Below are 230,686 nucleotides of genomic sequence, written 5' to 3'. Positions count from 1 at the left end.
CAGCGTCTTTTGCCAAAAAGACCTGGAAGGCCCCCTGGAAGACGGAGTCCAACTGGCCCAAGACTTGGCCCAAGCCCTAAAGGAGGAAGTCTATGACTAAAGGAAAAGTATATATTACAGGCGCCGGCATCGGCCCCAGCGACCTCATTACCCAAAGGGCCCTTAAGGTCTTGGAAGACTGCGACGTCGTCATCTATGACCGGCTTTTAAATCCCGACCTCATTGCCCCCTACCTGGATAAAAAAGAAGTCTACTATGCCGGCAAGGCCGCCAACAACCACTACCTGACCCAGGACCAAACCAATGCCCTGATGGTGGAAAAGGCTCTGGAGGGGAAAAAAGTCCTCCGGCTCAAGGGAGGCGACCCCTATGTCTTTGGTCGTGGTGGCGAAGAAGCCCTTTACTGCAAGGACCACGGTATCGAATTTGAAGTCATTCCCGGTGTCACATCAGGGATTGTCTCCCTTATGTATGCAGGAATTCCTGCCACCCACCGGGGCAAGTCTACCTCTGTTTCCTTTATTACCGGCCATCGGGAAAAGGGCGACCCAGGAGACTTCCACTCCTATGCAAAATTAGAAGGCACCCTGGTCTTTTACATGGGCCTCAACAACCTCCCCTTGATTACAGGGGAACTTTTAGAAGCCGGCATGAACCCCAAGAGACCCTGTGCCGTCATCATGCACGGAGGCTATCCCGACCAAAAGGTCTTGACCTCCACTGTGGAAAATATCTGCCAGGACATCCAAGGCAAGGGCTTCGGCTCTCCCAGCCTCATTGTCATTGGCGAGGTGGTGGATCTGAGAAAGGACCTGAACTTCTACGAATCCCGCCCCCTCTTTGGCAAGCGGATTGTCATTACTCGGGCTAGGAGCCAAGCCTCCAGCCTGGCCAAGGCCCTAAGAGACCTGGGAGCCCAAGTCATTGAAGCCCCCTGTATCCAATTAGAGGCGGTCCACAAGAAGACCCTGGAAAAACGGATCCTGGCCCAAGACTTTACCCATGTCATCTTCCACTCCGTCAATGCCCTGGAAATCTTTATGGATAGCTATTTGTCCGTAAGAGACTTAAGAGACCTGGCCCCAGTCAAGCTCTGTGTCATTGGCGAAAAAACAGAAAAAGCCCTGAGGTCCTATGGTCTCAAGGCAGACCTTGTGCCCAAGGACTATGTGGGAGAAGCCCTGGTCCAAGCCTTAAGGGAAGACCCCAGCCCGGACAAAAAACTTTTTATTCCTCATTCCAACAAGTCCCGGCCGGAACTCATGGACCAATACAGGGACCTGGGCCAAGTGGACGACCTGGTCATCTACCGAAACATCAAGCCTGAAAAAATGGAAGACCTTTCAGGCCCCATCGACTATGTTTTATTTACCTCTTCCTCCACCGTGGACAACTTTGTTGACCACTATGGAAAAGAAAGTTTGAAAGATACAAAAATTGTCAGCATTGGACCCATTACCAGCCAGGCCATCCAGGCCCATGGCTTGGAAATTGCAGGATGCTCTGAAAAAGCCACCATCCCGTCCATGGTCCAATGGATAAAGGAGGATGCAGACCATGCGCATGCGAAGAATTAGAAACAACCCCTTGATGAGAAGGATGGTGGAAGAAACCAGCCTTTCTCCCAAGGACTTTATCTACCCCCTCTTCCTAGTTGAAGGAGAGGGCATCAAGAAAGAAATCCCCTCCCTACCGGGAGTCTACCACTTTTCCCTGGACCAACTAAACCAGGAAATCAAAGAAATTGAAGACCTGGGCATCTCCGGGGTCATCCTCTTTGGCATTCCCAACCACAAGGACGCCCACGGGTCTCAAGCCTATGCTGAAGATGGCATCATCCAAAGAGGGGTCCGAAAGATCAAGTCCCTCCACCCCAACCTTTTAGTCGTAACCGACGTCTGTATGTGTGAATACACCGACCATGGCCACTGTGGCATCCTGGATGAAGATGGCCAAGTCATCAACGACACCACCACCAAGTACATTGCAAAAATTGCCCTGTCCCATGCCCAAGCTGGAGCCGATATTGTGGCTCCCTCCGACATGATGGACTTTAGGGTCCGGGAAATTCGCCAGCTTTTAGATATGAATGGCTACGAAAACACCCCCATCATGGCCTACAGTGCAAAATTTGCCTCTAGCTACTATGGCCCCTTCCGGCAAGCAGCCGATTCTGCCCCCTCCTTTGGGGACCGCAAGTCCTACCAAATGGACTTCCACAATGGCCAAGAAGCCTTGAGAGAAGTGGCCCTGGACCTGGAGGAAGATGCCGACTTTATCATCATCAAACCCGCCCTGGCCTACCTGGACATCGTCAAGGAAGTCAAGGAAAACTTCAACACCATCCTGGTGGTTTACAATGTCAGTGGAGAATATTCCATGTTGAAAAATGCCATTGCCCAAGGCCTGGTGGATGAATCCATTATCTACGAAAGCATGATTGCCATGAAACGGGCCGGAGCCCAAATCATCATCAGCTACCATGCCAAGGAAGTGGCAAAAAAATTAAAGGAGGCCGACCTATGACCCTTTTTGACCGTGCCAAACAAGTCATTCCTGGAGGAGTCAACTCCCCGGTCCGGGCCTTTGGCTCTGTCCATATGGACCCCATCTTCTTTAACAAGGCCAAAGGCTGCCATCTCTATTCTACTGATGGCAAGGAATACATCGACTACATCTGCTCCTGGGGGCCCATGATCCTGGGCCATGGTCGGGAGGACCTGGTAAAAAAAGCCCAAGGCTACCTGGAAGAGGTCCTAACCCTGGGCCTACCTTCTGAAGTAGAAGTTACCATGGCCGAGACCTTTACCCGGGCCACCAAAACCGACATGGTCCGGATGGTCAACTCCGGCACCGAAGCCACCATGTCCGCCATCCGTCTAGCCCGGGGCTACACCGGTCGCAACAAGATTATCAAGTTCGAGGGCTGCTACCATGGCCATTCTGACGGCCTCTTGGTCAAGAGTGGGTCCGGAACCCTGACCTACTATGCCCCAACCTCTTTGGGAGTTCCCCAAGGCACCATCCAAGACACCATCGTCTGTCGCTACAACGACCTGGCCGATGTCCGGGAAAAATTTGACCAATTCAAGGACCAAATTGCCTGTATTATCATCGAACCCATTGCCGGCAACATGGGGGTTGTGGTTCCTGACAAGGAATTTTTACAAGGCCTGAGAAAACTTTGCGACGACAACAAGGCCCTCTTGATCTTTGACGAAGTCATTACCGGTTTTCGGACCCGTTACGGGTCTGTTGGCGACTACTTTGACGTCAAGGCCGACCTCTATACCTATGGAAAAATCATCGGTGGTGGCCTTCCAGTAGGAGCCTTTGCTGGGTCCAAAGAAATTATGGAAAAACTCTCTCCCCTGGGAGGGGTCTACCAGGCAGGAACCCTGTCCGGCAACCCCCTGGCCATGAAAATCGGCCTGGACACCTTAAAAGTCCTGGAAGCCCATCCAGAAATTTACGAAAAATTAGACCGCTTTGCCTATGAATTAGACCAAGGCTTTAGCAAAAACCTCACTGACCTAGGCATTCCTGGCAAGGTCACCCGTTTCCACTCCATGCTGAGCCTCTTCTTTGGAGAATTTGACCAAATCAAGTCCTTTGACGACGTCCAAAAGGCCGACACTGAACTCTATGCCAAGTACTTTCAAGGCATGGTCAAGGAAGGCTTTATCATGGCTCCTGCCCAATTTGAAGCCATCTTCCTTAGCGACGCCCATACAGAAGACATCATTGAAAAAACCATCCAAGCCAACCGTCGGGTCTTGGAAGACATTTGTAAATAAGAGCCAAAGAAAAAGAACCCTTAAGCCGTCAAGCTTAAGGGTTCTTTTATTTATCTTCTCTTTTTTTCTTTACTTTTTTCAAACGAAAGAAGTCTTCTCTTTCTTTTTCTGCCAAGACGTCTTCAATCATCTTGATATTTTCCGTAAATTTGGGAATTTGGATCTTGTCCAAGGCATTGGCCCTTTTGGCCGTCTGCTTAATTTCTTGGGCAATCCGAAAGACGCTGGTTTCAATTTCTGCCAGCTGGTAGATATAGTAGAGAAGTTGGTTAAAATCCAAGGAAGCCTGGTCAAAGGCGGCTGTGGATTGGTGGAAGGAATACTCCGTCTTTAGGGGACGTTTCTTGTAGTTGATCTTGGGCACTTCCACCCCCATAACGGACCTGGATTGGAGGTCAAAGCCCGGTTCCAGGGCCATAGATTGGGAGAGGCCTTCTACATTTTCAGACCCCATGACAATGGTGGCGTCAATCAAGGACCCATAGGATTGTTCAATCATCTTATGGATTTCTCCTTGGAGGTCCTTGGCCACCCCATTTAACCGCATCATTTCTTGGATCAAAACGGTTCTTTTCTTATCTAAAAGTTCATATCCCTTTTGGGCAAAGGCCACTTGGTCTTTTAGGTTCAAGAGGTTGGCCTTGGTGGGAATTACACGATTACTCATCTTTTTTCCTCAAGAATTCTTCTTTTAATTCAGGAGAAATCCGGTCCAGGCTGGTTTCCGGTAAGAGTCTTAAGAGTTCCCAACCCAAGTCCAGGGTTGTTTCAATATCTCGGTTGCTTTCGCTGCCTTGGTTGATAAACTTGTCTTCAAAGGCTTGGCCAAACTTCAAGATCATTTGGTCTTCTTGGGACAAGTCGTCGGCTCCAATAATTTGCGCCAAGGCCCGCACTTCTTGCACCCTGGAATAAGAAGCAAACAATTGGGAGGACAGGCTGTCGTGGTCCTTTCTGGTATAGCCTTCCCCGATGCCGTCCTTCATAAGCCGGGACAGGGAGGGTAGGACCTGGATGGGTGGATAAAGACCCTGCCCTGCCAAGTCTCGAGAAAGTACAATTTGCCCCTCAGTAATATAACCAGTTAAGTCGGCAATGGGGTGGGTGATGTCATCATTTGGCATGGTCAAGATGGGAATCAAGGTTACCGATCCATCAATGCCTTGGATCATCCCGGCCCGTTCATAGAGCATGGCCAAGTCAGAATAGAGATGGCCCGGGTAGCCCTTTCTTGAGGGTACTTCTTCCCGAGAAGAGGACACTTCCCGTAAGGCTTCGGCATAGGATGTGATGTCGGTCATGATAACCAAGACGTGTTTCTTTTCTTCATAGGCCAAGTATTCTGCCGCTGTCAGGGCACACTTAGGCACAATCAACCGTTCCATAATGGGGTCATCGGCATAGTTGATATACATAACGACCTTTTCAGAAACCCCAGAATTTTTAAAGGCATTTTGGAAGTAGTCGGCTTCATCGTGCTTAACCCCAATGGCTGCAAAGACAATGGCAAAGGAGTCTTCTCCTGCATCTCCGGTGATCTTTGCTTGCCGGACAATTTGGGCTGCCAGTTCATTATGGGGCAGGCCAGACCCGGAAAAGATAGGGAGCTTTTGTCCCCGAATCAGGGTCATTAGGGCGTCAATGGAGGAAATCCCTGTTTGGATAAAGTTCCGAGGGTATTGGCGAGAAACCGGATTCATGGGCCGTCCATTGACATTTAAAAATTTATCAGAATAGATGGGGCCCCCTTCATCAATGGGCTCTCCAATTCCGTTGAAAACCCGGCCGAGAATTTCCTTGGATACAGGAATCTCAAAGGGCTTTTCCAAAAAAGTTACACTTCGGTTCCTGGTAGAAGCCCCCAGGTTGTCTCCAAATACTTGAAGGACACAGGAATCTCCATCAATTTTTGTCACTTGACCCACTTGTTTTTTCCCCGTGTCTAGGGATTTTATTTCAACAATTTCCCCAAAGCCTACGTGGTGCAAACGGTCAAGTTCAATCATGGAACCTTCCACATGTTTTAAACGCACATATTCTTTTTTCAATGTCTCATCCCCTATTATCTTTTATCAAATCTTCGTAAAAATTGTCAATTTCATTGTTCAAATGGACAAAGGCTTCTTCATCGTCATTTTCAATGTTGTACTTCATGTTGATAATTTTTCCAAAGAGGTCTTCATTCTTAATTTGACGGATGGGAATTCTTTGGCTCAAGGCCTTTTTCCCAGCTTCGTACAAGTGGTCAATGGTTTTTAACATATTGTATTGCTTTTCCAAGGGCACAAAGGTGTCGATTTTGTTAAAGGCATTTTGTTGTAAAAAGCCCACCTTTAAAACCCGGGCAATGGCCAAAAGTAACCTTTGGTCATCTGGTAAAACTTCTTCCCCAACCAAGAGGACAATTTCGTTTAACTTGGCTTCTTGGTGGAGGATATCCATGCACTTGTTCCTTAAGCCCACCAAGTCCCCGTCCAAGGCCAATTCATAGTAGTTTTTCAAATCGCTAATGTATTGGGAATAGGAGGTCATCCATTGGATGGCAGGATAGTGTCTTGCATAGGCCAGGTTCTTGTCCAGGGCCAAAAAGACATTGACAAAGCGCTTGGTGTTTTCTGTAACGGGTTCGGAAAAGTCTCCACCAGCAGGGGATACGGCCCCAATCAGGGTAACAGACCCGTCCTTGCCAGAAAAAGTTTCTGCCGACCCGGCCCGTTCATAAAAGCCCGCTACCCGAGAGGGTAGGTAGGCTGGATAGCCTTCTTCTGCTGGCATTTCTTCCAAACGACCGGAAATTTCCCTTAAGGCTTCCGCCCAACGAGAGGTAGAATCCGCCATCAGGGCCACGTCATATCCTTGGTCCCGGAAGTATTCTGCCATGGTAACCCCTGTGTAGATAGAGGCTTCCCGGGCAGCTACCGGCATGTTGGATGTGTTGGCAATTAAGATGGTCCGGTTCATAAGAGATTGCTTGGTATAGGGGTCCACCAGGTTTGGGAAGTCTTCCAAAACCTCGGTCATTTCGTTGCCCCGTTCCCCACAACCAATATAGATAATCAAGTCGGCGTCACAATATTTTGCAATTTGATGTTGGGTCATGGTCTTACCCGTTCCGAAACCACCAGGAACGGCACAAGTTCCCCCCTTGGCAATGGGGAAAAAGGTATCCAAAACCCTTTGCCCTGTCAAGAGGATTTCCCGGGTGGCCTTCCTGTGTTTCACAGGACGGGGAACCCGGACCGGCCATTCTTGGGCCATCTTCACTTCATGGACCTTGTCGTTTTCGTCCTTGATCCTTAAGAGGACCTCTTCTATATTGTAGGACCCCTCTTCCACCATTTCTTCAATGGTCCCAGAAACCCCCATGGGAATCAAGAGCCGGTGGGTCATGGAATCCGTTTCAGGAACTGTCCCGAAGATTTCTCCTTCTTGGACAAAGTCTCCCTTTTTCACCGTAAAGGTCACAGGCCAGAGCTTTTCTTGGTCTAGAGAAATCAAGCCAATTCCTTCTGGCATGAAGTTGCCGTGCTTGTCTTGGATGTTCTTTAAGGGACGTTGGATCCCGTCAAAGATATTAGACACCATGCCAGGGCCCAACTTGACACTCAAGGGTGCCCCAGTGGATTGAATTTCTTCGTCCCTCTTGAGGCCTTCTGTTTCTTCATAGACCTGGATGGTTCCCAGGTCCCCTTCTATGGAAATGACTTCGCCGATTAACTTCTTTTCCCCGACAACCACCATTTCCCTTACTTGGAAATCCTTCATACCAGTTGCTTTGACAACAGGACCGTCCACAATTTTTACATATGCTGTTTTCAATCCATACCACCTTCAACTTTCAACTGATCATGCAGCATCTTTCCTAATTCATAATTCAAACTATCAATTTTCGCTTGAAAGCTGGCATTGATAAAGAAGCTTTCTTCCTTGTCCGATACCATAAAGCCCCCCAGGGCCTTTTTTTCCAAGGGAAGAAAGTCCAAGTGGATTCCTTCTTCCTCGGCAATCTTGTTAAAGACAGCTTCCAAACGGTCTCGGTCTTGGTCTATGAGGTAGACCCTAATCCTTTCCTCATTGACATCGGCCAAAACCCCCTTGAAGATATCCCCTTCCCTTTGGACATAGGCATCACTTGCCCGAAAGTCTCTTAACTTGTCCTTCAGGCTGGCGATAAAGTCTTGGAAGAGGGCCTGTTCTTTTTTTAAGACCTCAATCCGGGTTTCTTCCTTGGTGTTCATGACTTGGTCATAACCCTGTTCCTTGGCCAATTGGATCCTTCTGGCAATTAAATCCTCTTCCTTTTGGTCCATTTCCCGGGTCTTGTCTGCCAAGGCTTGATCTAGCCGGGCTTTTTCCGCCTCTATTTTTTCCTTGGACTCTTTTTCTTTTTTTAAATACACCATCTCATTAAAGATGGCGATTTTCTTTTCAAGATAAATCATTCCTTTGCATCATCCTTCATTCCAATACCGATGGATTCTTGAATGTACTTTAAGATAAAATCTTGGTCCATCTGACCGTCAATCTCCGGAATTGTGACAATTAGAGGAGATGCCCTGTGCATCTTCACATCAATGACTTCCTCCTCCAGGGCATAAAAACCCTTGGTAGTTAAGACAATTAAGCCCACCTTGTCATTGGCCAGGGCCCGGTGGAATTCGTCCCTTAAGGACTCCTCGTCTCCACACAAGACCCCTTCAATTCCTGCCATTCGCAAACCAGTTAAAATATCTCGATTATCCGTTAAGGCCAAAGAGCGCATTATAGGGATCCTAAAATCATAATAGAAATAATCAGACCGTAAATGGCAATCCCTTCAGCAAGTCCCAGGTAAATCATGGACTTACCAAGAATGTCTGGATCTTCACTGACAGCCCCAATGGCTGCAGAACCTACATTAGATACCGCAACACCAGCACCCAGGGCAGCAAGACCAGTGGATAAACCAGCAGCCAAATAACCCAGGCCTTGACCACTAGCAGAAGCACTTTCACTAGCAGCTTGGGTGATTTCTGGTACCAGGGTCACAAGACCGAAGATGAAAACTGGTACAAAGATAAATAAGTTTAACTTAATCACTGAACGAACAAACTTCTTGGACTTTTCTGTCCTGTTATAGGCAAGAAAACCTGCCCCGGCAAAAAGCGCAACAACTGTCAAAGATAAAAACAAAATAATTTTCCCCATTTTTTTAATCCTCCTTCATGGATATCTTATCCGCCTTAAACAAGCGGCCATTTCCCTTGTAAAAACGACTGAACATTTCATAATATTCCAAACGCAAGGATTGGATAAAGACAATCAACCCTTCCAGGGCAATAATGACAATGTTCCCTATAATTAAAACCACCATATTTCCTCCGGAAGACCCAATCATCTTACCCAGGGTTTGGAAGGCTAAAAACAAGCCCACATGGTTGATGGCAAAAGCCCCCACCCGGATAAAAGAAATAATCCCCGTAACCGTAGAAAGCATGGTTTCCACCAGGGAGAAAATCCCTTCTGTGTAATAGTCCACCTTGGATTCTACAACTTTTTTGTGGCTTAACTTTTCTATAATCGGTCCTTGGAACAACATCAAGACCAAGGAGAGCACGATGAAAAACCCACTGACATAGACTGGAATAATCACTGTCTTGGTCAATAGATAAATCCCAATGCTAATGACATTTAAGAAAATCACCAGGCCCAAAACCCCTTCTTTGGAAAAGAAGGCCTGGCTCTTTCCATCCTGCTTGACTTGGTTGTAAATCCCAAGAACATAAGAAATCAACAAGAGTACAACCCCAAAACAAATGGCCGTAACCAGGGTCCGGTTGATTTGGTCAAAGGGCTTAAACCAGATGCCTGAGAAGATTTCCTCGCTACCAAATACCGACCCGTACAAGGCCCCAAAGACCATAGACGACAGGCCTAGACGTTTTAAAAGCTGTCCAAAGGCGCCCAGCTTGCGGGACAAGACCATTCCTGCTAGGAAGAATACTGCCCCTTGACCAATATCACCGAACATGGCGCCAAACAAGATCATATAGGTAATCCCAAAGATCACCGTAGGATCAAATTCATAATAATTCGGTGTACCGTACATATTGATCAAAAATTCAAAAGGCTTGAAAAATTTCCAATTCTTTAATTTTGTAGGAGGGTTGGAATTCTTCTTGGGATCAATAAAGTCAATGGATAGGCCCTTGTACTTGCCTTCCAAGGCCTTGATGGCTTCAATATCCGACACCCCAACCCAGGCAGATAAGAAATAATAGTGGTCTGACTGCAACATCATGGTCTTTAAGTCTTCAATCTTATCCTTTAAATAGAGATAGGCCAAGGCCTCCTTCATGTCCTCTTGGTGGTCTTGGACATATTGAACCCTTTCTGCCTCAATTTGGTCCCCTTGGTTTCGAAGTTCTTGGATTTCCACATCCAAGTTCAGGATGATATCCTTGGAGATCCGTTCATCATGGCCCAAAATATCAATGTCCATCCAGCCTAAAGACTTTAAGACCCGGTCAATTTCATTTTCCATTTCCTGTGGATAGATGGTGAAATAAATTTCCCGGTCCTTGTCAAGAGTCCCTGTGTGGTAAAAAACCGCCAGGATATTCCCATAATTCTTCTTTAAACGAAAGCGACCTTCCGCCGTTAAAAAACCAAAACGGACATTGAAATTTTCCAGCTCCGACAAGTCCTCCAAGTTGGCGTCAATATCGTCAAAAAGAGCCCGGTTATTTTCAATTTCCTCCAAAATCTCCAAACTCTTGTGGATTTGGTCATGGTCCGCCCTTTGCTTTTTCATCATATCGATGATGGGGCTGTAGTCCTTGGTCATATCCACCCTGTCGGCATAGACATGGTCGATATCTTGGAAACCATAAAAATCCCTAAGTCCTTGGAGCAAGTCCCGTCCCTGGTCTAGAGACTGGCTGGTCTCAAAGGGCTTGACATAGTTGAGTTCAATATTCTTGTCTAAGTTGCTTTCATCTTCCAAACTTAAGGCAAAATTATTCTTGTCCACTTCCCCTTGAGCATGAATAAATTCACAAGCATCCAAGCGCAATAAATCCACCAAGACAGAATTCATGGTGGGCTTGGGCCCAATTAAATTCATCATCCGCATTTGCTCAATAGCCATTAACTTCACTTCCTTCTATATGTCCTAAATGTCTCGTTAAATACTTCAGCTTATCCTCCGTATGAATGTGGAAACGAGCACTTTCAAACAAGATTCTCAAGTCATCCATCTCACTTTCCAAGATAATCAAATAGCAAAACAACTTGCCCATGTTCCCCTTAGAAAACTTGATTTGGCTCTTGCAGTAATAATACAAGAAACGACTGGCCCTACGGTGGCTGTATAAATACACATCCTCCCCTTCAAACAAAAAGGCATAGGGCGTTTGGGCAATCTTCTTTAAAAATTCCCCCTCCGACTTCGTATAACAAAGGTCCGATAGACGCTTGTAGTTGTAGTAGTCCCCACCAAGAATACAGAAGTTCATGATTTCTTCCGGTAAAAGTTGATAGTACTTCTTGGCCCGGGCCATCCAGAGAATGTTCAACAAGTCAATCTTGCGACCAAAGGTCTTCTTGAACCAGTCCTTGTTTTCCTTAGAAAACTTGGCCGTAGCCCCTATCAAGTCTTGATAGTAGAGCTTGTCCAGGTTCATTTCCATATAAAAAAGTATTACATCCTCCTCCTCATTTTGATAAGGCTTCAAAATTCTGTAATACTTGGTCATCTTTAGTCTATCAATAAATTGTGCGATTGTCTCATTCTTAATCTGAATTTTTTGCTTGTTAATCACCAGCTGGTTAAAAGTCAAATCCCCCACATCCTTGTGGAAGCGGAGACAGCGTAAAACCAACTTCAGCCGATTCATCTCCTCACTCCGGGTGTAGGCCTGCATAAACTCCTTGTAGGGCCCCGTTAAAAAGTGAGCCAGCTTGTTGACCTGGTCCTTCTTATAAGCGTCTAAGACATCTTGAGCATCATATACATTTTCAAAGGAATCAAACTTGTCTAAAAAATTATAGTCATTGACCCTTCGAAAAACATCTTCCAAGTCCTGCTTGCGAGCAAGCATTAAAATGTCGTCATCTTCTAGAAATTGACCATACATATGATCTATTTTTGCGTTGATAGCAGCAAATTTATTGATCATTGTCTACACTTTCTTTCCCAAGAATTTTCGTAAAAGCACGTTCCACCAAGGCATCCTTCACCTTGCCATACTCAAGATCCATGGACTTTAATTGGACCTGAGAAGCACTTTTTACCGATTCAATATCCCTTGCGAAAGAATCCAAGGTTTCGTCGTAAGACCTCTTCGCCTTTTCCTTAGCTTCTTTAGACCTTTGATACTCCAAAGAAGAAAGTTCCTTGCGAAAAGATGCATCCATTTGGTCAATAGACCGCTTGGTGTCCTCTTCCAACTCCCTTGTCTTTCTGTCAATATCAAGAATGCTTTCAATACTTTTTTTCAAAACATCCCTTCTTTCATTCCAAAGATTATTATATGCCTATTATACCATAAGTTCAAGAAAAATAAATTCTTCACAAGCCCCGAAGCAAGTAAATAAAAGGCCTGGGGCATGAAAATGTTTATCATGCGAATAACTGGCAACAAAGAAACAGAAGAAAAAAATTGCTTGGACTTTTTTTAGTTTTTGGGACTTATTTTTATTTGCCCTCTTCCCTTGTGGATATATATTCTGAATTGTTATACGAGGATTATCCCTATTTACATTGTTCCCTATACCTACTCTTTTCTCTTTATCTTGGGGAAGGAAGTAGGGCGTCTTGATTCGCCCTATCCTTCCCCAAACCCCTACCTCTCACCCTAACGCACTGAAAGAAGCAAAAAATTTGAGATTCTAAAAATTTTGAACTCGCTACGCTCAAACAGCAAAATTTTTTAACGAATCTCAAATTTTTTGACCTCATTTTAAATAGTCGAATCGATACATATCCGGGAAAAGTTTTGGATGGTCTGTAGGGGCGGCCCTGTGCCGCCCATGTTGTGGATTCGGGTTTGTTTATATTGGGGATATATTTTTGGATGGTCTGTAGGGGCGACCTTGTTCATGACCTAACCCGATGAGAGCAAAGCTCGAATCGTAGGTAGGTCAGATACTAAGATTTCCCAAGAAGACAAACGAAGTGCAGTCTGATTGGCAGAAATCGACAGTGATCGCCCGTATTGATAAACAGAAAATATAAATATAGGTCCAATATAAATATTCAGAAAAACCAATTATAGGGAACAAAATCCAAAATAAAAAAAAGAGACCCAGGCACAAGCCCAAATCTCTCTTAAATCCTTACCCCTTCTTCATTGCCTGGTAACGATTCATATTGTCTTCATTCATAAACTCATAAGCATCGTTAATTTCCTGGAACTTCTTGGTGGCCGAAGGGTCCTTGTTAATGTCTGGATGGTACTTCTTGGCCAACTTCCGATAGGCCAGCTTAATCTCATACTTGTCTGCCATGGGAGAAATCCCCAAGACCCCGGCGGCCTTTTCGTATTGGTCGGCAAAACCCACAGACCCGGGTCCTCCTTGGCTGGCTCCCTGGTAGCCTCCGTAGGACTCCCGGTTTCCATAACCATAAGTAAACTGCTCACCAAAAGACCGGGCAAACTCTTCCCATTGCCGACGGTAGGCCTCCTCTTGGGCCGCCCGACGAGCCTGTTCTTGCCGCATTCTTTCCTGCTCCTGGCGAATCCTCTCCTGCTCCCTGATCCTCTTGTAGCGGCGACCATAGTCCCCCATAGAATCAAAAGAAGCATCCTTGCCTTGGAGGTAAAAATCCGCCTTTTCATAAAAATACTCCGTCACCATATACTGCAAGTACTTGAGATAGGATACAGCAACCTTGCCAATAAAGGGAAAAATAAAAATCAGCAGAAAAACAAAAGAATAGCGGGAAAACATTAATACATTGGAAAAAACCAAGAACAAAAAACACCCGCCAAAAGTTAAAGCCGCCGTCAATAAGTCCTTTAAAGAGCCGAAAATATTCACTAAAATCGACACAAGAGTAATCAGAACACCCAAAAGATAGTCAAAAAAGACCCCGATGCCCTGGTTCAAATGACCTAAAAATTTATTCATGATGCCCCTTTCGATAGCCTTCTAAAAAGACCGCATCCTCCTCAGCCAAGTCATTGACCCCGGCCAAACGCTCAATATGGTGCCGCAGCTCATGGTGCAATAACTTTTCCACTTCCTGGTATAAAAAACCCCGGGACTCATTCCCATAGACCTTCATCAAAGACCCATAATAAATCATAATCCGGGCCCCAAAAGAATCCACCTGGTACTGGCCCATAATCAACAAGTCATGGTTCAAATCATCCGGATGGTAGACCTCCTCTTCCGACAAGACCACCCCCCCCGTTAAACCATCAAAAATCCCCTGGGGTAAACGAAGAGCTGCTTCATCCAGCAGCTCTTGTACTTCTTCTATCGTAAACATTCATACTCCTAATCCAAATGCACTTGTTTTTCCACAAGAGGAACCATCTTGGGAAGCACAAGGACCAAAACAATAGGCTTGACAATAGCTTGTACCGCTTCCACAGGAAGGCGAACAGCCAAAGTTTGCATATAAGTATTCCCTGTAAAAGACATAATCCAAACCGAATTTAATAAAAAGTTGCAAATGACCACTTGGAAAAGACAAGCTAGGACAATATTTCGGATTGAAATCGGCCGCTTGTTATGAAGCATATAGCCATAAGCTAGACCCACCAAGGCCGCCGTAAAGGCAAAACCCGGATGGTAAGCCCCAACAGGCCGGACCATAAAACCCAAAAAGTCCGATAAGACCCCACAAAGAGCCGCCGGAATCGGTCCCAACAAAGCCCCAGAAAGAGCCGCCACGATAAAGGCAAAGTTAATCCGAAAAACATTTCCGATTTCCAGAGAAACCACCCGGGCCACCACCACTTGCAAGGCCACAAAAAAAGCCATGACAACTAAAAATAAAACACGTTTTGAAGATGTAGATTTCATATAAAACAACCTCCTATTCTCGCTGTTAGCATAGGAGGTCCTATGTCGCAGCGGATCGAAAGAGCATCGCGAGTTCTCTCTTCGTTTTATGGCATCTCCATTCCATAAACACTTAACGCGCATCTTCCTTTTCTACAAACATTCTTTCAATTGAATAAACAAGCCCAAAGACCTTAAAATCCCTGGCCCATTTATAAAAATATTATACCATACCCAAGCCAGGCATTAAAGAAGAAGATTGAAAAAATGGAAGATTTGATGGATAGTCTAGGAGGGGCCTCGGGGTGGCCCTGTCCATAATTTAACCCGAAATCTTCGATTTTCTAATTGTAGGGGCGGCCCTGTGCCGCCCGTGTTGCGAATCTGGGTTTGTAAATATTGGGAATATTTCTATTTACATTATTCTCTATATTTACCTTTTCTTATATTCTTGGGGAAGGAGGTAGGGCGTCTTGATTCGCCCTATCCTTCCCCAAACCCCTACCTCTCACCCTAACGCACTTGGGGTAAGAAAAAAGTAGCCAATCCTAAAAATTCAAAACTCGCTTCGCTCAGACATTGAATTTTTTTAACGGCTCATCGATTTTTTCTTTTTATTGGAAGGATTGGATCGGGAGATTTTCGGGTAACTTGCTGGATGATCTGTAGGGGCTAGCTCGTCTAGCCCGTATTAATAAACAGGAAATTTAAATATTGGAGATCATATAAATGCACAGAAATTTCCATGTAGGGGCCGGCCTGTCCGGCCCGTATTGATATGCAAAACATATATCCACAAGGGAACACCGTCAATACACATTTATTCCCAATATAAACATATTCGGGTTTGCAAAAAGGGCGATATAAAATCGCCCCTACAAAACCATCCGATAATTCAAAAATATAAACCTACAAACTCTCCCAAAACCCCCACCAGGGGCCCCAATCTCCCTTGCCCAACATATGCCCCGGACAGACCTTCCGGCTGGCATCATAATGCCGGACCACTCGGGACTTGGGAATCCCATAATAGGCCATCAGCTCCCGGATCAAGTCCCGGGCATAATCATAGGTCTTGGCCATGTCGTTGCCCTGGTTGATGCAAAGCTCCACCCCGATGGAATTACTGTTCCGAATCCCATACCGGCCCCGACCGTCGCCACAATGCCAGGCCGCATAAGCATCCTCCACCAACTGGACAACCCCCTTGTCATCCACAAAATAATGTGCCGAAGCCCTCCGGTTGCCCCCGTTAAAATACCGGTAGTGGTTCATGGCATCCGCACTGGCCGCCCGGTTTCCCGTATCGTGAACCACAATATAAGAAATCCGAGCCCCCTGGCGACTAGAAAAATTAAAACGAATCAACTTCTTGTCCATAAGCATAAAATAACCTCCTTAAATTCCTCAGCCCAGCCGCCTTGGTGTTCTCCACCGTCTTATAGGCCAGGCCCAAAAAACCTGCAATTTCCGACAAAGACAAATTTTCATAATAATAGAGACGTAAAACCTCCTCCTGCCTGGGAGATAAAGACCCCAAATAAAAGTCCAGCCGCCTTTTTTCCTCCTCCTGGCAAACAGCCTCCTCCAAGTCAAAAGGATCCAACAAGGCCTCCTGAAAATCCTCCCCGGCATCCAAAGAATCCACCTGACCCTTGAGCCACTTCCTTTGAGCTCCGTAGACCCGGTACTTCAAAGCCCTTTGGACATAAGCCGGAAAAGCCACTCCCCGGTCCGGGTCAAAATCCCGGACACAGCGACACAATTCCAAGATACACTCCTGGAAAAGATCCTCCTTAGAAACCCCCTCCCAGCCATAAGCCCGGACCGTCTTTCGGCAAAGACCCTCATAAGCCTCATAAACTTCCTCCATAGAATAACCCCTGGGATCCAAAATAACCTTCATACATTCACCTCCTTTCTCCACCAGTATAGGAGAAAAAAGATAAAAAGCAAAACATACGTTCTTTTTCTTGCCCCCTTGTTCTTCCCCAAAAGCCCCCGTACTTTAAAAAAAAGCCCTGTAGTTTTCAAAACTACAGGACATTCCCTTGGGTTTTTATTGGAAAAATTTCCCCTTAGATCAAAAAGAGAAGTTGGAAAAGATTCTTGAAAGGAAGAAAAAATTGATGTATTATATTTATTAGAACGTATGTTCTTTTTTCTTTGAAATGTATAAAGCCTTCGCCAGCTTGATGAATTGATTGGGGAGTTTCCCCATGCCCCTATGGATAAACAGAATAGGTGAATATAGGGAATACACCTCTATCCATGATATCCCCTATATCCATTCTTTTCCCTATATATTGGGGAAGGAAGTAGGGCGTCTTGATTCGCCCTATCCTTCCCCAAACCCCTACCTCTCACCCTAACGCACTGGATGAAAGAAAAAATCGACAAGCCTAAAAATTCAAAACTCGCTTCGCTCAAACATTGAATTTTTTCTACGGCTTATCAATTTTTTCTTTTTATGAGAATTATCGAATCGTCACATATCCGGGAAAAATTTCCGGATGGTCTGTAGGGGCGACCTGATTCATGACCTAATCCGAAACCTTCGATTTCGTTGGTAGGTCAGATACTAAGATTTCCCAAGAAGACAAACGAAGTGCAGTCTGATTGGCAGAAATCGACAGTGATCGCCCGTGTTGATAAACAGAATTTGTAGATATAGGTCCTAATATAAATATTCAGAAAAACCAATCGTAGGGGCTAGCTCGTCTAGCCCGTTCTTTCCTTCCCGATTATGTTTATATGGGGATGAATCCCTATTTATATTATTCCCTCATTCTTTTTATTCCCTATACGGGCCTGACAAGCAGGCCCCTACTCATCGGGTTAGGTCATTAAGGAGGCAACATGCAAAAACCACAAACCACACAAAAAACCAAACACCCCCACCCCATCCACTACGAAACCATCCAAACCATCCTCCCCGTCTACCAAGACCAAACCGGCGACGGGACAAAAATCTACACCCAAGACGGCCAATCCCTCAACCTCCCCATGCCCATCTCCCACTTCATGGACCAATTCGCCAAGGTCTACTTCCTAGACCCCCGGGCCCTGAAAGCCTTCTTCCGGCAAAAAGGCCTGACAGGCCCCCTCCCCCTCTACCTGGCCGGGCAAATCTTCATCTCCTGCAAGGTTCGTAAACCCAAAATCCCCCGGGACCCCTGCTACGGCTATATCGCCTACCAGGCCATCCAAGACCTGGTCCCTCCTGCCAGCTTTATCCTGCCCCACTACCAAGTCCCCCTGGCCTGTAGCCTGTCCACAGCCCAAAAAGCCTACAACAATGGAATCCTAGCTGAGAAAATCCTAGCCGACTACCAAAAAAACTTTTTCCAAAAAGACTAGGGGAAAACCCCTCCCCAAAACATATGTAAAGTGTAAGCCGTTGAAAGAAAAAGAAAGGAGCCAACCATGGCAACAAAAGAAAACATCGCCCTACGCTTAGAACTCGAAAATGGAGTCGACGAAAAAGGAAAACCCCGTTTCAAGACCAAGTCCTTTTCCAACGTCAACAAAGAAGTTGAAGACCAAGCCCTCTTAAGAGGAGCCCAATCCTTGGCCAAACTCTTTGACCAACCCTGCAAGGGCATCCTCAAGATCGAAACCGTCCGTCTAAACACAGAAGCCTAAGGAGGTAAACCATGAACAACTACCAATTAGAATGCAGCTTTAAAACCCTGGCCGATAAAAACTTCACCCTGCGAGTCAGAGGAGTCAAAAACAGCCTAGATTCCACCACCGTAGCCGGAGTCATGGACGACCTGGTTAAGGAAAAAATCTTCGGTAAAAGCGACACCATCACAGAAAAAATCTCCGCCAAGGTCATCGAAACCAAGGTAACCCCCTTGTTTTAAAGAGGCCTAGCCTATGGAAGACATCCTATCCTCCATCGCCAACATGGGCTTTCCCATTGTCGTCGCTTCCTTTATGCTCTTGAGAATGGAGTCCAAAATGGAAGAACTCAATGAAACCCTGGCTCGGTTGATGGCAGCCATCGAACGATTAGAATAAGAAAAGAAAAAGCCCTTGGCCAGTTGGTCAAGGGCGTTTTTGTATATATGGTTTGTGGGTATGGGGATATATTTCTATTATATGGTTTTCTCATTCATTATTGGGTTCCGTAACTTGATGGTCTGTAGGGGCTGGCCTGTGTCGCCCGTGTTGCGAACCCGGATGTATATATTTTGGGGGTTCATTTTATTTACCATTTTCCCCTATATTTACATATTCTGAATTGTTATAGGGGCGGCACAGGGCCGCCCCTACATGGCTATTCCCTCATCACCCTAGAATGTACCGATCCGGTTATTTAAATTAAAAGAAAAATTCGATGAGCCGTTAAAAAAATTCAATGTTTGAGCGAAGCGAGTTTTGAATTTTTAGGCTTGTCGATTTTTTCTTACATCAAGTAAGGTAGGGTGGAAGGGGAGGTCTTAGGAGGGGCAAGGGGCAAAATTATGACCTATCTTAACGAGCAAAGCGAGTTATAGAAGGTCAGATACTAAGATTTCCCAAGAGACCGAGTGTAACGAAGGTCGATTGGTAGAAATCGACAGTATAGCCCCTAGGCCCCTCCTGGAATAAAGGGAAATATGTTGGTATTGGGAATAATATAAATATAAGTTTACCCTATATAAATAGATTCGGGATTGTAAAAGGGCGGCACGGGGCCGCCCCTACATTACCAAACCAAAGGTTTCGGGCTAGGGCCCTCCCCAAACCTTACTTCTTCTTCCATTCCTCTTGCAGCAGGGCCAATTTCAAGGGGTTTTCCTGGATATACTTCCGGACCTGGTAGACTTCTTCTTCGCCCCGAATGACGTGTTCATAAAAGCCTTTTTGCCATATCTTTTCATGGAAGGCAGGCAGCTGGCCAGCCTTTACTTTTTCTATAAAGGCCCTGGTTACCAGACTCTTAAATTCTTGGATAATAGTGGACAAAGACTTCCTTTCTTCCAAGGAATCATCTCCAGAGAAGAGTAAAATAAAATGAAGATGGTCGGGCATAATCACTTTTTCCAAGACTTGGCAATAGGGGTATTTCTTTTCAATGGATGCAAAGGCGAATTGAAAGATTTCCTGGACAGGAGGGCTATAAGCAAAAAAAGGCTCCCGGCCCTGGCATGTTATGGTAATAAAATAAGCCCCGTTCCAACGGTAGTCATAGTTTTTTAGACGAAGATCCTTGCGATGGTGGTCCATATTGCCTCCTTGTGATTATTTATTAAGTTTAGTTTATCATAAATGGAGATAAAGAGGGAATTTTTGTAGGAGTTGGCCTGTTCATGACCTATCCACAACCCCAAATTTATAAATATTGGGATTAAATTTTATCATCCGATACCCCCATTGTAGGGGCGACCCTGTGTCGCCCGTGTTGCAAACCCGAATTTATATATTTTAGGGGGTTATTTTATTTACCATTTTCCCCTGTATTTACATACCCTGAATTGTTATAAGGGCGGCACAGGGCCGCCCCTACAAGACCATTCCGACATCATCTATCTATTTTATTTTTCAACTATTTTTCTATATTTTTCCCAAAGGTTTTTTTCATTGCTTAAACGATCTTGGATATAGGAATCTAAAAGATAGGTTGTTTCCATTAGGTCATAAAAGGACATGATGATTTCAGTTTGGCCTTTTTGAGAAATTTTTACCTGAGAAGCGGTCTTCTTTGCCTGGCCACTGGAAATGATGCAGCCGTTACAAGCCATGACTCTCAAAATATGACTTATTTTTTCCTTATCTCTAGGGCTGGGATACATTTTTTGTCATCTTCATTAAATATCATGGGGTCTCGAGAAAGGTTTTATCAATAAAGGAAGCCAAGGCTTGAAGGGCTTGGTTAAAATCCACACCCAAAAGCCCATCTATTTTCCTAAGGTCTTCCTGCCATTCTCGGACCAAGGCTTTATTTTCTTTTAAAATATAAAACTCCCTTTCTTGGTCTCTGGTCTTTTCGATTTGCCAGGCCCCTAGGGTCCAAGCGGAAAAGAGGGTAACCAAGGCTTGTAACTAGGTATTCATATCCTTCTCCTTCTCAGATCATAAAAATAAGTACAAAAAAAGAAGCCCGAGGGCTTCTTTTTTTATTTGTAAGACGATGTCTTATTTAGCAGCAGCTTCTGCTTTTGCAAGCTCAACTTTTACAACTCTTGTTTGACCATCTTTTTCTAAAGTGATGTCATAAGAAGTTGGGTTTTTGGAATCTGGTTTTGATTCAACTCTTGCTACATTAACTGAAGTAACTAAAGGTTTAACAGCATCCCTAACTTTTTCAGCAGTTGCTGGTTTTGCAACACCTAAGCCTTTAGCGTTGTCAATTGTTTTTGCAGCAGCTTCTAAAGCGTCTTTGGCTTTAGCTTCTTTTTCAATCTTAGCAACTTCATCGTTATCTTCAGCTTTGTTTAGTCTGTCAACAAAACCTTTCTTTTGATCTTCAGTTAGATTAGAAAGCTTATTTACATCTTCGATACCTTTAGTTACTTTTGCTTTTTCAAGTACTACTTCAACTTTTGTAGCTAATGGTAATTTGTGATATTGGTTAGGTCCTTCAAATTCTAGAATCTTAACTTTGTCACCTTTTTCAACAGTAACGTTAGTATCTACAAGATAAGGTCCGTGTTTTACACCATCTTCATCTGTGATAGTAATACGAGCTTTAAATTGTCCAGATTCTAATGCTTCCTTAACTGTTACAATACCTTCTACTTGGTTGTATGGAGTAGCATCTTTTAAAGCACCCTTTAATGGAGTAGTTACAGGTACTACAGATACGATATCAACTGCTTTTTCAGTTTTATCAGTCCATTGTACTTGAACTTTCATACCTTTTTCGATTTCAGAACCGAAGAATAGGTCAGCATCAGCTACGATATCAACATCTTTAGTGTCTTTGTTGATGTCTTTTAAGGTTAATTCAATCTTACGTCCGTTAACTTTCTTAACGTCTTTGATTTCTTCCTTGTTTACTGCAGCTATTTCGTAAACTGGATCCTTATCATAGTCGATAAGTCTGTGTGCATAATCACTATAAAGTTCAACAACGTCATATTGTTGGATGTTTTCATAGTTGATTGGGAAGCTATCTTTGTATCCCTTTACATCGTAACCTTTAGTTTCTGTTACGTTGTAACCAGACATTTTACCGTAAACTTTGTAGTTGTTGGTTGGAGCTGTGGTTACACGGATTAAAGTAGAATCGTTGTTATCTTTGTCAACTTTGTTGAATACAACAACTTTTGCTTCATTAATCTTAGAGTTCTTAAGTTGGTCATAACCTACATATACTTTTTCAACTTTGTTAAAGTCTCTGTTGGAGTTAAATAATTTTAATGCAGCATCTTTGTCTTTAACTTCTGTTAATTGGTTGTTTTTGTAGTCAGCTACAAAGTAACGAGTTGCATCAATTGTTTTGATTGGTGTTCCAGCAACTGTAATTGTCTTTAAGCCTTCACCAACTACTACATTTTCTTTAGCTGAAACTTGTTTATCAGCTACAGCTACCCACCCTTGGCTAGGTAAAGCTAATTTTTCTGGGTTACCTAATTGAACGATGTGGGAAACATTTCCTTTTTCGTCAGCAATAACGCGAACTAAGGAACCAATGAAGTATTCGCCATCTTCAGCTAATTTGTTCCATTTAATTGCTTCTTTAGCTTCTCTTTTTCCATCATAGTTTCCTGGAACAAAGTTAGTGTTGTAGGATACTGTGAATTCCTTCTTGAAGTCGCCTTGGTTTAATACAATCTTGTTAGCAGTTGCATCAGAGATGATACCCATTGTTTCGCCTGCTGGAAGGTTGCGAAGTCCACCAATTTTGTAAAGAGCGTTGTAAAGCATTACAAATGCGTCTTCACGAACAGCGTATTTGGATCCGTCAACTGGAGTTTTGATTCCGTCGAAGATACCTAATTTAGCAGCCCAGTTCATCCAGTCTGTTGGCCATTTAGCAGCTTCAAGACCAGCTTTAGTTAAGTCTTCTTTAACTAGAACAACTAACATTTTAGCTAATTCGTCGTAACGTACTTGTCTTTCTGGTTCGAACATGTTGTGTCCAACACCGTGTAAGAATGGAAGTGCGTTAGCAGGACTAGCTACAGTAGAACCAGCAGCAATTAGGCCGTTAGCCCAGTGGTTGCTTGGAACATCTTTGTAGGGAGCATAAACTCCGTCAAGACGTTTTGCTAGGTCTTGTTGTCCAATAGCGTAGATAAGAAGTTTTGTAACTTCTGCTCTTTGGATGTTTTTGTCAAGTGCTAAATCAGCGTTCTTGTCATCCTTGTTTACTGTACGGCCAACAACGATTTCGTTGTCTTTAAGCCATTGAACTTTCTCGTTGGTGTCTTTCTTTTCTGGAACTTTAACTTCAGATTTTTTAGCATCTTTAGCTTCTGGAGCCTTAGTTTCAGCAAAGACAGAACCGAAAGTTCCTAGTACCATGACTAGTGCTAGTACTAGTGAAAGAAATTTCTTGTTCATATTGTCTTTCGACCTCCTTAAAAATTTGTAGATCTACAAAAACCGTGAGGTTTTTGTCGTACTTTCAGAAAGTTCCGGACAACGAACAGTCATTTCCTGTCTCGCTTTCGCGAGGGGAATGTATTCAGTTGTCATAGAACATTTCTTATATATTCATTATACACAAGAAAGGCTTTTTGTAAAATTACAAAAGTGTTACAAAACGGGGTCAAATGGTCCTATGGCTGTATTTCAAGCCATTTGGCTTTTTGGCAAAGGCTTAACAATTTCTTGCTATTGGCTTAAAATTGGGCTTTCGCCGGTTGAGCTTTTGCCTTTTGGCCCGGTCTTGGTTTTCTTGGTAGGATGAATATCTACGTTTTCTATTATAGCATAGTTTGGGGAAAAGGGCTAGGGATTGGGGTGGGGTGGGGTTTTGTTTTTGGGTTTTTTGGGGGGGTTTTATAGGGCGAATCTTTATTTACATTCTTCCCTATACTTACCTTTTCTCTTTATTCCAGGAGGGGCCTAGGGGCTATCGATGCCCCTTGCCCCTCCTAGGACCTCCCCTTCCACCCTACCTTACTTGATGTAAGAAAAAAATCGACAAGCCTAAAAATTCAAAACTCGCTTCGCTCAGACATTGAATTTTTTTAACGGCTTATCGATTTTTTCTTTTTATTGGAAAGATCGAATCGTTACCTTTTCGGGTAATTTGGGGATGGTCTGTAGGGGCGACCTGGTTCATGACCTAACCCGATGAGAGCAAAGCTCGAGTCGTAGGTAGGTCATATACTAAGATTTCCCAAGAAGACAAACGAAGTGCAGTCTGATTGGCAGAAATCGACAGTGATCGCCCGTTCTTCCTCTCTCGAATATGTTTGTTCGGGGATGAATCTTTATTTACATTGTTCTCTCATTCATTTTATCCCCTATACGGGCCTGACAAGCAGGCCCCTACAATTAGGTTCCTGTAACTTGATGGTCTGTAGGGGCTGGCTTGTCCAGCCCGTGTTGCGAACCTGGGTTTGTTTATATGGAGATGAATTCCTATTAGCATGATTCCCTATGTTTATTCTTTTCTTCTATTCTTGGGGAAGGAAGTAGGGCGTCATGATTCGCCCTATCCTTCCCCAAACCCCTACCTCTCACCCTAACGCACTTAGTGTAAGAAAAAATCGACAAGCCTAAAAATTCAAAACTCGCTCCGCTCAAACATTGAATTTTTTTAACGGCTTATCGATTTTTTCTTTTTATTGGAAGGGTCGGATTGAGAGGTTCCCGGGGTTGTTTATTTTGGGGGATTATCTTTATTTATTATTTTCCCCTGTATTTACATGCCCTGAATTGTTATTAGGGCGGCACAAGGCCGCCCCTACATTAGATTTCATATCATAAGAATTGTTCCCTATGTTTATTTTTTCTGTATATCAATACTACAAAAGCTCTTACGATTCCGAAAATGTATCGTTTTTTAAATTGAGGTCAAAAAATTTAAGATTCGTTAAGAAAATTTTGCTGTTTGAGCGAAGTGAGTTCAAAATTTTTAGAATCTCAAATTTTTTGCTTCCTCCAGTAAGGTAGGGTGGAGGGGGAGGTCTTAGGAGGGGCAAGGGGCATCGATAGCCCCTAGGCCCCTCCTGGAGAATGGGAAAAGAGTGAGTATTGGGAATGGTGTAAATATAAATTTGCCCTATATAAATATGTTCCGGATTGTAGAACGGGCGACACCAGGTCGCCCCTACAAAGTTATTCGAAAATAAACAATAGAACCCTGTATTTACATATTCGGGTATGTATAAAGGGCGGCACAGGGCCGCCCCTACATTAGGAAATCAAAGGTTTCGGGCTAGGGCTTCAAGGGCCGCCCCTACATTATGAAATCAAAAAAAGTGATGAATCCTAGGATTCATCACTTTTTTTCTTCTTAGTCTTCCATTAATTTTTGTCCGTTGATTTTGATTCCAGGTCCCATGGTTGTGGACACGGTTACGGATTTTAAATATTTTCCTTTTGCTGCTGCTGGACGGGCTTTGATGACTTCTGTTACGAGGGCTTTGAAGTTTTCTCGTAGTTTGTCTGGGCCGAAGGATACTTTTCCAATGGGTACGTTGATAATGGCTGCTTTATCAACGCGGTATTCTACTTTCCCTGCTTTGATGTCTTCTACAGCTTTGGTTAAATCGAAGGTTACGGTGCCGGATTTGGGGTTTGGCATTAGGCCTTTTGGTCCTAACACGCGCCCGATGCGTCCAACAACGCCCATCATATCAGGAGTTGCAACGACTGTATCGAATTCAAACCAGTTTTCGTTTTGGATTTTGTCTACGTATTCTTGGCCGCCGACGTAGTCTGCGCCTGCTGCTTCTGCTTCTTTGATTTTGTCGCCTTTTGCCAGGACTAAAACGCGGTTGGTTTTTCCTGTTCCGTGGGGTAGGACGACGGTTCCACGGACTTGTTGGTCAGCGTGTCTTGGGTCTACACCGAGTCGCATTGCGAGTTCTACTGTTTCGTCAAAGTTTGCCTTGGCTATTTGGCCGACGAGTTCTAGGGCGTCTTTTACGTCGTAGAGTTTGCTACGGTCTACTAGCTTAAGGCTGTCTTGGTATTTTTTTCCTCTTTTTGCCATTTACTTTACCTCCTTGTGGTTCAAACGAGTTTTCTCTCCCACTTATTCAACTTCAATACCCATGCTGCGTGCGGTTCCTGCAACCATGCTCATGGCTGATTCCAGGTTAGCTGCGTTTAGGTCGGGCATTTTAAGTTCTGCGATTTCCTTTACTTGGGCTTTGGTTAGTTTTCCAACTTTTGTCTTGTTGGGTTCACCGGATGCTTTGTTGAGTTTTAATGCTTTTTTGATTAAAACGGCTGCTGGTGGTGTCTTGGTGATGAATGTAAAGGAACGGTCTTGGTAGACGGTGAGTACAACGGGGATGATCAGGCCTTGTTGGTCTTGGGTCTTAGCGTTGAACTCTTTGGTAAATTGCATGATGTTAACACCGTGTGGTCCTAGGGCGGTACCTACTGGTGGTGCAGGGGTTGCCTTTCCTGCTGGAATTTGTAATTTTACGATTGCTATGACTTTCTTTGCCATAGTGCACCTCCTCAAATGTGGTATAGCGGGGTTTCCCTCCCACTAGTTTGTGATATGCGTACGATTAGTTTTTCTTGACTTGTCTAAAGTCAAGTTCCATGTTGGTGTCTCGACCGAACATGGAGATGATGACGGTAAGTTTTCCTCTGTCTTCGTCGACTTGGTTGATGGTGGCCATAAAGTCTTTAAAGGGCCCATCGATAACTTCGACGATGTCTCCGACTTCATATAGGCCTGAATAGTCTTTTTTGTCGGCGACTCCTAGGGAGAGGACTTCTTCGTCTGTCAGGGGGACGGGTTTGGATCCCGGCCCTACGAAACCTGTTACTCCTCGCGTATTGCGTACTAAATACCAGGATTCGTCATTCATGATCATCTTGACCAAGACGTAGGATGGAAAGACTTTGCGTTCTTTGACAACTTCTTTTCCATTACGCATGGAGATGTATTCTTCCATGGGGACTTGGATATCAAAGATGAGGTTGTCCATGTTCCTATTTTTTACTAGGGATTCCATGTTGGCCTTTACTTTGTTTTCATGTCCTGAGTAGGTATGAATGACGTACCACTTGGCTTCTTGTTCTTGGGACTCGATTTGTTGGTCTGTCAATTGGATCACCTTATGCTTTAATGAAAAGGCCTAAGATGCCACGAATGACGTAGTCAAGTCCGTAGATTGCTAATGCTACAAGGATACTAACGACAATGACGACGAGTGAATAGGTTAGGATTTGCTTTTTGGTCGGCCAGATTACTTTTTTGAATTCTGAACGAACTCCGCGGAAGTATTTTCCTAGGCTTTTTTGGTCTTGTTCGGCCTTGGCCAGGTTGTTTGTTTTCGCGGGTTTACTTGGGCTTGCCATCTATTCCCTCCTTTATTTTGTTTCTTTGTGGTTGGTATGGGTCTTGCAGAATTTGCAATATTTTTTTAGTTGCAGACGTTCTGTTGTGTTTTTTTTGTTTTTAAATGTGACGTAATTGCGGTTTTTGCATTCTTCACATTCCATAATTGCGCGATCAGCCATTTTGCACCTCCTGTTTTTATGCAACTTAAAGAGAACCCCGACTATGATCGGGGTCTTCAATCTGTAGTATTGTATCACGGTTTTGGGTGGCTGTCAAGATTATTTGGGGTCTTTATGAGTTTGTAGGGGCGACCTCGTGTCGCCCGTTCTTCCGTTCCCGGGTTTGTTTATATAGGGATGAATCTTTATTTACATTCTCCCTCTATTTACTTTTTCTCCTATTCTCCAGGAGGGGCCTAGGGGCTATACTGTCGATTTCTACCAATCGACCTTCGTTACACTCGGTCTCTTGGGAAATCTTAGTATCTGACCTTCTATAACTCGCTTCGCTCGTTAAGATAGGTCATAATTTTGCCCCTTGCCCCTCCTAGGACCTCCCCTTCCACCCTACCTTACTTGATGTAAGAAAAAATCGACAAGCCTAAAAATTCAAAACTCGCTTCGCTCAAACATTGAATTTTTTTAACGGCTCATCGATTTTTTCTTTTTATTGGAAGGGTCGGGTCGGTAGATTTTCGGGTAATTAGGGGATGGTTTGTAAGGGCTGGCCTGTTCATGACCTATCCCAATGAAGCCAAGCGAAGCGTCGGCTGAATTGAGGAAGGTCAGATGCAGTCTTTCACAGCGAAAGGAGCGAAAGCGAACTTGAGCTGATGAAAAGTTGTACCAGCCCGTGTTGCGAACCTGGGTTTATAAATATTGGGGGTAATTTTTATTTATTATTCTCCCCTGTATTTACATATTCTGAATTGTAATAAGGGCGGCACAGGGCCGCCCCTACAAAATCATTCGCCACCCTGTAGGGGCGACCCTGTGTCGCCCGTTCTTCCGTTCCGATTATGTTTATATGGGGATGAATCTTTATTTACATTCTCCCTCATTTATTTTATCTCCTATACGGGCCTGACAAGCAGGCCCCTACAATTAGGTTCCTTTAACTTGATGGTCTGTAGGGGCTGGCCTATCCAGCCCATTTGCAAAACAGGATTTATATACACAAGGTCAACAAACTTCATGAACATGTTTCTCATATATCTATATATTCTGCCCACTAACACGGGCGACACCAGGTCGCCCCTACAAATTACCCGAAAATGTCGCAATCCGATTATTTAAAATGAGGCCAAAAAATTTGAGATTCGTTAAGAAAATTTTGCTGTCTGAGCGTAGCGAGTTCAAAATTTTTAGAATCTCAAATTTTTTGCTTCCTCCAGTGCGTTGGGGTGAGAGGTAGGGGTTTGGGGAAGGATAGGGCGAATCAAGACGCCCTACTTCCTTCCCCAAGAATAGAAGGAAAGGGTGAATATTGGGGATGGTGTAAATATAAATTTACCCTATATAAATATGTTCCGGATTGCAGAACGGGCGATCACTGTCGATTTCTAGCTGCTCAAGCAAAGCTTTCGCAGGAAATCTTGGCATGAGACCTGCCACGAAATCAAAGATTTCGGGCTAGGGCTTCAAGGGCCGCCCCTACATTTAGGAAATCAAAGATTTCGGGTTAGCTTAGTATCTTATCTATAGCAGGGATGGTCGCTTGCTGACAAATCAAAGATTTGAAACGCCGCGACCTCTTCCAGACCTAACTTGGCGACGAAGGAGCCTTAGTAGGTCTTATGCAACCAATTGCCCAAATTTTTAATTTGGCTGCAATTGTCTGTGAACCTACCTACGATTCGGCCTTCGCTTTGCTCGGCCTCATCGGGTTAGGTCATTAAAACTCTGCCAATACTTCTCCCAGAGTCCTTAGACTTTTGGTCTTATATTTTTTCTTAAGTTTTTCCTGGAGGGGTGGGGTGTAGATTTGGTCGAAGCCCATACGGCTGGCTTCTTGGATTCTGGCTTCCAGGTTGGGGATGGGTTTGAGTTCGCCGGTAAGGCCCACATCGGCCAGGAAGATGGTATTGGCTGGGATGGGGGTGTTTTTCAAGCTGGAGTAGACGCTCATGATCAGGGCCAGGTTGGCGGCGGTTTCTCTCAAGGGGATGTTGCCTGTGGTTTTGACGACGACGTTTTTATCGGTGAGGCGTTGTTTTCCTCTTTCTTCCAGGATGGAGATCAGGGTTTGGAGGTGTTCTTTCCGGACGCATTCGCCAATCCGTAAGGGATAGGGGGTGAAGCTCCGGCTCACCAGGGCTTCGACTTCCACCACGATGGGTCTGGTGCCTTCTCTTAGGACGGTTAAGGCGGACCCGGGGACTTCTTCTCCAGGATCTCTTTTGGTCATAAAGTAGGCGGAGGGGTTGTCGATGGATTGGAGGCCGTCTTCTTCCATGGAAAAGAAGCCCATTTCTCCTGTGGACCCGAAGCGGTTTTTGCTGGTGTAGAGGGTTCTTAGGGGGTCGCTGGAGTCGCCTTCTATGACCAGGACGGTGTCTACCAGGTGTTCTAGGGACCGGACTCCGGCCAATTCGTCTTCCTTGGTCATCTGGCCTACCATAAAGACCATCCGGGGTCTTTTTCCCTTGGCCAATTCCAGCATCTGGTTGGCGCAGGCCATGGTCTGGGTAGGGGTGCCGGGTCTGGAGGTGTAGTCTTGGCTTTGGAAGGTTTGGATGGAGTCTAGGATAATGAGGTCGGGGTCGATTTCTGCCACGTCTGCTAGGACTTGTTCCAGGGAGTTGGTGGAGGTGACCCAGATGTTTTCGGGGATTTCTTTTAGGATTCTTTGGGCTCTTTGGTAGATTTGGGAGCTGGATTCTTCTCCACTGGCATAGAGGACCTTGAGACCGGCTTGGGCGAAGTCGCTGGAGACTTGCAGGAGCAAGGTGGACTTGCCGGCGCCGGGTTTGGCTGTCAGGATGCTGATGGAGTCGCGAACGACTCCTCCTCCCAGGACGCGGTTGAATTCTTGGATTTGGGTTTTATAGCGGCTGGTGGTGCTGACCTTGCTCTCTTGGAGTTTTTTGGCCCGGGCTGGTTTGGCCTTGGCCTTACCGGGGCCTTGGGGGGCCTGGTCTTCTTGGATTTCTTCTTCGAAGCTGTTCCACTCTCCACAGGATGGACACCGGCCCAGGTAGCCTATGCTGGTATAGCCGCATTCTTTACACTTGTACTGGCTCTTGACTTTCTTCATCTTTTCCCTCTTGGATTTGGATTTCTTGACCTTGGACGCTGATATGGAAGGTCCGGTCTTGGTCTTGGTTGGATTCTAGGATTTTATCGGTTAAGGGTTCTTCTACGAGTTTTCGCAGGGACCTTTCCAGGGGTCTGGCGCCGTATTGGGGGTCGTAGCCTTTTTCGGCGATAAAGGGGGCCAGGCTTTGGTCGAAGTCTACCCGGGTTCCCACGTCTTCCAGACGGTCCTTAAGTTCTTCTAGGAGTCTTTCTACGATGCTTTGGACTTCTTTTTGACCCAGTTTGTTAAAGACGATGACTTCGTCAATCCGGTTGAGGAATTCGGGCCGGAAGAGTTTTTTCAATTCTTCCTGGATGGTCTGGGTCATTTTTTCGTGGTCTTCTTGGCCTTCTTGGCCCAGGCCGAAGCCGATGGTGTTTTGTTTTTTCAAATAGGCGGACCCGGCATTGGAGGTCATGATGACGACGGTGTTTTTAAAGTCTACGGTCCGGCCTTGGCCGTCTGTCAGGCGGCCGTCGTCTAGGAGTTGGAGGAGGAGGTTAAAGACGTCGGGATGGGCTTTTTCGATTTCGTCAAAAAGTAGGACGGAATAGGGCTTGGTCCGGACTTGTTCGGTTAATTGGCCTCCTTCGTCATAGCCTACATAGCCTGGAGGGGACCCTACCAGACGGCTGACGCTGTGTTTTTCCATGTATTCACTCATGTCAAAACGGAGCATGGCGTCTTGAGACCCGAAGAGTTCCTTGGCCAGTTGCTTGGCCAGGAAGGTCTTACCCACGCCAGTAGGGCCTACAAAGAGGAAGGACCCAATGGGTTTTTCGGGGTCTTTCAGGCCTACCCGGGCTCTTTTGACGGACTTGGCTATGGCCTTGACGGCGGCTTCTTGGCCCTTGACGACCTTGTTGATGTTGGCTTCCAGGTCAATGAGTTCCTTGGATTGTTCCTGGCTGATTTTGGTTATGGGAACACCGGACCAGTCGGCGACAATTTCAGCGATTTCTTCTTGGTCTACTACCATCTTGCTCTTTTTGCTTTCCTTGTCCCAAAGGTCTTTTTCTTGGTCTAATTGGGCCTTGGCTGTTTTTTCTTGGTCTCTGAGTTTGGCAGCGGCTTCGAAGTCTTGGGCATCGACGGCTGCTTGTTTTTCGTTTTTATATTTTTCCAGCTTCTTTTCCAGGTCTTGGATGGAAGAGGGGCTGACCATGGAGTGGACTCTGAGCTTGGAAGCGGCTTCGTCAATGACGTCAATGGCCTTGTCGGGCAGGAAGCGGTCGTTGATGTAGCGGTGGGTTAATTCCACTGCGGCTTCAATGGCTTGGTCTGTGATTTTCACTCCATGATGGGCTTCGTACTTATCTCTCAAGCCCTGGATGATGGTGATGGAGTCTTCTTCTGTAGGCTCGTCAACATAGATGGGCATGAGGCGCCGTTCAAAGGCGGTGTCTTGCTCGATGTAGCGGCGGTATTCATCTATGGTGGTGGCCCCGATCATTTGCAGGTCTCCCCGGGTCAGGGCGGGTTTTAGGATGTTGGATGCGTCCATGGCTCCTTCGCTGGCGCCGGCTCCCATGACGACATGGAGTTCGTCAATAAAGAGGATGGCGTCTTTTTCTTCTTGGACTTCTTCCAAGAGGCCCTTGAGGCGTTCTTCGAAGTCGCCTCGGTAACGGGCTCCAGCCAGCATGGCCGACAGGTCTACCGAGTAGATTTTTTGCCCCTTGATGATTTCTGGGACATTGCCGGTGGCCATTCTTTGGGCCAGGCCTTCTACGATGGCGGTCTTTCCTACTCCGGGTTCTCCGATGAGGACGGGGTTGTTTTTCCGTCGCCGGCTCAGGACCTGGATGATGCGTTGAATTTCTTCTTCCCGGCCAATAACGGGGTCAATTTTGCCCTTTTTAGCCACGTCTACCAGGTTGCTGGCGAATTTTTCCAGGTAGGATTCTTCTCCTTCTTGTTTTTCGCCTTGGGGGGCTTGTCCTTGGCCCATCATGGTTTGGATGCCTTGGTAGATGGATTTTTCCAATTGGTTGGGGTCGATGCCCATGTTCCGCATGGCCAGGACGGCTACCCCTTTGCCTTCGCTTAAGATGGCCAGGAGGATGTGTTCTGTGGACACGTAGCCTTGGCCAAAGGACCGGGCGATTTCAAAGGCAATTTCGAAAATTCGCTTGGTTCTTGGGGTGTAGTTGGCTGTTGGGGCTGGGGTCATTTCCTGGGGTATGAGGTCTAAGATTACTTTTTTAAAGGACTCATAGTCCAGGCCCACTTGGGCCAAAAGGGCTCCGGCTCCTTGGGTCGGGTCCTTTAACATGGATAAAATTAAGTGTTCTGAGCCTACATAGTTATGGCCTTGGCTCTTGGCTTCTTCTTGGGCTCGGATGATCATGGCTTGACTTTTTTCTGTAAATCGTCCGTACATTCCCATTAAAATCCCTCCTTCATCATTCGCCGACAGAGGCCTGCCCGGTGGATATCTCTGGATTCTTGGTCCAGCCGGGCCTGCTTTTGAATTTGCAGACTGGCGTTTTGCAGGCGAAACATGGTTTCGTATATATCTAATTGGTTTTCTTGCTTGATAATGGACAGGTCGATGCCCAGTCGGATCATGGACAGGCAGTCGCACATTTCTTCATAGGAAAGGATGCGAGCATTGCGGAGGATCCCAAAGGACCGGCAGACCTTGTCTTCTAATTTAATTTTTTCTTGGAAGTAGAGTTCTTTTCTCTTGGCTTCTTCCATGGAAACTATTTCTAAAACGGCCTTTTCCAGGCGGTGGATATAGTCTTTTTCGGTAAAGCCCAGGGTTTGTTCATTGCTAACCTGGTAGATCCCTCCTACGGACTTGGACCCCTCACCATGGAAGCCTCTTAGGACTAGGCCCATCTTGGCCAGGCTTTTGTTGAGGCTTTTCAGGCCACTGATTTCCAGGGCTGGCAGGTGGACCATGACGCTGGCCCTAAGGCCGGTACCCACATTGGTGGGGCAGGCGGTTAGGTAGCCGTATTGGCGGTCATAGGCAAAGTCCAGGTCCTGGTCCAGGGCCTTTTCTACCTCCAAGAGCTTGGAATAGGCTTCTTCCAGGGCCAATCCCGGCAGGATGGCTTGGAGTCTCAAGTGGTCTTCTTCCAAGACCATAACGGAGACTTCCTTGTCCTCTCTTAAAAAGAAGGAGGCTCCCTGGGTTCTCTCCATCATGCCAGGGCTAATCCACTGTTGTTCAACAAAGTGGAGCCGGGACAAGAGGGAAACTTGCTTTAGGGGGTAAAAGGTATAGGTTTCAGGCCAGCTGTCAATGGCAGCGTGGACTTTTTTTGTAATTTCTTCCTCTTGGTCTGGGTCCAGGGCCTCGGTAAAGGGGTAGTCCTTTAGGTTTCGGGCTAGGCGGATCCGGCTGGTGAGGATGATGTGGGTGGAATCGTCTTTAATTGGATTCATGGGCCTGCTCCTTTAAGCCATTGATTTGGTCTCTTAAGTCTGCTGCTTTTTCGTAGTTTTCTTCTTGGACGGCCTGGTCCAACTGGGCCTTGAGGTCCATAATCTGCCGGTCTCGGTAGACTTCTTCCTGGAAGGCTTGGGGGATTTCCCCTTGGTGGTGGTCTTGGCCGTGAAATTGCTTGATAATCCTATTGAGGTCCGGGCCAAAGGTCTGGTAGCATTGGCTGCAGCCCAAAAGGCCAGTGTCTTTGAAGTCCTTCCAAGTGGTGTGGCAGTGGGGGCATTCCTTGCCATGGGCTTCTTCCCCGGAGTCTTGGATCATCATCTCCAGCATGGCTGAAAGGACTCCTCCCAGTCCTTCATCCACGATCTTGCTGATGCCCAGGTCTTCTTTCATGAGTTCTTCCAGGCAGTCTTGGCAGAGCTGGAGTTCTTTTTGTTGGTTGCCCATGCTAACCAGGTAGGATAGCACTGCAGGTTTTTTCTGGCAATGTTGACACAACATGTTAAACCTCCTTATTGAAAACCAGGAGGAGGATATTTTTTAAAATATCTCCCCGGACCTTGTTCTTGTCTTGGGCCCCTTGGAGGGAGGCATCGGACAGGGCCAGGTCTAGAATTTGCCTTTCCCTGAGAGAAATATGCCCCTGGTTATATAGGGACCGTAAAATATCTTTCGACCGGAGGACGGTAATCCCATCTTCTACTTCCTTGGCATAGAGGGAAAAATCATCCGTCATGTCTACTTCCACAATCCGGATATAGCCTCCACCACCCCGTCTGGATTCTACAAAGTAGCCCTTGTAGGGGGTAAAACGAGTGGTTAAAACATAGTTGATTTGCGAGGGAGCACAGGAAAAATGCTCCGCCAAAAGGCTTCGTTGAATTTCCACAATCCCGTCACTACTTTCTAAAAGCTTGATTATATATTCTTCTATTGAATTGGTAAGTTTTGCCATAAGATCACCCTTTGACCATCTTTGTCCTTTAAGTCCTAACTATCTGTCTTTTTTCTTATTTTACCACATCTTTTAATCTATATCAAGCCTATCCACTATTGGCTCAAAAGTAAAAAGGAGACCCAGCTGGGTCTCTTTTTAGTCTTCCATATAGGCTTTTTTAATTTTTATTTCCTTCATGGGCCGGTTTTGGGCATCAACAGAGGCAGCAGCAATGTCATCCACCACGTCCATGCCTTCCAAAACTTGGCCAAAGACAGTGTGTTTGCCATCTAGCCAGTAAGCGCCACCTAGGTTTTCATAGGCTTCCACCACTTGGTCTGGATAGCCCCCTTCTGAACCCAGGGCCCTCATTTGCCGAATGATATGGGGGTCAATAGCAGATCCTTGGACGATGAAAAATTGACTGCCATTGGTCCTGGGACCGGCATTGGCCATGGACAGGGCTCCCCGAAAGTTTCGGTAGTCGGTGTGGAATTCATCTTCAAAGGGTTTACCCCAAATGGATTCTCCTCCCATGCCTGTTCCCGTAGGGTCTCCCCCTTGGATCATAAAGCCGTCAATAACCCTATGAAAGAGGATGCCGTCATAGTAGCCTTCTTGGATGTGGCCAATAAAGTTTTCCACAGCCTTGGGGGCTGCTTCTGGGAAGAGGCGGAATTTAATCCGGCCTAGGTCTGTTTCAAATACGGCAATTTTTTCGCCGTCAGTTTTTTGTGCAAGTTGTTTTAAGGTCATAATTCTCCCTCCTGAGCAATTCTACTGACATACTTACCCATATTTTTGGAAAAGTGGTCAGTTTGTTTTTGAAAGTAAAAATAAATGGCCACGTGAAAAATCCCCTTGAGAATACTGGAGACACTCATGGCAACCCAAATTCCGTTGACTCCAAAGGCTGGCATCAAGACCAGGGCCAGGGGAATCCGAAAGAGGTTAAAGACTGTGGCAATGATGGCTGGGTACTTGGTCAAGGCCAGGCCGTTTAAGGCTCCGGCTGTACCGATTTCCAGGGTCATAAAGATTTGAGAAAAGGACAAAATCACCAGGTACTGGCCTCCATAGTAGGCAGTTTCCAGGTCCTTGGGCAAAAAGAGGCTAAAGAGGTTTTGCCGGCCGAAAAAGAGGAGTAGGGTGGAGGCTAGGCCGAAGCTTCCTACAATGGTCATGCCTGTTAGGTAGCCCCTGTGGAGGCGGTGGAATTTCTTGGCCCCATAGTTTTGCCCCATAAAGGTGGTCATGGCTTGGGAAAAGCCCTCGGCACTCATCCAAGCCAGGCTCTCCAGCTGGGACCCGATGGTATAGACTGCGATAAAGGTTTGGCCGTAGCCCGAAACATAACTCACCAGGACCATTCCCACAAAGGCATGGATCAAGGAGTGGATACAGGCCGGGATTCCCAGGCTGAAGATGTCCTTGATATGGTGGGGGTCCAGGGGGGTGGTTTTCTTAATTTGGAAGAGGACGCCCTTGCTGATGTAGGAAGCGTAGAGGAGCAAGAGGACGGCCAGGCATTGGGCCAAGACGGAAGCAATGGCCGCTCCAGCTACCTCTAGCCGGGGAAAGGGCCCCCAGCCAAAGATGAGGATGGGGTCAAAGACGATGTTAAAGACCAGGGCCAGGATGGAAATCTTAAAGGGGGTCAGACTGTCTCCCCGGGCGTAAAAACTGGCCGTTAAGAAAGGGGTCATAAAGATGAAGATGGTCCCCAAGCTGACAATTTTTAAGTAGCCCACGGCATCCTGGTGGGCCTTGGCTGAAAGTTTATAGATGGAGATAATGGGGTCGCTGGCTAAAAAGAGGCCCAGGCTGGCCAGGAGGCATAGGCCCAGACAAACGGCCAGGCCGGCCTTCATAACTCGTCTTGCCTCTTCTTGGTTTTTGCTGCCATAGGCCTGGGACAGGCCCACGCTAATCCCCACCGAAGCAATCAGGGCGATGGCTTGGAGCATCCAAACATAAAAGTGGGTGGTCCCTACAGAGGACACGGCCTGGGTGCTCAAACGGCCCAGCCACATGGCATCGGTAATGGTGTAGGCAATACCGATTAGGGAAGAAGCCATCAGGGGCAGGGAAAGTCTCAAGAGTCCCCGGCTAATGGATCCCTCCAGGAGGTTGATGGACTTACTCATCCCCATCCCCCTGGTCTGTCAGGATAATGGGCCCGTCCTTGGTAATGGCCAGGGTGTGCTCGTATTGGGCACTTAGGGACCCATCCCGGGTCCGAGCAGTCCAGCCATTGTCGTCCATGGTTAGGTCTGGTTTGCCGATGTTGATCATGGGTTCAATAGTAAAGACCATGCCCTCTTGGATCCTTAGACCCCGACCTGCCTTGCCATAGTGGAGGACTTGGGGGTCTTCGTGCATGTCTTGGCCGATGCCGTGGCCTATAAATTCTCGAACCACGCTGTAGCCCCGAGATTCGGCATAGCTTTGGATGGCATGGCCAATATCTCCCAGGCGGTTACCCACTTGGGCCTCTTTGATTCCCTCATAGAGGCAGGCCTTGGTGACCTTTAGAAGGTTATCGGCTTCAGGAGAGACCTCCCCTACCCGGTAGGACCAGGCAGAATCTGCCAGCCAGTCCCCAATCCGGACCACCATGTCCACTGTGATGATGTCTCCGTTTTCCAGGGTCCTCTTGCTGGGAAAGCCATGGCAAATTTCGTCGTTGACGCTGGCACAGATGCTATAGGGAAAGCCTTCGTAGCCCTTTTGTTCCGGGTAGGCCCCTCTTTGGACCAGGTAGTCTTCCACGAATTCGTCCAATTCAATGGTCTTGACTCCGGGTTGGATTTGCTTTCTCAATTCCCTATGGACGCTGGCCAAGAGCCGGCCAGCTTGGTGCATTTTTTCGATTTGTTGGGGTGTTTTTATAATAATCATCTATAGCTCCTTTACAAGTTCTTTTAAGTCTATATCCGTCCTGGCCCAGTCTTGGGCATGGGGGTTAATTTTTATGGCTTTTTTTAATTCCTCCAGGGCCTGGGCCGGGTCTTTTAGGTGGACATAGGCACAGGCCAGGTTGTAGTGGAGGTTGACACTGTCCTGGTGGTGGGTCAAGCCTCGCAGGAGGATTTTTTTGGCCTCTTGGTCCTCTTTCAAGGCGAAGTAGATGGCCGACATATTTAAATAGGTATAGGGATGGGAGTATTCCTCCAGGCTCTTTTCATAATAGACCAGGGCCTCTTGGGGCCGGCCCAGGCGGTTTTCCACCACCCCCATATTGTAGAGGGCCCGGGCATAGCTGGGACACAGGTCCAGGGACTTTAAAAAATAGGACCGGGCCTTTTGGTAGTCCTTTTGCTCTTCATAGAGGCTGCCCAGGTCATTGTAGCAGACAAAGTCCTCCGGCTCCAAGTCCAGGCAACGAAGAAAGAGGTCTTGGGCCTTGGCATAGTCCTTTAGATCAAAATAGACATGGGCCAGGTAAAAATAAGCCTTGGTATAGGAGGGGTCCAGACGGATGGCCTCCCGGTAGTTTTGAATAATTTGGTCCTTGTCCTGGCCCAGACTCTCCCCACTAATGGCCAGGCCGTAGTAGGCTCCTGGGTGGTTTTCCAGACTTAGAATCTGATGAAAAAGGTCCTGGGCTCCAGCCGGGTCATCCAGCTGGAGGGCCAGATCTGCCAGTTCAAACAGGCTGTCCACTTCTTCCTTTTTAGTCTGGGCAAAATTTAAAGATTTTTCAAAGGCCCTCTTGGCCTTTTGAAGTTGGTTTTTTTCTAAAAAATCATTGGCTAAAATGAGATAGTTGGCATATTTTGGATTCACAAGGTCACCTCTTTCTCTATTCTAACACAGGCCCTTGGCATGGACAATTGCTGGGATTTTCTTTTTTAGATTAAGGGATGAATATGAAAGTTTTTTACTTTGCTTCTTTCCTATATAAATCAAAAAATCGGAACTAGAATTTCTAGTTCCGATTCTTCATTCTTATTTTACTGACTTATTCTGCCTTGTGGTCTGCAATAATTTTTTCTGCAATTTCCTTGGGTACTTCTTCGTAACGGGCATATTCTACGGTGAAAGATCCCCGACCTTGGGTCATGGCCCTGAGGTCTATAGCGTATTCATACATTTCTGCTTGGGGGGCTTCGGCTATGAGAACTTGGGTTCCGTCAGCTTTTTGGTCCATACCTAGGATCCGGCCGCGGCGCTTGTTCATATCTCCCATAACATCTCCCAGGTATTCATCAGGAATGGACACTTCTGCCTTCATAATGGGTTCTAGAAGGATGGGTTTGGCATCTTCAATTCCCTTACGGTAGGCCAGGGCTGCTGCCAGTTTAAAGGACATTTCGTTGGAGTCTACATCATGGTAGGACCCATCGTAAAGGGTGGCCTTGACTCCAGTCATGGGGAAGCCTGCCAGGATTCCGTGTTCCATGGCTTCTTCCAGTCCTTTTTCTACGGCTGGGAAGTAGTTTTTAGGAACGGCTCCACCAAAGACTTCTTCATCAAAGATAAAGTGTTCATCACAGGGTTCAAAGCGGATCCAAACGTCTCCGTATTGGCCGGCACCACCGGATTGTTTCTTGTGCTTTCCTTGGACTTCGGTCTTGCCCTTGATGGTTTCACGATAGGGAATGATAAAGGGAACCTTCTTGGTGGCAACGCCAAAGGTATTTTTTAATTTTTCCAAGATGACATCCAATTGGACGCTTCCTTGACCTCCAATGGTTAATTGCTTGGTTTCAGGGTTCCGTTCAATAACAAAGGAGGGGTCTTCTTCTTGGAGGCGGTGGAGGGAGGTGGAAATTTTTTCTTCGTCTCCCTTGGATTCGGGTTCAATCGCGTAGTAGATAACAGGAGATGGTTGTTTCATCATCTTGTAGAGGACAGGATGGGCCTTGTCACAAAGGGTGTGGCCTGTTAGAGTATGGGCCAATTTTGTGGTAGCTCCAATGTCTCCGGCGTAGATTTCATCTACAGCCATTTGTTCCTTACCCCGCATAATATAGAGGCCACCCATTTTTTCTGGGCTTTCTTCATTGGCATTGTAGAGGGCTGTGTCTTTGGTGATCTTACCGGACAGGACCTTGAAGATGGAAATTTTTCCAACAAAGGGGTCTGTTACTGTTTTAAAGACCACAGCGGAATAGGGTTCGTCTGGGGATACCTTGCGTTCTTCCCCAGATTCATAACGGAAGCCAATATGGGCTTGGTCATGGTTGGGGGCTGGCATGTAGTTGATGATGGTATTTAAGAGGATGTCAATCCCGATGCCTTTTTCAGCAGATCCTACCAAGAGGGGGACAGCATCTCCAGCGATTAGGGCTTCTGTTACGCCCCGTAAGAGGTCTTCCCGGGTGAATTTTTCTCCGGAAAAGTATTTTTCCATCAAAACTTCATCGGCTCCGGCTACGACTTCGGCGATTTCTTCATACATCCGTTCTGTGGCCTTGACTTGGTCGTGGTTTAGGGGGGCATCTTCAGGAGCACCCTTGGTGTACTTGTAGCCTTTTTGGAAGATAACGTCTGTTACTCCTACAAAGTCTTCTCCTTCCCCAATGGGAACGGAAAAGGGAATGACCTTTTTACCGAATTTATCTTCTAACTCTTCCATGAGAGTTCTGAAGTTGACATTTTCTCCGTCGATTTTATTGACAAAAATAATTCGGGGTAGGCCTATTTTTTCTGTGTACTTCCACATTCTTTCGCTGCCTACTTGGACTCCGGCTGTGGCATCAATAATCATCAGGACTGCTTCACTGGCCCTAAGGGCTCCTTGGGCTTCTCCAATAAAGTCGATGGTCCCTGGAGTATCAATAATGTTGAGTTTCTTATTCCGCCATTCAATGGGAATAATACTTGTACCAATGGACGATCCTCTTTCTCTTTCTTCTTTTGAAAAGTCGGACATTGTATTTTTTTCATCCACATGGCCAATCTTTTGAATGGCACCGGATTGGAAAAGCATGGCTTCGGTTAAGTTTGTCTTTCCACTGCCGCTATGGCCTACTAGGGCTAAGTTGCGTACATTTTCTGTTGTATAAACCTTCAAAATTGATTCCTCCTAACATATGATAACGTTTTTATGTCCTCATTATACCATAGGATTTTCCCCTTGTAAATCATTAGGAGGAATTCTAAAAAAGCCCCTGGAGACCAAGGGCCTGTTTGGGAAAATTTATTTGCTTGAAGTCAGGCTAAGAAAATGTTTCTATCCTTTCCCATAAATCCTTGTTTTTCTATGCCTCTTCCTAGATGGCTAGTCTTTGCCGTTGCTTTTTCCCCTCTACCATACTATAATGAAGCCAAGTTGAAAGGAAAAAATAGAAAGGATGATGACTCTTGAAAAAAACACGCATGGCCTGGATCTTTCTCCTGGCTGCAATTTTACTGGTCCCAACCAGGGCCTTTGCCAGTGACCAAATCCGTCTCTTCATTAAGGGAAGCTATATCCACGGCGACGTATCCCCTATGATTGTAAATAACCGGACCCTGGTGCCCCTACGCCTGGTCAGTGAAAACTTGGGTTGCGATGTCAATTGGCGGCCAGAGGACCAAAGTATCCGCATCATCCAAGGTGCCCGGGCCTTGGACTTAAAACTGGGCAGCAAGACAGCCTATATTTTAGAAAATGGTGGAAAGAAAGCCATCTCCATGGATGTAAGTCCCCTGGTTGTGAAGAACCGGACCCTAGTCCCTATCCGTTTCATTTCGGAAAACTTCGGCGAAAAGGTAACCTGGGACCCAGACAACAAGACTGTGGCCATTGGCCAAGGCTATAGCCCCAAGAAGGCCCTTGGAGAAATGACCCTGCGTTTCAGAGACCGGAGTTTTAACATTAAGACCAAGGCCTTTAAGGGCCAAACCATGGTTCCCGCTAGGGACTTTGCCAAGGGTATGGGATGGTCCTATGTAAACAAGCCCAACGAATATGAAGAAAAAGTACCTGTCCTTTGGGACACCATGAAGGGGATCGAAATCTGGAACTATGGCGACTGCTTTCAATGTGACGGCATTAACTTTGCTTTCATGGATGGAGGGAACAAGGGCCTGGCTTCGAAACAATTCCAAGGCCAAGACTACCTCTCCCTTCGCCATTTGGCCGATGTCCTCCATGCAGATTTAACCATCAGCCAAGACCAAATTGTCATGCAGGAGAAAAAGCAACCAGCCAGCTACAAACTTTACTACAAGCCCCTCTTAGGCAATGGCGAAAGCTACGGCTATGAAGCCGCCAAGGTAAATTCCATCCAGTTCAAGAACCACCATTATTTCATTATGCCCATGAATAAGACACCGGAAGAATACGTCCGTTTGGGCATCTATGACAAGGAAATGACCCCCAAGGGCATGTGTAATTTTTACATGAACCCGGATAAAAAGATTGTGGAAGTGGCCAGCCAAGGCTAAAATCTATCAAATTTTTCCACAAAAAAGCTTCCCAGAGAAGAAGTAAAGCTCTTCTCTGGGAAGCTTTTTTATTTTAAATAAATTTTCAAGTCTATACTAGTTCTAATAGGTCACATCATTCACCGGGCCGGCCCTGTAAATCACTTGGTAGACCCCGTCCTCCTCTTGGGCCAGGGAAAGCTCCGTTCCCAGAACCAGAGGCTTTAGCCAAAAGTCTTTCACCGGTCGGTCTTCCATGACATTTAACAGGGCGTTGATGGTAACTCCATGACTGACCACCAGGACGCTTTGGTGGTCCTGGGCCTTGAGCCGGTCTAAAAAGCCCCGGGCCCTGTCCATAAGGTCATAGTAGTTTTCCTCCCCAGGAGGGTGGTAGTTTTGGGGCTCCTTTAAATAAAGGTGGAGCTCTTGGGGGTTGGTTCTTTTCACCTCATCGAAGACCCGACCCTCCCACATCTTAACGGATAATTCTCTCAGGTCCGAGTCTTGGACCAGGTCCAGGTCCCGGTCTCCCCTTAAAATTTGAGCCGTAGTCAGGGCTCGGCCTTGGGGGGAGGTGTAGATGGCATCTAGGTCTAGGTCTTTTATTTTTTCCTTTAGGGCATGGGCTGCCTGGATCCCCTCCTGGGTCAAGGGGGAATCCAAGGCTCCCTGCATCCTACTTTCGGTATTCCATTGGGTCTGTCCGTGGCGGACGATATAGATCTTCAAATTTTATGCCTTTTTAATTTGGATATAGGTGTCCTTGCCATTTAGAGAAATGGCTTCCCCATCCAACTTGTCTTGGGTCAGGCTGTCGGCCAGGACTTCTTTTTTGACAAAGTCCTTGTAGTGGTCAATGGCCTTTAAGATGTCTGGGTCTCCGTCATAGGTCAGGTGGATGTGGTCAGCAACATCCAGGTCTTTTGCCTTACGCATTTGTTGGACCTTGGAGACAAATTCCCGCATATCCCCTTCCAAGATCAGGTCTGGACTTAATTCTGTGTCCAAGATGACAAAGAGGTTGTTTTCCATGCTGACATCAAAGCCTTCCTTGGAGTGGATCCGGACCAGGATGTCGTCTTTTTCAATGGAGTAGTCTTGGCCATCCAGGGTCACACTTACAGGCCCTTGGTCTAATTGGTCCACCAGGTCCTTGGCCTTGGCTTCTGCCAGGTAGTTTTGGAAGGCCCGGATATTTTTCCCAAGCTTGGGTCCAGCGACTGGGAAGTTGGGTTTTAATTCATAGTTCATAAATTGGCTAAGGTCGTGTTCATAGTGAACTTCCTTGACGTTTAGTTCTTCTTCAATGAGGTCAGTTAGGTCGCCAATGATGTCCTTGTATTTTCCGTCTACCAGGACTTCAGATAGGGGTTGACGAACCTTGATACCGGCATTTTCACGACTGGCCCGGCCCAGGGTTACCAGGTTACGAACCAGGTCCATTTGTTCTTCTAAGTCATCACGATAGTAGCTGGGGTCTGCCTTGGGATAGTGGTCCAGGTGGACAGATTCCTTGCCAGTGAGTTCTTGGTAGAGTTCTTCTGTCAGGAAGGGGATAAAGGGAGCACAGAGTTTTACCACACCTAAAAGTACGGCATAGGTGGTGGCAAAGACGGCTTTTAAGTCCCCATCTGCATCGGACTTCCAGAAACGACGACGGTTTCTTCGGATATACCAGTTGGAGAAGTCTTCCACAACAAAGTCTTGGATCATCCGAACGACCTTGGTGAGTTCAAATTTTTCCATGTTTTCTACGACTTCAGCTACCAAGTGGTTGTATTTAGATAGGAGCCAAAGGTCAATTTCTGTCAGGTCCTTTCCTTCCAGCCCTAAATCTTCCATTTGTATGCCAGAAGTGTTGGCATAGAGACTGAAGAAGTGGTAGATATTTTTCAATCCCCGGAAGAACTTGGACTCTGTATCTCTCAGGCCATCTTCATCAAACTTGGTGGGAGACCATGGGGGAGATACATACATTAAATACCAACGGACCACATCGGCCCCGTATTGGTCAAAGAGCTTGAAGGGGTCTACGGTATTGCCCCGGCTCTTACTCATCTTCTTGCCGTCCTTGTCCAGGATCAGGTCGTTAACCAGGACATTTTTATAGGGGCTTTCTCCGGTGATATAGGTGGAGATGGCCAAAAGGGAGTAGAACCAACCCCGGGTTTGGTCAATTCCTTCATTGATGAAATCTGCTGGGAATTTCTTTTCGAAGAAGTCTTCTTTGTGCTCAAAGGGATAGTGCCATTGGGCAAAGGGCATGGCTCCTGAATCGAACCAAACATCCACAACGTCACTTCCCCGGGTCATGCGACCACCACATTTACATTTTAGGTGGACGTCATCTACATAGGGACGGTGGAGTTCAATGGATGGATCGATGTCTTCAATGGCCCGGTCTGCCAATTCTTGGCGAGAGCCTACAGAAGTGGTTTCTCCACAGTCTTCACACCGCCAGATGGGCAATGGGGTTCCCCAATACCGGGACCGGGAAATAGCCCAGTCATTTAGGTTTTCCAGCCAGTTGCCAAAGCGTTTTTCACCCACAAAGTCTGGATACCAGTTGACTTTTTTATTGTTTTCTACCAGCTTGTCCTTGAATTTGGTTACTTCCACATACCAGGAGGGGTGAGCATAGTAGATCAAGGGAGTATGACAGCGCCAGCAGTGGGGGTAGTTGTGCTTCATCTTTTGGGACTTGAACATAAGGCCGTGCTCTTTCAAATAGTAGAGCACATCTGGGTCAGCATCAATGACAAAGGTCCCCTTCCAGGGGGTGTCCGTGAACTTTCCTTCCTCATCTACAGGCTTGATCATGGGCAGGTTGTAGCGACGGCCGGTTTGGTAGTCATCTTCCCCAAAAGCTGGAGCAGAGTGAACAATCCCGGTTCCGTCTTCAATGGTTACATAGTCGGCTACTGTAATGAAAAAGGCCTTTTTGTCGGGTTTGATAAAGGGAAGCAATTGGTCGTATTCCCAATATTCCATGTCTTGGCCCTTGAATTCTTCTAAAATTTCTACTTGGGCATCTCCAAAGACATTGGAGATGAGGTTCTTGGCCAGGTAGTAGACCGTGTCCTCTACCTTGACCTTGGCATAGGTTACTTGGGGGTTGACTGTTAGTGCCACGTTGGAAGGCAGGGTCCAGGGAGTTGTGGTCCAGGCCAGGAAGTAGGCATCTTCATCGGATTTCTTGAATTTTACTGTCACGGTTTTGGTGGAAATTTCCTCATAGCCTTGGGCCACTTCGTGGGAGGCCAGGCCAGTTCCACAGCGAGGGCAATAGGGCAGGATCTTGTGGCCTTCATAGACCAGGCCGTCTTCATACATCTTGTTTAGGATCCACCAGACTGTTTCGATATAGTCATTGTCCAGGGTGATGTAGGGGTCGTCCAGGTCAATGAGGTAGCCCATTTCCTTGGTCATTTGCCGCCAAAGGGACTCGTATTCAAAGACGGACTCCCGGCACTTTTTGTTAAAGGCTTCCACGCCATAGGTTTCAATGTCTTTTTTGTCGTGGAGACCCAACTTCTTTTCTACTTCAATTTCTACCGGTAAACCATGGGTGTCCCAGCCGGCCTTTCTCCGGACTTGAAAACCCTGCATAGTCTTGTAGCGACAGGTTAGGTCCTTGAGGGTCCGGGCCATGACGTGGTGGATCCCTGGGCGACCATTGGCTGTTGGGGGGCCTTCATAAAAGATAAAGGGCTCACAGCCCTCCCGACTATCTACAGACCGGTCTAAAAGGTCAATTTTATCCCAATAATCCGCTACTTCCTTCTCTCTTTCAACAACTGGTTTTTTACTTAAGGGTGCAAATTTTTCCATGTCTCCTCCTTTTTACTATAAAAAAAAGCCCCTAAGCTTGCGCTTAGGGACGAAATATCCGCGGTACCACCCTACTACAGTTTCCTGCACTCTAGGTCCTATAACAGGGGACAACTGTTGGCTCATTTCCTAGCCAAAACTCAGAGCTGATCCCATAGACATCTTAATATCGGGCTTCCACCTAGTCCCAACTCTCTAGATTAAGATTTGTCTACAGCCTTCTCTTCAAGGTTATTTGTTTTATTAGGCCTGTCGGTTCTTAAAAAATCTACAATTTTTTGTTCCTTAAAGGCTCCTACCACATCATCTTGAATTTCTCCAAGCTTGTTATGGAAGGGGCAATCGCAGATTTCATGGCCCTTTTCCCGCCTGGAGCAGAAAGAATTTTCCTCCATTAGGCAACGGTTGATTTCAATGGGACCATCCACAGCTAGGATAATATCATACAGGGTTACTTCTTCCCGATCCTTGGCTAGATAGTAGCCTCCATTGGCCCCTCTCTTGGCTCCTGTAATTCCCGCCAGGTTTAGTTTGCGAAGAATTCGCAGGGTAAAGCGATCAGGAATACATTCCTCTTCTGCTATCACAGGTGCCCCGACAACTTGTCCTGGTCTTTCAGCCAGGTGGGCTACAATCCGAAAGGCATAGTCAATTTCTAATGTGATTCTCATAGTCACCCTCTCATTCTAATGTATTTTTTTCTCTTTGTCAAAGACAATTACATTTCTTGGTGGATCCTGTAGAGCAAGGTGTCCTCAAGCTCTACTTGGTCAAAGGTCAAGGGCTGGTCTTTAGAGACCTTGTCCTTGAGATGGGCCTTTTCTGTTAAAAGACCTATGGGAACCAGGTTTTCCTCCTGGGCCCGGCTGGCTGAAGTTAAAAGTCCATAGACCTGGTTGGACCCAATTCCACCCAGGCTTTGGCCGGGGTCTAAGTCCCTTTTGGCCAGGGCTACGGTTTGAGCCACAAGGTCTGTAGATAGGAGACTTTCCTCCTGTCTTATAACAGCCTTGGCAATGGAGATGGGGGTTTCAATACTGGTTAAGTGGTAGGGCCTGAAGATAGTATAATAGGGTCCCTTGCCCATCTTTAAAAACTGGAGTTCCTTGTCCATCATGGCATCTTGGCCCTTGACAATGGCAAAAACTCCTGGAGCCATGCCATGGACAAAGTCCACAACGCCGGTTTTTTTGATTTTTTTATCCGGTCCAAAAAAGTCCACCAGGTTTTCCGGATTGGCCTTGAGACCGTGACAGCCATCTATATCGGGTAAAAATCCCGTTGCATTACAGACACAGTTGAGTTCAATCATGGTGTTGGTCCCATCTACAAAGGACGTCAACATCCGGGGAGACAGGCCTTTTTCCAAGGCTTCTTCCCTTACTTCTTCCTGGGTCACATGACGGTTCAGGGGGTTGTTTTTCCCCTTACCCAGGGCAATGACTTCCAGGCCTACAAAGCTACAAAACTCGTAGAGCTCCTGAATAGATCCCGGTTCATCACCATAGGTCCCGGTGTAGACCACCCTGTTTTCTCGGGCAATCTTCCTTAAATAAGGGCCAATTAAGACATCCATTTCCACATTTAAAGACACCAGGTGGATGCCCTTTTTCAAGGCAGCCAGGCTAATTTCAGCCCCAGCTACAGTGTTGCCCGTTGCATCGACCAGGCAATCCAGGTCCAGGTCAGTTAGGAGTTGGTTGTCTGTGGTGGCAACGAGATAGCCATGGGCTATGTATTTTTTTGCTTCTTCCAGGTCATGGCAGATTTTGATTCCGGCTTGGTCAATCCCCGCCTCCTGGCAAGCCTTTTGGATGGATTCAATCCTCCGACTTGCAATGGCTACAGGGATGAAATGGTCAAGCTTGTTGAGTTGGGCCAAAAGATGGCTTCCCATTAGGCCGCATCCCACGATGCCCACCCTGATCTTGCCATAGGCTTTTAGCTCTTTATATAATTCTTTCATCCAGGCCTCCTTATTTCCCTATTATAGCATAGAAAAGGTGTAGTATAAATTATTTTTTAGATTTCATTTTTCTTTTTCATATGAAGTCCTGGCCTTCTTAGGGCGCTTTTTTAAAAATTCTTTCCTTTTTTCTAAAAAAATGTTTTTAAAGTCTAGCTCTTGGGTAGAAAATAGACTGATTCGGTTTTACCTGTGCAAAGCTAGGAGGCTATGATGATTCTTTTTTCTATCCAAGTGAAAAATCAAAAGATAAGCCTTTGTTGTTCTATGAAAATTTCATAGAACTCTTTTGCATGGGCCGATCTATTGTATCGTTTAAAAAGTGTGGAATGTAGCTGGCCTACATTCCTTTTTTATTTTAGAAAGGAAGGTTAATATGACCAAAATTTTAAATACCATCGGAAAGACCCCCCTTGTCCAACTCCAAACAATCGGGGGAGGAAGAATTTTTGTCAAGGTGGAAAAATCCAACCCTGCTGGATCCATTAAGGACCGGCCAGCCTACCAAATGATCCAAGGGGCCATTGAAGAGGGTCTCTTAAAGCCCGGAATGGAAATTGTGGAGCCCACTTCAGGCAACATGGGTATTGCCCTGGCCCTTATTGGTAAGGTCTTGGGTTACCAGGTCAACCTGGTCATGCCCCGGTCCATGAGTATAGAACGCCGTAAGCTCATGGCAGCCTATGGGGCCAAGATTATCCTGACCGGAGATGGGGGTATGAAGGCTGCCTTGGAAAAGGCCCAAGAAATGGCCCAGGATGACCGTTACTATATGCCCGGACAATTTGACAACCCCCTAAATGTCCAAGCCCATATCCTCCATACTGGACCTGAAATCTTGGACCAAGTTCCTGACATCCGGGGTTTTGTAGCCGGAATTGGTACGGGGGGTACTGTGACAGGAGTGGGCAAGGTCCTCAAGGGCCAAGACCCCTCCATCCAGGTTTGGGGTTTAGAACCTGCTGAATCTCCCCTCCTGACCCAGGGAAAAAGTGGCAGCCATAAAATTCAAGGGATTGGGGCCAACTTTGTTCCCTCCATCCTAGACCAAGACCTCCTGGACAAGGTAGTTACTGTTAAGGGGCAAGAAGCCCTGGATATGGCCCAAAGACTGGCCAAAGAAGAAGGCCTCTTTGTGGGAATTTCTTCTGGGGCCAATGTGGTGGGAGCTCTGAAGCTCTTAGAAGAAGTGGATGGTCCCGTGGTTACGGTCTTAGCTGATACTGGGGAACGCTACCTGTCCACAGACCTTGTGGAATTATGATTTCCTATTTGAAAAGGCTTAGACGCTACGGAGACTTTATCTATGACCTGGACCCAGCTTGTAAGAGCGTCTTTGAAGCCATCTTTCTCTACCCCGTTGTCCGGGCCATGGTTGCTCACCGGATTGCCCACTATTTTTACCAAAAGGACCATCCCCTCCTAGCCCGGTGGATTTCCCAAAGAGCCCGAAAAAGAACAGGCATTGAAATCCATCCTGGGGCCTCTATTGGGGAAAACTTATTTATCGACCACGGCATGGGGGTGGTGATTGGGGAAACAGCCCAAATCGGCAACCGGGTCCACCTCTACCACAATGTCACCCTGGGAGGAACGGGTAATGAAAAAGAAAAAAAGAGGCATCCTACTATCGGCGACGACGTCCTTGTTGGGACTGGGGCCACTATCTTGGGTCCTGTAAAGATTGGGGACCGGTGTAAAATTGGAGCCGGTGCCCTGGTTTTATCCGATATTCCCCCAGACCACACAGCTGTAGGAGTACCGGCAAAAATTGTCCGATAAGAAAAATTTTTACTTTATATTGAACTTATAACAATAGGAAGAAGCTTCTTCTTCCTATTGTTATAAGGACTTTAAATAAAAAATTCTTTCTATAAATCTAGACAAAAGTTAGCTGCATTTTTCTTTTTAATCCAGTATGATAAGAATAAAGAAAAAGTAAAATGTGGAGGAAGTCATGAAGCAAATTTTATCTTATAAAAAACCAATCTTACTTTGGGCTCATATTATCACCCAATTTTCCCTATATTGGTTTTACTTAATCTTTGTTAAAAAAGAATCCAGTAATCCCCACATCTTAATCCTATCCAGCTTTTTTTCCCTCACAATTTTTATTTCTTTTTTCATTCTTTTAGAAGAGCGGGAGAAAACCTATATTTACAGGGTTTGTACAACCCTCCTATGGATTCCTCTTTATTTTATCTTAGAAGACATCCTCGTTTCTTATGTCCTAAACAACCTTCTGCTTCTTCGGTATTTTTTTATCTTTCAACTTATTTTTTCCTATATGGATATTATTTTAGAAGGCCAATATCATTTTAACTTCTTTCGCCTTGGAACTGTTCTCTTCTTCCTAATAATTTTTCTTTTATCAAACTTCTCCTCTCTTGATGTCAATTTTTTGTTTCTATGGATTTACTTTCTCCTTTGCTTATTTCCCCTCCTCTTTTTTCTCATCAAAAGAAAAGATATTGACGATCGGGGGCTTTATAGTTATCAACTTATGATTTTAACTTCTAGCTTCTTAGCCCTCTATTTATTAGGAAGTTTTTATTTCTCCTCTTTTTGGAATTATTTAAATAATTTTGAGGAATTCTATATGATGAGCGTTTTGGCAGGAGTTTTAATTTATTTGCTAATAAAATCTTACCACTTATCCTTCAAAGACTTCTCTTCTCCCTTAAAAAAATGGATCCAAGTCTGCTTTCTTCTTTTCTTAATTCTTTTTATGGTTAATGGCTTTCCAAGTAATTTTTTCCAACTCTTCTTCCTGGCTTTTTACTTAAGTGCATTTTTTGTCATGATTTCTTCTTATTTCAATTACCAAGACCTCAGCCAGCAAGATATTGACAGTCTATTAGACAAGAGCAAAGAAAACCTCTTACTAGATAAGTATGCCCAACTCTATGCCGAAAAAAATACTCGTTTTCTCCATGATATGATTCTGCAAGATAACATCCTCTTGCAAAAATTAGTCCAAAGAGCTCAGCCTTTTGAAGAAAAAGAACAAATTCTAGCAATTCTCTCTAGCAATATCAAAAAAATTCGCCAAGAGTTAAATGCTTATGACCCTATCTTAAATCCCAGGGAAAGTTTAAATAACACTTATTATCAGCTCATTAAGGACTTGGAAGACAAGTATCAAAACCAGGGCATTTTAATCGACTTCACTTGCCCTGATGATTTCCTCCTTCCTGGTCCCTATGACCGCTTTATCTACAAAATTCTTTATGAACTCGTCAGCAATCTTTTTAAACATGGCAAGGGATTCTATACAGAAATCCAACTCGAGGAAAAACAAGAGCAAATTTTTTTGTCCATGGTGAACTATGGGGATTATTTGGACAAAAATTTCGGTCAAAAATCTAGCACAGGTTTAAAGTTATTGACCTTTGAGACCAAACGACTGGGAGGTCACTTTACCATGAAGGAAGGCCAAAATCAAGAAGAAGGCTACCTGGCTTTTTATCTAGACCTCCCCATAAAAAAGGAGCGAATCCATGAAGATTATGTTAATCGAAGATCATAAAATGTTGGCCCAATATTTAAAGACAGATTTAGAATCCAGCGGAGAAATCCAAGTGGATATTCTAGAAAATAGGCAGGAGCTCAAAAAAAAATTAAAAGAAGAAGCCTATGATTTATTTCTCGTTGATATTAACTTAGATGGCTTAGCTAAGGGGGAAAATGGCCTAAAGTTAAGTGAAACTTTAATCCGAGAATATGAAAGCAAGGTTTTAATTTTAACCGGTTATAATCTGGATTACTACCAAGAAAAAGCAAAAGAAATTGGCTGTTCTGGTTTTATTTCCAAGGAAGAATCTGCCCAAAGTCTTTTGAATAAAATTCGAAATGTTTGCTTGGAAAATAAAACCTACTTCCCTCCTAAAAATCATCTTCCAGAAAAATTAACAGAGACAGAACTAAAAATTCTCCGCCTCTATGCTTCAGGAAAATCTCGGAAAGAAGTTGCTAAAGAGTCTTTTATGTCCACCTCCTCCTTGGCTGTTCTTTTAAACCGTATCTACAGCAAGTTAGAGGTTAAAAATTACCAGGAGATGGTTCAAAAAGCCAGAGAAATTGGCTATATTGACCCCTTTTAAGAAGAAGTGTCTAAGACCTTCTTCTTTTTTTCGGAAGATTTCGGACAAAAGTTAACTGTTTTTGATGAGTTTCTCCCCTATAATCAGAGAAAAAGGAGATGTATTCTAATGAAAAGTAAAAAAATAATCCTAGGCCTTCTCGTGGTCCTAATTATTCTAGCTTCTGCCCTCTATCTGAAAAAAGAATCCACCTATTCCCTGGTTCAAGACCAAGCAAAAACCGAAAATTCTCAAGGACAAAAATCGGAAAATCCTGACGGCCGAAGTCTTGAAGACATTGCTGCAGATAAAAAAATTGCCAAACAAAGGGCAAAGAATAGAAAGGATTGGTTAGAAGAAGGTTGGGCCGGATCTGTTAAAAGAGGTGGAGACATTGTTTTAGGGCCTATAGACTCTCAAAGGACCGAAGGCTTGTTTGCAGATTTAAATCAAGCGACTGAAAATTATATTGAATCAAAACCAGATGTTTATCCTCCAAGAGAGGACGGTCACGAGAACGACCACAATGCAGATTTGGTCTTTATGCAAACTGTAGACTATCGAGTAGTTGACTTAATTGGCTCCATTCCTTTAGACAAACGAAAGGGCCCAATCCAAGGTCTTAAAAACGAAGAACTCTTTGCCTATGAAGCCAGACGGTTGGATGGCAAGTATGATGAGCTCATCCTGGCCAAACCCCAGGGACAAAAAGAATGGAGAGTAGTCTTTGCCGGGTCTTACTATGACTTAAAAAAGGCCCTTCAATAAAAGAAAAGCTTGGAAAAAAGGGAAACAATGACGACTACATTAAGACAAGTATACACAGGGAGCTGAAAACCGATGTTTGCTATAACAAAACTGGAATGTAAAAAAATCTTTACTAAGAATAATCTTCTCATTGCCTGTCTATTTCTTCTAATTTGCTTGGCCAAGATGCTTCCCTATGGTCAATCTCTAGACATGGTCTTAGACGAAGAAAACTTTGGATCTGGCCTTTCCTATTGGGCTTTACTGAAAAAAGAAGGAATTAAATACGATGGCTTTTTAACTAAAAGTCAAATGAAAAAAGTTCGCTCTCTCTATAGGCAAAGTAAAGAAAAAGACTTTGTTGAAGGCAGGCGGTCTGAAGAAAAGGACCTTGGTTTAAAGTTGGTTTACCCCTTTCAATGGCTCGCGGAAAGTTTGAATTTTCCCACTAGTAATGGAATCCAAGACTTTTCCATCCAGATGAGCGACCAAGAGATTGAAGGTTTTTATCAAGACCGTTTAAAAGCCATAAACACTTGGATTCATAGGTCGGACCATGCCTATAGCCAGGCCCAAGTTCAAAGTATCTTGCACCAGGCGCGTCAGGTGAAACGGCCTTTTTACTATGCTTATAATGAAGGCTGGCGGTATATGCGAGACTTTCTCCACATGACTTTTTATCTGTTTTTAATCTATTTAGTCCTGGCCCTCTCTGCCCTAACTTCATCTGATGATAAGCAGGGATTTACTGAAATGGACCTACACACGAAAAAAGGTCGTTTTGGTCTTTACTTGGCAAAGCTAAGAGCAGGAGAAATTTTTGCCAGTTTAACCTATCTGGCTTACCTAAGCTTTTTACTGGTCTATCACTGGATGATTTACTCCCTCCACGGAGCCAATGCCTCGATAGAATTTTATTCCAGCCCAGCTATTTTTAACCTCACCACCTGCCAGGGCTTTTTCCTAGAGGCCCTATCCGGGTATTTTGCTAGCCTGGTCATGGTCAATATTATTCTTTTTGTCTCCATGTTTTTCCACAATACAAGGGTGTCTCTTGTCCTTTTAACTCTCATTTTAATTTACCTGAATAAGTGGGCGGCCTCTCCCCAGCCCTGGGCCAATACCCTCGCCTTCTTTACGCCGCAAAATTTTGTCCGCTACAACTTTTCTCCTTCTAAGCTTTTAGTTCTTAAAAACCATGTCTTTCCCTATACTTTGACAGCTTTTCTCTTATCCTTGGTCTACATTTCTATCAGTCGAATCTTCGCCATACCTTTCATGAACCACTACTACTTAAAAGGAGGGAAGGGAAAATGAAGTATTTATTAACAGTCAACCGAAGAAGGATTCTTCCCTTCTCCTATCTTTTGGCCCTCTGTCTATTTTTATTGGTTTCTTCCATTTATTTCATTAAGGAAGAACAAAATCAATACTTACAAGGGAGCTTCCATGTAGAAATTTCAGATGGGACAGAATATCGCTATCTTATGGATCAAAAATGGTACGACAATGAAGAAGCAAATCGATTAATAAGTAAATACAAACTCCCCCAAGAACATTTGGCAAAAGAGGAGGTTGCTATTAAAGACTTTTTATTTGTTGAAAGCTTAAATGATGCCCTCCTCCAAGGGAAAAAGCCTTCAACACAGGATTTTTTTGACTACCGAATGGACTTAATCAAAAAGACCTACCAGGATAATACCATAAAAAATTTGGACAAAATCCTCATTGGCTATTGTGAAGGCTGGAAGGTTCTTCTCCGAAATTTTAATAAAATTTTCTATGCAGTCCTTCTAGCTTTGGTCCTTCTTCTCCTTCCCGTTATGAAGGAGGATGACCGGCTCAAAACTAAGGACCTGGTGGAAGCCACTCTTTATGGGAAGGAAAAGCTCTTTGAAGCTCGCATCGTGAATAGTCTAGAAATTGGTCTTTTCACCTATCTCGGTGGAGTTTTCCTCTTTTCCCTCCTGGTATTTTTTATTTATGGAAGAGATGGCCAGTACCTCTTCATTCAAAATTCTAGAGAGTTTTTTCTCTTCCCCATCCAGGTCACCTATCTTCAGTATTTTATCTATAAACTTTGTAACGGTCTTGCACTAACCCTTTGCTTTGTTCTCCTCTTCCTTCTTTTGGGAGAATTAGTAGAAGACACCAAGCTTTCCTTCTCCCTTGTCCTAGCCTATGTCTCTATCCATTTCTTACTCCACTCCCTATGGACTTCCCCGTCTTCCAGGAAGTTTCTTCTTTTGTCTCCCCTCTCTCTAATCAACATCGAAAACTTTAATTCTAGTTTATCCTATCACAGTTTACAATCCTATTACCTAGATTCTCTAATCTTTCCTCTCCTCTTCTCTATTATCTTATGGATTGGTCTGTTTCTTGGGAAAAAGAAGTCTTTCAGCTAGCAATAAGGAGATTTTATCATGTTAAAAATTGAAAACTTAAGCAAAAATTTTGGAAAAAAGGTCGCTCTTTCAGATATCAATTTAGAATTGGATTCCGGTATTTATGGTCTTTTAGGAGATAATGGAGCTGGAAAATCTACCTTAATGCGGATTTTAGTCGGTGTAGATAAGCCAACCAGTGGTCAAATTTATTACCAAGAAGAAGATATTTCTCAGTTGAAAGAAAAATATCGAAGCCTTTTAGGCTATATGCCCCAAGAATTTGCTATTTTCCCTCGTTTTACTGCCTATGAATTTTTAACCTATATGGGCGCCTTAAAGGGGCTAAGCAAGGCCCAACTAAAAGAAAAAATCCCCCAAGTTTTATCTTTTGTAAACTTAGAGGATGTCAAGGACAAAAAAGTATCCAATTTTTCCGGAGGAATGAAACGAAGAGTAGGTATCGCCCAGGCTATCCTCAATGATCCAAAAATTCTTATTTTAGATGAGCCAACGGCAGGTCTAGACCCTGGGGAGAGAATTCGATTTTCAAATATCCTATCTAATATGTCCAAGGACAAAATTATTCTCTTCTCTACACATATCATTTCCGACATTGAAGCCATTACAAAAAATATTATTATCTTAAATGATGGAAAAATTAGAGCAAAAACTACATCCGATATACTCGTTGATAAAATGGGTGGAAAAATTTTTGAAAAGTACATTCCCTTCCAAGCTCTCAAAATCTATGATAAAAAAGTTCATATTATTCGAATGCGTTATGAGGAAAAGGGATTAAAAATTCGATATACAGGAGAGTTATTAGAAAATTCTGTTTCCGTAGAGGCTACCCTTGAAGACTACTACATTCTTCATAAAAATCAAAATATCTAGGATTTGAAAATACTTCTCCTCAAAACCTTTAAATCCTATTTTTCTTCCTCTAAAATTCCCTGGGCACAAGCCATGGCTGAGGACCAGGCCCATTGGAGGTTGTAGCCCCCACAATCTCCGTCCACATCCAAAAGCTCCCCTATCATGTAGAGGCCGGGATGGATCTTGGACTGGCAGGTCTCATCCACTTCCAGGCCCGACACTCCACCACAGGTTACCTGGGCTTGGTCATAGCCCATGGTCCCAGTCATGTCCATTTGGTAGTGGGCCAGGAGCCGCCAAAATCTTTCCAGGTCTTGGTAGGCCAGGTCCTGTAAGGGGGTTTCCTTGGAGAGGTCCAGGCTCTTGGCCAGGACATGGATGAATTTTTTATGGACCAGGCCCTCTAAAAATTCTTCCAAGCTCAGGTGGTAGTATTGGTAGGTCCTTTCCTGGACATAGGTGTAGACTTGGTCCAGGTCCTGACTTCCATTTAAGAGGCTGAAATGAAAGCTGACCTTTTTCCCCTCCCTAAAGGCCAGGTTGGCCCTCCGGGACAGGTCCAAGACTGGAGGTCCTGACAGACCGTAGTTGGTGATTAAAATTTCCCCAGACTCTTGGGCCAGCTTTTTCCCATCCAGGTGGACTTCTAAGAGGCCTTCTATTTTAACACCTTGGAGGTGGTTTAAAAAGGGGTCCTGGGTCTTGACTTGGACAATGGCAGGAAAGGTTGGAGTGACTGTATGGCCCAGGCTTTGGGCCAACTTGTAGCCTTGGCCCCGGGACCCAGACTTAGGCATGGCCCGGCCCCCAGTGGCCAGGACTACCCTATGGAAGAATTCTTCCTGGCCCTCCTGGTCTCTTAGGATAAAGCCCTTTTTTTCAGGTCGGATGGCTAGGATTTCTCTTTGGCAAAAAACCTGGTTATTTTCTTGGACCCGGCGTCTTAAGATGTTGACCAGGCTGGAGGCCTGGAGGGTCCTGGGATAGATCCTTTGCCGGTGGTCAGCTAGGGTATCCAAGCCCAGGAGGCTAAAATGGTCCAGGACTTGGTCCTGGCCGGCCCTTTGAAAGACGGCCTGGATTAGGTCCTTATTTCCATGGAAGTGGCCCAGGTCCATGTCTTGGTTGGATAGGTTACAGCGGCCGTTACCTGTCACCAATAATTTTTTCCCCACCCGGTCTTTTCCTTCAAATACAGTGGCTCCCGGCAGGAGGCTGGCTAAAAATAAGCCCCCGGCTCCGCCACCAACAATTGCAATTTTCACACCATCACCTCTTTCAAACTGCTTCTATCTTACCATAAAGTTCCGGGAAATTTTTCCCCTATCTTGTAATTTTCTAAAGTACATTTTACAATAGAGTCATTCAAGGAACAAGAAAGGAGTCCCTATGCTAAAAGAACGATTTTTAAAGTATGTACAAGTCTATACAACTTCCTCGGAAGAATCCACCACTTCTCCCTCCACCCACCAGCAATTTGACCTGGCCCACATCCTCCGGGATGAATTGCTGGACCTGGGCCTGGAAGATGTCAAGGTCAGCGACCACTGTATTGTCACAGGCAGCCTTCCCGGATCTTCCAAGGAAAGCCTGGGCCTCATTGCCCATATGGACACCTCCCCGGACTTTTCCGGTCAAGGGGTCAAGCCCCAAGTCATTGAAAACTATGACGGAGGCCCCATCCACTTAAAGGGAGCCGACCTAACCATGGATCCCAAGGACTTCCCAGACCTAAAAGACCTGGTGGGAAAAACCGTCATTACTTCCGACGGCACCACCCTTTTAGGGGCTGATGACAAGGCTGGAGTGGCAGCCATTATGGAAGTCTTGGCCTACTATGTGGCCCATCCCGACATCCCCCGTCCCACTCTTAAAGTGGCCTTTACTCCCGATGAAGAAGTAGGTCGGGGGACTGAAAATTTTGACGTTCAAGACTTTGCCTGCGACTATGCCCTGACTGTAGATGGAGGGGGTCTGGGAGAATTTAGCATTGAAAATTTCAATGCCGCTTCTGCCACCGTCACCATCCAAGGCTTGAACATCCATCCCGGGTCTGCCAAGGACAAGATGGTCAACGCCCTGGACATTGCCACGGACTTCCACCAAGCCCTGCCAGTGGCCCAAAGGCCCCAACACACAGAGGGTCGGGAGGGCTTTATCCACCTCCACACCTTTTCCGGTACCATTGAAGAGGCCCAACTCAACTACATTATCCGGGACTTTGACCCAGACCTCTTCCAGGAAAAAAAGGACCTAATCCAAAAGCTAGGGGACTTTATGGCAGAAAAGCACCATAGTCAAATTCAAGTAGAAATCAAGGACTCCTACTATAATATGAAAGAAAAGCTGGACAAGGTGGACTTTTTAATCCAAGAAGTCCTCAAGGCCATGGAGGAAAATTCCGTGCCTGTCCGCTTGGAACCCATCCGAGGAGGCACTGACGGGGCCATGTTATCCTATATGGGTCTCCCCTGCCCCAACCTCTTTACTGGTGGTCACCACTTCCACGGCCGCTATGAATGTATTGCCCTAGAAGACCTCCAAAAGGCCCGGGATGTTTTAATCTCCCTGGTGGCCTCCCTGGGTCAAAGAAAATAGGCATAAAAAAGTCCTCTCCAAGGAGAGGGCTTCTTTTTATTTTCAAATCTTATAGGGAATAAGATCCAAGATAGAGGTAGTTTCCTTCCATGGAAAAACCATCTTCAATAACCCATTCTTTTTGAGTTCCAAGAGTTTTCATCATTTCTTGGAAGTAGAACATCATAAGACCACAGTCTACTAGGGACCGGTTGTCTTCCTTGCCAGTAACCATGTAAAGTTTTACTTGGCTTCCTTCCAAGACAAAACGCCAGGGTTGGGCGTTCTTATGACTTGGAGCGTAACGAACGGAAGAAAATACATCAAAGAGGCCCAATTGGTCCAGGGTATCTGGACTAGCTGGTGTATCGAAATCATTTTCAAAGACAAATTCCCTTACTTCCATCCGGGCACTGTGTTTTTCTGGTTCAAAGAGTTTCTTTTTTCTTGGATAGCCCAGGGCGATGATGTAGTCGATTTCTTTGCCGTCAGTTCCAAAGGCTTCTTGTTTTACTTGTGGGTCCACATGGTCCAAGGTGATCCAGCAGGTTCCAAGGCCCAGGTCAACCAAGTCTGTGTTGATTTGTTCCAGGGTGTAGCCAGTTTTTAATTGGTCTTTTGCTTCCCGACCAGCAATGGTCATGGATACATAGTGGGGAGCCTTGATCATTACACCAGAATAGCCCGCCTTTCCTTGTAGCCGGTCACAAACCACTTGGCCATTTTGGAAAAAGTTGAAAGAAATTCCTGCTGCCTTGCAGTTGGTGTTTCCTCGGTCTACAATATTTTGAACCCTTTCCAGGTCCTTTGCAGATAGGTCTTGGTCCTTATATTCCCGGACAGATTTTCTCTCTTGCAAAAAATTTGTCATTACCATTTGTATTTCCTCCCAATCCATTCTTATCTAAGTTTAAATTACTTACTTGTTATTATACCCTTTTTGCAAACCTTTCACAAGGACCATGATATAATAGACTTTGATAGGAGGTAAAAATGAACTTTACTGAAGCCCAACTCGATGCCATCCACCATACCCAGGGTCCCGCCCTGGTTTTAGCTGTTCCCGGAGCAGGTAAAACCACCGTTTTAATGGCCCGGCTAGCCCGGCTCATAGACCTGGGCTACCCAGCTGAAAAACTCTTAACCATTACTTTTTCCAAAAATGCCTCCCTGGATATGAAAAAGCGCTTTCGAGACCTCTTTCCCCAACTGGAAAGTCCCCACTTTATGACCATCCATGCCCTGTGCTTTCAAATCATCCGGCAATTCCACCCCCAGGCCAAGAGCCTCCAGGTCCTATCCGACAAGGACTATAAGATTCGCCGGGACCTTTTGACCCAAGCCTACCTAAGGCACAGTCAAATCATCCCCTCGGAAGAAAAAAGAGACCAGTTCTTCCAGGAACTTTCCCGGGCCAAAAACCTCATGATCCCCTTTGACTCCTATGTCTTAGACAAGGAGTGTAAGACAGCCCGCTTCCATTTAATTGCCCTAGACTATGAAGCAGCCAAGGCCAAGGCTAAGCTCATTGACTTTGACGACATGTTGGTCCTGGCCCTGGACCTCCTAAAGAAAAAATCCATTGCCAAAAAAGTCCAGGGGGCCTTCGACCTGGTCCAGGTAGACGAGGCCCAGGACACCTCCAGCCTGCAAATGCAGATTATTGAAAAAATTGTCTCCAAGGGGGAGATCTTTTTGGTGGCTGACGACGACCAGTCTATCTACGGATTTCGGGGAGCCCAGCCCCAGGACCTTTGGGCCTTTGAAAGGGACTTTGGAGCCAAAAAATACTATTTGGAAGACAACTTCCGGTCCTCTGACCAGATTATCCACCTGGCCAAGACCTTTATCCGGGCCAACAAGTCCCGTTATGAAAAAAATATGCTGGGCCACAAGGGCCAGGGCCTGAATGTCCAGCTAGTGGACCTGGCCCAACCCCAGGACCAATACGACTTTATCAAAAAACAGGTCAAGAAAAATGCCCGGGCCGCTGTCCTCTACCGAAATACCGTCTCCTCCATGGGCCTGGTCAATGCCTTTTCCCAGGAAGACTTTTCCATCCGGCAAAAGGAGTCTAGGTTCTTCCGGCACCCCATCCTCTATGACTTGCTGGCCTTTATGGACCTGGCCCAAAATCCCAAGGACCAGGAGGCCCTCTCCCAAATCTACTACAAGATGCGGGGCTATCTTTCTAAGAAGATGCTGGCCCAGGCCAAAAAATCCCATGGCAATGTCTTTTTGGCCATGGCCTCTACTCCAGGCCTCCAGGACTTTCAAAAAAGAACCATCTATGAAGTCAAAGAGGATTTTATCCACCTGAGTGCCTTGAGTCCCTGGCAGCAGGTCCGTTTTATCCTAAAGGACCTGGAATATGACCAATATCTCATGGACCTCCACAAAAAATCCAAGGCCAGCCTAGACCAGCTCTACTCTGTCTATAACCACTTTATGGAAATTGCCAAGGACTGTAAGAACCCCACAGACTTTAAGGGGAGGCTGGCCTTTTTAAAGGACACCATCCTCCAGGCTCCCACAGACAGCCCCTTGACCTTTTCCACCATTCACGGAGTCAAGGGCCTGGAATTTGACCAGGTCTTTATCCTGGACCTGGTCAACGGAGAATTTCCCAGCTCCCAATCCCTGGACGACCCCATGCTCTTGGAAGAAGAAAGACGGCTCTTTTACGTGGCCATGACCCGGGCCAAGAAGGAGCTCTACCTCCTAAGACCCAAGAGGATTTTTTCCATGCCTACGGACAAAAGTCTCTTCTTAAAAGAAGTTGAGCAAATTCGGACCTGACCATGCTCTTTTCCCCTCCCTTTTTCGGGAGGGGATTTTTTTATGAAAAAATTTTTCATCTCCAAAGCCTTTAAAGTCCTTGCTTTAAGTTTTACCAATTACTATATCCTGTTATTTTTCTCAAAATGTATTGCATATTACCACTATATATAGTATTATGTAGGAGTGTTTGATAGGGGTGTTAAATACGTTTTGTCGGTCGTAACTAACGTGTATTTTAAGGGAGTTAAAAATGTTACAAGTAATCAAAAGAAATGGAGACCTGGCAGACTTTGACAAGGAAAAGATTAAAATTGCCATTGAAAAAGCCATGCACTCCAGTAATGGTGTCTTTGTGGACCAACAGGCAGGCTTGATTGCCGATGAAATTGAAGCCTATGCTCATCAACTGGATAGTCAATTGACTATTTACGACATTGAAGAACAAGTCTACTACAAGCTCTTGGAAAACAAAAACCCCGCCACAGCCCGGGCCTATGAGTCCTACCGGTCTGTCCAAGCCTATAAGCGGGAGCAAAACACCACAGACAAGGAAATTTTAGGCCTGTTAAATTCCACCAATGACGATGTCATGAATGAAAATTCCAACAAAAACGCCGTCATTGCCTCTACCCAAAGAGACCTCATTGCCGGAGAAGTCTCCAAGGATATTGCCAAGAGGAAAATTTTACCGGCAGATCTGGTGGAAGCCCATGACAGTGGCGCCATCCACATCCACGACTTGGACTATATGATCCAACCCATCTTCAACTGCTGCCTGGTCAACATGAAGGACATGTTGGACAAGGGAACTGTCGTCAACGGCAAGATGATTGAAAGCCCCAAGTCCTTCCAAGTGGCCTGTAATGTCATGACCCAAATCATTGCCCAAATTGCCTCCAACCAATATGGGGGCCAATCCATCAACATTGCCTGCCTGGGTAAGTACCTCCGCAGGTCCTATGAAAAAAATCTCAGCCTGGCCCTAGAAACTTTAGGGGATGTGGTCCTAGCTGAAAAAATGGCTCAGTCCATGACCAAAAAGGACCTGGAAAGCGGCATCCAAACCATCCAGTACCAAATCAACACCCTGATGACCTCCAATGGTCAAGCTCCCTTTGTCACTCTTTTTATGTACCTGGATGAGGAAGACCCCTATATTGACGAAGTGGCTCAAATTATTGAAGAAATCCTAAGACAAAGAATCAAGGGTATTAAAAACGACGCTGGCGTCTATGTCACTCCGGCCTTCCCCAAGCTCATCTATGTCTTGGACGAAAACAATGTCCACAAGGACTCCAAGTATGCCCATTTAACCTCTCTGGCCATCCACTGTACTGCCAAGAGGATGTATCCCGACTATATCTCCGCCAAAAAGATGCGGGCCAACTACGAGGGCAATGTCTTTTCTCCCATGGGTTGCCGGGCCTTTTTACCCCCCTGGAAGGACAAAAATGGCCACTACCAATTTGAAGGCCGCTTTAACATTGGAGCCTGCTCCATCAACCTGCCCCAAATTGCCATTTTGGCCTCTGGGGATGAGGACAAGTTCTTTAAACTCTTAGACAAGCGTCTAGACCTGGTCCGCCGGGTGGGCCTCATCCGCTACGACCACTTGAAAAATGTCCGGTCCGACAGCTCCCCCATCCACTGGCAACACGGGGCCATTGCCCGGCTGGGCAAGCACCAGCCCATTACTGACCTACTCCATGACGGCTATGCCACCGTTTCTTTGGGCTATATCGGCATCTACGAAGCCAGTATGCTCATTAAAGGAGTCTCCCATACAGACCCCAAGGGTTACGACTTTGCCATGAAGATCATGGACCACCTAAACGATGCGGTCAAGAAGTGGACCCAAGAAAGCGACATCAAGTTTACCCTCTATGCCACCCCAGCAGAATCTTTAACCAACCGCTTCTGTAAGATTGACAAGGACCGGTTCGGGTCCATTGAAAATGTCACCGACAAGGGCTACTATACCAACTCCTTCCATGTGGATGTCCGGGAAAAAATCACAGCCTTTGAAAAGTTTACCTTTGAAGCCAAGTTCCAAGACCGGTCCACTGGTGGCTGCATCTCCTATGTGGAAATTCCCAACATGAGCCACAACCTAGAAGCCCTGGAAACCATTGTCCGTTTCATCTACGACAATATCCAATACGCCGAATTTAACACCAAGTCCGACTACTGCTCCCAATGTGGTTTTGACGGAGAAATCAAGCTCAACGACCATGACCAATGGGAGTGCCCCCAATGTGGCAACACCGACAAGGCCACCCTGTCTGTGGTCCGTCGGACCTGTGGCTACCTGGGAGAAAACTTCTGGAATGACGGCCGGACCAAGGAAATCAACAGTCGGGTTCTCCACATCTGATGCGCTACGGACAAATTCGCCAGTACGATGTGGCCAATGGCCCCGGCATCCGGACTTCCATCTTTGTCACCGGTTGCCGCCACCATTGCCCCGACTGCTTTAATCTAGACTACCAGGACTTCCAGGCCGGAGACCCCTGGACAGACCAGGAGACCCGGACCCTGCTTTCCTACCTCCAAGACGACCTGGTCCAAGGCCTGACCATTTTAGGAGGGGAACCCTTTGAGCACTGCCAGGCCCTAAGCCGGCTCTTGGAAGAAATCAAGCAAGAAGTGGACAAGGAAATTTGGATCTACTCGGGCTTTCTCTACGAGGACCTGGTCCAAGACCCCCAGGCCCGGACCCTGCTTTCCCTTTGCCATGTCTTAGTAGACGGGCCCTTTATCCGGGAGAAAAAAGACCTAAGTCTCCGCTTTCGTGGGTCCTCCAACCAAAGGATTATTGACCTGAAAAAAAGCCTTGGGTCCAGTGAAATTTTTCTATGGGAAGAAGAATAAAAAACAAGACAGCAGTTAAGAGTGGAGATTTCTTAACTACTGTCTTATTTTTACTGACATTTTGCTTTTATAGGGGAATTTAAACCACCATGAAAATAGTTTACCTTATGAACTTGTTTTTTTCTTTTTTAGTTGTATACTTAAATCAAACTTTGATCGAAGTTTTTAGGACTATCTCTTTTCTTATTTAAGGAAAAAATTAAAGGAGCATCAAATGAAAATATCTTTAGGTGATCAGTATGACTAAAAATCTTGCCACCACTATCAATGTTCTTGTGTCCATTTTATTGATTTGGCTCAATGTAACCTTTCTTACGCCCCATCTCAATGGATGGCAAAGATGGCTTTCTTACCTTGTTGTAGCTTGCATTATCACTCTTTTGAGTCGAAAAATTGATCATTCTGTCCAAGACAATGAAGAAGAACTTTAATCTTTGCAGATAAGAAAAAACCAGGCTTCCCATTTTAGGGGCCTGGTTTTTCTTATCTTCCTAAATAGTCATGAATTTCTTTTAAAATATCTTCCTTGGTCATCTTGAAGTAGCTAAAGACTTCCTTGCCAGGGCCTGAAGCGCCGAATTCGTCAATACCGATGTTCATGCCTTGGAAGCCAGTAAACTTGGCCCAGCCCATGGTGGATCCAGCTTCAATGGACACCCGTTTTTCAGCACTTTCCGGCAGGACTTCCTTACGGTAGTCGGAGGATTGGGCTTCAAAAACTTCCCAGGATGGCATGGAAACCACCCGGACTCCCAGGCCTTCTTGTTTCAATTCTTGGGCCACTTCTAGACTCAAGGCCACTTCAGATCCTGAGGCTAAAAGGATGAGGTCTAAGTTTCCTTCTTCTTTTAAGAGGACATAACCACCCTTCATGGCCTCCCGGCTGGTTTCTTTTAATTCGGGACAGGTTTGTCGACTGAGAGCCAGGGCCACAGGAGTCTTGGTTAGCTTCAAGGCACAAGCCCAAGCTGCTGCCACTTCTGTGGTATCGGCAGGCCGGAAGGTAATAAAGTTTGGAATGGCTCTTAACATGGCCAGTTGGTCAATGGGTTGGTGGGTGGGTCCATCTTCTCCTACCCCAATGGAGTCATGGGTAAAGATAAAGGTGGAGGGGATACCCATAAGGGCTGCCAGACGAAGTTGGGGTTTCAGGTAGTCAGAGAAAACCAGGAAGGTGGCCCCATAGGCCCTAAGGCCTCCATAGACGGACAGGCCATTGACAATGGCCCCCATGGCATGTTCCCGGATACCGAAGCCAATGTTGCGGTTTTGAGGACTTGTGGGGCTCATGTAGCCTTCCCCATCAATAAAGGTCTTGTTGGAAGGAGCCAGGTCTGCAGACCCTCCCAGGAAGTGAGGCACTTCCTTGGCAATCCGGTTTAAGATCATACCGGAAGATGCCCGGGTCGCCTTGTCGCCTTGGGCCGTCCAAAAGTCGTCCTTTTCCAAAAAGTCCAGGTCCAAGTCTCCGGACCAAACTTTTTCTAAAGCGGCATAGTCCTCTGGATATTTTTCTTGGTAGGTCTTACAGAGGTCAAGCCATTGGTCGTAGTCTGCATTTTTCTTGGCAATAATTTCTTCTTGGGCCTGGTAGACTTCCGGAGCAACGCTAAAGGCCTCTTGGCCTTCCATGTGGTAGAAGGCCCGGGTTTTTTCAAGACCTTCCGCTCCCAGGGGTTCCCCATGGGCCTTGGCAGAATCTTCCTTGGGACTGCCGTAGCCAATCTTGGTCTTAATTTCAATAAAGCTGGGTCCCTTTTCTTCCTTGGCCTTGGCAATGGCTGCCCGGATGGCTTCTGTATCGTTGCCGTCTTCTACCTTGGAAACGGACCAGCCCAGGGCCCGGTAGCGGCCAGCTGCATCTTCTGTAAAGGCAATATCTGTAGAGCCCTCGATGGTGATGGCATTGGAGTCGTAAAGGACAATGAGCTTGTCTAATTTTTGAGTTCCGGCAAAGGAAGCGGCTTCATTGCTGATGCCCTCCATTAAGTCTCCATCCCCACATAGGACATAGGTATAGTGGTCAATGAGTTTGATGTCTTCCTTGTTGTAGACAGCTCCCAGGTATCTTTCTCCCAGGGCCAGGCCCACAGCCATGGAAATTCCTGAACCCAAGGGGCCTGTTGTCACTTCCACTCCCTGGGTGTGGCCATATTCTGGATGGCCCGGTGTCTTGGACCCCAGTTGGCGGAAGTTTTTTAAGTCCTCCAGGCTCAGGTCAAAGCCAAAGAGGTGGAGCAGGCTGTAGAGCAAGGCGGACCCATGACCGGCAGACAGGACAAAGCGGTCCCGGTTGGGCCAGTTGGGATTTTTGGGGCTGATATGTAAAAAGTCAGACCAGCAGGTATAGGCCATGGGGGCTGCTCCCAGAGGAAGCCCCGGGTGGCCGGAATTGGCCTTTTCAATGGCATCCACACTCAACATTCGAACCGTATCAATTACCTTTTGATTCATTTTCATTGAAATCCTCCCGAACAATTTTTACTGCATTCTTCTTTGTTATTACCTGGATTAAAAACTTGGGTATGGCCAGTTGCCTTTTCCAGCGACTGGGGTTTTTTATCAGCCGGTAGAACCACTCTAGGTGGAGGCGGATAAAAATTTCCGGGGCTCGTTTTTGTTCCTTGGCCAGGATATCCAAGACCCCTCCATTGCCAATCCAAACCCCCCGGTCCAGTCTTTGACTGGCCTTGTGGATAAAGACCTCCTGGACGGGAAAGCCTAGGCCCACAAAGACGATATCTGCTTGGAGCCTTTGAATTTCTTCAATAATTTCTTCCTCATCCTGGGTCAAGTCTTGGTCCAGAGAGCTTTTTTCATAGTAGCCATGGTGGCTTCCCACCACCACTAGGCCGGGATAGTCCTCTTCCATCTCTTGAGCAGCCCTTTGGGCAATGCCCTTTTTGGCTCCCAGGAAGTAGACCTTGTAGCCCTCCCTTTGGGCTATTTGCAAAAGATGGATACTGACATCAAAGCCTGTAACCCTTTCTTCCAAGGGAATTTTATTTATCTTGGCCCCCATAACCAAGCCAATGCCATCAGCTAGCCTGAGGTCTCCGGAATTTAAGAGGTCCCGGATCCAGGCCTTGTCCTTGGCCTCCATGACAATTTCTGTATTTGGGGTGTAGATTCTCGTTTTCTTCCCTTGGGCCAAGGCCTCCTCCAGGTAGGAGTCTACCTGGTCCATACTGAGGGCCTGGACCCGGCTTCCAAAAAAGGAAACTTCCATCTTATTCCTCCAATAATTCTTCTAGTATCTGCCGGTTCTCGTCTGTCTTTTCCTGCAAGATCTTTTTCTTTTCCTGCAAAAAGTCCACAACTTCTTGGTTGTTTATAACCCCTTCTACTTCTCTTACCACATCTTCCACCTTAAAATCGTCAATATGGAAGCAGGCTTTCATGTCCAGGTCCTTGGCCAGGCCGTCCACCTTGGGGTCGTAGCTAATGGGGACAGTGGGAATGGTCCTGGAAATTCCATAGATCAGGCCGTGGAGCCGCATGGGGATAAAGGCCTTGAGGCAGTCCACACAGGCCAGCATTTGGGCCACAGAAATCTTTTCGTCGATTAATTTTACCCGGCTCAGCTGGTCTGGGTCCAGCCCCTCCATCAATTCCTTAAAATAGTCCGCATCATTGGGATAGAAAAGTGGCAAGAGCAGGAGATGGTGGCCCCGGTCCAAGAGACTGGTCATGAGGTCTTGGAAGCGGTCCTTCAAGTCCTGAGGTTGGGGCCAATCCCTAAGGGCTAGACCAATATAGCCCAGGTCTGGGTCGATGCCCAGGTGACGGAAGAGGTCTTGCCTTTGGGACCCCTGGATGGGGTTGAGCTTGTAGACCGGGTCGGCTGTCACCTTGATCTTGGGCTTGTGGACTCCGATTTCCTGGACAAAGTCATAGGACATTTGGTCCCTAAGGGTAATCATGTCCACCCGGTTTAAGACTCGGGCTGTCAGCCAACGGTTAAAGGATGACTTAATGGGGCCAATGCCATTGGCCAAGAGGTAGACCTTCTTTTTAAAGAACTTGGCCAGGACAATCAAGCCCAGGTAGTAGTAGAGACTCCGGGTAGAGGTAACATCCTGTAAAAGAGACCCTCCACCGGAAATTAAGATGTCGCAATTTTTAATGGACCCAAAGACGTCTTTTAAGTAAAAACGGTCTACAGCCTTGACCTTGTAGTGGCGGCTGGTTTTTTTTGGGTTGTTGGACATGACGGTAATATCGAATTTTTCATCGGCTCGGACATCCTTTAAGATGGCCTCTAAGATGGCATCATCTCCACTGTTGTCAAAGCCGTAATATCCGCTAAAAAGGAGTTTAGTCATAGGCTTCCTCCTTTCTTTCTACTTTGATTAGGCTATAAATAATAGCAATCAAGAGCCAAACCGTCAGGGTGATTTTTGTCAGATAGAAGATATTTTCGAAAATACCGTGGACAAAAATCCCAAACAATCCAGCCAAGGCAGCTGCTCCTAAGATCCTTATTTGTCTGTCGTTTGATTTAATTAAATACTTGTGGGCCTGGAAGAAAACCACTGTCATAAAGACCAGAAAAACTAAGAGGCCGAAAAGGCTCATCTCCGCCGTCAATTCCAAGTAGGTATTGTGGGCATGGAAGGTGGGATAGATCTGGTTGTAGTTTTCATACATGGCCTTAAAGGGCAGGTGGCCTAGGCCCAAGCCCCAGGGGTGGTCCTTAATGATGTCCAAGCTGGACTTCCAAATGGTCAGTCGGTAGACTGTGGAAGTGTCTTGGAGGTTGCGAATGCTCTGGATCCGGTTGATAAAACCCTGGGGAGCCAGGTAGACCAAGGCAGCCAGGCCTGGAATGCCCAAGAGAAAGAGTCTTTTCTTTACCAGGAAGAAAAAGAGGGCCAGGCCAGCTATGAAGCCTAAAAGGCCTCCCCGACTCAGGGTAAAGAAGAGAGAAATACAGGCCAAAAGAAAGATTCCCCCGTAAAAAATCTTGGTCTTGTCCTTCTTGGCCGACCAGGTAAGGCCCAGGGCCAGGGGAAGGACCATAACCAGGTATTCGGCAAAGACATTGGGGTTGCCGAAAAGAGAATAGACCCGGACCCGGACATTGGGATTATTTTCCACATCCACCCAGTCCTTGGATAATTCCGCCCCAGTAAAAATCTGGCTGACTCCGTAAAGAGAGAGAATCCCCATCCCGGCCACCAGGGCAAATAAGAGGATGTAGACATCCCTCTTACTTTCCACCAGGGATACCATGGTTAGAAAGAGTAAAAAGCCTCCAGTATGGATGGCCAGGTCTCTTAGGCTTCCCTGGACCAGGCTGCTGGTAAGAGTAGCCACCAGCAAGAGGACCATCCAAAGATAGACCATGGCATGACTGGAGTCATAGGTCAGATGGATTTCCCTCCGAAAGAAAGAAAAGACCACCAGTAAAAGGCCGTAGCCCAAAATCAAGACCAGGCTGGCCAAGTCGGGCAAAAAACCGTAGGAAAAAATCACCAGGGCCAGGGCTGCCAGGGGGTGGAAAAAACTCCCCAGGACAAAAACCAGGCCCAAGATGGCAACAAAGGCTAGGGATTGCCGGGTGAGAAGGGCCAAAAGAACAAAGACCAGGGCCACTAGGCCGTTGACCAGGACTTTATTTTTCATGGTCATCCTCCTCATAGATCAAGTCCTTGGTCCAAAGAAGCCCCCGGGCCAGGACAGATTCCCTGGCCAATCGAATCCAGGTCTGGGTCAAGGCCAGGCCAAGACCCAAAAGGGCCAGAACCAGCAAAAGCTTCCTAGGTCTCAATACTCCTAAAACCAGGGACCAGAAAAACAAGGTCCAGCCCAGGCCGCAAAGGCCTTCCAGGGGGTCCTTAAATTGGCTGGCATAGGCCCCTAAAAGAGAGGGACCCCTAGCAGATTTTCGCCAATTCGTCAGCCTTTCCCCTCCCCGATCCAGGCCCCTGTAAAGGCCAGAAAGAACCTGGTTAACATAGGCTCCATCCATGGACTTTTTCCCCAAGCGAGCCAGGAAAGACCCTCCTAAAACTAGGGAAAGACCCTGACCCAGCTTGGAAAAAATCTTTTGAGAGATTGATTTTTCATAATAGGCATTTAAAAATCCAAGAAGGGCCCGGATCCGGTAGACAAGCACACTGTTTTTCAGCATGTCTGACCCTCCTTCCTAGTTTCCCTTGTGGAGGACTGACATGTCAATGCAGGTTCCATAAAAGGTGTTTCTCTTGGTCTTTAACCGGTATTCACTTCCTACCCGCATGGCTTCTCCCCCGACAGTATAGGCGTCTTGGGACTCAATATAGTCCACCTTGACCTTGAGATAGGCTTGGTATTTATCGGGAACAGGAGCTTCAATCCATTGGCCTTGGTAGTCCAGTCGGTCGGTATAGGGTTCAGACTTTACCTCTTCAATACTTCCAACCAAGCCCCCCTTGTCATAGTGGTAGATTTGGTCTCCCAGGACCATTTGGTCAATGGATAATTGCCGGACATTGGTTACCATAAAGGTTACGGTTCCTTCCTTGGTCCCCTCAGCCACTGGCATCTTATGTTGGTATTTTTTGACCCCGCCAACAATGGCAAACAGAATAATCAAGATAAATAAGAGGTCAATGATATTAATCAGGCCAAACAGACGGCCCTTTTGGTCTATAATCTTCAAACTTTACTTTCCTCTCCTAAGTATTTCAGCATAAATTTCCTCATGGACCTTGGCCATAGAGGCGACGCTAAATTTTTCTTCCACCCTTTGGTGGAAACTTTGGCCCATTTCTTTTACCCGGTCCTGGTTTTCATAACAGGTCACCAGGATGTCTTTTAAGGCTTGGGCATCTCCCGGGTTAAATAAGTAACCGTCTTGGCCCGGCCGGATCATTTCGGGAATTCCCCCAATCCGACTGGCAATGGCTGTCTTCTTTTCCTTGGCCCCCTCTAAAAGGGCATAGGGAAAGCTTTCGCTTAAGGAACAAAGGACATTGACATCGATGGCTTGGTAGAGGGAGTAGGGGTCTTGAATCCCCCCTAAAAAGAAGATATCCTCTTCCAGGCCATAGTCCTTGACCCTTTCCTTGAGCCGGTGGCCTTCCGGTCCATCACCAGCAATCAAGACCCGGGCCTTGCCCTTGAGGCCACTCTTGTGAAAGGCCTCAATCATGGTCTTTTGGTCCTTGTTGGCATCTAGACGGGCCACAACACCAAAGGTAAACTTGCTATTATCTTCCAGGCCATATCTTTGGTAAAAGCTCTTGGGATCCACCTTTTCTTCCTGGCTATACATGTCAATCCCATTGTAGATGACAAAAATCCTGTCCTTGGGAAAGCCCCGGTCTATGAGCATCTTTTTAAAATTTTCGGTAACGGCAATATAGTAGTCAAACTTTCTCAAGGCATAGGAATTTAAGGGTGTAAAAATCTTATCCTTAAAAAAATTGTCCTTAAAATCTAAAAGGTAGTCGCTGTGGATCGTGGTGACCCGAACTTGGTCCCCCTTGTAAAAAAGGGCATTAAAATTGGCACGAGCCCCATGACAATGGAGAATGTCCGCGTGCATTTCTCGCGCCTTTTTTGAGACCTCTTTCATGACACGAATGTCAAAGCGGCTCCTTTGTTCTACAACTTCGATGTCTAGGCCCAATTCCTTTCCCTGCCGGTAAAAGGTGTCCTTGATAAAACAAATTACCTTTGTTTGCACCCGGCCCTGGAGTCCCTGCATCAAAGCATAGAGATGGGTTTTCGCCCCTCCTGCATCGCCTCCGCTAATTAAGTGGAGAACTGACTTCATAAATGGCTCCTTTATTTTACACTATAGGATCCCCGAACAAGAACAAGAGCGCTGGTCTTGGCCAATAGGCCCCGGCCGTCACTTCTTGGGATAACCAGTAAATGGTCTCTTTCTACTTGACGGGCATGCTTGATGTCTTTTCCTTGGGTTAAGTCACTTAAGCCTCCCAAGTCTGTGGCAATGGCTGTGGCTTCTCCTGACCGGAGGATTAGTTCACTACCTGCAGCGGCAATAATCCGGTCTCCCTTTTTCAATTCCACCAACTTCATTTCATTTCCTGTGGATGCCGTGCTAGCTCCACCTGTATTTTTTAATTGAGATAATTTTTCATTGAGATAGGAAACAGTCACCACAGGATCTTTTTCCGTTCCATAGATGGCACTTCCACCAATTAAGGCTAGGCTTAAAATCGCTAGGACTGCAACAGTCTTTTTCATAGTCATCCTCCTTTTTTTCTATTATACCAAAAAACCGACTCCTTAGTGGAAAAACATTGTAATTTTCTTCCTTGCTTAAAAATCTTCACGAAAAAACACCCCTCAAGGGGGTGTCTTTTCTATGTAGGCGTTATTTTAAACCCAAACTAACCCGCGCAGCCTTCTCAATATTGTGCATCGTTTCTTCTTTAAAACAACCAATTTTATCGCGAAGTCTCTTCTTATCAATGGTTCGTATCTGCTCTAAAAGCACAACGGAGTTTTTTGGTAAGCCAAACTCTTCAGCACTTACACCAACATGAGTTGGTAACTTTGCCTTGTTTAATTGAGAAGTAATTGCAGCAACGATTGTTGTCGGTGAATATTTATTTCCAACGTCATTTTGCATAATGACAACTGGCCTGACGCCTCCTTGTTCTGACCCTACTACAGGGCTTAAATCTGCGTAAAACAGATCTCCTCGCTTAACTATCATACTTTCACCTTTATATGACTTCGCATATCCATTATAAAAAGAAAGAAAACGAATGTCAAATGTTCTTATGACTGGAAAAATCTCAGGACTTTCAGTCTTTGAGCCACTTTCCAGCCATATGGACAAAAGAAAAACTATAAAATCTTTTTTAAGACCTGGGGAATTTCTTCAATGACATCCAGGGGCATCAAGGATTGGCCATACTTTTCATTGGCCAGGTCCCCGGCAGCTCCGTGGACAAAGACCCCCATAGAAGCCGCCAAGAAGGGGTCTTCCAGGGCTGTCAAATAGTAGCCAATCATCCCCGAGAGACAGTCCCCCATCCCGGCCACAGCCATGGAGGGGTTGCCGGTGGGATTGACATAGTCCCGGTGGCCATCTGTCACATAGGTCCCGGGACCCTTTAAGACAAAAATACAGCCCCGGTCCCGGGCAAAGTCCTTGGCCAGGGTCATAAGGTCTTGCCGGGAAGCCTGGCAGTGGAAGAGCCTTTGGGCTTCAGCCTCGTGGGGTGTCAAGACAGCCCCCCTTAGGTCCGGCAAATGGTCCAGGCCACTTAAATAGGTGAGAGCGTCAGCATCCACCACTCTTTTTAAGGGAGCCGAAATCCCCTCTGCCAGGGCCGGGTCTTCCAGTCCCAGGCCCGGACCTAAAACCAAGGCATCCACCTGGTCCAAAAGAGGCTCCAGACCAGCCCTCCTATCTCGCAAGACCACCTCAGGAGCCGCCAGGGTAAAGACCGGCTGGTCCTCCGGGTCCACCAGGCCGAAAACCATGCCAGCCCCGGACCGGTAAAGGGCCTTGGCAGCATAGACAAAGGCCCCTACCATCCCCCTCTTTCCAGCCAAAAGAGCCAGCTTGCCTACAGACCCCTTGTGGGCACTAGAGTCCCTTTTTTTCAATTGGCCCTGTAAAAATTCAGGCAGGCAAAAATTAGGCTCCGACTCTCGAATCCGGGCCACAGCCAGGGCATAGTCCCCCTCATGGCTAATGGACAAGTCAAAGCGGTAGCCCTTCCAGGCCCCCCAGGGTCCTGGCCCATGGCCCACCTCTAAATCTCTCAGGGCCACAGGACCAATCCCCCGGCCCAGGGCCTTGGCCATGGCCTCTTTGGCGGCAAAAAGCCCTGCCATGGTCCTGGGAGCCATCTTCCGCTTCCTTAAATAAGCCTGCTCCTTGGGACTAAAGACCCGGTTGATAAACCTGTCCCCATGCTTTTTATAGATCCTCTCCAGCCTTTGAATTTGGCATAAATCAATCCCTATCATTGGACTCACCTCATTTTTATTATACACAAAAAGTCCCTCCCGGTCATAAATAAAAAGTATTTGACCTGGCCCAAAAGCTATGCTAAGATGGGTGTAAGTTCATAAAACGAAGACATCAACCCAGTACCGGCAAGGGGCAGGTCCTTCCCGGGAAATTACACTGATGGAGTTTATAGTCAAATGAGGCATTCGCAAAGAAAGGTGGTACCACGACCCGTTCGTCCTTTCAAGAGCGGAGGCTTTTTTTATTTTAGGAGGAAAGTATGCAAAACGTATATGATATCTTGGTGGAAAGAGGTTACCTTGACCAAGCCACCGACGAAAAAGAATTAAGAGAAATTCTAGCTAAAGAGCCCATTACCTTTTACATTGGCTTCGACTGTACTGCCGACAGCCTGACCCTGGGCCACTACCTACAAATTATGGTTATGCAACACATGCAAAGAGCCGGCCACATCCCCATCGCCCTAATTGGTGGCGGAACCACCATGATTGGGGACCCCTCTGGCAAAAACGACATGCGTAAAATCATGACCGAAGAAACTATCGACTACAATGCTGAACAATTTAAACGTCAACTCCGCCACTTCCTGGACTTTGACAATGGCAAGGGTCACTTTACCAACAACAAAGACTGGCTTTTAAACCTGAACTTTGTCGACTTCATGCGGGAAATCGGCGTCCACTTTACCGTCAACCGAATGTTGGGCTTTGACTGCTACAAAAACCGTATGGACCAAGGCCTGACCTTCTTTGAATTCTCCTACATGCTCATGCAGTCCTACGACTTCTTGAAGCTCTATCGAGACTTTAACTGCCGCCTAGAATTGGGTGGGTCCGACCAATGGTCCAACATGATTGGGGGCTACGAGCTAGTTCGGAAGCTGGAACAAGACAAGGTCTACGCCATGACCTTCAAGCTTTTAACCACTGCCGAAGGTAAAAAAATGGGTAAAACCGAATCCGGTACCATCTGGTTGGATCCAGAAAAAACATCCCCCTACGAACTCTTCCAATACATGCGAAATGTGGATGACCGGGACGTCATTAAATTTATGAAGCTCCTAACCCACCTTTCCCTGGAAGAAATCGACCAATACGCAGCCCTGGAAGGCGCCGACCTCAACAAGGCCAAGGAAGTTTTGGCCTATGAAATTGTCAAAGACATCCATTCCAAAGAAGAAGCCGACAAGGCCAAGGAAGCTGCCAAGGCCCTTTTCGGCCAAGGAGGGTCCCTAGACAATGTACCCACTACAGAAATTGACGAAAAAACCCTAGCCGAAAACAAGACCGTCATTGACCTGATTAAACTTGTGGGCTTTGTCAAGAGCAACAGCGAAGGCCGCCGACTGGTAGACCAAGGTGGCATCACCATTGGAGAAGAAAAAGCCAAGGCCTTTGACCAAGAAATCACCAAAGACCTCTTTAAAGATGGCCAACTCCTTTTAAGAAAGGGGAAAAAAGTCTACCATAAGTTGGTCTTGAAATAAAATGTATATGTAGATAAAAAAAGCTAGCCTAGGCTAGCTTTTTTTGTGTGGGATTAATTGTCTAGTTGATAGTCAAAGGACTGTTCTATAATTTCCATAACATCTTCTAAATCTTTAAATTTTTTCAACCTTTGTAAGTTTAAATATCCATTTTAACCACGCAGATACTGTACCAGCTCTTCTCTTTATTTGCCCTTCATTACATACATTGTATTTTCTCATTAAGAACATTATGTCGTCTAATTCAGGCTTCTCTCCTGTTGTATATGCTCTATAAAATAATTCATTAAATATTTTATGTTCTAAAATAAGCTTTACCAATTGTAGTTGCCTCGGCCTATAATTCATCTTTGCCACGTCCATACCTTGTTTTGTTAGCTTAACTTTAACTACTTTATAATAGGCATCATCAAGACCGCTATATTCAACGGCTTCATACTTTTGAAATAATCCTAAATATTTACCAGCATTGTAATAGTAATCAGATTGTCTTAATTGAAACTGCATAAGTTCAGCAATCTCTTCAAGGTTCATATCTTTTTCTTGCAAATTTTCTATTAAAGAAATTACTCTTTCAAAACTATTAGCCTGTATAAATGGAGTTTTATTTTTTTGCTTACTTTGGTTATCATCCGTTTTAATCACGGTTTCTTTATATGTCTCAAGTAAATCCTCATTATTTATTTCCGTATTTTGCAATGTATAATTTTTTTCTTGAACAAGTTCTATAGAGGAATAGTCATTTAATTCTCTAAACCTATATTCTAACAATCTGAATATCTGATTAGAATATATAGAAAATACAAGTCTTATTGGCTTTTTAACTTTATTTTCCCATAGTCTAAATGGATAATAAAGTTGACGAATATGAAAATCTGGATGCACTACATTTTTAGCTTCCATAATAACTATTGAATGATTGTTTTCCAGTCCTGCATCTATTTCACACTGTGCATTCTTAACATTAATTTTCAAAGGAATCCTTGATAGTCTATCTACTGAAAATTTAAATTCTCCAGTACCCATTCTTCCGTTAAATGTCATAAAATTATCTTCTTCGTCTAAAAAATTTTCTAAAATAGAAGATATCATAAGCACATTAATGGCATTTGATTCTGAAGTTATATTTTCAGTGTCAATACTTTCAAAAAAATGAGGAATTTCTACCTTTTGCATCTTTGTAACAGATTCTGCACAATCTGGAATTTCTTCATATAATTTAAAATCACTTAAAATATAAGTTCCTCTTGCTGTTGGTAGTATATTTATTTTATTTGCCCTTAAAATACTTGGAAGTGATTCTGAGCTATCCCACTTCGCCATAAGTCTCGGTTCTTTAAATTCTTTTATTTGATCTGCAGTTATGTTAAAAAAACCCTTATTATTAATTTCGTTAATTATATTGTACTTATCAAATAACTTTTCCCACGCCTCATTTGCGCTTATCTTCTTCATAGTTTCTCACCAAAACCTCATTAATTTCCCCACGTTTGTTTCCTTTAGAATTAATTGAGCGCCTTGCCTTGACGGTAATAATTTCATAATCTTCATATATCTCTCTAATTAAAGGATGATCTGAATTTGATAACAAAAATTTAATTCCTCTATCATTTAATTTGTCACATTGTTTTTTAAGGAGTCTCTGATCTTTTTCATCAAAGCCATTTTCCGTATACCCTGTAAAACTCGCTGAAGATGATATTGGCACATATGGAGGATCAAAATAAACAAAAGCGCCCCTTCTTAAATTTTTTAAAGCCATTTTATAATCACCATTAAGTATTTTAATATTATTACTATTGAAATATTTAGACATCGCTAAAATTGCAGGTCTATTAATAATATTAGGGTTTTTATACTTCCCATATGGACTATTAAATTGTCCTGCTTGATTAACCCTAAATAAACCATTAAAACAAGTTTTATTAAGATAAATAATTCTAGATGCTTTTTCTACATCACTCATAGTGTTATATATATCAAGTCTATCTAAAGAACGTATCTTATAATAATATTCTTCACTATTATTTCTATCATGTTCTTCTAATAAAGCCAGAAGTTCCTCTGGATTTTCTTTGACTACTTTATATACATTCATTAAGTCTTCATTAAAATCATTTATAACAGCTTTTTTAGGTTGTAAACTAAATAAAACAGCTCCTCCCCCTAAAAACGGCTCTACATATGTTGTTATTTTTTTAGGTAATAGTGGAGTTATCGTTGGTAATAGTTGTCTTTTTCCTCCAACCCATTTCAATATAGGTGCTAACATTATATCTTCCATATTATCCCTCCCTTCATATCGATTATTTGCTATATTCTACCTAATAAGTTTAAATACATTTTGAAAAATTAAATTTTATATGCCTATATAAACATTTTATCATAGAATTCTATTGAGGTTTCCTAAAAATAAATAAATATTCATGTGCTAGTAATAAAAAATTATATTTAATGCTGTTGGTTTTCCAAAAGCCTGTGGCTTTACAATTATGCTGTTCTTTCAATATAATTTCTTTCAAAACAAAGCCGGCTTCTAAAAAAATATTCATTACAGCAAATCCTAGTGGTTGAACATGACCCTTTTTTCGCATATCCCCTATTAAAATCGCACAAAATTTATCCTTTTTTAATACACGAAAAGATTCTTCTGCTACCTTATTCATCTCTTTTAAGAAATCTTTCATTCCTAACAAAGACAGATCATTTCCAATCCCTTCGCTATATTTAATGATGTCTGAATAAGGCGGATGCGTACATATCAAATCAATGCTCTCGTCTTTTAAAAATGATAGGTCCCTTGCATCTCCTTTTTTTATTACAATTTTTGGGTTATATTTGTATTCAAAATCGATTTTTTCGCGACATCTTTCTAAGGCAGTATCATTAACATCCAAACCAAGTATATTTCTATTTAATAATTTTGCTTCAACTAGACTTGTACCTCCTCCAGCAAATTGATCCAAAACATAATCTCCCTCCTTAGAATATCTCAAAAGAATATTCCTTGGTATATAAGGAGACCAATTCCCCCTCCATTTTGCATCATGAGTTGCCCAGTTCCCTCTCTCGGGAAAGCTCCAAACAGTATTCATCTCAAGTTCAAAATTTTCTGGCTCAAATTTTTTTATTTCTTTTGACAAATCTAATCTCCTAATATGCTATATGCTTTTATAAGTTGTCACTGTGTAATGACTTAATACTGCTACTGGTTAAATCAGTTAAATTTAAATCTTCCTCACAATATTTGTAAACACAAATTAAGCATTTTTGCAATTTTTTAGTTTTCCTCTCCCTATTCAAATTCCTTTAAATAATCCCGGTTGCCCAAGACTTCATTTAAAATCACTTCATCTGTTTTTTTCATGCCGTAGCGGGCGATATTGCCCACAACTTCTAGGGTTTGGTCGATGTCGTCTTTGACAATCCCATCCTGGGCCTTGAAGGACTGGCCGGCCTTGGCTTGGTCGTAGGCCAAAAAGGCATTTCTAAGGCTGGAGGCGATTTTCATGGCACAAGAGGCCTTGGCTCCGTCACAGAGGATGCCCCCATTGACGGCTAGGGCGTTGGCCAAGGTTTCTTTAATGACTTGCCGGTCTTCTCCCTTTAAAAAGGCAAGGCCGCAAATGGCGCTGGAGGCTGCAGAAACAACCCCACAATAGGCGGACAGTTTGCCGATATTTTTCTTTTGGTAGAGGCCCAGGAGGTTGGCAAACAAAAGCCCTCTTTGGAGGTCTTCTCGGTCTAGGTTTTTTTCCTTGGCATAGACAATCAAGGGGACGGAGACGGAAATTCCTTGGTTGCCAGACCCGGAGTTAATGACCACGGGGTTTTCTGCTCCGGACATCCGAGCGTCGGACCCAGCAGCTGTATAGGCTACAATTTTTTCTCTCAGGTCTTGGGGGTGTCTTTCTAGGATTAGACGACCAATACCAGACCCCCAGGGGTTTTGGATGCCCTCTTGGGCAATGGCATAGTTATAGGAAATCTCCCGGTCTAAAAGGTCCTGAAAGTCTTTTAGGTCGGCTGTTTGAGCATAGTCATAGATTTTATCAAAGGAAAAATCCACTTGGACTTCTTCTTGGATGGATTGGTTTTTTTGATAGAGAACCTCTCCATCTTTTTCAATCCGGGCAATGTTGGTGTGCTCATCCACCACAAGGACCCGGGCATAGGAATCTTGGTAGTAGGCTGTCACCTGGATATAGAGGTTGGCCACATTTTCCTTCAACTGGACCTGGATCCGACCTTGTTGGATAAAACGGTCGCAATCCTCCAGCCTGGTCTGGTCGATATGGGCTAAAACTTCCAGCTCATGGGCCGATTGACCTAAAAGGGCCCCGGCTGCCAGGGAAATATCGATACCCTTACGCCCCTGGGTTCCCGGTACATAGACGCTATGGGCGTTTTTAATGATGTTGGCTGACAGGTCGGCCTGGATCCGGTCCGGCTCATGGCCCAAGACCTCCTTGGCCTTGGCCGCAGTATAGGCAATGGCAATGGGTTCGGTACATCCAAAGGCGGTTTTCAATTCTCTTTCTAGATAGTCCTTGTAGTTCATAAGTCCACTCCTTTTCACTTTTATTATACTAAATATTGGCTGGGAGGTACAATTGAACTTTTAGAAAAAAGCCCCCTGTTCCATCTACAGGGGGTCTTGTCTTTTTAGGAATCTAGGTCTAATGAAAAATTAAACCTGTCCTCTATTTTTTGTTTCTAGACTCTTTTTAGTCTTCCAGGACCTGGATCTTGTAGATTTGGCCCAGGAAAATAGGGGTGGATTTTTCCGGCTCCTCCTGGTCGATTTTGCCGTCAAACCAAACTTCCACTTCCTTGCCCTCTAGACCTTGTGTCGTGACCTGGCCATCTTTGGCATAGTCTAGGTTGTCTATGGGCAGGCTAATGGGCTTGGTCAATGCTCTTTTAAGTAAGACAAACCCGTCGTCTATTTCTGTGGCTTGGACTAAAAGTCGGTCTTCTTCTGTCTCCAGGACCCGGGCCTTGAAATGGGCCACACAGGTGGGAATTTGATTGCTATCCATGGCTATATTTTGGAAGAGGATCCACTGGTCGCCAATTTTTACATTGACATAGCCTCCCTCCCAAACCTGCCAGTCATAGCCCTTGCCAAAGTTGGACTGGTTGTCTTCCCGGGGTTCTTGGCTATTGGGGACGGTGGATGTAATTTGTCCATCGGCCGTTCCACAGGTCACCAGGCTGTTGACATAGCCGGTGGACAGGTAGAGCCGGCCCTTGATCCGGACCATGGGGGCCAGGACTGATTGGCTGGCTTCTTTTTCTCCTTGGCAGGCCACTAGGCAAATTAAGGCCAGGCCAAGGAGGATTTTTAAGATTTTTTTCATTGCCTTCTCCTAGTCTTCAAAAGAATCAATAATGGACTCCAAGGCCAGGCCAGTTTTTTCATGGTAGAGGACACTGGGACAGTAGGTCCAGTTTTCTGTCCCCAGCCGGGCCTTGGCTTGGTCATAGTCTGCTTTTTTTGCAATTTCCACTGTTCCGGGAATGTGGTTGGGTCCGGTCTTGATATAAACTACATCTTTTTCATAGCCGGGAATTTGGTCTATCTTATGGCTAAAGCCTTCCAGACCCTTGGCCTTGGCATCTTGAGCCAGACTTTCCATGAGCTGGTCATAGTCTTTCTGGGAATCGGGTCTTTCCATCAAGCTGTCTGCTAATTTTTTATCTCCTCCGGCCATTTCTAAAACCGAAGGGGCGTACTCAGATCCATCTCGGGGCTGGATGATTTCTTGGAGCTTCCCATCTTGGGATCCATAGACCAGCTTCATGGGCATGGAATAGCCGGACTCGGCTTTAAAAATCCCTTGAGAAAAGCTATAGCCCTGGCTCCAGACCCAAAGAAGAACGGAGGTTTTTTGGCCTTCTTCCACTTCTTTTACCATGGTCAAGCTATAGGCTATGTAGTCGCCTCTTTTATAGGGATTGTCTTTTTCATCGGCTTCTTTTAAGTCGGCCAAGATTCTCTCTTGGCTAATTTCTGGCTTTTCTCCAGCTCCTTCCGGACTGGCCTGGGGCTGACAGGCCACCAGGACTAGGAGGGAGAGGATGGCCAGAATTGGAAATAATTTTTTCATCTTTTCCTCCTTTAATGTAAGAAACTATTTTCTTTTCTTATTTTACCACAAAAGAGAAAAAAGAACCGAAAAAATCGGTTCTTTTATTTGTACTTGGCCAAAATTTCCATAAATTCTTCCCCGGTGATGGTTTCCTTGTTCAAAAGGTAGCGGGAGATTTCATGGAGGGCTTCCATATTTTCTTTTAAGATGGTGATGGCCTGGTTGTGGGCCTTGGCAATGAGTTTTTCGACTTCCTGGTCAATCAAATGGGCTGTATCGGGAGATACTTGCAAGCTGGTGTCCCCGCCCAGGTATTGGTTGGTGACACTTTCCATGGCCACCATGCCAAACTTGTCGCTCATACCGAAACGGGTAATCATGGCCCGGGCAATCTTGGTGGCCTGCTCAATGTCATTGGAGGCTCCGGAAGTCCGGGTATTAAAGATCAATTCTTCGGCAGACCGTCCCCCGGTAAAGGTGACAATCTTTTGGTAGGCTTCTTCCTGGCTCATGAGGAATTTTTCTTCCTCATCCACCTGCATGGTGTAGCCCAGGGCTCCGGAAGTCCTGGGGATAATGGTAATCTTGTGGACTGGAGCGGAATCACTTTGCATGGCTGCCACCAGGGCATGGCCCACTTCATGGTAGGCAATCATTTCTTTTTCCTTGGGGCTAATGACCATGTTTTTCCGTTCATAGCCTGCTAAGACTACTTCAACGGATTCTTCTAAGTCCTCCTGGGTCATTTCACTCCGGCCCTGGCGAACGGCCCTCAGGGCCCCTTCGTTAACCATATTGGCCAGGTCTGCACCGGAAGCTCCGGCTGTGGCCCGGGCAATGGCATTGTAGTCGATGTTGGCATCTTTTTTAATCTTCTTGGCATGGACCTTTAAGATGGCTTCCCGACCAGCTAAGTCTGGAAGTTCTACAGGGATCCGTCGGTCAAAACGGCCTGGTCTTAAGAGGGCCGGGTCCAGAGATTCAGGCCGGTTGGTAGCGGCTAGGATTACGACTCCGGACTTGCCTTCAAAACCATCCATTTCTGCCAAAAGTTGGTTGAGGGTCTGTTCTCTTTCATCATTTCCAGAAAATCCGGCCCCGTCCCGTTTTTTCCCAATGGTGTCAATTTCATCGATAAAGACGATACAGGGGGCCTTTTCGTTGGCTTGTTTAAAGAGGTCCCGGACCTTGGAGGCCCCCAGACCTACAAACATTTCAACAAATTCAGACCCAGAGATGGAGAAGAAGGGAACCTTGGCTTCTCCAGCTACGGCTTGGGCCATAAGGGTCTTCCCTGTTCCTGGAGGACCTACCAAGAGGGCTCCTTTGGGAAGCTTGGCCCCAATGGCTGCATATTTTTTGGGATTGTGGAGGAAGTCCACAATTTCCTTTAGGGCTTCCTTGGCCTCATCTTGGCCGGCCACATTGTCAAAGGTCATGCCTTCCACGGACTGGTCATAGATCTTGGCATTGGACTTGCCAAAACTCATGGGGCCTACGCCGCCTTCTCCCATCCGCTTGTTGAGCATATACATCAGGAGCTGGGCTACTGCTATAAAGAAGACAAAGGTCAAGACAAAGCTGACAATAGACCCTAAAACTGGGTTGATTTCCACAGGGTAGATTCGTTCAAACCCTTCAATCTTCCCTTGGTGGAGTCGGTCCACCAAGTTTAGGTCTTCCATCCGGGCCGTTTCATACTTGGGCCCTTCTTTCTTACCTGGGACCTTGAGGTCATAGGTTATTTTCTTGTCTGCCACATGGACTTGGTTGATTTTCCCTTCTGCCAGTTGGTCTAAGAAAGTTCCATAACCCACAACTTTTACTTCTTCTTTGGGGCCCTGCAGCTTGGGATAGACTAGAGCTTGAAAGGCAAAAACGCCGATAATGGCTATAGCGTAAAATAAAAACATGGGTTTTTTAAACCATTGCTTGTTTTTATTCGGTTTTTTATCCTTTTTTTTCATTTAACTTGCTACGTCCTTTCTATTCTTTCCATTTAATTTATATACCCTTAATCTTTTTCTTTATTCAAGGTAAATTTTGTGTAGCTTGGTCATTTCTGGGTAAAAACAGAATAAGACTATTATACACTAATGGAGGTTATTTATGAATAAAAAACTATTCTTAAGGGTCTTGACCTTGGTGGGTCTTATGGTCTTGACCCTGGCCTGTGACAAGGCTCCAGACCAAAATCAAGAAAATACAAGTAACAAGGACTCCAATCAAGTCCAAGTGACCCAAAATAAGGATGCCCCGACAGAAGAAGCTGACCAAGAAACCATCAAGACTCAAGGTAGTCTCTTCTTCCCCAGCAAGGCCTATGTCCAAGAAGGACTTGCCGAACCCAAATACATTCAAGCACCAAGCTCTATCAGCTACGATTCCAACAAGGACAATCTTGCAGCTGCTGTTATTGACCTCTTGGAAAAGGGCCCCTATCCCTCCGACGACCCAGATGACCCCTTAAAGGATGCCACAAACTTCGTCCCCAAGGGATCGATCTTAAAGGTCCAAGTGGAAGACTCCATTGCCGTGGTTGATGTTGCTAAGTCTGCCTTGGCCGGTGGCGGCGACTTGGACGAAGAACTCTTTATCGGCCAAATCGTCAAGAGCCTAAGCAGTTTTTCTGAAATTGACGGCGTCCGCTTCCTGGTAGATGGCCAAGAAGCTGAAAGTATCCTAGGCCACTATGATATTTCCAATGGCCGGGTCTTCCAAACTGTAGATTGATTTAAAAAGTAAAGGTCCAACCGTCTAGGCGGTTGGATTTTTTCTTTTTCTTATTGACAAAGATACTTGTCATAATTATAATAAGAATTGACAAATATACTTGTCAATTTTAAGAAAGGATTTGCCATGCCCCTCTATAATTGCCTTCAAGAAAAACGAAAAGAACACAAGTACAACCAGGCCGACCTGGGAGCCCTGGTGGGAGTCAGTCGACAAACCATCTCCCTAATCGAACGAGGAGACTACCACCCCTCCATTGTGGTTTGTCTCCGGCTGGCCCAGGTTTTGGATTGCCAGGTTGAAGACTTATTTACCTACAAGGAGGATGAAAACCATGACTAAAACTAAAAAACAAGCCTTAATTTTTCTCTTAACTGCCTACCTTTTGCCCTTTTTATTGGGAGGACTCATCTATTATGGAAAGAGCAAGGGATTGAATATTTCTTTCTTTCCCCAGTTTCAAATGCTGACTCCTGCCCTAGGCGTTATGATTGCAATTTTGCTGACAGAAAAAAAGCCTGGAAAGCTAAAAACCCTTTGTATTACCTATCTGGTTTTTTCCATACTCTATCTCTTAGCCAGTCTGGCCTCTCTGTTTATTAAGGGCCTTCCCCCTGTTCTAGTGCAAGGAATCCTAACTATAGTACAGGGAATCCTGGCTAGTCTCTTTTCCCTAATCTTTTTAGTGGTCATCTTTCGTATGCCTAAAGGTTTGAGAAAGTCCTTTCATTTAGACCTTTCCCATAAAAAGAGAATCCTAGGCACCCTGGGAATCTTCTTACTACTTTATTTTTTAAGGGCCTTTTTATCCACCTTCTTAGAAGGGAATTCGGGAGAAATTTTAAGCTATCTGACTAAAGAAAGGTTCCTCTATATTCTAGCTTTAATAATAAACCTTCCTCTAACCTATATCTTTTTCTTTGGAGAAGAATTTGGTTGGCGCTTTTACCTCCAACCTCTCTTGCAAAAGAAGTTTGGCATGGTCCAGGGAACCCTCCTTTTGGGCCTGGCCTGGGGAATCTGGCACCTCCCCCTCAACCTCTTTTTCTATTCAGCTCCGGGAAGTGGCCTCATGAGCCTGGTCAACCAGCTTTTTGTCTGTGTCAGCTATGGAATCTTCTTTTCCTTTGCCTATAACTATAGCAAGTCCCTTTGGACCCCGGTTTTGATCCACTATTTTAACAACAACCTACTCCTGCTCTTTAGCAAAAATATGGACCCCTCTGTTATTGAAAACCAAGTCCTAACCTGGCCATCTGTCCTAATTAATGGACTTTTGATGTTGGTCCTTTTTGGAAGCTTTATTTTTAGTCCCTACAATAGAAAGTCTGTCCACCGTCGTCCTGACCTGAAGGAAATCCAAGAAGACATCGAGAAATTGGAGGTTCCCCATGAAAAAATTGAAAAGTAACTTTACTGTCCGTCTAATCCTTTTAATGGTCCTGGGAGCCTTGACAGGAATCTTTGCATCTCGAATCCAAATAGATGAGCTCCTTCTCTCCCTCAACCGGAATTTAGAAGCCTTTTACTTCAAGCATGCCTTTACCATCTACCTGGTCCTTCCCCTGGCCTTGACCCTCCTGGCCCTGGGAGCTTATTTTCGAGGGAAAAAACAAGTTTCAGAAGACCTGGCCCTGGACCGGGACCTTTTACGAGAAGGCTCCATCAAACGATCCAACCTCTATATCCATCTAGCTAGCGTCTTTAACTTTTTCTTCTTTATGCTCTATATGGCTAGCAGCCTCTTTAGGAGTCCCAACCAAAATCCTGGTGTAAAAACCATCTTTTTATCCCTGGTCTATTTCATTGTTCTCTCAGTCTTTCTGGTCTATTTCCAAAAAAGACTGGTGGACTTTATCCATAGCTACCGGCCCGACCTCTATAGTGACACCCTGTCCTTTTCCTATGCCAAAAAAAGACTGGAATCCTCCGACGAACGAGAACAATTGGAAATCTACCGGGCTGGTTACAAGGCCTTCACCATCCTCATGCCCAGTATTGGGGTCTGTAGCCTCCTCCTCTTTTTTGTGTCCACCGTCCACTTTGTGGGCCTGGCCCCCTTTCTCCTTCTCCTTGTCCTCCTGTCCATTGGCCTCATTAGCTTCCACCACTATTCTGTGTGACCAAAAATCATCATCCAAGCAAAAAGCGATTAAGAAAAATCTTAATCGCTTTTTGCTTTTACATTTTCACTTGGAAGTAAGCTTATTTCCTTTTTCCAAATTCAAAAATCCCTGGCATACAAGTCCTAAAGACAGGAGAATTAAAGCACTTTCTGTAGAGACCACCTTTAAAATCAATAGTACAAGAGAGGCAACCCCCATTGCCAGGGTCAAAGCTGTAAAAATTTTTACTTTTAATTGGTTTTCTTTCAATTTTATTCCCCCTATTTCATGTCAACTTAACTTCTTTTATCCTACCATACCCATGTAAGTTTTCTTTTTCAGCCAGGTAAAGTTTTTTTAAATTTTACACAGACCATTTATTTTGTCTATAAGCAAAAAATCCCTCCATCCGTAGATGGGGGGATTTCATTTATTCTCCTAAGAGATATTTTTTTACCTGGGGTCCCACCAGGACTTGGTCCTTGGTCACCAGGATGGGTCTTTTAATCAACATGCCGTTGGAGGCTAGAAGCTTGTATTTTTCTTCCAGGTCCATGTCCTTGAGCTTGTCTTTCAAGTTTAATTCCCGGTAGACCATACCTGAGGAGTTAAAAAACTTTTGAATATCTAGGCCTGACCTCTTGTGGAGGTCTTTCAGTTCCTCCACAGAGGGTGTTTCCTTGTCAATTTCCCGGTAGTGGTAGTCCAGGCCCTCTTGGTCCAAGAGTTTTTCAATATTTTTACAGGTTGAGCATTTTTTATATCCGATTAATTCCATTCCAGTCCTCCTTTTAGACGTGCAATTGGGCATGGTAGTCTTCCACATCCTGGAGGATGGGGTCAATGACTTCCTTGACCAATCTTTCCACTTGTTGAGGACTGCGTCCCACGAATTTTTCCGGAGAAATCAGGTCCCGGATCTCTGCTTCGGATAAGCCAAAGGCTGGGTCTGCAATAATCCGGTCAATGAGGTCATTGGATAGGCCTTGGTCCTTGACCCGGGCTGCAGCTGCCTGGGAATGGGTCCGGATGTGTTCATGAAGTTCTTGCCGGTCTCCTCCTCTTTTTACGGCTTCCATAAGGATATTTTCTGTTGCCATAAAGGGCAGTTCTGCCTTGAGATTTTTTTCAATCATCTTTTCATGGACCACCAGGCCTTGGCTGACGTTAATAGCAATGTCCAAGATGGCGTCCATGGCCAAAAAGCTCTCTCCAATGGAAATCCTCCGGTTGGCTGAATCGTCCAGGGTCCGTTCAAACCATTGGGTGGCATAGACCAGGGCCCCGTTGCCGGCAGCCTGGATGACATACTTGGCCAGGGAAGAAATCCGTTCGGACCGCATGGGGTTTCGCTTGTAGGCCATGGCAGATGAACCGACTTGGCCCTTTTCATAGGGTTCTTCCACTTCTTTTTGGTGTTGCATCATCCTTAGGTCGTTGGTCATCTTGTGCATGGTTTGGGCCAGGCTGCTGATGGAGGCCAGGATTTCTTGGTCCACCTTTCTGGAATAGGTTTGGCCTGTCACTTCATAGGCCTTGTCAAAGCCCATGGCCTTGACCACTAAGTCCTCCAATTGGTCCACCTTGTCCCCATCTTCAAAGAGTTCCATAAAGGAAGCCTGGGTTCCTGTGGTCCCCTTGACCCCTCTCAAACGGAGGAGGTCCCGGCGTCTTTGGATTTCTACATAGTCCATGTAGAGGTCGTAGAGCCAAAGGCTGGCCCTCTTGCCCAGGGTGGTGGGTTGGGCCGGTTGGTAGTGGGTGTAGGCCAGGATGGGCAGGTCCTTGTAGTCCATGGCAAAGTCCCGAACTTGCTTAATGAGGACCTTTAGCTTTTTCAAGATCAGGTCCAGGCCCTCCCGCATAAGGATTAGGCCTGTATTGTCTGTGACGAAGCAAGAGGTGGCTCCCCAGTGGATGATTCCCTTGGCAGAAGGGGCCAATTCTCCATAGGCCTTGATGTGGGCCATGACGTCGTGACGGGTTTGGGCTTCAATTTCTGCTACTCTTTGGTAGTCAATTTCTTCCTTGACCCTTTCCAGGTCTTGAATTTGTTGGTCGCTAATGGACAGTCCCAGTTCCTTTTCCGCCTTGGCCAGGGCGATCCACAAGTTCCGAAAGGTTTGGAACTTGTGGTCGTCGGAAAAGATATAGGACATTTCCTTGCTGGCATAGCGGCTGGTCAAGGGATTTTCATACTTATTTCTCATTAGTCCCTCCTCATGAAGTCGACACCGGAGCCGATAATTTCTTGAATTTCCACATCCGGTATATTTTTGTATAGTTGGTCACAAACTCTTTCTGAATGGCCCATTTTCCCCAGGATTTTTCCATCTGGTGACATAAGGCCTTCAATGCCATAGAAGGACCCATTGGGACTTTCCTTATAGACAGTGGCAATTTGGTCTCCTTCCAACAATTTTTCCATCATACTCTCAGAAATAATGACTCGACCTTCCCCATGGGAAATGGGGACAAGATAGTCTTTTTCTGTAGAAAGCCTCCGGGTCCAGGGACTCTTGTTGGATAAAACCTTGGTTTGGACGAATTTAGCAATGTGGCGGTTTGAATTGTTGTAATGGAGGGTTGGGTCCTCTTGGTCCAAGACCTTGCTTTGACCATAGGGGAGGTAGCCTGTTTTAATCAGGGCTTGGAAACCATTACAAATTCCCAGCATCAGGCCATCTTGGTCTTTTAAGAGAACGTCAATGGCTTCTTTTATTTTGGGGTTTCTTAGGACATTGGCAATAAATTTACCTGATCCATCGGGTTCATCTCCCATGGAAAAACCTCCAGGCAGGGCCAGGATTTGAGCGGACTTGATTTTTTCAGCCAGGTCTTGGATGGACTGGTTGACATGGTCCGGGCTCAAGGTGTTGAAGACGAAGATTTCCGCTTGGGCTCCTTCTTTTTCAAAGGCAGCGGCTGTATCGTATTCGCAGTTGGTTCCCGGGAAAACGGGAATGATGACCTTGGGTTTGGCCACAGGATGCTTGGATTTTTCTTGCCGGTCTTTGATTTTAACCCTCTTGGTCCAGTCGATATCCCGACTTTGGATGGTGGGGGAATAGATGGAGTCAAAGCGACTCAAATATCCCTTTAAGAGATCTTGGTAGGCAAAGGTCCGGCCGTTAACTGTAAAGTCTTCCCCTTGGCAGGTTCCCAGTTCTTGAACTCCTGGAATGTCTTCCTTGTATTCCAGTATAAAGTCTCCATAACGAGGCAGGAAGAAGTCTTCTGTTTTGACCTCCAGGCCCACCCGGTTCCCAATGGCCATTTCAAACAGGGTCACCAGGATGCCCCGGTGGTTGATGGCTGTCAGGCTTAAAATATTGCCAGCTTGGTTTTCCTTCTTGATTGTTTCTAGGTTTTCCAACCAGGCATCTAGGTCCACTCGTCCATCTTCTTGACGGGGAACTGCCAGAAGGCCAATTTTTCCAATCCCCTTTAATTCCGGTGTCATGATCTGGTCTGCTGGACAGGGTCCACAGGCAAAGGACAGGAAGGTTGGAGGAACATTTAGGTCTTCAAAGCTTCCACTCATGGAGTCCTTTCCTCCAATAACGGGAATTTCTAATTCCTTAGTAATAGAGAAGGCTCCTAGGAGGGTCTTTAAGGGCTTGCCCCATTTTTGAGGGTCTTGGCCCAATTTTTCAAAGTACTCTTGGAAGCTCAGGTAGACTTCATGGATGTCTCCTCCCAGGGCTACAAAGTTGGCCAGGGATTCTAAAACACCATAGTAGCCGGCCAAGAATTGGCTTTGGTCTGCCAGGAAGGGGTTGAAACCGTAGGCCATAATGGACCCGGTTTTACTTTGGCCTTCCAGGCTGGGAATCAAGGCTGCCATTCCGTGGACGGGACTTAACTGGTCTCTTCCTCCTAGGGGAACTACCAAGGATCCCCGACCAATGGAGGTGTCAAAACGTTCGATGAGGTTCTTTTGGCTGGCCATATTTAAGTCTTCCAACCTCTTGGGCAGGTCTTCCAGGTCTCCATCTTCCAAGAAGAAGTCGGGAAGGCCTTCACTGCTAATCCGGGCTTGGTTTTCCCGGCTGGCTCCAGCTGAATCCAAGAAGCTCCGGTCTAGGTCCACAATAGTTTGCCCCCGATAGGTCATGTGGAGTTTGCCAGTGTCTGTAACCTTGGCCACAAGGCTGGCTTCTACATTTTCTTCGACACAGGCTTTTTGGATAAAGTCCAAGTCCTTGGCATCAATTAGGATGGCCATCCGTTCTTGGGATTCCGACAGGGCAATTTCCTTGGGTTGGAGACCCAGGTATTTCAAGGGAACTTGGTCCAAGTCAATATCTAGAGAGTCGGCCAATTCTCCAATGGCTACAGAAACTCCTCCAGCACCAAAGTCGTTACACTTTTTAATTTTTTGGGCCACTTGGGGGTTTCTAAAGAGCCTTTGTAGCTTTCTTTCCATGGGAGCATTCCCCTTTTGGACTTCGGCAGAAGACTCTGTAATGGAAGAAAGGTCATGGGCCTTGGAAGAACCAGTGGCTCCTCCAATGCCGTCTCGGCCTGTCCGTCCTCCTATCAGGAGGATCAAGTCTCCCGGAACAGGTTTTAGCCGTTTGACATTTTCTTGGGGAGCTGCTCCCACCACAGCCCCAACTTCCATCCTCTTGGCTAGGTAGCCTGGATGGTACCATTCTTCCACTAGGCCTGTAGTTAGGCCGATTTGGTTTCCATAGGAAGAATAGCCCTTGGCGGCATTTTGGCAAATCTTTCTTTGGGGAAGTTTTCCCTTGAGGGTTTGGTCCAGGGGAGTAAAGGGGTCCCCGGCTCCTGTGACCCGCATGGATTGGTAGACATAGGATCGACCAGACAAGGGGTCCCGGATGGCTCCACCCAGGCAGGTGGATGCTCCACCAAAGGGTTCGATTTCCGTTGGGTGGTTGTGGGTTTCATTTTTAAACATCAAAAGATAGGGGATGACTTCTTCCCTGCCGTCTTTTTCAATGGTGACATCTACATAGACTGAGCAGGCATTAATTTCATCCGATACTTCAATTTTTTTACAAATTCCTTCTTCCTTTAGGTACTTGGCCACGATGGTGCCCAGGTCCATTAGGGTGACGGGTTTTTTCTTCTTGACCCTGGTCTTCAGGTCCAGGTAGTCTTCCAGGGTCTTTTGGATTGTTTCATCCAACTTGGTCTTCACTGGGTCCAGCTGGATATCTAAAACCGTATTAAAGGTGGTGTGGCGGCAGTGGTCTGACCAATAGGTGTCAATCAAGCCAATTTCTGTTACATTGGGGTCCCGGTTAAGATCTTTGAAATAGTCTTGAACCAGGGCCAGGTCTTCCAAGCTCATAGCCAGGCCTTGGTCTTCTAAAAAGTCTTGAAGGTCCTTTTGGCTATAGCCTATAAAGCCTTGGTAGACGGGGTTTTTAGCCTCTACTTTAAAGTTTTCCTTGAGACTGGTGGGGATTCCCAGGACTTGTCCTTCTTCTTCATCCACAGGGTTAACCAAGAAGGTCCGAATTTTTTCCATATCCTGGGGAGTCACTTGGTCAAAGTCGTAGACCTTGGCAGTCTTGCTGGCCAGGTCGTCCCGTCCCAGGGTCACCAGGATGGTGTCTAGGACCCCTTGGTTTCTTTGGTCAAATTGCCCTTGGTGGTATTGAACAACCAGGGGATTTTTAAAGTCCTTTTGAACTTGAAGAGCATCCTCTCCCAGGTAGAGGTCATCTACCGGAGGTTCTGCCAGGATGGTCCGGGCCACTTCTTGTTCTTCTTCCTCATTTAGGCCTTCAATGTCGTAGCGTTGGTAGACCTTGATCTTTAGAGGATGACCCAGGAGTTCTTCCAATTCTGTCTCCAGGTTCTTGGCTTCGATTTGGAAGGGGTCCTTCTTGGCCACATAGACCCGAGACACCGTGGGTCCAATGTCCTTGCGGTAGGTCTTGCCTTCAAAGTGAATTTGCTCAGCAGCTTGGTAAACTTTTTTCTTAACCTCTTCAAAATCTTGGCCTTGGCCTGTAATGGACAGGACCCGACCACCAGAAGTCACTAGCTTTCCATCTTGATAGCTGGTTCCCCCGTGGTAAATAAGGACGTCTTGGTCCAAGTCTTCCAGGTTAATTTCTTTGCCCTTTTCATAGGCCAGAGGATAGCCTTGGGAGGCTAAAACCAGGGTTAGGACCTTGTTGTCCTTGATTTTAATTTGGTCAGGTAAGTTACCTTCCATGGTCTTTTGGAAGAGGTCTAAGATGTCTTCATCAATCCGGTTTAGGATGGATTGGGTTTCTGGGTCTCCAAAGCGGACGTTAAATTCTAAAACGTAGATTCCCTTTTGAGAAATCATGCAGCCGATAAAGATGACACCATGGAAGTCCAGGCCATCTTTTTTCAAGCCCTCCATAAAGGGGGCCAGGATGTCTTTTTCAATTTCATCCTGGTAGATGTCGGCTTGGTCATTGGGGCTGTAGGTCCCCATGCCCCCGGTGTTGGGGCCTTTTTCATTGTCGTATATCTTCTTATGGTCCCGGGCGCTGGGAAGGAGCAGGGCCTTTTGGCCATCCACTAGAGCATGGATGCTCACTTCAAAGCCAGGGATAAATTCTTCCACTAAAACTTTCTTCTCTCCAAAGGCTCCCTCTTGGACCCTTTGGATAAAGTCTTCAATGTCTTCTTGGTTTTTGGCAATGACAACGCCCTTGCCCCCGGCCAAACCATCAGCCTTTAAAACCACCGTGCCATCAGCATCCAAAAGTTCTTGGGCTCTTTGGCGGATTTCTTGGGCTTCTTGGCAGGCATAGGCCTTGGCTGTCAAGAGGCCATGACGGTTGCAAAAGTCCTTGGCAAAGGTCTTGGACCCTTCCAATTGGGCCTCCTTGGCCTTGGGACCAAAAATCTTTAAGCCCTCTGCTTGGAAGGCATCGACAATTCCCCCTACCAGGGGAGCTTCAGGTCCCACTAGGGTAAAGTCAATTCCTTCCTTTTTAGCAAAGTCTACAATGGCTTCCTTGTCTTCTAAGGCCAGGTCTATATTTTTTCCCAGGTCTTGGGTCCCGGCATTTCCAGGCAAAAAGTATAGTGAGCGACCTTCTTTTTTCACAGCATAGCCCAGGGCATGCTCTCTAGCTCCACTCCCTAAAATCAAAATTTTCATTCCGAACTCCTTAATGTCTAAAATGACGTGTATTTGTAAAAATCATGGCCATGTCTTCTTGGTCACAAACCTTGATAGAATCCTCGTCTCGGATAGATCCACCAGGTTGAACAATGGCCTTGATGCCCATCTTGGCTGCCAGCTTGACGCAGTCGTCAAAGGGGAAGAAGGCGTCACTGGCCAGGACTGCCCCTGTAAAGTCTCGGTCCTTGTGGTGGGTTTGGATGGATTCCAGGGCCCAAATTCTTGAGGTTTGGCCCCCACCAATTCCCAGGGTTTGTCCATCTTTTACAACAACCACTGCATTGGACCGGGCATACTTACAGACCAATTCTGCAAATTCCAAGTCCTTGACTTCTTGAGGGCTGGCTTCTTTTTTGGTCACTGTCTTCCAATCTGTATGGGCCAGCTTGTCTTTTTCTTGGATGATAAAGTCTCCTGAAGTGAACTTAATATCCATAGAGGCTGTTTGCTTTTTAGGGTCAAATTCTAGGACACGGAGGTTGGGTTTCTTCTTAAAGGCTTCCAAGGCTTGGTCTGAAAAACTCGGTGCAGCCACAACTTCTAAGAAGATTTCTACCATTTTTTCTGCTGTCTTGCCATCTACTTCTTGGTTAAAGGCCACAACGCCACCAAAGATTGATAAAGAGTCGGCTTCAAAGGCCTTTTCATAGGCTTGGTAGACTGTATCTGCCTTGGCTACCCCACAGGGTGTGGCATGTTTTAGGGCCACACAAGCTGGGTCCTTAAATTCCATAACCAATTCCAAGGCGGTATTTAAGTCGTTTAGGTTGTTAAAGGACAATTCTTTACCTTGGTATTGTTGGATGGACTTGTAGTAGGAATCCACCATGGGGTCCCGGTACCTGGCCGCTTTTTGGTGGGGGTTTTCCCCATAGCGGAGGTCAGACACTTTCTTGAGACCCAGGGTTAGGGTCTTGGCCTTTTCTCCCAGGCGATCTTGCATATAGCGGCTGATCATGGCGTCATAGTAGGCTGTGGTGGAGAAGGCCTTCATAGCCAGGCGTTCCCTAAAGGCCTTGTCGTCAATTTCCCCGTCCATGGCCTTAAAGACATCTTCATAGTCTTCTGGGTCTGTCAGGACATAGACAGATTGGTAGTTTTTGGCGGCTGACCGGATCATAGAGGGGCCCCCGATATCGATGTTTTCAATCATCTCTTCATGGGGAGCTTGTTTTTCCAAGTGACCTTCAAAGTCATAGAGGTTGCAAACCACCAGGTCAATAGATTCAATCCCATGGTCCTTGATGGTCTTAACATGGTCCTCCAGGTCCCTACGGTAAAGAAGACCGCCGTGAACCTTGGGGTGGAGGGTCTTGACCCGACCATCTAACATTTCCGGAAACTCGGTATAGGCAGAAATATTTTCTACTTCAACTCCGGCATCTTGGATGGCCTTCATGGTTCCCCCAGTGGATAGGAGTTTATAGCCCCTTTGGACCAGGCCCCGAGCTAGGTCTCCAATTCCTCTTTTATCCGTGACACTCAACAATGCATACGTCATTTCATACCTCCTCTAAGTGGGCTATTGCCTTGGGCAGTAGCCTATGTTCAATTTTCAAAACCTTGGCTTGGATTTCCTCCGGACTGTGGCAGTCCTCAATTCCGGTGGATTCTTGGAGGATGATTTGTCCCCCGTCCACCACCCCAGTAACCAGGTGGACTGTGGCTCCAGATTCCCTTTCTCCATGGGCATAAACTGCCTCATGGACATGGATTCCATACATCCCCATGCCCCCATACTTGGGCAGGAGGGAGGGGTGGATATTTAAAATCAAGCCCTTAAAATTTTCCAAAAAATAATCGCTTAAAATTCTTAAGTAGCCGGCCAGGACAATTAGGTCAATGCCCCGGCTTTCTAAGGCCTGTAAAATCTCGTCATCGTCCCTGGATACAAGACAGTCAATGCCATGCTTTTTGGCCCTTTCCAGGCCATAGGCATCTTCCTTATTGCTGTGGCAAAGGAGGACCTTGGATTGAAAGTCCCCCCGGTCCATGGCATCTAGGATACTTTGGAAGTTGGTCCCGGACCCAGAGACAAAGACGGCTATTTTATAAGTTCGCATACCTTGTTCCCTTGGACAATTTCCCCAATCTTCATGGCTTCTTCCCCGGACTCTGCAAGACTCTTTAGGACTGCCTCTTCATCTTGGGGGGCACAAATCAAGACCATGCCAATGCCCATGTTAAGGCTCCGGTACATTTCTTCAAATTCCACCATGCCCGATTCTTCAATGGCCTTAAAGACGGGAAGTTTTTCCCAGCTATTGACATGGACCCGGGCATTTAGGTTTTCAGGTAGGATTCTAGGAATATTTTCCACAAAGCCTCCACCAGTAATATTGACAATCCCCTTGAGGTCCACTTGGTCCAAGAGATTTAAAATGGCCTTGACATAGAGCTTGGTGGGAGTCAAAAGAACTTGGCCCAGGCTTTGGTCTGTCCCCTTAAAGGGGGCTGTCAGCTTCATTCCCAGTTCTTCTAAAAACAAGCGACGAACCAGGGAGTAGCCATTGGAGTGGATTCCTGAGGAAGCCAGACCGATAATGGAGTCCCCTTCCTTAATCTTGGACCCATCAATCATCTTGGCCCGGTCCACAATGCCTACAGAAAAACCGGCTAGGTCATATTCATCTTCCCCGTAAAGGCCTGGCATTTCTGCTGTTTCTCCCCCAATGAGAGAGCACATGGAATCCAAACAGCCTTGGGCAATTCCTTCCACCAATTGACTGATTTTTTCCGCTTCCAAGTGACCACTGGCTATGTAGTCTAGGAAAAAGAGGGGCTGGGCTCCCTGGCAAATCAAGTCATTGACACACATGGCCACCAGGTCAATCCCTACGGTATTGTGGATGCCCAGTTCTTGAGAAATCAAAATCTTGGTTCCAACCCCATCTGTAGAAGCTAGTAGGATGGGGTCCTCCATGTCCTTAAAGGCCTTGAGGGAAAAGCCCCCACTAAAGAGACCAATATCTCCCACAACGCCATCCCGATAGGTTTTTTGCACCGACTTTTTCATTAATTCAACGGCACGATTGCCTTCCGAAATATTGACACCGCTTTGTTCATATGTTAATGCCATAGTTCCTCCTATAATACAATGGGATCCACCGGATATTGGCCGTCAAAGCAGGCCATGCACAGGTGGTCTCCAGCAATTCGAGCTGCCTTTACCATTCCCTCTTCAGAGATAAAGCGAAGGGAATCTGCCCCGATTTTTTCTTCAATTTCCCCCACAGACAGGTTGGCTGCAATTAAGTGAATCCGCGATGGCGTATCAATGCCATAATAGCAAGGATTCATAACTGGTGGGGATGTAACCCGCATGTGGACTTCCTTGGCCCCAGCTTCCCTTAACCTGGAAATTAAATTGGCCGAGGTGGTTCCCCGGACAATGGAGTCATCCAAGAGGACAATCCGCTTGCCATTCACTACATGGCTTAGGGGGTTTAATTTGAGTTTAACAGCCATTTCCCTTTCTTCCTGGCTGGGCTTAATAAAGGTCCGTCCCATGTAACGGTTTTTGACCAGGCCCTCTGCCAGGGGAATCCCGGATGCTTGAGAATAACCAATGGCTGATGGAATCCCACTGTCAGGGACAGCCACAACCAAATCCACATCTACAGGAAATTCTTCATATAAAATTTCCCCACACCGCCGTCTGAAGTTGTAGGAATTTACCCCGTCCAGAGTGGCGTCATTCCTTGCAAAATAGACATATTCAAAGGAGCAGTGCTTGGGCTTTTGTTCCTCTTCCATGGGGAAAGATTGAAGACCATCTTGGTCAATCACTACCACTTCCCCAGGTTGGATATCCCGGATACACTTACCACCAATAATATCAATAGGCGCATTTTCACTGGATACAATCCAGCCTCCGTCTGGAGTATCCCCTAAAACCAAGGGGCGGATTCCATAGGGGTCCCGGAAGGCCACCAGCTTGTCCTCCAACAACAAGACTACAGCATAGGCTCCCTTAATGAGGCCCATGGCCTTACGGACAGCTTGGACAATGTCCCCTCCATTGTAGTAGCGACTAATTAAGTAGAGAATTACTTCCGAGTCAATCGTAGTTTGGAACATCATCCCGTCTTCTTCCAGCCGGGTCCGTAAAATTTGATAGTTAATGAGGTTGCCGTTGTGGGCCAAGCTCATGGTTGTGTTTTTTGCAAAGGCCATGAGGGGTTGGGTGTTGAACTCAAAACTCCCTCCAGCTGTTGAATAGCGAACATGGCCAATCCCCAGAGGACCCTTAAGGTCCTCTAGAATTTCATTATTAAAGACATCGCTGACAAGGCCCATGCCCTTTTTCCGGATGATTTCAGACCCACTGGATACACTCATCCCGGCACTTTCTTGCCCCCGGTGTTGTAGACTGGATAGGCCGAAAAAGAGCTTTTTTGATACGCCCTTTTCATTGTAAATACCAATTACCCCGCACATATTATCCTCGAATACGGTCTAGGACTTTTTGATAGCCTTCAGTTAGGTTGCCCAGGTCTCGACGGAAGATATCCTTGTCTAATTTTTCCTTGGTTTTTTCATCCCATAGACGGCAGGTATCAGGACTAATTTCATCGGCCAAAAGAATGTTTCCATCCTTGTCAGTACCGAATTCAATCTTAAAGTCTACCAGGGTCACTCCAATACCGTGGAAGAAGTCCTTTAAGAGGTCGTTGATCTTTAAGGTTGTCTTTTTAATTTCATCGTATTGATCTCTTGTAACCAAGCCCAGGGCCACAGCGTGGTCTTCATTCATCAAGGGGTCTCCCAGGTCATCATTTTTATAGGAAAGTTCGAAGGTTGGTTCCTTGAATTCAATACCTTCTTCTACTCCATAGCGTTTGGCAAAAGAACCAGCGGAAATATTCCGGATAATGACTTCAAGAGGAAGGATGGTTACTTTCTTTGCCCGCATGTCGGTGTCATTAAGGGTTTCAATGTAGTGGGTGTGGATGCCATTTTCTTCCAACATTTCAAAAATACGGGTTGTAATGGCCAAGTTTAAGGCTCCCTTACCTTGGATAGTGGCCTTCTTTTCCCCATTTCCAGCTGTTGCATCATCCTTGTAGCGGATGATAATTTCGTCATCCTTGTCTGTTTTGTAGACTAATTTTGCTTTTCCTTCATACAATTTTTCCATCATATACCTCCATAAAATAAAAAAAGAGAACGTTCTTCTTTAGAATCATTCTCATGCAAATAAAGGGATAAAGTTATCCATAGGATAACCCAATGTAGTTTTAAGGCGTAAAGCTGCAGGCAAGTAGTCTAGCAAGAGTCCTCTTTTTATGGTAAAAAAAGTTGCAAAAGTCCTGTTTTCGTGACTTTTGGGCTTTTCATGCCGATGAACTATAGACCTAGCCTTATTCATAGACCCCTCTAACCTCCCCGTGAATTAATATTCTTTACAATTAGTGATTATATCATAAAATCCCCTCTTGAAAAAGTGGCAAGTGGGGATTCTTTTTTAAAATATTTTACTTTTAAAGACTACTCGACCTAAATGAAGATAAAAAAATCGTGGAGACCAATCTCCACGATTTTCCCTAACTTGGTGCGCCCTGAGGGGCTCGAACCCTCGACACCCTGATTAAGAGTCAGGTGCTCTACCAGCTGAGCTAAGGGCACAAGTTAAGTACTTATATAGTATATTACTTGCGCCCTTCTTTGTCAATGATAAATTTTACTCCAGCTTTATTTTTTCTCTAGCCTTCCTTTACATCTTCTATTCATATCTCAAGGCATCAATGGGATCCAACTTGGCCGCCTTGTTGGCAGGATAGTAGCCAAAAAAGACACCAATGACCATGGAAAAGCCCACAGCCACCAGGACACTGAAGATAGAGGGTAGGGACCGGGCCCCAATAAGCCCTGACCCCACCAGGCCCAAGAGGGTTCCCAAAAGGATTCCAAAGACCCCACCTATGCTACAAAGAATCACCGATTCAATGATAAACTGCTTGCGGATGTCATTTTTTGTCGCCCCCAGGGCCTTACGGATACCAATTTCCCGAGTCCTTTCTGTTACGGATACCAGGAGGATATTCATAACCCCAATCCCCCCAACAATCAGGGCAATCCCAGCAATGGCTGCCACAGCTGTTTGGACTCCGGCCATGGTGGACCCCACTTGTTTCATTTCAGATACGACAGAGGAGACCCGGACTTGGGCCCGGCTGTTGTTGGCAAAGTATTTTTGGTTGAGATAGTCTGCCAGGGCCTGGGAATCTTCTTCTGCCTGGCCTGGGTTTTTTAGGGAAATGAGAACATATTGGAAGATATCTTCATCGTCATAGTCTGAGGGGATTTCTTTAAAGGCTGTGGTATAGGGCATATAGAGGGTTGAAGTTTCTCCCTTGACATCTCCCAAAAGGGCCACATTGACCTTTTCATAGTGGTAGATGCCCACAACGGTTAAAACAATCAATTCCCCATCCTTATAGACCTTGACTTCACTCCCCAGGGCCTTGGTCACGTCCCCCTTGTAGATCTTGTCCAAAACCTTGTCGGAAATAACGGCGACGTTTTTTGATTTTTTCACGTCCTCCTGGTTTAAAAAACGGCCAGCCAGGAGTTTGACCTTGTCTGTTTTGGCCGCTCCAGGAGAGGTGGACTGGATGTTGATCTTGACTTGATTTTTATCTTGACGGATGACCCCCGGTCCTTCTGGTCCCTGGTAGACTACTTCTTCCACCAAGTCCCCCTGGGACTTTTGAACATCTTCCATCATGTCCTTGGTAATAAAGTCATCGGGGTATACCAGGCCTTGGCCATCTAGGTCATCGGGGTTTTTTCCTTCTACCATAATATAAGCCGAAGAATTCCCAATGGTATCAAAGGCCTGGTTGACGGACTTGGTCATGGAAGACCCAATGGTGGTGATGCCAATAACCGAGGCAATCCCGATAATAATCCCCAACATGGTCAAAAAAGACCGCATCTTGTTGGTCCGAATACCTTCAACGGATAGTTTAATGGTTTCTAGTAAGTCCATCTAAACCTCCCTTAAGTGGCCATCATCCATTTCATAAATCCGGCTGGCCTCCTGGGCCAGGTCCATATTATGGGTAATGACGATGATGGTTCTTTTTTCTTTTTCGTGGAGGGTGTGGAAGAGGTCCATAACCTGGCGGCCCGTCTTACTATCCAGGGCTCCTGTAGGCTCATCGGCCAGGATAATAGCAGGATTGTTGGCCATGGCCCGGGCTATGGCCACCCTTTGCTTTTGCCCTCCGGACAATTCATTGGGCCGATGGTCCATCCGGTCTTCCATATCTACCAGGGCCAAAAGTTCCTTGGCCCTTTCCTGTCTTTGGGCCCTGGGAACTTTGGCATAGAGCATGGGTAGTTCTACATTCTTCAAGGCATTGGACCGGGGAATCAGGTTGAAGTTTTGAAAGACAAAGCCAATTTTTTGACTCCGGTAGGCTGATAGACCATCATCCTTGATATCTTGGACATTGACTCCGGCCAATTCATAGCTTCCGGAGGTCTGCCGGTCCAAAAGACCTATAATATTCATCAGGGTGGACTTACCAGACCCGGATTGGCCCACAATGGAGATAAACTCCCCATCGTAGATGTCCAGGTCAATCCCATGGAGAATTTCCAATTCATTGGCCATGCCGATGTTGTAGGATTTAGTAATGTCCCGCATGGTCATAAGCTTATCCATCTTGACCCTCCAAGGGGGCTTCAATAATGGTCACAACCTGGTCTTGGCCATAGCCCTGAGAACTGGTAAGGACCTTCATCTTTTCCTTGAGGTCCGGACCTGAAATTGAACTTTCAAAGTCATTGGACAGGCCCAGCTTAACTGGAGTCAGGACAGTCTTGTAACGGTTCTTACCCAGGTCTTTTAAGGATAGGACATAGTGGCCCTTGTCCCGTTCAAAGACAGCATCCGTAGGTACGGCAAAGGTGTTTTTTTCTTGGGATAGGATATATTTCACTCGAACATTCATCCCGGGAGCCAGCTTGCTGGTGTCTGGGTCCTTGATAGCTATGACGGTCTTATAGTAGACATCCTTGGAGGCAGCTCCTTCAGGATTTTCCTCCGGAGCCGGCGAAATCGAGACAACTTCCCCCACAAATTCCTTGCCTTCCACTGCATCAGAAGTCATAACCACCTGGCTGCCAACCTTGACATCATTGATGTTGTACTCCTTGATGTGGGATTCCACCCTTAGGGTGTCCACTGTCTCCACCCGGGCCAAAGAGTCTGCTGGAACTTGGCCCAACTTGCCATTTAACTGGGTAATGGTCCCAGAAACTGGAGCCTTAACCAAGCTTTGGTCCAAGGACTCTTTCAAGAACTTAAGGTCTGCTTGGTCCATGTTGTTTTGGCCGGCTTGGGCTTGCTTGACCCCATCCTTGAGGTTGGCAATGTCATTGTCTGCAGCCACCTTGGCTCCTTCCAGGGCTTCAAGGGCTTGGTCATAGGCATTTTTTGCCACCTCCATGTTTTGCTTGTAGGTCTTTAATTGGTCTTCCCGGGCCTTCTTATTTTTTACTTCCTTGTCGGCAGAGAGTTGGGCATCAGACTGGGCCTTTTCCAATTCAATTTGGGCATTGGGTAGGGTCTTGGCCATGCCTTCTACTTCCTTATCCAAAGCCTCTGCTTCAGCCAGGTACTTTTCCCGGTCCCCTTGGAGTTTGGTCATGTCCTCTGTCACTTGGGCCACTTCCAAGCGAAGTCTTTCCTGCCGTTCATTTAATTGGTCCAGGTCTTTTTGCAGGCTTTCGATTTTGGCCAGGTTGGGACCTTGGTTTTGATTTTGAGATCCCGGAGTGGGGCTTGGCGAGGCTTGACCCATTTCTTTTTCCAGGTCCCGGCTTTTTTTGCTGATTTGCTTTGTTCCTTGGATGATGTCATTGTTCAAGCCATCCAGGCGATTTTTCAAAGAGGCAACTTGACCATCCAAGCGTCCAGCTCTGGACCGGTTGTCCATGGCCCTTTGACTGGCCAGGGCCAGGTCATCTTTTAATTGGCTGTACTTGACATTGCTGGAGGTTTCCTGGTAGGCCAGGTTGTCCCTTTCTGCCTTTTCAGCCAAAAGTTCTGGATTGTAGCCCTGGTCTAAGGATCTCTTATAGTCCTCATAGACCTTTTGGGCCTGCTTGTAGGCATCAAAAGAAGCCACTAGGCTGGACTGGGCCCCTTGGATTCCGGGGTTGGTCCCATCCTTTTTACCTCTTAGGGCCTCTTGAAGACGGTTTTTAGCCGCAGAAATTTGTGCCCCCAGACTCTTGGACTGGGCCGCAGCCGAAGCTTCCTTGACGGCAATTTGCTGGCGAATATCAGTAGAATCCAGCTCTGCAATCAAGTCTCCTTCTTCCACCCGGTCCCCCACTTTCACATGGAGGGCCACAATGGGGGCCTGCTTTTCTGGATAGACATCCAAAGAGGTGGAGCTAACCACCTTTCCTGTTTCATTGACTGCATTGGTTACATCCTTGTGCTTCAAGGTCACAACTTGGTTTTTTGTAATCTGGATTCCAGCATCGGGCCTTAGGGCCTTGCTAAGCCCCATAGCCACTAGGACCACCCCTAGGGCCAAAGCCAAAATTCCAAGTTTTTTGTGTCTAGAGAAAAAGGATCTCAGTCCTTGGCTAAAGTTGGCCAAGGATTTTCTTATTTTTCCCATCTTCATCTCCCTTCTATTTTGTCCATGGTTAGATACCATATGATTATACCTTAAAAGCTTAAAAGAATTTTTAATAAAAGTCTAATTTTTTTTTAATATTTTCCTTTCCTGTAAAGTCTTGGTCTTTTCTAGCTTAATTTCTCCAAAAGCTATGTACAAAAGCCTTCTTTTTGACTACAATAAAATGTATTATTACTTTAGCAGCTTTTGAAAGGAGATGTTACTGTGACACTTGTTGTAGCAAAATTTGGCGGAACCAGTCTGGCTAATGGCGGCCAATTTAAAAAGGTCTACGATATCATCCAGGCAGACCCCAATAAAAAATATATTGTCCCCTCGGCTCCTGGGAAGGTAAATGACCAGGATACCAAGATTACAGACCTTCTCTACCTCTTGTACGACTTATCCAGCCACGGCATTTCATATAACGAAGTCTTTTCCATGTTTAAGAATCGCTATATTGAAATTTGCCGGGAAATTGGCGTGGAAATCAACCTACAAGATTATTTTGATGAAATTCGCCAGGCCATTGAAGAAAAGGCCTCCAAGGAATACCTGTCCAGCCGGGGTGAATACTTAAATGGTCTTATCCTAGCCAAGTACCTGGACATTCCCTTTGTCGATGCCAAAAATGTCATGCTCTTTAAGGCCCCCCACGTTTTAGATGACCAAAGGACCTACAAGGCCCTGGAAGAGATGAAAAAATCCTTTGATGCAGCTGTGATTCCAGGTTTTTATGGGTCCCTACCCGACGGGTCCATCACCACCTTCTCCCGGGGAGGAGGAGACCTATCTGGAGCCATTGTGGCCCGGGGAGTAGGAGCCGACCTCTATGAAAACTGGACCGATGTCAGTGGATTTTTGGCTGCAGACCCTAAAATCATCCCCCATCCCCGCCGGATCAAGGAAATTTCCTACCGGGAACTTCGTGAGCTTTCCTATATGGGGGCCAGCATCCTCCATGAAGAAGCCATCTTCCCCGTAATTTCCCAGGGCATTCCCATCTCCATTAAAAACACCAATGCCCCGGAAGAAGAGGGAACCCGGATTGTCCCCTCCAGTAAGGGGGGAAGCGAAAAGAGTGAAATCACCGGTATCGCTGGCCGCCAGGGCTTTTCTGTTATCAATATTGACAAGGTCCAAATGAACCGGGACCTGTCCTTTTCCCGTAAGGTCTTTTCCATTCTGGAAGCCAACGACATCTATGTAGAACACATCCCCTCCAGTATCGACTCCTTGTCTTTAATTGTCTCCGACGATCAACTCCAAGGCAAGAAAAAACGAATTACAAACGAAATCAAGGCCCTTTGCAACCCCGACAACATCTCCGTAGAAACAGACATCTCCCTGATTGCCGTGGTGGGGCAAAATATGCGCAACCACATTGGGACCTCTGCCAAGCTCTTTAAGGCCCTGGCCGATGCCCAGGTCAATGTGGAAATGATCACCCAAGGCTCTAGTGAGCTCAACATCATCGTCGGTGTGGACACTGCTGACTATGATACAGCCATCAAGGCCATCTACCAGGCCTTTAACCAGGATTGAAATTCTCCTTGACCGAGGTTTTATTCCTAGGTACAATAAAAGGGCAGGGGTGCTATTGCTGAGATGGCTTCGGCCAAACCCATTGAACCTGTTCAGGTAATGCTGACGTAGGAAACCAAGGACTTCTGCTGCCCAGAAGTCCTTTTTTATTGAAAGGAGTTATCATGAATACGACTATTGCCATCCAAGTTCTTCCCGTGACTGCCAGTCAAGAAGATCTTTTACGGATTGTTGATTCCGTCATTGCCTACATTGCGTCCACTGGCTGCAACTACCAAGTGGGTCCCTTGGAAACCACTGTGGAAGGTGACTATGAAGAACTTTTAGATATTGTTAAAGAAGCCCAACTCATTTGCATCCGTCAAGGAGCAGATTCGGTGAAGTCCTATGTGAAGATTTTCTACAATCCCAAGGACCACCTCTTAACTATTGATGAAAAAACAAAAAAATACCGTTAAGGTCATCCCCCTTTTGGTGCTTTTGGTCCTTTTGGCCCTTTGGTTTTTGGTCTCCTATTATGAGTTGGTTCCCAGCTTCATGCTGCCCTCTCCCCAGGCCGTCCTAAGAGCCTTTTGGACCGACCGAGTCTTACTCTTAAACCACCTTAAGGTCACCATGCTGGAAGCCCTGGTGGGCCTGTCCATTGGCGTTCTTCTAGGCTTTATTTGCGCCCTGGCCATGGACCGTTTCCGCCTGGTGAAGGAGGCCCTCTACCCCCTCTTGGTCTTGACCCAAACGGTTCCCACCGTGGCCATTGCCCCCCTCTTGGTTCTGTGGCTGGGCTATGGTCTACTACCCAAGATCACCCTGGTGGTTATCGTGACCTTTTTCCCCATTGCCATGAACCTCTACCAAGGTTTTCAAGGAGCTGACAAGGATTCCCTCCTCCTCCTTCAAGCCATGGGGGCCAACCGCCTGGACCTTTTCCGCTATGTCAAGTGGCCCATGAGCCTGACTTCCTTTTTTGCCGGCTTGAAAATTTCCACCTCCTATGCCCTGGTAGGGGCTGTCATTGCCGAATGGCTGGGAGGCTACGCCGGTCTGGGAGTTTATATGACCAAGGTCAAGAAGTCCTATTCTTTTGACAAGATGTTTGCTGTCATTGTTTTTATTTCCATCATTTCCTACCTCTGCCTTTTACTTGTTCAATGGCTGGAAAAAAAATCAATGCCCTGGAAAAAAGGAGAAAAACATGAACTTTAAAAAATTAACCGTCCTGGCCCTGGCTGCCAGCTTACTCTTAACAGCTTGTGGCTCCAAGCCCAAGGAAGAATCTGCCGCCAGCAATCCGGACCAAGAAAACTTAAAAGACGTCCAATTCGTCTTGGACTGGACCCCCAACACCAATCACACCGGGGTTTATGTAGCTGACGCCCTGGGCTACTATGCCGACGAAGGCCTAAAACTCAACATCGTCCAACCTCCAGAAGATGGAGCCGAAGCCCTGGTAGCTTCTGGAAAAGCTGACTTTGGCGTTTCCTTCCAAGACGTCTTAGCTGCTACTTTTGCCAACGACAACCCCCTTCCCATTACATCCATTTGTGCCATTATCAACCACAACACCTCAGGGATTATTTCCGCCAAGGACAAAAACATCACCCGGCCCAAGGATATGGAAGGTCACAACTACGCTAGCTGGGACAACCCCATTGAACAAGCCATTATTAAAAATGTCATCCAAAAAGATGGAGGAAACCCCGACAAGGTAGAATTTATTCCCTCCACAGCCACCGATGCTGTCTCTGCCATCCAAAGCAATATCGATACCGTTTGGATCTACTATGCCTGGGATGGACTGGCTGCTCAAGTCAAAGATGTTCCCTACAACTACTTTTCCTTTATCGACATCAACCCCGTTTTCGACTACTACAGCCCCGTCATTATTTCCAACAACCAGCTTTTGAAAGAAGACCCTGAAACCGTCAAGGCCTTTTTAAGAGCCACCGTCAAGGGCTACCAATACGCCATGGAAAATCCAGAAAAAGCCGCTGAGATCCTCTGCAAGGCCAACCCAGAATTGGACAAGGACCTAGTCCTGGCTTCACAAAAATGGCTAGCCGACAAATACCAAGACGACAGCAAACAATTCGGCTACGTGGACCAAACCCGTTGGGATAGATTCTACCAATGGTTGGCTGATGAAAACCTCATTAAAAAACCCCTAGACAAGGGCTACGGATTCACCAATGACTTCCTCCCCCAATAAATTTCTAGACCTTGAGTCCATTTCCAAGACCTTTGGCTCTCATACTGTCTTGGAAGACCTCTGTCTCCATGTCGACCAGGGAGAGTTGGTTTCCCTCTTGGGGGTTTCGGGGTCCGGTAAGACCACACTTTTTAACATCATTGCCGGCCTCCTAAAACCCGACCAGGGCCAGGTCCTCTTGGAGGGAAAAGACATCACTGGCCAGGCCGGCCAGGTAGCCTATATGTTACAAAAAGACCTCCTCTTGCCCCATTTAAAAATCTTGGACAATGTGGCCCTTCCCCTCTTTTTAAAAAAAGTCCCCAAGGACCAGGCCCGGGAAAGAGCCCAGTCCTACTTCCAACAATTTGGCCTGACCGGCACAGAGGGCCTCTATCCCTCTGAAATCTCCGGAGGCATGGCCCAAAGAGCCGCCCTTTTAAGGACCTATCTCTTTTCCTCAAAGATAGCCCTTTTAGACGAACCCTTCTCCAAACTAGATGCCATTACCAAGGCCAAAATGCACGACTGGTACCTGAAGATTATGGAAGAAATCCAGCTCACCACCCTCTTTATCAGCCATGATATCGACGAGGCCATCCACCTGAGCCATAGGATCTACATCCTGTCTCCCAAGACCCGGTCCATTATCAAAGAATACAAGCTAGACCGGACCTTGGACTTCCAGTCCCAGGAGGGCCTCCTCTACCAAATGGACCTGAAAAAACAAATCACCCAAGATTTGGAATAAAAAAGATTCCTTCGCCATGAAGGAATCTTTTTCTTTACTTATCTTTTATATTATTAAGAATAGTTCCCCCATAACTTCCCACTCAGTTAAAAACTGTTCGACTAATGATCCCAATAACCCTCATTTTCTAATACTTTTATTAAAGCCTCATCAAATTGAAAAAGAGTCCCATCCGACAATCGTTTAATTGCTTTTATCTCGTCACTCGCAAAAATATCTGGATTCGTGTAGTAAAACTCTTCTATGGGCATACCTATGGGCAATGATAGCGTTAAGGGAACACTGACTTGCATACCTGTATATGGCATTTGAACAGTAGGATTATATGGAACTGGATCCCCCTTTGTCCGTTCACCCACTATTTTTCCTAATTGATTGACTTTCACAAACTTAATAAGTGCGTCTGAAGCACTGCCAGTCTTTGGTCCAGTAAGAAAATATAGATTATATGGTCTTTGGCTGAAAGATGCATTTTCTCTATGAGTTATAGCAAAACTATGTCTCGAATAATAACTAAAATGATCGAATATCGTTTTATCTAATGTGCTAGCTCTTAAATCTGGGAATTCTTTATAAATCATTTCTTTTTTTGACTGATCTAATTTATGAATTTTAACACTATCATCATATAAAGGATATGACGATGGTACCTTACTAGCTCTATCCGTCCAAAAGCTGATCCAATTTAATGAAGTTCCTTCTTGGATACCTAGGTAGGGTAATAGAAAATCTAACCAATAAAATGCATTTCCACCAGCGTTCGATCTTAAATCAATAATGATTGTCTCATATTCATCATCAAGAAAATTCTTCATTCTTAATTCATCATTTCTAAAATTTATATCTGATGAATTTGGCTCTAACATACTATTTATTTTGATATAGCCAATTTTCCCATCTATAATTTTTCTTGCCTCTAAGTTATGCACATCCTGATATTTAAGCGGCGAATCAAGGGAAGCCTCTCTTACATCAGTGTAAGAAATATGATAATCCTTTAGCACTTTCTCTGAAAATGGATCTTCCTTAATCCATTCATCCCAATCAGCTTTTTTAAAACCATGAGGTAAAATGCCCAGTATTCGATTGATAATCGAGTCTCGATTAACTACATTTACATGTCCATCGCCTATTTCTTTTAATATTAGATTCATCTCATTCATATAATCTGTGTCATTGCGGCATGATTTTATCATTTTCTTATATCTATTTTTATTCCTCAGCCAATTTTCATTGCCTAGAATATAAAAACCACTGTAAGCATCGCGAATGAATCCATATGTATATTCAAATTCCTTTAAATATTTATGAGTGGATAAATTATTAAATATTATTATAGACAATAAGAAAAACAAGAATAATATAAAAATTTTCACCTTATTCTTGTTTTTTGATTTGAACATAAAGTCTACCTCCACATCTAGTCTTAAGCAGAAACCTCTGCTTCCAACTGTTCCCATTCGAACTCCCATTATCCTATAGAAGTTTTCTCAATACTGAATCTCTTATAATCTTGTAATGAAGACCAAAGTGAGGGTCTTTACTGACATTTTGAGTATCATAATTTAGAATCTTTAAACTTGTAGCGATAAAAAAGATTGGTCCATCTTCTTGAAACCTGCTACCGATTTAAAACTTATACTCCAAAATCCTAGGCCGGGCTTTAAGAAAAATCTCCCCGGATGGAAATTTCTCCAGCCTTGAGGGTCAGGGTCTGGCCAGATAGGTCCACCAAGAGATGGCCTTGGTCGTTGATGTCCTTGGCCCGGCCCACCAGGTCTTGGCCCTGGTAGTTGAAGGAAATTTTTCTCCCCAAGACCAGGGAGGCCTCCCTGTAGGCCCGAATGACTTCTCTTCGGTCTTGGTCCTTTAAAAAATAGAGCTGGCTTATGATTTCCCCAGCCAGGTGGTTTCTCAAAAGGTCTACATTTAAGGCTGTGGCAATTTTTTCCAGGTCTGGGCCAAATCCCTCTTCCGGCATCCGGATGTTGATGCCAATCCCTGTGTAGATGGCTGAAATTTCCCGGTTCTCCAGGTTGAACTCCCCTTCAGTCAAGATGCCACAAAATTTTTTATTGGCCAAAAAGAGATCGTTAACCCACTTGATCTTGGCTTCCAGGCCTGTAGTCTTTTTCACAGCCCTTAAAACGGCCAAGGCGGCCTTGATGGTAATCAGGTCTTGGTCCTCCAAGTCCCCCTCTCCCTCCTTGTAGTAGAGGAGGGTCATATAGAGGCCCGTGTGCTTGGGAGAGGCAAAGACCTTGCCCCGTCGTCCCCGTCCCTGGACCTGTTCTTCAGCCAGAACCACATCAAAGGGCCGGACCTGGTTTTTTTCCAGCTTCCTTTTCATTTCCGTATTGGTAGAATCCAGGCTGTCGTAGATGAAAATTTGCCGGTCCTTTAAGGCTTCCGGAAGATGTTTACGGATGCCTCCCTGGGAGAGTCGGTCAAAGTCCCCCAAGAGTCGGTAGCCCTTTTTGGGCTTGGCTTCAATGGTATAGCCCTGGCTTCTCAAGATCTCAATGGCCTTCCAAACAGCCGCCCGGGAAACCCCCAGCTGGTCTGCCAGGTCCTGGCCAGAAACATAGTCTTCCCGGTGGGCCTCCAAAAAATTCAAAACTTCCTCTTTCATTGGCCCTGCCTGCCTTCCTCAATGTCTTCCACAATAACCCGGGGAAGGTTCCATTTTTTCATATAGGAAAGCAACCGGACTACAAGAACTCCCGTAAAACCTAAAATCATGGCAATAGATGGCCCCAAAGACTGGTAGGTCAAGAGGTAGAGGATTCCACCAAAAAAACTAGCTACAGCATAAATTTGCCGGATAAAGACAAAGGGAACAATGCCAGCCAAGAGGTCCCGGATGATTCCACCACCAATCCCCGTAGCCATGCCACAAAATAAAATCAAAAAGTGCTGGTTCACATAGCCAATCTGGGCTGCCGTATTCATGCCAACAATGGTAAAGGCAGCCAGACCCAAGGCATCAAAAAAGACCAGGTACTTTTCAAAGGTAATTAAAAACCGACTGTTGAGGTGGTCCCCCCGTCGGTAAAAACTGAAAAAAACCAAGAGGGACACCACAACAGCAATTAGGGTCCAAATGGAATCCGTAAAGGCCGCCGGAGGCGTAATCCCCAGGGTCAGGTCCCGAATCATCCCACCCCCAACTGCCGTAACCAGGCCCAAAACCAGGGTGCCAAAAACGTCCATGCTCCGCCGGACTCCCAAAAGGGCTCCGGAAATGGCAAAGGCCGTGGTTCCAATAAATTCTAAAATAAATTGAATGTTTTCGTAATACAAAATCTCACCTCATTTTCTTTAGTATATCATGAATTCTTTCCTAGAGTAGCATCTTTTCTAGTTTGAAAAAAAAATTTCCAACTCCGTCGGCCCCCCTTCCCTTAAAGGACTTCCTTGGACCCTGATTCAAGAAAAATCTTGACCCCTCCTTAGATTTTCGCAATAAAAATCCCTCCTAAATTGACAAAATCCCTAAAAAATAGTATTATTATTTTCAATGACATGTGAAAGGAGTCTTGGTATGAGAAAGACAATTACATCTCGCAAGGAGATCCTAGAAAATTGTCAAGATCTTGTTTCCGAAAAAGGCCTAACCGCCATTGATATTCGCACCGTTGCTGCGGCCTGCCATGTATCTGTGGGGTCCATCTATAATCATTTTGAGTCCAAGGACGATTTAATCTATGGAGTCTTGGACTATGCCTGGGAAAAAATTTTTGATTTGGGGGAAATAGACAAGGACAAGTCTGGATCTTTTCTTAATTATTTAGAATGGCTTTTCTCTTCTTTGGCTCAAAAGAAGGCCGAGGGAGCTGAATTTTTTAACTTATATTCTTTAGGCCTGGCCTACAAGGATCCTAAACAAGGTCGTGACCTTTTTGATGAACATACTGCCCCCCTGAAAGAGGGCTTACTAAAGGCCTGGGAAGATGACCCCAAGCTTGGAGACTCCTACTTAAATGAAGATTCCAAGGGCAAGATTGACTTCCTTTTTACCAGTTTAATTGGAACCCTTTTAACAGAGTCCATCTCTAAAGAAGACTTTATAAAGCTAGCCAGCAATTATATTCAAACAATCAAATAAAAAGAATTTTAAGTGTTAAGGAAACCTTGACACTTTTCTTTTTATTCTGTATAATAAGTTATTGTAATCCAATGGAGAGATGGTTGAGTTGGTTTAAGGCGCTCGCCTGGAAAGCGGGTATACGTTTATAGCGTATCGGGGGTTCGAATCCCCCTCTCTCCGCCAGTAATAACATTGCCATACTAGACGGGGAGCTAGCGGCACCCTTTTGCTTGCAATCCGCTATAGCAAGGTTGAATCCCCGGTTGCGGCTTATCCTTGTATGGTCTGCCTCGGAAAAGTGGCGTTGATGATTGGGTCCTACGCAACAAATGCTTTTGAACCGTGTCAGGTCCTGACGGAAGCAGCACTAAGGAAGATGTTTTGTGTGCCGTATGGGTCGCCTAGTCTGAGTTAACTCTCCGGGTACCGCATATAATCAATAAGACAAGGCCGGGTGTATGGCTACATAATTCGATTTATTCGCATCTATTTATAGATGCTTTTTTTATAGAAAAGAGGCTATATGGATACAATCAACCCCAATTTAATTATCTTTTTGGGCTGCCTGATCCCCGGCTTGATGACCGGTCTGGGAGCCCTTCCCATTTTTGCTACAAAAAACGTCTCCCAAGGACTTTTAGATACCCTCTTGGGTTCCGCCGCCGGAGTCATGCTGGCCGCTACTTGTTTTTCTTTGATCATGCCCAGTATCGAATACGGTGGAGGAAGCCTCCAAGCCGTTTTAATCACCTCCCTGGGACTTTTTTTAGGGGCCTACCTCATTGACCTGGTGGACCGCTATGCCCCCCACGAACACCTTATCGACAAGAAAGTCGAAGGGAAAAATACCGATTCCTTGAAACAAATTTGGCTTTTTATCATTGCCATTACCATCCACAACTTTCCCGAAGGCCTGGCTACCGGCGTGGGCTTTGGTACCGACTCCCTGAAAAACGGCATCACCATTGCCCTGGGAATTGGCCTGCAAAATATGCCCGAAGGCCTGGCTGTGGCCCTGTCCTTGGTCCGGGAGCGCTATTCCACAAAAAAAGCCTTCCTCATTGCCCTTATTACCGGCCTAGTCGAACCCATTGGAGCCTTTTTAGGTGTCTTTTTGGTCCAAGTCTTCCAGCCCATCCTGCCCTTTATCCTGGCCCTGGCCGGAGGCGCCATGCTCTTTGTCATTAGCGACGAAATCATACCAGAAACCCATAGCAATGGCTATGAACGCCAAGCCACCTATGGCATCATCATCGGCTTTATCGTCATGATGATCCTAGATGTGACCTTGGGTTAAAAGATGAAAGGGATTAAAATGTAGACTACGGTCTACATTTTTTTATTTGTGGGGGTTGGATTGTTGAAGCCTCGCCCAGCAACATAATGTAGGGGCGGCCCTGTGCCGCCCGTATTGATAAACAGATCTATAAATATAGAGAATAATATCAATACCCCGAAAACCCTCTTGTAGGGGCGACCTTGTGTCGCCCGAATTAATAGACAGGATCTATAAATATAGAGAATAATATCAATTCCCCTATTCCCTAAATAAATATATACGGGATTGTGGAAAGGGCTGGACAGGCCAGCCCCTACAGATTTCTTTATTGTTAAATAGAAATTAAAGCCGCTATAAACAGATTCGGGATTGCGGAACGGGCTTGTACAACTTTTCATCAGCTCAAGTTCGCTCTCGCTCCTTTCGCTGTGAAAGACTGTATCTGACCTAGCTACGAAATCAAAGATTTCGGCTTAGGTCATGAACCAGCAAGCCCCTACAGACAGGCCAGCCCCTACAAAATCATGTCAGCTTGTAGGGGCGACCTCGTGTCGCCCGTATTGGTAATCAGGATATATAAATATAGAGAATAAATTTTTATATCCCCAAAAAAGCCCATAAAAAAAGATGGGCTAGGCCCATCTTCATTAGTCTGCACTATATGGAAGTAATGCAACTTGGCGTGCCCGTTTAATGGCACTTTGCATTTCTCTTTGGTGCTTTGCACAACATCCGCTTACTCGACGAGGTAAAATCTTTCCTCTGTCTGAGATGTATTTGCGAAGTGTTTGTGTGTCTTTATAGTCAATTACTTTCTTTTCATCTGCACAAAAAGCGCAAACTTTTTTACGAGAACGAAATCTTCTTTGCACGCTCACCCCTCCTTTTAAAATGGAATGTCATCATTATCGATGGGGTAAAAACCACTGGTGTCGTTGTCTTGACTTGGACCAGTTTGTTTTGCTTGGTCTTGTGCAAAATGGTTGACAGGTTGATTGGAAGGACCGGCTTGATTCATCGGTCTGTTTTGGTTGGCTTGGAAGGCTCCTGGACGACTTTGGTCGTATTGGGATCCTCCGGCCCTGTTTCCACTTCCATCTGAGATAAAGTGGACTCGGTTGGCCCACACTTCTGTGGTATAGACTCTTTGTCCTTCTTGGTTTTCATAACTGCCTGTGCGAATGCTTCCTTCAATGGCTACTTGACGGCCCTTGGAAAGGTAGTTCGCTACCAATTCTGCTGTTTTTCCCCATGCTGTAACGAAAATAAAATCTGCTGTTGGTTGATTGTTGGCTTCTAATTCTTGGCGTTTTTCCCGACTCAGGCCACGATCTACGGCCAAGGTGAACCGGCAACTTGCCTTCCCGCCTTGGGTATAACGCAACTCAGGGTCCTTGGTTAAACGTCCGAGCAAAGATACATTATTCATACTTTACACTCCCTTGGATTAGTCTTCTAAGCGAACAACCATATGACGCATAACTGGGTCTAGAATCTTGGCTACACGGTCAAATTCTGTAATGGCCTTAGTTTCTGCTTCGAATTCAAGTAAAACGTAGTAAGCATCTTCATGGTATTCAATTAAATACGCTAACTTACGGTTTCCCCATTCATCAACATTGGTTACCTTACCGTCTTGATCGAGAATTCCTTTTAAACGGTCAAGGGCTTTTTGGCGTTTTTCTTCTTCAACATTTGGGTAAAACATTACAATTGCTTCGTATTTTCTCATCATGTCACCTCCTTATGGACTACTGGCTCAATTAAGAGCAAGGATGAATCTTATTTATTATACGGGAAGAATGGTCTCTTGTCAATCTTTTATATGGATTTTAATAAGAGGTCGCTACATTGTTCGATGGGGATGCCATGGAAGGGATCGCTGGTTTTTTGGTAGGATTCCATCATGACCCGAATAGCCTTGGAGGCCTTCTTGGCGGCTTCTTCCAGGGTGTGGTCTTGCAAGAGTAGGCCGATTAGGATGGCGGAAAAGAGGTCGCCGGTTCCAGGAAAGGATACCGGAACCCTTTTATAGGCCAGGTCAAAGTAGCGGTCTTCTTTGGCATCGTAGCCCCGGATGACGGGGTCGTCATGGTCTTGGAGGCCACTGGTAATGAGGACGGACTTGGCCCCCAATTGTCTCAGGGGGTCAATGGACGGATGGGTCCAATCTCCCTCTGCTAGACCGGCTTCTTGGGTTATCAGGTGGCTTTCTGTCCCATTGGGAATAAAATAGTCGGCCACCTGGGCCATCTTGGCCATGGCAGCCACCATTTCTTTGTCCACTCCGTGGTAGAGGGAACCGTGGTCTCCCATAACGGGGTCTACCAGGACGGTCCGTCCCTTTTTCTTCCACTTTTTAATGTAGTTTAAAACCAGGTCTACCTGTCTTGGACTGGACAGAAGGCCTGTACAGATGCAGTCAAAGTCAAAGTCTAACCGGTCCCAAACTTCAATGGTTTTTTCCATGTAGTCTGTGGTGTCCATCATGGCAAAGTCGCCATAGTCTAGGGTGTTGGACACCAGGAGGGTTGGTAGGTTGTAGCAGCGATAGCCCATAAAGCTCAGGGCTGGAATCATGGCCATGGCGCCTACCTTGCCATAGCCGGGAATGTCACTGATTAGTAAAATTTTCTTTCCCATATTTTCTCCAATTTCATTAAAAATTATCTAGCAGGACTTGGTAGAGGTCCTGGGCCTGTAAATTACCGATATATACAGTAGGAATATTATCATATTGGAGTTTTTTGCGCAATGTTTCAAAATGGCAGGAGGCCACTTGGTCATAGAGGACTAGGGCGCAATCGGCTAAAAGGGTCCGGTTTTCCCGGTAGGCTTGGTTGATGTCTTCCAGGGAGACGAAGTTGGCTCCCAGCCGGTGTAATTCTTCCCGGAAGGGTTTTTCCCGACCCAGGTCTACAGCCAGGACCACGTCCATCCCCTTTAGGGCTCCATCTTGGCCCCGGGATGCTTGGTCTGATTTTTCCACTACGGGACCATTGAGACTGTACTTCCAAGCCACCCGGCCATCGAAGATGTCTCCTTGCCAATAGGCGTATTCAATCCGGTCATTTTCTTGGATATAGAGGGATTCCACGTCTTCATCCTTGAGGGGGATTTCCACTGTCTGTCCATCTTCCTCTCCCAGGATATAGTATTGCCCCAATTCATCGTTACAGAGAACTTGGGCAAAGTTGATTTCTTCCCTCTTGGATTCTTGACTATCTCCCTTGGACAGGAGGTCGAAATAGTAAAACTCCCGACTCTTGGCTCCCATGTGCTTAATGCCTTGGGACTTGGCCCGGATTAGGTCTCCATCTTCAAAGCCAAATTCCCGGATGCTCCTTTCGGGGACGTAAATTTCTTGCCCCGCCAGGATGCCTCCCTTGAGTTGTCGGTGGAGGGTTCCCTCAATCCAGCCTAAATCTTCTTTTTCTTCAAAATAGTCTTCTGAGTCAAAGTCTTCTGGACCGAAGTCTTCCAAGTCTTGGGCCAGGGTCACTTGGTCGAAGGACCCTTCTTCCCCGGACAGTTCTTTTAAAAGTTCTAAAAATTTTATTAGGACGGGGACTTGTTTTTGGGCATTTTCTCTATCTATTTCTTCTGCCACACTTAAAAACAAGTCCTTGATTTCATCAAATAAATATTCTGACATGCTTACCTCTTTTTCTTATTTATTTTACAATTCACTTATCTGCTCTTTAGTATATCATTGAAGTCTTTTTAGATGAATAGCATCTAGCTAAAATCTTTTTTATTGAATCTTATTTAGTTTTCTTTCTTTTTAGGAGGGCTTGTTTGAATTCTTGGACCTCATCTACCCTAAGGAGGGCCAAGAGGGCGAAATAGACCAGGCCTCCCAGGGCAATGGCCACTAGGATTCCCAAGCGCAGGCCAACTATTTGGCTTATCTTCCAATAAACCAGCTTGGCAAAGAGGGTCATCAGGGCTGTAGCCAGGCAAACCTTCAGGGTTTGGACCCACTTGATATCGCTGGTTTTTTCTCCCAGGTCTTTTTTCAGAGACAGGGCCAAGAGCAGGGACCCAATAATCATGGACAAACTGGTAGCTAGACCCAGGCCAGCCAGACCCATGTACTTGGAGGCCACCAGGCTTAGGACGGCGTTGATTAGGATAATGAGCACCGAGTTGATGACGGGGATTTTTACATAGCCCTTGGCGAAAAAGATCCGGGACAGCATTTCTCGAAAACCGATGGCTGGGATGCTCAAGGCATAGTAAAAGAGGACAGACCCCGTCATGGCTGCATCTTGGTCGGTAAAGGCCCCCCCCTTAAAGAGGAGGGAGACAATCTCGCTGGAAAAAGCCATCATGCCTACGGTGGCAGGAATGACCAAGAGGCTCATCAGGGACAGGCCTTCGGAAAAGGACTTGTGGAGGCCAGGATTGTCTCCGGCTGCTATGGCCCGGGCCATTTGGGGATAGGCTACGGTGACAATGCTGGAGATGACAATTCCTGTGGCAAAACCTTGGAGTCTTGAGGCATAGTTTAAGGCCGCAATCCCCCCACTGGTTACCATGGAGGCGATGGCCTTGTTGATGATGAAGTTCAATTCAATCACGCTGGTAGAAATTAAGATGGGGAGGATGCTGGTGAGCATCTTTTTTAAGTAGTGGTCTTTTAGGGAAAAGACAAAGTGAAAGAGTTTCTTGTTTAAAAAGGGAATAAAGATGGCAAATTGGGCGATAAAGGCAAATAGGACCCCCAAACTCATGGGCAGGATCCCCTTTTTAGACAGGACTGCCACGGAAAAGATGATGAAGATATTCATGATGATGGGGTGGAGAACACTGATGACAAAGCGTCCATGGATTTGCAGGTAGGCCCGGTAGATGGATCCCACAGCTGTAACGGCTATGGAAAGCAGGAAGATTCGGGTCATGACCAGGGCGGTTTCCATTTGTTGGGGGCTAAAGCCAGGGCTTAGGGCCTTGACCAGGGGTCGGGCAAAGACAATGGCTACTAGAGACAATAAAAAAAAGAAAAGAGCCAGGGTGTTGGTGACATTGGAGGTGAAAAGTTCTGCCCGGACATGTCCCTTTTCTTCTTCAATTTCATTATAGACTGGGATAAATCCCGTTCCCAAGGCTCCTGTCAAGAGGTTGGTAAAGAGCATGGGAATAGACAGGGCCACGATAAAGATATCGGCCATGGGTGATACGCCAAAAAATTGGGCCAGGGCTTTTTCCCGGGCCAGGCCAAAGACCTTGGCTAAGACGGTTACCACCATTAAAATCATTGATGTTTGCTTCATGCTTCCTCCTATAGTAAAGAAGGAGCCAGTAACTGGCTCCCTGTTATTCGTCTTATTTGTCGAGTATTTTTTCTAATTTTGCCTTGTCAAAACCTACGATTTCTTCGTCCCCGATCACAATAACAGGAACGCCTGTGTATCCTTTTTCCATGAGTTCGCTCCGGGCAGCAGCGTCTGTTTGGACATTTCTTTCTTCAACATCTACGCCCTTTTCTTCTAGATAGTCCTTGGCCATGGTGCAATAGGGGCAAGTGCTGGATGTATAAACAATTGCTTTTGTCAATTTACTTCCTCCTTTTAAATTTTAGTCATATTTTTCTATAAGATATTTACCCCTTCATTCCAGCCTTAATCATTTTTTTCATCCAAACGATGGCTGGCATGGTTGTAGCCTTCATAAAAGAGGCTTAGGACGTGGTCATCATCCAGGGAGTAGATGTTCCTACGGCCGTCTTTTTCACTTTTAATGAGTTTTTTCCTCTTTAATAGGCTGAGTTGGTGGGATATGCTGGATTGGCTCATGCCAATCAATTCTACAATGTCGTTGACACAAAGGGGACTCTGGGAAAGGAGGTAGATGATTTTTAAGCGGGTTGGGTCTCCCAAGACCTTGAAAATGGAACTTAAGAGGTCCATTAGGTCGGTACTTTCTTCGAAGACCCTGTATTTTTCTTGGATCTTTTCCTTATCCTCTTGGCTTAAGTATTTTGCTTGCATGGGTCACCTCTCTAAAATTCATCGGGAAAGTTAATAGACAGGACGAGAAATTCTGTCAGGCTCAAGGTCTCTCCCCGGCGAATGCTATCGATGTTTGATTTTTCTAAAATTTTGCGAATTTCTGCCTTGCTAATGGAAAATCCATAGGAGGATAGGGCATTCAAAATGGTCTTACGGCGTTTGGAAAAGGCGGCCTTGACAATCCGGAAGAATTTTTCTCTTTGGATGCCGGGGTCCGGGTCCTTAACCAGCATGTGGACCACAGCTGAGTCCACCTTGGGCCTGGGAATAAAGACAGAATTTGGAACTTGCCGGATAATTTCCGGGTCTGAATGGTAGCGGATGAAAAGAGTCAAGGCACCATAGTCCTTGGTCCCCTCTTGGCCACACATCCTCTCGGCCACTTCCTTTTGAACCATGACAGTAAGGCTTTTCAGGGGCAGGTCCAGGTCAAAAAGAGCTCCCAAAATGGGGGTGGTGACATAGTAGGGCAGGTTGGCCACAATATGGACTGGGTCTTGACCAAAGCGGTCTTCCCATTCCTTTTTCAGGTCCAATTTCAAGGCATCTCCAAAGAGGATTTCCACATTGTCGTAGTCTGCCATGGTTTCTTCCAGGATGGGCTTTAGCCTTTGGTCCTTTTCTACAGCCAAAACAGACTTGGCTTCCAGGGCCAATTCCTCTGTCAGGGTCCCAATGCCGGGGCCAATTTCCAGGACCCGGTCTTCTTTTGTCACTCCAGACCCTTGGACAATCCCCCGGACGGTGTTGCCGTCAATTAAAAAGTTTTGCCCCAGGGCCTTGGTCATGGTAAAGCCATGGCGGTTTAAGATTTCTTTAATTGTGGAGGGTGTATAAAGTCTTTTATTGTCCATCAATTTTTCTTACCTTTTCTTGAACTTCCTCACGGCTGATGCCAAAGGCATTGAGTCGCTTTAAAAATTGCTTGCTATTACACTGGCCAAGATGGAGGGCCTTGCCCAGTTTTTTTCTCCGTTCATTGGCTTGGGGGCCTCCAGAAAGTCCCCAGGCCCGGAGGTCTTTTTCTGTAAATTCAACCTCTGCCTCTTCCAGGGTAGCCTGGGCCCTTTCCAGGGCTTCTATAATGGCTTGGGGTTTGGCATTTTCTACCCCAATGTTTTCCCCCTTCAGGGCCAGGTCTGTAGATATGAAGGCATGTTTTATTCCCGGGACTCGTTTGTCCAGGTCCTTGCGGATTTTTTCCCCCATATAGTCGGGGTCTGTCAGGACGATGACTCCCCGGTTCTTTTGGGCCAATTGAAGGGTGTCAATGAGTTTTTTCCCATAGGAATAACCCCGGGTTTGGACCACTTGGGCTTCTACGGCAGACCGGACGGCAGTAATGTCGTCCCGGCCTTCTACCACGATGATTTCACGGATTTTTTTCATGCTTGGATTCCGTAAAAGGCCTTGGCGTTTCGGGCTGTTTGGTCCAGGAGATAGTCCAGGTTGATCCTTCTTAAATTAGCGATAAAGTCCCCTACATGGCGGACATAGGCCGGTTCATTCCTCTTGCCCCGATAGGGTTCTGGAGTGAGATAGGGACAGTCTGTTTCTAAAAGGAGCCGGTCTAAGGGAACTTCCTTGGCGACTTCCTTGGGGACCCGGGCGTTTTTAAAGGTAACAGACCCACCCAGGGCGATATAGCAACCCAGTTTCACATACTCCCGCATCATTTCCAGGGACTCGGAAAAGCAATGGATGAGGACCCTGTCTTGGGGGTACTTTTCCATATGGGCCTTGATCCGGTCAAAGGTATCTTGGCTGGCTTCCCGGGTGTGGATGACAATGGGGAGACCCAGTCTATGGGCCAGGTCCAATTGTTTTTCAAAAACTTCTTTTTGGATGTCTCTGGGCGAATTGTCATAGTAGTAGTCCAGGCCAATTTCTCCAATGGCCAAGACTTTTTCATCTTGGGCCAGGTCTATGAGTTCTTTTTCCACTTCTGGACTGTAGGTGGAGGCGTCATGGGGGTGGATGCCTACTGTGGCATAGACCCTGTCATACTTCCGAGCCAGGTCTACAGAAGCCCGGCTAGACTTTAGGTCTGCCCCAATATTTACCACCAACTCCAGGCCATCTTGGTCAAAGTTTTGGATAATTTGGTCCTGGTCTTTTTTAAAACGGGGGTCGTCTAAGTGGACGTGGGAATCGATCATGATATCACTGCTCCATCCTTTATATCTTCCAGGGTTGTGGCTATGGACAGGTTTCCGTCTTGGTCTTCTGCTGCCAAGAGCATGCCCTGGGATTCGATGCCTCTAAACTTGTGGGGTTTGAGGTTGGTTAAAACCAGGATCTTTTTCCCCTCTAGGTCTTGAGGCTTGTAGCGATCTTTAATATTTGTAACAATGGTTCTTTCTTCTTCTCCTAGCTGTAAGTGAAGAAGGTAGAGCCGGTCGGCATTGGGGTGGTCTTCTACAGAGACAACCTTGGCCAATTTAATTTCCAACTTTTCAAAGTCCTCTAGGGTGATTTGGTCCTTGCCAGGTTTTTCTGTTTCTTCTTGGCTAGGGGCTTGACCATGGGCCAATTTTCTCTTGGCAATCAAGTCTTCATGGGCCTTGGAAAGGGCTTGGATTTCTTCTTCTACATCCAATCTTGGGAAGATGATCTTGCCCTTTTGGATGGGGACTCCGGTAGGGGTTAGGCCCCAAACTTTTGCATCCTCCAACTTAATTTCCCCTTGGATGCCCAATTGGTCGCGAATTTCCAGGGCAGTGTGTTCCATGGTGGGATAGATTAGGACGGAGACAATCCGCAAGGCTTCAGCCAGGTGGTAGAGGACTGTTCCCAGTTCTTCCATCTTGCCTTCCTTGGCTAAGATCCAAGGAGTGGTTTCATCCACATACTTGTTGCAGCGACGAATTAAGGTCCAAATGTCTTCCAGGGCAGTGGAAAATTGGAAGTGGTCCATGGCTTTTTCATTTTTATCGGCAATGGACAGGGCCATTTCTTCCAATTCTTTGGAGTATTTTCCTGGCTGGCCAGCCTCCGGAATTTGTCCGAAGTATTTTTCGATCATGGACACAGTCCTGGAAACCAGGTTGCCCAGGTCGTTGGCCAGGTCGGAATTAAGCCGTTTTAAGAACTTATCGGTTTCAAAACTTCCGTCGTTACCAAAGGAAAATTCCCTTAGGAGGAAGTATTTCAAGGCGTCTACCCCATAGCGGTCGATAATGGGTTCAGGGTAGACAATGTTGCCCTTGGACTTACTCATCTTGTCGTTGTTAAAGAGAATCCAGCCGTGGCCAAAGACTTTTTCCGGCAAGGGCATATCCAGAGCCATCAAAAGGGCAGGCCAAATGATGACGTGGAAACGCATGATTTCCTTGCCTACAAAGTGGACTTGGGCCGGCCAGTAACGGTTAAAGGTCTCTGGGTCCTTGCCATAGCCAATCCCTGTTAAATAACAGGATAGGGCATCAATCCAAACATAGATGACGTGGTTTTCGTCAAAGGGAACAGGAACCCCCCAGTCAAAGCTGGACCGGGTAACAGATAGGTCTTCCAGGCCTTCTTTTAAGAAGTTGTTGACCATTTCCTTTTTCCGGAAGTCAGGTTCTATAAATTCGGGATGGTCTTCGTAGAGTTTTAAGAGACGGTCCCGGTATTTAGACAATCTAAAGAAATAGCTTTCTTCTTTTTGCCGGTGGGTTGGACGGCCACAATCGGGGCAGACATGGTCTTCGCCCAATTGGTTTTCTGTCCAAAAGGATTCACAGGGGGTACAGTAGTAGCCCTCGTATTCTCCCTTGTAGATTTCTCCCTTGTCATAGAGTTTTTGGAAAAGCTCTTGGACATTCTTTTCATGGTCCTTGTCAGTGGACCGGACAAAGGCATCATAGCGGATGTCCAGCTTTTTCCACAAGTCTTTAATGTCCTTAACGATGTTGTCGACATAGGGCTTGGGCTCCATGCCTTGTTCTCGGGCCTTTTCTTGAATCTTTTGTCCGTGTTCGTCGGTACCAGTAGTAAAGAAGACATCATAGCCTTGGAGCTCCTTAAACTTCTTGACAGCATCTGTTGCCACGGTACAGTAAGTATGGCCAATGTGTAGATTATCACTGGGATAATAAATTGGCGTTGTAATATAATATGGTTTTTTATTTTTATCCATTCTAATCCCCCTAAACAAGCGTTAAACAGTTTTATTCATTAAAGTCTATTATACTGAAAAGGGGGATTTTTTTCAATCTAGGATAGGATTCCCCTGGAGAAAAAAAGCTCCCTAGACCTCCTTTTTTTCAAAAACTATTTACTTATTAAACAATTTGTATTAAGATTAAAAAATATTTATTTGTTGCTTTTGGTCAACCTAATTTTTCGGCCAATTGTTTAAGGAGGCTTAGCCATGGATTTATTTTATCAGCTCAATGAAAATCTAGATAGCATTATCTGGGGCCCCCCTATGATTATCTTGTTAATCGGATGTGGTCTTTATCTCACCATCCGATCTAACTTTGTAGTCTTTCGGAAGTTCCCCTTTATCCTTAAAGAAACAGTGGGCCGGGTTCTTGCCCGGAACCAACACACAGGTCATGTGGGAGAGGTTACCTCCTTCCAAGCCCTGTCTACGGCCCTAGCGGCCACAGTGGGAACGGGAAACATCGTTGGAGTTGCCGGTGCCATCCTCTTGGGAGGTCCAGGAGCCATCTTTTGGATGTGGATTGCAGCTTTGGTAGGAATGACCACCAAGATGGCTGAGTCCACCCTGGCTGTTGCCTACCGGGATGTCTCTGACCAAGGAGTGGTCCGAGGCGGCCCCATGTACTATATCTCCAAGGGGCTGGGCTTCAAGACCCTGGCCAAGTGTTTTGCCTTTTTCGGTATGATTGCCACCCTGAGTACAGGAAATACGGTCCAATCCAATGCCATCTCCTCTACTCTTTACGCTGCCTTCCAAATTCCTAAATTGGCCAGCGCCCTGGTGGTGACCCTGGTTACCTTTATTGTTATTATCGGGGGTATCAAACGAATTGGCGCCTTTGCAGAAAAATTGGTCCCCTTTATGTCGGGTCTTTATCTCCTAGGAGCCCTCTTTATTATCTGTACAAGGCTCCACCAAGTGCCGGAAGCCTTTGGCATGATCTTTAAAGGAGCCTTCCAAACCAAGGCTGCTGCTGGAGGTCTTGGGGGCTACACCATTGGTCTAGCCATGCGTAGTGGGATTGCTCGGGGAGTCTTTACCAATGAAGCCGGCCTTGGGTCTTCTCCTATTGCCCATGCTGCTGCCTCTACAGACCATCCAGCCCGGCAGGGTCTTTGGGGAGTTTTCGAAGTCTTTGTAGATACCCTGGTAGTTTGTACCATGACCTCCCTGGTTATTTTAACCACAGGCATTTGGACCGGCCATGGCGATGCCTCTTCCCTAGTTGCCTTTTCCTTTGAAGAAGGATTCCCAGGAGGAAAGTATATCGTAACCCTAGGCTTGACTCTTTTTGCCATGTCCACCATCCTGGGCTGGGAATACTATGGAGAAACCTGCTGCCGCTACTTTTTAGGAGATAAGATTGGCCGCTACTACAAGTTTATCTTCGTTCCCATGGTCTTTCTAGGGGGCCTAATCCGCCTAGAAGCTGTCTGGGCTGTGGCCAACAACCTCAACGGTCTTATGGCCATCCCCAACCTCATTGGCCTCTTGGGCCTATCGGGGGTCTTTATCGGTTTACAAAAACAATTCTTCAACGACCACCCCAGCGATGTCTACCATCCTGACGAGTGGCATCCCCTAGTTACAGAAAAAAGCAAATAAAATTTTCAAACTCCCGGGTCTGCCGGGAGTTTTCTTTGGGCCGGCTTCTTTTTGTTTCCCCTGACTTATGCTATAATAAGTAGAAGTTTAAGCCCTTAAAGATAAAATTTTACGATAGAAAAAAATAGAAAGGAAGCCTTATGAAACTTAGCAAATACTATATGCCTACCCTTAGAGAAGTTCCTTCAGATGCTGAAATTGCCAGCCACCAACTCCTTTTAAGAGCCGGCATGATTCGAAAGTCCGCCACAGGAATCTACACCTACCTCCCCCTGGGCTACCGGGTCATCAAAAAAGTTGAAGCCCTTGTCCGGGAAGAAATGGACCGGGCCGGGTCTATGGAAATTCTCATGTCCGCCCTCCAACCCAAGGAAATCTGGGAGCAATCTGGCCGCTGGTCTGTCTACGGTCCGGAAATGTTTAAACTAAAAGACCGCAACCAAAGAGAATTTTGCCTGGGCCCCACTGCTGAAGAATACTTTACCAGCCTGGTCAAGGACGAAGTTCGTTCCTACAAGCAACTCCCCTTGAACATCTACCAAATCCAAACCAAGTACCGGGATGAAAAACGCCCCCGCTTCGGTTTAAACCGGGCCCGGGAATTTTCCATGAAGGATGCCTACAGCTTCGACACCGATGCCCAAAGCATGGTGGAAGCCTACATGGTCATGTACAAGGCCTATGAACGGATCTTTGACCGGATGGGTCTAGACTACCGGATTGTTTTGGGAGATTCCGGCGCCATGGGTGGGTCTTCTTCCCACGAATTTATTGCCCTGTCAGAAACCGGCGAAGGGGTCATCTGCTTTACCAAGGATGGAAAAATCGCCTATACCGATGAAAAGGCCCCGGTCCACTACCAAGGACCCCAAGAGGAAGAAGCCAAGGACCTGGAAAAAGTTCCTACTCCTGGAGCTTCTACCATTGAAGAAGTGGCCAAGTTCCTAAACTTGGATCCACAACGCTGTGCCAAGGCCGTAGACCTAGTAATTGACGGAGAGGCCTGCATCGTCTTCATTCCCGGCGACCGAGAATTGAACCTGACCAAGCTGGCAACCTATACCCAAGTTCCCGAACACGCCATTGAAAAAATGAATGACCAAGCCATCCTGGCCTGTGGATCCTATCCCGGCTTCACCGGTCCCATGGATCTTAAGGACACCCGGGTCATCTTGGACCAATCTTTAACCAAGATCAATAACCTGGTTGTGGGAGGAAACCAAGAAGGCTACCACTACATCAACGCCTGCTATGGCCGGGACTTTGACGGCGAAGTAGCTCCAGACCTCTTGATGGTCCAAGAAGGGGACCTGACAGAAGACGGCCAAGAACTCCTCTTCCGTCGGGGCATCGAAGTGGGAAATATCTTCCAACTCGGTACCAAGTATTCCACCGCTCTCAATGCCACCTACCTGGATGAAAATGGCAAGGAACAATACTTCTACATGGGGTCTTACGGCGTGGGAATCACCCGGTCTGTTACCGCCATTGTGGAACAAAACCACGATGAAGCCGGAATCATCTGGCCCCTCCACTTGGCCCCCTACCAAGTCATTGTCACCATTGTCCAAAGCAAGGACCAAGACCAGGTGGCCCTGGGAGAAAAAATCTACCAAGACCTCCAAGACAAGGGCTTGGATGTCCTTCTGGATGACAGGAAAGAACGACCAGGAGTTAAATTCAACGACCGCGACCTAATCGGAATCCCCTTGCGGATTACCGTTGGTAAAAAAGCTTCTGAAGGTGTGGTGGAATACTCCACCCGAAAAGACATGGTCAACCAAGACCTAAGTGTGGACCAAGCCATGGAAGAAGTTTTAAAGGCCTGTGAAAAAATTAAATAAGCTATAAAGAAAGCCCCCGAAAGGGGGCTTTTCCATGAAAAAAGCTTGGCCCCCTTGAAGGGTCAAGCTTTTTTCTTATCTCTTTTTGTATTCTTCCAAGGCCAGGCCAATAAGTTGGCAGGCCCGGGCAATTTTTTCGCTTTCCAGGACATAGGCCAGACGGACTTGGCTCTTACCTACTTGGGTGTTTTGGTAAAAACCAGCAGCCGGAGCCATCATGACGGTTTCTCCCTGGTCTTGGAAGTCCGTCAGCATGAAACGGGCAAAGTCTTCGGCATCTTCCACCGGCAGGTCGGCAATAATGTAAAAGGCTCCAGTGGAATGGGAGGTCACAACTCCTGGGATTTTTGCCAGTTCTGCTTCAATGCAGTTCCGGCGAAGGGTGTATTCTTCCCGCACTTGGTCAAAATAGTCGTCTGGAAGTTGGTAGAGGGCCACAGCTCCCACTTGTTCTAGGTAGGGGCAGGCTAGACGGCCAGTGGCCAGTTTAACCAGGGCTTCTTGCATGGCCTTGTTCTTAGTTGCAGTACAGCCAATTCTTGCTCCACAAGCGGAAAACCTCTTGGAGATGGAGTCCAGGACAATGACCCGGTCTGCCAGGTCCTCAAAGGAGGCAAAGCTGGTAAATTCTTTCCCGTCATAGATGAATTCCCGGTAGACTTCATCGGCCAGGATAAAGAGGTCGTGGTCCTTGGCAATGTCTCCTAAAAGACGGACTTCTTCCTTGGAATAAACAGCCCCTGTTGGGTTTCCGGGGTTGGAAATTAAAATGGCCTTGGTCTTTTCAGTAATGGCTTTTTCAATTACTTCCCTAGCTGGCAGGGCAAAGCCTTCTTTTACATCTGTAGGAAAGGTAGTTGGGCTCACTCCTACTTCGTGGAAAAAGGTCTTGTAGTTGGTGTAGAAGGGTTCGCAGGTTAAGACTTGGTCTCCCACATCGGTGGTGGCCAGGAGGGAAAATAAAAGGGCTTCACTTCCTCCATTGGTGATGACCAGGTCATCTCTTGTAAAGTTTAGACCGATTTTTTGGAAGTATTGGGCATTTGCTTCCAATAATTCGGGAATCCCTTGGGAGGGGGAGTAGCTTAAAACATCTACATCGGCTTCTTTAATGGCTTGGAAAAAAGCCTTGGGCGTTACCACATCTGGGGCCCCGATGTTTAAGTGGTAGACGGATTTTCCCTCTTTTTTTGCCTGGTTGGCAAAGGGAGTTAACTTTCGAATTGATGAAAAGGGCATTTCTTGTATTCTTTTTGAAACCATACTTCCTCCTAAAATTATAAATTGCTGTATCTTAAATCCTCTCCAATGAAACGCAAGGGGATAAAGTTTTGAACGATTCTTGAAAATACACGGTCCGAGTAGATGTTTTTAATTTCATGTAGGGCCAGGTTGGTGGAGATGAGGATCTTTTTCCCAGCCAGGATTCGAGTGTTTAAAATGTTGAAGATTTCAGCATTGGTAAACTGGTTGGTGAGTTCGGTTCCCAGGTCATCCAGGATTAAAAGGTCTGAGGAAAAAAGGAGTTGGTAGGCCAGGTCCAGGTCGGCTTGGCTTTCTCTGCCGAATTTTTTCCTCTCCAAGAGGTCAATCAGAGTAAAGGAGGTCTGGTAGATGACGGTGTAGTTTTCATCTAAGAGGGCCTTGGCAATACAGTTGGATAAAAAGGTCTTACCCAGGCCGGTGCCTCCGTAAAACAAGAGGTTGTCCCCATTGTCTTGGGGGAAGTCTTGGAGAAACTGGTCCACCTTTTGGACAACCAGCTTCATATTTTCATAGGGACTGACTCCCTGGTCAGGCTGGATGGTCTTGGAAAAAACAGACCAGTTAAAGCTTTCAAAATTTTCCCTCTTTAACATCCGGTCCATATTACTCATTTCATAGAGGTCTTGGGCCAGGAATTGTTTGAGGCAGTCGCAGCGCTTTCCATTTTCCAGGTAGCCGGTGTCCTTGCACTCCCGACAATCATAGTGGGGGTCCAGGTAGTCTTCCGGGTAGCCATTTTGGAACAAGAGGTCTCTTTTCATGTCCTTGAGATGGTCCAGCTCCCTTTGAAGACCCTGGGCATCTTTTCCGGCCAGACTTTGGTAGACGGCGGAAAATCCCTTTTTATTGATTTCTGTATCTATTTCTTGGACCAGGGGAATTTTTTGGTAGACCTCATCCTGCCTCCGGTCCTGGTCCTGGGCATGCCGGGTCCGAATCCGGTCATAGTGGCTTTGGATTTGTCGCTTTAGCTTTGGATTCATTTAAGGTCACCTCTTTGCTTGCCATAGCCCCGGCTCTTTTTCCGGGCCAGGTCTTCTAATTCCTCGGGACTAAAGTCTGCGGAGCTTTGACTGAAGTTATGGAACTTGTTTCCCTGGGTCTTGACCTTGGATGGGATGGCCTTGTTGGATGGCTTAAGGTCTTTTTTGGCTATGTCTTCCAGGGTGAAAATCCCCTTCTTGTACCAGGAGGTCAAGACCCCCTTGATGTAGGCCACATTGGGGTTGGCTGTTAAAACAGACCGGCTACAGGCCTCCAGGACCATTTCCTCTGAAAAGCCCAGGTCATTAAACCAGGAATTGACTTCTTTCATATCTGCCTGACTGTAGGGCTTGTTGCCCAGGCCCATGGCCGCCATGACCTTTCGATAGCGGTAGTAATCCTTGTTCCGAGCCTGGACATTGGCTTCCAGGGCCTCCATGGACCGGATTCCCTGGCTGGACCAATTTTGCACTACCCTTTGGATGTAGCGGAGGTCGTACTTATTTTGGACCTCGGTGCTGTAGCGGAGGGCTTCCTCCACCATCTTGGGGGGCATATTGTAGTCCAGGACCCAATTGGCCAGGTCTCTTTTTTCCTGGTAGGACATGGCCCGACGGAGGAAAAACTCTCCCTTGGCCATGAGGTCGGCCAGTTGGGGGTCGCTCATGGGCTGGGTCAGGCTTTGGAAGTTGGGCTTAGACCCAGAGGGGATATAGACATTTTTGATATAGAGTTCTTTTAAGTCCACAAAGTAGACATCATAGTCCAGGGGGTCTTGGCTGTCTTCCCGGGGAATTTTTTCCACAATTCCCTGGTCTTCCCAATAGGTCCAGGCCCTATGGACATCACTTTCTAAAAGTTGCAGGCTCTTGGCCAGGGAGGCATTGTCCTTGCCCTGGACCCCTCCACTGGCATAGCCATAGGCCAAAAGGTAGACCTTGACAAAATTTCCATCTGCCTGGGGCATATATTCTCTTAAAAAAATATTTGCAATGACCGTGTCGCCTAGGTCCATGGAGTTTTCTTTTTTATAAAAAGTCATGGTCTCTCCTTTCATGGTAGTCAGCCTTGCTTAACTTCATTTTTATGCCGGGTAAAAACCATTGGTCCATAAGTCGGAAGGCCCCTTGTCGGGCCTCTTTAAGCTCTTCCCTGTCCAGGGGTGGCTGGCCCCCGGCATAGGCATAGTACTTGTGGCCCAGCCTTTTAAAGCCAAGCTTTTCATAGACATGGATGGCCCTTAGATTATAACTTGCTACTAATAAGTATATCACACGGGCTCTCTTTTCATGGAAGGCCTGGTGAAAAAATATTTTTAGGGCCTCCTGGCCATAGCCCTGGTCCACATACTTGGCTCCCAGACAAATTCCTAAAACCCCCACCCTTAACAGGGGGTAAAATCTTTTGAAGCCCAGGTAGCCAATGGCCCTGTCTCCCAAAAAAATCGTTTGGTAGTGGGAAAAAAGAGACCCGGTCTTCCAGTTAAACCAGGCCCTTTCATCCTGGGGAGACCTTATGTCAAAATTATAGTCCCGGAAGAGCTCGTCTTGGAAGCTCCCCCAGGATGCAAATTGATGGACATCTTGAACCTCCATGGGCTTTAAGTAAATCATGGCTCCTCCTTAAAAGTAGTTTACCGAAAAACTTCCCTCTTAGCAAGAAAAGATATAAATTTATCTTGGGCCGGGTCTTCCTTTGTCTATGTGTTTATTTCTAGGGCTTTTCATGGTATAATACAGCAAGTTATTAAGTATAAAAGGAGAAAATATGTTACAAGTTCAAAATGTCAGTATCCAATTTCCAGACAAGACCCTTTTTGATGAAGTGGACCTGGTCTTTAGTCCCGGAAATTGCTATGGGATTATCGGTGCCAACGGAGCCGGTAAGTCCACATTTTTATCCGTTTTATCCGGGGAAAGAGAGCCCTCCACCGGCCATGTCTCCCTGGGAAAAAATGAACGTCTGTCCATCTTAAAGCAAGACCACTACCAATTCGACCAAGAAAAAGTCCTGGATGTGGTCATTATGGGGAATCCAGAATTGGTTTCCATCCAAAAGGAAAAAGACGCCATCTACATGAAGGAAGACTTTAACGAAGAAGATGGCCTCAAGGCCGCCGAATTGGAGGAACGCTTTTCCGAACTGGGAGGCTGGCAGGCAGAATCCGATGCAGCCACCCTTCTGGAAGGTTTGGGAATTTCTACCGACCTCCATGACAAGATCCTAGACGACCTCATTGAGTCTGACAAGGTCAAGGTCATGTTGGCCCAAGCCCTTTTTGGCGAACCTGATGTTCTTTTACTGGATGAGCCCACCAACGGTTTGGACATTGCCGCCGTTTTATGGCTCCAAGACTTTTTAATGGACTTTAAGGGAGTCGTCATTGTCGTCAGCCACGACCGCTATTTCTTAAATGAAGTTTGTACCCACATGGTAGATATCGACTTTGGCAAGATCCAACTCTTTGTAGGAAACTACGACTTCTGGTACGAATCTTCCCAATTGGCCCAAAGAATGCTCAAGGAAGAAAACAAGAAAAAGGAAGACCAAATCAAGGAGTTGAAAAACTTCATCGCCAAGTTCTCCGCCAACAAGTCCAAGTCCCGCCAGGCCACCAGCCGGAAGAAGCTTTTAGACAAGATTTCCCTAAACGACATCAAGCCCTCCTCCCGTCGCTACCCCTTTGTGGGCTTTGAGCTGTCTCGGGAGCCTGGCAATGAGCTTTTAACCATTGAGGGCCTGGGCAAGACTTCAGGAGAAGACTGCCTCCTAAAGGACTTTTCCTTCCGCCTCAACCACGATGAAAAAGTGGCCTTTGTAGGAAACGAACGGGCCATTACTGCCCTTTTTGAAATCCTCATGGGCCACGACAAGGACTACACCGGGGACTTTAAATGGGGACAAACTATTACAACCGACTACTTCCCCAAGGACAATTCCGAGTTTTTCCAAAACCCCGACCTCAACCTGGTGGACTGGTTAAGACAATATTCCAAGGACCAAACTGAAACCCACATCCGGGGCTTTTTGGGCAAGATGCTCTTTTCCGGAGACGAGGTCTACAAGTCTTCCTCCGTCCTGTCTGGGGGCGAAAAGGTCCGGATGATGTTTTCCAAGATGATGATGGCTCCATCCAATGTCCTCATCTTCGACCAACCCACCAACCACCTGGACCTGGAGTCCATTACTGCCGTCAATAACGGCCTCATGGCCTACAAGGGATCTTTACTCTTTACCTCCAAGGACCACCAATTTATCGACACCATTGCCAACCGAGTTGTGGAATTTTTCCCCGATGGCACCTACCGTGACAGGTCCATGTCCTATGATGATTATTTAGATGAATATGTAAGAAAATAAGGGTTGCTCAAGAGAGCAAACCCTTATTTTTTTGACCTAAGAGGCGGTAGTAAACACCCCCCGTGATTTTATACCAGATATAGTAGAGGATAAAGACCAAGGCCAGGACCAAGAGGGTAGATTTTAAATAGATCAAATCATTTCCCACATTTAAAAGGCTCATCATCCGGCTTAGGAGCTGGTAGGCAAAGGCCATATGGATCCAGCTCAAGGCTACAGGTAAAAAGAAAATCAAGGATACCTGGGTCTGGATGGACCTTTTAACAGTTTCTTCATCCATCCCTACCCGGCGGTAGATGGTAAAGGCCTTTTGGTCTTGGTAACCCTCTGTCAACTGTTTGTAGTAAATGGTGGCCCCTAGAGCGACGAGGAAGATAATCCCTAAGGAAAGACCTGTAAAGGTGAGCCCACCATAAAGACCCCGACCATCTTCTTCAACTTCCCTACGGCTATTGACAAAGCTGGTAAAGTCTTTTTCATGGTCTTTTCCCACTTTTAAAAGTTCTCCCTTCAAAAGCTTCGCATCTTCCTTATTTTTTAAGGAAATATGACTAATGGTAGTTAAGGAAGCTTCTCTTGCTTGACTTGCCAAGTCCTGGAAGGAAGACTCATTCACCACAAGAAAAAGTAACTTTTGAAACAAGTCTGCTTGTTTTAAGTCATAAAAGTTTCCCAGGTCTTCATTGACCTCCTTCTCTTGTCGGTAAATACCTAAAAAGGATAGGTCCAGGTCTTCCCTTAAGCCTGGCTCCCGTCCCAAGACCAGGGCCTCTCCATCTTTTAGGTCATAGGAAGTGTGAAGGAGTTTATTGACTTCCCCCTGGGGAAGGATTTTTACATAAATAGAATTTTCATTCCAATCCACCTGGCTAAATCCCTTTTCCGGATGATTTAAATCTATGTTGCCGTTGATGGCCCTTAATTGGATGACCTCCTTGACCTTGTCCTTATTTCTTTCCAAGACAACCTGACTGGGGGCAAATAAGCTATCAAAGGAATCTCCCTGTGTGATCTTTTCTGGATAGCTTGTCTTATAGACAAGATCCAAGGGCACAGAACTATCTACCAAGGCCTCTAGGGACTGGTTTAAAGATAGGGCACAAGACAAAAGGACCAAAACTGCTACCATTAAGACGGTAATGGAACCCAGACCCATGGCCTGGTCTCGCAAGCGAAAGCGGAGGCCAGAAATTGCCGTCATTCGGTTTTTTTCATAGTAAAAAGACTCCCGTCCCTGGAGAAATTTAAGGATAATTTCTAAAATCCCTAAAAAGAAACAATAGGTCCCCAAGATGACAAAAAGGGCGGCAATAAGAAAGAAGAGGATGGAAGAAACGGGGTCTGTAATTTCCAAGGCGATAAAATAACCAAGGCCCAAACAAAGGACCCCCAACAATGTATAGACCCCCTTTAGGACCTTGGAGGTCTGTCGACGCTTGGATTCTTTTAAATAAGACAGGGGGTTTTGCTTAAAAATCCGGACCAGGGCCCGGACTTCCAGGATGACAAACAAAATCAAATAGGACAGGCCATTGATTCTATAGCTTTCCCCTTGGATGGTCCAGGGAATCTCTTCCTTAATTCCTGTAAACCGGATAAAAAGGCCTTGGACCAAATAGTTTCCAAGACTCCCCAAAAGGGCTCCCAAACTGATAATAAAGAAGAAAAGATAGATGTTCTCCCAAGTGATTACTGCCAGCAAATTCTTCTTACTCAGTCCCAAGACCTGGTAGAGGGCCAACTCCTTGGACCTCATTCCCAATAAATAGGAATAGGTATAGTAGAGAAAGAGGAAGTTAAAAATTTGCAAGACATAATAACCCATTTGCAAAATCATTTGTAAAGTGGTCATATAGGCCACACCCTTATAGGCAGAATTAAAAGCCAAATCGTGTAAGATGATGGAAAAACTCAGCATCATCACAGCTACAAGAATAAAGGGCAGGTAGGTCTGGCCATTCTTTTTAAAAGATTGCTGGGCCAAGGACCGGTAGAGTTTAGTCAAGATGTCCACCTCCCAGGGTTAGGGTCATGGCCTGGTTGATTCGGCTCATAAATTCCTGCCGGCTTTCTTGCCCCCGGTGGACTTGGTGGAAGATTTTCCCATCCTTGATAAAAAGAACCCGGTTGGCAACAGAGGCTGCCTTGGCTGAATGGGTCACCATGAGGATGGTCTGCCCCTGGTTGTTGATAATAGAAAAATAGTGAAGGAGCTCTTCCGATGTCTTGGAATCCAGGGCCCCGGTAGGTTCGTCAGCTAAAATCAACTTGGGATTACTAATCAAGGCTCGAGCAATGGCAGTTCTTTGCCCCTGGCCTCCAGAAATTTGATAGGGGTACTTAGTCAGGAGCTTTTCTAGACCCAATCTTTCCACCACCCCTTCCAAAGGAGCCTTCAGATCTTGAGCCTTCATTCCTTGTAAAACCAGGGGCAAGAGGATGTTATCCTTGACCGTTAATTGGTCCAAAAGGTTAAAATTTTGAAAAACATACCCCAGCTTCCTCCGACGAAAGTCTGCCTTTTCTGCATCTTTCAGGGAAAGAATATTCTTATCTTCCAAGAAAACCTCTCCTCCTGTGGGGTCGTCCAGCATGGACAAGATGTTCAGAAGGGTGGACTTCCCAGATCCGGATTCTCCCATAATGGCTACAAATTCTCCCTGGTTGGCACTAAAAGATATATCCCTAAGGGCCATAAGAGCATTTTCCTTGTTTTTATTGTAAATTTTCTCTAAATGATTGACTTTTAATAACATATCATCACCCTTTCTAAGCCCAGTATAGGAAAAAATCGAGAGAAAATCCCTCGATTGACCTTACATTTTTTCTTTTAATGTGACATTTTGTAAGCTTGCTTGGGAAAAGATAGGATCAGTCGTGTTCCCTGGCCCACTTGGGACTCCAAAGTCATGACTAGGTTTAAATTTTCCGCCACTTCCTTCATGAGATAAAGGCCAATCCCTGTAGATTGGTCAAACTTTCGACCACTAAAACCTGTATAGCCCATGTCGGTAATCCGGGGCAGGTCTTCTGGGGCAATTCCAATTCCCGTATCCTCAAAAATCAACTTCCCCTCTTGGAAAGAAATGGTCAGGCCCCCTGTCTGAGTGTACTTAACCACATTACTCAACCATTGCTTGGTAAAAAATAAGAGCCACTTGGCATCGGATAAAACTTCCACCTCTGGCAGGTCCATTTGGACCCTAAGCCCCTTGTGGATAAAAAGAGCTGCATAGGTCCTGAGAGCCTTTTGAAGAGGATCTTTTAAAGGCAGCCATTGAAAGACATAATCTGTATCTCTTCCTTGGAGTCTTTGATAGGATAGGATATGGTCTATGTACTCTTGGATTTTAAATACCTGGAACCTGGGATTTTTATCCTGGATACCCTGGGCGTCCAACCAGGCCAAAATGGCCGTCATAGGGATTTTAATTTGGTGGGACCATCGCAGGAGATAATTGGCTCTTTTTTCCCGATCTTGAAGGAATTGATTTTCTTGGTCTAGGATTCTTTTCTCTGCCTTATGGATTTCTTCCACCAAGGCTTCCTCTAAGAGACCTTGGCCGGCATAGTCCCCCAAACCTTCTTGACGAATTTTTTCTGCCAACTTCTTGTCCCTTTGGTAGGCATAGAAAAAATACCCTCCCCATGAAAGACTGTAGATACCCAGACCATAGAGGCTATCTGCCAGCCGACCTGATTGGACATAGATATAGCTAAAGAAAAAAATCCCCGTAAGTCCCCAGAGGACCAGGAGGCTGTCTCTATTCTTCAAAGGCCCCATAATAACCCACTCCCTTTTTTGTATGGATATAGTCTTCCAAGCCCAGCTTTTTTAATGTCTTTCGAAGCCGGGCTACATTTACCGTCAAGGTATTATCGTCAATATAGAGGTCCGACTGCCAAAGGTCATTCATGAGGTCCTCCCTATGGATGACCCTTCCCTGGGCCTGGAGGCAAGACCGTAGAATTAAAAATTCATTTTTGGACAAACTTTCCATCCTGCCTTGGTAGGTCACCTGCATGGTATCCAAATTTAAAAGCAATTCCCCATCCTCCAAGACCTGGTCTTGGACTTGGAGCTCATAGGCCCTTCTAAGTTGGGCCTTAATCTTGGCCAAAAGTAAGGCTAGGGATACGGGCTTTACCACAAAATCATCAGCTCCCAGGTCCATGGCCATCACTTGGTCCAGATCCTCTCCCATACTGGATAAAAACAAAATAGGTAGTTTTGATTTTTTCCGAATCTCCTCGGTCCAATAATAGCCATTTTTAAAGGGTAATCCAATGTCCATAACCAGCAAGTGGGGATCCACTCTTTCAAAATCCTCCAGGACCCGGCTAAAGTCATCTACCCCGTAAACTTCCAGGTGGAAGGTTTCCAAATAATCTTTGATACTGGCAAAGATACTGGGATCATCCTCTACAATAAATATCTTATACATAGGCCCTCCTTGATCCTTATTTTAAACTTATTGTATCTAAGACCAGTCTCCTTGACAAGAAAAAGTAGCCAGGTTTCCCTGACTACTTCCCATGGACTTACTTGTCCCTTATATCCATAATCTTCCAAGACCCCTTTTCTTTTTTTAGGATGAAAATTTCTTCTCTCTTTTCCCTTTCTTCTTTCCCGTCTCGGGTCTTGACCTTGTCATAGGTCACATCCATTTCCTTCCTATCCCCTTCTTCCTTTAGGGACTTGTATTGGATGTTTTCTACTTGGACCTTGTCCAGGTCTTCTTTGAAAAAATCATCTTCCAAGAGTTTCCGGTTACCTAGAAGGCCCTCATAAGCCTCTTGTGTCAAGTAGGGCTCTAACTTGTCCAGGGCCTCTAGACTGCCAACTTCTTTCCCTGCTGGGGGCATTTGACTGGAGGTAATTTCCTGCAAGTATGCCACAATTTGGTCGCTTTCCTGGTAGAGGCCTGCCCGGGCCCTTAAGAAGGGGCCAATGACTTCATTTTCTTTCTCCCCTTGCCCACAGGCTACCAAGAAGAGAAGACCTAGGATGAAAAGACAAAGAGAGGTTTTTCTTAGTTTTTTCATAAAATACACTCCTTTTTCCATTGAAAGTTGAATTTTAATCAACAAGGCAAGTTTTTTGTCTCCTGGTCCCCCTAAAAGGGATGGGCCCTAAAGGCACGATAGAAGGAATAGACGTCTTCAAGGGCCATGACTAGAAAGAGAAGATAGGTCCAATAGATTAGATTTCTTGTTTGACCCAAGATAGGGTTTGTCCCTTCCCTTTCTTCCATCCTGGACTTGATCTTTTGGGTCTTATAGCTGGAAAGCCCAAGGATGAAAAGACCAATAGCAGAAATGGTCATTTGAAGCTGGGCAAAGTGGGGCGAGGGGTCTTTTATCCAATTGTCCAAAAAGAATTGGACAAAGATAAGATAAAAGATATGGTAGCCCAGGGCCAGGTTTCGCCATTTTTTTAAAGACAGGTCGTAGCTGTCCTTGTAGCCTTCTTCTTTTCTCTCTTGTTTCTTTTGATTCATCGTTTTTGGTCATCCTCCCTCTCTCTAGTCTCACTTAAGTAAATTATCCTTCTGTGATTCGCTTTATGTTTAATATATACCCTCCTTCTTGGAAAAACAAGCAAAACCCTATTTTGCTCTATCCACTAGGGTTTTCTTTCCCCTCTGGCCCCACCTTAGCCTGGCCATGGATTTAAATTTTCTCTTTCCTGTGATAAAATAGGGTCACTTAGCGGCCAGGGATTTGACAGAAGAGCCCTTGTTTTGCCCAATTTTCCCTGCCAAAACCACCATTTTAAATTTTAAGGAGGACCTATGATTTTTTTCGACCTAGACGACACTCTTTTAGATACTAAAAAAATTAACCGGGCTGTCTTTGCCCAAATCCATAAGGACTTGGAGGTTTCCATGCCCTTTGAAGACTTTATGGCTCTTTTCAGGACCCATCTTAGGACGGGAATGATCAAGCATTTTGACTTTAGCTACAATGAATCCATTGGCATCAACCCCATGGACTATCTCATGACCCAAGGACCCTATGAGCCCCAACACATGGAGGCCTTTAAGGAAGAGCTTTGGCCCAAGATGAAGGGTTTGGGCCTTACATGCTCCAAGGAGGACTTCTACCAAGCCATTATGGACCGGCGGGAGGACTTTTGTCACTTTATCCCCGGTATCCAAGAGCTCTTGGAAAAAGCAGCTGGCCTGGACGACTTGGGGATTATTACCAATGGGATTAGCCAAATCCAACACTTGAAAATTGACCTTTTGGGCTTAAGGGACATCTGTAAGGAGGTCTTCGTTTCCGGGGACTTTGGCTACGGCAAACCCGACCCCCGATTTTTCCACCATGTCTTAGACCAAGCCAAGCTGGACCCCCAAGACTGCATCATGATTGGGGACAATATTCAAAATGACGTCTTGGCCCCCTTGGCCATGGACTTTAAAGGGGCCATTTACTTCAACCCCCAAGCCACACGCTATGGGGTGACCTGGGCCCGAAACCCCCAAGAGCTTTGGGAAAAAATTTCATCTTTTTATGAATAAAAATAGGGACCTTCCTCAGAAGGTCCCTTGCTCATAGGCTTATGATTAACAGTTGCGCAGGATTAACGGTTGCGCATGATAACTTCAATTTCGTCTTCGTTGATACCTACCATGGCTTCTCCTAAGTTTTTGCTAACTTCAGCAAGGACTTCAGGATCCTTGTAGTTGGCAACGGCCTTTACAATGGCCTTGGCTCTTTGTTCTGGGTTGCCGGATTTAAAGATTCCAGATCCTACAAAGACACCTTCAGCTCCCAATTGCATCATAAGGGCTGCATCGGCAGGAGTGGCAACTCCACCAGCAGAGAAGTTGACAACAGGCAATTTTCCATTGTCTTTTACATATTTTAACAAGTCATAGGACACGCCTAGTTCTTTGGCTCTTGTAAATAATTCATCATCTCGAAGGGCTTGGGTTTCTTGGATTTCACGGTTTAAGGTCCGGAGGTGGGTTACAGCATGGACCACATCTCCTGTTCCGGCTTCTCCCTTGGTCCGCATCATCATGGCACCTTCTTGGATCCGGCGCAGGGCTTCACCTAGGTTACGGCAGCCACAGACAAAGGGGATTTGGAAGTCTTTTTTGTTGATGTGGTTGACTTGGTCTGCTGGAGATAGGACTTCGGATTCATCGGCCATGTCTACACCAATGGCTTCCAAAATTTGTGCTTCGACAAAGTGACCAATACGAACCTTGGCCATAACGGGAATCTTTACGGCTTCCATAATTTCACAAATCATTTGTGGATCAGAAGACCGGCTAACGCCACCAGCAGCCCGGATGTCTGCAGGAACTCTTTCTAGGGCCATAACAGCTGCGGCTCCAGCTGCTTCAGCAATCTTTGCTTGTTCTACATTGATGACGTCCATGATGACGCCGCCCTTGAGACTTTCTGCCAAATTCTTGTTAAAACTTTTCATATACAATCCTCCCTAAAACTTTTTTAACTGTTTCTTAAGTTTAAGTTTAGGTTATTTCTGGTATGTTTAAAAGCTCCAATTTAAATGTTTTTTATGGTACCAGATGCTCTTTTTATTCCACACCCTTTAAGGCTTCCACCATATCTACTTTTTTGAGATAATTATGGACTAGGACCATAACTAGGAAGGAAATAAAAAGGGTAATGGCTGCTGGAAGAAGGAAGTTCCACCAGGTCAAGACTGGATAGAGCATGGCATCGTCAGGAACCACCACTTGTAGGACACCCCAGTGGAGGAGTTTGCCCACAAAGCCTCCCAGGAAGATCCCAATAAAGGTCAGGGCCCAAGTTTCACGGTAAACATAGGCTGTCACTTCCCGGGGGTAGAAACCCAAGACCTTGATGGTGGAGAGTTCCTGGATCCTCTCTTCAATATTGATATTGGTTAAATTGTAGAGGACCACCAGGGCCAGGGTCGCACTTAAAACCAGGATGACCCCTACCACTACATTTAAAGAATCCACTAAATTTTCCACCATGCCCTTGACCTGGTCAAAGCTGGCTATGGAAAGAACAGCCTTGTAGCCTTGGTAGTCTTGGATAAAGTCCTTTTTGCCTTGGGGACTTTGGTCCTTGAGAGAGACCAGGTAGCCATTGTCCCGATAGTCTTCTTCCATGACCTGGCTATAATAGTCCCCTGTCATATAGAGGTAGTGGCCGGCATAGTTTTCCACCACTCCGGCAATGCGAATTTTCCGGTAGAGGCCTTCTTGGTCTTGGACCAGGAGGTCACTGCCCTTTTTCAAACCCTCTTCTCGGGCTAATTTTTCCGTTACCAGGGCCCCCCTGTCTGGCAGGGTCAGGCCTTGGCCCCGGGGTTTTCTCAAGCGAACCAGGTCATTAAAGTCTTTTTCTTGGCTGGCCATCAGGCTAATGGTCCGGGTTCCTTGCTTTTTGGTTTCCATGGTCATGGTAGAAAGCTTCACTGGGACCTTGTTTTTAATTTGGGGGTCTTGGCCCAACCGGTCCATCATCTTGTCATAGGATTCTCTGGACAGGGCCCTTTCATGGATTAAAATCATGTCATAAGTGGCCAGGTCGTTAAATTGAATGTCTACAAGTTTAAAAACGGCTGAGTAAATTCCAAAACCCAGAACTAAAAGGGCCATACAACCCATAACCCCAGCCAGGGTCATGAGCATCCGCATCTTGTAGCGGAAGATATTTCTGGCTGTTACCTTTTGCAGGAAGGTCATCCGGGACCAAAGGGGCTTAATGGCTTCTAAGAAAATCCGGTTGCCCTTGGCCGGGGGCTTGGGCCTCATCAGGGAGGCTGTGGATTCCTTCAAGGACCTCTTGGTAATGATATAGGCCACAAGACCCGTACAGGCCAGGCCCACCAGGATACTGAAAAAGATGACCCAACCATAGGCCTTGACTTCCAAGGGATAGACAATAGTCCCTGTGGAATAGGCATTGCCAATGAGGGGGGTGATAAAGAAGTTCCCTAAAAGGGCTCCGAAGACCCCTCCCACAATGGCTGCTAAGAGGCCGTAGAGGTAGAATTTTTTGGCAATTTGATTTTTCTCAAAGCCCAGGGCCTTGAGGGTCCCCATATAATTTCTGTGCTCTTCCACCATCCGGGTCATGGTCGTCAGACTCACCAGCATGGAGATGGCAAAGAAAAAGAGGGGGAAGAGTTTTACCAGGGCGTCCATACTATCGGCATAGCCCATATAGTTGAAAATCCCCGGGTTGGACAGGCGGCTATAGATGGTATACATGGGCCTCTTTAAGAGGGTCATAAGCTCTTTGGCATCCTTGATGTCTAGTTCTGCCTGGTCAAAATCTTTTTGGGCCTCTTGGGCCTTTTCATCATAGTCTTTTTGGCCTTTTCTTATTTTTTCCCGGCCGGTAGCTAGGTCTCTTTTAGCTGCATTTAACTGATTTTGACCCTTTTGTCTTTCTTGGTCCAGGGTTTTTCTGGCTTGGTCTAGTTGGTCTCTGGCTCCCTGAACTTTTTCCAGGCCCTGGGCATATTGGATCTTGCCTTTTTCCAAGTCTCCCCGGCCTTGGTCCAGGTCTTTTTTGCCCTGGTCTAGTTTGACCCGGCCTTGGTCTAGGGATTCTTTGGCATCCTCCAAGGTCTTTTGAGAATCTTCCAACTTGGACTTGCCTTGGTCTAGTTGTCTTTGACCATCTTGGAGTTTTTTCCGACCTTGGTCTAGTTGGGCAAGACCTTGGTCCAACTGGTCTTTCGAAGCCTTGATCCGGCCCTTGTTGTATTCCAGCTCTTCCTTGCCCTGGTTGAGTTTCTTGAGGCCTTCTTGGTAGAGGGCTTCTTTTTGATCCAGGGTCTTTTTCCCTTCCTGCCATTTTGCCCTTCCTTGGTCTAATTGTTTTTGCTGGTCGGCTATTTGCTTTTCATAGTTTGCCAGAGCCTGGTTGGCCAGGGCCAAAGCCTTTTGGGCTTGGTCCAGGGCCACTTGACCTGCTTGAATTTCTCCTTTTAACCGGGCAATTTCAGCTGGGTCCCCACCGGAAGCCTCCAGGGCGGCCAGTTGGCTCTTCTTATCAGCCAAGGATTTTTCTAGGCCCTGGACAGCATTTTGGGCTGCATCTTTGGCCTTTTGGACCTGGCTTCGGCCCAGGTCAATGGCCCCTTGGGCCTGGTCCAACTTTTCCTTTTCCCGGGCTAAGCTTTCCTTGCCCTGGTCTAGGGCTTGACGGGCCTGTCTTAGAGTTTCTTCATTCTTTTGGATCTCCCCTTGGGCTCCTTGGAGCTTTGCCAGGCCCTCTTGGTAGTCTCTTTGACCTTGGGCCAGCTTGGCTTGGTTTTCTTCCAGGTCCTTCTTGCCTTGGATTAGACGGTCTTCTTCTGTCTTAATCCGGTCCAGGCCCTGGCGATATTGTTCTAGACCTATAAGGTACTTGTCCCGACCTGCCTGGTAGTCAGCTTCTTTTTCAGCCAGGATTTTTTCTGAATCCTTGAGCTTCTTTTCTCCATCATCCAACTTATTTTTGTTGGCTAGGAGGTCCTTTTCCCCTTGGTCTAGGTCCTTTTGGCCTTTTTGAATTTTCCCTTGGCCCTTAGCGATTTCTTCCTTAAAGGTTTTTTGGCCTTTTTGGTAGTCTTTTTCTCCCTGGGCCAATTCTTGTCTAGCTGATGTTAACTTGTCTTGGGCAGCTTGGAGTTTATCCTTGCCGGATTGGAGGTCTTCTTCCCCCTCTTGGATTTGGTCTTGGGCATCCTCCTTCATGGCCTCCAAGCGGTCCTTGGGCCGCCGGCTAAAGAGGTCTTCTAGGTTTTGTCGCCCTGCCAGGACCAAGTTTCGGTAGTCCTTGGAGTTTGTTTTTAAGGACCGGGCACCCTTGAGACCAATCAAGGCATCTGTGGGATTATCCAGCTTAAAGTCATTGGGGCTGACATAGGCAAAACCCTCCAGGGCCGTGCCATCTTCCTGGTTGCCCTTGTGGATAGTTTGCAGGTATTCAGCCGAATCCACCAGGCCCACCAAGACAAAGTCGTCCCGGCCCATGGGCTTTTCTTCCTTGCCCAGGTCATACTTGTTTTTCACTTCCTTAAAGGAAATGGAGTCTCCGATTTTCATTTTTTTCTTGGCGGCATAGTCCCGGTCCAGGGCCAATTCCCCAGATTGAGAGGGGAACCTTCCTTGAATCAAAAGGGGCTTGGCCCACTTTTGGGTCAAGGAAAGAATATGGATGGCATCGTTGGTCCCCAAAACATCCCGGTTGACGCTGTAGCGAAATTCCACATCCTCCAAGTCCTCTAGCTGGGCAATCTGCTTGATGTCCTGGTCTTCCAGCCCCAAAGAGTTGGACAAAAAGAGGTCATACATCTGGGCTTGGTCCAGCTTTTTTTCCAGGTTAAACCGCATAAGGGGGCCGGTGGCTGCCAGACCCACCAGGACCATGACACCCAAGCCCACCAGGAGGACAATAGAAATGAATCGAGGAAAATTCTTTTTAATTTCTCGAACTAAGTCCTTGTTTAATGGTTTCATAGTTAACCTACCATTCTATTTCTTCAATATCCTTGGGATTTTCCTGAATTTCCACCCTCCGGACCTTGGAGTCGTTGATTTCAATCAAACGGTTGGCTATGGGAGCCAGGGCCGAGTTGTGGGTAATGACAATCACCGTGGTCTTTTCCCGGCGACAGGTTTCCTGGAGGAGTTTTAAAATATTCTTCCCAGTTTGGTAGTCCAGAGCCCCTGTTGGTTCATCACACAAGAGAAGGGCTGGATTTTTGGCCAAGGCCCGAGCAATGGCCACCCTTTGTTGCTCCCCACCTGACAATTGAGAAGGGAAGTTGTTGAGCCGGTGGGAGAGGCCTACCTGGTCCAAGACCTCCTTGGGGTCCCGACTGTCCTCCACGATTTGGATGGCTAACTCCACATTTTCCAGGGTGGTCAAGTTGGGAATGAGGTTGTAAAATTGAAAGACGAAACCAATCCGGTCCCGGCGGTAGCGGGTTAATTCCAGATCATTGTAACGGCAGATGTCCTCCCCTTGGACATATATACTGCCGGAGGTGGCCTTGTCCATCCCGCCCAGGAGGTTCAATAGGGTGGACTTCCCTGCCCCACTGGGACCCAGGATGACAACAAACTCTCCCTCTTGGATTTCAAAATTCAGCCGGTCATTGGCTGTAACTATATTTTGACCCATTTGATATTGGCGAACTAGATCTACAACTTTTATAAAGGACATGGCAGCCTCCTTTTAATAGGACATTTATCAGATAAAAAGCCCCTCTTTTACTCTTCTTATTTAGTTTATTATACCCAAAATTTGCCCCCATGACCAAGCCCAACTCCTATTTCTAAAGTCTTTTTGTCTAAATTTTCTCCATCTAGACTAATTTGGGAAAAAATATGGTATAATAGGGATAATTTGTAAGGAATTCAAAACTTTGAATTTGGAGGCTATGTTTTGCATATTAACTATGAAGTAACCCAGGACGACCTAATTGAATTTTATCTCTTCCACATGCAGTATGACCGACGGGCAATTCGGGCCCGGTTTTTGCAAGCCCTACTGGGCTGCTTTGTCATTGCGGTCATTACCTTTGGAGTCATCGCTTATTTTAAGCTGGATGCCATCAAGGGCTGGATTGTGGGCATCTTAATCATGATTGCATTTTTTGGACTTTACCAAGTCTTTTTCCGGATCATGATGCGGCAAAGGATTATTGCCCTTTTAAAAAAGAACCACCCCTACGACTCCTACGGAGCCAAGTCCATGACCTTTGAAAAAGACCATCTCATGGAAACCACTGGGGGCTTAAAAAGAAAACTCTTCTACAAGGATATTCTCCGGTCCATTGAAACCAAGGACTACTTTTACATCTATGAACAACCAGGCATCGCCTATACCATTCCCAAGCGTTGCCTATCCAACAAGGCTTCTGACGAAATTCGAAGCTACTTAAATATGACCGCTACCGAAGGAGGCAAGGACCCTCTAAAAGAAAGCCTAACGGATAGTCTTTTAAATAAACCCAAAGAAGAAAAGAAGTAACCAAATCGGTTACTTCTTTTTTTAAAAAAGGTAAAAGAAGAGTTGACATTTTCTTAAAGTTCCCGTATACTCAATAGAGAGTTTTGCTGTCGTAGCTCAGTCGGTAGAGCACTACATTGGTAATGTAGAGGTCACGGGTTCAAATCCCGTCGTCAGCTCCAGAATAAATGTGTATTTCCCAAAGCTTACAGCAATTTATTAAGAAATGTGCGGGGAGTAAATGCGGGAATACATATCAGCATAAAAAGCCCAGTAATCTTAACTGATTACTGGGCTTTTTCTTTTATTAAGATCACTATCGATACACATTTCAATGGATATACTGTTGGTATTTTTACTCTTCTTAACCTATTCTTTTAATCTTGTTCTTGATTTACTTCCTTGTCTCTCATTCATCTTCCATTTTTTACCTCCATAGTTTTAAGTTGCAATGCTTAACTCCCCTTAGCTTTTAACATCTTCCAAGCCTGGACAATAAAAAATCGCGATTTCTCACGATTCCTTACAATTTAAAGGTCCATTTTAAGCCATTTTATTTTCCTCACAATTAATGCACGATTTTTACAACAAAAAAGCACATCAGACAATGCCCTGTGCTTTTAATTCTTATATTCTTCCATATAGTCTTTTAATATTCCTTTCGGGTCATCCATAAAATAAAACTTTCCACCTAAACTGTTGGGTTCATTTAAGATATATATATAATCTTCTTCTGTCTCATCAACGACCTTTAAATTCTTATTTGTATCTAAAACAATATTGTACTCCCCGCCATTTATAAAACTCAAGGGATCGTCTGGCCCAATGTATCTTACTTTTCCAATATACTCTAAAGGAATTTTCTTCTTTAATTCTGATTGATACACTTGAATTATTGCCATTTACTTCTCCTTTCTATGTTTTAATTTGGCCTTGAATTGCTTGCCATCTTTTTCATGCCAATGCACGTCGTGAATGTATTATTCACTTTCTATATTTCCGACTTTCTTCTTCCAATTTCCCTCTCTATAGCTTTTAATTAAGTTTTTAAGTTCCCTAATTTCTGTGTTTTCAGCGATTATTTTTGAAAATTTTATAATCGCATATTTAGGAATAAAAGATTTTTCATTGGTGTGTTTATCGATAAAATCCAATTGTTTTTGTAGAAATTCTTTTTTATTATTATACCCATTTCCTCCATCAAACTCTTTTTCCTCTGTAAAAATATCTTCTGAATTTTCCTTTTCTCCCTGCATATGCAAATTTTTTCTGTTTAACTGTTAGTTTCATACATCACCGCATTTCGCTTATATACATATCTCATCCCCTCTCCAACCATATTTTTTATATATGCTTTACCTTGAATAAGTCAAAGCAATAAGAGTAATACTTGTGGTTTTAACTACAAAATAACGTACCGATTTATGCCAGCCTATTTACGTATACAAAAAGGGCCCCCTTTTCAGAAAGTCCCATCTAGAGGAATTACTGTCAATGAGGTCCATTTCTATATACTAATAGTATAAATATCTAAATCGGACAAAATTATAAATATTTTATTACAATTATCTCTCTAGCAAAAATTTAAGGTAATCAATAAAGTAATATAAAGAACTATGTTTGTTTTTGATGTTTTCCTCATAATAAATGCCTTTATTTATGCTCTTTTTTTCATAATACAATCCATTATTTTCAAATATTTTTAAAGCATTTTCATAAGAACCGCCATTGTTGCGTATAAATTTATACACACCATTCCCCTTTTTATATCCTTTATTTGCTAAGTCTGATTCATCACAGTTTAGACAAGCTGCAACCCACGCTTCAAAATTAGGATACGTTAAAAAGATGTTATTTTTCCCATTCAGATTTTCTAATAATAATATTAAACTTTTTAATTTCTTTTTTTCATTGCTCACACTTGAGCATCTATCTAAATCCATAACGACTAAAGCAATATTAATAATTTTTTTATTCTTCATTAGATAGTTTCTTGCACTACTATATCCACCACCGTCAATTCTTATAATCTCTATATTGTTCGTTAATAATTTGAATTCAGTTAGTAGCCCCTTAATATAACTTTCTTCACTTTCTCCTTCACATATAATTGTTATTTTCTCTGTAGTTTTTAACTTTTTCTTACTCATCTACTTCAAAAGACCCTTTCATATAAAGTTCATCTATGCCTTTTTTTTCACTTCTAAGGTCAAATTCACTCAATGAATGAATTATAGTTGATAAATTAGAATTTTTATTAACAAAATATATTTGTGAATCATGAAACATGTCAAGATCTAATAAAGATAAGTTATGAGTTGAGACTATAATCTGTCCAGAGCAATTGTTTCTTGAGTTTATAAATGAATTAAATAATTTGATAAGAGCTTTAGTTCCTATTGAGGAATCTAATTCATCAATAAAAATTGACTGTCCTTTATATATTTGAAGCATCTTTGGTAGCAAGTTTGTTATCTTTTTTATTCCTAAAGATTCTGAGTTAAGATCAAATTGGTCACCATTTCCTCTTATTAAAATCATATCAAACCCATGACCATCTTTATCATCAATTATTTTTTCTATAAATTTAAAATCAATTATTGTACTATCTAAGGATTGAAGAATTGATAAAACATCATCCTTCAATCGTTCCATTTCATTTTTAGTTTTTTCGGTAAATGATTCCACTGGAACCCATTTCATTTCTCTATTTAGTAAAGATTCACTATCAATTTTGATATTATCCACACTTGTAAAAAAAGAATCTATTGATGTTTCTAAAACATCTTTTAACTTTAATAGCAATGTGTTGGATGACGGTTTAGAAAATAATTTTTCCAAAACTTTTATTTCTTCAACATTCTTTGACTCTTCATAAATATTAAGATTATTTTCTCTAAACTCAAAAATTGTAATGTTATTTTTTACAAGCACCTCACTGCAAATGTGCCCTTCTTTATTCAAAGAAACATCATACTCAAAAATATTATCTGAATCATCAATTAAAGATATACCAAAACACATTTCATCAGAATGTTTATTAAATAAATCTAAATCAATATCTCCTAATCCATTTTTTATGATATCCTTCATCCGTAAAAGTGCATAAAACCAATTTGTTTTTCCAGAAGCATTGTCCCCAAATAAAAGTAAGGATTTCATTGGTCTTCGATCTATGTTAGTATGAAAATTTTCTTCATACTTTGTACCGCCTATTCTCGCTCCTTTATATGGCGTAAAATATACGGTTTGTTTTGGTTTAAATGATAAAAATCCACCTACAGAAAAATCTAATATCATAATACACCCCCTTCATACATGTACTATCAGTATATCAATTTTAAAAAAGATAATCAATAATTTTGTTTATCTTTTTTGAATCTTTCATGAATTTTTCTCACATAAGATTCATTCATACTCTCCATGTACATGCTCACTTTTTTCCAGCTCCACCCTTCTATGTACCTAAGTTCAAAAACAAGTCTAGTCCTAGAATCTTCTATCCCATATATAAATTGATGCATTTGATGATTTAAAGCCAGGCGCTTAACCCTCCTTTAAAGTTTTTTCATTCTCCCCTCCCTCTCAAAAAGATTTAAATAAATTGATTGATTCAAATTAAAATAAACATAAACTTTATTTTTTACTTCTTCTTGAATATATTTAAGTTAACGTTTACAATTTATGTGAAGAGTTGCAATATACCTAGAATGGACAAGGTTTATAAAATTTGTCAGTTCTTTTCTGTATGTCGATTAGATTTAATTAAAAAGGTAATTCAAGATTTATATCCTGAAGACATTATTGTCTGCGCCAGGAAACCCGCCACTCTCGATAAAAGCCAAATACAACTTATCAATCAAATAATTGACCAGCTTGAGAAAAACAAGGTTAATTATTTGAGTAAATCCTACCTCTTCTTTATTAATCCATCGCCGAAGACCAAGCAAAGATATTTGCTCGATGTGTCATGACACCATCCCAGGCGACAAAAGCAGTCCTCCTTTTAATACTGACAACAATCAATATAGGTATCTAGAAAAATAATATTGCCTGAATAAATTTTTTAAGGTCTTGAGAGTGTATATTCCCATTTTATTATCTTTGGTGTGTGTTTTATCTCTTTGTATAAAAAGAGTTTCAATAAATTGTAAACCTAAACTTGGATAGACATCACAAGCAGACATCCTAACACCTCAATAAGGAGATTACTTATGAAAAAATCTATTCTATTACTTATCGCTTGCCTTCTTCTTTCTATGACAGCATGTGGCTCTACTAATAAGTCTGATGAAGAGAAAGCCGCCGTTGAAGTTGAAAATAAACTATTAAATAAAGAAATTACTATTTCAAAAAATTTTCTTGACTTAGCCGAAGTGAAAGATCCTCAAGAATCAATTGATTCCTTAGTTTCTGAAAAGAAAATAAAGAGCGGAAAAGTAAATGAAGATGGGTCTATCACTTACATCATGTCTGCAGCTCAACACAAGAAATACATGGAAGATCTGAAGGAAAATATAGAGTCTTCAAACCAAGAGCTCATCCAAGATACATCAAACTCTATCACAGATATTAAAATGAACGACCCTATTTCTGTTTTTGATGTTTATGTAGACCCCAATTCCTATAATGATTTTGAATCTTTCATGGCATTAGGCTTTTATATTCAAGGCGGTTTTTATCGTATGTTTAATGGTGATAAAGACCCCTATGTAACAGTAAATTTTATTAATAAAGATACAGGGGATATTTTAAACACAGCGAATTCTGCTGATGTGCTCAAAGCAGATAGTGATACATCTAATGCAGAAAACATAGACCCGGAAGTAAAGATCACTGAATTGCCATATGCTATAAAAGTGCTTAAACCTGATTCTATAGGTAACATCTATGGCCATGCAACTTTTACAAATAACTCTAAATACCCAATTAAGGATTTTTCCTTAGAAGGTACAATTCCATCAACCAACGAAAACACTTGTTTTATCAGTACAGACACAGTCATGCCAGGAGAAACCTCTCCTATTTTTGAATCTTTCTATGAACAAGATACACCTATCAACCACATTTCTTATACTTATGTTAAAGATGGCCAAGATGTTCACGTGGAATACGATGCAAAACTAAAAAGCTATAGTATTTTTTAAATAATTTCAGCCCTAAACCAATGAATAAAGAGTCCCCTATCCTATTGCAATAGAAAATGGAAGTTATACTAATTTAAAAAAGTCCAAGGCCCATTAAGAGCCTTGGACTTTTTTTGTAATTTTTCAACTATTCGTTCCTATCTGACCGGATTTCCGCCATAAGGACCCTGCCTCCTAGTGGACTGGAAAAGGTCACTTGGATGGATTCAAGCTGGCTCAGGTCCAGGGATCCGGCTCCATGGGGAATTGGAAAGGATAGACTTTCAAAGCCGGACTTGTCTTCATAGTCTCCGGTAAAGTATTGGAATTTTGTCAGGGCCACCGGGGTCTGACCTTGGAGGCTTTGTTTGGGCCCCAGGACCAGACTTTTTCCATTTCCATCCTTGACTTCCACCTGAACTTCCAAGGGGTCCTCACTTAGGTTCATCAGGTCCAGGTTCAAGGACTTAAGTCCACTGAGGTCTTTGTCTGGAAAGGTCATTTCATAGCTGGCCTTGGAATTAAAGTTCATCTCTAGACCATGCTTATCTACATAGGATCCTCCCCCAGTGTGGTTAAGCTCCACTTCCTTGAAAGACCGGGCCCCTTGGACCTGGTTTCGACCTCCAAGATTGTTGGTTAAAAGATGGTGGTCGTCTTCAAAGTGGATGAGGGTTTCTTCCCCTCCCTCTTCCTTTTTAATATAGTAGATCGCTTGGGGAAGTTGGTCTCTTGGCTGGTCATAAAAGGTCCTTGCTCCCTGGATGGAATCCTGTAAAAATCCCAGGATGGCCTTGGCCACCAGGGCTTCCTGGTAGGACCTGGGCAGGAGGTCTTTTTCATTGTATAAAAAGCCATCGGGCAGGACCTGGTCTCGCTGCCAGTTGCGGTTGGACCGGGCATGGTTCATATAGGCCACATAGATGGCCATTTTTTTCTTGTCAGGATCTTTAAGCTGGTTGTGGTTGTAGCCATCATCTCCCATAAAGTCTGTTACATCAGAGTCGTGGGACCCGTGGATGGTTAGGTAGTTGTAGTCTTCTATGCTGGGAAAGTGACCTGCCGGTGTGTATTGGGCACTGGTGGGGGACAGGGTGATGACTCCCTTAATAGACACAGGATAGGACAGGTTTATTTGTCCATTGTCAGGATAGACTTCCTGCTTGCTGAAATCGGCTGCCAGGTGGGCTGCTTCCCCTCCCCGACTGTGGCCCCCAAGATAGAGATCGTCTTCCTTAAAGGCCTGGTAGAAAACAGATTGGGGATTTTTATTTTCCTTAAAGAGATAGAGGACATTTTCCAAGAGGAGGACGGCCCTGGCGTCATTTTCATTGCCAACCCCCTTGCCCAAAAAGCCATTTAGGGCATTTTCATCTACACTGACGGTGGCAATCCCGTGTTGGGCCAGATAGCGACCCAGGTAGTCGTAACCCAGGTGGCTTTGTTCTGTCATCCTATGGTTACCGTGGACAAAGAACAAGACCGGCGCCTCCTTGTTTTCCGGTAGGTAGACCTTGCCGGCCAAGGGAGCCCGGGCCAGGGAATAACCCCAATACCAATCTCTGATCTTTTTATTCCAACCATCATAGTAGACATACTTGGACAGGTTGACCCGGGGGGACTTGGCCCCATAGGTGTACTCCCTGGCCTTGGGAGCATGGATGGCGTCTTTGCCCAAGACCAGGTCTTTTCTCTCAGGACTCATAAAACCCGGATAGAACAAAAAACCCAGCAAGCCAGCCTGGAGGACCAGGGCCAAGATTAAAAGGAAGATCTTCCAAGCCCTGGCCATCTTTGTGTCCAAGCAGCGTAAAAAAAAGAGCTGGATACAAAAGACCAGGGCCACCAGACCATAGACCAGGGGATTCGATAAAAATCCATCGTCCTGGACAGCAAAAAGCCACTGGCTCAGGGCATAGATAAAGAGTCCTGGAGCCACAAGGTCCAAGAGCCGGGCATAGGGGCTCTTACGGAAAAGGTAAAGGGCCAGGCCGTGGAGGCCTAGGACCAGGGCCAGACTAAGAATGAGGATGCCCCCGGTCCAAAAAAAGCCCGGAATCCTGGGATCAATTTGATAGCCCAGGTTTTCCCCAATAAAATAAAGAGCTGCCAGAAAATAAAAGTAGGCCCGACTTGTGAACTTGTCTAAGGCAAAGATTTTTTTGCCAATTCCTGATAATTTTCTCATTTTTCCCTCTTTTAAAAAAACGTCCAAATTCAATGGTCCTTGAATCTGGACGTTTTTTCATTCGTCTTCATTACTTATATCTTCCACCCGGTTAAAGGGCCTGTGGTTTTCCTTGTCTTTTTGATAGGTCCTTTTGACCTCTTCCACAGAAAAAACTTCCCGACTGGCATTTTCGTCATGGAGGAGGACCTTGACCTGCCCCAAAAGAAGCTCCCGGTCTACTACCGTTCCCCTTCCCTGGTCTGTCTCTACAAGTTCTCCTATAAAGGGAGTTTTTTTCTGCATGCATTCATAGCCTTCTTGCTCATAGCGCAAGCAGCACATCAAGCGACCACAAATCCCGGATATCTTTGATGAGTTCAAGGACAGGTTTTGGTCCTTGGCCATCTTAATGGTTACCGGGTCAAACTTTTGTAAAAAACTAGAGCAGCAACAACGGCGGCCACAAGATCCCAGACCTCCTAAAAACTTGGCCTCGTCCCTGACGCCCACCTGTCTAAGCTCAATGCGTGTCCTATATATTCTTGCCAAATCTCTTACTAAATTTCTAAAATCTACCCGGCCGTCTGCTGTAAAGTAAAACAAGAGCTTACTCCGGTCATAGGTATAGGCACTGTCGATAAGTTTCATGTCCAAATTGTTTTTTTCAACACATTCTGCGCAAACCTTCAAGGCCTCCCGGGCATCTTCTTTGTTTTTCGCATAAATGGCTAAATCCTCATCTGTGGCCTTCCTTAAAACTGCCTTAAGGTCCCCGACAATCTCCTCTTGAGAAATTTCCTGGTTCCCTGTGGCAATTGTTGCAAATTCTCTTCCCCAGCTCATTTCTACAATGACCTTATCTTTAGGGGATAAACTTAGTCCTTGAGAGGCAAAATTATAGATCTTCCCGGTTGGTTTAAACTGAACCCCAACAACATCGATCATAAATATTCCTCCTGTATTTTTATAAATAAGCCTTCCAGTACAAGTCGACTATTTCCATTTTTTTCAAGAAAAGTGAGACTTTCCTGAATGTCTTTAATGATAGTATAAAGCGATGAATTTTTCAAGGTCTCCCCCTGAATCAAAACCAACTTGTCCCGGTGGATTATAAGGTCTTGGTCTCCCAGGGTCTTGTAGACCAAGACATCCCGATAGTATTGGGTCATCAGGAGTAAAAAGTCCTTTAGGTAGGCTTTTTTATTCAACAGATCCTCTGTTAAAACAAAGGGGAAGTCTCGGCTCTTCCGCTTAAAGTCTTGAATTTTTTGAAAAAATTCAGCCCTTAACTGGATCCAGTCCTCATCTTCCAAGTAGGCCAGGGCCTTTTCCAGGCAACCCCCAGACAGGCTTACGGCATCCTTTAAGGATTCCTTGGTCCCATAACCCTGGTCCTTCAACCAGTCCAGGAGGTCTTCTTCCCTGACAGGATGAAGGGGGATGATCCGGGCCCTGGACACAATGGTGTCTAGGAGTTGGCCCTCATGAACAGCTGTTAAAAAAATCGCCACCTGGCTTTGGGGTTCTTCCAGGGTCTTCAAAAGAGCATTTTGTCCCTGGATTGTCAGCTGGTCTGCTTCCTGGATGAGAAAAACCTGGCGTCCTCCCAGGTAGGAGGTCTTTTGACTCTCCTCAATCAGGTCTACAATTTCCTGTTTTTTAATGGTCTCTTCTCCAGCACAAAGCTGGTGGAAGTCAGGATGGTTTCCTGATTCCACCTGGAGGTCACTTTGGTCTTTCTGGTCCCCAGCTAAGTAAATCTTGGCCAGGTCTTTAGCCAGACGGGCCTTCCCCACCCCCTGGGGTCCCGTAATCAAAAGACAGTGGGGTAGGGCTCCCTCTTCTTTTCGCCGGAGAAATTCCCGGACATATTCTTCATGGCCAACAAAGACTGGGTCCATTAAAATTCCCGTCCTATGTCTCCAGCCATATAAAAGACATGGATTCCTTCCTTGTCCCCATCCAGGTCCTGGCTCAAATCTTCAAAAATTCCCTTTAACTGGTCCAGTCTATCTTCTTCAATTCCCAGAATGACTGTGGTATTCCCCTGCTTTAAAAATCCTCCAGAAGAAGCCACCCGGGTAAACTGAATCTTTTTTTCCAAGCACCGGTCCATGAGTTGGTCCATGAGGGTATCCGGTACAATTGCAAGTATCATCTTCATCTTGGTCTCCTAGTAGCGAACATATTGGTCTACATCCAGGATAAAGACCGTAGCGCCACCTACCGTCACATTAACGGGGTAGGGAGCATAGGATTCTCCCGGCATGGTTACTGTTAAGAGGCTGGTGGCCACTTCTCTGGTCTTGCAGTTTTTTTCTATAATCTTTAAAAGGTCCTTGACCTGGTCCCCTTGGACCCCCATTAAGAGGGTGGTGTTGCCTGATTTTAAAAATCCTCCAGAAGAAGATAGCTTGGTAACCCGAAAGTTTGCCTTGGTTACTTCTTCGATGAGGATGCTGGCATCCTGGTCTTGTACAATTGCTATGACTAATTTATCCATTGACTTCCTCCAATATTTTTATACATTCTTGGTAAATTTCTTCTGGGTTTTTTCCTGCATCCAGGACATGGATGCCCTTGCTTTGGGCCAGGGCTTGGTAGCCCTCCTGGACCCTTTTAAAAAAGGCATCTCCGGCCAATTCCAGCCGGTCTCCTCCCTGATCAATCTTCCTTTGTAGGGTCTTTTGCCAGTCCACCTTTAAGTAAAAGGTTACATCGGGTCGGAAGGATCCCGTTGCAAATTCATTGATCTTTAAGACCTCCTGGGGACCCAACTCCCTGCCATAGCCCTGGTAGGCCAGGCTGGATAGGATGTAGCGTTCACAAAGGACAATATAGCCCTCTTCCACAGCTGGCTTGATCTTTTTAAAGACATGCTCGGCCCTAGAGGCTGCATAGAGCAATGCCTCAGTCCTGGGGTCCATTTCTTCCCCCTGCTTTCTCAAAATCATATCCCGAATTTCTTCCCCCAGGTCTGTACCTCCAGGTTCTCGGGTCAGGAGGACCTTGGCCCCCCTTTGGTCATAATAGTCTTTTAACTTCCCTGCCAGGGTGGACTTTCCGGACCCGTCCGATCCCTCCAGGACAATAAATTTTCCCTTCAATTAAATCACGTCCATTCTATGGTCTTGGTCAAGGCCTTCCAGCTGGATTCCCTGGTCCAGGTAGGCTTCGATTTGCCTTAACTGGTCTTCCCTAATTCTTTCCCCGGGGAAAATCAAGGGGATGCCCGGTGGATAGGGAGTAATAAAATCCAAAGACTCCAGGCCCAAAGTTTCCTTGTAGTGGAGGGTCCTTGCCCCCTCCTTCCGACGGTTGATGGTTAATCTTTCCTCTCTCAGGGGAGGGTCTTGGGGCCAGGTCTTGTCCAGGGGCTGTCTTTTTTCAAAAGAGGCCAGGGCCCCTGCCAAGAGGTCCAAGTCTTCCGGGTCGTCAAAGGCCGTAACCACAGCTAAAACAAAACGCTGGTCATGCATTTCCATCCCCAGGCCATGGTCGTAAAACAAGCTCTCATAAAGCTCCAATCCCCCATAGCCCGGCACTTCAATTAAGAGCTTAAAGGGGTCCTTGTCAGGAGCCTGGACCAGGTCAATTCCTCGGTTCTCTAAGTCTTTTCCCAAGGCTTCCAAGGGGCCCAAAAGGTCCTGGAGCCTTTGGCGGCCATAGCGGTCCATCCAGGCCACAGATTTTTCAATAGAGACCATCATGGGATAGGAGGGGGAGGTGGTGGTAAAGAGGTTGAGACCCCTTTGGAGTTTTTTCTGGTCCAAGTCTGGACCTGCGTGGAGCAAGGCTGTGGATGTCAAACCCAGTAGCATCTTGTGGACGGAATGGACCACAATGTCTGCCCCATGGGCCAGGGCTGAAGCCTCCGGTTTAAAAAAGGGAAAGTGGCCTCCATGGGCCTCATCTACCAAGACCCTTATGCCCCTTTCCCGGGCCAGGGCCATAATCTCCTTCATGGGAGCCAGGTAGCCATAATAGGAGGGGGAGGTCACCACCAAGATGTCCAGGTCTTGGGCTTTTTCCAAGCTATCCAGGGACAGGCTCTTGGCCAGGCCCTGGGGACTCCTATCTACATCCAAAAGACAGACCTCCAGGTCCAATAATTCGCAGGCCTGAAAGACACTGCGGTGGGCATTTCTTTGGACTCCCACCCTCTGTCCCTTTTGGCTTAGGGCATAAAGGCCTGCATAGATGGCCATGGTGGACCCACCCAGGCCAAAAAAGCTTTTGTGGGCCCCATAAATTTTGGCAATTTTTTCCATGGACTCTTTTAAAATCCCCTCTGCCTGGGCCAGGTTGTCGGTTCCAAAGGTTTCTGTGGTATCCAAGGCAGCTAAATTTTTATATAGGACCTCCCACTTACCCTTGTGGCCAGGAAAATGGAAGGAATGTTTTTCAAGATTTCGATAATGAATCAGGTCTTTTTCCAGTGACATGCTTGCTCCTTTCCCCTTTATTGTACCACGACAAGAAAAAAAGGTCATCTAAAGAAAAAGACTTCTCCCTAACTTGGGACAAGTCTTTTAAACTTTATTTTTTCTTTTTGGCTTTGTAGGGCCTAGCCGATAAAAAAATTAGGGTAAAAAGTCCTAAAATCAAGCCCAGATAGTAGGTCAAAAGCCGGGTTAAGACCATCCAAAAAAAGGCCACATCTTCCGGAACATAGCCCTGGTAGACCCGGTAAAATACCCCTTCTGCTGCCCCAACGCCTCCTGGCAGGGGCAGGCCTTCTGTAGCCACCACCAATTGAGATTGGAGGGCCAGAGACTTTAAAAAGTCCAGAGCCCGGTAGCCCAGGCTCCGGTAGACAAAATAGCTAATGGCATAGGAAAAAACCAAAAGCAGGATGTTCATCAAGAGGATGGGGAGTAATTTTTGAGGATTATTCTTGAAATAGGCCCCATAGACGGCATAGTCCTCCATAGATCTTTTGGCCGCATCCAGGTTGACCCTTTTTAAAAAGGGAACCTTCCAAGCCTTCATCTTCCTTAAAAAAGCCAAGACAAAGTGAGGAACCTTCTTTTGGCTCACCATGACAGAGCCCTGGAAAAAGGCCAGAAAGACCTGGATTAAAATCCCGTAAACCATCAAAGCCTTCACCCTGGAAGGCAAATTGCTAAAGAGGTCCCGGTAGGCTAGCTGGGCAAAAAGCCCCATGACCACCATGGCCAAGTGGTAGCCTGTATTAAAAACCACCAGGCCCATCATGGAGGAGGCCAGGGGGATTTGGTCCCGGTTCATATAATAGAGTTGGCCGGGTTGTCCTGCTGACCCTCCAGGAGAAATAGAGGAGAAAAAATAATCCACCAGGCTGTAGCCATAGGTCCTGGTCCAAGGAATCTTAAGACCTTGGATTTTAAAAATATAGTGGTAGGTCAGGGCCTCCATCAAGAGAAAGAGTAGGAAAGAAAGCCCTGCAAGGATTAAAAATTTCGGTAGCTGGACATGGGAAAAAACTGTAAAAAGGCTGGTCCCCCTGGGGGTTAAAAAATAAATGGTAGCCAGGGAAATCAGGCTGGCTAAAAGTCCTTGGAAGATGGTTCTCTTTTTCATAGCCCCTTCCACCCCTCTAGGGGGGCCGGGCTGGCGGCCAATTCCCTGTAAAGGTCTTTTACCAGCTGGGGTACCAAGAACTTAGATAGGGGGTTGGCCTTGCCCTTGGTCCCATCGTGGAGGACCAGGACATGGCCAGGACCACTGAGTTTGACCAGCCGGTCCAAGAGGGTTTTTTCTTCTTCCAATTCCCAATCTCCCACCAGGCCTGTCCAATGGACGATTTTTAAGCCATGCTTCTTGCAAAAAACCAGGCTGGCCCAGGTGTAGGCCCCATGGGGGGGCCGGTAGTAGCTAGGACAGATTCCTTCTTGTTTGAAAATTTGATAGGCCCTTTCCAGGTCCTTTTTTTGCTCCCAATAGGTCATCTTCAAGGGGTGCTTGTGGCTGTAGCCATGAAGGCCAATGCCATGGCCCTCTTCTTGGATCCTTTTCAGGGTCTCCCTTCTCTTGACCATTTCCTCTCCCAAGAGAAAGAAACAAGCCTGGCCATGACAGGCCCTTAAAACATCCAAAAGCTGGTCTGTCACCTCAGAGGGGCCATCATCAAAAGTCATTAGAGTTCCCTGGCGGTCCTGGCATATGAGCTTCCTGCGCCCTATGACCAAGGGGAGACCCCAGATAATAAAGACAAGTCCTCCAAGGAGTATAAAAATCAATAGTCCCTTTTCCATATTGTGTCCTTTCTCTTAACTTAAATGATAGGCAGGGTAGATTTCTCCTGGATATTTTTCCCTGCCAGGTCCCTCCATAAAGGGAGTCCTGGGTCGATTATATCTGGAAGCCACCAGGTCCACCAGGTCCGGCATCCCCGTAATCCGATTATTCCTCAAGTTGATTCGGTAGCCTAAAAGTTGCCTCCGAGTCAGGGGAGCCATAGTCTTTTTCAGGAGAAAGCCCCCCTGAATGGATTCTAGATAACGGGCATTTCTGACTTCTTGAGACAGGTAGGGGCGGATGTAGCAAATGGGCACCTCCCAATAGAGGGCTTCTAGGATGCTCATACCACCAGGTTTTGTAATGCATAGGTCTGCCCATTGGTAGTGCTTGTCTAGGGAGGGCAAAAAGGGATAGGGACTTACATCTCTTAATTGCCAGGACTTGAGCTTGTGGTAAAGAGCCTTGTTCTTACCACAAAGGACCCGGATCTTGGCCCCTTGTCGGTCTCTTAAATCCTGGTAAAATTTCTTATTTTCAGGCAGCAGACCCAGGCCTCCTCCTGCCACTAGAATGTGGAGGGGACCCCGTCGGCTGGGATGTTGGACATACTGGCTGGGCCAACCATAGAGGTGGACCTTCTTGTCCTCAATCCCCAGGCTCAACATACAGGACTTGGTATAGTCTGAAACCACCAGGTAGGCATCTGTGCTTTCTTGGATCCAACCTTCATGGGGAGTAAAGTCCGTAATCATGGTGATAAGAGGGGTTTGGTCAAAGCAAGTTTTCTTGTAGTAGTTTAAGAGGTGGGCCGCAGCAGAATAGGTGGCCACATAGACATCTGCTCCCCGGTAAGAGGCCATAATTTGACAAAAGCGGTCTCTAAGTGGGTCTAGAAAGTGATAGGAGAGGTTGTGAGAGCCTTCCCCTGTCACCATCCGGTTGAGATAACGAGCCTGTTTGGCCCAGGCTCCATAGGTCTTATAGATAAAATCTGCTTTTTCAGGGAACATTTCTTGAATGATGTCGACAATTTCCACGTCATGATTTTTCCAGGATTCCTTTAAGTACAAGGCCCCCTTCATATGGCCTGAACCAAAACGACAAGTAAAAATTTTAACCTTCATTTGCATTCCCTCCTTCCTTTTTTCTGACTCAAGTATAGCACAATTTTTAAGGCTTTTTTCCTTATAAGTCGCATATTTACTTGCTTAGAACTAAATCTTAGACCTTTCTTATATATCTTAGAATCTTCTTAAAAAACAAATTTATTTTTCCCTTACGGAGATTTTCCATAAAAAAATAGGGGGTACCCCCTATTTTAAAAATCTTTTTGGTTCAAACGCTTCATGGATAAAAAATAACTTAGGCCCATAAATAGCAGACTCAAGGCCAAGATGGCAAGTAAGCTCAAGGGGATATTGTTCAAGGCCCTTTGGATCAAGCTCTTCATAGCTGGTTGAAAGAATCGACTAAAAGAGAGGATGGCAATCCACAGGACAAAGACCAGATAGCGACCAATCTGACTGCCAAAATAGATAAAAAAGACCAGTAAAAATCCACTGATAACCAGCAAGAAAGAGAAGTTTAGACCAGCCAGAAAAATTGACATGCCACTTGCCAAGTCTTGGGCCAAGGCAAGATAGACAAGAGAGGCCAAGGCCGTAACCAAAGCCACAAAAGCACTGACAAAATACTTGCTCTTTAGGTAGAGCTCTTGCCCATGATTTACCAAGAGATAGTATTGGATATCATGAGATGTTTCATCATTGTAAAAGCTCATATTGATGTACATGATGGATATAAAACACCCTGCTAGGCTTATTAGGGTCAAAGGAGGAATTTCTTTATTAAAATATCCTAATATTCCCACAAAAATCAAAGCTCCTAGTAAAATACGTCTACTTAAATATAAGTCCCTACGGATCATAGCTTTCATTGGATCCCCCTTCCATGAATGGTATAGGTCATAATGTCTTCCAGGCTGGGCTTTTCATAGTCCCCGGACCAATCCTTTAAGTTGACCAGGATGGTAACCCCATAGGCAGATTCTTTTTTTCCTAAAATCTTCTCCTTATCCAGGTCCCTATAGTCCTCCCTAGATAGGGACACCAGGCCATGCTGGTCCAAGAGTTCGTCCTTGGCATCCAGGTAAAGGAGCTGGCCCTGGTGGATAAAACCAATATAGTCCGCCACCTTTTCCAGGTCCGACAGGATGTGGGAAGAAATCACCACGGTTTTCTTTTCGTCTTGGATAAAGTCCAGGAGGTCATCTAAAAAATCTTCCCGGACTAGGGGGTCCAGGCCTCCTGTGGGCTCATCTAAAATTAAAAGGTCTGAGTCCCGGCAAAGGGCCAGACAAAGCCCCAGCTTCATCTGCATACCCCGGGACAATTCCTTGACCCTTTTATCTGGGTCCAAGGCAAATCTTTGACAAAAGAGGCTAAACTTTTCCTCCTGCCAGCTTGGATAAAGGTCCTTGGCAATCCTCCCCACCTGGCTTATTTTTAAATTTTCTGCCAGGGGAAGTTCATCAAAGACCACAGCAATTTTTTCATACTGGCTATAGGTCTGGCGGTCCATCTTCTCTCCCAAGACTTCAATGGACCCCTGGTCAATTCTTTTGAGGCCCAAAAGGCACTTGATTAGGGTGGACTTGCCTGCTCCATTTTCTCCAATCAGGCCCACAATAACCCCCTGGGGGATTTCAGCCGAGATAGGCCCCAGGCGAAAGGAAGGATAGTCCTTCACCATATTTTTTAAGACAATACTAGTCATCATTTTCCTCCAATAAGTCCATGAGCTCAAGCAAGTCCTGGTTGGACAGGCCTAGGCGTTTTCCATATTCCATGGCTGTCAGAAGGTGGTCTTCGCATTTTTTCCGGTTGAGTTCATTGACCAGGTCCATATTTTTGGCCGCCACAAAAGATCCCTTGCCTTGAACAGAGTGGATCAAGCCCTCCTGTTCCAAGACATCATAGGCTTTTTTTGTGGTTATGACAGAAATTCTTAATTCCTTGGCCAGGCTCCGGATGGAAGGAAGTTTTTCTCCTTCTTTTAGGGAAGAGTCCAGAATTTGCTTTTTAATTTGCTCTTTAATTTGTTCATAAATGGGTTGGTTACTAGAATTTTTTATAAGAATGTGCACGATTCAACCTCCTAGTGTATATATTGTATATAAACACTTAATACATGTCAAGTCCTTCTTTTTTTGGTATACTTAGTAAAAAGGAGGAATGATGATGAAGGCTTTACTTGTCTATAATGGGGGTTTGGGGAAGAACTATATCTTGTATGATGTGGTCCGGGACTTGATTGAAAGGGCCATGGAACTTTCAATTGACTTAATCCCCAAAAGCAATGAAGAACTTTTGGTTTTGGAGTCCAGCCTGGGGGAGGAGGTTTTAAATTTAGACTTTGACCCAGCCTTTGTCTTGTTTTTGGACAAGGACCTGGACCTGGCCAGGGCCCTGGAAAATAAGGGTTATCCCCTTTTCAATTCTTCCCAGGCCATTGGCCTTTGTGACGATAAAAAAAAGACCTACCAGGTCCTCAGAGGTCTTCCCATGCCCAAGACGATTTTTTCTCCCCTCCTCTACCATCCCAAGGAAAATAGGGACTATTGTCGGGAGCTTTGGTCCCGGCTCAAGGCTCCCTTGATTTTAAAGGCTGCCCAGGGGTCTTTTGGAGAGCAGGTCAAACAAGTTAAAAGCCTGGAAGACCTGGTCCGGGAAACAAGGGCCATGTCCCCTACTTCCTACCTGGTCCAGGAGTGCATCCAAGAAAGCCTGGGGCGGGACATCCGGGTGGTCCTGGTGGGTGACCAAATTTTAGGGGCCATGGAAAGGACCAACCAAAAAGACTTTCGGTCCAATATCTATCTTGGAGGCCAGGGAAAAGAAATCCAGCTGACAGCTGACCAAGAGGCCCTGGCCCTGGAAGCCCACCGACGCTTGGGCCTAGACTTTTCCGGGGTAGATCTTTTGGTCTCCTCCCAGGGGCCCCTGGTTTGCGAAGTCAATAGCAACCTGTCCTACCTGGGCTTCCAAAAAGCCACTTCCATTCCCGTGGGAAAATTTATCCTGGAAGAAATTTTAAATCAACTTTAATTTTTAAGCTTGCTTTGAAAAAAGACCCTGGAGCCTTCAAGTCCCTAAAAGGGATTTGCCGGACCGTCAGGGTCTTTTTATTGTTTTCTTTTCTTATAGGCTTCTACCAGGCCTGTCTTCTTGACATTACCCAGAGGGTCTGCCACCTCTTGCCTGGATAAGAGGTCGCCAGAGCCTGTCACAAAAAGCCCCTCCAAGCCACCTCCGTCATAGTCTACCACCAGGATTTTTTTCGCCCCTTCTCTGGAATCCAGGTCAGCCAGTTTTTTCCTAATCCAAACTTTTTCTTGGGGGTCCAGGCCCCCTTCCAATTTTGCCCCCAGGGGAAGGTCCTGGAAGCAGCAGAGAAATTGGACCCCTCTTTGGATTAGGAGGTCTAAAAAGTCCCCCTCCGCTACTTCCTTATAGTTTTTCTTGTCCAAGTGGATGACTGCTGTCACTGGCAATCCCTGGGACCAGATCCAGGCCAGGGCATCCAGATTCTCCAATTCTTTCCCAGATTGGATTTCCACAAGAAAGTGGACATTGCCCAATTTTTTCATATAAGCTGCCAGGCCCCGGTCCAAACAAGCTCCTGAGATCCAAAGATAAAAAATACAGTCGTTATGTTTGCTGGCCAAGAGGATGATTTCCCTTTGCCTGGCCTCTAGGTCCAGGTCTCTTAGAAAATAAAAATAGATTCCCAGGTCCTTGCCTTGGGTCACCAGATTGTCCAGGTCCTGGTAGGTCAAGGTCCCCTGCCGGTTTTGAGCCTCAACCACCATAAAGGAAGCCGCCGGCAGGTCCAATTTTTCCTGCCATTCCTCCCGCCTCTTTTCCCCCTGGATGGCATGGTAGAAAAAAATATTTAAGAGGCTGGTTTTTAAAATATTTTCATGGATCCTGTCCAGGGCCTCCAGGGCCATCTCCCTCCAGGGGTGGTTCCGATTCCGAGCCAGGCTTTCCCAGGTCTTTAAGTCTTCCGGGTCCAGGGCTTTGAAAGTCTTGGCAGTCTTTACCAGCTGGTCAATGGCCTTGTCCGGATCTTTTTTTAGGCTAGCCAGGGTGCGGTTAATAAAGGACCGGACCCCTGCCCGATTGGCTTTTTCAAAAATAGTCAATGAGTCTTCACCTGCTTTCCTTGGTCTATTGATAATTATTCTTAGTATTTGCCCTATTTTATCAAATCTTGGAAAAGTTCTCAATCTCCAAATAAAAAAGGACCTGAGCTTATAAACTCAAGTCCTTTTCTTCGTCAAAACAAGCCCAAACTGCAGCCGCCACCTTGGGGCCGGAATGGACTAAAACCACTGGGGATAGGGGGACCATTTGATAGTAGTCCGCCTGGGCTATCTCTTCCTTAAAGACTTCTTCCAGCTTGGCTTTTTCCTTTTCTCCCTGACCATAGAGGAGGGAGAGGTAGTATTTTTTCTCAGGATCTATAGATTTTTTCACTTCTTCAAGCAAATAGCGATAGGCTCTTTTTTCCCCGCGAATTTTCTCCCGGACCCCCATGAGGCCCTCTGAAAGTTCCACAATAGGCCGGATATTTAGGGCATTGGCTATGGCTCCTGTTCTTTTATTGATTCGACCTCCCCGGATTAGGTTGTCCAGACTGCCAAAATAGGCCCGGACTTGGACACAATCTTGATCCTTCATCTCTTCTAAGCCCTGGCAAATTTCTTCAAAACTAAGCCCTCGTCTTTCCAGGTCCAGGGCCCGAACCAGGTAGGCTCCTTCTGCAAAGCTTACAGCATTGCTATCAAAGACATAGATGTTAAAGTCCTTTTTTTCCTGGGCATAGAGATTTAAAAAATTATGGAAGGAAGAAAATTTATGACCCATGGTAATGACTAAAACATTTTTAATCTTTCTCTCTCTTAGCTTGTCTAGAATTTGGTCAAAGCGGTCCATAGAGCACACCGAGCTGGTGGGAATTTCCTCTTTCATCTTTTCAAATAGGCTTTCCCGGTCGATACTTTCTCCCGTTATGTATTCTCCATCTGAAAAATTAATGGCAAAGGGCAGGGAATATACTTGATGTTTTTTTAAAATTTCCTCGTCGATATCACTGGCATGATCCACGATATAAGCAATGGAATGATTCATAACTTGTCCTTTCTTCTTTTTACAGCCTTATTACTATCATACGGTTTTTATCGTTTTTGTCAAGAAAGTGAATCTTTCCCAAAGGTTAAAAAAGAGTCTTCCCTTCCGGGTCAGACTCTTTTTTCCTTTACTTATCTTCTTGGTCCTTGATTTCTGTTCCCCCTTCTTCCGGAGCATTGGTATTTAAAATCTTCAGGGTGATATTTTTTTCTTTTACCAGGTCAATGGCATCTCTTTGGTAGACCTGGGCCCCCTGGTCAATAAGGTCTGTCAATTCCTGGTAGTTCATAGAGGGAATCCTCTTGGCATCCTTGGAAAGGTTGGGGTCCTGGGTCATGATCCCACTGACATCGGTCCAGTTTTCATAGACCTCGCTTTGGAGGGCGCTGGCAATAATGGACCCGGTATAGTCAGATCCACCCCGCTTGAAAGTCCGGATGTCTCCTTGCGAGTTGGACCCGTAAAAGCCTGGAACTACAACCTTTTGCCCCTTGTGGATGGTCTTGACAATGGCCTTGTAGGTTTCCCCGTAGTCCAGTTGGTCTTGATTTTTTAACTTGATCAGGTCCTTGGCATCAATAAAGTCATAACCCAGGGCCTGGGCCAGGATTTTGGCATTTAAATATTCCCCCCGACTCAGGACAAAGTCCTTGGACTGGGTCCTATCCAGGTCTTGGAAGGTTTCGTCCAGGTCCTCTTTTAAGTCTTCTTCCAGGTCCAGGTCCCGGACGATTTCTTGGAAGCGGTCTTGGACAGCAGTCAGGGCTTCTTGGGCCTCCCGGCTCTTGGCAGCCTGGTCCTTTCGGAAGCTTTCAATCATGACCTCCAAGTCTTGGGCTCTTTTTTTGCCTTCATAGTATTTTTCCAAGAGGTCGGTGACCTTTTGGTCATCTTTTGACCTCTTACCCGGGGCTGAAACCACAATAATTTCCCGGTCTTCCTTGGCCTGGATAATATTTTTTACCTTGGAAAATTGACCGGCCGACGCCAGGCTGGATCCACCAAATTTGGCCACCTTAATCCCCTTAATTTTTTCTAATTGGTAGGGGGTTTCCTGGTAGACGCAATAGTTGAGCCAGTTGGAAAAGAAAAGAGACCCACTGGACCGCCAATTCATAATAATGTCCCCTTGGGGGTCGTCTTGGCGGTAGTAATTTTTGGGAATTTGGGTGGCCAGACCCTTGGCCAGGTCTCTTAAATACTCTTCATGGAGGGTTTCCTTGTCGTATTCCCAGTGGCCAAAGGAAAAGACAAAACGGTGGTCCAGGGTAGTGGCCAGGCCAACCCCGGTATCTTCCCGGGAGGATAAGACTTGGATTTGGGGAATCTCCCTTAGGTCCTCTTCCTTGACATAGGTGTACCTGGATTGGGGAGCATAGAAGCTGTCGTCAAAGCCCTTTAGGATGGGATCTTCCTTTTTCTTTTCATACTGGTAGATACCAAAGATTTTTTCCTCCACCTCCTGCTTGGGAACCCCAAAATAATGGTAGAGAGCTGCCTGGGCTGACCAGCAGATAAATAGGGTAGAAAAGACGTGTTCCCGGGCAAAGTCAAAGATGTTTTTCAATTCCTTCCAATAGATGATGTCTTGGTAGTCCATCCGCTCTACTGGAGCCCCGGTAATGATCATGGCGTCAAATTTTTGGTCCTTGATTTGGTCATAGGTCTTATAGAATTTTTTCAACCGGTCCTGGCTGGCATGGGTGGCCTGATAAGAATCCATCCGGACCAGGTCAATATTCATTTGCAGGGCTGAGTTAGAAAGCATCCGTAAAAGTTGCAACTCAGTTTCCTCTTTTTTGGGCATGAGATTGACAATGAGGATTTTAATAGGTCGGATGTCTTGGTGGTTGGCCTGGTCCTGGGTCATGGTAAAGATATTTTCTTGGTTTAAGACCTCCTGGTCAATGAGTTGGTCTGGTAAAATTAAGGGCATGCCTGCCTCCTTTCTTAATTTTAAGCCCTAAGAGCCTGGTCTAGGTCTTCAATAATGTCTTGAGGGTCTTCAATTCCTACAGATAGACGGATGAGATTTTTATCAATGCCGGTGGCTGCCAGGTCTTGGTCGCTGAGTTGTCTATGGGTGGAGCTGGCTGGGTGGAGGGCATGGCTACGAACATCGGCCACATGGACCACCAGGCTGATAAAGTTTAAGTTATCGATGACTCGGGCTGCTTCTTCCCGTCCCCCCTTGACGCCAAAGGACAGGACTCCACTACCGGCCTTTAGGTATTTTTTGGCATTTTCATAGGAGGGGGAATCTTCTAAGAAGGGGTAGCGGACCCAGTCCACTTTTTCATGGCCTTGTAAAAATTTGGCCACTTTCAGAGCATTTTCTGAATGTCTTTCCATTCTTAAAGCCAGGGTTTCGGCCCCTAGGTTGGTTAAAAAGGCATTAAAGGGACTTAAAGATGCTCCCAGGTCTCTTAGATAGACTGCCCGGGCCCGGGTTAGGTAGGCCAAGGGGCCAAAGCTTTCTGTATAGGACAGACCATGGTAGGCAGGATCTTTTTCCGTTAGGAGGGGGGTCTTGCCTTGGGTCCAATCGTAGTTGCCGCTGTCTACAATGATTCCTCCAATGCTGGTGGCATGGCCGTCAATGTACTTGCTGGTGGAGTGGATCACCAGGTCGGCACCATAATCAAAGGGCCGGCAAAGGACTGGAGTGGCAAAGGTGTTGTCTACAATCAATGGAATTTGATGGCGGTGGGCAATGTCGGCTAGGCCTTGGATGTCAATGACTTCTGCACTGGGATTGGAGATGGTTTCGGCATAGATGGCCTTGGTGTTTTCTTGGATGGCTCCTTCTACTCCAGCCAGGTCATCATAGTGGACAAAGCTGGTGGAAATCCCCATTCTCTTTAGGGTAGAGGCCAAAAGGGAGTGGATTCCCCCATAGATGTTGTTGGCCGATACAATATGGTCCCCAGCTTGGGCCAGGGTTAAAAAAGCAATGGTGGCTGCAGCTTGGCCGGAAGAAAGGGCCAGGGCGCCAATGCCCCCTTCCAGGGCCGTAATTTTCTTTTCCAAAACTTCCACCGTGGGATTGGACAAGCGGGAGTAAAAGTGTCCCGGAACCTTAAGGTCAAAAAGGTCTTGGACATCCTGGGTCTTGTCATATTTAAAGGTAATGGATTGGCTAATGGCCGGAATTCTCTCTTGGCCATTTTTAGGATCATATCCTGCTTGTACGCATAGGCTTTCAATATTTTTTGTCTCTTTCATACTTTCCTCTTTTCTTTAATTTCTCAATAAAAAAAGCTTCCGCCCCAAAGGACGAAAGCATAAACTTCGTGTTACCACCTTAATTCATCCAGCTTTTGCAAGCTAGACCTCTTTAGGTACCATCATACCCTAGCCCTGTAACGGGAGCACCCGTAGCCGCCTAAAAACTTCAACAGCTCCAATAAAAAGACCATCTTCCCAAGTTCTTTCTTTGCTTCTTCCACCAAACGAAGCTCTCTGGAAAAGTCCAAACTCAGTACTCTTCTTTTTCTCTTGTTTAATATATATGGAATTATACAGGGGGATTTTCCCCTTGTCAAGATTTTTTTCCCAAAGAGGAAAATTTTTCCACATTATCTCCCTTTAAGGGGGAAAATCTTAATGGGGGTCCAAGCGGTCCTTGAGATCTTTTAAGGACTCTAAGGTTTCTTCTTCCCAGGCATTGACCTTAGATTCCGACTTGAGCTGCCTCTTTCTCCGAACCAAGCCCTCCTTGGCATGGGCCACTTCCACTTCCAATTCCCGAGCAGAAATCCGCTTGCCTCCCCGGGATAGGATCATTTGCTGCTCCATGGAGTCACTGGTGGCCACCCGGACATTGCGGTGGCGACCAATCAAGGTCAGCTCTTGCTCAATATAGTGGTCGGCTGTTTGCATGGCCTTGGTAAAGACCACCTGGATTCCCTTGTAGTGAAATTCCTCCCCAGGATTTTTCTTGACCTTGTAGCCGTCAAAAACTAAAATCACCGCCTGGCCAGTATAGTGGGCATAGTCCACCAGGATATCCATGAGCTTTTTCCGGGCATTTTCAAAGTCTTCCTCCCTTTCCCTTTCAAAGATGGACCAGGAGTTTAAAATATTGTAGCCATCTACAAATAAGTAGGCCCTTTTTTTGCGATAGTATGGCTTAACCCTCTTCATGGCGCTGTCTTGCAATGTCAAAGGCCAAGATTCCCGCTGAAACCGACACATTTAAAGAATCCAGGTTCCCATACATGGGAATAGATAAAATCCCGTCTAGGTGGGACTTGGTGGGGTCACTGAGGCCCTTGCCCTCACTGCCTAGAACTAGGCAGATGGGCCCCTTGGTATTTTGCTTGTAGTAGGCTTGGCCCCCCATGTCGGCCCCGTAGACCCAGATGTTTTCCTTTTTCAATTTCTCAATGGTTTGGTTGACATTGGTTACTTGGGCAATTTTTATATGGGCGCAGGCTCCGGCAGAGGTTTTAAAAACCGTAGCCGTAACCTTGGCTGACCGGTGCTTGGGAATCAAGACCCCATGGGCCCCGGCCAGGTAGGCCGTCCGGATAATGGCTCCCAGGTTTTGGGGGTCTTCCACCCCGTCTAAAAGGACTAGGAAGGGGTCTTCTCCCCTTTTCCGGGTGTAGGCTAAAATTTCCTCATAGGAAGAATAGTTGTAGGGCTTAATTTGACAAACCACCCCCTGGTGGTTTTTTCCCCCTGCTAAATCGTCTAAAAAAGCCTTGTCCACCAGCTGGACAGGGAGCTTTTTCTCCCGGGCCAAGTCTTGAAATTTGGCCACATTCCCCTTGTTATTTTTTAAGAGGTAGACCTTTTTGGCCATGGACTTTTCTATGGCTTCTTCGGCTGGTTTACGACCGAAAATTAAATCTTCTATCATTCTTGACCACCTAAAAAATATTCCCTAACTTCTTTGATCTTCCCACAAGTCATGGCCCCTTCAGGACAGGGTCCTTGGAGGCAACCCGGTCCTGCCTTGGCAAAGATTTCTGGGTAGACCTTTTTGACCTCTAGAAGCATTTGCTTGGCCATCTCCCGGATCTCCCACTGGGCCCGGTTACAAGTTCTGAGAGAGAAAAAGTGCAGGAGGGTCCGGACATTCATGGTTAGGATGACCTTGGTTTCACAGGCATTGGGAAAGACGTAGCGGGCATCTTCAATGGCCTTTTTTTCAATGGCTCTTTTTTCCTTATCTGTTACCGGTCCCTTGGCCAATTCTTCCTGGACCAGGCTATCTACCAAGGCCTGGTAGTCCCTTTGGTCTCTCTCCATGGCCTGGATGAAAATTTCCCTGGCCTTGGGATTTTTTTCTATGGCCGGTGGCACCACATAGTCAAACTGGTCCAAACGGACATAGCGTTGGGACTGTTGGGAATAGCTGGCCAGCCTATGCCGGACCAGTTGGTGGGAGCAGGCTCTGGAAATCCCCTCTACATAAAAACTAAAGGAAACATGCTCCATGGGAGACATATGGCCCATGTCGGCCAACATCTTGACAAAGCGAGCTACTTCCTCTGGAGATAATTTTTCCTTGATTTCCTTTAAGCCTGCTTGAGAATAGCAAAGCTTGGCCCCTTGGGCAATTAATTGGTCCCCATGGGGGGTGTAGTTTAATAGTTCAACCTTCATTTTCTTCCCACATCCTTTGGAATAATTCTCTTAAACGGTTTTCTTGCCCTGTCAAATAGAGGTAGCCCCAGAGACTTTCAAAGCCTGTAGCCAGACGGTAGTCGTTCATGCTGGCATTCTTGGCCCGGGTCTTGGGGTGGGCATTGCGGCCCCGTCTTAGATAGTCTTTTTCCTGGTCAGTTAATAGGTCCTCAATCTTTTTAACCCCCTGGGCCTGGGCTTGGGCCTTGACCATGCCGGCACTTTTCCTGTGGAGCTGGGCCACCTTGGTCCGGGCGTCCAGGATATAGGACCGGACCATGATTTCATAGACAGCATCTCCCAGGTAGGCCAGGGTTAAAATGGGTATTTCCCTTAGGGCAATTTCTCCGTCTTTGGCCATATTTAGGCCAGGACTTAAATTCTCTTCCATTTTGTTCCATCTCGTGAATCTTCAATGGCAATGCCCATTTCCAAGAGTTGGTCTCTAAGGGCATCAGCCCGGGCAAAATCCTTGTTCTTTCTGGCTTCTTCTCTTTCCTTAATGAGCTTTAAGACCTCTTCTTCAGCCTGGTCTTCTTCCTTGTACAAGAGTCCCAAAACCTTGGCCAAGGATAGGTAGCTTTCTTGGGCCCCTTTCAAGCTTTCCAGGCCGATTTCTTCATTGATGCCTTGGTTGATTCGCTTGGACAGGTCAAAGAGCTTGGACAGGGCATCGGCTGTATTCATGTCATCTTCCATGGCCTGGCAAAATTCTTCTTTTAATCGCTGGATATCTTGGTCAAAGTCTGGGTCTGATCCTGGCTTAGCAGCCTTCAGGGCTCCTTCTAGGCGGTCCTTGGTGTTGTAGAGTCTTTCCAGGGCATTTTTATTTTGGTCCATGACTTCTTTGGAAAAGTTAATGGGGCTGCGGTAGTGGCTGGAAATTAAAAAGAGTCGGAGGACTTCCAGGTCATATTCCTTGGAAATATCCCGAACGGTAAAAAAATTCCCCTTGGACTTACTCATTTTTTCATGGTCTACGGTAATCATGCCGTTGTGGAGCCAAAAACGGGCAAAGTCTTGGCCATTGTGGGCTTCTGATTGGGCAATTTCATTTTCATGGTGGGGAAATTCCAGGTCTTCTCCTCCGGTGTGGATATCAATGGTCTTACCTAAAAGGGTTTTGGCCATTACAGAACATTCAATGTGCCAGCCAGGACGACCTTGGGACCAGGGACTTTCCCAGGCGGGTTCTCCTTCTTTTTTCTTCTTCCAAAGGGCAAAGTCGCCGGGATTTTTCTTCTTTTCATTGACATCAATCCGGGCCCCACTTTGGAGCTCATCCAAGTTTTTGCCGGAGAGCTTCCCATAGTCCTTGGCCTTGGTGATGTCAAAGTAAACATCCCCATCCAACTCATAGGCTGCCCCCTTGTCTACCAGGTCCTTGATAAAGTGGATGATTTCATCCATATACTCTGTGGCCCGGGGGTTGATGGTCTTGTATTCATACAGGTTGAGACCTTGGGCATCTTTTTTAAATTCTTCAATATAGCGTTCAGCAATTTCCTTGGCTTCCAGTCCCTCTTCATTGGCCTTCTTGATGATCTTGTCGTCAATATCCGTAAAGTTGACAACAAAGTCAACATCCCAGCCCTTGTAGATAAAATACCGTCTAAGGCTGTCAAAAACTACCATAGGCCGGGCATTTCCAACATGTATATAGTTGTAAACTGTAGGTCCACAATTGTACATCCTTACATGCTTGTCTTGGAGGGGTTCAAATTCTTCTTTTTTTCTCGTTAGGGTGTTATATAATTTCATCCGATCCTCCCAAAATCTATGAATTCTTCCTATAAAAATATACTTGTAATCTCTTCTATTATACGAAAAAAGCCCTCTTGCTTCAAGAGAGCAAAAAAGAGCCCGACACCCTAGGATGTCAGGCTTTTCTTTATTTATCCAAGATAAACATCTTGATAGTCTTGGGTCTTATCTAATTTGTCCTTGGCATAAGAACAGGTTGCCCGAAGCTTAAAGCCGTCTTTACGGGCCTTTTCTACCAAGGCTTCCAGTAATTTTCCAGCCACACCTTGGCCCCTAAGTGAGGAGTCTACAATGGTATGGGTGATATTGACTTGGTCTTGGCCACAATCTTCATATTGGATAATGGCCTTGTAGTGGTCTTGGTCTGGACCTAGATAGATACAATTTTTTCCTTCTTTAAATTCCATATTTTCCTCCTTGTACTTTCTTATCTTACATTTTCTTTTTACCCCTTTTAAGGGGCTTTAAACATTAAGACAGGGCTTCGATGACCTTGGGGAGGGCTTGTTTTTTCCGGGAAAGGAGTTTTGGAATAATCTTTCCGCCAGTTTTCCAATTTTGACTAATATGGCTTTGGATGGTTTTTTTACATGGTCCTTCTACGATTAGGAGGGATTCTTCCTTTAAAATATCCGTCAACATAAAGACAAAGACATCTTCCTTGCTTTCTGCCAAGACGTCCAACATGGCCTTGGAAAAGTCTTTTTCCATGGACTTTCCAGCTTCCAGGTTCATGGTAAAGGCCTGGCCAATCCGGCATTGTTTCCCCTTGACCTGGAAGACCTTGACATCCCCCCGGACCAAGGACCCTATATCGCTTTTGGAAAAGCTGGTTCCGGCTTCAAAGAGCTCCATGGCATAGGCATGGAGCTCTAGGCCAGCAATTTTGGCCAGACGGTCTGCCAGGTATTCATCTTGCCGGGTAGAGGTTGGGGACCGAAATTCCAAGGTGTCAGACAGGATGGCGCTTAAGAGAAGGCCGGCAATTTCTGGACTGGGGTCCAAGCCATATTCAAAGTAGAGCTTGCTAATGATGCTGGCTGTCGATCCTACTGGTTCATTACGGAAGAAGATGGGTTCATTGGACATGGGAGCAGCCACCCGGTGGTGGTCGATAATTTCTATGATTTCCGCCTCTTCAATGTCCTCTACACTTTGCTTGCTTTCATTGTGGTCCACCAAGATCAGCTTGGGCTTTTTATAGCGAAGGAGGTGGGCCCGGGCAAGAGACCCCACAACCCGGTCTTGGTCATCCAAAACGGGGTAGGCTCCAAAACGGGACTTGACGACTTCTTCTTGGACTTCGTCCAGGTCCTGGTCCAGGTAAAAGACCTTGAGGTTGGACTTGGAGGACTGGTAGCCTACAGGTACTGCTTGAGGCAAGAGCCGGGCAGTCATAAAGGTGGATAGAGGTGTTCGAATTACCATGACATCAAGTTCTTTCGCCTTTTCTAAGATTCTCTTGGACACCTTGGCATTCCGGGTTAAAATCATGATGCTAACCCGTCTGTCCAGGGCAGCTTCCTGGTATTCTTCCCGGTCTCCCACAATAACCACATCGTTTTCTTTAATGGAGTTGGTTGAATTTTCCGGAGCATTGGCAAAAACCCGCATGGCCCCCCGGCGGTTAACCAGGTCCCCCTGGCCCACTAGAGGGGTCCCTCTGAGGACCTTTAGGATGTTTTTAATAGGCGTTTGGGCATCGTATAGGATTTCATCGGCCCAAACATCCCCATAGGACCGCCAAAGGTCTTGGAGGCTAACAATGCCAAAGAGCTTGTCCTCTTCTGTAATAAAAAGGGTGTGTCTTTGCTCGTCTTGGAGCAGGTTCACCGCTTCATACAGGGACATATTTTCATCTACACACAGGGCCTGGTCAAAGTCCAGGTCTTCTACTTGGGCCTTCATGGATTCCAGCAACTTGGGTGGCTGAAAACCAAAGCGGTCCAAGACATAAGTCGTTTCTTTATTCAAGCTACCCAAGCGGATTGGAAGATAGGTCCCCTTGGATGTTTGCCTTTTAAAGTCGGCATAGGCAATGGCACTGGCTATGGAATCTGTATCGGGATTCCTGTGGCCAGTAATATAGGTTGTTTCTTTCATAATTCCCCCTTAAAACTGACAAAAACAGAGACGGTTGCCTAAACAATCGTCTCCTCGTTTTTTATTTTTTATTCTTTAATGATGTTTGGATAAACCCGTTAAACAAGGGATGGATGCGGTTGGGTCTGGACTTAAATTCCGGATGGAATTGGCAGGCCAGGAAGAAGGGGTGGTCCTTCAATTCCACAATTTCTACCAGGTCCAGGTCCTCGTGGATGCCTGAAAAAATCAAGCCCCCTTGTCTTAATTGTCCCCGAAAATCGTTGTTTAACTCATAGCGATGACGGTGGCGTTCCTCTACACTTTCTTGGCCGTAGAGGTTCCGGGCCAGGCTTCCTTCCAACAAGTGGCAGGAATAGTTCCCCAAGCGCAGGGTTCCCCCAACATTTTCCACAGAAATTTGACTTTCCATCAGGTCAATGACGGGATAGTTGGTGTCAGGATTTTGCTCAGAAGAAGAGGCATCCTTGAGGTTGCAAAGATGACGGGCAACATCCAAAACGGCAATTTGCATCCCCAGGCAGATTCCAAAATAGGGAATCTTGTTTTCTCGAGCATACTGGCTTGTTGCAATCATGCCCTCGATGCCCCGGTTGCCAAAACCTCCAGGAACAATGATACCATCTAGGCCTTTTAGGTGTTTTTCCGGTCCGTCTTTTTCAATTTCTTCAGAATCAATCCATTGGATATGGACCTTGGCCCCATTTTCATAGCCTGCATCCATCAAGGCTTGGGCCACAGACAGGTAGGCATCGTGGAGTTGGACATACTTGCCCACCAGGCCAATGGTTAGGTCCTGGTCTGCCTTTTTAAACCGGTCCACCATATCCTTCCATTCGTGGTGGCGGCTTTCCTTGGCTTCTAGGTTTAACAGTCCCAGGATATAGTCATCCAACTTTTGCTTGTGGAAAATCAAGGGCACTTCATAGATCAAGTCCACATGCTCAGATTGGACTACCGCTTCTGGAGGTACGTCACAGAAGAGGGAAATCTTATTTCTCAAGGACTCATCAACATCTCCGTCAGACCGGGTAATGATGACATCCGCCTTGATTCCTTGGCTCATCAATTGTTTGTAAGAGTGTTGGGTTGGCTTGGTCTTTAATTCATCAGACCCTGGAATTTGAGGAACCAGGACTGTATGGATAAAGGCCACATCCCCCTTGGGATGCTCGGAATGGACTTGCCGGATGGCTTCAATAAAGGGCAGGGACTCGATATCTCCCACAGTTCCCCCAATTTCAGTAATGACCACATCGGCACCGGATTCCTTGGCCGCCTTGGTAATGGCCCCCTTGATTTCATCCGTCACATGGGGGATGACTTGAACAGTCTTGCCGTCATAGTCTCCCCGGCGTTCTTTTTTAATAACCTTTAAATAGATTTTACCAGTGGTGATGCTGGCTCTTTTGGTTAATTCTTCATCGGTAAAGCGCTCGTAGTGACCCAGGTCCAGGTCTGTTTCTGCCCCGTCTTTGGTGACAAAAACTTCTCCATGTTGGTAGGGACTCATGGTTCCCGGGTCTACGTTTAAATAGGGGTCAAACTTTTGCATAAAGACGCTGAAGCCCCGGTCTTTCAGTAAGCGTCCAATACTGGCAGCGCTGATTCCCTTTCCAATTCCGGAAACAACACCTCCGGTTACAAAGATATACTTTGTCATTTTTTCCTCCTTACATGACCGAATTGAATAGGTCTTCATAACTTGGAAGAGACCAGTTCCCACGACTGATTTCTTCTTCTAAACCATCAGAAATTTCTCGAATTTTCTTTAACTCTTCTACAACTTGTCCTTGTAAATAGTCCGCCTTTTCATCGATACTGGCCAGCTTTTCACAGGTCTCTAATTGGGACTTTAGGACTTCTTTTTCTTGGTAGAGTCGGTCCAAACCAGCTGTTAGCTTTTCTAGATGGCTGGTCAAGGCCTGACTGTCAACAAGCCTAAAAGCTTGGCTGACAAAGTTGATTTCTTCAATTACAGAGGGGATAAGGTCTTTTTGTAGGATGGACAAGAGGGTCCTGGCTTCCAGGCCGTGGACCTTGACCACTTCTTCCATGCAAACTTCATAGAGGGCATAGAGTTCTTCCTTGGTAAAGATCTTATGTTTAACAAAAAGTTCAATGCTCTTGTCGTCCTTGAGGGCCTTAACAGCTTCATGGAAGGTTCCATAGCAGGGCAGTCCCCGTCTTTGGGCTTCTTGCTTCCATTGGTCGGAATAGTTGTCCCCACTGTAGAGGATTCTTTGGTGGTTCTTAAGCTCTTCTCGAATTAATTGGTAGGTTTCTTTCTTTAGGTCCTGACCTTCGAGGCCCTTGAGCCGGTCCACATAGCCTTCCAGGATATCTGCCATGGCTGTATTTAAGACGATATTGACATCGGCAGCACTGAGAGAGGACCCCAGCATTCTAAATTCAAACTTGTTTCCGGTAAAGGCAAAGGGGCTGGTCCGGTTCCGGTCAGACAGGTCCCGGGGTACATAGGCCAGGTTGTTGATCTTAATATCAGCTACATCCATCTTGGGCTTAAAGTCCCCTTCTTCAATGGACCTTAGGACTTCTTCCAGGTCTTCTCCTAAGAAGATGGAGATAATAGCTGGAGGAGCTTCTTGAGCCCCTAGACGGGCATCATTGCTGGGACTGGAGCTGGCCACCCTAAGTAGGGTTGCATACTTGTCGGCTGAAGCAAGCATGGCTGTTAAAAAAACCAGGAAGAGGAGGTTTTCTTGAGGGTTGTCTCCTGGGTCAAAGCAGTTTAGGCCGTAGTTGGTGGCCAGGGAATAGTTGTTGTGCTTTCCAGACCCATTGACCCCCTTAAAGGGTTTTTCGTGGAGGATGCACTTTAAGCCGTGTTTTTTTGCGGTCTTTCGTAAAAGACTCATACAGAGGTGGTTGTTGTCAATGGTGACATTAGAGTTTTCAAACAAGACGGCAATTTCGAATTGGCAGGGTGCCGCTTCATTGTGTTCTGTCTTGGCGTAAATTCCCAGTTTATAGAGCTCTGCATTGAGGTCGGCATAAAAGTCCATAACCCTCTTGGGAATGGATCCAAAATAGTGGTCATCCAGGTCTTGCCCTTTGGCAGGTTCAGCCCCTACCAGGGTGCAGTCACAGTTGATGATGTCTGGCCTTTTTTGAGCCAATTTTTCATCCACTAGGAAAAATTCTTGTTCCAAACCAACCTTGGGGCGGACCCGGTAGGTTTTTTCATCCCGGGCAAAGAGGTTGGCAATTTCGGCTCCATAGTGGCCCACCAGATTCATGGATTCCAGCAAGGGTCCCCGCTTGTCCAATCTTTCCCCCCGGTAGGAGACAAAGATGGATGGAATATAGAGGATGTTGTCAATGATAAAGGAATTGGCTGTACAATCCCAGTAGGTATAGCCCCGGGCTTCAAAAGTCGACCGCATGCCTCCACTGGGGAAGCTGGATGCATCAGGCTCGCCCTTAATCAGTTCCTTGCCTGAAAAACGAATCATGGGTTCTAAATCATCGGTCCGGTCCATAAAGGATTCATGTTTTTTTGCCGTGGCTCCATTTAAGGGGAAGAACCAGTGGGCATAGTGGGTTGCTCCATTTTCAATGGCCCAGGTCTTCATGGCATGGGCAATGGCATCGGCCGTTTCCCGGTCCAGGTCTTGTTGGTTGCGGATGGCATTTTTCCACTTTAAGTAAATGGGATAGGGTAGCCTTTCCTTCATCTTTTGCTTGTTAAATGTCATTTTTGCAAAATCATGTAACGAATTTTCGATCATAGTCCCTCCTAGCATATTCCCTCCTAGCAAAACAAAAAATTGGTCCTTTCTAGACAAAGAACCAATATAAAAAACTCTATTAAGGTGTTTTCTTTTATAATACAGAAAAAGTCCCCTCTTGTCAATAATCTTAAAAAATTTAACCAGGCCATAAAGCCCATCCTATCCCCCTTTGGGAGATTTCTATGAAAAAATTTTTCAATAAAATCGTCCATTGGGGGATTCCTTTAAATAGATACCACTGTCCCGGATGCAGAGGCAGTAGTCGTAGTGGCCACTTTCAAGCTCCTTGAAAAAGTCCTCCTTCTTGCCATAGCGAAAATCAAAGCTGGTCATCTGACTCAGATAGGGGGCCAGGATACTTTCCAGACCATTGGTATAGGAATCACCATAGACCAGGACCTTGAGACCTCCTGGCCGGTCTGTCTTTAAAACAGAATAGGCCTGGTCTCCTCCCATGTAGATTCCATAGTCCACTGTGGCCTTTTCAGGATTTAGCTCCAAGACCTGGCCAGGGCCTGCCGGGGTTTCCAGCTGGTAGGTCCAGGGCTTTTTATAGCGATAGTAGGTCAAGCTTTCCTTAGGGCCCAATCCTGGTACCTTGCGACTCCTAGACCCTACAAAGGGCCGGGGGTCCCTTACTTCTTCAAAATCTTCCTGGATTTTTTGGCCATAGGGGCTGGCCATCTTCTTTAAAATTTCTTGGCCTTCTAAAAGCAGACCCCGGTTGGAGCAGTGGTGGTCGCTTCTTAAGTAGTAGGCTTCCGGGTCTTGGGCCAAGAGGTCCCGCAAAAACAAGGCCTCCACCCCGGCTTGGTCCAAGGCTTCCTTCAAGGCTTCCTCCCCCTGGGCCAGGTAGCCGGTGTCTTCCATATAGGATGGAAATTTGGAGGAAAAAATATCCGTCTGGTTGGGAATCCCCACAAAGAGAAAACGGGTCCCGTACTTTTGACAGTCCCCCTGGAGTTTTTGATAAAAACGAGCCATATCCTGGGCAGACAGGTCCGGCCGCAGGGAGTCTGTGTCCATCCCATCTAGATAGGGGAGTTGGACAGGCCCCTGCCAATAGACATTGTTGACTACAGGCCTTCTTAGGATTTTCCCCTGGAAGATGGTCTTAAGCTGGATTAGGTCTTGCCGCCAGGGGTTGACATCTTGGATGTAGTCATTGACCTGGTTAAAATAATCTCCGGATTCCAGACCCTCCAGGGTCATTTGAGGCTTGTCCATAGTGGACCTGTTTTCAGAAAACAAGGGCCCATGGTAGGGGCTTGTTTGAAAGAAAATTCCCAAGCCCAGGCAGAGGGCCAGGGATATAAGAATTAAAACTTTTTTTAAAAGCTTCATGGGTCCTCCTAAAAACGAAAATAGATAAAGGGGTTAAAACCCCCGGTCAACATGTAAACCAGGGCTAAAAGAAAGATGATAAAGAGGCCAAGGCCAGCCAAGAGACCAAAGGCTTGGTTCCTCTCCGCCCTGGCAAAGGCCCACTTTTCCAGGGGCATGGAAAAGAGAATAGCCAGGCAAAAAGTCAGACCGTAGTTGACTAGGATATAGGCATCCGTCGAGGATAGTAAGGACCTCCAAGTCCAGGTAACCCTTCCCTCCAGGTAGGGATGGCCCAAGAGGGACCGGACCAGGTTGGCCAGGACTGTCAGGTCTTCACAGCGGAAGATGACCCAGCCAAAAAAGATAAAGCATAGGGTTAAGACATGGCTTAGGGTCTTAGGTCCCCAGGACTTTAAGAAAAATTTTTCCACCATCAATAGGAGAAAATAATAGAGTCCCCAAAGAATATAATTCCAATAGGCCCCGTGCCAGAGGCCCGTTAAAAACCAAACCACAAAGAGGTTGAAGATTTGCCTTAAAAGCCCCTTCCTATTCCCACCCAAGGGGATGTAGACATAGTCCCGAAACCAGCTAGACAGGGAAATATGCCAACGCCGCCAAAATTCAGTAATGGACCGACTGATATAGGGAAAGTTGAAATTTTCTAAAAAGTGGAAGCCGAAAATCCGGCCCAGACCAATGGCCATGTCGGAATAGCCTGAAAAGTCATAGTAGATTTGAAAACTATAGCTGACCATGGCTAAAAGAAAACCCACCGGGTCCGTCTTCCCAGCCAGGTCGTCAAAATAGTAGTTGGCCACCAGGGCCATTTGGTTGGCCAGAAGGATTTTCTTGGAAAAGCCCAGCATAAAGCGCATAAGGCCATAGTAGGCATCCTCCCAAGAATGGGTCCGGTCCTTAATCTCCAAGGCCACCGTCTCGTAGCGGACAATGGGGCCTGCAATGAGTTGGGGAAATAAGCTTATGTAGAGGGCCACATCCAGGGGATTTTTTTGAACTGGGGCCTCCCGGCGGTAGATGTCAATGGTATAGGACATGGCTTGGAAGGTAAAAAAAGAAATCCCAATGGGCATTAGGATGTCCCGGTAGGGGAGTTCCCAGGCAAAGAGGCCATTGAGATTGGCCAGGGTAAAATTATAGTACTTAAAATAAAACAAGGGTAAGAGGTTTAAAAAGATGCAAAGGCCCAGGTAAAACTTCCTGGTTCTTAGTCTTTCTTCCTGGTGGATGGCCAGGGCAAATCCATAGTTCATCAAAATGGAATAGACCATGACCCAGAGGTGGACCCCCGCTCCGGCAAAGTAAAAAAATAGGCTGGCCAAAACCAGGACCATATTTCTTAGGGATAATTTTTTCAGGGAAAAATAGGCAAGACAAACCAGGGGTAAAAAATAAAATAAAAAAATTGAACTTGAAAAAACCATGTCTCTGCCCCCTTCTTATTCATTTATCCTACCATAACTTTCTTGGATTTTCTATGGTATCTTTGGCCAAAATGGGGTAAAACTATAGAGAGGTGAAAAGAATGTTATTTGTTCAATTTATACAAGATAGTGTCCAAAAAGAAATTGGCCTAGTTAGAGACCAAGGCCAATTAGAGGCCCTCATCCAAGCCATCGAAGAAGTCTGTCCCTTGGAAAACCTAGAAGGAGACTACTTTATCCATAAAAAAGACCTACCCGACTATGGAGAAATCCACTTCCATGGCCACAAGATCCCCTTGAGCCGGTTTGAATTTCCCCTGGAAGATGATATCTACATCCAAGGCCAGCTTTTGAGAGATTTAAGCCAAGAAGGCCAAGGCTATGGTGACTCCTACCTGGTTATTGAAAACTACGCCATCCCATCAGGAGAAGTCCAAGCCTATATCCGAGACCGGGAGGCCGCCTACCAAAGAGTCAAATCCGCCCTGGAAGACCGAGGCTTTCAAGTTTCTCGCTCTCTCCAAGGGTCTGAAGATGGAGAGGCCATCGTCCTGGAAAAAGACGGCTGCCAGAAATGGTATTTTGCCGCCCTGGACCCAGGCTTTGTAGCTGACCTTCCCAAGGATGAAAAAGACTTCCAAGCCATGGTGGACGATTATTTACAAGATTAAAAAAGATTGATTTAATTATAAAAAAGAAAGGAGATCCTATGATTCTCGAATCCCTACAAACCCGTCGTAGCCGTTACCAACTCAACAAGGACCTACCCCTATCCCAAGACCAGGTCATCTACCTCCTAGAAGACCTCTTGGAACTGGTTCCCGATGCCTTTAATATGAAAAGCTCCAAGGTCCTTTTGGCCTTTGACCAAAGCCATGACCAACTTTGGGACCAAGTCGCTGCTTCCTTTAATGGCAAGGTTCCCCAAGACAAAATCGACAGCTTTAAAGCCGCAGCTGGCACCATTCTCTTCTTTATCGACCAAGATACCGTCAACCAGATGAAAAAAGACCAGCCCATCTATGCCCACAATATGGATGACTGGGCCCAACAAGCCAGCGGTATGTTGCAAATCAGTGTTTGGACCGCCCTGGCCGAATTAGGTGTGGGAGCCAATATCCAACACTACAACCCCCTCATTGACCAGGATATTAAAAAACTCTTTCAAGTCCCCGATTCCTACCAACTTGTAGCTCAAATGCCCTTTGGTGGCATTGTAGAGGAACCCCCAGCCAAGGAAAAAGACTATCCCTTTAACCGGATTCAAATCTTCTATTAAAGTTCAAGCTAAAAGAAAAGGCCCATCCTTTCGGATGGACCTTTTTTATTTCCCCAACTTAAAAGAGGGGCAATAGGTAGAGATAGTAGACCACTCCCAAGACTCCTGCCCCCACCAGGACCAGGATGGGGTGGATCTTTAATTTCACCACAGCAAAAAGGGCCAGGAGAAAAAAGACCAGGTTGTGGATTCCTGTAATGGAAATTTTCCCAATGGAAAAACAGGCGGCTGCAATGATACCAATGACTGTCGGCCGGATCCCTGCCAGGGCCAAGTTTAGATTCTCACTATCTTTAAATTTTTGAAAGTAGTGGGAAACAAGTAGGGCCAAGACAAAGGGAATCAAGACCACACAAAGGGTCAAGAGGATCCCCATACCGGGGCCGTAGAGTTTAAAGCCCACATAAGTCGATGAATTGACGGCAATAGGACCTGGGGTCATCTCCGCCACAGCCACAATATTGACAAATTCCTTGGCCTCAATCCACTGGTTCACTTCCACCACTTCTTTTTGGATCAAGGCCAAAACGGCATAGCCTCCCCCAAAGGAAAAGGCGCCAATCTTGATAAAAGTTAGGATTACATGTAAAAATACAGCCATCATTTCCTCCAAATCACATCTTAAATGCTCTTTTTATAGTTTTTCTCTTACAAAAATTCCAAACAAGGCGCCAGCCACAATAACAAAAATAGGGTGGACATCCAAGACGCTAATGGCAAGAAAGGCCAGAACCATTAAGAGCCAATTGTATTTTTCCCTCAACTTAACTGACTTACCCAGCTTAAAAACCGAATAGAGAATCAAGGCCACCACAGCTGGCCGGATTCCTTCAAAGAGGGCTTGGGCTATGGGGGAATCAGTAAAATGCTCAAAGGCACTGGCTATCAGGAGAATAATCAAGATAGAAGGACTGATGGCTCCCAGCATGGCAGCCAGGGCCCCCTTAAAGCCCATAATATGGTAGCCTACAAAGGTCGCCGTATTGGTAGCCAGGGGGCCTGGAATGGAATTAGTCAGGGCTATGGAATTTAAAAATTCTTCATCACTCATCCAGCCGTGGTTATTCACCACCTCATCCTGGATAATGGGTAACATGGCATAGCCTCCCCCAATGGTAAAGGCTCCAATCTTAAAGAAAACAAAAAATAAATGGGCTAATTTTTTCACCGGCAACCTCCTAATCATTTCCTACTTCTATACTAAGCCTTATTTTTAGAATCTGCAAACTTATTTCTAGGAAAGTTTAGCTGGACCAACTTGGGTCTTTTGAAAATTAAGAATGCCTGTTCCTTCTTTTTTTATTTTCTTTTCCTAGCCTTTACAAAAAGCATAGATTAGCTATAAACAATTGTTCTGTCTATTTTTAGCCATTTTAGAAAAATTTAAGCTTTTGGGAATAAAAAAATGTGGATAAGTTGGTGTTTTCTCTAAAATATCCACACTTGTCCACTCTATCCACAATTTTATTCACATTCTAAACCTGTATTTTTGAGTTTTCCCCAATTTTATCCACATTATCCACAATCACTGAACGGGTGTTTCTGTGGATAGGATTCCCAGACTGGGGTCGGCATAGAGGGATTGGCCCCTATGGTTTTGGTAGGTATAGTAGGCGGCACTGGCAATCATGGCTCCATTATCGGTACAAAGAATCTTGGGAGGATAGTAGAGCTTGTAGTCCGTTCCCTGAAAGGCTTCTTGGAAGCGGCTTCGCAGGGCAGAATTGGCTGCAACTCCTCCAGATAGGACCAGGGTCTTCATCTTCTTATCTTTTAAAAGTCGGAGGGACTTTTCCACCAAGACATCCAAAACAGCATCTTGGAAGGAGGCGCAAATATCTTCAACGATGATTTCTTCTCCCCTTTGCTTGGCCTGGTTGAGATAGTTCATGACAGCTGTCTTTAGGCCGGAAAAGGAAAAGTCATAGGAGTCTTTTTCCAACATGACCCGGGGAAAAATATCCCGGCTCTTGCCTTTTTTGGCCAGCTGGTCCACAATGGGGCCTCCAGGATAGCCGATTCCCAAGGCCCGAGCTACCTTGTCAAAGGCCTCTCCAGCTGCATCATCTCTTGTTTGCCCCAGGACTTCAAAGTCCAAATAGTCCTTGACCTCTAAAAGATAGGTATGGCCTCCAGAAATAACCAAGCTAATAAAGGGAGGTTCCAGGTCTGGATGGGCCAGGTAGTTGGCACAGACATGGCCGTGCATGTGGTTGACTCCCACAATTTCCTTGCCACTGGCCAGGGCAAAGGCCTTGGCTGCTGACAGGCCCACCAAGAGGGCCCCAATAAGGCCTGGTCCCCGGGTAACCCCTACCAGGTCAATATCTTGAAAGGAAAGTCCCGCTTCTGCAAAGGCCTGGTCAATCACCAGGTTAATGGCTTCTACGTGCTTGCGGGAGGCAATTTCCGGCACCACGCCTCCATAGAGTTTGTGGGTATCAATTTGGGTGGAAATAACATTGCTTAAAATTTTTCGACCGTCTTCCACAATGGCCACAGATGTTTCATCACAAGATGATTCAATTCCTAAGACTCGCATAGGTCCTCCTTCCATAAAATATAGGCATCTTCATGGTTGTCCCCATAGTAATTTTTTCTCCGTCCCTTGATTTCAAAACCATAGAAGTCATAAAGGCCCAGGGCCGGTTTGTTGGAGGGTCTTACCTCCAGGGTCATGGCCCTTAAGCCCCGGTCCTTGGCTGCCTGGATCATGGCCTCCATCAGGGTCTTACCATGGCCTTGTCCCCTGTAATCCTTGGCTACAGCCAGGTTTAAAATATGGCCCTCATCCACCAGGACCATAAAGGCTCCATAGGCTAGCAAGTCCCCATCTTCCTCCAGAACCACATAGTGGGACAGGGGATTTTCCAGGTCCAGGGCCAGGGATTCCTTGGACCAGGGACTGGCAAAACTTTCCACTTCAATGGCATAAATTCCCTCTAGGTCCCTGGGACCTCCCTGCCTAATGTCCATTTTGTCTTTCCCTTTCTGCCTGGGAGGGGCGGATGTAGTTGGGAAGAATTTGCCGGTAGTCCAGGTCTTGTCCCTGACTGGCCATCTGCCTTCCCACTAGGCAAAGAGAGGACCCCCTAAGAGACTGGTCTCTTTGGCTGGCCAAGCTAAAACCCTCTTGGGCAAGACGGTCCCGGTAGACCTCCAGGCCCTCTCCACAGAGGATGGTTTCCTTGGGTAGGTCCTTGATCCAATCCTCCAGGTCTACCAGGCAGTCCTCCTTCAAGCAAGAAACCTGGTTATTTTCAACCTGGTAGAGGCCCGTATAGACCCGGCCCCGCCTAGCATCCACGATTGGAGCCACCAGGCCTTGGAATTGACTGGCCAAGGCTGCCAGAGAAGACACCCCAATAGCATCTTTTTTTAAGACCTGGGCCAGGGTCCGGATGGTGGTAACTCCAATCCGGATTCCTGTAAAGGACCCAGGACCCCGACCTGCCACCAAGAGGTCCAGGTCTTCCAGTTTTAAATTTTGTACCCTTAAGAGGGTTTCCAGCAAGTCCATCAAGCGTTCCGAATGACTAATCCGGCCATAGACCTGGACTTCTCCCAAGATCTTATCGTCTTGGCTAATGGCGATGGAGGTCGTCATTGTCGATGTATCAATCCCCAATATTTTCATTTTTTAGCCTTTCTATAATCGTGTCCTCACCCTCTTGACTCAGGGTAAATCTTCTTTGGTCTGGCCCCTCCTCTTGGATTTGAATCCTAAGAGGATGAGCCGGCAGGACTGGGTAAAAGTCCTTGGGCCACTCTACAACACAGACCCCTGCTCCGTAAAAGTAGTCGTCAAAACCCAAAAAATCTAGCTCATCCGGGTCTTCCAAGCGGAAGAGGTCAAAGTGGTAGAGGGGAAGGCGACCTTGGTAGGTCCGAACCAGGGTAAAGGTGGGACTGGTTACCAGGTCTTGAACCCCCAAGCCCTGGGCCAAGGCCTTGGTAAAGGTGGTTTTTCCAGCCCCCATGCCTCCTTCCAGGCAAATCATATCCCCGGCCTTTAAAACCCCTGCTAGACTTTGGGCCAGGGCCTTGGTATCTTCTAAACTCTTGGCCAAATAGTCCCAAGAGAAAAGACGGGGAGTCCCGTCTTCAAAATTGTTCATCATGAATTTTTGACTCCTTTTCTCCTTAAGAAAATCTCCAGCCCCAGGTCCATCTTTCCAAAGCAAATCTTCAGCTGTCCACCTGGTCCGAACTTCTTCACTCTAGGTCTGGATCCAAAAGGGCAATACAGTTTACAGCCGGACTTTCATAGGGGTGGATCATCCGGATGATATGTAAAACGTCCTCAAGATTTTCTTTTTGGACCACAAATTCCATCTTAATCTCGTCCACTTCCGTTACCAGGCCAATTTCCCCTTCAAAGGGTCGGGCCCCTTCCAAAGGACGCCAGTGACCCTTTACCAAAGTAGTAGAAAAGGCATAGTCGTAGTAGCCCTCTTGTAGATAGTCATGGCTGTTTAACTCATTGGCCAAGCTCGTTACATAGTCTTTTGGAATATAGACTTCAACTTTTACTTGCATCCCTTCACCTCTTTTTCTTATATATAGTCATTATAACCAAATTTACTAGGTCTTTCAATAAGACAAGTAAATTGTTTAAGGGACATGCTTCCTGGGCATATATAAAATAGATAGTTGACAATTAAAGGAGGTCAATATGATTTTAGATTTAATTATAAAACTCATTGTTGCCGGTTTGGCAGTTTTAGTTTCTTCCTGGCTGACTCCAGGCATGAGTGTCTCTGGCTATAAAACCGCTATTGTTGTGGCTGTGGTCATTGGGATTTTAGACTTTGCCCTGGGACGGATTTTTGGAGAAAAGGCTGCTCCCTCTGGACAAGGAGCCAAGGGTTTTGTCCTGGCTGCCTTGATTTTATTCCTTGCCGGAAAAATTGTAGACGGTTTTTCCGTAGGCATCTTGGGAGCCTTAATTGGGGCCTTGATTATGGGCCTTGTGGATGGTTTCTTAGGATCCAAGATTTTTCCCAAGGATTAATTTGTGAATAAGTAGAAAGACCGAGTTGGAAAACCAACTCGGTCTTTTTTTATTCAATATGGACGCCGTTTTTCTTGAAAAAATCCTTGCGGATTTGGCTACCTGTCTTAGTGGCAGCCAGACCACCTGTTCCTGTTTCTCTCAGGGATTCCACCATGGCATCCCCCACTTCCTTCATGGCCTGGGCCACTTCCTCAAAGGGGACAACAGACCTGGTCCCGGCTAGGGCCATGTCTGCACTAATCAGGGCATTCATTAGGCCACTGGCATTACGGAAGGTACAGGGATATTCCACCAGGCCTGCAATGGGGTCACAAACCAGGCCCAGGACATTAACCAGGGCAATGGCTGCTGCCTGGAAGACCTGGTCCAGGCTCCCCTTCTTTAAATAAACCAGACAACCCGCTGCCATGGCTGCTGCTGATCCACATTCTGCCTGGCAGCCTCCTTCAGCCCCGGCAAAGGTAGCATAGTAGCCAATGATTTGCCCAAGACCCACACTGACCAAAAGTCCTTGCACCAGGTCTTCCCGGTCTAGATCCTCCTTGGCCTTGATATACATAAGGGCAGCTGGCAAAATCCCAGCAGACCCAGCTGTAGGTGCTGCCACAATCCTCCCCATGGAGGAGTTGCTTTCAAAGGTGGACAGGGCCATGGCCATGGCTTGGGCCAGGTCTGGTCCCACCAGGGAGTCTTGGTCCTTGTAGACCATCATCTTGTGGGCGAAGCCGTTAATCATACCCAGGCCCAGGTCAGATGGTTGGTCCAGGTAGTTTTGGGTGGATTCTTCCATAACATCCAACATCCGGCCGAGTTCTTCAAGGACTTCCTTGGGGTCTGTCTCAAATTTTTCTACCTCTTCCCTTAGGACCATCTCAGGAAAGCTAATGCCTTCTTCTTGGCAATATTTGATGATTTCACTTGTACTTGTTAACATACAACCTCCTAGTCCACAACATCCAGGTACTTGGCAAAGTTAAACAGGTCAGAATGGAGAACTTGCTTCTTTAAGTCTTCTCCAGCAGGATGGGTCAATTCCACACTTAGGGTGACAGACTTTCCCCTTTTTTCCGTATCTATATTTTCTATATTATAACCTGCATCACTGATATAGCGAGAAACCCGGGCAATGACCCCTTTTTGCTCCTGGTATTGGAGGATAAAGGTAGGAAATTGGTTTCGGAAGGAAATTTTATTGCCGTCTAGTTCGATGAGCTCAATATTTCCCCCACCTATAGAAGACCCCACTAGGTCAAAGCTATCTCCCTGGTCATTGGACAGGATGATCTTGACAGAGTTGGGATGGACATGGCCCAGGTCTCCCTTTTCAAAACGGTAGTCCAAGCCGGCCTTGTCTGCCAGGTCAAAAGCCCGGATAATCCGACTGTCATCGGGTTTAATCCCTAGAATGCCCGCCAAAAGAGCCCGGTCTGTTCCATGGCCCTTGTAGGTCATGAGAAAGGACCCGTGAAGGATGAAGACTGCCCTGGTAAATTCAAAGGGGCAGAGGTTTCTGGCACTGTTGGCAATCCGACAAGCTCCAGCTGTATGGCTGGAAGAGGGGCCCACCATAACAGGGCCCATTACTTGAAAAATACTATATTCTTTCACTTAAGCCTCCTGGTTTTCTTTGGGTAGCCAGTTGCCAAAAATAAAGTAAAGACCAATTACTACCAGGGTCATGGTCCAGGAAATGGGATAGGACAAGTAGACCGTTTTGATGGAATAGTATTGGGGCAAAACTAGGAAGACCCAAATAATTCTAAAGATACACATAAAGAGGATGGACACCACCATGGGCATAACGGCATGGCCAGCCCCCCTTAAAATTCCCCCTAAAATTTCTGAGGCGCCAAAGATAAGATAGGCTGGAGCCAAAAAGACAATAGAAATCCGGCCATATTCAATGACTTCTGGTGTGGTGTTAAAAAGAGCAATCAGAGGATTGCAAAAGACAATTAGCAGGACAGACAGGATTCCTGTTGTGACACAAACCATTCCCAGGCTGACCCAGGTCCCCCTCTTCAACCGGTCGTAGTGGCCAGCGCCAATATTTTGACCGGCAAAGGTCATGGCCGCCATAGACAGGGAGGCCACAATCAGAAAGACAAAGCCGTCAATCCGGCTGGCTGCTGCCCCTCCAGCTACGGCATTGGATCCAAAACGGTTGATCATGGTTTGGATAATGACATTGGAGAGGTTAATAACCACTGTTTGTAGGCCTGCCGGCACCCCAATAGCCAAAATGGCATTGAGACTGTCTTTTTTTAAGCCAATGTTCTTGTAGTTCAACCAGAAGGTGTCATTCCCATGACGGAGGTTGAGCCAAACCAAGATGGCAGAAGCCACTTGGCCTAGGATGGTGGCAATCCCTGCCCCCATAACTCCCATATGGAAGTAGGCAATAAAGACCAGGTCTAGGACAATATTCACCACTGCTCCTACAATTAAATAGTAGAGAGGTCTGGTGGAATCCCCCATGGACCGTAAAACTCCCGATCCCATGTTGTAGATCAAAAGAGGGACAATGCCGATGAAAAAGAGTCGCATATAGTCTACTGCGTCTTGGAAGATATCTGCTGGTGTGGACATCCATTGTAAAAACAAGGGAGTGAAGATGTAGGCAACTAGGGTTAAAATAACCCCCCCACCAATGGCCAGGGCAAAACTTGTTTCAATGGCTGAAGCCATCTTCAGGTAGTCCCGTCGGCCGTAATTCTGCGCTACCACCACCCCGGCTCCTGTGGATAGGCCCACAAATAAACCAATAATCAGCTGGGTGATGGGACCTGTTGCCCCAACAGCAGCCATGGCCACCCTACCGGCATAGCGACCGACAATTAAAAGGTCAGCGGTATTATAAAGTTGTTGTAAGATGGATGTTAGAATTAAGGGGATGGCAAAACCCACCAAGGCCTTGACAATGGACCCCTCTGTCAATGAAACTTTTTGATGCACAAAATCACTCCCTTCCTATTTATTTTCTTTCCCTTTTCTAAATAGAAGAGGGAAAATTTACAGATTTTAAAAATTTCGCAAAGCCGGGCCCAAAAGCCCCAAAACTTCCCGAAATTTGGACCAAGTATATACAATATGCCTAGAGCCTTGGAATGTCAAGGGATAAATTGACCTAAGAAAAAATTTTTTTAATCCTTTTTAAGGGGCAAATTTCCCTCCCTGGTCTCCTGGCACTTGCTATAACTTTATACTAACACAAGCCTAGCTTAAATAAAGCCTTCTTTGGAAAAATACTTTAAAAAAACTCCTGCTTTTTTCAAAGCAGGAGCTTTTTCTTCTAATTTAAATGGCACAGGGACTGTAGCCACAGTTTTGACATTCTGCACAGCCTCCAGAATGGGCCATGGTCCCGCCACACATGGGACAGGTATCCGGATCTTCCATAAGCTGCTTGGCAATTTCTCGGTTGAGGTCATCTTGGAGCTCTTGAATCCGGTTTTTCTTGGAATTTTCCGTAATGAGGATTCCTGACCGGGCACAACCATCTCGGTAGATGGTCACTCCTTTTAGCCCCATTTCCCAGGCATACATATAGAGGTCTTCCACTTCTTCCACGGTAAATTCCTCGGGAACATTAACGGTGGAGGAAATAGAAGCGTCGATAAATTGTTGCCAGGTGGATTGGACATTGATCCTTTCCTTGTAGTTTAGGTTGCTAGTGGTAATGACATAGTCGGGTAAGTCTTCTTCCGATGTCAGTCCTTGAGCCTCCATCAAATCCTTTATAATTTGGGTGTAGACAGTGTAGTAGGTGTCTTCATTGTGGAGGGACTCAGACTTGCGAGTATAGGAAATTTGGAAGATGGGTTCCACTCCATTGCTACAACCTAAGAGGGTAGAAATGGTCCCTGTAGGAGCAATGGTCAAGACTTGAGAGTTTCTTAGACCATATTCTTTAATGAGGTCTAAAACATCTTCATCCGCATTAGCCTTTAGGAAGGGACTTTCCAAGACCTTTTCCTTGCGGTATCTTGGGAAGGGTCCTTGGTCCTTGGCCAAAAGAGCAGATTGACGTAGGGCTTCATTAACCAAAACTCGACCAATTTGGTTGATGAGGTTCAGGGATTCGCTAGACCCATAGGACATGCCCATCTTGATAAACATGTCGGCAACTCCCATGATCCCCAGACCAATTTGTCTCAGGTCTCTGGAAAGGTCTCTTTGCTCTTCTAGGGGATGGAGGTCCATGTTTTCATCCAAAACATCATTTAGGTAAACAACCCCGTCCCGGACCAATTCGCCAAAGGCTTCAAATTGGAAGCGGGCATACTTGGTAAAGGGCTTGGCTACAAATTCACTTAGGTTAATAGAAGAAAGGTTACAAGACCCAAAGGCTGGTAGGGGCTCTTCTGCGCAGGGGTTGACTCCGGCGTATTCGAAAGTATCGTCCTCACTTAAGAGATGCCAGGAATTAATCCGGTCTTGGTAGAGGATACCAGGTTCAGCCATGTTCCAGTTGTTTCGAGCCAGGATGGTAAACATCTCCCGAGCATTGACCTTTTTGCGGATTTTTTCTCCTGTAGCCTCCACGTCAAAGCGAAGAGTGTAGTCTTGGTCTTTTTTCACAGCTTCCATAAAATCGTCATAGACATTGACAGAAATATTGGCACTGGTGACCTTTTCTAGGTCATTTTTTACATCAATAAATTCTAAAATATCCGGATGGAAGCAGTCCAGGTTCAGCATCAAGGCTCCCCGACGCCCCCGCATGCCAATAAGGCCTGTGGTAAGGCTGTAGAGGTCCATAAAACTGACGGCTCCTGTAGTGGAAGAAGCGGCATTGTTGACCTTGGCCCCCTTGGGACGTAGTTTGGACAGGGTTAGGCCAACCCCTCCTCCATAGGAATAGGTCCGGGCCATCCACTTGGCCGTATCAAAAATAGCTTCAATATTGTCTTCCACCTTGGGCATGACATAGCAGTTGGACAGGGTAACCTTCTTGCCCTCCTTGTGGAGCCCTCGACCAGCTAGAATCCGGCCCGCCGGCATAAATTTTTTGTCCCTAATGGACTTTTCAATGGCTTCATTGCCCCCAGAAACCCGGTTTAAAAAGCCTTCAAAAGTCTCTCCCTTGTAGCGATATTTTTTCTCATAAATATCCCTTTGGAGGTCGTTCATGGCCCAGCCTTGTTCTCTAAGACGGGTTCTTTCTTCCCGGTAGAGGATGTATTTTTTTGCTACATCGGGTCTAACTTGCATCAGGTGGAGTTCTACAGCATCCTGGATTTCTTCAATGCCCACCTGGTTCAAATTTTTGGCTTCAAAGTCCTGGGTAACCTTGTCTGCCACTTCCTTGGCACAGGCCTTGTCCAGTCCTTTGTCTGTTTCATCCATGGCCTTTTCAATGGCCAGGGCAATTTTTTTGCCGTCATAGTCTACAATCCGGCCATTGCGCTTTTCTACTTTTAGCATGATTTTCTCTCTTTCTTTGCTTTTTTATCTAAGAATTATTCCCATTATCTATACCATATATAGTATACAGGGCCTATTTCAATCAATATTTAGTATAGCATGGGAGGACTTTAGGAACAAGGTCCCTATGTCCCTATTTTTGACCCAACTATTTTATCCCCTGGTCATAGGTCTCTAATTGATACTGGTCTATTAAGTCCACCAGCCTTTGACCGTAGCCGGGATCTGTAGAATAGCCTGAGGGGTGGAGCCTATGGCAGGCCTCTTGGGGACTTTTGGCTTCTCGAACAGGCTGGTAGCGCTGGGCCTGGCTTAAAAGACGGCCATAGTGTTTGAAGGAATCCACAGGACTCTTATAGGATTCAAAATTGTCCTGGATGCTAATCCTCTGACCATCTTTCACTTCCTCTGTAGGATAAGAAACCCCCTGACCATCCTTGGCCTTGATGCCAAAAAAGTTTTTATTGGCCTGGGCCAGGTCGGATTGGCCAAAGTTACTTTCCAGGGCTGCCTGGGCCAGGATGACGCTAGGATAGAGGTCGTATTTTTTGCCGATTTTTCGGGCCAAGGGGGCGTATTCTTGGAAAAATTCTTGCCGGCTAGTGGCCTTTTGGGGCTGGTAGCGGATATTATTGACGAAAAAAAATAAAACTTGGATAAAGAGCCAAAGGAAAAAAATCCCTAAGATCAAGATAAAACACCCCCAAGTTAGGGGCTTTTTTTTCTTCATAATTCATCTCCTTAAACTTGTCTATGATATAATCATATTATTGGAAATAAAGTGAAAAGTAAACTGTTTTGAAAGGAAGATTTTATGTTAAGAAAAGATGTTCCCCTGGACCAAACCTGGGACTTAACTGCCTTATATAAAGATGGCCAAGAGGCCTTAAAAGCCCTGGATGACCTCCAGGGTCTAGTTAAAAAACTCTCCTCTTCCAAAATGGAAGATTCGGAAGAAATTTTACCCTATACCAAGGACTATGAACAAGCCATGGTTCTTTTTGACCACCTGGTCAACTACGAAGAACTCATTGTCTCCACAGATTTTTCCGACCAGGCCATGGCCAGTCTGGGTCAAAAAATCCATGATGGCCTAGTGGCTGTCCAAGAAGATCTGGCCCTGGTGGAAGGCCGCTACTACAAGTTGGAGGATGGGGTCTTGAAAGATTTTAGCCAAGACCCTGTCTATGGAGCCTTTTTTAAAGGGATCCTCCGGGACAAGCCCCACCATTTGGGTCAAAAAACCGAGGCCCTTTTAAAGTCTCTAAGCCCTGTCTTGGACCTGCCCTATAGTCTTTACCAGGAAGCCAAGTTCAAGGACCTGACCTTCCCCGACTTCCAAGTTGACGGCAAAAACTATCCCTTGAGCTTTATACTCTATGAGGACCAATACGCCTATGACCCCGACACCCAGGTTCGGAGAAAGAGCTTCCAGGCCTTTTCCCAAGCCCTGGAAAAATATGAAAACACCATGGCCACAGGCTTTATCGCCATGGTCAAAAGAGACCTGGCCCTGGCCAAGGCCCGGTCCTATCCTTCAGTCTTTGGCTACATGCTCCGGAGCCATGAGATTAGCCGAGAAATGTTCGATGACCACCTGGATACCATGATGGAAAAATTAGCTCCCATTATGCGGACCTATGCCGGTATCTTGAAGGACCGCTATGGCCTGGACACCATGACCTATGCTGACTTAAAATTATCTCCCAACCCCCAAGCTGGGAAAAAATACTCCATGGAAGAGGCCAAGGACTTAATTTTAAAGGCCTTTTCCCCCTATGGAAAGGACTATGTAGACTCCATTGCCAAAGCCTTTAGTGACCGTTGGCTTGACTATGCCGACAACGACTTTAAGTCCACTGGAGGTTTCTGTGCCAGCCCCTACCAATGCCATTCCTACATCCTTATGACCTTCCGGGGCCTCTTGTCTGACGTCTTTACCCTGGCCCATGAACTGGGCCATGCCGGCCACTTTAAACGAGCCGGGTCCAAGCAAAGCATCCTTACGGTGGAACCCTCCCTCTACTTTGTGGAATCCCCTTCCACCACCAGTGAGCTTCTCTTAAAGGAATACCTGTTAAAAGAAGCCAAGACCCCAGAAGAGCGCAGGGAAATCATTGGTGAGTCCCTGGCCAACACCTACTACCATAACTTTGTCACCCACTTCCTGGAAGCCTACTTCCAAAGAGAAGTCTACCGGAGACTGGAAGCAGGAGACCAGGTCCAAGGACAAGACCTCCGGAAAATCTTCTTGGAAACTTTAGAAAAATTCTGGGGAGACTCTGTGGACCTACCAGATTCTGCCGGTCTGACCTGGATGCGGCAACCCCACTACTATGAAGCCAGCGGCTTCTATTCCTATACCTATTCTGCCGGTTTAAACCTGGGAACCCTCCTGGGTCGACTCTTGGTAGATGACCCCTCCACCACCCAAAAGTGGTTGGAGGTATTAGACATGGGTGGCAGCCAGTCCCCCATTGATTTAGCCCAGCATGTAGGCCTGGATATTCGCACCAGCCAGGCCCTGGAAAAAACCATCTCCATTATTGGGGACATGGTCCAAGAATTAAAGGAGGTAGAAAAAAATGCATGAATCCATTCTCTTAGAGGGCGACCTCTTTAGGGGACAAGAAACCATTTGGGTCCTGGGATCCAAGGGCCGGATTGGTCGCAGCATTACCCGCAAACTCACCAATGGTAGCCGGCGGATTGTTACCTCAGACCATGCCGCTGTAGACATTAAAAACCTGGAAGATGTCTTGATCTTCACAGAAAGAAACCTTCCAACAGTCATTATCAACTGTGCTGGCATGTCCAGTGCCAAGGCCTGCGAAAAAGATCCTGACGAGGCCTTCCGAGTCAATGCCCTGGGAGCCAAAAACCTGGCCATTGCCGCCAACCACTATGGAGCCCGTCTGATCCACATTTCAACTGATGATGTCTTTAATGGCAAGGATGACACCCCGGTCAATGAGCTGGTAGAACCCAAGCCCATTACCGTCTATGGAAAAACCAAGCACCTGGGAGAAAAATTCATCCAAGAATTTACCCAAAAGTACTTTATCGTCCGGTCTTCCTGGGTCTATGACCTTAGGACCATTGCCAAGATTGAAAAGAGCTTGAAAAACCACTCCCTGACCATTACCAGGGACCAGGTAGCTAGCCCTACTTCCAGGGAGCTTTTAGCCGACTTTGTCCTAGAACTGGTGGATTCCTACGACTACGGAATCTACCACTTTGTCACCCAAGGATCTACCAACCGGAAGGAGTTTATCGAAGAAATTGCCAAACTCCTCCACCTGGAAGAAGACCTGGAAAAAAGTGACTTCCACCACCAAGCCTCCCTCCATCCCAAGTATGCCCTGATGGACCCCTTGATGCTCAGGATGAAAAACTACAAGACCCTGCCCTCCTGGCAAGAAGACCTGAAGAACTACATTGAAAACTACTATCTACCCAGGAGGTTAAACTTATGAAAGAAAAAAAACTCTCCCTTACCAGTCAAATCTTTATAGGTCTTTTATCCGGTTTAGTCCTGGGGGTTTTGGTCCACTACTTCTTACCTGCCGGTCCCTTTAAAGACCGTTTCTTAATTAATGGCGTCTTCCAACTCTTTGGCACAGGCTTTATGCGACTGATGCAAATGTTAGTTGTTCCCCTGGTCTTTTTCTCCATCGTTACAGGAGCCATGAGTATCGGGGATACCAAACGCCTAGGAAAGGTGGGTTTAAAGACCCTGGCCTTTTATATCCTCACTACAGCTTTAGCCATTATCATTGCCCTGGCCTTTTCTCAATTGACCAACCCTGGCGTCGGCCTAAACTTGTCTGAGGTAAAAACTGCCCAGACAGAAATTGCCAAGACAGCCACCACAGGAATCGACATGGTTCTGGACATCATCCCCAAAAACCCCATTGAATCCTTAACCAGTGGGAATATGTTGCAAATTATCTTTTTTGCCCTCTTCTTGGGAGTCATCCTGGCCTCTTTAGGCAACCACGTTCCTGTCATTACCCGTTTTATGAATGAAGCCAATGAAGTCATGATGACCATGACCTTTAATGTCATGAAGGCGGCCCCTGTTGGAGTCTTTGCCCTCATTGCCAAAACCTTTTCGGATATTGGTTTTGATGGCTTCCTACCCATGATTAAGTACATGCTTACCGTTAGTGGAGGCCTGGCCATCCAATTGGTTGCTGTTTATGGGCTCCTCCTCTTTATCTTTACCCGGGCCAACCCCTTTGCTTTTTTCAAGCGCTTTTCCCCCGTCTTGGGCTTCGCCTTTTCAACAGCTTCCAGTGGGGCTACCGTCCCGGTAAACATCCAAACCTTGGAGGATATGGGGGTTTCTAAAAAAATCTCCTCCTTTACCATCCCCCTAGGAGCCACCATCAACATGGATGGTACTGCCATCATGCAAGGGGTAGCCGTAATCTTTGTGGCCCAAGCCTTTGGCATCCACTTGGAATTAAGCGACTTTCTTACCGTTATTGGTACGGCCACCATGGCCTCCATTGGTACTGCTGCCGTTCCCGGTGTGGGTTTGATTACCCTGGCCATGGTCTTTAACTCCGTAGGCCTCCCTGTAGAGGGTATTGGCCTCATTATGGGGATTGACCGGGTCCTAGACATGGCTCGAACAGCTGTAAACTGTTCAGGAGATGCTGTTGTAACAACCATTGTTGCCCACCAAGAAGGTCTCTTTAACAAGGAAGAACTCTACCGAGACAAGAGTCCAGAAGAAGATGACTATGACAATTTAGATGATGTAGAAATTTAAGAAAGGATCTAGACCATGGCCAGCTTTGTCACCCACTACTTTTTGGGAAAAGAAATCCAAGACCATTTCAGTCCCAAATTGAAGGAATTAATCCAGGGCCAAGAAGACCTCTACCTTTTGGGAAACCAAGGCCCTGACCTCTTCTTTTTCCAAATCTCCAAGCAAGTCAAGGGAGAAAAAAACCTAGGGACCCTCCTCCACGACCGGCCCTTTCGCAGCCTCCTGGAGGACCTTAAAAAATTCCAACCCCACCTGGCTCAAAAACCCAGGAGCCTGGCTTATTTTCTGGGTCTCTGCAACCATTTTTTTGTAGATGCCTCCATCCATCCTACAGTCAACGCCCTGGCCAGGTCGGGCTTTGACCATATCTCCATAGAGGGGGAATTGGACCGGTATTTCATTGAAAAAAATGGCCAGGACCTAAATGGCTTCCGGCAAAGTGACCTCTTTGCCCCCTCCTATGACTTAAGAGCCATCTTGGCCATCTACCAAGGCTTTGGCGCCACCCTATCCGATATCCAGACCTCCATCCGGGACTTCAAGCGGGTGAAAAAAATCTTCCAACCCCGGGGACCCTGGCAGGAAAAAATCCTCTTGGGTCTTTTGAAAATCGCCAAACTGGACCGGTCCTTTGGCAACCAGCTGGTGCTCCAAGTCCCCCATCCCCAGGCAGAAAAAACCAACCAGGCCCTGGTGGATATCCTAAAAGACTGTCCCCAAAAAGCTGCCGCCTTTACAGAGACTATCTACCTCTGGCTGACAGAAGATTCCCCCCTACCAGACCTGGTAGACCTAGATTTTAATGGGAGGAAACAATGAAGTATACAAAATCCGAACGCAATTTTATCTTCTATGATGTTGGAAATTCAGCCTACATCCTCATTGCCACCACCATGATCCCCATCTTCTTTAACCTCCTGGCCAAGGAAGACTTGGATCCTGCCACCTACCTGGCCTATTGGGGCTATGCCGTTACCTTTTCCACCCTGGTAACCGCCATCCTGGGACCCTTTTTGGGAGCCTATGCCGACATCCATGGTAAGAGAAAGATATTTTTCGGTCTCTTCTTCCTCCTGGGTTTTCTAGGCTGCCTCCTCCAACCCCTGCCAACAAGCTGGTTGGCCTTCCTCATCCTCTACATTCTCACCAAGGTTGGCTTTAACGGGTCCTTGGTCTTTTACGACAGCATGCTTAAAGACATTACCAGCGACGACCGGATGGACATGGTGTCTTCGGCAGGCTATGCCTGGGGCTATGTGGGTTCTTGCCTGCCCTTTATCCTCTGTCTGGGCCTTTTACTCTTCCACGAAAAAATTGGCCTGACCATCCGTCCAGCTTCAATTTTAATCTTTGTCATCATTGCCCTTTGGTGGTTGGCCTTTACCCTGCCTCTTTTAAGGACTTACCAGCAAGGCCCCCGGGAAGAAAATTCCCTGGCCCGGCAGTCTCTCAAGGAAAGTCTCAAGGAAATCAAAAAAGACAAGAGGCTCTTTTTCTTCCTCTTGTCCTTCCTCTTTTACATTGACGGTGTCTATACCATTATCAACATGGCTACAGCCTATGGGTCTTCCCTGGGTCTGGACCAAAAGGGACTCATCCTGGCCCTCTTGATGACCCAGTTTGTGGCCTTCCCCTGTGCCATCTTTTTTGGTCGCCTGTCCAAAAAAGTGGACTCGGCAAAACTTTTAATGGTCACCATCCTGGCCTATACCTGCATCGCCATCTTTGCCGTCTTCCTAAAGACCCTGACCCATTTTTGGATCCTGGCCGCCCTGGTAGGCATGTTCCAAGGAGCCATCCAGGCCCTGTCCCGGTCCTACTTTGCCAAGCTCATTCCCCAGGAAAAATCCTCCCAATACTTTGGCATCTACGACATCTTCGGCAAGGGAGCCTCCATGTTTGGGACCTTTGTGGTCTCCTTAATCAGCCAGGTTACTGGCAACCAAAGCAAGGCCCTCTTGGTCCTGGTGGTCTTCTTCATCTTAGGTTTAATCTTCTTTTACAAGTCCGCCTTCCATAAGGAAAAAACCGTCTCCTAGAGGCGGTTTTTTTGGTGAACTTTCCTTTTTCCTATTATTCCTTCAAGGGGATAAAGCTTGAAATTATATATATATATATATATATAATTAGGTAAAAGGAGGTTGTAAATATGAATTGTAAATACTGTCATAGTCAACTATCCCCTGAGGATAAATTTTGCACAAATTGCGGGGCCATCAATGAGGCCTATGAAAATCCAAACAAAGGCATCTTCGATGCCATTAACGAAAGTGACTTGATGACCAAGGGAAATATTGATCGGGAGTCTTTTTCCAAAAAGCAAAGACCCGGTGTCTTTAACTGGGGCGCCTTTACCCTGGTAGCTGTATGGGCCCTTGGTAACAAGCTCTACCTCTTGGCCATCCTGGAGTGTATTCCTCTGGTAAATATCATCCTGGCCTTTGTGGCTGGTTTTAAGGGGAACGAATGGGCAGCAAGAAGCCTTGACTACCGGGATATGGATGAATTTGCCCGGATCCAAGAACCCTGGAACAGGGCTGGCCTCAGCGTCTTTATTATCACCCTTGTCATCCTCTTTCTCTACTTTTTCGTCTTTCTAGTCCTGGCCCAAATAGCTGCTAGTATGTAGGTGGGCCTATGAAATGTAGTTTTTGTGGACATGAAAACAAGGACCAAGCTAAATTTTGCGCCTCTTGTGGCAGGGACTTGTCCCTCCCTGGCATCCAAGAGACCCCTAACCAAAAAGAAGCCAAGAAAATTAATGTAAAAGCCATCCTTATCGGCCTACTTGTCCTCTTTATCCTGGCAGGACTTGGCTTTTATGCCCTGGCCAAAAGTAAGCACAACAAGCAGGTCAATGAACTTTTGCAAAAACTTGAAGTCCAAGAAATGAATAAGGACTATTCGGCCATGTTGGAAACCAACCAAGCCCTTTACAACCTCACCAAGGACGACCAATACAAGAAGAAGATGGACGCAATCAAGGGCCAAAAGGAAAATGATGACCTCTATGCCCAGGCCGAGGAAATCCTGGCAAAAGACAATATGAAAAAGGAAGATTTTATCCAGGCCTATGAAATCATCTTAAACTTGGAAAAAAATAAGGTCAAGGACCCAGCTGATGTGGAAAAATTAAAGACTTCTTTTTTGGGAATCCTCAATGACCTGGTAAAAACAAATAATGAATTGGGATTTTTTGACGAGTCCAGGGAAATTTTACAAGGACTTTTGAACCTGGACCCGAAAAATGAATTCTTCAACAACAACCTCCAGGGTGTACAGGAAGAAAATCAAATCCAAGAAGCCCAAATGGAAGAAAATGAAAAAAGAGAAAGGCTGGAAGACCTGGGTCGAAACCTCTTGGAAAAAAAGTTGCAAACAACCACCAATAAGGCCAATATCCGAAGTGGCCCAAGCACAAACTACCCCATCTTATTCAGCGTAGGACCCGGTACAGAGTGTTATGTAAAAGATTTTTCTGTAGATGACACAGGCCTCCTCTGGCTTTATGTGGGGGATGCCGGCTGGGTTACCCATAATAATTTTCAATAGTTTAGAAGAAAAAGGGCTCTCTGGAGTCTAGACCAGGCTTAAAAATCCGCTGGCCACTAGGGCCAGCGGATTTTTATCTATCACTTTAGCAAAGGATCCCTTCTAGCATAAAAAAAGCCACCCTGGTGGTGGCTTGAATTGAAGAGACCCGGTTATATGTAAAACAACCGTTGAGTAAGTAAGAAAGAAAGAAATAAACCAGCTAAGGAGTTTTTGTCCCTTCAATTTGTACTAAGAATAGCATAAAGACTGGTACTTGTCAAGATTTTTAAAAAATTCTTTACTCTTTCTTTAAAAAAGTCTTTTTCCTTCCTGTGTCAAAAGGAAAAATAAGGGTATCTAGTCAAGGGAGGTAGATTATGCTACATAAAAAAATTAGGATTCCTGAGAAAAAAACCATTGCCCTGGTGGCCCATGACCATAAAAAGGATGACCTCTTGGCCTGGGTCTATAAGAACAAGGACCTCTTAAAGGACCACAATCTTTTGGGAACCGGCAACACAGCCAGTCTCCTTTCTGAAAGAACCGGTCTCAAGGTCAAAGCCATGATTTCTGGCCCCCTGGGTGGAGACCAGCAAATTGGTGCCATGATTTCTGAAAGCAAGGTGGACATCTTGATCTTCTTCTGGGACCCCTTGGAGGCCATGCCCCACGATCCAGATGTCAAGGCCCTCTTTCGGATTTCCACCCTCTACAATATCGCCTTGGCCACCTGTCCCACTACAGCCAACTATCTCATTTCATCCCCCCTCTACCAATCTTCCTATGAGGTGGAAATTGTAGATAATGGCCATATCTTAAATGTAGGCCACAGGGACAAGAAAAAATCCTAGCCTGAAAATGGCAAAAGACCTAAAAAAGACTCCCTAGGGAGTCTTTTTTCTTTACATTTGGTTTTCTTGGTTCCACTCTATGGCTTCTTCCACAGCTTCTTCTGTTGGTTTTTCTACGCCAGTTTCTGGATCCTTGTCCTTGACCTTGCTGTAGAGGTCGCTGGCAGGGGTTTTTTCGTGGTTTTTCGAGTTTTCTTGTTCCAAATGGGCCTTCATTTCCTTGGCCTTGTTGGAAGAAACATTCTTTGCATCGCTCATATTTTCGCTCATTTTATTCCTCCTTGTCTTCTTTCTATTTTACCATTGAAAGCTTATTTATGGTAGGGGTGGCCTTCCTTAATCCGGTAGGCCCGGTAGACCTGTTCCAAAACCATGACCCGGACCATTTGGTGGGGAAAGGTCAGGGGAGAAAAACTCCACTTCCATTGGCTCCGGTCCAGGACTTCTTGACTTAAGCCCAGGCTCCCACCAATAACCAGGCAGAGGTCGGCTCCCTGCATTTCCCACTGGCCCAGCTTTTTAGCCAGCTGGGGAGAATCCACTTCCTGACCCTGGATGGCCAGGCTCACCACTTGGTCTGTTTCCTTGATATGGCTTAAGATTCCCTGGCCCTCCCGGTTTAGAATTTGCTCTCTTTCATGGGAGCTTAGGCCTTCTGGAGCCTTCTCTTCCCTGCATTCAATGATTTCTAGCTTGCAATAGGCTCCAAGACGCTTTTGGTATTCAGCCACTGCGGCCTTCCAATACTTTTCCTTGAGCTTGCCTACGCTAATTAACTTGATTTTCATTTTGTCACCTACTCTTACCTTTTATATATATCCAAGAAAAAAGATTTTTACACAAGTTTCCAAAGATTTGCTACAATAGTCTAAAGGAGTGAGGATTATGGATATTTTTATTGTAGGAGCAGACAGTTACGGCGGCTTGGCCCTGGCCAGGGAATTTTCCAAGGACCACAAGGTCATTGGCCTGGGTTTAGACAAGATTCCCCATAGCTCCACCTGTTTTTCTTCCCGGATGCTTTTGGCCAAGGAAGACGACCTGGCCTACCAGCAAATTAAGTCCCTGGCTAACCTAAGACCAGGACGCCCTCTTGTGCTCTTTACCGACCATCCTCGAAACGACTTTTTCCTGGACCAGGCTCATGATTTGGCAAACTATGCCCAAATGCCCCTGGCCCATGACCAAAGAATCCCCCACTCCAGCATCATCAACTATCTTTGCGAAAAATACGACTTTGCCCTGCCTAAAGTCTATGAGGACTTGGACCAGGCCCCGGGCTTTCCCCTGATTTCCCTGGCCCAAAACCGGCTTTACTTTTCCAAGGACCAGGTCTCCCCAGAAGACCCCGGCCCCTTTAAGGAATACATCAAGGGACCTTCCAAGACCATGCGGCAACTCATCGCCTTTTTCTCCGACCAAGGAGACCTGGTCTTTTACGCCTCTGCCCGGGCCTTCGCCCAATACCCCGCCTATATTGGGGGCCCCAGTATTTTACAAACCAAGTCCTCCCTCTTGGATGCAGCCCTCCTGTCCATGGCCAAGGAGGTCCAATGGCGGGGCTTTTTATCCATCCTTACCAAGGAAGACCCCTATACCAAAAAGCAATACATCCTGTCCATTAAAAACCGGCCTGGCAACTTTACCTTCCTCTGGCAAAGGGCCGGTCTCCCCTTGGGCAAGGCCCTTCTGGGTCTGGACAAGGAAAAACACAAGGCTCTTCCCGGCCAATGGGGCCGTCTGGGCCAAGAATCCTACCTGGCCCTGGGCCAAAGCATCCGGCGAGGGTCCTTTTTGGACCTGCCCCTGTCGGCCTATGTCCCCTTGAGGTCCTTCGGTCCCCTTTGGACCCTCCAAGACCCCGGTGTGGCCATTACTTATTGTTCCGACACATTAGAAAAGGCCTACCAAGCCTTTCGGACCTGGCGGGCCTTGCGATCTAAAAAATCATCCATGTCTTAATTTAAAATTTTTCGGCGCCAAACGAAGGACGGCAAAATATCCCAGCAAAGTAAAGAGGACAAAAAAGGCCGCCAGGCCCAGGTAAAAGGGCAGGGGGTTGTCCATGTTAAAAAAGACAGTCATAGACTGGTAGGAGAAGAAAAAGACCACCACTTGTAGGAAACTATAGAGGGGACTTTTTACCTTCATATCCACCGTAAAGGGCTGGATCAAATAGTACATGTAGAGGTAGTAAAGGCTGAAAAAGAGCATCAGAAGGGTTTCCCAAGCCAATAAAACCACCAGGGTCTTGACCTGGATTTGAGGAAACACCACCCTGAGGCCCAGGGTAAAGAGGTAGACCAGGCCAATGAGGGGGAGGTTCATCTTCAAAACCTTTTTCAACCGGACCTTGAGGGAGTAGACCACCAACCTAGGTGACCGGTAGAGGGGGTCCCCCATAAGGGTCCGGTCCAAGTGGTAAAAGGACAGCTTGGTCAAGGACTCCGATACATAAATTAGGGAAGACATGTAAATAATCACAGCCGGCAAGATTTTTAGCAGACCATCGTTTAAGTCCAGATGGTCTTTTTTCATGGCCTGCAAAATTTCCGTCTTAAAGAAAAAACTCAGGCCCAAAAGAACCAGGACGGCCAGGCCCAGAATGATAAAACGGACCCGGACCATCTTGAAAAATCGCCGGGACAGGCGGTGGTAAAAGACCTCGTTGATATAGGCCACCCCATGGAGCTGGTCAAACTTCTTGTCCCGACTCAAGTCCAAGTCCTTGTCATCCAGTTCCATCATAATTTTTGCCGCATCTATCTCTACATCGTTTTTGGCCATCTTGGCATTGAGAGCCCTTTGGCTTACCCTATAGAGCAAGTCTCCCCGGTAGGTCATCCTATAGGCTAAAAAGCAAAGTCCCAGACCTACCAGGCCTGCAGGCCAAGTAAGGACATAGGCTACCAGGTTTAAGCCCGTCAACCAGTGGAGAAAAATCAAGAGTCCCAGGGTCAAAAGGGTCCCAGCCAGAGACCAGAAAAAGATGGTGCTGGACCGCTTAGACAGGTCCATGGACTCCCTCTTGGCCACATCTTTTAAACATAGGTAGCGGACCAGGCCCCGGACTCCTTCCAAGACCAGGCCAAAGGCCAGGGCCCCCCAAGGGCTTAGGCCTATCAGTTTCAAGCTGATGGCCAGGGCCAGGATATAAAAAAGCCTATCTGGCAGGTCCAAGAATAAAAGACTTTGATAGTATTTCTTGGGGTCCAGGCCGTAAATTTTAATACACAGGGCTGCCTCTTGGGAGGGCTCATAGACATCAACATTGCTAATAAAAGACCCCAGGACAAAACTGCAGGCAAAAAGTAACATGACCCGGCTAGCGGAAAGGTCCAAGCCAATGAGCCCTGTAGCCTTGTGAAGAAAATAGCCCATAAGGCCAATAAAGCCAAAGTATAGGACACTTTGAAAAACCTGGCTCCAGATAAATTGGATGCCTCCGAAAAAAGCCATAAGACCCTTAAAGCCCCGGGCTTGGAAGGCCTTGTCCGACACTAATCGACCCAGGAGGGGAATTTTTTGTAGGGCGGCAATAAACTTGTTATAGCGCATGGTCAGGCGGAGTTGGATGAGGGGTAAAAAATTAGGCATCTTCTTTCTCCCTTAGGGCTTGGAGGATGTAGGCGTCAAAGTCCTCTTGGCCCATGTCTTCTACCCCTTTGAGCCTACCATTGTGGAGGAGGACAATTTCATCACAGAGGTTCTTGGCCAGGTCCATCATGTGGGTGGACAGGATGATGATATGGTCCTTTTGCATGGTCCGTAAAATATTCTTAATCATCTCACTCATGACGACATCCAGGCTGGTCAGAGGTTCGTCCAAGAGCATAATGGGTGGGGCGGCAATTAAGAGGGTCAGCATGGACAACTTGGTCTTCATGCCGTGGGAATAGGTCTTAATAAGCTTGTGCCGGTCCTCCTGGCTGAATTCCATCTGGTCCAAAAAGGGCTCGGGGTCCATGCTTTCCTTGCCCCGGTGGATATCCAGGTAGAACTTGATAAACTCATAGCCGGTTAAAAAGTCCGGCAGGATATTTTCCGAATAGACCAGGCCTATGTCCCCTTCTTGGACCGGCCGTCTTTGGTCCCCTTCTTCAATGTAAAAGCTGCCGGAATCAAAGGGCAACTCCCCATTTAAAATTTGGAAGAGGGTGGTCTTTCCAGCACCATTTCGGCCCAAAAGGCCAATGATGTGGCCAGATTCAAAGACCATATCGGCCCCCTTGAGGACCTGGTGCTTTTTAAAGGACTTGTGAATGTCTTCTAAGATAAATCTCATCTTGCCTCCTTATTAAGAAAGGCTTAGGGTTAATCCTAAGCCTTTTTTCTTTTGTCAATCTCTTTTTCGTCTGGACAGGTAGTACTCATAATTTAAAATCTTCTTTTGAAGGTCTTGTCCTTGGTCGGACAGCTGGGAAGCCCACTGGCCATTTTCAAAGAAAAAGTTCCCCTTCATAACACTTTGCCGGTCCATATAGTCTTGGGAAAAAGCGGTATACTTGTCCCCCCGCCAACCCAGGGTCTTAAAGACATAGTCCATTAAGAGGTTGGCATCCAGGTTGGGTCCTTGGCCCACCAGGTTCTTGTCTGCAAAGAGTTTTTTTGCAGCCGGGTTGGCCCAGACCATATAAGGGGTTTCATAGGTATTGATGGACCCCTCCAAACTGGACAGGTCACAGGGAATCCCCATCATGGACATGCCAATGGCCTGGTCTCCCATAGAGGGGGAATGGTCGCCAAAGAGGATTAAAATCGTGGGCTCTTGGTCCCTTAAATTGTCCACCACTGTCCTTAGGTTTTCCGTAGTGTCTTTGACTCCCCGCAAATAATAGTTAAAGGCCCAGTACTGGTCTTCATCGTAACCCTCTTGCTTGGTGACAATTTCTTGCCCCGGTTCAAGAGGTTCCGTGGGATAGGGGCCATGGCCCTGGTAGGTAATGGACCAAGAAAAGTAGGGTTGGTCCTTTCCAGCCTGGTCCTTGAAGACCCTCATTAGCTCGGGGAAGAATTCATTATCTGCTAAAATCCCCTCCCGGACAGCCTGGTTAAAGTAGTTTTGGGAATAGAAAAAGTCGTCAAAGCCCACCTTGGGATAGAGGTTCTTCCGGTTGTTGAATAGCCCATCGCTGGGATGGAAGGCCTCGGTCCGGTAGCCTTGGTCCCTGAAATAGCTGACATGGGTATAGCGGTCGGTAGTAAAATTTGGACCGTGTTTATATCCCGACCAAAACATCGTTTCTGAAGTCAGGGTTCCTCCCCCAAAGGTGTCCACATAGAGGTTGCCAGAAATACTTTCATTTTTTAATTGGTACCAGTAGGCATAGGGGTTTTCCTTAAAGACCATCCTGGGGTTTTGGAACTTGTAAAAATCCTTGTAGGATTCCAGCATGATGCACATAAAATTGACCTTTTGCCCCTCTGGTATGTCGGAATCCTTGTATTTTTGGTCCAGGTCCAAGGCTTCTTTTTCATTATAATCTTCATAGACATAACCCCGGGAATCCTTAAAGGAATAAACCAAGGGATAAGCAAAACCCTTAGAGGCATAATTGTTAAGCCCCTGCCAGGTGTTTAAGCCAGAATTGACCCCCAGCTCTTGAAAGCGGACCGGGTCCATGATGAAATTAGACGTCAGGTAAATAAAGACCATAAGGGAAGCCAGGCTGGCTATAAAGCGAACCCCCAAGCTCATGGGGAGCTTGGACTTGGAAAAAAGTAGAGACCAGGCAAAAACTAAAAGGCCAAAGGCCAAAAAGATCAAGACAAGTTTTATATCCACCTTCAAGGAGTATTTTTTCGCCATTAAAAAGGCCTCCCGGACCAGCTTAATATCACTGGCAAAGAGGAATTCTTGCCGGTACTGGATCTTTAGAACATTGATATAGCTTAAAAGCATCCAAAAAAGGCTGTTAACTAGGATGGAAACCTGGAGGTTGCCAAAGATAAAGGCCAAAAAAACCACCAAGAGAAAGATGGGAATAAAGTTATAGAAGAAAATATCCATGGGTTGAAAGAAGGTCCAAAAGAGACCTTCTTGAAAGTTTTCCCCCACCAGGTAAAGACTCAAGAGGGTAATCACCAGGGATGTCACCAGGGACCCCAGGATAAATTTTCCACTGTTTTTTAAATGTTTCATAGGCTCTCCAAACTTATTTAATGGCCCTATTATACGCTTTATTGGCCTTTTCGTCAATTTTTCAAAATCTTAAGATAAGATTAAAAAAAGACCCCGGAAAAATCTCTCCGGGTTTCTAGCTCTTTTAAAAATTACATATCCAGGTCAAGAACTTCTAAAGTTTTTGCATCCAATTTGACATCTAAGTCGTCTTGGTTGTCCTTTACAAGGGAAACTTCATAGACTGGTCGTTTGTTTTCCACTTCTAAAGACCAGGATTTTACATACAGGTTTTTGCCCTTGGCTGCAGCTAAGGCTGCATCCATGGCTTCTTTTTCTGTTTTGACTTGGCTTAGGTCCAAGGCTTGAATCATGGGGTTATTTTCATTTTCTTGTCCTTGCTTTAAGATTTCTCCTGATGCGGCATGGACTTGGAGCTCATAGTCTTTGCTGGAGTCCTTGCCCTTTATTTCATAGACATAACTTCCATTTTCTTGTTCAAAGGAAACCTCTGTTAATTGGGCTTGGGGATATTCCTTTTTAAAGGCATCCACTGTTTGGGCTAAGCTGACGGGATAGGCCTTTTCATCCACGGCCTGGATATTGGCTTGGACTTGACCTGCTGAAGCATTGGCTTGGTCCTGGCTTCCTACAGAAGCTTGGGCTTGGTTTGCATTTGCATTGGCCGTGTTAACCGTGTTGGTATTCTTGGGACCTCCGCAGGCACATAGGGCTGTCATTAAAAGTGCTGTCAATCCTAATTTAACTTGTTTTTTCATTCTTTTTCTCCTAATTTTCTCAATCTTTTCTTTCTTCAATTCGTACAATCTTATGAGCCAGGTGGATTCCCTCCCGGTCAAAAGCTTTTTTTATAGCTACTGCAATATCAGTACAGGCTGAAGCATAGTTTACATCCTGGGTAAAACCCCGAAAGACAAAGGACATCCCATAGTCCAAAAGCTCATCCAGAAAGATACTATAGCCCCGGTCATGGTTTAAAAGGTCCACCCCTTTCAAGGCAGTCCTAGCCACCTCCATAACCCGGTCAATATCTTGGTCCATATCCACCACCACTTGGACCTGGGCCCCTACCAGGGGCTCTTGGGACAGGTTGACCAGGGCCGAAGACATCATGGTCTTGTTGGGTAGGATATAGTGGAAGCCCTTGTAGTCCACCAAGATGGTTTGAAAGAGACGGATTTCAAAAACCCGGTAGAGTCCTTCCCTGTCCTGGATGGAAATAAAGTCCCCCACCTGGAAGGGTTGAACCAAAACCAAGAGGATTCCCGAAGCCAGGTCCGACAAGCTCCCCTGGAGGGCCAGACCAATGGCAATCCCCAAGGTTCCAATTAGGGCCACTAGGGAGTTGGTCTTGATACCCAGGTTTCCTGCCACAATGGTAACCAGGAAAAAGTATAAGATCCCCTTGAGACCCACCAAAAGAAAGTGGGTCAGACCCCGGTTGACTCCTTGTTGCTTTAAAATCTTGTCCAAAAAGCGAATGAGAATTCGAATGATATAGTAGCCCACAACAAAGGTAACCAGCCCCAGGGCCAAGGGTTTTAAAAGGGCAGACCAGTCAATCTTGGCCCAAAAGTCCGGCTGGGTAATTTCTTCAATTTTTTCTGCCTGCTCCTGAATTTCTGCTGAATTCAAGGCGGCACCTATAAGATTAAATCCAAACTTCATCAAGCTCCCCCTCCTAAAACAGGTAACTGCAAGCCAAAAACTAGGCTTACTAGTTGGACCACGGCTCCAGCCAAGACAAATAAGTGCCAAACCACATGGTGGTAGGTCCAGGATGTCTTTCGGTAAAAATAAGTTCCCAGGGTATAGAGGATACCCCCTATTAAAATTCCCAGCATATACTTAAGCCCCATGGTCCTCACCAGGCCAGGAATCAAAAAGGCCGAAATCCAGCCCATGCCGATGTAGAGAAAGGTCGACAATTTAGTGTACTTGTCATAACGGCCTATGGTAAATAACTTAAAGCAAAAGCCCGCCAGGGCCAATCCCCAGATCAAGATTAAAAATAAAATAGCCCCTGTATTTTCAAATAAGGACAAGACAATGGGAGTATAGGACCCGGCAATAAAAATAAAAATCGCACTGTGGTCAAAAACCCGCAAAAGATTTTTCTCTGACCGGATGGGGATGCCATGGTAGAGGGTAGAAGCCAAAAACAAGAGGATAAAGCTGGATATATAGACCAGCTCTCCTACAAAAATCCGGCTGGCATAGGCCCGATGGTGGACACACAAGAGGACGCAAGTTGTGATACCAAGAAAGACCCCTAGGCCATGGCTAATGGAATTTAAAATTTCTAAAAAAGTTTTTTTCTTCATTTTCATCTTTACTACCTCACAAATAAGCTCTTACTTTTATTAATACCCAAGTTCCTGTCTTTTCTCACAAAAATTAGCCCTGGTCCCAGGCCAAAACCTCCATATCCTCTGTAATGACCAGGCTGGGAATGTCCTCTGCCCCATAACGGTCCTCTAAAATATGGACCAATTGGTCCTTGGATTTCAGGGATAAAAGAGAATAGGGCTCATTGATGGCCCGTTTTTCAAAAAAGTAGTAGCGGTCTCCATCTTCCATTAAGAGCCCGCAATGGCCTACAAAATAAACCCCTTGGTCCGGGTCCTCCAGGTAGACCATAATGGTTTTAGCCTTGTTATGGTTCTTAAAGTTCTTGGCATCTAAAGCCTCTTGAAAGGCCTTTTTCCGGTCTTCTGGAGATTGGACCTTCTGGTCCAGGGCAATTTCATTAAAAAGGCCGGCATAGGTCCTGGAATCAATTTTATTCAGGGCCGGGTTCTTGGCCAGGTCCTCTTGGTCAAAGGCCAGGAAGGTCCCTTGAAAATCAGCCCCCTTCACTTCCAAGGCATGGCCGTAGACCTTCATCAGGGTCTCCCGGCAGTTGATGTCCTGAAAATCTGGATGGTCCTTTAGAAAATCGCTGTTGAAGGAAAAGGGGTCGTAAGGGGCCTGGTCCAAGGGAACGAAAGAAGGATACACCCGGTCTCCATTGGTGGAGTTAATAGTTTCACTGGCCTCTAGAATTTGGTCTAGGTCTCTTAGGCCAAATTTTTCCCCCAGGTCCTGAAGACAGTGGTTGGTCTTAGGACTTCCCAGGTTGGTGACCAGGGCCTGGTTTTTCCTCCCTCCACAAGCCACTAGGGTCAAGACCATGACCCCCAGTAAAAAATAAATCACTTTTTTCATAAAATTTCTCCTTGTATTCTCCTCCCAGTCCCTCCTGTTTCTTATCGAGAGAAATCGGGTATATAATTAAAGTATTCGTCCTTATTTTACCATAATTTTAAGGACCTAAAAAAATAAGTAGGTGAAAAAATGTTATTAGTTTATGGTTTAGACCAAGAAAAATTAAATGTTATTAAAGACTTGGCAGAAAAATATTCCTTCCAGGTTAAGGAAGTCCAAGACCAAGACACCCTTTATACAGCTGGTTACCTGGCCCAAATCCCTGGAGCCGACCAGAGAAAATTTGTCAAGGAAGACTATCCAGAAGGCATGGAATTTTTACTCTTTTGCCAAATTGACCGGGAGGCCCTCTACGGATTTTTACAAGATGCCCAAGAAAGGGGCTACCAATTCCCCCACAAGGCTGTCTTAACAGAAACCACCAAGGCCTGGCCTTTTTCCTACCTCCTGGGCCATATTGCCCAAGAGCACCAAGTCATGCAGGCCTATAACCGCCTGGGTAGAAAGGTCAAACAATGCCAAGACCTGGATGGCCCCCTGGCCCAAGACCTGGTAAGCCAGGCCAAGGCCCTGGCAAAGCTGGGAGATGACCTGACCTTGGACCATATTTTAGACCTGGAGAAACAAGTCGACCAGCTTTTAGAAGGAAAAAAATGAACAAAATTATGTTTTAACCACCCTCTACTGGGTAAAAAATAAGTGAACTTATTTACTAGTATTTTATAAAACAAACCATAAGGAGGTAAATTATGGGTATTATTAGTTGGATTATTTTTGGAGCTATTGCAGGCTGGTTGGCAAGTAAAGTTACAGGAGACGATCCTAATATGGGTGCCGGAGCCAACATTATCGTTGGGATTATCGGATCCTTTATTGGTGGATTCATCGGAACCAACATCTTCCATTTCGGAAAAGTATCTGGTTTCAACCTGTCTTCTTTCCTAATCGCCATTGCCGGTTCCGTCATTTTATTATTAATCCTAGGAGCCATCCGGAAACATAAATAAAGTTTAGAAGATCCCTTGGTTTAGACCAGGGGATTTTTTTAATGACCTAACCCGAAATCTTTGATTTCGTAGGTAGGTCAGAGGTCGCGGCGTTTCAAATCTTTGATTTGTCAGCAAGCGACCATCCCTGCTATAGATACAATCCCGATGAGACCGGTCGATTGGCAGAAATCGACAGTGACATGACCTATCCCAGCAACACAATGTAGGGGCGACCTCGTGTCGCCCGTATTGATAGTCAGAAGATATAAATATAGAGAATCATATCAATAGCCATATCCCCTAAATAAACAAATTCGAGATTGTAGAAAGGGCTGGACAGGCCAGCCCCTACAATTTTTTCCATGACACCCGAAAATATAACGACCTGATTATTCAAATTGAGAGAAAAAATCGATGAGCCGTTAAAAAAATTCAATGTTTGAGCGAAGCGAGTTTTGAATTTTTAGGCTTATCGATTTTTTCTTTCACAAAGTAAGCTAGGGTGGATGGGGAGGTCTTAGGAGGGGCAAGGGGCATGCGTTAGCCCCTAGGCCCCTCCTAGAATAAAGGTATAGATTAATATAGGGAATAATACCAATACCCACAATCCCAAAATAAACATTTCCGGGTTTGCAGAACGGGCTTGACGAGCAAGCCCCTACAGACCATCCGTTACCTTGAAAAGACCACCTGTTTCTTCATGGTCTAGACCGAAAACCCCATGTAGGGGCGACCTCGTGTAGCCCGTATTGGTAAGCAAACGATATAAATATAGAGAATAATATCAATATCCAGATCACCAAATTGTAGGGGTGGCCCTGTGCCGCCCGTATTGGTAGACAGGATTATATAATATAGAGAACAGCATCGATACCCACAATCCCAAAATAAACAAATTCGGGTTTGTAGAACGGGCTTGTACAACTTTTCATCAGCTCAAGCTCGCTCTCGCTCCTTTCGCTGTGAAAGACTGCATCTTCCAGACCTAACTTGGCGACAAAGGAGCCATAGTAGGTCTTATGCAACCAACTGCCCAAATTTTAATTTGGATGCAATTGTCTGTGAACCTAGCTACGAAATCAAAGATTTCGGCTTAGGTCATGAACAAGCAAGCCCCTACAAAACCATTCGCCACCTTGTAGGGGCGACCCCGTGTCGCCCGTATTGATAATCAGAAGATATAAATATAGAGAATCATATCAATACCCACAATCCCAAAATAAATATATTCGGAATTGTAGAACGTGCTTGTACAACTTTTCATCAGCTCAAGCTCGCTCTCGCTCCTTTCGCTGTGAAAGACTGCATATTCCAGACCTAACTTGGCGACAAAGGAGCCATAGTAGGTCTTATGCAACCAATTGCCCAAATTTTAATTTGGTTGCAATTGTCTGTGAACCTAGCTACGAAATCAAAAATTTCGGCTTAGGTCATGAACAAGCAAGCCCCTACAGACCACCCGTCACGCCCGTATTGCTAAACAGGATATTTTTATATAGGGAACAAAATTTACACTCTCACACTAAAAAAACCAATAAAAAAAGGCCTTCCGGCCAATAAAAAATACCTTGTCATCCATCCAACGCGTCTATTGTAGGTTCCATTCACGACTCTCTTTCCTGACTTTTTGGACTCTTGTCCTCGTCATTTCTTCACTCCTAGAGGCCTTGCCTCTTGCCTACTATTTATGCTAAAGCAACTCGATAAGGGGATTCGAACGATTCCTAGGTCGATGGAATCTCTCTCCGACTCGGTTGATTTAAAACACAATAGCCTTACTTCTTTCCTTGTCTATGAGCTCATTTCCCGTTAAAATACATAGTTTATAGTCAACATCAATTTCCTTGATGTAAAGAATTAACCTTCAAATAACTTATTCCACTTCTTTTATCAATTCTTCTTATCTATCATAATCGATAAAGGAACTCGAACCTCTTTGAATGTCATTTCTTCTTAATTGATTTTACGTTGGATGGAATTTTCAAGGTACAGCCAAAGGAGAGGGTAACCTTTTCCTTTGGTATTCTTATAATACCCAGCTATTTTTCTTCTAAACACTTTTTTACAATTTTTTTAAAAAGTTTTTAAATTTATTTTTTTGTTTTAAAATCTTTTTATAGGCTATAATAGATAGTAAGAAATGCTTGTTTTACCGACCCAAGGAGGTTTATATGGAAGTAAAAGAATTTATGGATAAAAATAATTATACCCTTTTAGCGGATTTTTATGAGTTGGCCATGGGAAATGGCTATTTTGACCAAGATATGCAAGACACCATTGTCACCTTTGACATGTTCTTCCGGTCTGTCCCAGACCAGGGAGCCTATGCTATTATTGCTGGTTTGGAACAATTGGTGGAATACTTGGAACAACTCCATTTTTCCGACGAAGATATTGAATTTTTACGGTCTAAGAAGGTCTTCTCTGAAGGTTTTCTGGACTATTTGAGAAATTTTGAATTTGCCTGTGACATGTGGGCCATTCCCGAAGGAACAGTGGCCTTCCCCCATGAACCCCTGGTAATTGTTCGGGGACCTGTCATCCAAGCCCAGCTTGTGGAAACCATGGTTCTTCTAACCATCAACCACCAATCCATGATTGCCACCAAGGCCAACCGGATTTGCTATTCAGCCCAAGGCCGTCCCGTGGTGGAATTCGGATCTCGACGGGCCCAAGGTTATTCCGGAGCCAACCTGGGCGCCCGGGCTGCCTATATCGGGGGCTGTGCAGGTACAGCCAACACCCTGGCTGAGAAGATCTATGGGGTTCCAGCTGTGGGCACCATGGCCCATTCCTGGGTACAAATGTTCCCTACGGAAAAGGAGGCCTTTGACGCCTTTGCCCAAACCTACCCCCACAACTGCATCCTCTTGGTGGACACCTACGATGTCTTGAAACAAGGGGTTCCCAATGCTATTAAAACTTTTAACCAATATTTAAAACCCAAGGGAATTAAAAATATGGGAATCCGGATTGACTCCGGAGATATTGCCTACCTGTCCAAAAAAGCTCGGAAGATGCTAGATGATGCTGGCTATCCCTATGCCAAGATTATGGCCTCCAACTCTTTGGATGAATTTGTCATTGAGGCCCTTTTGACCCAAGGAGCCAAGCTGGATTCTTTCGGTGTTGGTGAACGGTTGATTACCTCCAAGAGCGACCCTGTTTTTGGTGGGGTCTACAAGCTTACCAGTGTGGAAAGAGATGGCCAATTGGAACCCACCATTAAAATTTCCGAAAATATTTCAAAGATCACAACTCCCGGTTTTAAAAACCTCTACCGTTTTTACGACAAGGACACCGACAAGGCCCTGGCTGACTTAATTACCCTCCACGACGAGGAAGCACCCAAGGGTCAAGACTTTGAAATCTTCCACCCCCTCTACACCTGGAAGACCCGGACCCTTTCCAACTACAAGGTCAAACCTCTCTTGGAAAGAATTTATGACAAGGGAAAATTGGTCTACGACCTGCCGGACCTGGACCAAATCCGTCAACATGCCCAAGATGAGCTGGACCGGCTCTGGGATGAAATGAAGCGCTTTGACAACCCTCAAGACTACCATGTGGACTTGTCTCAAAAATTGTGGGATGTCCGGAGCAAGCTCTTGAAGGAGCACGGTAAATCCTCTTCTATGAAAAAGAACTGAGGAAGGGATCTTCTTATGCAGGAAACTTCTTTAAGTCTTTTAATCAGTTCAGATATCCATGGCTGGTACCTGCCTTGGGATTATACAAAAGATGAAGAAGATGTCCACGGATCTTTGGCCCAGCTTTCTACCCTAATCAAGTCTATTAAAAAGGACCACGACCATGTCCTGACCTTTGATGCCGGGGACCTGGTCCAGGGAAATGCTTCCAGTCTTTTTGCTAAGGACCCGGTCCATCCTGGAATCCTGGCCCTAAATGCCATTGGCTATGACGGTTGGGTTCTGGGCAACCATGAATTTGACTATGGACCGGACTTCATCCATAGGGCCCAGGACCTCTTCCAAGGAGACATCCTCTTGGCCAACCTCCTGGACAAGGAGGGCAAGCCCTATTTTAAGCCCTATAAAATTTACGACTTTGACGGAATCCAGGTAGCCATTGTGGGCCTCATTACCCCTCTGGTGGGGGAATTCAAGGAAAAGTCTTCCATCTTAAAGGAATTTACCATTCAAGACCCGGTCCAAGCCCTGGAAAGAGTCTTTGCAGACATGCCCCCGGTGGATGCAAAAATCGGCATCTTCCACATGGGGATCCAAAATGAAAATGCCCATCCCAATACAGGAGTCCGGGATATTGTCCAAAAACTTTCTACTTCTTTTGACCTGGTTGCCGGAGCCCATATGCACCAGCTGGAAAGGGGACTTTTAATTGACAAGACCCTGGTGGCTGAAGCAGGTATGTTTGCCACCCACCTCTTGAAAATGGACTTGCACTTTAAAAAGACCCCGGAATCCACCTACATCTCCCAGAGGTCTTCTTCTCTGATCCCCATCTACCAGGATGGAGATATCCTGGCGCCGGACAAGGAAATTATTGACTTGCTAAAGCCCTACCACCTCAAGGCCAAAAAAACTTCGGAAGAGGTCTTGGGCCAGGTGGACCAAGCCATGGTAGCCCCAAGCTCCATTCCAAACTACCCCCACATTGCCTCCTATCCCTCTGCCTGGACCGCCTGGATTGGGTCGGTTCTCTTGGAGGCTTCCGGGGCTGATGTGGTGGCCTTCCACCTGGACAATCCCTATCCCAAAATCTTTCCAGGTCCCTTCAGAAAAAAAGACATCTACCGCAACTACCACTATGCTGGTGGGGAGATGTCTGTCTATAAGATTCAAGCCTGGCAGTTAAGGCGCTATATGGAGTGGTCGGTTTCTTATTTCAACCGTCTCCACCCAGGGGATGTCACTCTGAGCATCCACCCCAAAAGAGCTCGCTTAAAGTATTCTACCTTTGACTTTTTTTCTGGCCTAGACTACACGGTGGACTACAACCAACCTGTGGGCCAAAGGATTGTCAGCCTGACCTATGACGATGGACAACCTGTCCAAGACCATGACCTGGTTCGCCTGGGGGTCAATTCCTACCGGATGAAGGCCCTCCTATCCCAAAACGGGGTCTTGGCTGGGGAAGACATTCCCTTCCTCTATGCCACGACAGATGATGACCAGTTAGGGCCAAAAAAAGGCCGGATCCAAGACCTCTTAAAAGAAGATGTCCGCCGCCGGGGAAGCTTAGGAAATAATTTTCACTCTTCCATGACGGTGGTAGGACCGGACACTTCTTCCCGGGAGGCCCAAGCCAGCCTAAAACTCCTAGAGCTGGGCTATTTAAAACTAGACCCTATCCCTAGTAAGAGCATCAATATTTATGAAAACATGCCTATCCAAGACCAAAAAGACCTCTTTGACCGCCTTGGCCTGGAGGCTCCTCTCCAAGAGGATGCCCGGCGGGGCGAAATCTACTTGAAATGCCTTAATTTTCTTGGCTTATAAAGTGACCATCTTGGATGGTCAAGATCTTGTCAGCCACTTCCTTGGCAAAATGACTGTCGTGGGTGACAATCAGGATGGTCATTCCTCTTTGGACCAGACCCTTAATCAGGTCGTAAATGGTCTTTTTGGATTGGTCATCCAAGGCCGAGGTTGGCTCGTCTAGACAAAGGACCTTGGGATTTTCCATACAGGCCCGGGCAATGGCCACTCTTTGCTTTTGCCCCCCGGACAAGATTTCCGGATAGGCCTCTTTTTTATCTTCCATGCCCATCAGCTCCAGGAGTTGTTGGGCTTTTTCTTTGGCTTCCTTGAGGTCTCTCTTATGGTATCTGGAGGCCAAAAGCAAGTTTTCCTCTACATTAAGGTTGGGAAAGAGCTGGAAGTCTTGGAAGACCAAACCAATGTCCTTACTTTCCAGGACTTGGTCCTGCCAAAAGACCTCCCCTGCATCTAGGTCTTCTAAACCCAGGAGGCAACGGAGGAAGGTGGTTTTCCCCTCTCCACTCTTCCCTTGGATACAGGTAATGCTTTCAGGAGGTATTTCTACAGACAGGTCGTCCCAAAGGAGGTTGTCTCCAAAGGATTTTTTAAAGCCTTTAATTTTTAACATAGGACTGGCCTCCTCTTTCTTCAATCTTATTGAGAATAGCTGAAACTACAGCCACTAAAACCAGGTAAACCACGGCTACATAGATATAGGGGACCAAGGAGGAAAAATTCATGGAGGTTGTCTTGGCCGCCTTTAAAATATCCATGACTCCCAGGGTATAAACCAGGGAGGTGTCCTTGATTAGGGTAATGACCTCGTTGCCAATAGAGGGCAGGACCACCCGGTTGGCTTGGGGCAGGATGACCTTGAAAAAGGTAAAGGACCTGGATAGGCCCAGGACCTTGCCGGCCTCCCATTGCCCTTGGGGGATGGACTGGATTCCACCCCGGTAAATTTCAGCAAAATAAGCCGTATAGTTTAAGACAAAGGCCAGGACAATGGACCCGTTCCTAGACAGAGTCAGGCCCAAAAGGGGAAGACCAAAAAAGACAAAGAGCATTTGCAAGAGCAAGGGGGTCCCCCGCATGATGTAAATATAGATCCGGGTCAAGGTCTGGATGAATTTGTTGGATTGGATCCTTACTAGGGCCACCGGAAGGGAAAGGGGCAAAGACAAGACCAGGGTCAGGACGAAAAGTCCCAGGGTCATCTTCATCCCCTCTCCCAAAAGGGGCAGGAGCATTCTTAACATGTTCATTTACTGAAATACCGTCCTCTGATTTCTTCAAATTTTCCATTTTCTTTCAGTTGGTCCAGGGCCTTGTTTAATTCTTCTGCCAGGGCCTTATCTTCTTTTCGCATACCTACAGCAAATTCTTCTTGGCCGAAGTTTTCTTCTAAAATTTTCATCTTAACTTGAGGATTTTTCTTTAAATAGTCCCGAGCCAAGACTTCATCTACCACAAGACCGTCACTACGGCCAGCTTCTACATCTTTAAAGGCTTCAATGTTGGTAGGATATTCCACCAAGGGGCCTCCTAAAGAATCCACAAAGGCCTGGTCTTTTTTTACAGCTTCCAGGGCAGAACTATCTGCTTGGAGGGTTACTTTTTTCCCCTTAAAGTCAGCCTTGGTCTCAATGGGAGAATCCTCAGGTACAATAATTAACTGGGTATTGTCCATATAGGGCTTGGAAAATAAAACAGCCTTTTCTCTTTCTGGAGTAATGGAGTAGCCATTCCAGATAAAATCAATGTTTTTGGCCTCTAATTCCGCTTCCTTATAGTTCCAATCCACTGGCATAAAGTCCACTTGGATTCCCATAATTTTTGCCGCTTCCCTGGCCAGGTCCACATCGAAACCTACCAAGTCGCCCTTTTCGTCCCGGTAACCCATGGGGACAAAGGTATCGTCTAGACCAATGATATAGGTCTTGTTTTTATCTAATCCTTGAGAAGCTTCCCCAGCTTGGTTTGAATCTTGTCCTCCTCCACAGGCCGTTAGACAGACTCCTAAAAGTAAAACAGCTAACAAATATTTTATCGATTTCATAAGTAAATCTCCTTTCTTGCTTTATTATAGTAAATTATGAAATTATTTATAGTATACCATGTTAAAAAAATTTGTAAAGGCCTTTTCTTTAAACTTTTGTTTTTTCTTGGGATGTGTCATAATAGACTTAATTACAAGTAGTCACTAAGATTGATGTCGTATTGAGGATGAAAAAATGACTAGTAAAACTTTTTTTAAATATGTTATTCCAACCATTTTAGCCATGTGGGTTTTTTCCATCTACACCCTGGTGGATGGGTTTTTTGTAGCCCACTTTGTCGGACCCGAAGCCTTTGCTGCTGTCAACCTGGCCATGCCCGTCACCAATGCCCTCTTTTCCTTTGGGATCCTGGTGTCTGTGGGAACCTCAACCCGGATTGGGATCAACCTGGGTAAGAACCGGGTAGATAAGGCCAATGAAATTTTTTCCTCCGTTCTCTTCGGATCAGGTCTTTTTGCCCTGGTGACCTCCATTCTTTTAATGGTCTTTATTGAACCCCTGGCCCATTTTTTGGGAGCCACCGGTGACCTCCACGGCCTGGTCATAGACTACCTATCCCTGGTCCTGCCCTTTACCTTCTTCTTTATCCTGTCCTATATTTTGGAAATCCTAGTCAAGGTCGACGGCATGCCCATCCTGTCCACCATTGGGGTCCTGTCCTCAGCCCTGACCAACATTATTTTAGACTATGTCTTTATCCGCTTTTTCGGCTGGGGGATCAAGGGGGCTGCCTTTGCCACAGGCCTGGCCCAAATCCTATCCTTTGTCATCTTCCTCCGCCACTTTCTAGCCCGCAAGGGTCGGCTGAGGATTTTACTGATTAAGCCCCAGCTTGTTTCCCTGGTTAAGGCCATGAAAATTGGCTTCGGAGACTTTTTAACCGAGCTCTCCTATTCAGCCATCTTGTTTTTCTTCAACCGTAGCCTCTTGGCTATTTACGGGGAGACAGGTTTGATTTCCTATACGGTCATCAACTATTTTTCCCTCTTGTTAACCATGACCATGTCCGGCATCACCCAGGGGTCCCAACCCCTCTTTTCCCTCTACTATGGCAAGGAGGACCTAGGGGCTATTCGGAAAATCTTTGTCTCAGCCCTGGCAACTGTCTTTGTGGCCAGTATGATCTTTTTCCTGCCGGCTCAATTCCTTCCCTCCAGCCTAGTTCAAATCTTTATCCCCAAAACAGAAAGGGCCGCCTTTGACTTGGCCATCTATGCCCTGAGACTCTATTCCATCTCCTACCTCTTCCTGGGCTACAACATCCTGGTTTCCGGTATGTCCGCCGCCTTGAACAAGCCCAGGCTGGGGATTTTAATCTCCCTATCCCGGGGTTTCATCTTCATTTTTATCTTCCTCCACCTCTTAAAGGCCCTGGCCCCCAACTTTATTTGGTTGGCTGGTAGCCTGGCAGAAGTGGCCACCCTGGTTTTGACTATTTTTTCTGTCCTCCACCTGAAAAAAGACCTTGCCAAGCAAGGGCAAGTAGAAAGGTTATAATATGAAAGAAAGTTTGGAGTCCGCCTTTGCCCTCATCCAAAGACAGCTAGAGGAAAAGGACCAAGAAATTGACCGATTAAAAAAAGAAAATGCCATCCTACAAAAGGAATTTGACCGGATTTGTCAAATGCTTTCCAAGCGACAAAAAGAAGAGGAAGAGGCTCAGGGCCTCTTCCAACGGCTTTTTCCCAAAAAGAGAGATCCAGAGGACCAGGTTGTCTTTATTGAAAGGCCCCAGCTAGAAAAAGAAGAAGTCCAAGAAAGTCCTGAAGCCAAAGACCTCTTGGTCCAAGCCCTGAAAAAGGGTCGCCAAGACCTCTGGCCCAAGACCCTAGTTTCCTACCTGGAAGAAGGCCCCAGCCAAGAAGACCTCCTGGACCTTTTAGTGGACTCTCTTCCCTGGGCTAGGCTGGAAGACCTGAAAACCCTCTTGGATATTTTAGATGAAGACATCCTGGAAAAGTTTATGGACCGTCGGGAGGATTTCTCCCTGGTCTTGGAAGATCAAGGCCTCAACCGCCGCCAAGTCTACCAGGTCTTGCGCCTCTACTATCTAAGAGAGGATTGGACCCGGGTAGACCGGGCCCTGGACCTGGTCCACAGGAGCCAGGACCCCCTCAAGGCCAAGGATCTCAAGATTCTCTACCTCCTCTCCCTGACCCGGCCCATCCCCCTGCCTAGCCAGGACCTGGCAGCCCTGGAAGACCTGGCCGACCCAGAAGAGACCTTTAAAAACCTGGTCTTGACCTTTAAAAAACTCCCCTGTCGAAACAATTTCAGCCAGGCCCTGGCCCGGGAATTTCCCAAGGCCCAGGACCAAAAACTCCTCTGCCTGGCCTATACCAAACTTTAATAGAAAGAAGGACCCAATGAAAGGATACTTTGCCTCCCATTTTTTTAACGACGCCATGTTCCAATGGACGGAAGACTTTGCCCGGGCCATTGAAGCCCAAACCCAACTAGACCTCTATGTCCCCCAAAGAAATGCAGACATCAACGACAAGAAAAACAAGGATGACACCATTACCGCCCTGGCCATTTCCAAGGCCGATACCCAAAAGCTCAAGGAAGCCAACATCCTCATTGCCTGCCTGGATGGTCTTAGCATCGATGATGGTGTCGCAGCAGAAATCATGGCCCATGGAGTCATGGCCGAATTCGAAGCCGACCATGGCATCCACTTTCCCCGGCTGATTTTGGGCGTCTTGACAGATATGCGGTCCCAAGGGACCGGAGACAACCGCCTCTACCGTAACCAGATGATCATAGGAAAGATCCAAGAGCACGGCCAGGTCATCTATGGTTATCCTGGAGAAAAGGCCTACATCCAAGAAGCCATCCAAGCCATCCAAGAATTTATGAAGGAGCATTAAATGTCAATTTTAATCCAAGGGGGCCGCTTGGTCGACCCCAGCCAAAACCTGGACCAAGTGTTAGACCTCCGTCTGGACCAGGGAAAGATTGTAGAAATGGCTAAGGACCTGGACCCTCAGGGAGCCCAAGTCCTAGAAGCTCATGGAGCCATCGTCAGTCCTGGCTTTGTCGATGTCCATGTCCACTTTAGGGACCCTGGCTTTACCCACAAGGAAGACCTGGAAAGCGGGGCTCGCGCCGCCGCCCGAGGAGGCTACACCTCCGTCATCTGTATGGCCAATACCAAGCCTGTCATCAATACTGTCCAGGACCTAAAAAATTTCTACCAAAAAGCCCAAGACCTCCCCATCCGCCTCTACACCGTGGCGGCCTTGACCCGGGACCTTAAGGGCCAAGAACTCAATGACCTGGAGGCCCTGGCCCAAGCCGGAGCTGTGGCCTTTTCCGACGACGGCTTCCCCTTGAAGGACCAGGCCCTTTTTGAAGAAGCCCTGGAAAGGACCAAAAAACTGGGACTCACCATCTCCCTCCATGAAGAAGACCCGGCCCTGATTGACTGCCCCGGTTTTGACCAGGGTCCCTTTGCCCACTCTCTGGGTATCCAGGGAGCCCCTAGTAAAAGTGAGGACTCCTTTGTCCAAAGAGACTGCGCCCTGGCCCTATCCCACCAGGCCCCCATTGACATCCAGCACCTGTCCTCCGCTGACAGCGCCGACATCATTGCCCACTATAAGAGTTTAGGAGCCCCGGTGGTTTGTGAAGTCACCCCCCACCACTTTAGTCTCAACCGGGATGCTGCCCAAGTCTATGGCAGCCTGGCCAAGATGAACCCACCTCTTAGGTCCCAGGACCATGTGGACCGGATCAAGGCCCATATTGCCAAGGGAACCATAGACTTTATTGCCACAGACCACGCTCCCCACAGCAAGGAAGAAAAAGACCAAGACCTCCTTAAGGCCCCTTCAGGCATTATTGGCCTGGAAACTGCCCTGGGCCTGAGCATTCGAGAATTGGTCCAAGAAGGCTTTTTGGACTACCCAGCCTTGGTGGAGCTTTTATCCTGCCATGCTGCAGACTACTTCCAACTTCCGGGAGGCAGCCTAAAAGTTGGCAGCCCAGCAGACATCGTCATCTTTGACCCCGGCCAAGACTGGCTCTATGAAGCTAGCTTTAGCAAGTCATCCAACAGCCCCTTCCTGGGCCAAAGACTTCCAGGCAAGGTCCTCTACACCCTTTGTAGAGGAAAAATTGTCTACCAAGCTTAAAGATAAAAAAACCCGGAAAGACCTTGTATCTTTCCGGGTTTTTCAAAATTTTCTATTTTATCGATTCCATCATCAAGACTCTTGGGAAGAGCCTTGGTCCACTTCTTCAAGGCCATATTTCTTTCTTTGGTGTCTTTGAAAAGCTTCAAAGGCATAACCAATGGCTAAACATATAGCAACTTGTATTGCAATCCAGCGAATAGAGATGTCTTCTCGAAAGTAAATGCAGTCCGCTACCGTTAAACCGATGACGATAAGAAGACTTGGAACGTTTGGCAATAGGGATTCTTTTTTCTTTTCTTGCATTTTTTTCCTTCCTTTGTTGGTCTATTATCTAACTAGAAATCTTTTAGTCACAGGCCTTTATTTGATCTGCCCTTCCCTCTTGTTAAGTCCATTATATCCATCCCAAAAAAATATTCAAGGCTTTTGAGCATTTTAAAGGAAAAGAGTCCCCTCTTTCCCCTTTTCTCTTCTAAATTTATCCCACAAGACTTCTTAGGCTTTCCAAGAGGCCTTGGACTTCTTCTTCCTTGGTATGGTAGGTGGTGACAAAACGGACACATTCCCGGTCTCCTTCCAGGGGACCAAAGTCTTCAAAGGTGACTGTTTGGGCCAATTTGTCTAAAAGTCCAGCTGGAAGACTGACAAAGATTTGGTTGCTTTCTGCCGGATAGGCAAAGTCCAGTCCCAGGTCTTTAACTCCCTCTGCCAGTTTCATAGCCATGGAGTTGGCAATCTTGGCATTTTCAAAATAGAGGTCGTCTGTAAAGAGGGCTTGGTATTGGAGGCCCATTAAAAAGCCCTTGGCCGTTAGGACTCCGTGTTGTTTCAGATAATAGTGGAAGTTTTCTCCCAAGTCCTTGTTGCAAAAGACCACTGCTTCCCCAAAGAGGGCTCCATTTTTAGTTCCACCTATGGTAAAGATGTCACAAAGGCCAGCCAGGTCTTCCAGGCTGTAATCACAAGCCGGGCTCATAAGAGCAGACCCCATGCGAGCACCGTCGATATAGAGGTAGACACCATGGTCTTGGCAGGCCTTGTAGATTCTTTCCAATTCGGCCTTCCGGTAGACGGTTCCCAATTCTGTACTATTGGAAATGTAGACGATTTTGGGTAGGATATTAAAAAAGTCATGTTCTTGGGCCAGGTAGTCTTCTAAGGCCTGGGGCTTGATCTTTCCATCTTGGGATTCCACAAAAACCACCTTATGGCCTACGGCTTCCAGGGCTCCGGCTTCGTCATTGACAATATGGCCAGATTCTGCTGCCACCACTCCTTCATAGGGCTTTAAAGTGGCTGTTAGGGAGAGGATATTGGCGCTGGTTCCACTGGGAACAAAGTTAATTTGCACGTCCCTTTTTATTTTTTCTTGGATCATTTCCTTAGCTCGGTCAGAGGCTTGGTCAAAGCCATAGCCCGGATAGACGGTGTGGACTTGGTCCATGAGTCTTTCCACGACCTTGGGATGGCCTACGCTGTTGTAGTCGTTTCGAAATTCGTACATTTTACTTCATCCTTTCTGAATTGCATTCTAAAAAATTTTGGGTTATGATTGACATAGAAATAAAGGAGGTTACAATGGCCAATAAAATTCAACATGGTGCCAACCTATTCGAACTGCAAGAAAAATATGGTTTTTCCATTGACGAAATCATGGACTTTTCATCCAACGTCAACCCTTTCGGTCCCGACCGAGACAGCCTGGACTACCTGGTCCAACATATTGACCGGGCCAAGGTCTATCCCGACCCCGAATACAGGCAGCTGCGATCTGTCCTTTCCAGCTACATCCACTGTCCCCCAGACCAAATTGTCTTGGGAGCAGGAACTACCAACCTACTTTCTGCCTATATTGCCCTGGTCCATCCGGCCAATGCTCTTTTAAACAGCCCCTGCTATAGTGAATATGAAAGAGAGCTCAAGAAGATTGGAGCCCGGGTCCACCACCATCTTTTAGACAGGGACAAGGATTTTGCCCTGGAACCTGGGGCCATTATTGACCAAATTAAGGACCTGGACATTGACCTCTATGTTTTGACCAACCCCAACAATCCCACAGGGTCCATCCTGGAAGCCAAGGATATTGAACGGATCTTGCAAGAAACCCAGGCCTACCTCTTAATTGATGAAACCTATATCGAATTCACAGACCTGGCTCCCTATACGGCTTGCCAGCTGGCCTGTAACTATGACCGACTCTTTGTAGTCCGGTCCACCAGTAAATTTTTCGCCAGTCCCGGCATCCGTCTGGGCTATGGTGTCCTCTCCCACGGATCCCACCTCCAAGCCCTCCAGGACCAGTTAAACCTTTGGGGCATCAACATCTATGCTGAGATGATGGGAGAAAAAATGTTCCTCAACAAGGACTACCAAGACCAGGTCTACCAACATACCAAGTCAGAGCGTGCTCGGATGATTCAGAGCCTGAAAAAGCTCCCTGGCTTAAGGGTCTATCCCAGCCAAGGAAACTTTGTCCTTTGCCAGTTGAAGGATGGTCTCACGGCCCAAGAGCTTAGAGAAAGGCTCCTGCCCAAGAAGCTCATTATTCGGGACTGCGCCAACTTCCCCAACCTGGGGCCGGACTTTTTCCGTTTTTGTATCTTGAGCCAGGAAGCCAATGACGCCCTTTTAAGGGCCTTGGAGGAAATTTTAGCCTAATCAATACCCCTTGTCTGTGTCAACCACATGGATAAGGGGTTGATTTTTTTTAAAGCGTTTGAGATTTTCCATAATGGTCTTGTATTCAATTTCTCGGTCTCCTTCACTGCTATAGGAGTGGTGGGGAGTGATGTAGACCTGGTCCATGTCCCAAAGGGGAGAAGCCGGGTCCAGGGGTTCTTTTTCAAAGACATCCAGGCAGGCTCCGGCAACATGGCCAGATTCCAAGGCTTCTACCAGGGCCTCTTCCTGGATGATATCCCCCCGGGCTACATTGATAATCTTGACCCCCGGCTTGGTTTTGGCCAAAAGGTCCCGGTTGATCAAGTGGTAGGTTTCCTTGGTCTTGGGCAGGGTCAGGACAAGGAAGTCGGCTCTTTTTAGGGCCTGGTCCAAGTTTTGGTCTGTGACAATTTCTTGGAAGGGAGCCTGGGGTTTTGGACTTTTCCTATAGCCCACAAGCTGGACTCCAAAGGGCTCTAGCCTTCTAGCTCCAGCCTGGGCCAAGGACCCTGTCCCAAAAAATAGAACAGTTTTCCCCTTTAGGGCCCCCAGGCCTGTCTTTGGTTTTTCCCAAAGATGGGCCTCTTGCTTTTGGATAAAAAACCGGTTGGCCTTTTGAATTTGTAGGAGGTTAAAGACAATGAACTCCCCAATGGTCTCGGCATAGACACCCTGGTTGTTGGATAGGATAATGCCTTTTTTTGAAAAATAATCCAGGGGTAGGTAGTCCACTCCCATGGAGGTTAGAAAGACGGCCTGGAGCTTTTTTAACTGGCTAAAATCTAACTTTCTCAAAGCCAGACCTCCCAAGGCCAGGTCTATGTCCTCCAAGGGGCCTCCCTCTTCCATCAGCTGGACTTGGTAGCCCAGGTCCTTGATTTTTTCACGATAGGTCTGGTTGATTTCTCGGGTCAATAAAACTTTGGTCATTGGTCCTCCTGTCTTTGGAAAAAATTTTTTAATAGGTCTAAGTAGATCTCAAAGCGGTCATTCATAACAAAGTGGCCACATTGGTCCAGGAGGTGGACATGGCAATTTTGGGCCCTGCGACTTTGTTGGTAGTAGGGAACAATCCGGTCCAATTCCCCATGGATGGCTTGGCAGGGAAGCTGGATTTTCTTCCACTGGTCATCGGTGAGATAAAAATCTCTCAAGGCCCGGATGGCATCCTTACGGTTGACTTGTTCTAGGCTGGCATCCAGGTATTTTTTATGGTCTTGGGGATTGGGCTCTTTCACATGGTACATGGTGGACTGCCAAAGCATTTCCACAGCATAGCCCAAAAGAGGGTCCTTGGACTGCCTAGTTTCAGGCCAGGGACTTCCCAGAACATCATCAAAGCCCGGCAACTTCCATACCAGACGTTGCTTGGGTTCAGCCAAACCCAAAGCCCCAATAATGGTCAGGTCCTTAAAGAGCTTGGGATAGCGGGCCACTAAGCCTAAGGCCACTGCCCCACCTAGGGACCAGCCCACCAGGTGGACCTGGCTAAGGCCCAAGGTCTCCATAAAGTCCTTCAGGTCCTCCACATAGTCCCAAAGAGACCCAATACGGGTCTGATAGCTAGACTGGCCAAAGCCCCTGAGGTCCGGAGCAAAAGAATGGTAGTCCTGGGCCAGGGCTTCCATAGACTTGTCCCAAAAAGCACTGGACGACATGTTCCCATGGAGAAAGAGAACCTGGGGTCCCTGGCCTGCCTCCCGGTAGAAATAGGTTTCGCCATTTTTTAATTGGATGTTTTTTCCTTTTATTTTTTGCATTTTCAATCCTCCAGTTTTTATTTACCCTATTTTTTAAGAGATTAACCTCCCATTCATTGAAAGGACCCTGGCGAATCGTTATAATAAGATAAGAAGGAGGTGGCAGACTTTGGACCAAATCATTACAGCCGGCCCCAGCAAGGTTTTATTAAATCCTCGGGACCGCGTCCAGATTATTGGGGCCAACCTTTCCCAGTTGGACCACGATCTTTGCCTCATGGTGGATGTTTTAAACGTCTCAAATGTAGAGGCAACAAACTTTGTTTTTTCTGTAAAATTTTATGATGAATTTTCTAAGGCTCTTTTTGATGGAACAGTCTTTACTTTTTCTGCAGAAGATAGCCTGGCTAAGCCCCACCAAGTTTGCTACTTCGAACCCTTTATCCTGGATGAACGCTTCCATACAGCCCGGCAGCTGGAGATTGGCATCCAGTCTGTGGTTTTTTCCGACAAGACAGGATCCGTCTACCAGCCTTTGGAACAAGACCTCTACCAGCTTCCTATGATTTCCTTGGAAAGACTCCAGGAGATGAAAGACTTCATTGCCCCAGACTGTATGACCTATGGGGAAAACTTAAAAACAGCCTGGCGGTGTGTTTGTGGAGCCACCAACCTCCGAGCAGAATTTGAATGTAGTAATTGCCACAGGAACAAGTACTATGTCCTAAACAACTTGACCCAGGACTTGATAGACCAAAAAATTGCAGCCAGCCTAAATCCTAGGCCAGAAGAAGATGGTCTGGCCCCTGAAGAGGCTCCTGAGACCCCTAGTCCCGGTCCCTCCACCATCCAGCTTATGGAAAAAATTCGGGGTCAAACCCTTAACAGCCTCAATGAAGGATCCAAAATGGACATCCTAGTCCTGGCCCTGGTCCTCCTCTTGAGCCTTCTCTTGATTTTCTTGGGCTACCAGCAATTTAAGACCACAGACATCTATAAAAACCACCAGCTGAGCCAGGCTGACCGGCTGATTGAAAAAGATGACTTCACCGGAGCCAGGGAAATCTACCTGGGCCTGTCCAAGAATCCTCCCGAGGACCTGGCCTCCCGGCAAGAAAAATTAAACGACCTTATGGAATCCAAGGTCCATTATGAAATGGGCCTGGCCTCCCTAGACCTCAAGGATCCCTTTATTTCCTTGAACCACTTTACCAAGGTCCTGCCAGAAGATGAGTCTCGCTATGGCAAGGCCCATGAAGAAATTGCCCTCTTGGAGGGGGCCATTGTGGACCAAGCCCAAGCCTACCTGGAAGAAAACAGGGTGGACGAAGCCCTGGACCTCCTCCATAGGCTCTTAAATGTCCTTCCCAACTCTGCAGAAGGCCTCAACCTCCTGGACCGAATCATCAAAAGTGACCAAATTTCCAAGAGCCAAAGAAGGCGACTTAACGAAATTAAAATTAAAGAAAAAGAAGAAGAAAAAAATAAGCAACCCCTGACTTCTGAAGATAAGAAACGGGCCGAACTCAGCGACAAGGCCTTGGAGCTTTTGCATACCTTCCAAGTCGTTAAGGAAGAAGAGGCCAATCTCAGAAAAAGCCCCAGCCTGGATGCTCCCATCCTAGCCAGTATTCCAAAAAATTCAGACGTCTATGTCTATGAAACCGTCATTGAAAAAACCAGCCGAATCTGGTGCCATGTAGAAGTGGAAACCCCGCAAGGGGACATGGTCCAAGGCTGGCTCTCCAGCCATACCCTGGAAGGGCCAATGCCTAAATAAAAAAAGAAAGCTTAAGAACTTGACCCCATCAAGTCTTAAGCTTTTTTTAATGAAAAGACCCCAAAGGAGACTATTGGCTAATTTTAAGACTAGAATCCAGGTCAGATTGACCTGTTTTTTTTACCTGCCAAGTCCCAAAATTGATCCAAATTGTCTCTAGACACAAAGAAACCCAGGAAAAAACTCCTGGGTTTGATATGTACCCTCTTTACTGGACAAACCAGTAAGGAGGGTATTTTTGTGAAATATAGCTATGAGTTCAAAAAAGAGTGCATACAGTTGTATAGGCAAGGGAAATGGCCTGATACACCTGATGGGACCAAAGAAGAAAACCTTCATGCTTCCATTAGAAAATGGTTTAGATTAGAAGAACTTCATGGCCCAG

Annotated in this window: 220 protein-coding genes, 3 tRNA genes, 1 other RNA gene, 2 riboswitches and 1 other annotated feature (1 of these 227 cut by a window edge); of the genes, 67 read left to right on the top strand and 157 right to left on the bottom strand. The window is 45.9% G+C overall.

Going from position 1 to position 230,686, the window contains the following annotated elements; all coding sequences use genetic code 11:
* The 4 genes in view from hemC to hemL are tightly spaced (each overlapping or abutting the next) and all read left to right on the top strand, a layout consistent with a single transcriptional unit that may run on beyond the window.
* Positions 1–100, top strand: the 3' portion of a protein-coding gene (gene hemC / locus CS898_RS05195; protein ID WP_099208355.1) for a hydroxymethylbilane synthase. It extends 791 nt beyond the left edge of the window; 100 of the gene's 891 nt are visible here — the last part of the coding sequence; its start codon lies off the left edge, out of view; it ends in the stop codon at positions 98–100.
* On the top strand, positions 93–1,577 hold the full coding sequence (gene cobA / locus CS898_RS05190) for a uroporphyrinogen-III C-methyltransferase (RefSeq protein WP_099208354.1): 1,485 nt from the start codon (positions 93–95) through the stop codon (positions 1,575–1,577). Before hemC ends, cobA begins: the two co-directional genes overlap by 8 nt.
* A complete protein-coding gene (hemB, locus tag CS898_RS05185; protein ID WP_234976025.1) occupies positions 1,558–2,526 on the top strand; it encodes a porphobilinogen synthase in 969 nt (322 codons plus the stop codon). Before cobA ends, hemB begins: the two co-directional genes overlap by 20 nt.
* Positions 2,523–3,797, top strand: a complete 1,275-nt coding sequence (hemL, locus tag CS898_RS05180) for a glutamate-1-semialdehyde 2,1-aminomutase (RefSeq protein WP_099208352.1) — start codon at positions 2,523–2,525, stop codon at positions 3,795–3,797. Before hemB ends, hemL begins: the two co-directional genes overlap by 4 nt.
* A gap of 46 nt (positions 3,798–3,843) precedes the next feature.
* Here hemL and CS898_RS05175 read toward each other — a convergent pair whose 3' ends face one another.
* The 14 genes from CS898_RS05175 to CS898_RS05110 all read right to left on the bottom strand — a co-directional run bounded on the left by CS898_RS05175 (position 3,844) and on the right by CS898_RS05110 (position 16,698).
* Positions 3,844–4,464 (bottom strand): V-type ATP synthase subunit D, encoded by a 621-nt coding sequence (locus tag CS898_RS05175; RefSeq protein ID WP_034440755.1) that lies wholly within the window; start codon positions 4,462–4,464, stop codon positions 3,844–3,846.
* Positions 4,457–5,845, bottom strand: coding sequence for a V-type ATP synthase subunit B (locus CS898_RS05170; RefSeq protein WP_009431086.1), 1,389 nt, complete (start codon positions 5,843–5,845; stop codon positions 4,457–4,459). Before CS898_RS05170 ends, CS898_RS05175 begins: the two co-directional genes overlap by 8 nt.
* 4 nt (positions 5,846–5,849) lie before the next feature.
* Positions 5,850–7,616, bottom strand: a complete 1,767-nt coding sequence (locus CS898_RS05165; protein ID WP_099208351.1) for a V-type ATP synthase subunit A — start codon at positions 7,614–7,616, stop codon at positions 5,850–5,852.
* Positions 7,613–8,239 (bottom strand): hypothetical protein, encoded by a 627-nt coding sequence (locus CS898_RS05160; protein WP_009430473.1) that lies wholly within the window; start codon positions 8,237–8,239, stop codon positions 7,613–7,615. The genes CS898_RS05165 and CS898_RS05160 overlap by 4 nt, the downstream gene beginning before the upstream one ends.
* A complete protein-coding gene (locus CS898_RS05155) occupies positions 8,236–8,559 on the bottom strand; it encodes a V-type ATP synthase subunit F (RefSeq protein ID WP_099208350.1) in 324 nt (107 codons plus the stop codon). Before CS898_RS05155 ends, CS898_RS05160 begins: the two co-directional genes overlap by 4 nt.
* On the bottom strand, positions 8,559–8,984 hold the full coding sequence (locus CS898_RS05150) for an ATP synthase subunit C (protein ID WP_009430784.1): 426 nt from the start codon (positions 8,982–8,984) through the stop codon (positions 8,559–8,561). Before CS898_RS05150 ends, CS898_RS05155 begins: the two co-directional genes overlap by 1 nt.
* 4 nt (positions 8,985–8,988) lie before the next feature.
* Positions 8,989–10,926 (bottom strand): V-type ATP synthase subunit I, encoded by a 1,938-nt coding sequence (locus CS898_RS05145; protein ID WP_099208349.1) that lies wholly within the window; start codon positions 10,924–10,926, stop codon positions 8,989–8,991.
* Entirely contained in the window at positions 10,916–11,956 is a 1,041-nt protein-coding gene (locus tag CS898_RS05140; RefSeq protein ID WP_099208348.1) for a V-type ATPase subunit, read from the bottom strand. The genes CS898_RS05145 and CS898_RS05140 overlap by 11 nt, the downstream gene beginning before the upstream one ends.
* Positions 11,946–12,278, bottom strand: coding sequence for a hypothetical protein (locus CS898_RS05135; RefSeq protein WP_009431589.1), 333 nt, complete (start codon positions 12,276–12,278; stop codon positions 11,946–11,948). The genes CS898_RS05140 and CS898_RS05135 overlap by 11 nt, the downstream gene beginning before the upstream one ends.
* A gap of 837 nt (positions 12,279–13,115) precedes the next feature.
* Positions 13,116–13,910: a DnaJ domain-containing protein gene (locus CS898_RS05130; RefSeq protein WP_099208347.1), complete on the bottom strand. Its 795-nt coding sequence runs from the start codon at positions 13,908–13,910 to the stop codon at positions 13,116–13,118.
* On the bottom strand, positions 13,903–14,274 hold the full coding sequence (locus CS898_RS05125) for a metallopeptidase family protein (RefSeq protein WP_009432033.1): 372 nt from the start codon (positions 14,272–14,274) through the stop codon (positions 13,903–13,905). Before CS898_RS05125 ends, CS898_RS05130 begins: the two co-directional genes overlap by 8 nt.
* A gap of 8 nt (positions 14,275–14,282) precedes the next feature.
* On the bottom strand, positions 14,283–14,813 hold the full coding sequence (locus CS898_RS05120; protein ID WP_159459130.1) for a folate family ECF transporter S component: 531 nt from the start codon (positions 14,811–14,813) through the stop codon (positions 14,283–14,285).
* A gap of 46 nt (positions 14,814–14,859) precedes the next feature.
* A riboswitch (THF riboswitch) is annotated at positions 14,860–14,950 on the bottom strand.
* A 751-nt stretch (positions 14,951–15,701) separates the two neighbouring features.
* The gene (locus CS898_RS05115; RefSeq protein WP_099208345.1) at positions 15,702–16,178 is read right to left on the bottom strand and encodes a peptidoglycan recognition protein family protein; all 477 of its coding nucleotides are present in this window, start codon (positions 16,176–16,178) and stop codon (positions 15,702–15,704) included.
* Entirely contained in the window at positions 16,147–16,698 is a 552-nt protein-coding gene (locus tag CS898_RS05110; protein ID WP_099208344.1) for an RNA polymerase sigma factor, read from the bottom strand. Before CS898_RS05110 ends, CS898_RS05115 begins: the two co-directional genes overlap by 32 nt.
* Positions 16,699–17,651: 953 nt before the next feature.
* Between CS898_RS05110 and CS898_RS05105 the strand changes: the two genes are divergently transcribed.
* The 4 genes from CS898_RS05105 (at position 17,652) to CS898_RS05090 (ending at position 18,818) form a co-directional block, all read left to right on the top strand.
* On the top strand, positions 17,652–18,152 hold the full coding sequence (locus tag CS898_RS05105) for a hypothetical protein (protein WP_099208343.1): 501 nt from the start codon (positions 17,652–17,654) through the stop codon (positions 18,150–18,152).
* A 66-nt stretch (positions 18,153–18,218) separates the two neighbouring features.
* Complete coding sequence (locus tag CS898_RS05100; protein ID WP_099208342.1) at positions 18,219–18,437, top strand: DUF1659 domain-containing protein; 219 nt, start codon at positions 18,219–18,221, stop codon at positions 18,435–18,437.
* Positions 18,438–18,448: 11 nt separating this feature from the next.
* Positions 18,449–18,661: a DUF2922 domain-containing protein gene (locus tag CS898_RS05095; protein WP_009431508.1), complete on the top strand. Its 213-nt coding sequence runs from the start codon at positions 18,449–18,451 to the stop codon at positions 18,659–18,661.
* A gap of 13 nt (positions 18,662–18,674) precedes the next feature.
* The gene (locus CS898_RS05090) at positions 18,675–18,818 is read left to right on the top strand and encodes a YvrJ family protein (protein ID WP_009430595.1); all 144 of its coding nucleotides are present in this window, start codon (positions 18,675–18,677) and stop codon (positions 18,816–18,818) included.
* 711 nt (positions 18,819–19,529) lie between these two features.
* Here CS898_RS05090 and CS898_RS05085 read toward each other — a convergent pair.
* The 4 genes from CS898_RS05085 to CS898_RS05070 form a co-directional block, all read right to left on the bottom strand.
* Positions 19,530–20,009, bottom strand: coding sequence for an REP-associated tyrosine transposase (locus CS898_RS05085; protein ID WP_099208341.1), 480 nt, complete (start codon positions 20,007–20,009; stop codon positions 19,530–19,532).
* 308 nt (positions 20,010–20,317) lie between these two features.
* Complete coding sequence (locus CS898_RS05080; protein WP_159459129.1) at positions 20,318–20,524, bottom strand: hypothetical protein; 207 nt, start codon at positions 20,522–20,524, stop codon at positions 20,318–20,320.
* Between the two features lie 73 nt (positions 20,525–20,597).
* On the bottom strand, positions 20,598–20,816 hold the full coding sequence (locus CS898_RS05075; RefSeq protein ID WP_099208339.1) for a hypothetical protein: 219 nt from the start codon (positions 20,814–20,816) through the stop codon (positions 20,598–20,600).
* Positions 20,817–20,918: 102 nt separating this feature from the next.
* Positions 20,919–23,291, bottom strand: coding sequence for a GA module-containing protein (locus tag CS898_RS05070; RefSeq protein WP_099208338.1), 2,373 nt, complete (start codon positions 23,289–23,291; stop codon positions 20,919–20,921).
* A gap of 118 nt (positions 23,292–23,409) precedes the next feature.
* On the opposite strand from CS898_RS05070, the gene CS898_RS05065 reads away from it, so the two are divergent.
* Complete coding sequence (locus CS898_RS05065; protein ID WP_099208337.1) at positions 23,410–23,640, top strand: hypothetical protein; 231 nt, start codon at positions 23,410–23,412, stop codon at positions 23,638–23,640.
* Positions 23,641–25,197: 1,557 nt separating this feature from the next.
* On the opposite strand, the gene rplA is transcribed toward CS898_RS05065, so the two are convergent.
* The 15 genes from rplA to fusA form a co-directional block, all read right to left on the bottom strand.
* Positions 25,198–25,899, bottom strand: a complete 702-nt coding sequence (gene rplA, locus CS898_RS05060) for a 50S ribosomal protein L1 (RefSeq protein WP_009431309.1) — start codon at positions 25,897–25,899, stop codon at positions 25,198–25,200.
* A 42-nt stretch (positions 25,900–25,941) separates the two neighbouring features.
* The gene (rplK, locus tag CS898_RS05055; protein WP_009430606.1) at positions 25,942–26,364 is read right to left on the bottom strand and encodes a 50S ribosomal protein L11; all 423 of its coding nucleotides are present in this window, start codon (positions 26,362–26,364) and stop codon (positions 25,942–25,944) included.
* A 64-nt stretch (positions 26,365–26,428) separates the two neighbouring features.
* Positions 26,429–26,974 carry a transcription termination/antitermination protein NusG gene (nusG, locus tag CS898_RS05050; RefSeq protein WP_009430022.1) on the bottom strand — a complete coding sequence of 182 codons (546 nt, stop codon included), beginning with the start codon at positions 26,972–26,974 and terminating at the stop codon, positions 26,429–26,431.
* A gap of 10 nt (positions 26,975–26,984) precedes the next feature.
* Positions 26,985–27,227, bottom strand: coding sequence for a preprotein translocase subunit SecE (gene secE, locus CS898_RS05045; protein WP_009431823.1), 243 nt, complete (start codon positions 27,225–27,227; stop codon positions 26,985–26,987).
* Positions 27,228–27,239: 12 nt separating this feature from the next.
* Positions 27,240–27,389, bottom strand: coding sequence for a 50S ribosomal protein L33 (rpmG, locus tag CS898_RS05040; RefSeq protein ID WP_034440217.1), 150 nt, complete (start codon positions 27,387–27,389; stop codon positions 27,240–27,242).
* 1,714 nt (positions 27,390–29,103) lie between these two features.
* Entirely contained in the window at positions 29,104–30,465 is a 1,362-nt protein-coding gene (radA, locus tag CS898_RS05030) for a DNA repair protein RadA (protein WP_099208335.1), read from the bottom strand.
* Positions 30,434–32,896, bottom strand: a complete 2,463-nt coding sequence (locus CS898_RS05025; RefSeq protein WP_099208334.1) for an ATP-dependent Clp protease ATP-binding subunit — start codon at positions 32,894–32,896, stop codon at positions 30,434–30,436. The genes radA and CS898_RS05025 overlap by 32 nt, the downstream gene beginning before the upstream one ends.
* Positions 32,896–33,906 carry an ATP--guanido phosphotransferase gene (locus tag CS898_RS05020; RefSeq protein ID WP_099208333.1) on the bottom strand — a complete coding sequence of 337 codons (1,011 nt, stop codon included), beginning with the start codon at positions 33,904–33,906 and terminating at the stop codon, positions 32,896–32,898. The genes CS898_RS05025 and CS898_RS05020 overlap by 1 nt, the downstream gene beginning before the upstream one ends.
* Complete coding sequence (locus tag CS898_RS05015) at positions 33,893–34,411, bottom strand: UvrB/UvrC motif-containing protein (RefSeq protein WP_099208332.1); 519 nt, start codon at positions 34,409–34,411, stop codon at positions 33,893–33,895. The genes CS898_RS05020 and CS898_RS05015 overlap by 14 nt, the downstream gene beginning before the upstream one ends.
* 1 nt (position 34,412) lies before the next feature.
* The gene (locus tag CS898_RS05010) at positions 34,413–34,865 is read right to left on the bottom strand and encodes a CtsR family transcriptional regulator (RefSeq protein WP_009431937.1); all 453 of its coding nucleotides are present in this window, start codon (positions 34,863–34,865) and stop codon (positions 34,413–34,415) included.
* A gap of 138 nt (positions 34,866–35,003) precedes the next feature.
* A complete protein-coding gene (locus tag CS898_RS05005; RefSeq protein WP_099208331.1) occupies positions 35,004–35,603 on the bottom strand; it encodes a peptidylprolyl isomerase in 600 nt (199 codons plus the stop codon).
* Positions 35,600–36,994, bottom strand: coding sequence for an MATE family efflux transporter (locus CS898_RS05000; RefSeq protein ID WP_099208330.1), 1,395 nt, complete (start codon positions 36,992–36,994; stop codon positions 35,600–35,602). The genes CS898_RS05005 and CS898_RS05000 overlap by 4 nt, the downstream gene beginning before the upstream one ends.
* Positions 36,987–37,748 (bottom strand): type I methionyl aminopeptidase, encoded by a 762-nt coding sequence (gene map / locus CS898_RS04995; RefSeq protein ID WP_009430100.1) that lies wholly within the window; start codon positions 37,746–37,748, stop codon positions 36,987–36,989. Before map ends, CS898_RS05000 begins: the two co-directional genes overlap by 8 nt.
* On the bottom strand, positions 37,749–38,636 hold the full coding sequence (locus CS898_RS04990; RefSeq protein WP_099208329.1) for a tetratricopeptide repeat protein: 888 nt from the start codon (positions 38,634–38,636) through the stop codon (positions 37,749–37,751). It lies immediately after the preceding gene.
* 175 nt (positions 38,637–38,811) lie between these two features.
* Complete coding sequence (gene fusA, locus CS898_RS04985; protein WP_009431396.1) at positions 38,812–40,869, bottom strand: elongation factor G; 2,058 nt, start codon at positions 40,867–40,869, stop codon at positions 38,812–38,814.
* A 290-nt stretch (positions 40,870–41,159) separates the two neighbouring features.
* On the opposite strand from fusA, the gene CS898_RS04980 reads away from it, so the two are divergent.
* A complete protein-coding gene (locus tag CS898_RS04980) occupies positions 41,160–42,227 on the top strand; it encodes a copper amine oxidase N-terminal domain-containing protein (protein WP_009430764.1) in 1,068 nt (355 codons plus the stop codon).
* A gap of 102 nt (positions 42,228–42,329) precedes the next feature.
* Here the strand turns inward: CS898_RS04980 and CS898_RS04975 are convergent, their stop codons facing one another.
* From CS898_RS04975 to CS898_RS04960, 4 genes are all read right to left on the bottom strand, one after another.
* Positions 42,330–42,938, bottom strand: a complete 609-nt coding sequence (locus CS898_RS04975) for a histidine phosphatase family protein (RefSeq protein WP_009431074.1) — start codon at positions 42,936–42,938, stop codon at positions 42,330–42,332.
* A gap of 3 nt (positions 42,939–42,941) precedes the next feature.
* A complete protein-coding gene (gene ileS, locus CS898_RS04970; RefSeq protein WP_099208328.1) occupies positions 42,942–46,040 on the bottom strand; it encodes an isoleucine--tRNA ligase in 3,099 nt (1,032 codons plus the stop codon).
* Positions 46,041–46,240: 200 nt separating this feature from the next.
* Positions 46,241–46,711 carry an RrF2 family transcriptional regulator gene (locus CS898_RS04965; RefSeq protein WP_099208327.1) on the bottom strand — a complete coding sequence of 157 codons (471 nt, stop codon included), beginning with the start codon at positions 46,709–46,711 and terminating at the stop codon, positions 46,241–46,243.
* Between the two features lie 47 nt (positions 46,712–46,758).
* Positions 46,759–48,006 (bottom strand): NAD(P)H-dependent oxidoreductase, encoded by a 1,248-nt coding sequence (locus CS898_RS04960; protein WP_099208326.1) that lies wholly within the window; start codon positions 48,004–48,006, stop codon positions 46,759–46,761.
* Positions 48,007–48,382: 376 nt separating this feature from the next.
* Between CS898_RS04960 and cysK the strand changes: the two genes are divergently transcribed.
* From cysK to CS898_RS04920, 8 genes are all read left to right on the top strand, one after another.
* A complete protein-coding gene (gene cysK / locus CS898_RS04955; protein ID WP_099208325.1) occupies positions 48,383–49,270 on the top strand; it encodes a cysteine synthase A in 888 nt (295 codons plus the stop codon).
* Positions 49,267–49,788, top strand: coding sequence for a serine O-acetyltransferase EpsC (gene epsC / locus CS898_RS04950; RefSeq protein WP_099208324.1), 522 nt, complete (start codon positions 49,267–49,269; stop codon positions 49,786–49,788). The genes cysK and epsC overlap by 4 nt, the downstream gene beginning before the upstream one ends.
* A gap of 175 nt (positions 49,789–49,963) precedes the next feature.
* Complete coding sequence (locus tag CS898_RS04945) at positions 49,964–51,535, top strand: sensor histidine kinase (protein WP_099208323.1); 1,572 nt, start codon at positions 49,964–49,966, stop codon at positions 51,533–51,535.
* Positions 51,507–52,109 (top strand): response regulator transcription factor, encoded by a 603-nt coding sequence (locus CS898_RS04940; RefSeq protein ID WP_099208322.1) that lies wholly within the window; start codon positions 51,507–51,509, stop codon positions 52,107–52,109. Before CS898_RS04945 ends, CS898_RS04940 begins: the two co-directional genes overlap by 29 nt.
* 108 nt (positions 52,110–52,217) lie before the next feature.
* Positions 52,218–52,856, top strand: a complete 639-nt coding sequence (locus CS898_RS04935) for a hypothetical protein (protein WP_099208321.1) — start codon at positions 52,218–52,220, stop codon at positions 52,854–52,856.
* A gap of 72 nt (positions 52,857–52,928) precedes the next feature.
* On the top strand, positions 52,929–54,152 hold the full coding sequence (locus tag CS898_RS04930) for a hypothetical protein (RefSeq protein ID WP_009430197.1): 1,224 nt from the start codon (positions 52,929–52,931) through the stop codon (positions 54,150–54,152).
* Entirely contained in the window at positions 54,149–55,240 is a 1,092-nt protein-coding gene (locus CS898_RS04925; protein WP_009430702.1) for a hypothetical protein, read from the top strand. The genes CS898_RS04930 and CS898_RS04925 overlap by 4 nt, the downstream gene beginning before the upstream one ends.
* Before the next feature lie 18 nt (positions 55,241–55,258).
* Entirely contained in the window at positions 55,259–56,116 is an 858-nt protein-coding gene (locus tag CS898_RS04920) for an ABC transporter ATP-binding protein (protein WP_009430436.1), read from the top strand.
* A 35-nt stretch (positions 56,117–56,151) separates the two neighbouring features.
* On the opposite strand, the gene CS898_RS04915 is transcribed toward CS898_RS04920, so the two are convergent.
* Positions 56,152–57,363, bottom strand: coding sequence for a BaiN/RdsA family NAD(P)/FAD-dependent oxidoreductase (locus CS898_RS04915; RefSeq protein WP_009432008.1), 1,212 nt, complete (start codon positions 57,361–57,363; stop codon positions 56,152–56,154).
* A gap of 124 nt (positions 57,364–57,487) precedes the next feature.
* On the opposite strand from CS898_RS04915, the gene pepT reads away from it, so the two are divergent.
* Positions 57,488–58,696 (top strand): peptidase T, encoded by a 1,209-nt coding sequence (gene pepT / locus CS898_RS04910; protein WP_099208319.1) that lies wholly within the window; start codon positions 57,488–57,490, stop codon positions 58,694–58,696.
* Between the two features lie 49 nt (positions 58,697–58,745).
* On the opposite strand, the gene CS898_RS04905 is transcribed toward pepT, so the two are convergent.
* On the bottom strand, positions 58,746–59,546 hold the full coding sequence (locus CS898_RS04905; protein ID WP_234976023.1) for a nitroreductase family protein: 801 nt from the start codon (positions 59,544–59,546) through the stop codon (positions 58,746–58,748).
* A 122-nt stretch (positions 59,547–59,668) separates the two neighbouring features.
* On the opposite strand from CS898_RS04905, the gene CS898_RS04900 reads away from it, so the two are divergent.
* From CS898_RS04900 to CS898_RS04885, 4 genes are all read left to right on the top strand, one after another.
* Positions 59,669–61,474, top strand: coding sequence for an ATP-dependent helicase (locus CS898_RS04900; RefSeq protein WP_099208317.1), 1,806 nt, complete (start codon positions 59,669–59,671; stop codon positions 61,472–61,474).
* Positions 61,475–61,706: 232 nt separating this feature from the next.
* The gene (gene nrdD / locus CS898_RS04895; protein ID WP_099208316.1) at positions 61,707–63,830 is read left to right on the top strand and encodes an anaerobic ribonucleoside-triphosphate reductase; all 2,124 of its coding nucleotides are present in this window, start codon (positions 61,707–61,709) and stop codon (positions 63,828–63,830) included.
* Positions 63,830–64,327, top strand: coding sequence for an anaerobic ribonucleoside-triphosphate reductase activating protein (nrdG, locus tag CS898_RS04890; RefSeq protein ID WP_099208315.1), 498 nt, complete (start codon positions 63,830–63,832; stop codon positions 64,325–64,327). The genes nrdD and nrdG overlap by 1 nt, the downstream gene beginning before the upstream one ends.
* A 239-nt stretch (positions 64,328–64,566) precedes the next feature.
* Positions 64,567–64,758, top strand: coding sequence for a hypothetical protein (locus CS898_RS04885; protein WP_099208314.1), 192 nt, complete (start codon positions 64,567–64,569; stop codon positions 64,756–64,758).
* A 52-nt stretch (positions 64,759–64,810) separates the two neighbouring features.
* Here CS898_RS04885 and tkt read toward each other — a convergent pair whose 3' ends face one another.
* From tkt to CS898_RS04835, 10 genes are all read right to left on the bottom strand, one after another.
* The gene (gene tkt / locus CS898_RS04880) at positions 64,811–66,787 is read right to left on the bottom strand and encodes a transketolase (protein ID WP_099208313.1); all 1,977 of its coding nucleotides are present in this window, start codon (positions 66,785–66,787) and stop codon (positions 64,811–64,813) included.
* The gene (locus CS898_RS04875) at positions 66,762–67,556 is read right to left on the bottom strand and encodes a WecB/TagA/CpsF family glycosyltransferase (protein ID WP_099208312.1); all 795 of its coding nucleotides are present in this window, start codon (positions 67,554–67,556) and stop codon (positions 66,762–66,764) included. The genes tkt and CS898_RS04875 overlap by 26 nt, the downstream gene beginning before the upstream one ends.
* Before the next feature lies 1 nt (position 67,557).
* Positions 67,558–68,652: a polysaccharide pyruvyl transferase CsaB gene (gene csaB / locus CS898_RS04870; RefSeq protein WP_099208311.1), complete on the bottom strand. Its 1,095-nt coding sequence runs from the start codon at positions 68,650–68,652 to the stop codon at positions 67,558–67,560.
* A complete protein-coding gene (locus CS898_RS04865) occupies positions 68,645–69,955 on the bottom strand; it encodes an O-antigen ligase family protein (protein ID WP_159459128.1) in 1,311 nt (436 codons plus the stop codon). The genes csaB and CS898_RS04865 overlap by 8 nt, the downstream gene beginning before the upstream one ends.
* The gene (locus CS898_RS04860) at positions 69,945–70,463 is read right to left on the bottom strand and encodes a hypothetical protein (RefSeq protein ID WP_099208309.1); all 519 of its coding nucleotides are present in this window, start codon (positions 70,461–70,463) and stop codon (positions 69,945–69,947) included. Before CS898_RS04860 ends, CS898_RS04865 begins: the two co-directional genes overlap by 11 nt.
* Positions 70,464–70,478: 15 nt before the next feature.
* Complete coding sequence (locus CS898_RS04855; protein ID WP_099208308.1) at positions 70,479–70,973, bottom strand: DUF4330 domain-containing protein; 495 nt, start codon at positions 70,971–70,973, stop codon at positions 70,479–70,481.
* A 3-nt stretch (positions 70,974–70,976) separates the two neighbouring features.
* The gene (locus CS898_RS04850; protein WP_099208307.1) at positions 70,977–72,092 is read right to left on the bottom strand and encodes a glycosyltransferase; all 1,116 of its coding nucleotides are present in this window, start codon (positions 72,090–72,092) and stop codon (positions 70,977–70,979) included.
* An 11-nt stretch (positions 72,093–72,103) separates the two neighbouring features.
* Positions 72,104–72,529, bottom strand: coding sequence for a hypothetical protein (locus CS898_RS04845; protein WP_009430489.1), 426 nt, complete (start codon positions 72,527–72,529; stop codon positions 72,104–72,106).
* A 130-nt stretch (positions 72,530–72,659) separates the two neighbouring features.
* Positions 72,660–73,004, bottom strand: a complete 345-nt coding sequence (locus CS898_RS04840; RefSeq protein WP_009430989.1) for a type II toxin-antitoxin system PemK/MazF family toxin — start codon at positions 73,002–73,004, stop codon at positions 72,660–72,662.
* Positions 73,005–73,138: 134 nt separating this feature from the next.
* The gene (locus CS898_RS04835; protein ID WP_099208306.1) at positions 73,139–74,299 is read right to left on the bottom strand and encodes an NAD(P)H-hydrate dehydratase; all 1,161 of its coding nucleotides are present in this window, start codon (positions 74,297–74,299) and stop codon (positions 73,139–73,141) included.
* Positions 74,300–74,535: 236 nt separating this feature from the next.
* Between CS898_RS04835 and tyrS the strand changes: the two genes are divergently transcribed.
* Positions 74,536–75,762 (top strand): tyrosine--tRNA ligase, encoded by a 1,227-nt coding sequence (tyrS, locus tag CS898_RS04830; protein WP_009430330.1) that lies wholly within the window; start codon positions 74,536–74,538, stop codon positions 75,760–75,762.
* Between the two features lie 114 nt (positions 75,763–75,876).
* On the opposite strand, the gene CS898_RS04825 is transcribed toward tyrS, so the two are convergent.
* The 7 genes from CS898_RS04825 to ftsH form a co-directional block, all read right to left on the bottom strand.
* Complete coding sequence (locus CS898_RS04825; protein ID WP_099208305.1) at positions 75,877–77,217, bottom strand: type II restriction enzyme; 1,341 nt, start codon at positions 77,215–77,217, stop codon at positions 75,877–75,879.
* Positions 77,195–78,046: a DNA adenine methylase gene (locus CS898_RS04820; protein ID WP_099208304.1), complete on the bottom strand. Its 852-nt coding sequence runs from the start codon at positions 78,044–78,046 to the stop codon at positions 77,195–77,197. Before CS898_RS04820 ends, CS898_RS04825 begins: the two co-directional genes overlap by 23 nt.
* Positions 78,047–78,155: 109 nt before the next feature.
* Positions 78,156–78,905, bottom strand: a complete 750-nt coding sequence (locus CS898_RS04815; protein ID WP_099208303.1) for a TRM11 family SAM-dependent methyltransferase — start codon at positions 78,903–78,905, stop codon at positions 78,156–78,158.
* Between the two features lie 152 nt (positions 78,906–79,057).
* Positions 79,058–80,323, bottom strand: a complete 1,266-nt coding sequence (locus tag CS898_RS04810) for an L-cysteine desulfidase family protein (protein ID WP_099208302.1) — start codon at positions 80,321–80,323, stop codon at positions 79,058–79,060.
* A gap of 166 nt (positions 80,324–80,489) precedes the next feature.
* Positions 80,490–81,125, bottom strand: a complete 636-nt coding sequence (locus CS898_RS04805) for a hypothetical protein (protein WP_099208301.1) — start codon at positions 81,123–81,125, stop codon at positions 80,490–80,492.
* 9 nt (positions 81,126–81,134) lie between these two features.
* Positions 81,135–81,875, bottom strand: a complete 741-nt coding sequence (locus tag CS898_RS04800) for a hypothetical protein (RefSeq protein WP_099208300.1) — start codon at positions 81,873–81,875, stop codon at positions 81,135–81,137.
* 83 nt (positions 81,876–81,958) lie between these two features.
* Complete coding sequence (gene ftsH / locus CS898_RS04795) at positions 81,959–83,824, bottom strand: ATP-dependent zinc metalloprotease FtsH (RefSeq protein ID WP_099208299.1); 1,866 nt, start codon at positions 83,822–83,824, stop codon at positions 81,959–81,961.
* Positions 83,825–83,966: 142 nt separating this feature from the next.
* On the opposite strand from ftsH, the gene CS898_RS04790 reads away from it, so the two are divergent.
* The 4 genes from CS898_RS04790 to CS898_RS04775 all read left to right on the top strand — a co-directional run bounded on the left by CS898_RS04790 (position 83,967) and on the right by CS898_RS04775 (position 86,713).
* Positions 83,967–84,590, top strand: a complete 624-nt coding sequence (locus CS898_RS04790; RefSeq protein ID WP_099208298.1) for a GerMN domain-containing protein — start codon at positions 83,967–83,969, stop codon at positions 84,588–84,590.
* An 87-nt stretch (positions 84,591–84,677) separates the two neighbouring features.
* Positions 84,678–84,932 (top strand): helix-turn-helix transcriptional regulator, encoded by a 255-nt coding sequence (locus CS898_RS04785; protein WP_306345822.1) that lies wholly within the window; start codon positions 84,678–84,680, stop codon positions 84,930–84,932.
* The gene (locus CS898_RS04780; protein ID WP_159459127.1) at positions 84,925–86,001 is read left to right on the top strand and encodes a CPBP family intramembrane glutamic endopeptidase; all 1,077 of its coding nucleotides are present in this window, start codon (positions 84,925–84,927) and stop codon (positions 85,999–86,001) included. Before CS898_RS04785 ends, CS898_RS04780 begins: the two co-directional genes overlap by 8 nt.
* Entirely contained in the window at positions 85,982–86,713 is a 732-nt protein-coding gene (locus CS898_RS04775; RefSeq protein WP_099208295.1) for a DUF3169 family protein, read from the top strand. Before CS898_RS04780 ends, CS898_RS04775 begins: the two co-directional genes overlap by 20 nt.
* 66 nt (positions 86,714–86,779) lie before the next feature.
* Here CS898_RS04775 and CS898_RS04770 read toward each other — a convergent pair whose 3' ends face one another.
* From CS898_RS04770 to CS898_RS04705, 13 genes are all read right to left on the bottom strand, one after another.
* Positions 86,780–86,965: a hypothetical protein gene (locus CS898_RS04770; protein ID WP_009430711.1), complete on the bottom strand. Its 186-nt coding sequence runs from the start codon at positions 86,963–86,965 to the stop codon at positions 86,780–86,782.
* Positions 86,966–87,125: 160 nt separating this feature from the next.
* Complete coding sequence (locus CS898_RS04765) at positions 87,126–87,473, bottom strand: Spx/MgsR family RNA polymerase-binding regulatory protein (protein WP_009431174.1); 348 nt, start codon at positions 87,471–87,473, stop codon at positions 87,126–87,128.
* Positions 87,474–87,486: 13 nt separating this feature from the next.
* Complete coding sequence (purB, locus tag CS898_RS04760) at positions 87,487–88,905, bottom strand: adenylosuccinate lyase (RefSeq protein ID WP_099208294.1); 1,419 nt, start codon at positions 88,903–88,905, stop codon at positions 87,487–87,489.
* Positions 88,905–93,818, bottom strand: a complete 4,914-nt coding sequence (locus CS898_RS04755) for a phosphoribosylformylglycinamidine synthase (protein WP_099208293.1) — start codon at positions 93,816–93,818, stop codon at positions 88,905–88,907. Before CS898_RS04755 ends, purB begins: the two co-directional genes overlap by 1 nt.
* A 10-nt stretch (positions 93,819–93,828) precedes the next feature.
* Positions 93,829–95,343 carry a bifunctional phosphoribosylaminoimidazolecarboxamide formyltransferase/IMP cyclohydrolase gene (gene purH / locus CS898_RS04750; RefSeq protein ID WP_099208292.1) on the bottom strand — a complete coding sequence of 505 codons (1,515 nt, stop codon included), beginning with the start codon at positions 95,341–95,343 and terminating at the stop codon, positions 93,829–93,831.
* Position 95,344: 1 nt separating this feature from the next.
* Positions 95,345–95,905 (bottom strand): phosphoribosylglycinamide formyltransferase, encoded by a 561-nt coding sequence (gene purN, locus CS898_RS04745; protein ID WP_009430584.1) that lies wholly within the window; start codon positions 95,903–95,905, stop codon positions 95,345–95,347.
* On the bottom strand, positions 95,887–96,921 hold the full coding sequence (gene purM / locus CS898_RS04740) for a phosphoribosylformylglycinamidine cyclo-ligase (RefSeq protein ID WP_099208291.1): 1,035 nt from the start codon (positions 96,919–96,921) through the stop codon (positions 95,887–95,889). Before purM ends, purN begins: the two co-directional genes overlap by 19 nt.
* 8 nt (positions 96,922–96,929) lie before the next feature.
* Entirely contained in the window at positions 96,930–98,282 is a 1,353-nt protein-coding gene (gene purF, locus CS898_RS04735; RefSeq protein ID WP_099208290.1) for an amidophosphoribosyltransferase, read from the bottom strand.
* A gap of 1 nt (position 98,283) precedes the next feature.
* Positions 98,284–98,982 carry a phosphoribosylaminoimidazolesuccinocarboxamide synthase gene (gene purC, locus CS898_RS04730; RefSeq protein WP_009430518.1) on the bottom strand — a complete coding sequence of 233 codons (699 nt, stop codon included), beginning with the start codon at positions 98,980–98,982 and terminating at the stop codon, positions 98,284–98,286.
* Positions 98,983–99,394: 412 nt separating this feature from the next.
* Positions 99,395–99,470 (bottom strand) — tRNA-Lys (locus CS898_RS04720).
* Positions 99,471–99,567: 97 nt separating this feature from the next.
* Positions 99,568–100,836 (bottom strand): ABC transporter permease, encoded by a 1,269-nt coding sequence (locus CS898_RS04715; protein ID WP_009430216.1) that lies wholly within the window; start codon positions 100,834–100,836, stop codon positions 99,568–99,570.
* Complete coding sequence (locus tag CS898_RS04710) at positions 100,837–101,517, bottom strand: ABC transporter ATP-binding protein (RefSeq protein WP_009431349.1); 681 nt, start codon at positions 101,515–101,517, stop codon at positions 100,837–100,839.
* Positions 101,510–103,489, bottom strand: a complete 1,980-nt coding sequence (locus tag CS898_RS04705) for an efflux RND transporter periplasmic adaptor subunit (protein WP_159459126.1) — start codon at positions 103,487–103,489, stop codon at positions 101,510–101,512. The genes CS898_RS04710 and CS898_RS04705 overlap by 8 nt, the downstream gene beginning before the upstream one ends.
* Before the next feature lie 225 nt (positions 103,490–103,714).
* On the opposite strand from CS898_RS04705, the gene CS898_RS04700 reads away from it, so the two are divergent.
* The 5 genes from CS898_RS04700 to CS898_RS04680 all read left to right on the top strand — a co-directional run bounded on the left by CS898_RS04700 (position 103,715) and on the right by CS898_RS04680 (position 107,970).
* The gene (locus tag CS898_RS04700) at positions 103,715–105,034 is read left to right on the top strand and encodes an aspartate kinase (RefSeq protein WP_099208288.1); all 1,320 of its coding nucleotides are present in this window, start codon (positions 103,715–103,717) and stop codon (positions 105,032–105,034) included.
* A gap of 35 nt (positions 105,035–105,069) precedes the next feature.
* Positions 105,070–105,165, top strand: a riboswitch (TPP riboswitch).
* A 33-nt stretch (positions 105,166–105,198) separates the two neighbouring features.
* Positions 105,199–105,492 (top strand): thiamine-binding protein, encoded by a 294-nt coding sequence (locus CS898_RS04695; protein ID WP_099208382.1) that lies wholly within the window; start codon positions 105,199–105,201, stop codon positions 105,490–105,492.
* Entirely contained in the window at positions 105,467–106,237 is a 771-nt protein-coding gene (locus tag CS898_RS04690) for an ABC transporter permease (protein WP_099208383.1), read from the top strand. Before CS898_RS04695 ends, CS898_RS04690 begins: the two co-directional genes overlap by 26 nt.
* The gene (locus CS898_RS04685) at positions 106,227–107,240 is read left to right on the top strand and encodes an ABC transporter substrate-binding protein (protein WP_099208287.1); all 1,014 of its coding nucleotides are present in this window, start codon (positions 106,227–106,229) and stop codon (positions 107,238–107,240) included. The genes CS898_RS04690 and CS898_RS04685 overlap by 11 nt, the downstream gene beginning before the upstream one ends.
* Positions 107,221–107,970: an ABC transporter ATP-binding protein gene (locus tag CS898_RS04680; RefSeq protein ID WP_099208286.1), complete on the top strand. Its 750-nt coding sequence runs from the start codon at positions 107,221–107,223 to the stop codon at positions 107,968–107,970. The genes CS898_RS04685 and CS898_RS04680 overlap by 20 nt, the downstream gene beginning before the upstream one ends.
* 101 nt (positions 107,971–108,071) lie before the next feature.
* Here the strand turns inward: CS898_RS04680 and CS898_RS04675 are convergent, their stop codons facing one another.
* The 3 genes from CS898_RS04675 to CS898_RS04665 form a co-directional block, all read right to left on the bottom strand.
* Positions 108,072–109,430, bottom strand: coding sequence for a S41 family peptidase (locus CS898_RS04675; RefSeq protein ID WP_159459125.1), 1,359 nt, complete (start codon positions 109,428–109,430; stop codon positions 108,072–108,074).
* Between the two features lie 203 nt (positions 109,431–109,633).
* Positions 109,634–110,602 carry a biotin--[acetyl-CoA-carboxylase] ligase gene (locus CS898_RS04670; protein WP_099208284.1) on the bottom strand — a complete coding sequence of 323 codons (969 nt, stop codon included), beginning with the start codon at positions 110,600–110,602 and terminating at the stop codon, positions 109,634–109,636.
* Complete coding sequence (locus CS898_RS04665) at positions 110,599–111,273, bottom strand: trimeric intracellular cation channel family protein (protein ID WP_099208283.1); 675 nt, start codon at positions 111,271–111,273, stop codon at positions 110,599–110,601. The genes CS898_RS04670 and CS898_RS04665 overlap by 4 nt, the downstream gene beginning before the upstream one ends.
* Positions 111,274–111,514: 241 nt before the next feature.
* On the opposite strand from CS898_RS04665, the gene CS898_RS04660 reads away from it, so the two are divergent.
* The 4 genes from CS898_RS04660 to CS898_RS04645 all read left to right on the top strand — a co-directional run bounded on the left by CS898_RS04660 (position 111,515) and on the right by CS898_RS04645 (position 113,357).
* Positions 111,515–112,078 carry a TetR/AcrR family transcriptional regulator gene (locus tag CS898_RS04660; RefSeq protein ID WP_159459124.1) on the top strand — a complete coding sequence of 188 codons (564 nt, stop codon included), beginning with the start codon at positions 111,515–111,517 and terminating at the stop codon, positions 112,076–112,078.
* A 73-nt stretch (positions 112,079–112,151) separates the two neighbouring features.
* Positions 112,152–112,243: transfer RNA gene (locus CS898_RS04655), tRNA-Ser, on the top strand.
* 12 nt (positions 112,244–112,255) lie between these two features.
* Positions 112,256–112,522: signal recognition particle sRNA large type (gene ffs / locus CS898_RS04650), an RNA gene on the top strand.
* A 61-nt stretch (positions 112,523–112,583) separates the two neighbouring features.
* Positions 112,584–113,357 carry a ZIP family metal transporter gene (locus tag CS898_RS04645; RefSeq protein ID WP_099208281.1) on the top strand — a complete coding sequence of 258 codons (774 nt, stop codon included), beginning with the start codon at positions 112,584–112,586 and terminating at the stop codon, positions 113,355–113,357.
* A 629-nt stretch (positions 113,358–113,986) separates the two neighbouring features.
* On the opposite strand, the gene rpsR is transcribed toward CS898_RS04645, so the two are convergent.
* The 12 genes from rpsR to metG form a co-directional block, all read right to left on the bottom strand.
* Positions 113,987–114,211 carry a 30S ribosomal protein S18 gene (rpsR, locus tag CS898_RS04640; RefSeq protein WP_052099059.1) on the bottom strand — a complete coding sequence of 75 codons (225 nt, stop codon included), beginning with the start codon at positions 114,209–114,211 and terminating at the stop codon, positions 113,987–113,989.
* A 14-nt stretch (positions 114,212–114,225) separates the two neighbouring features.
* Positions 114,226–114,768 carry a single-stranded DNA-binding protein gene (locus CS898_RS04635; protein WP_099208280.1) on the bottom strand — a complete coding sequence of 181 codons (543 nt, stop codon included), beginning with the start codon at positions 114,766–114,768 and terminating at the stop codon, positions 114,226–114,228.
* A gap of 18 nt (positions 114,769–114,786) precedes the next feature.
* Positions 114,787–115,071, bottom strand: coding sequence for a 30S ribosomal protein S6 (rpsF, locus tag CS898_RS04630; RefSeq protein ID WP_039880712.1), 285 nt, complete (start codon positions 115,069–115,071; stop codon positions 114,787–114,789).
* 89 nt (positions 115,072–115,160) lie between these two features.
* Positions 115,161–115,982: a PfkB family carbohydrate kinase gene (locus tag CS898_RS04625; RefSeq protein WP_099208279.1), complete on the bottom strand. Its 822-nt coding sequence runs from the start codon at positions 115,980–115,982 to the stop codon at positions 115,161–115,163.
* Positions 115,983–115,998: 16 nt separating this feature from the next.
* Positions 115,999–116,994 carry a hypothetical protein gene (locus CS898_RS04620; RefSeq protein ID WP_099208278.1) on the bottom strand — a complete coding sequence of 332 codons (996 nt, stop codon included), beginning with the start codon at positions 116,992–116,994 and terminating at the stop codon, positions 115,999–116,001.
* Positions 116,995–117,103: 109 nt separating this feature from the next.
* Positions 117,104–118,615, bottom strand: coding sequence for a murein biosynthesis integral membrane protein MurJ (gene murJ, locus CS898_RS04615; RefSeq protein ID WP_099208277.1), 1,512 nt, complete (start codon positions 118,613–118,615; stop codon positions 117,104–117,106).
* Between the two features lie 52 nt (positions 118,616–118,667).
* On the bottom strand, positions 118,668–118,898 hold the full coding sequence (locus CS898_RS04610) for a glutaredoxin family protein (RefSeq protein ID WP_009431259.1): 231 nt from the start codon (positions 118,896–118,898) through the stop codon (positions 118,668–118,670).
* Positions 118,899–118,963: 65 nt separating this feature from the next.
* Positions 118,964–119,332, bottom strand: a complete 369-nt coding sequence (locus CS898_RS04605) for an ArsR/SmtB family transcription factor (protein ID WP_099208276.1) — start codon at positions 119,330–119,332, stop codon at positions 118,964–118,966.
* A gap of 11 nt (positions 119,333–119,343) precedes the next feature.
* Entirely contained in the window at positions 119,344–120,207 is an 864-nt protein-coding gene (rsmA, locus tag CS898_RS04600; protein ID WP_099208275.1) for a 16S rRNA (adenine(1518)-N(6)/adenine(1519)-N(6))-dimethyltransferase RsmA, read from the bottom strand.
* Positions 120,197–120,742, bottom strand: a complete 546-nt coding sequence (gene rnmV / locus CS898_RS04595; protein WP_099208274.1) for a ribonuclease M5 — start codon at positions 120,740–120,742, stop codon at positions 120,197–120,199. Before rnmV ends, rsmA begins: the two co-directional genes overlap by 11 nt.
* The gene (locus CS898_RS04590; RefSeq protein ID WP_099208273.1) at positions 120,739–121,512 is read right to left on the bottom strand and encodes a TatD family hydrolase; all 774 of its coding nucleotides are present in this window, start codon (positions 121,510–121,512) and stop codon (positions 120,739–120,741) included. The genes rnmV and CS898_RS04590 overlap by 4 nt, the downstream gene beginning before the upstream one ends.
* On the bottom strand, positions 121,509–123,473 hold the full coding sequence (gene metG / locus CS898_RS04585; RefSeq protein WP_099208272.1) for a methionine--tRNA ligase: 1,965 nt from the start codon (positions 123,471–123,473) through the stop codon (positions 121,509–121,511). The genes CS898_RS04590 and metG overlap by 4 nt, the downstream gene beginning before the upstream one ends.
* A 234-nt stretch (positions 123,474–123,707) precedes the next feature.
* On the opposite strand from metG, the gene CS898_RS04580 reads away from it, so the two are divergent.
* Positions 123,708–125,108 (top strand): alanine/glycine:cation symporter family protein, encoded by a 1,401-nt coding sequence (locus CS898_RS04580; protein WP_099208271.1) that lies wholly within the window; start codon positions 123,708–123,710, stop codon positions 125,106–125,108.
* A 140-nt stretch (positions 125,109–125,248) separates the two neighbouring features.
* Positions 125,249–126,952, top strand: coding sequence for a proline--tRNA ligase (locus CS898_RS04575; RefSeq protein ID WP_099208270.1), 1,704 nt, complete (start codon positions 125,249–125,251; stop codon positions 126,950–126,952).
* A 75-nt stretch (positions 126,953–127,027) separates the two neighbouring features.
* Here CS898_RS04575 and CS898_RS04570 read toward each other — a convergent pair whose 3' ends face one another.
* The 4 genes from CS898_RS04570 to CS898_RS04555 are packed head-to-tail and all read right to left on the bottom strand — an operon-like array spanning position 127,028 to position 130,815.
* On the bottom strand, positions 127,028–128,215 hold the full coding sequence (locus tag CS898_RS04570) for a pyridoxal phosphate-dependent aminotransferase (RefSeq protein WP_099208269.1): 1,188 nt from the start codon (positions 128,213–128,215) through the stop codon (positions 127,028–127,030).
* A 14-nt stretch (positions 128,216–128,229) separates the two neighbouring features.
* A complete protein-coding gene (locus CS898_RS04565; RefSeq protein WP_099208268.1) occupies positions 128,230–129,201 on the bottom strand; it encodes an ATP-binding protein in 972 nt (323 codons plus the stop codon).
* On the bottom strand, positions 129,198–130,244 hold the full coding sequence (locus CS898_RS04560) for a DnaD domain-containing protein (RefSeq protein ID WP_159459123.1): 1,047 nt from the start codon (positions 130,242–130,244) through the stop codon (positions 129,198–129,200). The genes CS898_RS04565 and CS898_RS04560 overlap by 4 nt, the downstream gene beginning before the upstream one ends.
* Positions 130,231–130,815 (bottom strand): GNAT family N-acetyltransferase, encoded by a 585-nt coding sequence (locus CS898_RS04555; protein ID WP_009430649.1) that lies wholly within the window; start codon positions 130,813–130,815, stop codon positions 130,231–130,233. Before CS898_RS04555 ends, CS898_RS04560 begins: the two co-directional genes overlap by 14 nt.
* A gap of 154 nt (positions 130,816–130,969) precedes the next feature.
* Between CS898_RS04555 and CS898_RS04550 the strand changes: the two genes are divergently transcribed.
* Positions 130,970–132,562: an ABC-F family ATP-binding cassette domain-containing protein gene (locus CS898_RS04550; protein WP_099208266.1), complete on the top strand. Its 1,593-nt coding sequence runs from the start codon at positions 130,970–130,972 to the stop codon at positions 132,560–132,562.
* Positions 132,563–132,569: 7 nt separating this feature from the next.
* Here CS898_RS04550 and CS898_RS04545 read toward each other — a convergent pair whose 3' ends face one another.
* The 6 genes from CS898_RS04545 to CS898_RS04520 form a co-directional block, all read right to left on the bottom strand.
* Positions 132,570–134,567, bottom strand: a complete 1,998-nt coding sequence (locus tag CS898_RS04545; protein WP_099208265.1) for an FtsX-like permease family protein — start codon at positions 134,565–134,567, stop codon at positions 132,570–132,572.
* The gene (locus CS898_RS04540) at positions 134,560–135,318 is read right to left on the bottom strand and encodes an ABC transporter ATP-binding protein (protein ID WP_099208264.1); all 759 of its coding nucleotides are present in this window, start codon (positions 135,316–135,318) and stop codon (positions 134,560–134,562) included. The genes CS898_RS04545 and CS898_RS04540 overlap by 8 nt, the downstream gene beginning before the upstream one ends.
* A 74-nt stretch (positions 135,319–135,392) precedes the next feature.
* Complete coding sequence (locus tag CS898_RS04535) at positions 135,393–136,346, bottom strand: sensor histidine kinase (RefSeq protein ID WP_099208263.1); 954 nt, start codon at positions 136,344–136,346, stop codon at positions 135,393–135,395.
* On the bottom strand, positions 136,327–137,007 hold the full coding sequence (locus CS898_RS04530; protein WP_099208262.1) for a response regulator transcription factor: 681 nt from the start codon (positions 137,005–137,007) through the stop codon (positions 136,327–136,329). Before CS898_RS04530 ends, CS898_RS04535 begins: the two co-directional genes overlap by 20 nt.
* A 97-nt stretch (positions 137,008–137,104) precedes the next feature.
* On the bottom strand, positions 137,105–137,608 hold the full coding sequence (locus tag CS898_RS04525; protein ID WP_099208261.1) for a hypothetical protein: 504 nt from the start codon (positions 137,606–137,608) through the stop codon (positions 137,105–137,107).
* 71 nt (positions 137,609–137,679) lie between these two features.
* Positions 137,680–138,063, bottom strand: coding sequence for a hypothetical protein (locus tag CS898_RS04520; RefSeq protein WP_099208260.1), 384 nt, complete (start codon positions 138,061–138,063; stop codon positions 137,680–137,682).
* A 294-nt stretch (positions 138,064–138,357) separates the two neighbouring features.
* On the opposite strand from CS898_RS04520, the gene CS898_RS04515 reads away from it, so the two are divergent.
* Positions 138,358–139,089: an HAD family hydrolase gene (locus CS898_RS04515; protein WP_099208259.1), complete on the top strand. Its 732-nt coding sequence runs from the start codon at positions 138,358–138,360 to the stop codon at positions 139,087–139,089.
* 62 nt (positions 139,090–139,151) lie between these two features.
* On the opposite strand, the gene pdxS is transcribed toward CS898_RS04515, so the two are convergent.
* The 3 genes from pdxS to CS898_RS04500 form a co-directional block, all read right to left on the bottom strand.
* Complete coding sequence (gene pdxS / locus CS898_RS04510) at positions 139,152–140,009, bottom strand: pyridoxal 5'-phosphate synthase lyase subunit PdxS (RefSeq protein ID WP_099208258.1); 858 nt, start codon at positions 140,007–140,009, stop codon at positions 139,152–139,154.
* Between the two features lie 112 nt (positions 140,010–140,121).
* Positions 140,122–144,033 carry an ABC transporter permease gene (locus tag CS898_RS04505; protein WP_099208257.1) on the bottom strand — a complete coding sequence of 1,304 codons (3,912 nt, stop codon included), beginning with the start codon at positions 144,031–144,033 and terminating at the stop codon, positions 140,122–140,124.
* A 7-nt stretch (positions 144,034–144,040) separates the two neighbouring features.
* The gene (locus CS898_RS04500; protein WP_099208256.1) at positions 144,041–144,742 is read right to left on the bottom strand and encodes an ABC transporter ATP-binding protein; all 702 of its coding nucleotides are present in this window, start codon (positions 144,740–144,742) and stop codon (positions 144,041–144,043) included.
* A gap of 222 nt (positions 144,743–144,964) precedes the next feature.
* Here CS898_RS04500 and CS898_RS04495 point away from each other — a divergent pair, with 222 nt between their 5' ends.
* Together CS898_RS04495 and CS898_RS04490 are read left to right on the top strand one after the other, a co-directional pair.
* Positions 144,965–145,552 carry a YcxB family protein gene (locus tag CS898_RS04495; RefSeq protein WP_009430194.1) on the top strand — a complete coding sequence of 196 codons (588 nt, stop codon included), beginning with the start codon at positions 144,965–144,967 and terminating at the stop codon, positions 145,550–145,552.
* An 85-nt stretch (positions 145,553–145,637) separates the two neighbouring features.
* Positions 145,638–145,713 (top strand) — tRNA-Thr (locus CS898_RS04490).
* Between the two features lie 438 nt (positions 145,714–146,151).
* Here the strand turns inward: CS898_RS04490 and CS898_RS04485 are convergent.
* The 4 genes from CS898_RS04485 to CS898_RS04470 all read right to left on the bottom strand — a co-directional run bounded on the left by CS898_RS04485 (position 146,152) and on the right by CS898_RS04470 (position 148,831).
* A complete protein-coding gene (locus CS898_RS04485; protein ID WP_200807612.1) occupies positions 146,152–146,433 on the bottom strand; it encodes a hypothetical protein in 282 nt (93 codons plus the stop codon).
* 78 nt (positions 146,434–146,511) lie between these two features.
* Positions 146,512–146,787, bottom strand: a complete 276-nt coding sequence (locus CS898_RS04480) for a hypothetical protein (protein ID WP_099208255.1) — start codon at positions 146,785–146,787, stop codon at positions 146,512–146,514.
* 309 nt (positions 146,788–147,096) lie between these two features.
* Positions 147,097–147,681, bottom strand: a complete 585-nt coding sequence (locus CS898_RS04475) for an RloB domain-containing protein (protein WP_099208254.1) — start codon at positions 147,679–147,681, stop codon at positions 147,097–147,099.
* Positions 147,674–148,831 carry an AAA family ATPase gene (locus tag CS898_RS04470; protein ID WP_099208253.1) on the bottom strand — a complete coding sequence of 386 codons (1,158 nt, stop codon included), beginning with the start codon at positions 148,829–148,831 and terminating at the stop codon, positions 147,674–147,676. The genes CS898_RS04475 and CS898_RS04470 overlap by 8 nt, the downstream gene beginning before the upstream one ends.
* 914 nt (positions 148,832–149,745) lie before the next feature.
* Here CS898_RS04470 and CS898_RS04460 point away from each other — a divergent pair.
* Positions 149,746–150,678 carry a hypothetical protein gene (locus tag CS898_RS04460; RefSeq protein ID WP_009430806.1) on the top strand — a complete coding sequence of 311 codons (933 nt, stop codon included), beginning with the start codon at positions 149,746–149,748 and terminating at the stop codon, positions 150,676–150,678.
* A 127-nt stretch (positions 150,679–150,805) separates the two neighbouring features.
* On the opposite strand, the gene CS898_RS04455 is transcribed toward CS898_RS04460, so the two are convergent.
* The 13 genes from CS898_RS04455 to CS898_RS04395 all read right to left on the bottom strand — a co-directional run bounded on the left by CS898_RS04455 (position 150,806) and on the right by CS898_RS04395 (position 162,194).
* A complete protein-coding gene (locus CS898_RS04455) occupies positions 150,806–152,845 on the bottom strand; it encodes a hypothetical protein (protein ID WP_099208252.1) in 2,040 nt (679 codons plus the stop codon).
* A gap of 57 nt (positions 152,846–152,902) precedes the next feature.
* Positions 152,903–153,772, bottom strand: coding sequence for a PSP1 domain-containing protein (locus CS898_RS04450; protein ID WP_099208251.1), 870 nt, complete (start codon positions 153,770–153,772; stop codon positions 152,903–152,905).
* Positions 153,769–154,728 (bottom strand): DNA polymerase III subunit, encoded by a 960-nt coding sequence (locus CS898_RS04445; RefSeq protein ID WP_099208250.1) that lies wholly within the window; start codon positions 154,726–154,728, stop codon positions 153,769–153,771. Before CS898_RS04445 ends, CS898_RS04450 begins: the two co-directional genes overlap by 4 nt.
* Positions 154,728–154,991: a cyclic-di-AMP receptor gene (locus CS898_RS04440; RefSeq protein ID WP_009431450.1), complete on the bottom strand. Its 264-nt coding sequence runs from the start codon at positions 154,989–154,991 to the stop codon at positions 154,728–154,730. Before CS898_RS04440 ends, CS898_RS04445 begins: the two co-directional genes overlap by 1 nt.
* Positions 154,992–155,000: 9 nt before the next feature.
* Complete coding sequence (locus tag CS898_RS04435) at positions 155,001–155,330, bottom strand: cyclic-di-AMP receptor (protein WP_009430765.1); 330 nt, start codon at positions 155,328–155,330, stop codon at positions 155,001–155,003.
* Positions 155,323–155,934, bottom strand: a complete 612-nt coding sequence (gene tmk / locus CS898_RS04430) for a dTMP kinase (protein WP_009430149.1) — start codon at positions 155,932–155,934, stop codon at positions 155,323–155,325. Before tmk ends, CS898_RS04435 begins: the two co-directional genes overlap by 8 nt.
* On the bottom strand, positions 155,935–157,272 hold the full coding sequence (locus tag CS898_RS04425; protein ID WP_159459122.1) for an aminotransferase class I/II-fold pyridoxal phosphate-dependent enzyme: 1,338 nt from the start codon (positions 157,270–157,272) through the stop codon (positions 155,935–155,937).
* Positions 157,273–157,366: 94 nt separating this feature from the next.
* Positions 157,367–158,389 carry a lysylphosphatidylglycerol synthase transmembrane domain-containing protein gene (locus tag CS898_RS04420; protein ID WP_099208248.1) on the bottom strand — a complete coding sequence of 341 codons (1,023 nt, stop codon included), beginning with the start codon at positions 158,387–158,389 and terminating at the stop codon, positions 157,367–157,369.
* A complete protein-coding gene (locus CS898_RS04415; RefSeq protein ID WP_099208247.1) occupies positions 158,386–159,063 on the bottom strand; it encodes a polysaccharide deacetylase family protein in 678 nt (225 codons plus the stop codon). Before CS898_RS04415 ends, CS898_RS04420 begins: the two co-directional genes overlap by 4 nt.
* Positions 159,064–159,078: 15 nt before the next feature.
* Positions 159,079–160,173, bottom strand: coding sequence for an MGDG synthase family glycosyltransferase (locus CS898_RS04410; RefSeq protein WP_159459121.1), 1,095 nt, complete (start codon positions 160,171–160,173; stop codon positions 159,079–159,081).
* A 194-nt stretch (positions 160,174–160,367) separates the two neighbouring features.
* Positions 160,368–160,985 carry an ABC-2 transporter permease gene (locus tag CS898_RS04405; RefSeq protein ID WP_099208245.1) on the bottom strand — a complete coding sequence of 206 codons (618 nt, stop codon included), beginning with the start codon at positions 160,983–160,985 and terminating at the stop codon, positions 160,368–160,370.
* Positions 160,982–161,824, bottom strand: a complete 843-nt coding sequence (locus tag CS898_RS04400) for an ABC transporter ATP-binding protein (RefSeq protein ID WP_159459120.1) — start codon at positions 161,822–161,824, stop codon at positions 160,982–160,984. The genes CS898_RS04405 and CS898_RS04400 overlap by 4 nt, the downstream gene beginning before the upstream one ends.
* Positions 161,817–162,194 (bottom strand): GntR family transcriptional regulator, encoded by a 378-nt coding sequence (locus tag CS898_RS04395; protein ID WP_099208243.1) that lies wholly within the window; start codon positions 162,192–162,194, stop codon positions 161,817–161,819. Before CS898_RS04395 ends, CS898_RS04400 begins: the two co-directional genes overlap by 8 nt.
* A gap of 94 nt (positions 162,195–162,288) precedes the next feature.
* On the opposite strand from CS898_RS04395, the gene CS898_RS04390 reads away from it, so the two are divergent.
* Positions 162,289–163,155 carry a RimK family alpha-L-glutamate ligase gene (locus CS898_RS04390; protein ID WP_159459119.1) on the top strand — a complete coding sequence of 289 codons (867 nt, stop codon included), beginning with the start codon at positions 162,289–162,291 and terminating at the stop codon, positions 163,153–163,155.
* A 77-nt stretch (positions 163,156–163,232) separates the two neighbouring features.
* Here CS898_RS04390 and CS898_RS04385 read toward each other — a convergent pair whose 3' ends face one another.
* The 15 genes from CS898_RS04385 to CS898_RS04305 all read right to left on the bottom strand — a co-directional run bounded on the left by CS898_RS04385 (position 163,233) and on the right by CS898_RS04305 (position 181,273).
* Positions 163,233–164,255 (bottom strand): hypothetical protein, encoded by a 1,023-nt coding sequence (locus CS898_RS04385; RefSeq protein ID WP_099208241.1) that lies wholly within the window; start codon positions 164,253–164,255, stop codon positions 163,233–163,235.
* 109 nt (positions 164,256–164,364) lie between these two features.
* Complete coding sequence (locus CS898_RS04380) at positions 164,365–165,243, bottom strand: DegV family protein (RefSeq protein ID WP_099208240.1); 879 nt, start codon at positions 165,241–165,243, stop codon at positions 164,365–164,367.
* A gap of 127 nt (positions 165,244–165,370) precedes the next feature.
* Positions 165,371–167,179 (bottom strand): homoserine O-acetyltransferase/O-succinyltransferase family protein, encoded by a 1,809-nt coding sequence (locus CS898_RS04375; RefSeq protein WP_099208239.1) that lies wholly within the window; start codon positions 167,177–167,179, stop codon positions 165,371–165,373.
* A 20-nt stretch (positions 167,180–167,199) separates the two neighbouring features.
* Positions 167,200–168,468, bottom strand: coding sequence for an O-acetylhomoserine aminocarboxypropyltransferase/cysteine synthase family protein (locus tag CS898_RS04370; protein ID WP_099208238.1), 1,269 nt, complete (start codon positions 168,466–168,468; stop codon positions 167,200–167,202).
* Positions 168,469–168,512: 44 nt separating this feature from the next.
* Positions 168,513–168,749: a binding site (T-box leader), on the bottom strand.
* 97 nt (positions 168,750–168,846) lie between these two features.
* Positions 168,847–169,389 carry a YacP-like NYN domain-containing protein gene (locus CS898_RS04360; protein ID WP_039880694.1) on the bottom strand — a complete coding sequence of 181 codons (543 nt, stop codon included), beginning with the start codon at positions 169,387–169,389 and terminating at the stop codon, positions 168,847–168,849.
* On the bottom strand, positions 169,376–170,110 hold the full coding sequence (rlmB, locus tag CS898_RS04355; protein WP_099208236.1) for a 23S rRNA (guanosine(2251)-2'-O)-methyltransferase RlmB: 735 nt from the start codon (positions 170,108–170,110) through the stop codon (positions 169,376–169,378). Before rlmB ends, CS898_RS04360 begins: the two co-directional genes overlap by 14 nt.
* Positions 170,107–170,859, bottom strand: coding sequence for an FAD-dependent thymidylate synthase (gene thyX / locus CS898_RS04350; RefSeq protein ID WP_099208235.1), 753 nt, complete (start codon positions 170,857–170,859; stop codon positions 170,107–170,109). Before thyX ends, rlmB begins: the two co-directional genes overlap by 4 nt.
* A complete protein-coding gene (locus tag CS898_RS04345; RefSeq protein WP_099208234.1) occupies positions 170,849–171,271 on the bottom strand; it encodes a Mini-ribonuclease 3 in 423 nt (140 codons plus the stop codon). The genes thyX and CS898_RS04345 overlap by 11 nt, the downstream gene beginning before the upstream one ends.
* A complete protein-coding gene (cysS, locus tag CS898_RS04340) occupies positions 171,256–172,641 on the bottom strand; it encodes a cysteine--tRNA ligase (RefSeq protein ID WP_099208233.1) in 1,386 nt (461 codons plus the stop codon). Before cysS ends, CS898_RS04345 begins: the two co-directional genes overlap by 16 nt.
* Positions 172,642–172,775: 134 nt before the next feature.
* Positions 172,776–173,051, bottom strand: a complete 276-nt coding sequence (locus CS898_RS04335) for a GNAT family N-acetyltransferase (protein WP_009431619.1) — start codon at positions 173,049–173,051, stop codon at positions 172,776–172,778.
* A gap of 64 nt (positions 173,052–173,115) precedes the next feature.
* Positions 173,116–174,747, bottom strand: coding sequence for a putative manganese-dependent inorganic diphosphatase (locus CS898_RS04330; protein ID WP_099208232.1), 1,632 nt, complete (start codon positions 174,745–174,747; stop codon positions 173,116–173,118).
* A gap of 61 nt (positions 174,748–174,808) precedes the next feature.
* Complete coding sequence (gene pyrG / locus CS898_RS04325; protein WP_099208231.1) at positions 174,809–176,410, bottom strand: CTP synthase; 1,602 nt, start codon at positions 176,408–176,410, stop codon at positions 174,809–174,811.
* A gap of 10 nt (positions 176,411–176,420) precedes the next feature.
* A complete protein-coding gene (locus tag CS898_RS04320) occupies positions 176,421–178,499 on the bottom strand; it encodes a glutamine synthetase III domain-containing protein (RefSeq protein ID WP_099208380.1) in 2,079 nt (692 codons plus the stop codon).
* Positions 178,500–178,697: 198 nt separating this feature from the next.
* Complete coding sequence (locus CS898_RS04310) at positions 178,698–179,846, bottom strand: alginate O-acetyltransferase AlgX-related protein (protein WP_099208229.1); 1,149 nt, start codon at positions 179,844–179,846, stop codon at positions 178,698–178,700.
* Positions 179,847–179,854: 8 nt separating this feature from the next.
* The gene (locus CS898_RS04305; protein WP_099208228.1) at positions 179,855–181,273 is read right to left on the bottom strand and encodes an MBOAT family O-acyltransferase; all 1,419 of its coding nucleotides are present in this window, start codon (positions 181,271–181,273) and stop codon (positions 179,855–179,857) included.
* A 101-nt stretch (positions 181,274–181,374) separates the two neighbouring features.
* On the opposite strand from CS898_RS04305, the gene CS898_RS04300 reads away from it, so the two are divergent.
* Both CS898_RS04300 and CS898_RS04295 read left to right on the top strand, forming a co-directional pair.
* Positions 181,375–181,944 (top strand): hypothetical protein, encoded by a 570-nt coding sequence (locus tag CS898_RS04300; RefSeq protein ID WP_099208227.1) that lies wholly within the window; start codon positions 181,375–181,377, stop codon positions 181,942–181,944.
* 38 nt (positions 181,945–181,982) lie between these two features.
* Positions 181,983–182,552, top strand: coding sequence for a nitroreductase family protein (locus tag CS898_RS04295; RefSeq protein ID WP_099208226.1), 570 nt, complete (start codon positions 181,983–181,985; stop codon positions 182,550–182,552).
* Between the two features lie 58 nt (positions 182,553–182,610).
* On the opposite strand, the gene CS898_RS04290 is transcribed toward CS898_RS04295, so the two are convergent.
* The 7 genes from CS898_RS04290 to CS898_RS04260 all read right to left on the bottom strand — a co-directional run bounded on the left by CS898_RS04290 (position 182,611) and on the right by CS898_RS04260 (position 187,091).
* A complete protein-coding gene (locus tag CS898_RS04290; protein WP_159459118.1) occupies positions 182,611–183,153 on the bottom strand; it encodes a chromate transporter in 543 nt (180 codons plus the stop codon).
* A 33-nt stretch (positions 183,154–183,186) separates the two neighbouring features.
* A complete protein-coding gene (locus CS898_RS04285) occupies positions 183,187–183,720 on the bottom strand; it encodes a chromate transporter (protein ID WP_099208224.1) in 534 nt (177 codons plus the stop codon).
* A 357-nt stretch (positions 183,721–184,077) separates the two neighbouring features.
* A complete protein-coding gene (gene tsaD / locus CS898_RS04280; RefSeq protein ID WP_099208223.1) occupies positions 184,078–185,094 on the bottom strand; it encodes a tRNA (adenosine(37)-N6)-threonylcarbamoyltransferase complex transferase subunit TsaD in 1,017 nt (338 codons plus the stop codon).
* Positions 185,082–185,528 (bottom strand): ribosomal protein S18-alanine N-acetyltransferase, encoded by a 447-nt coding sequence (rimI, locus tag CS898_RS10020; protein WP_099208222.1) that lies wholly within the window; start codon positions 185,526–185,528, stop codon positions 185,082–185,084. The genes tsaD and rimI overlap by 13 nt, the downstream gene beginning before the upstream one ends.
* The gene (tsaB, locus tag CS898_RS04270; RefSeq protein WP_099208221.1) at positions 185,518–186,189 is read right to left on the bottom strand and encodes a tRNA (adenosine(37)-N6)-threonylcarbamoyltransferase complex dimerization subunit type 1 TsaB; all 672 of its coding nucleotides are present in this window, start codon (positions 186,187–186,189) and stop codon (positions 185,518–185,520) included. Before tsaB ends, rimI begins: the two co-directional genes overlap by 11 nt.
* Positions 186,170–186,673 (bottom strand): tRNA (adenosine(37)-N6)-threonylcarbamoyltransferase complex ATPase subunit type 1 TsaE, encoded by a 504-nt coding sequence (tsaE, locus tag CS898_RS04265; protein ID WP_200807611.1) that lies wholly within the window; start codon positions 186,671–186,673, stop codon positions 186,170–186,172. The genes tsaB and tsaE overlap by 20 nt, the downstream gene beginning before the upstream one ends.
* A 94-nt stretch (positions 186,674–186,767) precedes the next feature.
* A complete protein-coding gene (locus tag CS898_RS04260; RefSeq protein WP_099208220.1) occupies positions 186,768–187,091 on the bottom strand; it encodes a YqfO family protein in 324 nt (107 codons plus the stop codon).
* A 136-nt stretch (positions 187,092–187,227) separates the two neighbouring features.
* Between CS898_RS04260 and CS898_RS04255 the strand changes: the two genes are divergently transcribed.
* Complete coding sequence (locus CS898_RS04255; RefSeq protein ID WP_009430693.1) at positions 187,228–187,566, top strand: phage holin family protein; 339 nt, start codon at positions 187,228–187,230, stop codon at positions 187,564–187,566.
* 49 nt (positions 187,567–187,615) lie between these two features.
* Here the strand turns inward: CS898_RS04255 and sdaAA are convergent, their stop codons facing one another.
* From sdaAA to CS898_RS04230, 5 genes are all read right to left on the bottom strand, one after another.
* On the bottom strand, positions 187,616–188,503 hold the full coding sequence (sdaAA, locus tag CS898_RS04250) for an L-serine ammonia-lyase, iron-sulfur-dependent, subunit alpha (protein ID WP_099208219.1): 888 nt from the start codon (positions 188,501–188,503) through the stop codon (positions 187,616–187,618).
* Between the two features lie 8 nt (positions 188,504–188,511).
* Positions 188,512–189,177 (bottom strand): L-serine ammonia-lyase, iron-sulfur-dependent subunit beta, encoded by a 666-nt coding sequence (gene sdaAB / locus CS898_RS04245; RefSeq protein WP_099208218.1) that lies wholly within the window; start codon positions 189,175–189,177, stop codon positions 188,512–188,514.
* Positions 189,178–190,524 (bottom strand): MATE family efflux transporter, encoded by a 1,347-nt coding sequence (locus CS898_RS04240; RefSeq protein WP_099208217.1) that lies wholly within the window; start codon positions 190,522–190,524, stop codon positions 189,178–189,180. It abuts the gene before it with no gap.
* A 342-nt stretch (positions 190,525–190,866) separates the two neighbouring features.
* Positions 190,867–192,996 (bottom strand): adenosylcobalamin-dependent ribonucleoside-diphosphate reductase, encoded by a 2,130-nt coding sequence (locus CS898_RS04235; protein WP_099208216.1) that lies wholly within the window; start codon positions 192,994–192,996, stop codon positions 190,867–190,869.
* Between the two features lie 148 nt (positions 192,997–193,144).
* Positions 193,145–193,726, bottom strand: coding sequence for a glycoside hydrolase family 73 protein (locus CS898_RS04230; RefSeq protein WP_099208215.1), 582 nt, complete (start codon positions 193,724–193,726; stop codon positions 193,145–193,147).
* Positions 193,727–193,810: 84 nt separating this feature from the next.
* Between CS898_RS04230 and pepF the strand changes: the two genes are divergently transcribed.
* The 8 genes from pepF to CS898_RS04190 all read left to right on the top strand — a co-directional run bounded on the left by pepF (position 193,811) and on the right by CS898_RS04190 (position 202,161).
* A complete protein-coding gene (gene pepF, locus CS898_RS04225) occupies positions 193,811–195,589 on the top strand; it encodes an oligoendopeptidase F (protein ID WP_099208214.1) in 1,779 nt (592 codons plus the stop codon).
* Entirely contained in the window at positions 195,582–196,472 is an 891-nt protein-coding gene (locus CS898_RS04220) for an SDR family oxidoreductase (RefSeq protein ID WP_099208213.1), read from the top strand. The genes pepF and CS898_RS04220 overlap by 8 nt, the downstream gene beginning before the upstream one ends.
* On the top strand, positions 196,469–197,776 hold the full coding sequence (locus tag CS898_RS04215; RefSeq protein WP_099208212.1) for a dicarboxylate/amino acid:cation symporter: 1,308 nt from the start codon (positions 196,469–196,471) through the stop codon (positions 197,774–197,776). The genes CS898_RS04220 and CS898_RS04215 overlap by 4 nt, the downstream gene beginning before the upstream one ends.
* Positions 197,777–197,791: 15 nt before the next feature.
* A complete protein-coding gene (locus CS898_RS04210) occupies positions 197,792–198,595 on the top strand; it encodes a zinc dependent phospholipase C family protein (protein WP_099208211.1) in 804 nt (267 codons plus the stop codon).
* Positions 198,592–199,815, top strand: a complete 1,224-nt coding sequence (locus CS898_RS04205; protein WP_099208210.1) for an MFS transporter — start codon at positions 198,592–198,594, stop codon at positions 199,813–199,815. Before CS898_RS04210 ends, CS898_RS04205 begins: the two co-directional genes overlap by 4 nt.
* A gap of 110 nt (positions 199,816–199,925) precedes the next feature.
* Positions 199,926–200,405, top strand: coding sequence for a zinc ribbon domain-containing protein (locus tag CS898_RS04200; protein ID WP_200807610.1), 480 nt, complete (start codon positions 199,926–199,928; stop codon positions 200,403–200,405).
* Between the two features lie 8 nt (positions 200,406–200,413).
* A complete protein-coding gene (locus tag CS898_RS04195) occupies positions 200,414–201,328 on the top strand; it encodes a zinc-ribbon domain-containing protein (protein WP_099208209.1) in 915 nt (304 codons plus the stop codon).
* 359 nt (positions 201,329–201,687) lie between these two features.
* A complete protein-coding gene (locus CS898_RS04190) occupies positions 201,688–202,161 on the top strand; it encodes a methylglyoxal synthase (protein WP_099208208.1) in 474 nt (157 codons plus the stop codon).
* A gap of 51 nt (positions 202,162–202,212) precedes the next feature.
* Here the strand turns inward: CS898_RS04190 and CS898_RS04185 are convergent, their stop codons facing one another.
* Together CS898_RS04185 and rlmH are read right to left on the bottom strand one after the other, a co-directional pair.
* Positions 202,213–202,431: a CDIF630_02480 family spore surface protein gene (locus tag CS898_RS04185; protein WP_099208207.1), complete on the bottom strand. Its 219-nt coding sequence runs from the start codon at positions 202,429–202,431 to the stop codon at positions 202,213–202,215.
* A 41-nt stretch (positions 202,432–202,472) separates the two neighbouring features.
* Positions 202,473–202,949: a 23S rRNA (pseudouridine(1915)-N(3))-methyltransferase RlmH gene (rlmH, locus tag CS898_RS04180; RefSeq protein ID WP_099208206.1), complete on the bottom strand. Its 477-nt coding sequence runs from the start codon at positions 202,947–202,949 to the stop codon at positions 202,473–202,475.
* Between the two features lie 97 nt (positions 202,950–203,046).
* On the opposite strand from rlmH, the gene CS898_RS04175 reads away from it, so the two are divergent.
* Positions 203,047–204,123 (top strand): hypothetical protein, encoded by a 1,077-nt coding sequence (locus CS898_RS04175; protein WP_099208205.1) that lies wholly within the window; start codon positions 203,047–203,049, stop codon positions 204,121–204,123.
* Here the strand turns inward: CS898_RS04175 and CS898_RS04170 are convergent.
* The 7 genes from CS898_RS04170 to CS898_RS04140 all read right to left on the bottom strand — a co-directional run bounded on the left by CS898_RS04170 (position 204,109) and on the right by CS898_RS04140 (position 211,510).
* A complete protein-coding gene (locus CS898_RS04170; RefSeq protein ID WP_099208204.1) occupies positions 204,109–205,758 on the bottom strand; it encodes a hypothetical protein in 1,650 nt (549 codons plus the stop codon). The two genes, CS898_RS04175 and CS898_RS04170, sit on opposite strands and share 15 nt — an antisense overlap.
* Complete coding sequence (locus CS898_RS04165) at positions 205,751–206,446, bottom strand: ABC transporter ATP-binding protein (RefSeq protein WP_099208203.1); 696 nt, start codon at positions 206,444–206,446, stop codon at positions 205,751–205,753. Before CS898_RS04165 ends, CS898_RS04170 begins: the two co-directional genes overlap by 8 nt.
* Positions 206,447–206,500: 54 nt before the next feature.
* Positions 206,501–208,303 carry an LTA synthase family protein gene (locus tag CS898_RS04160; RefSeq protein ID WP_099208202.1) on the bottom strand — a complete coding sequence of 601 codons (1,803 nt, stop codon included), beginning with the start codon at positions 208,301–208,303 and terminating at the stop codon, positions 206,501–206,503.
* A 131-nt stretch (positions 208,304–208,434) separates the two neighbouring features.
* The gene (locus tag CS898_RS04155) at positions 208,435–209,061 is read right to left on the bottom strand and encodes a PepSY domain-containing protein (protein ID WP_099208201.1); all 627 of its coding nucleotides are present in this window, start codon (positions 209,059–209,061) and stop codon (positions 208,435–208,437) included.
* 19 nt (positions 209,062–209,080) lie between these two features.
* Positions 209,081–209,971, bottom strand: coding sequence for a mechanosensitive ion channel family protein (locus CS898_RS04150; protein WP_099208200.1), 891 nt, complete (start codon positions 209,969–209,971; stop codon positions 209,081–209,083).
* The gene (gene trhA / locus CS898_RS04145; protein WP_099208199.1) at positions 209,971–210,633 is read right to left on the bottom strand and encodes a PAQR family membrane homeostasis protein TrhA; all 663 of its coding nucleotides are present in this window, start codon (positions 210,631–210,633) and stop codon (positions 209,971–209,973) included. Before trhA ends, CS898_RS04150 begins: the two co-directional genes overlap by 1 nt.
* A gap of 67 nt (positions 210,634–210,700) precedes the next feature.
* Complete coding sequence (locus CS898_RS04140; protein ID WP_099208198.1) at positions 210,701–211,510, bottom strand: DUF4300 family protein; 810 nt, start codon at positions 211,508–211,510, stop codon at positions 210,701–210,703.
* A 129-nt stretch (positions 211,511–211,639) separates the two neighbouring features.
* Between CS898_RS04140 and CS898_RS04135 the strand changes: the two genes are divergently transcribed.
* From CS898_RS04135 to CS898_RS04120, 4 genes are all read left to right on the top strand, one after another.
* Positions 211,640–212,167, top strand: coding sequence for a DUF3783 domain-containing protein (locus tag CS898_RS04135; RefSeq protein ID WP_099208197.1), 528 nt, complete (start codon positions 211,640–211,642; stop codon positions 212,165–212,167).
* Positions 212,168–212,259: 92 nt separating this feature from the next.
* A complete protein-coding gene (locus CS898_RS04130; protein ID WP_009430401.1) occupies positions 212,260–212,517 on the top strand; it encodes a GlsB/YeaQ/YmgE family stress response membrane protein in 258 nt (85 codons plus the stop codon).
* Between the two features lie 2,153 nt (positions 212,518–214,670).
* Positions 214,671–216,149 carry a nicotinate phosphoribosyltransferase gene (locus CS898_RS04125; RefSeq protein WP_234976021.1) on the top strand — a complete coding sequence of 493 codons (1,479 nt, stop codon included), beginning with the start codon at positions 214,671–214,673 and terminating at the stop codon, positions 216,147–216,149.
* Positions 216,150–216,164: 15 nt separating this feature from the next.
* A complete protein-coding gene (locus CS898_RS04120) occupies positions 216,165–217,979 on the top strand; it encodes a bifunctional metallophosphatase/5'-nucleotidase (protein WP_099208196.1) in 1,815 nt (604 codons plus the stop codon).
* Here the strand turns inward: CS898_RS04120 and CS898_RS04115 are convergent.
* The 3 genes from CS898_RS04115 to CS898_RS04105 are packed head-to-tail and all read right to left on the bottom strand — an operon-like array spanning position 217,960 to position 220,020.
* The gene (locus CS898_RS04115; protein ID WP_099208195.1) at positions 217,960–218,589 is read right to left on the bottom strand and encodes an amino acid ABC transporter ATP-binding protein; all 630 of its coding nucleotides are present in this window, start codon (positions 218,587–218,589) and stop codon (positions 217,960–217,962) included. The two genes, CS898_RS04120 and CS898_RS04115, sit on opposite strands and share 20 nt — an antisense overlap.
* Positions 218,576–219,226, bottom strand: coding sequence for an amino acid ABC transporter permease (locus CS898_RS04110; RefSeq protein ID WP_099208194.1), 651 nt, complete (start codon positions 219,224–219,226; stop codon positions 218,576–218,578). Before CS898_RS04110 ends, CS898_RS04115 begins: the two co-directional genes overlap by 14 nt.
* Positions 219,223–220,020 carry an amino acid ABC transporter substrate-binding protein gene (locus tag CS898_RS04105; protein WP_099208193.1) on the bottom strand — a complete coding sequence of 266 codons (798 nt, stop codon included), beginning with the start codon at positions 220,018–220,020 and terminating at the stop codon, positions 219,223–219,225. Before CS898_RS04105 ends, CS898_RS04110 begins: the two co-directional genes overlap by 4 nt.
* A gap of 175 nt (positions 220,021–220,195) precedes the next feature.
* Between CS898_RS04105 and CS898_RS04100 the strand changes: the two genes are divergently transcribed.
* From CS898_RS04100 to CS898_RS04085, 4 genes are read left to right on the top strand one after another with little or no spacing between them, the layout of a single operon-like run.
* Positions 220,196–221,518 (top strand): MATE family efflux transporter, encoded by a 1,323-nt coding sequence (locus CS898_RS04100; RefSeq protein WP_099208192.1) that lies wholly within the window; start codon positions 220,196–220,198, stop codon positions 221,516–221,518.
* A gap of 1 nt (position 221,519) precedes the next feature.
* A complete protein-coding gene (locus CS898_RS04095; RefSeq protein ID WP_099208191.1) occupies positions 221,520–222,371 on the top strand; it encodes a hypothetical protein in 852 nt (283 codons plus the stop codon).
* A gap of 16 nt (positions 222,372–222,387) precedes the next feature.
* Positions 222,388–222,891: a nucleoside 2-deoxyribosyltransferase gene (locus tag CS898_RS04090; RefSeq protein WP_099208190.1), complete on the top strand. Its 504-nt coding sequence runs from the start codon at positions 222,388–222,390 to the stop codon at positions 222,889–222,891.
* The gene (locus CS898_RS04085) at positions 222,892–224,157 is read left to right on the top strand and encodes a dihydroorotase (RefSeq protein WP_099208189.1); all 1,266 of its coding nucleotides are present in this window, start codon (positions 222,892–222,894) and stop codon (positions 224,155–224,157) included. It begins immediately after the preceding gene.
* Positions 224,158–224,229: 72 nt separating this feature from the next.
* Here the strand turns inward: CS898_RS04085 and CS898_RS04080 are convergent, their stop codons facing one another.
* Positions 224,230–224,463 carry a hypothetical protein gene (locus tag CS898_RS04080; RefSeq protein ID WP_099208188.1) on the bottom strand — a complete coding sequence of 78 codons (234 nt, stop codon included), beginning with the start codon at positions 224,461–224,463 and terminating at the stop codon, positions 224,230–224,232.
* A 175-nt stretch (positions 224,464–224,638) separates the two neighbouring features.
* Positions 224,639–225,664, bottom strand: coding sequence for a threonine aldolase family protein (locus CS898_RS04075; RefSeq protein WP_099208187.1), 1,026 nt, complete (start codon positions 225,662–225,664; stop codon positions 224,639–224,641).
* A gap of 74 nt (positions 225,665–225,738) precedes the next feature.
* Between CS898_RS04075 and CS898_RS04070 the strand changes: the two genes are divergently transcribed.
* On the top strand, positions 225,739–226,818 hold the full coding sequence (locus CS898_RS04070) for a pyridoxal phosphate-dependent aminotransferase (protein ID WP_159459116.1): 1,080 nt from the start codon (positions 225,739–225,741) through the stop codon (positions 226,816–226,818).
* Here the strand turns inward: CS898_RS04070 and CS898_RS04065 are convergent, their stop codons facing one another.
* Entirely contained in the window at positions 226,819–227,751 is a 933-nt protein-coding gene (locus tag CS898_RS04065) for an NAD(P)-dependent oxidoreductase (protein ID WP_099208185.1), read from the bottom strand. It abuts the gene before it with no gap.
* Complete coding sequence (locus CS898_RS04060) at positions 227,748–228,581, bottom strand: alpha/beta fold hydrolase (protein ID WP_099208184.1); 834 nt, start codon at positions 228,579–228,581, stop codon at positions 227,748–227,750. Before CS898_RS04060 ends, CS898_RS04065 begins: the two co-directional genes overlap by 4 nt.
* A gap of 109 nt (positions 228,582–228,690) precedes the next feature.
* Between CS898_RS04060 and CS898_RS04055 the strand changes: the two genes are divergently transcribed.
* Positions 228,691–230,301 carry an SH3 domain-containing protein gene (locus tag CS898_RS04055; RefSeq protein WP_099208183.1) on the top strand — a complete coding sequence of 537 codons (1,611 nt, stop codon included), beginning with the start codon at positions 228,691–228,693 and terminating at the stop codon, positions 230,299–230,301.
* The last annotated feature ends 385 nt before the right edge of the window (positions 230,302–230,686 follow it).

Source organism: Urinicoccus timonensis, from assembly GCF_900232945.1.
Taxonomy (GTDB): Bacteria; Bacillota; Clostridia; order Tissierellales; family Peptoniphilaceae; genus Urinicoccus; species Urinicoccus timonensis.
This window is presented reverse-complemented; position numbering and strand designations above follow the sequence as displayed.

Coding starts and splice junctions, on each gene's coding strand:
- CS898_RS04175 (WP_099208205.1), top strand. CDS start 203,047: ATGGATATTTTTATTGTAGGAGCAGACAGTTACGGCGGCTTGGCCCTG.
- CS898_RS04500 (WP_099208256.1), bottom strand. CDS start 144,742: ATGTCCTTTATAAAAGTTGTAGATCTAGTTCGCCAATATCAAATGGGT.
- CS898_RS04205 (WP_099208210.1), top strand. CDS start 198,592: ATGAAGTATACAAAATCCGAACGCAATTTTATCTTCTATGATGTTGGA.
- tsaB (WP_099208221.1), bottom strand. CDS start 186,189: ATGAAAATATTGGGGATTGATACATCGACAATGACGACCTCCATCGCC.
- CS898_RS04255 (WP_009430693.1), top strand. CDS start 187,228: ATGATTTTAGATTTAATTATAAAACTCATTGTTGCCGGTTTGGCAGTT.
- rpmG (WP_034440217.1), bottom strand. CDS start 27,389: ATGGCTGATCGCGCAATTATGGAATGTGAAGAATGCAAAAACCGCAAT.
- CS898_RS04295 (WP_099208226.1), top strand. CDS start 181,983: ATGATTCTCGAATCCCTACAAACCCGTCGTAGCCGTTACCAACTCAAC.
- CS898_RS04085 (WP_099208189.1), top strand. CDS start 222,892: ATGTCAATTTTAATCCAAGGGGGCCGCTTGGTCGACCCCAGCCAAAAC.
- CS898_RS04405 (WP_099208245.1), bottom strand. CDS start 160,985: ATGAAAGCTATGATCCGTAGGGACTTATATTTAAGTAGACGTATTTTA.
- purM (WP_099208291.1), bottom strand. CDS start 96,921: ATGGCATTAACATATGAACAAAGCGGTGTCAATATTTCGGAAGGCAAT.
- CS898_RS04060 (WP_099208184.1), bottom strand. CDS start 228,581: ATGCAAAAAATAAAAGGAAAAAACATCCAATTAAAAAATGGCGAAACC.
- secE (WP_009431823.1), bottom strand. CDS start 27,227: ATGGCAAGCCCAAGTAAACCCGCGAAAACAAACAACCTGGCCAAGGCC.
- map (WP_009430100.1), bottom strand. CDS start 37,748: ATGATTATTATAAAAACACCCCAACAAATCGAAAAAATGCACCAAGCT.
- CS898_RS04660 (WP_159459124.1), top strand. CDS start 111,515: ATGAGAAAGACAATTACATCTCGCAAGGAGATCCTAGAAAATTGTCAA.
- purN (WP_009430584.1), bottom strand. CDS start 95,905: ATGCGAACTTATAAAATAGCCGTCTTTGTCTCTGGGTCCGGGACCAAC.
- CS898_RS04930 (WP_009430197.1), top strand. CDS start 52,929: ATGTTTGCTATAACAAAACTGGAATGTAAAAAAATCTTTACTAAGAAT.
- CS898_RS05140 (WP_099208348.1), bottom strand. CDS start 11,956: ATGATCAATAAATTTGCTGCTATCAACGCAAAAATAGATCATATGTAT.
- CS898_RS04920 (WP_009430436.1), top strand. CDS start 55,259: ATGTTAAAAATTGAAAACTTAAGCAAAAATTTTGGAAAAAAGGTCGCT.
- CS898_RS04170 (WP_099208204.1), bottom strand. CDS start 205,758: ATGCCTAATTTTTTACCCCTCATCCAACTCCGCCTGACCATGCGCTAT.
- CS898_RS04625 (WP_099208279.1), bottom strand. CDS start 115,982: ATGGGAAAGAAAATTTTACTAATCAGTGACATTCCCGGCTATGGCAAG.
- CS898_RS04185 (WP_099208207.1), bottom strand. CDS start 202,431: ATGAGCGAAAATATGAGCGATGCAAAGAATGTTTCTTCCAACAAGGCC.
- CS898_RS05150 (WP_009430784.1), bottom strand. CDS start 8,984: ATGGGGAAAATTATTTTGTTTTTATCTTTGACAGTTGTTGCGCTTTTT.
- CS898_RS04540 (WP_099208264.1), bottom strand. CDS start 135,318: ATGTTATTAAAAGTCAATCATTTAGAGAAAATTTACAATAAAAACAAG.
- tyrS (WP_009430330.1), top strand. CDS start 74,536: ATGCAAAACGTATATGATATCTTGGTGGAAAGAGGTTACCTTGACCAA.
- rpsF (WP_039880712.1), bottom strand. CDS start 115,071: ATGAGAAAATACGAAGCAATTGTAATGTTTTACCCAAATGTTGAAGAA.
- CS898_RS04765 (WP_009431174.1), bottom strand. CDS start 87,473: ATGGAATTAATCGGATATAAAAAATGCTCAACCTGTAAAAATATTGAA.
- CS898_RS05085 (WP_099208341.1), bottom strand. CDS start 20,009: ATGGACCACCATCGCAAGGATCTTCGTCTAAAAAACTATGACTACCGT.
- CS898_RS04935 (WP_099208321.1), top strand. CDS start 52,218: ATGAAAAGTAAAAAAATAATCCTAGGCCTTCTCGTGGTCCTAATTATT.
- cobA (WP_099208354.1), top strand. CDS start 93: ATGACTAAAGGAAAAGTATATATTACAGGCGCCGGCATCGGCCCCAGC.
- CS898_RS04560 (WP_159459123.1), bottom strand. CDS start 130,244: ATGACTTTTTATAAAAAAGAAAACTCCATGGACCTAGGCGACACGGTC.
- CS898_RS04460 (WP_009430806.1), top strand. CDS start 149,746: ATGAAAAAATCTATTCTATTACTTATCGCTTGCCTTCTTCTTTCTATG.
- pdxS (WP_099208258.1), bottom strand. CDS start 140,009: ATGAAAAGTTTTAACAAGAATTTGGCAGAAAGTCTCAAGGGCGGCGTC.
- CS898_RS04710 (WP_009431349.1), bottom strand. CDS start 101,517: ATGGATAAGCTTATGACCATGCGGGACATTACTAAATCCTACAACATC.
- CS898_RS04775 (WP_099208295.1), top strand. CDS start 85,982: ATGAAAAAATTGAAAAGTAACTTTACTGTCCGTCTAATCCTTTTAATG.
- CS898_RS04190 (WP_099208208.1), top strand. CDS start 201,688: ATGCTACATAAAAAAATTAGGATTCCTGAGAAAAAAACCATTGCCCTG.
- CS898_RS04960 (WP_099208326.1), bottom strand. CDS start 48,006: ATGAAAGAATTATATAAAGAGCTAAAAGCCTATGGCAAGATCAGGGTG.
- CS898_RS04800 (WP_099208300.1), bottom strand. CDS start 81,875: ATGAAAAAATTATTTCCAATTCTGGCCATCCTCTCCCTCCTAGTCCTG.
- CS898_RS04695 (WP_099208382.1), top strand. CDS start 105,199: ATGAATACGACTATTGCCATCCAAGTTCTTCCCGTGACTGCCAGTCAA.
- CS898_RS04845 (WP_009430489.1), bottom strand. CDS start 72,529: ATGAAAAAGACTGTTGCAGTCCTAGCGATTTTAAGCCTAGCCTTAATT.
- CS898_RS04505 (WP_099208257.1), bottom strand. CDS start 144,033: ATGAAACCATTAAACAAGGACTTAGTTCGAGAAATTAAAAAGAATTTT.
- CS898_RS04570 (WP_099208269.1), bottom strand. CDS start 128,215: ATGGTTTCAAAAAGAATACAAGAAATGCCCTTTTCATCAATTCGAAAG.
- pepF (WP_099208214.1), top strand. CDS start 193,811: ATGTTAAGAAAAGATGTTCCCCTGGACCAAACCTGGGACTTAACTGCC.
- CS898_RS04345 (WP_099208234.1), bottom strand. CDS start 171,271: ATGGAAGAGAATTTAAGTCCTGGCCTAAATATGGCCAAAGACGGAGAA.
- CS898_RS04580 (WP_099208271.1), top strand. CDS start 123,708: ATGGATTTATTTTATCAGCTCAATGAAAATCTAGATAGCATTATCTGG.
- CS898_RS04705 (WP_159459126.1), bottom strand. CDS start 103,489: ATGGGAAAAATAAGAAAATCCTTGGCCAACTTTAGCCAAGGACTGAGA.
- CS898_RS04520 (WP_099208260.1), bottom strand. CDS start 138,063: ATGAATCAAAAGAAACAAGAGAGAAAAGAAGAAGGCTACAAGGACAGC.
- CS898_RS05000 (WP_099208330.1), bottom strand. CDS start 36,994: ATGAGTAAGTCCATCAACCTCCTGGAGGGATCCATTAGCCGGGGACTC.
- CS898_RS04290 (WP_159459118.1), bottom strand. CDS start 183,153: ATGGCTGTATTTTTACATGTAATCCTAACTTTTATCAAGATTGGCGCC.
- CS898_RS04675 (WP_159459125.1), bottom strand. CDS start 109,430: ATGGGAACAGTTGGAAGCAGAGGTTTCTGCTTAAGACTAGATGTGGAG.
- CS898_RS05065 (WP_099208337.1), top strand. CDS start 23,410: ATGTATTCAGTTGTCATAGAACATTTCTTATATATTCATTATACACAA.
- CS898_RS04165 (WP_099208203.1), bottom strand. CDS start 206,446: ATGAGATTTATCTTAGAAGACATTCACAAGTCCTTTAAAAAGCACCAG.
- CS898_RS04905 (WP_234976023.1), bottom strand. CDS start 59,546: ATGACAAATTTTTTGCAAGAGAGAAAATCTGTCCGGGAATATAAGGAC.
- CS898_RS04565 (WP_099208268.1), bottom strand. CDS start 129,201: ATGAATCCAAAGCTAAAGCGACAAATCCAAAGCCACTATGACCGGATT.
- CS898_RS04155 (WP_099208201.1), bottom strand. CDS start 209,061: ATGAAAAAACAAGTTAAATTAGGATTGACAGCACTTTTAATGACAGCC.
- CS898_RS04965 (WP_099208327.1), bottom strand. CDS start 46,711: ATGAGAATCACATTAGAAATTGACTATGCCTTTCGGATTGTAGCCCAC.
- CS898_RS05070 (WP_099208338.1), bottom strand. CDS start 23,291: ATGAACAAGAAATTTCTTTCACTAGTACTAGCACTAGTCATGGTACTA.
- CS898_RS05080 (WP_159459129.1), bottom strand. CDS start 20,524: ATGGCTTGTAACGGCTGCATCATTTCCAGTGGCCAGGCAAAGAAGACC.
- CS898_RS04810 (WP_099208302.1), bottom strand. CDS start 80,323: ATGAACTACAAGGACTATCTAGAAAGAGAATTGAAAACCGCCTTTGGA.
- CS898_RS04840 (WP_009430989.1), bottom strand. CDS start 73,004: ATGATAGTTAAGCGAGGAGATCTGTTTTACGCAGATTTAAGCCCTGTA.
- CS898_RS04715 (WP_009430216.1), bottom strand. CDS start 100,836: ATGGACTTACTAGAAACCATTAAACTATCCGTTGAAGGTATTCGGACC.
- CS898_RS04900 (WP_099208317.1), top strand. CDS start 59,669: ATGAACTTTACTGAAGCCCAACTCGATGCCATCCACCATACCCAGGGT.
- CS898_RS04310 (WP_099208229.1), bottom strand. CDS start 179,846: ATGAAGCTTTTAAAAAAAGTTTTAATTCTTATATCCCTGGCCCTCTGC.
- CS898_RS04075 (WP_099208187.1), bottom strand. CDS start 225,664: ATGTACGAATTTCGAAACGACTACAACAGCGTAGGCCATCCCAAGGTC.
- CS898_RS04320 (WP_099208380.1), bottom strand. CDS start 178,499: ATGATCGAAAATTCGTTACATGATTTTGCAAAAATGACATTTAACAAG.
- purF (WP_099208290.1), bottom strand. CDS start 98,282: ATGTGCGGGGTAATTGGTATTTACAATGAAAAGGGCGTATCAAAAAAG.
- tkt (WP_099208313.1), bottom strand. CDS start 66,787: ATGAAAATGAATCAAAAGGTAATTGATACGGTTCGAATGTTGAGTGTG.
- CS898_RS04535 (WP_099208263.1), bottom strand. CDS start 136,346: ATGGGGCCTTTGAAGAATAGAGACAGCCTCCTGGTCCTCTGGGGACTT.
- CS898_RS04925 (WP_009430702.1), top strand. CDS start 54,149: ATGAAGTATTTATTAACAGTCAACCGAAGAAGGATTCTTCCCTTCTCC.
- CS898_RS04400 (WP_159459120.1), bottom strand. CDS start 161,824: ATGACTAGTATTGTCTTAAAAAATATGGTGAAGGACTATCCTTCCTTT.
- CS898_RS05175 (WP_034440755.1), bottom strand. CDS start 4,464: ATGAGTAATCGTGTAATTCCCACCAAGGCCAACCTCTTGAACCTAAAA.
- CS898_RS04135 (WP_099208197.1), top strand. CDS start 211,640: ATGTTATTAGTTTATGGTTTAGACCAAGAAAAATTAAATGTTATTAAA.
- rlmH (WP_099208206.1), bottom strand. CDS start 202,949: ATGAAAATCAAGTTAATTAGCGTAGGCAAGCTCAAGGAAAAGTATTGG.
- CS898_RS04680 (WP_099208286.1), top strand. CDS start 107,221: ATGACTTCCTCCCCCAATAAATTTCTAGACCTTGAGTCCATTTCCAAG.
- CS898_RS04420 (WP_099208248.1), bottom strand. CDS start 158,389: ATGAAAAAGAGAACCATCTTCCAAGGACTTTTAGCCAGCCTGATTTCC.
- CS898_RS05145 (WP_099208349.1), bottom strand. CDS start 10,926: ATGGCTATTGAGCAAATGCGGATGATGAATTTAATTGGGCCCAAGCCC.
- CS898_RS04150 (WP_099208200.1), bottom strand. CDS start 209,971: ATGAAGTTTGGATTTAATCTTATAGGTGCCGCCTTGAATTCAGCAGAA.
- CS898_RS04235 (WP_099208216.1), bottom strand. CDS start 192,996: ATGCTAAAAGTAGAAAAGCGCAATGGCCGGATTGTAGACTATGACGGC.
- CS898_RS04875 (WP_099208312.1), bottom strand. CDS start 67,556: ATGGAAGTTTCCTTTTTTGGAAGCCGGGTCCAGGCCCTCAGTATGGAC.
- CS898_RS04095 (WP_099208191.1), top strand. CDS start 221,520: ATGAAAGAAAGTTTGGAGTCCGCCTTTGCCCTCATCCAAAGACAGCTA.
- purC (WP_009430518.1), bottom strand. CDS start 98,982: ATGGAAAAATTGTATGAAGGAAAAGCAAAATTAGTCTACAAAACAGAC.
- CS898_RS05155 (WP_099208350.1), bottom strand. CDS start 8,559: ATGCGCTCTTTGGCCTTAACGGATAATCGAGATATTTTAACTGGTTTG.
- CS898_RS04390 (WP_159459119.1), top strand. CDS start 162,289: ATGAAGGCTTTACTTGTCTATAATGGGGGTTTGGGGAAGAACTATATC.
- CS898_RS04415 (WP_099208247.1), bottom strand. CDS start 159,063: ATGGAAAAGGGACTATTGATTTTTATACTCCTTGGAGGACTTGTCTTT.
- trhA (WP_099208199.1), bottom strand. CDS start 210,633: ATGAAAATGAAGAAAAAAACTTTTTTAGAAATTTTAAATTCCATTAGC.
- CS898_RS04590 (WP_099208273.1), bottom strand. CDS start 121,512: ATGATCGATTCCCACGTCCACTTAGACGACCCCCGTTTTAAAAAAGAC.
- CS898_RS04335 (WP_009431619.1), bottom strand. CDS start 173,051: ATGGAATTTAAAGAAGGAAAAAATTGTATCTATCTAGGTCCAGACCAA.
- CS898_RS04195 (WP_099208209.1), top strand. CDS start 200,414: ATGAAATGTAGTTTTTGTGGACATGAAAACAAGGACCAAGCTAAATTT.
- CS898_RS05105 (WP_099208343.1), top strand. CDS start 17,652: ATGCAAAAACCACAAACCACACAAAAAACCAAACACCCCCACCCCATC.
- CS898_RS05025 (WP_099208334.1), bottom strand. CDS start 32,896: ATGGGAATGTACGGACGATTTACAGAAAAAAGTCAAGCCATGATCATC.
- CS898_RS05020 (WP_099208333.1), bottom strand. CDS start 33,906: ATGAATCCAATTAAAGACGATTCCACCCACATCATCCTCACCAGCCGG.
- CS898_RS04635 (WP_099208280.1), bottom strand. CDS start 114,768: ATGAATAATGTATCTTTGCTCGGACGTTTAACCAAGGACCCTGAGTTG.
- CS898_RS04575 (WP_099208270.1), top strand. CDS start 125,249: ATGAAACTTAGCAAATACTATATGCCTACCCTTAGAGAAGTTCCTTCA.
- murJ (WP_099208277.1), bottom strand. CDS start 118,615: ATGAAGCAAACATCAATGATTTTAATGGTGGTAACCGTCTTAGCCAAG.
- CS898_RS04450 (WP_099208251.1), bottom strand. CDS start 153,772: ATGATCGATGTTGTTGGGGTTCAGTTTAAACCAACCGGGAAGATCTAT.
- hemL (WP_099208352.1), top strand. CDS start 2,523: ATGACCCTTTTTGACCGTGCCAAACAAGTCATTCCTGGAGGAGTCAAC.
- CS898_RS05095 (WP_009431508.1), top strand. CDS start 18,449: ATGAACAACTACCAATTAGAATGCAGCTTTAAAACCCTGGCCGATAAA.
- CS898_RS04470 (WP_099208253.1), bottom strand. CDS start 148,831: ATGATATTAGATTTTTCTGTAGGTGGATTTTTATCATTTAAACCAAAA.
- CS898_RS04550 (WP_099208266.1), top strand. CDS start 130,970: ATGTTACAAGTTCAAAATGTCAGTATCCAATTTCCAGACAAGACCCTT.
- nrdD (WP_099208316.1), top strand. CDS start 61,707: ATGTTACAAGTAATCAAAAGAAATGGAGACCTGGCAGACTTTGACAAG.
- CS898_RS04790 (WP_099208298.1), top strand. CDS start 83,967: ATGAATAAAAAACTATTCTTAAGGGTCTTGACCTTGGTGGGTCTTATG.
- CS898_RS04825 (WP_099208305.1), bottom strand. CDS start 77,217: ATGAAGAAGATAAGCGCAAATGAGGCGTGGGAAAAGTTATTTGATAAG.
- CS898_RS04080 (WP_099208188.1), bottom strand. CDS start 224,463: ATGCAAGAAAAGAAAAAAGAATCCCTATTGCCAAACGTTCCAAGTCTT.
- CS898_RS04850 (WP_099208307.1), bottom strand. CDS start 72,092: ATGAAGTCAGTTCTCCACTTAATTAGCGGAGGCGATGCAGGAGGGGCG.
- epsC (WP_099208324.1), top strand. CDS start 49,267: ATGATTTCCTATTTGAAAAGGCTTAGACGCTACGGAGACTTTATCTAT.
- CS898_RS04485 (WP_200807612.1), bottom strand. CDS start 146,433: ATGGCAATAATTCAAGTGTATCAATCAGAATTAAAGAAGAAAATTCCT.
- CS898_RS04945 (WP_099208323.1), top strand. CDS start 49,964: ATGAAGCAAATTTTATCTTATAAAAAACCAATCTTACTTTGGGCTCAT.
- rimI (WP_099208222.1), bottom strand. CDS start 185,528: ATGGACATTAGGCAGGGAGGTCCCAGGGACCTAGAGGGAATTTATGCC.
- rnmV (WP_099208274.1), bottom strand. CDS start 120,742: ATGAAAAAAATCCGTGAAATCATCGTGGTAGAAGGCCGGGACGACATT.
- CS898_RS04885 (WP_099208314.1), top strand. CDS start 64,567: ATGACTAAAAATCTTGCCACCACTATCAATGTTCTTGTGTCCATTTTA.
- CS898_RS05090 (WP_009430595.1), top strand. CDS start 18,675: ATGGAAGACATCCTATCCTCCATCGCCAACATGGGCTTTCCCATTGTC.
- CS898_RS04605 (WP_099208276.1), bottom strand. CDS start 119,332: ATGCAAGCAAAATACTTAAGCCAAGAGGATAAGGAAAAGATCCAAGAA.
- CS898_RS04755 (WP_099208293.1), bottom strand. CDS start 93,818: ATGAAAATTTTGATTTTAGGGAGTGGAGCTAGAGAGCATGCCCTGGGC.
- CS898_RS04645 (WP_099208281.1), top strand. CDS start 112,584: ATGGATACAATCAACCCCAATTTAATTATCTTTTTGGGCTGCCTGATC.
- pepT (WP_099208319.1), top strand. CDS start 57,488: ATGCTAAAAGAACGATTTTTAAAGTATGTACAAGTCTATACAACTTCC.
- CS898_RS04515 (WP_099208259.1), top strand. CDS start 138,358: ATGATTTTTTTCGACCTAGACGACACTCTTTTAGATACTAAAAAAATT.
- CS898_RS05160 (WP_009430473.1), bottom strand. CDS start 8,239: ATGATTTATCTTGAAAAGAAAATCGCCATCTTTAATGAGATGGTGTAT.
- CS898_RS04125 (WP_234976021.1), top strand. CDS start 214,671: ATGGAAGTAAAAGAATTTATGGATAAAAATAATTATACCCTTTTAGCG.
- CS898_RS04115 (WP_099208195.1), bottom strand. CDS start 218,589: ATGTTAAAAATTAAAGGCTTTAAAAAATCCTTTGGAGACAACCTCCTT.
- CS898_RS05115 (WP_099208345.1), bottom strand. CDS start 16,178: ATGCTTATGGACAAGAAGTTGATTCGTTTTAATTTTTCTAGTCGCCAG.
- CS898_RS04685 (WP_099208287.1), top strand. CDS start 106,227: ATGAACTTTAAAAAATTAACCGTCCTGGCCCTGGCTGCCAGCTTACTC.
- CS898_RS04220 (WP_099208213.1), top strand. CDS start 195,582: ATGCATGAATCCATTCTCTTAGAGGGCGACCTCTTTAGGGGACAAGAA.
- csaB (WP_099208311.1), bottom strand. CDS start 68,652: ATGACTAAACTCCTTTTTAGCGGATATTACGGCTTTGACAACAGTGGA.
- CS898_RS04130 (WP_009430401.1), top strand. CDS start 212,260: ATGGGTATTATTAGTTGGATTATTTTTGGAGCTATTGCAGGCTGGTTG.
- CS898_RS05005 (WP_099208331.1), bottom strand. CDS start 35,603: ATGACCTTAAAACAACTTGCACAAAAAACTGACGGCGAAAAAATTGCC.
- CS898_RS04555 (WP_009430649.1), bottom strand. CDS start 130,815: ATGATTTACTTAAAGCCCATGGAGGTTCAAGATGTCCATCAATTTGCA.
- CS898_RS04210 (WP_099208211.1), top strand. CDS start 197,792: ATGGCCAGCTTTGTCACCCACTACTTTTTGGGAAAAGAAATCCAAGAC.
- CS898_RS05120 (WP_159459130.1), bottom strand. CDS start 14,813: ATGAAATCTACATCTTCAAAACGTGTTTTATTTTTAGTTGTCATGGCT.
- CS898_RS04670 (WP_099208284.1), bottom strand. CDS start 110,602: ATGAAAGAGGAAGTTTTGAATTTTTTGGAGGCCCACCGGGAAGACTAT.
- nrdG (WP_099208315.1), top strand. CDS start 63,830: ATGCGCTACGGACAAATTCGCCAGTACGATGTGGCCAATGGCCCCGGC.
- CS898_RS05130 (WP_099208347.1), bottom strand. CDS start 13,910: ATGAATAAATTTTTAGGTCATTTGAACCAGGGCATCGGGGTCTTTTTT.
- CS898_RS04820 (WP_099208304.1), bottom strand. CDS start 78,046: ATGGAAGATATAATGTTAGCACCTATATTGAAATGGGTTGGAGGAAAA.
- CS898_RS05125 (WP_009432033.1), bottom strand. CDS start 14,274: ATGTTTACGATAGAAGAAGTACAAGAGCTGCTGGATGAAGCAGCTCTT.
- ileS (WP_099208328.1), bottom strand. CDS start 46,040: ATGGAAAAATTTGCACCCTTAAGTAAAAAACCAGTTGTTGAAAGAGAG.
- metG (WP_099208272.1), bottom strand. CDS start 123,473: ATGGATAAAAATAAAAAACCATATTATATTACAACGCCAATTTATTAT.
- CS898_RS04435 (WP_009430765.1), bottom strand. CDS start 155,330: ATGGATAAATTAGTCATAGCAATTGTACAAGACCAGGATGCCAGCATC.
- purH (WP_099208292.1), bottom strand. CDS start 95,343: ATGACGTATGCATTGTTGAGTGTCACGGATAAAAGAGGAATTGGAGAC.
- purB (WP_099208294.1), bottom strand. CDS start 88,905: ATGAGAAATAAGTATGAAAATCCCTTGACCAGCCGCTATGCCAGCAAG.
- CS898_RS04160 (WP_099208202.1), bottom strand. CDS start 208,303: ATGAAACATTTAAAAAACAGTGGAAAATTTATCCTGGGGTCCCTGGTG.
- CS898_RS04100 (WP_099208192.1), top strand. CDS start 220,196: ATGACTAGTAAAACTTTTTTTAAATATGTTATTCCAACCATTTTAGCC.
- CS898_RS04120 (WP_099208196.1), top strand. CDS start 216,165: ATGCAGGAAACTTCTTTAAGTCTTTTAATCAGTTCAGATATCCATGGC.
- CS898_RS05015 (WP_099208332.1), bottom strand. CDS start 34,411: ATGTTGTGTCAACATTGCCAGAAAAAACCTGCAGTGCTATCCTACCTG.
- CS898_RS04090 (WP_099208190.1), top strand. CDS start 222,388: ATGAAAGGATACTTTGCCTCCCATTTTTTTAACGACGCCATGTTCCAA.
- rplK (WP_009430606.1), bottom strand. CDS start 26,364: ATGGCAAAGAAAGTCATAGCAATCGTAAAATTACAAATTCCAGCAGGA.
- pyrG (WP_099208231.1), bottom strand. CDS start 176,410: ATGACAAAGTATATCTTTGTAACCGGAGGTGTTGTTTCCGGAATTGGA.
- CS898_RS04690 (WP_099208383.1), top strand. CDS start 105,467: ATGAAAAAACAAAAAAATACCGTTAAGGTCATCCCCCTTTTGGTGCTT.
- CS898_RS04140 (WP_099208198.1), bottom strand. CDS start 211,510: ATGAAAAAAGTGATTTATTTTTTACTGGGGGTCATGGTCTTGACCCTA.
- cysK (WP_099208325.1), top strand. CDS start 48,383: ATGACCAAAATTTTAAATACCATCGGAAAGACCCCCCTTGTCCAACTC.
- CS898_RS04370 (WP_099208238.1), bottom strand. CDS start 168,468: ATGAAAGAGACAAAAAATATTGAAAGCCTATGCGTACAAGCAGGATAT.
- CS898_RS04475 (WP_099208254.1), bottom strand. CDS start 147,681: ATGAGTAAGAAAAAGTTAAAAACTACAGAGAAAATAACAATTATATGT.
- CS898_RS04805 (WP_099208301.1), bottom strand. CDS start 81,125: ATGAAAAAAATCTTAAAAATCCTCCTTGGCCTGGCCTTAATTTGCCTA.
- CS898_RS04330 (WP_099208232.1), bottom strand. CDS start 174,747: ATGAAAGAAACAACCTATATTACTGGCCACAGGAATCCCGATACAGAT.
- CS898_RS04425 (WP_159459122.1), bottom strand. CDS start 157,272: ATGTCACTGGAAAAAGACCTGATTCATTATCGAAATCTTGAAAAACAT.
- CS898_RS04940 (WP_099208322.1), top strand. CDS start 51,507: ATGAAGATTATGTTAATCGAAGATCATAAAATGTTGGCCCAATATTTA.
- tsaE (WP_200807611.1), bottom strand. CDS start 186,673: ATGATGAACAATTTTGAAGACGGGACTCCCCGTCTTTTCTCTTGGGAC.
- CS898_RS04410 (WP_159459121.1), bottom strand. CDS start 160,173: ATGAAGGTTAAAATTTTTACTTGTCGTTTTGGTTCAGGCCATATGAAG.
- CS898_RS04380 (WP_099208240.1), bottom strand. CDS start 165,243: ATGAATCATTCCATTGCTTATATCGTGGATCATGCCAGTGATATCGAC.
- CS898_RS04455 (WP_099208252.1), bottom strand. CDS start 152,845: ATGAGAAAATTATCAGGAATTGGCAAAAAAATCTTTGCCTTAGACAAG.
- CS898_RS05010 (WP_009431937.1), bottom strand. CDS start 34,865: ATGGCAAAACTTACCAATTCAATAGAAGAATATATAATCAAGCTTTTA.
- CS898_RS04525 (WP_099208261.1), bottom strand. CDS start 137,608: ATGAAAAAACTAAGAAAAACCTCTCTTTGTCTTTTCATCCTAGGTCTT.
- CS898_RS04780 (WP_159459127.1), top strand. CDS start 84,925: ATGACTAAAACTAAAAAACAAGCCTTAATTTTTCTCTTAACTGCCTAC.
- CS898_RS04440 (WP_009431450.1), bottom strand. CDS start 154,991: ATGAAGATGATACTTGCAATTGTACCGGATACCCTCATGGACCAACTC.
- CS898_RS04305 (WP_099208228.1), bottom strand. CDS start 181,273: ATGGTTTTTTCAAGTTCAATTTTTTTATTTTATTTTTTACCCCTGGTT.
- CS898_RS05110 (WP_099208344.1), bottom strand. CDS start 16,698: ATGAAGGTTATTTTGGATCCCAGGGGTTATTCTATGGAGGAAGTTTAT.
- CS898_RS04215 (WP_099208212.1), top strand. CDS start 196,469: ATGAAAGAAAAAAAACTCTCCCTTACCAGTCAAATCTTTATAGGTCTT.
- CS898_RS04620 (WP_099208278.1), bottom strand. CDS start 116,994: ATGTCAGAATATTTATTTGATGAAATCAAGGACTTGTTTTTAAGTGTG.
- tsaD (WP_099208223.1), bottom strand. CDS start 185,094: ATGCGAGTCTTAGGAATTGAATCATCTTGTGATGAAACATCTGTGGCC.
- CS898_RS04860 (WP_099208309.1), bottom strand. CDS start 70,463: ATGCTGAAAAACAGTGTGCTTGTCTACCGGATCCGGGCCCTTCTTGGA.
- rsmA (WP_099208275.1), bottom strand. CDS start 120,207: ATGGACAATAAAAGACTTTATACACCCTCCACAATTAAAGAAATCTTA.
- ftsH (WP_099208299.1), bottom strand. CDS start 83,824: ATGAAAAAAAAGGATAAAAAACCGAATAAAAACAAGCAATGGTTTAAA.
- hemB (WP_234976025.1), top strand. CDS start 1,558: ATGCGCATGCGAAGAATTAGAAACAACCCCTTGATGAGAAGGATGGTG.
- CS898_RS04230 (WP_099208215.1), bottom strand. CDS start 193,726: ATGAAGAAAAAAAAGCCCCTAACTTGGGGGTGTTTTATCTTGATCTTA.
- CS898_RS04300 (WP_099208227.1), top strand. CDS start 181,375: ATGTTATTTGTTCAATTTATACAAGATAGTGTCCAAAAAGAAATTGGC.
- thyX (WP_099208235.1), bottom strand. CDS start 170,859: ATGAAGGTTGAACTATTAAACTACACCCCCCATGGGGACCAATTAATT.
- CS898_RS04865 (WP_159459128.1), bottom strand. CDS start 69,955: ATGAAAAATAAAGTCCTGGTCAACGGCCTAGTGGCCCTGGTCTTTGTT.
- CS898_RS04200 (WP_200807610.1), top strand. CDS start 199,926: ATGAATTGTAAATACTGTCATAGTCAACTATCCCCTGAGGATAAATTT.
- rplA (WP_009431309.1), bottom strand. CDS start 25,899: ATGGCAAAAAGAGGAAAAAAATACCAAGACAGCCTTAAGCTAGTAGAC.
- CS898_RS04445 (WP_099208250.1), bottom strand. CDS start 154,728: ATGGACCCAGTCTTTGTTGGCCATGAAGAATATGTCCGGGAATTTCTC.
- CS898_RS04070 (WP_159459116.1), top strand. CDS start 225,739: ATGGCCAATAAAATTCAACATGGTGCCAACCTATTCGAACTGCAAGAA.
- cysS (WP_099208233.1), bottom strand. CDS start 172,641: ATGAAATTATATAACACCCTAACGAGAAAAAAAGAAGAATTTGAACCC.
- CS898_RS04065 (WP_099208185.1), bottom strand. CDS start 227,751: ATGACCAAAGTTTTATTGACCCGAGAAATCAACCAGACCTATCGTGAA.
- CS898_RS04530 (WP_099208262.1), bottom strand. CDS start 137,007: ATGTATAAGATATTTATTGTAGAGGATGATCCCAGTATCTTTGCCAGT.
- CS898_RS04105 (WP_099208193.1), bottom strand. CDS start 220,020: ATGAAATCGATAAAATATTTGTTAGCTGTTTTACTTTTAGGAGTCTGT.
- radA (WP_099208335.1), bottom strand. CDS start 30,465: ATGAAGAAAGTCAAGAGCCAGTACAAGTGTAAAGAATGCGGCTATACC.
- CS898_RS04375 (WP_099208239.1), bottom strand. CDS start 167,179: ATGCCCTTAATTTTACCAGACCAACTCATTGACCAGGAGGTCTTAAAC.
- rlmB (WP_099208236.1), bottom strand. CDS start 170,110: ATGATAGAAGATTTAATTTTCGGTCGTAAACCAGCCGAAGAAGCCATA.
- CS898_RS04260 (WP_099208220.1), bottom strand. CDS start 187,091: ATGCAAGTAAAAGTTGAAGTCTATATTCCAAAAGACTATGTAACGAGC.
- CS898_RS04480 (WP_099208255.1), bottom strand. CDS start 146,787: ATGCAGGGAGAAAAGGAAAATTCAGAAGATATTTTTACAGAGGAAAAA.
- CS898_RS04360 (WP_039880694.1), bottom strand. CDS start 169,389: ATGAAGAGGGTTAAGCCATACTATCGCAAAAAAAGGGCCTACTTATTT.
- sdaAA (WP_099208219.1), bottom strand. CDS start 188,503: ATGTTAACAAGTACAAGTGAAATCATCAAATATTGCCAAGAAGAAGGC.
- CS898_RS04110 (WP_099208194.1), bottom strand. CDS start 219,226: ATGAACATGTTAAGAATGCTCCTGCCCCTTTTGGGAGAGGGGATGAAG.
- CS898_RS05100 (WP_099208342.1), top strand. CDS start 18,219: ATGGCAACAAAAGAAAACATCGCCCTACGCTTAGAACTCGAAAATGGA.